The sequence below is a fragment of the Bradyrhizobium sp. Ses1 genome (assembly GCF_059512365.1).
The window spans coordinates 1-230,686 of record NZ_JCAMOQ010000002.1; the positions used below are offsets into that span (position 1 = coordinate 1).

The 230,686-nt window shown below is 63.8% G+C and carries 189 protein-coding genes and 3 pseudogenes (1 of these 192 cut by a window edge); 76 read left to right on the plus strand and 116 right to left on the minus strand.

The window, feature by feature from the left end; genetic code table 11:
- The first annotated feature begins 448 nt into the window (after window positions 1-448).
- Genes AC5ZG5_RS03040 through AC5ZG5_RS03050 form a run of 3 tightly spaced genes read left to right on the plus strand, consistent with a single transcriptional unit; the run spans window position 449 to window position 2,652 of the window.
- Complete coding sequence (locus AC5ZG5_RS03040; RefSeq protein ID WP_456643000.1) at window positions 449-940, plus strand: pyridoxamine 5'-phosphate oxidase family protein; 492 nt, start codon at window positions 449-451, stop codon at window positions 938-940.
- A gap of 27 nt (window positions 941-967) precedes the next feature.
- Entirely contained in the window at window positions 968-2,395 is a 1,428-nt protein-coding gene (locus AC5ZG5_RS03045) for a non-oxidative hydroxyarylic acid decarboxylases subunit C (RefSeq protein WP_456643001.1), read from the plus strand.
- A complete protein-coding gene (locus AC5ZG5_RS03050; RefSeq protein WP_130230697.1) occupies window positions 2,392-2,652 on the plus strand; it encodes a non-oxidative hydroxyarylic acid decarboxylases subunit D in 261 nt (86 codons plus the stop codon). The genes AC5ZG5_RS03045 and AC5ZG5_RS03050 overlap by 4 nt, the downstream gene beginning before the upstream one ends.
- A 235-nt stretch (window positions 2,653-2,887) precedes the next feature.
- On the opposite strand, the gene AC5ZG5_RS03055 is transcribed toward AC5ZG5_RS03050, so the two are convergent.
- From AC5ZG5_RS03055 to AC5ZG5_RS03070, 4 genes are all read right to left on the minus strand, one after another.
- Window positions 2,888-3,727, minus strand: a complete 840-nt coding sequence (locus AC5ZG5_RS03055; RefSeq protein WP_456643002.1) for a universal stress protein — start codon at window positions 3,725-3,727, stop codon at window positions 2,888-2,890.
- Window positions 3,728-4,080: 353 nt separating this feature from the next.
- Window positions 4,081-7,638, minus strand: coding sequence for an error-prone DNA polymerase (locus AC5ZG5_RS03060; protein WP_456643003.1), 3,558 nt, complete (start codon window positions 7,636-7,638; stop codon window positions 4,081-4,083).
- Window positions 7,638-9,140 carry a Y-family DNA polymerase gene (locus AC5ZG5_RS03065; protein WP_456643004.1) on the minus strand — a complete coding sequence of 501 codons (1,503 nt, stop codon included), beginning with the start codon at window positions 9,138-9,140 and terminating at the stop codon, window positions 7,638-7,640. Before AC5ZG5_RS03065 ends, AC5ZG5_RS03060 begins: the two co-directional genes overlap by 1 nt.
- Window positions 9,141-9,381: 241 nt before the next feature.
- Window positions 9,382-10,176, minus strand: coding sequence for an ImuA family protein (locus tag AC5ZG5_RS03070; RefSeq protein WP_456643005.1), 795 nt, complete (start codon window positions 10,174-10,176; stop codon window positions 9,382-9,384).
- A 272-nt stretch (window positions 10,177-10,448) separates the two neighbouring features.
- Between AC5ZG5_RS03070 and AC5ZG5_RS03075 the strand changes: the two genes are divergently transcribed.
- The gene (locus AC5ZG5_RS03075) at window positions 10,449-11,795 is read left to right on the plus strand and encodes a UdgX family uracil-DNA binding protein (protein WP_456643053.1); all 1,347 of its coding nucleotides are present in this window, start codon (window positions 10,449-10,451) and stop codon (window positions 11,793-11,795) included.
- Window positions 11,796-12,213: 418 nt separating this feature from the next.
- Entirely contained in the window at window positions 12,214-13,842 is a 1,629-nt protein-coding gene (locus tag AC5ZG5_RS03080; protein ID WP_456643006.1) for an inorganic phosphate transporter, read from the plus strand.
- A gap of 182 nt (window positions 13,843-14,024) precedes the next feature.
- On the opposite strand, the gene AC5ZG5_RS03085 is transcribed toward AC5ZG5_RS03080, so the two are convergent.
- Window positions 14,025-15,197, minus strand: coding sequence for a M20 aminoacylase family protein (locus AC5ZG5_RS03085; RefSeq protein ID WP_456643007.1), 1,173 nt, complete (start codon window positions 15,195-15,197; stop codon window positions 14,025-14,027).
- Window positions 15,198-15,405: 208 nt separating this feature from the next.
- On the opposite strand from AC5ZG5_RS03085, the gene AC5ZG5_RS03090 reads away from it, so the two are divergent.
- The 11 genes from AC5ZG5_RS03090 (at window position 15,406) to AC5ZG5_RS03140 (ending at window position 23,782) form a co-directional block, all read left to right on the plus strand.
- Window positions 15,406-17,025 (plus strand): GMC family oxidoreductase, encoded by a 1,620-nt coding sequence (locus AC5ZG5_RS03090; RefSeq protein WP_456643008.1) that lies wholly within the window; start codon window positions 15,406-15,408, stop codon window positions 17,023-17,025.
- Between the two features lie 78 nt (window positions 17,026-17,103).
- A complete protein-coding gene (locus AC5ZG5_RS03095; protein ID WP_130224289.1) occupies window positions 17,104-17,472 on the plus strand; it encodes a type II toxin-antitoxin system RelE/ParE family toxin in 369 nt (122 codons plus the stop codon).
- 2 nt (window positions 17,473-17,474) lie between these two features.
- Window positions 17,475-17,816, plus strand: coding sequence for a helix-turn-helix domain-containing protein (locus AC5ZG5_RS03100; protein ID WP_456643009.1), 342 nt, complete (start codon window positions 17,475-17,477; stop codon window positions 17,814-17,816).
- A gap of 5 nt (window positions 17,817-17,821) precedes the next feature.
- Window positions 17,822-18,730: an alpha/beta fold hydrolase gene (locus AC5ZG5_RS03105; RefSeq protein WP_456643010.1), complete on the plus strand. Its 909-nt coding sequence runs from the start codon at window positions 17,822-17,824 to the stop codon at window positions 18,728-18,730.
- A 120-nt stretch (window positions 18,731-18,850) separates the two neighbouring features.
- On the plus strand, window positions 18,851-19,381 hold the full coding sequence (locus AC5ZG5_RS03110; RefSeq protein ID WP_456643011.1) for a putative immunity protein: 531 nt from the start codon (window positions 18,851-18,853) through the stop codon (window positions 19,379-19,381).
- A gap of 128 nt (window positions 19,382-19,509) precedes the next feature.
- Window positions 19,510-20,199: a glutathione S-transferase family protein gene (locus tag AC5ZG5_RS03115; RefSeq protein WP_456643012.1), complete on the plus strand. Its 690-nt coding sequence runs from the start codon at window positions 19,510-19,512 to the stop codon at window positions 20,197-20,199.
- A gap of 24 nt (window positions 20,200-20,223) precedes the next feature.
- Complete coding sequence (locus AC5ZG5_RS03120; protein WP_456643013.1) at window positions 20,224-20,937, plus strand: class I SAM-dependent methyltransferase; 714 nt, start codon at window positions 20,224-20,226, stop codon at window positions 20,935-20,937.
- Window positions 20,938-21,076: 139 nt separating this feature from the next.
- Window positions 21,077-22,027, plus strand: a complete 951-nt coding sequence (locus AC5ZG5_RS03125; protein WP_028167161.1) for a metallophosphoesterase family protein — start codon at window positions 21,077-21,079, stop codon at window positions 22,025-22,027.
- Between the two features lie 15 nt (window positions 22,028-22,042).
- Window positions 22,043-22,366: a cupredoxin domain-containing protein gene (locus AC5ZG5_RS03130; RefSeq protein ID WP_028167162.1), complete on the plus strand. Its 324-nt coding sequence runs from the start codon at window positions 22,043-22,045 to the stop codon at window positions 22,364-22,366.
- Window positions 22,367-22,469: 103 nt separating this feature from the next.
- On the plus strand, window positions 22,470-23,024 hold the full coding sequence (locus AC5ZG5_RS03135) for a sigma-70 family RNA polymerase sigma factor (protein WP_456643054.1): 555 nt from the start codon (window positions 22,470-22,472) through the stop codon (window positions 23,022-23,024).
- On the plus strand, window positions 23,021-23,782 hold the full coding sequence (locus AC5ZG5_RS03140) for an anti-sigma factor family protein (protein ID WP_456643014.1): 762 nt from the start codon (window positions 23,021-23,023) through the stop codon (window positions 23,780-23,782). Before AC5ZG5_RS03135 ends, AC5ZG5_RS03140 begins: the two co-directional genes overlap by 4 nt.
- An 18-nt stretch (window positions 23,783-23,800) precedes the next feature.
- Here AC5ZG5_RS03140 and AC5ZG5_RS03145 read toward each other — a convergent pair whose 3' ends face one another.
- Both AC5ZG5_RS03145 and hpnO read right to left on the minus strand, forming a co-directional pair.
- Window positions 23,801-24,205 (minus strand): GFA family protein, encoded by a 405-nt coding sequence (locus AC5ZG5_RS03145; protein ID WP_130224304.1) that lies wholly within the window; start codon window positions 24,203-24,205, stop codon window positions 23,801-23,803.
- Window positions 24,206-24,326: 121 nt separating this feature from the next.
- Window positions 24,327-25,718: an aminobacteriohopanetriol synthase HpnO gene (gene hpnO, locus AC5ZG5_RS03150; RefSeq protein WP_028167166.1), complete on the minus strand. Its 1,392-nt coding sequence runs from the start codon at window positions 25,716-25,718 to the stop codon at window positions 24,327-24,329.
- A 104-nt stretch (window positions 25,719-25,822) separates the two neighbouring features.
- Here hpnO and AC5ZG5_RS03155 point away from each other — a divergent pair, with 104 nt between their 5' ends.
- Complete coding sequence (locus AC5ZG5_RS03155; protein WP_456643015.1) at window positions 25,823-26,533, plus strand: DUF2147 domain-containing protein; 711 nt, start codon at window positions 25,823-25,825, stop codon at window positions 26,531-26,533.
- On the opposite strand, the gene hpnN is transcribed toward AC5ZG5_RS03155, so the two are convergent.
- Window positions 26,474-29,092: a hopanoid transporter HpnN gene (gene hpnN / locus AC5ZG5_RS03160; protein WP_456643016.1), complete on the minus strand. Its 2,619-nt coding sequence runs from the start codon at window positions 29,090-29,092 to the stop codon at window positions 26,474-26,476. The genes AC5ZG5_RS03155 and hpnN overlap by 60 nt on opposite strands.
- A 445-nt stretch (window positions 29,093-29,537) precedes the next feature.
- Here hpnN and ispH point away from each other — a divergent pair, with 445 nt between their 5' ends.
- The gene (gene ispH, locus AC5ZG5_RS03165; RefSeq protein ID WP_456643017.1) at window positions 29,538-30,464 is read left to right on the plus strand and encodes a 4-hydroxy-3-methylbut-2-enyl diphosphate reductase; all 927 of its coding nucleotides are present in this window, start codon (window positions 29,538-29,540) and stop codon (window positions 30,462-30,464) included.
- Between the two features lie 34 nt (window positions 30,465-30,498).
- Window positions 30,499-31,659: an adenosyl-hopene transferase HpnH gene (gene hpnH, locus AC5ZG5_RS03170; protein ID WP_456643018.1), complete on the plus strand. Its 1,161-nt coding sequence runs from the start codon at window positions 30,499-30,501 to the stop codon at window positions 31,657-31,659.
- A gap of 327 nt (window positions 31,660-31,986) precedes the next feature.
- On the opposite strand, the gene AC5ZG5_RS03175 is transcribed toward hpnH, so the two are convergent.
- The 7 genes from AC5ZG5_RS03175 to AC5ZG5_RS03205 form a co-directional block, all read right to left on the minus strand.
- Entirely contained in the window at window positions 31,987-32,736 is a 750-nt protein-coding gene (locus AC5ZG5_RS03175; RefSeq protein WP_028167171.1) for a phosphorylase, read from the minus strand.
- Window positions 32,733-34,694, minus strand: coding sequence for a squalene--hopene cyclase (shc, locus tag AC5ZG5_RS03180; protein ID WP_456643019.1), 1,962 nt, complete (start codon window positions 34,692-34,694; stop codon window positions 32,733-32,735). The genes AC5ZG5_RS03175 and shc overlap by 4 nt, the downstream gene beginning before the upstream one ends.
- Window positions 34,695-34,749: 55 nt before the next feature.
- A complete protein-coding gene (hpnE, locus tag AC5ZG5_RS03185; RefSeq protein WP_456643020.1) occupies window positions 34,750-36,006 on the minus strand; it encodes a hydroxysqualene dehydroxylase HpnE in 1,257 nt (418 codons plus the stop codon).
- Window positions 36,007-36,012: 6 nt separating this feature from the next.
- Entirely contained in the window at window positions 36,013-36,855 is an 843-nt protein-coding gene (hpnD, locus tag AC5ZG5_RS03190; RefSeq protein ID WP_130224310.1) for a presqualene diphosphate synthase HpnD, read from the minus strand.
- Window positions 36,852-37,730 (minus strand): squalene synthase HpnC, encoded by an 879-nt coding sequence (gene hpnC, locus AC5ZG5_RS03195; RefSeq protein WP_028167175.1) that lies wholly within the window; start codon window positions 37,728-37,730, stop codon window positions 36,852-36,854. Before hpnC ends, hpnD begins: the two co-directional genes overlap by 4 nt.
- A gap of 196 nt (window positions 37,731-37,926) precedes the next feature.
- Complete coding sequence (locus AC5ZG5_RS03200) at window positions 37,927-38,166, minus strand: cysteine rich repeat-containing protein (RefSeq protein WP_028167176.1); 240 nt, start codon at window positions 38,164-38,166, stop codon at window positions 37,927-37,929.
- Entirely contained in the window at window positions 38,159-38,329 is a 171-nt protein-coding gene (locus AC5ZG5_RS03205; protein ID WP_155255431.1) for a hypothetical protein, read from the minus strand. The genes AC5ZG5_RS03200 and AC5ZG5_RS03205 overlap by 8 nt, the downstream gene beginning before the upstream one ends.
- A gap of 266 nt (window positions 38,330-38,595) precedes the next feature.
- Here AC5ZG5_RS03205 and AC5ZG5_RS03210 point away from each other — a divergent pair, with 266 nt between their 5' ends.
- The gene (locus tag AC5ZG5_RS03210; RefSeq protein ID WP_130224311.1) at window positions 38,596-39,099 is read left to right on the plus strand and encodes a hypothetical protein; all 504 of its coding nucleotides are present in this window, start codon (window positions 38,596-38,598) and stop codon (window positions 39,097-39,099) included.
- 48 nt (window positions 39,100-39,147) lie between these two features.
- Here AC5ZG5_RS03210 and AC5ZG5_RS03215 read toward each other — a convergent pair whose 3' ends face one another.
- Both AC5ZG5_RS03215 and AC5ZG5_RS03220 read right to left on the minus strand, forming a co-directional pair.
- Window positions 39,148-39,795: a DapH/DapD/GlmU-related protein gene (locus AC5ZG5_RS03215; RefSeq protein ID WP_456643021.1), complete on the minus strand. Its 648-nt coding sequence runs from the start codon at window positions 39,793-39,795 to the stop codon at window positions 39,148-39,150.
- A gap of 42 nt (window positions 39,796-39,837) precedes the next feature.
- Window positions 39,838-40,728: a LysR family transcriptional regulator gene (locus AC5ZG5_RS03220; RefSeq protein ID WP_130224314.1), complete on the minus strand. Its 891-nt coding sequence runs from the start codon at window positions 40,726-40,728 to the stop codon at window positions 39,838-39,840.
- 507 nt (window positions 40,729-41,235) lie between these two features.
- Here AC5ZG5_RS03220 and AC5ZG5_RS03225 point away from each other — a divergent pair.
- From AC5ZG5_RS03225 to AC5ZG5_RS03250, 6 genes are all read left to right on the plus strand, one after another.
- Window positions 41,236-42,387, plus strand: a complete 1,152-nt coding sequence (locus AC5ZG5_RS03225; protein WP_456643022.1) for an ABC transporter ATP-binding protein — start codon at window positions 41,236-41,238, stop codon at window positions 42,385-42,387.
- Window positions 42,380-43,321, plus strand: coding sequence for a carbohydrate ABC transporter permease (locus tag AC5ZG5_RS03230; protein ID WP_456643023.1), 942 nt, complete (start codon window positions 42,380-42,382; stop codon window positions 43,319-43,321). Before AC5ZG5_RS03225 ends, AC5ZG5_RS03230 begins: the two co-directional genes overlap by 8 nt.
- Window positions 43,318-44,154, plus strand: a complete 837-nt coding sequence (locus AC5ZG5_RS03235) for a carbohydrate ABC transporter permease (protein WP_456643024.1) — start codon at window positions 43,318-43,320, stop codon at window positions 44,152-44,154. The genes AC5ZG5_RS03230 and AC5ZG5_RS03235 overlap by 4 nt, the downstream gene beginning before the upstream one ends.
- A gap of 29 nt (window positions 44,155-44,183) precedes the next feature.
- Window positions 44,184-45,464, plus strand: coding sequence for an ABC transporter substrate-binding protein (locus AC5ZG5_RS03240; RefSeq protein WP_456643025.1), 1,281 nt, complete (start codon window positions 44,184-44,186; stop codon window positions 45,462-45,464).
- A gap of 188 nt (window positions 45,465-45,652) precedes the next feature.
- Window positions 45,653-46,477, plus strand: a complete 825-nt coding sequence (locus AC5ZG5_RS03245) for a phosphodiesterase (protein ID WP_456643026.1) — start codon at window positions 45,653-45,655, stop codon at window positions 46,475-46,477.
- Window positions 46,474-47,298, plus strand: coding sequence for a phosphodiesterase (locus AC5ZG5_RS03250; protein WP_456643027.1), 825 nt, complete (start codon window positions 46,474-46,476; stop codon window positions 47,296-47,298). Before AC5ZG5_RS03245 ends, AC5ZG5_RS03250 begins: the two co-directional genes overlap by 4 nt.
- 144 nt (window positions 47,299-47,442) lie before the next feature.
- Here AC5ZG5_RS03250 and AC5ZG5_RS03255 read toward each other — a convergent pair whose 3' ends face one another.
- The 4 genes from AC5ZG5_RS03255 to AC5ZG5_RS03270 form a co-directional block, all read right to left on the minus strand.
- The gene (locus tag AC5ZG5_RS03255) at window positions 47,443-49,830 is read right to left on the minus strand and encodes an efflux RND transporter permease subunit (protein ID WP_456643028.1); all 2,388 of its coding nucleotides are present in this window, start codon (window positions 49,828-49,830) and stop codon (window positions 47,443-47,445) included.
- Window positions 49,831-50,145: 315 nt separating this feature from the next.
- Window positions 50,146-50,916 (minus strand): ethanolamine ammonia-lyase subunit EutC, encoded by a 771-nt coding sequence (gene eutC, locus AC5ZG5_RS03260; RefSeq protein ID WP_456643029.1) that lies wholly within the window; start codon window positions 50,914-50,916, stop codon window positions 50,146-50,148.
- 6 nt (window positions 50,917-50,922) lie between these two features.
- Entirely contained in the window at window positions 50,923-52,509 is a 1,587-nt protein-coding gene (locus AC5ZG5_RS03265) for a B12-binding domain-containing radical SAM protein (protein WP_456643030.1), read from the minus strand.
- Window positions 52,510-52,650: 141 nt separating this feature from the next.
- Window positions 52,651-54,033: an ethanolamine ammonia-lyase subunit EutB gene (locus AC5ZG5_RS03270; RefSeq protein ID WP_456643031.1), complete on the minus strand. Its 1,383-nt coding sequence runs from the start codon at window positions 54,031-54,033 to the stop codon at window positions 52,651-52,653.
- A gap of 208 nt (window positions 54,034-54,241) precedes the next feature.
- Here AC5ZG5_RS03270 and AC5ZG5_RS03275 point away from each other — a divergent pair, with 208 nt between their 5' ends.
- Window positions 54,242-55,990: a methyl-accepting chemotaxis protein gene (locus tag AC5ZG5_RS03275; RefSeq protein ID WP_456643032.1), complete on the plus strand. Its 1,749-nt coding sequence runs from the start codon at window positions 54,242-54,244 to the stop codon at window positions 55,988-55,990.
- A 12-nt stretch (window positions 55,991-56,002) separates the two neighbouring features.
- Here the strand turns inward: AC5ZG5_RS03275 and AC5ZG5_RS03280 are convergent, their stop codons facing one another.
- Together AC5ZG5_RS03280 and AC5ZG5_RS03285 are read right to left on the minus strand one after the other, a co-directional pair.
- Window positions 56,003-57,259, minus strand: coding sequence for a sensor histidine kinase (locus tag AC5ZG5_RS03280; protein ID WP_456643033.1), 1,257 nt, complete (start codon window positions 57,257-57,259; stop codon window positions 56,003-56,005).
- 133 nt (window positions 57,260-57,392) lie between these two features.
- A complete protein-coding gene (locus AC5ZG5_RS03285; RefSeq protein WP_456643034.1) occupies window positions 57,393-58,385 on the minus strand; it encodes a formylglycine-generating enzyme family protein in 993 nt (330 codons plus the stop codon).
- Window positions 58,386-58,827: 442 nt separating this feature from the next.
- Here AC5ZG5_RS03285 and AC5ZG5_RS03290 point away from each other — a divergent pair, with 442 nt between their 5' ends.
- On the plus strand, window positions 58,828-59,817 hold the full coding sequence (locus tag AC5ZG5_RS03290; protein ID WP_456643035.1) for a helix-turn-helix domain-containing protein: 990 nt from the start codon (window positions 58,828-58,830) through the stop codon (window positions 59,815-59,817).
- 133 nt (window positions 59,818-59,950) lie between these two features.
- Here the strand turns inward: AC5ZG5_RS03290 and AC5ZG5_RS03295 are convergent, their stop codons facing one another.
- The 11 genes and pseudogenes from AC5ZG5_RS03295 to hpaR form a co-directional block, all read right to left on the minus strand.
- Entirely contained in the window at window positions 59,951-60,829 is an 879-nt protein-coding gene (locus tag AC5ZG5_RS03295) for a transglutaminase family protein (RefSeq protein ID WP_456643036.1), read from the minus strand.
- Window positions 60,826-63,348 (minus strand): circularly permuted type 2 ATP-grasp protein, encoded by a 2,523-nt coding sequence (locus tag AC5ZG5_RS03300; RefSeq protein WP_456643037.1) that lies wholly within the window; start codon window positions 63,346-63,348, stop codon window positions 60,826-60,828. The genes AC5ZG5_RS03295 and AC5ZG5_RS03300 overlap by 4 nt, the downstream gene beginning before the upstream one ends.
- Window positions 63,349-63,423: 75 nt before the next feature.
- Window positions 63,424-66,685 (minus strand): annotated as a pseudogene (locus AC5ZG5_RS03305) (transglutaminase family protein).
- Window positions 66,686-66,918: 233 nt separating this feature from the next.
- On the minus strand, window positions 66,919-68,442 hold the full coding sequence (locus AC5ZG5_RS03310; RefSeq protein WP_456643038.1) for a UxaA family hydrolase: 1,524 nt from the start codon (window positions 68,440-68,442) through the stop codon (window positions 66,919-66,921).
- Between the two features lie 185 nt (window positions 68,443-68,627).
- The gene (locus tag AC5ZG5_RS03315) at window positions 68,628-69,407 is read right to left on the minus strand and encodes an HpcH/HpaI aldolase family protein (protein ID WP_130224346.1); all 780 of its coding nucleotides are present in this window, start codon (window positions 69,405-69,407) and stop codon (window positions 68,628-68,630) included.
- Window positions 69,408-69,578: 171 nt separating this feature from the next.
- A complete protein-coding gene (locus tag AC5ZG5_RS03320; protein ID WP_130224348.1) occupies window positions 69,579-70,664 on the minus strand; it encodes a malate/lactate/ureidoglycolate dehydrogenase in 1,086 nt (361 codons plus the stop codon).
- A 70-nt stretch (window positions 70,665-70,734) separates the two neighbouring features.
- Entirely contained in the window at window positions 70,735-71,463 is a 729-nt protein-coding gene (locus AC5ZG5_RS03325) for an ABC transporter ATP-binding protein (RefSeq protein WP_208819979.1), read from the minus strand.
- Window positions 71,463-73,241, minus strand: coding sequence for a branched-chain amino acid ABC transporter ATP-binding protein/permease (locus tag AC5ZG5_RS03330; protein WP_456643039.1), 1,779 nt, complete (start codon window positions 73,239-73,241; stop codon window positions 71,463-71,465). The genes AC5ZG5_RS03325 and AC5ZG5_RS03330 overlap by 1 nt, the downstream gene beginning before the upstream one ends.
- A complete protein-coding gene (locus AC5ZG5_RS03335) occupies window positions 73,238-74,113 on the minus strand; it encodes a branched-chain amino acid ABC transporter permease (RefSeq protein WP_456643040.1) in 876 nt (291 codons plus the stop codon). The genes AC5ZG5_RS03330 and AC5ZG5_RS03335 overlap by 4 nt, the downstream gene beginning before the upstream one ends.
- An 84-nt stretch (window positions 74,114-74,197) precedes the next feature.
- Window positions 74,198-75,343, minus strand: a complete 1,146-nt coding sequence (locus tag AC5ZG5_RS03340) for an ABC transporter substrate-binding protein (protein ID WP_130224356.1) — start codon at window positions 75,341-75,343, stop codon at window positions 74,198-74,200.
- Between the two features lie 297 nt (window positions 75,344-75,640).
- Window positions 75,641-76,105 (minus strand): homoprotocatechuate degradation operon regulator HpaR, encoded by a 465-nt coding sequence (gene hpaR, locus AC5ZG5_RS03345; protein ID WP_130224407.1) that lies wholly within the window; start codon window positions 76,103-76,105, stop codon window positions 75,641-75,643.
- Between the two features lie 164 nt (window positions 76,106-76,269).
- On the opposite strand from hpaR, the gene AC5ZG5_RS03350 reads away from it, so the two are divergent.
- The 4 genes from AC5ZG5_RS03350 (at window position 76,270) to AC5ZG5_RS03365 (ending at window position 81,078) form a co-directional block, all read left to right on the plus strand.
- Window positions 76,270-76,668 carry a 5-carboxymethyl-2-hydroxymuconate Delta-isomerase gene (locus AC5ZG5_RS03350; RefSeq protein ID WP_456643055.1) on the plus strand — a complete coding sequence of 133 codons (399 nt, stop codon included), beginning with the start codon at window positions 76,270-76,272 and terminating at the stop codon, window positions 76,666-76,668.
- A complete protein-coding gene (hpaE, locus tag AC5ZG5_RS03355) occupies window positions 76,637-78,202 on the plus strand; it encodes a 5-carboxymethyl-2-hydroxymuconate semialdehyde dehydrogenase (protein ID WP_456643041.1) in 1,566 nt (521 codons plus the stop codon). The genes AC5ZG5_RS03350 and hpaE overlap by 32 nt, the downstream gene beginning before the upstream one ends.
- 187 nt (window positions 78,203-78,389) lie before the next feature.
- Window positions 78,390-79,373 (plus strand): 3,4-dihydroxyphenylacetate 2,3-dioxygenase, encoded by a 984-nt coding sequence (hpaD, locus tag AC5ZG5_RS03360; protein ID WP_028168649.1) that lies wholly within the window; start codon window positions 78,390-78,392, stop codon window positions 79,371-79,373.
- A 76-nt stretch (window positions 79,374-79,449) separates the two neighbouring features.
- Window positions 79,450-81,078, plus strand: a complete 1,629-nt coding sequence (locus tag AC5ZG5_RS03365; RefSeq protein WP_456643042.1) for a thiamine pyrophosphate-dependent enzyme — start codon at window positions 79,450-79,452, stop codon at window positions 81,076-81,078.
- A gap of 117 nt (window positions 81,079-81,195) precedes the next feature.
- On the opposite strand, the gene alkB is transcribed toward AC5ZG5_RS03365, so the two are convergent.
- The 3 genes from alkB to AC5ZG5_RS03380 form a co-directional block, all read right to left on the minus strand.
- A complete protein-coding gene (gene alkB, locus AC5ZG5_RS03370; protein WP_456643043.1) occupies window positions 81,196-81,846 on the minus strand; it encodes a DNA oxidative demethylase AlkB in 651 nt (216 codons plus the stop codon).
- Between the two features lie 165 nt (window positions 81,847-82,011).
- Window positions 82,012-82,698 carry a DUF2848 domain-containing protein gene (locus tag AC5ZG5_RS03375; protein WP_456643044.1) on the minus strand — a complete coding sequence of 229 codons (687 nt, stop codon included), beginning with the start codon at window positions 82,696-82,698 and terminating at the stop codon, window positions 82,012-82,014.
- Window positions 82,691-84,040 carry an amidase gene (locus AC5ZG5_RS03380; protein WP_456643045.1) on the minus strand — a complete coding sequence of 450 codons (1,350 nt, stop codon included), beginning with the start codon at window positions 84,038-84,040 and terminating at the stop codon, window positions 82,691-82,693. The genes AC5ZG5_RS03375 and AC5ZG5_RS03380 overlap by 8 nt, the downstream gene beginning before the upstream one ends.
- Window positions 84,041-84,258: 218 nt before the next feature.
- Here AC5ZG5_RS03380 and AC5ZG5_RS03385 point away from each other — a divergent pair, with 218 nt between their 5' ends.
- The 5 genes from AC5ZG5_RS03385 (at window position 84,259) to AC5ZG5_RS03405 (ending at window position 89,593) form a co-directional block, all read left to right on the plus strand.
- A complete protein-coding gene (locus AC5ZG5_RS03385) occupies window positions 84,259-84,672 on the plus strand; it encodes a Zn-ribbon domain-containing OB-fold protein (protein WP_208819960.1) in 414 nt (137 codons plus the stop codon).
- 4 nt (window positions 84,673-84,676) lie between these two features.
- Complete coding sequence (locus tag AC5ZG5_RS03390; RefSeq protein ID WP_496165429.1) at window positions 84,677-85,816, plus strand: thiolase C-terminal domain-containing protein; 1,140 nt, start codon at window positions 84,677-84,679, stop codon at window positions 85,814-85,816.
- Between the two features lie 132 nt (window positions 85,817-85,948).
- Window positions 85,949-86,863, plus strand: coding sequence for an SDR family oxidoreductase (locus AC5ZG5_RS03395; protein ID WP_456641019.1), 915 nt, complete (start codon window positions 85,949-85,951; stop codon window positions 86,861-86,863).
- A 266-nt stretch (window positions 86,864-87,129) separates the two neighbouring features.
- On the plus strand, window positions 87,130-88,242 hold the full coding sequence (locus AC5ZG5_RS03400) for an SMP-30/gluconolactonase/LRE family protein (RefSeq protein ID WP_456641020.1): 1,113 nt from the start codon (window positions 87,130-87,132) through the stop codon (window positions 88,240-88,242).
- Between the two features lie 181 nt (window positions 88,243-88,423).
- A complete protein-coding gene (locus AC5ZG5_RS03405; protein ID WP_456641021.1) occupies window positions 88,424-89,593 on the plus strand; it encodes an SMP-30/gluconolactonase/LRE family protein in 1,170 nt (389 codons plus the stop codon).
- Between the two features lie 59 nt (window positions 89,594-89,652).
- On the opposite strand, the gene ppc is transcribed toward AC5ZG5_RS03405, so the two are convergent.
- The 3 genes from ppc to AC5ZG5_RS03420 form a co-directional block, all read right to left on the minus strand.
- The gene (ppc, locus tag AC5ZG5_RS03410; protein ID WP_456641022.1) at window positions 89,653-92,442 is read right to left on the minus strand and encodes a phosphoenolpyruvate carboxylase; all 2,790 of its coding nucleotides are present in this window, start codon (window positions 92,440-92,442) and stop codon (window positions 89,653-89,655) included.
- Between the two features lie 253 nt (window positions 92,443-92,695).
- A complete protein-coding gene (locus AC5ZG5_RS03415) occupies window positions 92,696-94,243 on the minus strand; it encodes an acyl-CoA synthetase (RefSeq protein ID WP_456641307.1) in 1,548 nt (515 codons plus the stop codon).
- 149 nt (window positions 94,244-94,392) lie between these two features.
- Window positions 94,393-95,205: a crotonase/enoyl-CoA hydratase family protein gene (locus tag AC5ZG5_RS03420; protein WP_456641023.1), complete on the minus strand. Its 813-nt coding sequence runs from the start codon at window positions 95,203-95,205 to the stop codon at window positions 94,393-94,395.
- 100 nt (window positions 95,206-95,305) lie between these two features.
- Between AC5ZG5_RS03420 and AC5ZG5_RS03425 the strand changes: the two genes are divergently transcribed.
- The gene (locus AC5ZG5_RS03425) at window positions 95,306-96,181 is read left to right on the plus strand and encodes an SDR family oxidoreductase (protein ID WP_456641024.1); all 876 of its coding nucleotides are present in this window, start codon (window positions 95,306-95,308) and stop codon (window positions 96,179-96,181) included.
- Between the two features lie 165 nt (window positions 96,182-96,346).
- On the opposite strand, the gene AC5ZG5_RS03430 is transcribed toward AC5ZG5_RS03425, so the two are convergent.
- Window positions 96,347-97,621: an acyl-CoA dehydrogenase family protein gene (locus tag AC5ZG5_RS03430; protein ID WP_456641025.1), complete on the minus strand. Its 1,275-nt coding sequence runs from the start codon at window positions 97,619-97,621 to the stop codon at window positions 96,347-96,349.
- A gap of 220 nt (window positions 97,622-97,841) precedes the next feature.
- Between AC5ZG5_RS03430 and AC5ZG5_RS03435 the strand changes: the two genes are divergently transcribed.
- Window positions 97,842-98,621: an enoyl-CoA hydratase-related protein gene (locus AC5ZG5_RS03435; RefSeq protein WP_130224390.1), complete on the plus strand. Its 780-nt coding sequence runs from the start codon at window positions 97,842-97,844 to the stop codon at window positions 98,619-98,621.
- A 112-nt stretch (window positions 98,622-98,733) separates the two neighbouring features.
- On the opposite strand, the gene AC5ZG5_RS03440 is transcribed toward AC5ZG5_RS03435, so the two are convergent.
- From AC5ZG5_RS03440 to AC5ZG5_RS03450, 3 genes are read right to left on the minus strand one after another with little or no spacing between them, the layout of a single operon-like run.
- A complete protein-coding gene (locus AC5ZG5_RS03440; RefSeq protein WP_456641026.1) occupies window positions 98,734-99,117 on the minus strand; it encodes a DUF6285 domain-containing protein in 384 nt (127 codons plus the stop codon).
- A gap of 1 nt (window position 99,118) precedes the next feature.
- On the minus strand, window positions 99,119-100,105 hold the full coding sequence (locus tag AC5ZG5_RS03445) for a phosphotransferase family protein (protein ID WP_456641027.1): 987 nt from the start codon (window positions 100,103-100,105) through the stop codon (window positions 99,119-99,121).
- The gene (locus AC5ZG5_RS03450; protein WP_456641028.1) at window positions 100,102-100,893 is read right to left on the minus strand and encodes an enoyl-CoA hydratase/isomerase; all 792 of its coding nucleotides are present in this window, start codon (window positions 100,891-100,893) and stop codon (window positions 100,102-100,104) included. The genes AC5ZG5_RS03445 and AC5ZG5_RS03450 overlap by 4 nt, the downstream gene beginning before the upstream one ends.
- Before the next feature lie 183 nt (window positions 100,894-101,076).
- Between AC5ZG5_RS03450 and AC5ZG5_RS03455 the strand changes: the two genes are divergently transcribed.
- From AC5ZG5_RS03455 to AC5ZG5_RS03465, 3 genes are all read left to right on the plus strand, one after another.
- Window positions 101,077-101,856: an SDR family NAD(P)-dependent oxidoreductase gene (locus tag AC5ZG5_RS03455; RefSeq protein WP_456641029.1), complete on the plus strand. Its 780-nt coding sequence runs from the start codon at window positions 101,077-101,079 to the stop codon at window positions 101,854-101,856.
- A gap of 137 nt (window positions 101,857-101,993) precedes the next feature.
- Window positions 101,994-103,268, plus strand: coding sequence for an acyl-CoA dehydrogenase family protein (locus AC5ZG5_RS03460; protein ID WP_130224399.1), 1,275 nt, complete (start codon window positions 101,994-101,996; stop codon window positions 103,266-103,268).
- Window positions 103,269-103,373: 105 nt separating this feature from the next.
- Window positions 103,374-103,988, plus strand: coding sequence for a flavin reductase family protein (locus tag AC5ZG5_RS03465; protein WP_456641030.1), 615 nt, complete (start codon window positions 103,374-103,376; stop codon window positions 103,986-103,988).
- Here the strand turns inward: AC5ZG5_RS03465 and yghU are convergent.
- Both yghU and AC5ZG5_RS03475 read right to left on the minus strand, forming a co-directional pair.
- On the minus strand, window positions 103,985-104,860 hold the full coding sequence (gene yghU / locus AC5ZG5_RS03470) for a glutathione-dependent disulfide-bond oxidoreductase (RefSeq protein WP_456641031.1): 876 nt from the start codon (window positions 104,858-104,860) through the stop codon (window positions 103,985-103,987). The two genes, AC5ZG5_RS03465 and yghU, sit on opposite strands and share 4 nt — an antisense overlap.
- A 192-nt stretch (window positions 104,861-105,052) precedes the next feature.
- Entirely contained in the window at window positions 105,053-106,711 is a 1,659-nt protein-coding gene (locus AC5ZG5_RS03475) for a flavin-containing monooxygenase (RefSeq protein WP_456641032.1), read from the minus strand.
- Window positions 106,712-106,949: 238 nt separating this feature from the next.
- Here AC5ZG5_RS03475 and AC5ZG5_RS03480 point away from each other — a divergent pair, with 238 nt between their 5' ends.
- Window positions 106,950-108,083, plus strand: a complete 1,134-nt coding sequence (locus AC5ZG5_RS03480) for a nitronate monooxygenase (RefSeq protein WP_456641033.1) — start codon at window positions 106,950-106,952, stop codon at window positions 108,081-108,083.
- A gap of 138 nt (window positions 108,084-108,221) precedes the next feature.
- Window positions 108,222-109,733, plus strand: a complete 1,512-nt coding sequence (locus tag AC5ZG5_RS03485; protein ID WP_456641034.1) for an acetyl-CoA acetyltransferase — start codon at window positions 108,222-108,224, stop codon at window positions 109,731-109,733.
- Between the two features lie 116 nt (window positions 109,734-109,849).
- On the opposite strand, the gene AC5ZG5_RS03490 is transcribed toward AC5ZG5_RS03485, so the two are convergent.
- From AC5ZG5_RS03490 to ltnD, 6 genes are all read right to left on the minus strand, one after another.
- Window positions 109,850-111,046 (minus strand): efflux RND transporter periplasmic adaptor subunit, encoded by a 1,197-nt coding sequence (locus AC5ZG5_RS03490; RefSeq protein WP_130226573.1) that lies wholly within the window; start codon window positions 111,044-111,046, stop codon window positions 109,850-109,852.
- Window positions 111,036-114,215 carry an efflux RND transporter permease subunit gene (locus AC5ZG5_RS03495; RefSeq protein WP_456641035.1) on the minus strand — a complete coding sequence of 1,060 codons (3,180 nt, stop codon included), beginning with the start codon at window positions 114,213-114,215 and terminating at the stop codon, window positions 111,036-111,038. The genes AC5ZG5_RS03490 and AC5ZG5_RS03495 overlap by 11 nt, the downstream gene beginning before the upstream one ends.
- Before the next feature lie 203 nt (window positions 114,216-114,418).
- Window positions 114,419-116,110, minus strand: coding sequence for a methyl-accepting chemotaxis protein (locus AC5ZG5_RS03500; protein ID WP_456641036.1), 1,692 nt, complete (start codon window positions 116,108-116,110; stop codon window positions 114,419-114,421).
- A 189-nt stretch (window positions 116,111-116,299) separates the two neighbouring features.
- Complete coding sequence (gene otnK / locus AC5ZG5_RS03505; RefSeq protein WP_456641037.1) at window positions 116,300-117,577, minus strand: 3-oxo-tetronate kinase; 1,278 nt, start codon at window positions 117,575-117,577, stop codon at window positions 116,300-116,302.
- Entirely contained in the window at window positions 117,574-118,356 is a 783-nt protein-coding gene (otnI, locus tag AC5ZG5_RS03510; protein WP_456641038.1) for a 2-oxo-tetronate isomerase, read from the minus strand. The genes otnK and otnI overlap by 4 nt, the downstream gene beginning before the upstream one ends.
- A gap of 12 nt (window positions 118,357-118,368) precedes the next feature.
- Window positions 118,369-119,310: an L-threonate dehydrogenase gene (gene ltnD / locus AC5ZG5_RS03515; RefSeq protein ID WP_456641308.1), complete on the minus strand. Its 942-nt coding sequence runs from the start codon at window positions 119,308-119,310 to the stop codon at window positions 118,369-118,371.
- A 74-nt stretch (window positions 119,311-119,384) separates the two neighbouring features.
- On the opposite strand from ltnD, the gene otnC reads away from it, so the two are divergent.
- Window positions 119,385-120,041 carry a 3-oxo-tetronate 4-phosphate decarboxylase gene (otnC, locus tag AC5ZG5_RS03520; protein WP_456641039.1) on the plus strand — a complete coding sequence of 219 codons (657 nt, stop codon included), beginning with the start codon at window positions 119,385-119,387 and terminating at the stop codon, window positions 120,039-120,041.
- Window positions 120,042-120,196: 155 nt separating this feature from the next.
- On the opposite strand, the gene AC5ZG5_RS03525 is transcribed toward otnC, so the two are convergent.
- The 6 genes from AC5ZG5_RS03525 to AC5ZG5_RS03550 all read right to left on the minus strand — a co-directional run bounded on the left by AC5ZG5_RS03525 (window position 120,197) and on the right by AC5ZG5_RS03550 (window position 125,804).
- Window positions 120,197-120,901 (minus strand): ABC transporter ATP-binding protein, encoded by a 705-nt coding sequence (locus AC5ZG5_RS03525; protein WP_130226579.1) that lies wholly within the window; start codon window positions 120,899-120,901, stop codon window positions 120,197-120,199.
- Window positions 120,885-121,616, minus strand: coding sequence for an ABC transporter ATP-binding protein (locus AC5ZG5_RS03530; RefSeq protein WP_028164960.1), 732 nt, complete (start codon window positions 121,614-121,616; stop codon window positions 120,885-120,887). The genes AC5ZG5_RS03525 and AC5ZG5_RS03530 overlap by 17 nt, the downstream gene beginning before the upstream one ends.
- Window positions 121,613-122,605 carry a branched-chain amino acid ABC transporter permease gene (locus AC5ZG5_RS03535; RefSeq protein ID WP_456641040.1) on the minus strand — a complete coding sequence of 331 codons (993 nt, stop codon included), beginning with the start codon at window positions 122,603-122,605 and terminating at the stop codon, window positions 121,613-121,615. Before AC5ZG5_RS03535 ends, AC5ZG5_RS03530 begins: the two co-directional genes overlap by 4 nt.
- A complete protein-coding gene (locus AC5ZG5_RS03540; protein ID WP_028164962.1) occupies window positions 122,605-123,483 on the minus strand; it encodes a branched-chain amino acid ABC transporter permease in 879 nt (292 codons plus the stop codon). The genes AC5ZG5_RS03535 and AC5ZG5_RS03540 overlap by 1 nt, the downstream gene beginning before the upstream one ends.
- A 167-nt stretch (window positions 123,484-123,650) precedes the next feature.
- On the minus strand, window positions 123,651-124,895 hold the full coding sequence (locus tag AC5ZG5_RS03545) for an ABC transporter substrate-binding protein (protein ID WP_456641041.1): 1,245 nt from the start codon (window positions 124,893-124,895) through the stop codon (window positions 123,651-123,653).
- Window positions 124,896-124,985: 90 nt separating this feature from the next.
- Entirely contained in the window at window positions 124,986-125,804 is an 819-nt protein-coding gene (locus AC5ZG5_RS03550; RefSeq protein ID WP_456641042.1) for a putative hydro-lyase, read from the minus strand.
- A gap of 119 nt (window positions 125,805-125,923) precedes the next feature.
- Between AC5ZG5_RS03550 and AC5ZG5_RS03555 the strand changes: the two genes are divergently transcribed.
- The 3 genes from AC5ZG5_RS03555 to AC5ZG5_RS03565 all read left to right on the plus strand — a co-directional run bounded on the left by AC5ZG5_RS03555 (window position 125,924) and on the right by AC5ZG5_RS03565 (window position 129,155).
- Window positions 125,924-126,841, plus strand: a complete 918-nt coding sequence (locus tag AC5ZG5_RS03555; RefSeq protein ID WP_456641043.1) for a LysR family transcriptional regulator — start codon at window positions 125,924-125,926, stop codon at window positions 126,839-126,841.
- 121 nt (window positions 126,842-126,962) lie between these two features.
- Complete coding sequence (locus tag AC5ZG5_RS03560; RefSeq protein WP_456641044.1) at window positions 126,963-128,213, plus strand: Zn-dependent hydrolase; 1,251 nt, start codon at window positions 126,963-126,965, stop codon at window positions 128,211-128,213.
- A 30-nt stretch (window positions 128,214-128,243) separates the two neighbouring features.
- Window positions 128,244-129,155, plus strand: a complete 912-nt coding sequence (locus AC5ZG5_RS03565) for an NAD(P)-dependent oxidoreductase (protein ID WP_456641045.1) — start codon at window positions 128,244-128,246, stop codon at window positions 129,153-129,155.
- A 187-nt stretch (window positions 129,156-129,342) separates the two neighbouring features.
- Here the strand turns inward: AC5ZG5_RS03565 and AC5ZG5_RS03570 are convergent, their stop codons facing one another.
- The gene (locus tag AC5ZG5_RS03570) at window positions 129,343-130,422 is read right to left on the minus strand and encodes a tartrate dehydrogenase (protein ID WP_456641046.1); all 1,080 of its coding nucleotides are present in this window, start codon (window positions 130,420-130,422) and stop codon (window positions 129,343-129,345) included.
- Window positions 130,423-130,597: 175 nt separating this feature from the next.
- Between AC5ZG5_RS03570 and AC5ZG5_RS03575 the strand changes: the two genes are divergently transcribed.
- Window positions 130,598-131,371 (plus strand): SDR family oxidoreductase, encoded by a 774-nt coding sequence (locus AC5ZG5_RS03575; RefSeq protein WP_456641047.1) that lies wholly within the window; start codon window positions 130,598-130,600, stop codon window positions 131,369-131,371.
- A gap of 101 nt (window positions 131,372-131,472) precedes the next feature.
- Here the strand turns inward: AC5ZG5_RS03575 and AC5ZG5_RS03580 are convergent, their stop codons facing one another.
- Complete coding sequence (locus AC5ZG5_RS03580; protein ID WP_456641048.1) at window positions 131,473-132,318, minus strand: alpha/beta hydrolase; 846 nt, start codon at window positions 132,316-132,318, stop codon at window positions 131,473-131,475.
- Between the two features lie 104 nt (window positions 132,319-132,422).
- On the opposite strand from AC5ZG5_RS03580, the gene AC5ZG5_RS03585 reads away from it, so the two are divergent.
- The 4 genes from AC5ZG5_RS03585 to AC5ZG5_RS03600 all read left to right on the plus strand — a co-directional run bounded on the left by AC5ZG5_RS03585 (window position 132,423) and on the right by AC5ZG5_RS03600 (window position 137,497).
- Window positions 132,423-133,850: an amidase gene (locus tag AC5ZG5_RS03585; RefSeq protein ID WP_456641309.1), complete on the plus strand. Its 1,428-nt coding sequence runs from the start codon at window positions 132,423-132,425 to the stop codon at window positions 133,848-133,850.
- 251 nt (window positions 133,851-134,101) lie between these two features.
- Window positions 134,102-135,424, plus strand: coding sequence for an MFS transporter (locus AC5ZG5_RS03590; protein WP_456641049.1), 1,323 nt, complete (start codon window positions 134,102-134,104; stop codon window positions 135,422-135,424).
- Between the two features lie 6 nt (window positions 135,425-135,430).
- Window positions 135,431-136,096: a sulfite oxidase-like oxidoreductase gene (locus AC5ZG5_RS03595; protein WP_028164973.1), complete on the plus strand. Its 666-nt coding sequence runs from the start codon at window positions 135,431-135,433 to the stop codon at window positions 136,094-136,096.
- A gap of 174 nt (window positions 136,097-136,270) precedes the next feature.
- Window positions 136,271-137,497 (plus strand): bifunctional alpha/beta hydrolase/OsmC family protein, encoded by a 1,227-nt coding sequence (locus AC5ZG5_RS03600; RefSeq protein ID WP_456641050.1) that lies wholly within the window; start codon window positions 136,271-136,273, stop codon window positions 137,495-137,497.
- Window positions 137,498-137,627: 130 nt separating this feature from the next.
- On the opposite strand, the gene AC5ZG5_RS03605 is transcribed toward AC5ZG5_RS03600, so the two are convergent.
- The 15 genes from AC5ZG5_RS03605 to AC5ZG5_RS03675 form a co-directional block, all read right to left on the minus strand.
- On the minus strand, window positions 137,628-138,632 hold the full coding sequence (locus AC5ZG5_RS03605; protein WP_456641051.1) for a quinone oxidoreductase family protein: 1,005 nt from the start codon (window positions 138,630-138,632) through the stop codon (window positions 137,628-137,630).
- Between the two features lie 166 nt (window positions 138,633-138,798).
- Window positions 138,799-140,130 (minus strand): phenylacetate--CoA ligase PaaK, encoded by a 1,332-nt coding sequence (gene paaK / locus AC5ZG5_RS03610; RefSeq protein ID WP_456641052.1) that lies wholly within the window; start codon window positions 140,128-140,130, stop codon window positions 138,799-138,801.
- A gap of 20 nt (window positions 140,131-140,150) precedes the next feature.
- Window positions 140,151-140,615: a hydroxyphenylacetyl-CoA thioesterase PaaI gene (gene paaI, locus AC5ZG5_RS03615; protein WP_208819865.1), complete on the minus strand. Its 465-nt coding sequence runs from the start codon at window positions 140,613-140,615 to the stop codon at window positions 140,151-140,153.
- A gap of 90 nt (window positions 140,616-140,705) precedes the next feature.
- On the minus strand, window positions 140,706-141,785 hold the full coding sequence (gene paaE, locus AC5ZG5_RS03620) for a 1,2-phenylacetyl-CoA epoxidase subunit PaaE (RefSeq protein WP_456641053.1): 1,080 nt from the start codon (window positions 141,783-141,785) through the stop codon (window positions 140,706-140,708).
- Between the two features lie 2 nt (window positions 141,786-141,787).
- The gene (paaD, locus tag AC5ZG5_RS03625; RefSeq protein ID WP_456641054.1) at window positions 141,788-142,291 is read right to left on the minus strand and encodes a 1,2-phenylacetyl-CoA epoxidase subunit PaaD; all 504 of its coding nucleotides are present in this window, start codon (window positions 142,289-142,291) and stop codon (window positions 141,788-141,790) included.
- Window positions 142,285-143,061 (minus strand): 1,2-phenylacetyl-CoA epoxidase subunit PaaC, encoded by a 777-nt coding sequence (gene paaC / locus AC5ZG5_RS03630; RefSeq protein WP_456641055.1) that lies wholly within the window; start codon window positions 143,059-143,061, stop codon window positions 142,285-142,287. The genes paaD and paaC overlap by 7 nt, the downstream gene beginning before the upstream one ends.
- Before the next feature lie 108 nt (window positions 143,062-143,169).
- Window positions 143,170-143,457 carry a 1,2-phenylacetyl-CoA epoxidase subunit PaaB gene (paaB, locus tag AC5ZG5_RS03635; RefSeq protein WP_027581720.1) on the minus strand — a complete coding sequence of 96 codons (288 nt, stop codon included), beginning with the start codon at window positions 143,455-143,457 and terminating at the stop codon, window positions 143,170-143,172.
- Window positions 143,458-143,468: 11 nt separating this feature from the next.
- Window positions 143,469-144,461: a 1,2-phenylacetyl-CoA epoxidase subunit PaaA gene (gene paaA, locus AC5ZG5_RS03640; protein ID WP_456641056.1), complete on the minus strand. Its 993-nt coding sequence runs from the start codon at window positions 144,459-144,461 to the stop codon at window positions 143,469-143,471.
- A gap of 75 nt (window positions 144,462-144,536) precedes the next feature.
- Window positions 144,537-145,406, minus strand: coding sequence for a phenylacetic acid degradation operon negative regulatory protein PaaX (gene paaX / locus AC5ZG5_RS03645; RefSeq protein ID WP_456641057.1), 870 nt, complete (start codon window positions 145,404-145,406; stop codon window positions 144,537-144,539).
- Between the two features lie 217 nt (window positions 145,407-145,623).
- Window positions 145,624-146,349, minus strand: coding sequence for an esterase/lipase family protein (locus AC5ZG5_RS03650; protein WP_456641310.1), 726 nt, complete (start codon window positions 146,347-146,349; stop codon window positions 145,624-145,626).
- Window positions 146,350-146,533: 184 nt separating this feature from the next.
- Window positions 146,534-147,820 carry a DUF445 domain-containing protein gene (locus tag AC5ZG5_RS03655; protein WP_456641058.1) on the minus strand — a complete coding sequence of 429 codons (1,287 nt, stop codon included), beginning with the start codon at window positions 147,818-147,820 and terminating at the stop codon, window positions 146,534-146,536.
- Window positions 147,821-148,031: 211 nt separating this feature from the next.
- The gene (locus AC5ZG5_RS03660; protein ID WP_208819848.1) at window positions 148,032-148,508 is read right to left on the minus strand and encodes a phasin; all 477 of its coding nucleotides are present in this window, start codon (window positions 148,506-148,508) and stop codon (window positions 148,032-148,034) included.
- Between the two features lie 178 nt (window positions 148,509-148,686).
- Window positions 148,687-149,286: a GNAT family N-acetyltransferase gene (locus tag AC5ZG5_RS03665; RefSeq protein ID WP_130226601.1), complete on the minus strand. Its 600-nt coding sequence runs from the start codon at window positions 149,284-149,286 to the stop codon at window positions 148,687-148,689.
- On the minus strand, window positions 149,283-150,365 hold the full coding sequence (locus AC5ZG5_RS03670; RefSeq protein ID WP_456641311.1) for an alpha/beta fold hydrolase: 1,083 nt from the start codon (window positions 150,363-150,365) through the stop codon (window positions 149,283-149,285). The genes AC5ZG5_RS03665 and AC5ZG5_RS03670 overlap by 4 nt, the downstream gene beginning before the upstream one ends.
- 11 nt (window positions 150,366-150,376) lie before the next feature.
- A complete protein-coding gene (locus AC5ZG5_RS03675) occupies window positions 150,377-150,760 on the minus strand; it encodes a hypothetical protein (protein WP_028164988.1) in 384 nt (127 codons plus the stop codon).
- A 206-nt stretch (window positions 150,761-150,966) separates the two neighbouring features.
- On the opposite strand from AC5ZG5_RS03675, the gene AC5ZG5_RS03680 reads away from it, so the two are divergent.
- Entirely contained in the window at window positions 150,967-151,857 is an 891-nt protein-coding gene (locus tag AC5ZG5_RS03680) for an alpha/beta fold hydrolase (RefSeq protein WP_456641312.1), read from the plus strand.
- A 100-nt stretch (window positions 151,858-151,957) separates the two neighbouring features.
- Here AC5ZG5_RS03680 and AC5ZG5_RS03685 read toward each other — a convergent pair whose 3' ends face one another.
- From AC5ZG5_RS03685 to AC5ZG5_RS03710, 6 genes are all read right to left on the minus strand, one after another.
- Window positions 151,958-155,191: a bifunctional cytochrome P450/NADPH--P450 reductase gene (locus tag AC5ZG5_RS03685; protein WP_456641059.1), complete on the minus strand. Its 3,234-nt coding sequence runs from the start codon at window positions 155,189-155,191 to the stop codon at window positions 151,958-151,960.
- A gap of 171 nt (window positions 155,192-155,362) precedes the next feature.
- Window positions 155,363-156,355: an alpha/beta fold hydrolase gene (locus AC5ZG5_RS03690; protein ID WP_130228919.1), complete on the minus strand. Its 993-nt coding sequence runs from the start codon at window positions 156,353-156,355 to the stop codon at window positions 155,363-155,365.
- A gap of 11 nt (window positions 156,356-156,366) precedes the next feature.
- Window positions 156,367-157,914 carry a WS/DGAT/MGAT family O-acyltransferase gene (locus AC5ZG5_RS03695; protein WP_456641060.1) on the minus strand — a complete coding sequence of 516 codons (1,548 nt, stop codon included), beginning with the start codon at window positions 157,912-157,914 and terminating at the stop codon, window positions 156,367-156,369.
- Between the two features lie 74 nt (window positions 157,915-157,988).
- Window positions 157,989-158,789, minus strand: coding sequence for an esterase/lipase family protein (locus AC5ZG5_RS03700; protein WP_130228921.1), 801 nt, complete (start codon window positions 158,787-158,789; stop codon window positions 157,989-157,991).
- Window positions 158,790-159,038 carry a DUF6489 family protein gene (locus AC5ZG5_RS03705; protein WP_028164994.1) on the minus strand — a complete coding sequence of 83 codons (249 nt, stop codon included), beginning with the start codon at window positions 159,036-159,038 and terminating at the stop codon, window positions 158,790-158,792.
- Between the two features lie 144 nt (window positions 159,039-159,182).
- Window positions 159,183-160,436 carry an NAD(P)/FAD-dependent oxidoreductase gene (locus AC5ZG5_RS03710; RefSeq protein WP_456641061.1) on the minus strand — a complete coding sequence of 418 codons (1,254 nt, stop codon included), beginning with the start codon at window positions 160,434-160,436 and terminating at the stop codon, window positions 159,183-159,185.
- A 196-nt stretch (window positions 160,437-160,632) separates the two neighbouring features.
- On the opposite strand from AC5ZG5_RS03710, the gene AC5ZG5_RS03715 reads away from it, so the two are divergent.
- From AC5ZG5_RS03715 to AC5ZG5_RS03740, 6 genes are all read left to right on the plus strand, one after another.
- Window positions 160,633-162,225, plus strand: a complete 1,593-nt coding sequence (locus AC5ZG5_RS03715; RefSeq protein WP_456641062.1) for an ABC transporter substrate-binding protein — start codon at window positions 160,633-160,635, stop codon at window positions 162,223-162,225.
- Between the two features lie 93 nt (window positions 162,226-162,318).
- Window positions 162,319-163,299: an ABC transporter permease gene (locus AC5ZG5_RS03720; RefSeq protein WP_456641063.1), complete on the plus strand. Its 981-nt coding sequence runs from the start codon at window positions 162,319-162,321 to the stop codon at window positions 163,297-163,299.
- Window positions 163,300-163,309: 10 nt separating this feature from the next.
- The gene (locus AC5ZG5_RS03725; RefSeq protein WP_456641064.1) at window positions 163,310-164,269 is read left to right on the plus strand and encodes an ABC transporter permease; all 960 of its coding nucleotides are present in this window, start codon (window positions 163,310-163,312) and stop codon (window positions 164,267-164,269) included.
- Window positions 164,266-165,252, plus strand: a complete 987-nt coding sequence (locus AC5ZG5_RS03730; RefSeq protein WP_456641065.1) for an ABC transporter ATP-binding protein — start codon at window positions 164,266-164,268, stop codon at window positions 165,250-165,252. The genes AC5ZG5_RS03725 and AC5ZG5_RS03730 overlap by 4 nt, the downstream gene beginning before the upstream one ends.
- Window positions 165,249-166,244 carry an ABC transporter ATP-binding protein gene (locus AC5ZG5_RS03735; protein WP_456641066.1) on the plus strand — a complete coding sequence of 332 codons (996 nt, stop codon included), beginning with the start codon at window positions 165,249-165,251 and terminating at the stop codon, window positions 166,242-166,244. Before AC5ZG5_RS03730 ends, AC5ZG5_RS03735 begins: the two co-directional genes overlap by 4 nt.
- A gap of 95 nt (window positions 166,245-166,339) precedes the next feature.
- Complete coding sequence (locus AC5ZG5_RS03740; protein WP_456641067.1) at window positions 166,340-168,145, plus strand: gamma-glutamyltransferase family protein; 1,806 nt, start codon at window positions 166,340-166,342, stop codon at window positions 168,143-168,145.
- Between the two features lie 122 nt (window positions 168,146-168,267).
- Here AC5ZG5_RS03740 and cnbZ read toward each other — a convergent pair whose 3' ends face one another.
- From cnbZ to AC5ZG5_RS03770, 6 genes are all read right to left on the minus strand, one after another.
- Window positions 168,268-169,011 (minus strand): 2-amino-5-chloromuconate deaminase CnbZ, encoded by a 744-nt coding sequence (gene cnbZ / locus AC5ZG5_RS03745; RefSeq protein ID WP_456641068.1) that lies wholly within the window; start codon window positions 169,009-169,011, stop codon window positions 168,268-168,270.
- 130 nt (window positions 169,012-169,141) lie between these two features.
- Window positions 169,142-172,240: a MexW/MexI family multidrug efflux RND transporter permease subunit gene (locus AC5ZG5_RS03750; protein WP_456641069.1), complete on the minus strand. Its 3,099-nt coding sequence runs from the start codon at window positions 172,238-172,240 to the stop codon at window positions 169,142-169,144.
- 16 nt (window positions 172,241-172,256) lie between these two features.
- Window positions 172,257-173,450, minus strand: a complete 1,194-nt coding sequence (locus AC5ZG5_RS03755) for an efflux RND transporter periplasmic adaptor subunit (protein WP_130228931.1) — start codon at window positions 173,448-173,450, stop codon at window positions 172,257-172,259.
- Window position 173,451: 1 nt separating this feature from the next.
- On the minus strand, window positions 173,452-174,153 hold the full coding sequence (locus tag AC5ZG5_RS03760; RefSeq protein WP_130228932.1) for a TetR/AcrR family transcriptional regulator: 702 nt from the start codon (window positions 174,151-174,153) through the stop codon (window positions 173,452-173,454).
- 326 nt (window positions 174,154-174,479) lie between these two features.
- The gene (locus AC5ZG5_RS03765) at window positions 174,480-175,067 is read right to left on the minus strand and encodes a thiamine pyrophosphate-dependent enzyme (protein WP_456641070.1); all 588 of its coding nucleotides are present in this window, start codon (window positions 175,065-175,067) and stop codon (window positions 174,480-174,482) included.
- Complete coding sequence (locus AC5ZG5_RS03770) at window positions 175,064-175,609, minus strand: phosphonopyruvate decarboxylase (protein WP_130228934.1); 546 nt, start codon at window positions 175,607-175,609, stop codon at window positions 175,064-175,066. The genes AC5ZG5_RS03765 and AC5ZG5_RS03770 overlap by 4 nt, the downstream gene beginning before the upstream one ends.
- A 103-nt stretch (window positions 175,610-175,712) precedes the next feature.
- Here AC5ZG5_RS03770 and AC5ZG5_RS03775 point away from each other — a divergent pair, with 103 nt between their 5' ends.
- A complete protein-coding gene (locus AC5ZG5_RS03775; protein ID WP_456641071.1) occupies window positions 175,713-176,948 on the plus strand; it encodes a cytochrome P450 in 1,236 nt (411 codons plus the stop codon).
- Window positions 176,949-177,363: 415 nt separating this feature from the next.
- Window positions 177,364-179,043, plus strand: coding sequence for a Spy/CpxP family protein refolding chaperone (locus AC5ZG5_RS03780; protein ID WP_456641072.1), 1,680 nt, complete (start codon window positions 177,364-177,366; stop codon window positions 179,041-179,043).
- Window positions 179,044-179,074: 31 nt separating this feature from the next.
- Here AC5ZG5_RS03780 and AC5ZG5_RS03785 read toward each other — a convergent pair whose 3' ends face one another.
- The 10 genes from AC5ZG5_RS03785 to AC5ZG5_RS03830 all read right to left on the minus strand — a co-directional run bounded on the left by AC5ZG5_RS03785 (window position 179,075) and on the right by AC5ZG5_RS03830 (window position 189,907).
- Complete coding sequence (locus AC5ZG5_RS03785; RefSeq protein WP_456641073.1) at window positions 179,075-179,938, minus strand: sugar phosphate isomerase/epimerase family protein; 864 nt, start codon at window positions 179,936-179,938, stop codon at window positions 179,075-179,077.
- On the minus strand, window positions 179,938-181,131 hold the full coding sequence (locus AC5ZG5_RS03790) for a dihydrodipicolinate synthase family protein (protein WP_456641074.1): 1,194 nt from the start codon (window positions 181,129-181,131) through the stop codon (window positions 179,938-179,940). Before AC5ZG5_RS03790 ends, AC5ZG5_RS03785 begins: the two co-directional genes overlap by 1 nt.
- Before the next feature lie 10 nt (window positions 181,132-181,141).
- Window positions 181,142-182,293: a Gfo/Idh/MocA family protein gene (locus tag AC5ZG5_RS03795; RefSeq protein WP_456641075.1), complete on the minus strand. Its 1,152-nt coding sequence runs from the start codon at window positions 182,291-182,293 to the stop codon at window positions 181,142-181,144.
- Window positions 182,290-183,690, minus strand: a complete 1,401-nt coding sequence (locus tag AC5ZG5_RS03800) for a hypothetical protein (protein WP_456641076.1) — start codon at window positions 183,688-183,690, stop codon at window positions 182,290-182,292. Before AC5ZG5_RS03800 ends, AC5ZG5_RS03795 begins: the two co-directional genes overlap by 4 nt.
- Before the next feature lie 230 nt (window positions 183,691-183,920).
- A complete protein-coding gene (locus AC5ZG5_RS03805; protein ID WP_456641313.1) occupies window positions 183,921-184,766 on the minus strand; it encodes an ABC transporter ATP-binding protein in 846 nt (281 codons plus the stop codon).
- Window positions 184,767-184,777: 11 nt separating this feature from the next.
- Window positions 184,778-185,773, minus strand: coding sequence for an ABC transporter substrate-binding protein (locus AC5ZG5_RS03810; RefSeq protein ID WP_051396830.1), 996 nt, complete (start codon window positions 185,771-185,773; stop codon window positions 184,778-184,780).
- A gap of 64 nt (window positions 185,774-185,837) precedes the next feature.
- Window positions 185,838-186,647, minus strand: coding sequence for an ABC transporter permease (locus tag AC5ZG5_RS03815; protein WP_028165017.1), 810 nt, complete (start codon window positions 186,645-186,647; stop codon window positions 185,838-185,840).
- A 209-nt stretch (window positions 186,648-186,856) separates the two neighbouring features.
- Entirely contained in the window at window positions 186,857-187,564 is a 708-nt protein-coding gene (locus AC5ZG5_RS03820) for a TetR/AcrR family transcriptional regulator (protein WP_196237303.1), read from the minus strand.
- Between the two features lie 238 nt (window positions 187,565-187,802).
- Entirely contained in the window at window positions 187,803-188,651 is an 849-nt protein-coding gene (locus tag AC5ZG5_RS03825) for a VOC family protein (RefSeq protein ID WP_456641077.1), read from the minus strand.
- On the minus strand, window positions 188,648-189,907 hold the full coding sequence (locus tag AC5ZG5_RS03830) for a Glu/Leu/Phe/Val family dehydrogenase (protein WP_456641078.1): 1,260 nt from the start codon (window positions 189,905-189,907) through the stop codon (window positions 188,648-188,650). Before AC5ZG5_RS03830 ends, AC5ZG5_RS03825 begins: the two co-directional genes overlap by 4 nt.
- A gap of 220 nt (window positions 189,908-190,127) precedes the next feature.
- Here AC5ZG5_RS03830 and AC5ZG5_RS03835 point away from each other — a divergent pair, with 220 nt between their 5' ends.
- Window positions 190,128-191,021: a sugar kinase gene (locus AC5ZG5_RS03835; RefSeq protein ID WP_208819781.1), complete on the plus strand. Its 894-nt coding sequence runs from the start codon at window positions 190,128-190,130 to the stop codon at window positions 191,019-191,021.
- Window positions 191,022-191,036: 15 nt separating this feature from the next.
- On the plus strand, window positions 191,037-191,948 hold the full coding sequence (rbsK, locus tag AC5ZG5_RS03840) for a ribokinase (RefSeq protein ID WP_456641079.1): 912 nt from the start codon (window positions 191,037-191,039) through the stop codon (window positions 191,946-191,948).
- Between the two features lie 79 nt (window positions 191,949-192,027).
- On the opposite strand, the gene AC5ZG5_RS03845 is transcribed toward rbsK, so the two are convergent.
- Window positions 192,028-193,248: an NAD(P)/FAD-dependent oxidoreductase gene (locus AC5ZG5_RS03845; protein WP_456641080.1), complete on the minus strand. Its 1,221-nt coding sequence runs from the start codon at window positions 193,246-193,248 to the stop codon at window positions 192,028-192,030.
- Window positions 193,249-193,505: 257 nt separating this feature from the next.
- Between AC5ZG5_RS03845 and AC5ZG5_RS03850 the strand changes: the two genes are divergently transcribed.
- A complete protein-coding gene (locus AC5ZG5_RS03850) occupies window positions 193,506-194,300 on the plus strand; it encodes an enoyl-CoA hydratase/isomerase family protein (protein ID WP_456641081.1) in 795 nt (264 codons plus the stop codon).
- A gap of 9 nt (window positions 194,301-194,309) precedes the next feature.
- Here AC5ZG5_RS03850 and AC5ZG5_RS03855 read toward each other — a convergent pair whose 3' ends face one another.
- Together AC5ZG5_RS03855 and AC5ZG5_RS03860 are read right to left on the minus strand one after the other, a co-directional pair.
- Window positions 194,310-196,016, minus strand: coding sequence for an IlvD/Edd family dehydratase (locus tag AC5ZG5_RS03855; RefSeq protein WP_456641082.1), 1,707 nt, complete (start codon window positions 196,014-196,016; stop codon window positions 194,310-194,312).
- Between the two features lie 76 nt (window positions 196,017-196,092).
- Complete coding sequence (locus AC5ZG5_RS03860; RefSeq protein WP_456641083.1) at window positions 196,093-196,911, minus strand: NAD-dependent epimerase/dehydratase family protein; 819 nt, start codon at window positions 196,909-196,911, stop codon at window positions 196,093-196,095.
- Window positions 196,912-197,013: 102 nt separating this feature from the next.
- Between AC5ZG5_RS03860 and AC5ZG5_RS03865 the strand changes: the two genes are divergently transcribed.
- Window positions 197,014-197,976: an SMP-30/gluconolactonase/LRE family protein gene (locus AC5ZG5_RS03865; protein ID WP_456641084.1), complete on the plus strand. Its 963-nt coding sequence runs from the start codon at window positions 197,014-197,016 to the stop codon at window positions 197,974-197,976.
- A 53-nt stretch (window positions 197,977-198,029) separates the two neighbouring features.
- Here AC5ZG5_RS03865 and AC5ZG5_RS03870 read toward each other — a convergent pair whose 3' ends face one another.
- Window positions 198,030-199,460 (minus strand): aldehyde dehydrogenase family protein, encoded by a 1,431-nt coding sequence (locus AC5ZG5_RS03870; protein WP_028165029.1) that lies wholly within the window; start codon window positions 199,458-199,460, stop codon window positions 198,030-198,032.
- Between the two features lie 193 nt (window positions 199,461-199,653).
- A complete protein-coding gene (locus AC5ZG5_RS03875; RefSeq protein WP_456641085.1) occupies window positions 199,654-202,020 on the minus strand; it encodes a thiamine pyrophosphate-binding protein in 2,367 nt (788 codons plus the stop codon).
- Window positions 202,021-202,159: 139 nt separating this feature from the next.
- On the opposite strand from AC5ZG5_RS03875, the gene AC5ZG5_RS03880 reads away from it, so the two are divergent.
- On the plus strand, window positions 202,160-202,621 hold the full coding sequence (locus AC5ZG5_RS03880) for an Lrp/AsnC family transcriptional regulator (RefSeq protein WP_028165031.1): 462 nt from the start codon (window positions 202,160-202,162) through the stop codon (window positions 202,619-202,621).
- A gap of 171 nt (window positions 202,622-202,792) precedes the next feature.
- Here AC5ZG5_RS03880 and AC5ZG5_RS03885 read toward each other — a convergent pair whose 3' ends face one another.
- Together AC5ZG5_RS03885 and AC5ZG5_RS03890 are read right to left on the minus strand one after the other, a co-directional pair.
- Window positions 202,793-203,011, minus strand: coding sequence for a hypothetical protein (locus AC5ZG5_RS03885; protein WP_456641086.1), 219 nt, complete (start codon window positions 203,009-203,011; stop codon window positions 202,793-202,795).
- A gap of 567 nt (window positions 203,012-203,578) precedes the next feature.
- Window positions 203,579-204,748 carry a fumarylacetoacetate hydrolase family protein gene (locus AC5ZG5_RS03890; RefSeq protein WP_130228855.1) on the minus strand — a complete coding sequence of 390 codons (1,170 nt, stop codon included), beginning with the start codon at window positions 204,746-204,748 and terminating at the stop codon, window positions 203,579-203,581.
- Between the two features lie 152 nt (window positions 204,749-204,900).
- Here AC5ZG5_RS03890 and ppk2 point away from each other — a divergent pair, with 152 nt between their 5' ends.
- Window positions 204,901-205,821 carry a polyphosphate kinase 2 gene (gene ppk2, locus AC5ZG5_RS03895; protein ID WP_130228856.1) on the plus strand — a complete coding sequence of 307 codons (921 nt, stop codon included), beginning with the start codon at window positions 204,901-204,903 and terminating at the stop codon, window positions 205,819-205,821.
- A gap of 253 nt (window positions 205,822-206,074) precedes the next feature.
- Here the strand turns inward: ppk2 and AC5ZG5_RS03900 are convergent, their stop codons facing one another.
- The 4 genes and pseudogenes from AC5ZG5_RS03900 to AC5ZG5_RS03915 all read right to left on the minus strand — a co-directional run bounded on the left by AC5ZG5_RS03900 (window position 206,075) and on the right by AC5ZG5_RS03915 (window position 213,083).
- On the minus strand, window positions 206,075-209,155 hold the full coding sequence (locus AC5ZG5_RS03900) for an autotransporter outer membrane beta-barrel domain-containing protein (RefSeq protein WP_456641314.1): 3,081 nt from the start codon (window positions 209,153-209,155) through the stop codon (window positions 206,075-206,077).
- Between the two features lie 215 nt (window positions 209,156-209,370).
- Window positions 209,371-210,327 (minus strand): DMT family transporter, encoded by a 957-nt coding sequence (locus AC5ZG5_RS03905; RefSeq protein WP_456641315.1) that lies wholly within the window; start codon window positions 210,325-210,327, stop codon window positions 209,371-209,373.
- Window positions 210,328-210,538: 211 nt separating this feature from the next.
- Window positions 210,539-211,373, minus strand: a pseudogene (locus tag AC5ZG5_RS03910) (aldo/keto reductase).
- A gap of 225 nt (window positions 211,374-211,598) precedes the next feature.
- Complete coding sequence (locus AC5ZG5_RS03915; RefSeq protein WP_456641087.1) at window positions 211,599-213,083, minus strand: aldehyde dehydrogenase family protein; 1,485 nt, start codon at window positions 213,081-213,083, stop codon at window positions 211,599-211,601.
- 119 nt (window positions 213,084-213,202) lie between these two features.
- Between AC5ZG5_RS03915 and AC5ZG5_RS03920 the strand changes: the two genes are divergently transcribed.
- The 7 genes and pseudogenes from AC5ZG5_RS03920 to AC5ZG5_RS03950 form a co-directional block, all read left to right on the plus strand.
- Window positions 213,203-214,288: a substrate-binding domain-containing protein gene (locus AC5ZG5_RS03920; protein WP_130228860.1), complete on the plus strand. Its 1,086-nt coding sequence runs from the start codon at window positions 213,203-213,205 to the stop codon at window positions 214,286-214,288.
- A gap of 33 nt (window positions 214,289-214,321) precedes the next feature.
- Window positions 214,322-214,741, plus strand: a complete 420-nt coding sequence (locus tag AC5ZG5_RS03925; RefSeq protein ID WP_456641316.1) for a glutamine amidotransferase-related protein — start codon at window positions 214,322-214,324, stop codon at window positions 214,739-214,741.
- Between the two features lie 95 nt (window positions 214,742-214,836).
- A complete protein-coding gene (locus tag AC5ZG5_RS03930; protein ID WP_456641088.1) occupies window positions 214,837-215,274 on the plus strand; it encodes a VOC family protein in 438 nt (145 codons plus the stop codon).
- A gap of 256 nt (window positions 215,275-215,530) precedes the next feature.
- Window positions 215,531-215,962, plus strand: a complete 432-nt coding sequence (locus tag AC5ZG5_RS03935) for a CBS domain-containing protein (RefSeq protein WP_208819746.1) — start codon at window positions 215,531-215,533, stop codon at window positions 215,960-215,962.
- 224 nt (window positions 215,963-216,186) lie between these two features.
- Entirely contained in the window at window positions 216,187-216,693 is a 507-nt protein-coding gene (locus AC5ZG5_RS03940) for a P-loop nucleotide/nucleoside kinase family protein (RefSeq protein WP_456641089.1), read from the plus strand.
- A 463-nt stretch (window positions 216,694-217,156) separates the two neighbouring features.
- Window positions 217,157-217,999, plus strand: a complete 843-nt coding sequence (locus AC5ZG5_RS03945; RefSeq protein ID WP_456641090.1) for a hypothetical protein — start codon at window positions 217,157-217,159, stop codon at window positions 217,997-217,999.
- A gap of 87 nt (window positions 218,000-218,086) precedes the next feature.
- Window positions 218,087-218,278, plus strand: a pseudogene (locus AC5ZG5_RS03950) (FAD-linked oxidase); the annotation flags it as partial.
- A gap of 155 nt (window positions 218,279-218,433) precedes the next feature.
- Here AC5ZG5_RS03950 and AC5ZG5_RS03955 read toward each other — a convergent pair.
- Genes AC5ZG5_RS03955 through AC5ZG5_RS03965 form a run of 3 tightly spaced genes read right to left on the minus strand, consistent with a single transcriptional unit; the run spans window position 218,434 to window position 223,064 of the window.
- Complete coding sequence (locus AC5ZG5_RS03955) at window positions 218,434-218,625, minus strand: hypothetical protein (RefSeq protein WP_028162088.1); 192 nt, start codon at window positions 218,623-218,625, stop codon at window positions 218,434-218,436.
- Between the two features lie 60 nt (window positions 218,626-218,685).
- Window positions 218,686-221,835: an efflux RND transporter permease subunit gene (locus AC5ZG5_RS03960; protein WP_456641091.1), complete on the minus strand. Its 3,150-nt coding sequence runs from the start codon at window positions 221,833-221,835 to the stop codon at window positions 218,686-218,688.
- A complete protein-coding gene (locus AC5ZG5_RS03965) occupies window positions 221,832-223,064 on the minus strand; it encodes an efflux RND transporter periplasmic adaptor subunit (protein ID WP_456641092.1) in 1,233 nt (410 codons plus the stop codon). Before AC5ZG5_RS03965 ends, AC5ZG5_RS03960 begins: the two co-directional genes overlap by 4 nt.
- Window positions 223,065-223,397: 333 nt before the next feature.
- Between AC5ZG5_RS03965 and AC5ZG5_RS03970 the strand changes: the two genes are divergently transcribed.
- The gene (locus AC5ZG5_RS03970; protein WP_456641093.1) at window positions 223,398-224,894 is read left to right on the plus strand and encodes a porin; all 1,497 of its coding nucleotides are present in this window, start codon (window positions 223,398-223,400) and stop codon (window positions 224,892-224,894) included.
- A gap of 10 nt (window positions 224,895-224,904) precedes the next feature.
- Here the strand turns inward: AC5ZG5_RS03970 and AC5ZG5_RS03975 are convergent, their stop codons facing one another.
- The 5 genes from AC5ZG5_RS03975 to AC5ZG5_RS03995 all read right to left on the minus strand — a co-directional run.
- A complete protein-coding gene (locus AC5ZG5_RS03975; RefSeq protein ID WP_456641094.1) occupies window positions 224,905-225,660 on the minus strand; it encodes a FadR/GntR family transcriptional regulator in 756 nt (251 codons plus the stop codon).
- Window positions 225,660-227,300 carry an acetate--CoA ligase gene (locus AC5ZG5_RS03980; RefSeq protein WP_456641095.1) on the minus strand — a complete coding sequence of 547 codons (1,641 nt, stop codon included), beginning with the start codon at window positions 227,298-227,300 and terminating at the stop codon, window positions 225,660-225,662. The genes AC5ZG5_RS03975 and AC5ZG5_RS03980 overlap by 1 nt, the downstream gene beginning before the upstream one ends.
- 65 nt (window positions 227,301-227,365) lie before the next feature.
- On the minus strand, window positions 227,366-228,559 hold the full coding sequence (locus AC5ZG5_RS03985; protein WP_456641096.1) for an acyl-CoA dehydrogenase family protein: 1,194 nt from the start codon (window positions 228,557-228,559) through the stop codon (window positions 227,366-227,368).
- Window positions 228,560-228,561: 2 nt separating this feature from the next.
- Complete coding sequence (locus AC5ZG5_RS03990) at window positions 228,562-229,653, minus strand: phosphotransferase family protein (RefSeq protein ID WP_456641097.1); 1,092 nt, start codon at window positions 229,651-229,653, stop codon at window positions 228,562-228,564.
- Between the two features lie 245 nt (window positions 229,654-229,898).
- Window positions 229,899-230,686, minus strand: partial view of a GlxA family transcriptional regulator gene (locus AC5ZG5_RS03995; protein ID WP_456641098.1) — the 3' portion only. Its footprint extends 193 nt past the window's final position; only the last 788 of its 981 coding nucleotides appear in the window; its start codon lies beyond the right edge, outside the window; its stop codon occupies window positions 229,899-229,901.

Sequence of the window (230,686 nt, forward strand, 5' to 3'; positions counted from 1 at the left end):
GCAACGTTCGTGACGATCGCGAACCGCCCCTCATCCGCCGTGAGACGCGCGGAGTTAAATCACTGATTTGCCCGACGGCGAAAGCCGAATGTTTTTTGCGCGAGGGCTGGACGAGGCAAATCACCTTGGAATCGCTTGCATAATTTGCTTCGCCGTGCACGCGACTTTGGACCCTCATGGTGAGGAGCGCGCAGCGCGTCTCGAACCATGAGGCCCCGCTCTCGCCTGGAGCCCATCCCTCGAGACGCCGCTAACGCGGCTCCTCGGGATGAGGGCGGGGCCGCCGTTGCAGGGAACAGCCTTTGGTAGTACTTCTTTTGCAGGGCTAGTCACGCTTGTCTCTTCCGCGAGACCGCGATGACCGCGGCGCACCGATCCTGCCTCACTTCAATGAACTGCCGCCTTCGATTTCCGCGAGAATGCGGATCACCTCCGAGGGAGATGTGAAATGAAGGAAGCCGAGCACTTCTACGCGGCGCCCGCAACCAGCAGCAAGATCCCGGACGGGGTGGTCCGTTATCTTGATGGCACCGACCTGGCGACCAAAACCCAGGCGCTGCGTCTCTCGACGGTTGGTTCGGACGGATGGCCTCACGCTGCCCTGCTCAGTGCAGGCGATATGGTGATCGTGCCTTCTGGTCGCGTCCGCTTTGCGGTTTTTCCGCAATCGACAATGGCCTCCAATCTTGAACGCGAAGGACGGCTCACGATCGCGCTTTCACTCGATGGCGGCATTTGCGAGATGAAGCTCCGCTGTCGCCGCCTCGCCCACTCTTCTTCCGATGTGCCGCTGGCGTTGTTCGAGGCGGAGGTCGAGTCGGTACGCCAGCATGTCGCGCCATACGCGGATGTAACAGGCGGAGTCACCTTTGCACTGCACGATCCTCAAGCCGTACTCTCGCGTTGGCAACGGCAGATTGCCGCGTTACGCGCCGCCTGAAACCAATCCGAGCAATCGGGGGCAGAAATGCGTGCCTACAAGGACCTTCGTGAATTCCTGTCCGTCCTCGAGCAAGAACGGCAATTGCTGCGCATCCATGATCAGGTTCTTCCTGAACCCGACATCGCCGCCGCGGCTTGCGCCCTTACAGAGATCGGCGAGGACAGCCCCGCGATCTATTTCGACAACATCGCCGGCTACACCAGCGCTCGGGTCGCCATGAACATACATGGATCATGGAGCAACCATGCTCTCGCGCTTGGCATGGAAAAAGACGCCAGCATGCGCGATCAATTTTTTGAGTTCGTCCGGCGCTTCCAGCAATATCCTGGCACATTGGAGCGCGTTGAGACCGCGCCCTGGCAGGAGGTTGTCGTCGACAAGGACGTGAACCTCTACGAACTGCTGCCGCTGTTTCGTCTCAACCGCGGCGATGGCGGCTACTTCATCGACAAAGCCTGCACCATCAGCCGGGACCTGGACGACTGGAACAATGACGATGTCGAGAACGTCGGCATCTATCGCCTGCAGGTCAAGGGACGAAATCGCCTCGGAATCCAGACTGTGCCGCAGCACGATATCGCGATCCATATGGCTCATGCGGAAGCCCGCGGCCAAGACTTGCCAGTCGCGATCGCGCTGGGAAACGAGCCCATCATCACGCTGATGGGCGCGACGCCGCTGCTTTACGATCAGCTCGAATACAAGATGGCGGCCGTGATGCAGGGCGCGCCATACCGTGTCGTCAAGACTGCAAAGGGCCTGGATGTCCCCTGGGGATCCGAATATGTGCTGGAGGGCCGCCTGCTTTGCGGACAGCGCGAGACCGAGGGGCCGTTTGGTGAATTCCCCGGCTATTATTCGGGATGCCATAAATATCCGGTGATCGAGATCGATCGCGTGTCGCACCGCAAGGATCCGGTCTACGACGCGGTCTATGTGGGGCGGCCCTGGACCGAGCTCGACTTCCTGCAAGCCATGACGACGAGCGCGCCGATCTTCCTTCAACTCAAGACGACGTTTCCCGAAGTCGTTGCCGTCAATGCACTCTATACCCACGGTCTGGTGGTCGTCGTCTCGACAAAAATCCGCTATGGCGGCTTCGCCAAATATGTGGGCTTGCGCGTGCTGACCACGACCCATGGTCTCGGATACGCAAAAGTCGTGATCGTTGTCGACGAGAAGGTCGACCCGTTCGACCTCAAGCAGGTGATGTGGGCGATATCGGTGAAGGTAAACCCTGCGGGCGACATCGTGACCATCCCGAATCTCGCGGAGAATCTCCTGGATCCGGCCTGCAGCCCAGCTGGGGTTGTAACCAAGATGATCATCGACGCCACCACGCCGGTCGCGCCTGATATCCGCGGCGACTATGGCGAGGAACTCGACAAGCCGCAGCACACCGATCAGTGGCGGACCAAGCTCATAGCTCTGGCGAAGGAGATGCGGACATGACGGCGACAACCGCCGACACTCTTCCGGCCGCATGTCCGCGATGTCGATCAGGCAAGATCGAGGTCCGCAGCAAATCTCCCGTTGCCGGGGTCTGGACCGTGTTCGGTTGTCCGACATGCCTCTATGTCTGGAGATCGACCGAGCCGGAGGAGAACGTGAACCCGGACAAATATCCCGTCGCCTTTCGGCTGCGCCCCGAGGATCTTCCTAAGCTGCAGGTGGTTCCGCCGATCCCGCCGCGTCGATCATCCTCGTGAGGCCGGGCAGGACATTGGCCATTGTCATTCCGGGGCGATGCGAAGCATCGAGCCCGGAATCTATTTCTCCACTTGCGCCTGCGGCCCAATGGATTCTCTGATGTGCACTTGCACATCATAGCTCGCGCTGCGCGCGCCCCGGAATGACGGACAGTGAGAGTTTCTCGGCCATCCCTCGTGACGCCGCTTCGCGATGCCCGGAATGACACCTCGGGCAGTCCGGTAAGCGCGATTCCTAATGCGCCATCAATAACGGCAAGTCTGCGTGTTCCATGATGTGGCTGGTGGCGCCGCCGAAAATCAATTGCCGCAGCCTGGTCCTTGTAAAAGCTCCCTTGACCAACAGGTCGCAGCCGTCGGCCTTGGCCGCGGCGAGCACCGCTTCGCCGGTGCTGCGACCGTTCAGCTCGATGCTCATGGGCTCGGCGGCAATGCCATTGTACCGCAATTGCTTGCGCACCTGATCGGCCGATGGACCCGGCACATCCTGTCCGCCGATGACAGTCAACACCGTCACGCGTCCGGCCAGGTGCAATAGCGGCATCGCCAACGCGTTGGCGCGGGCCTGCTCGGTGCTGCCATTCCAGTGGATCATGATGTTGGTCGCGATCTGTTTCGGAGCAGTCGGCGGCGACAGCACAACAGGCCGACCGCTTTCGAACAATCCCGACTCGACCGCCCGCCGATAGAGAGGGTCCGTAGCAGCACCCGGCCTGCTCATCACAATCACATCGAACACGCGGCCATGGCTGCCGACGAGGCCCTCGCCCGGCGGCACCTCGGCGAACCAGCTATACCAAGGTCGGTCCGCGGTCATTTTCGCAGCAGCAACACCGTGCTGCTGCATGAAGGTCTCGAACAGCTCGCGCTCGCCCGCCGCCTCCGCTTCGCGCCGTACCCGATAGGTTTCCATGGAATAGCTGCTGGCCAGCCCCGCCACGACAAACTCAGGCGTGCCAAACCACAGTGGAACCCCCTCGATATAGGCGCCAGTGCGCCGCGCGAGCAGCACCGCCGTTTCGAGTGTGGATGTCATGGCCGGGGTATTTTGGGTCGGTACCAAAATCGTCTTCATTGTCAGCTCCCGCCCGTTGCAGATGAACGATGGTGCAGGCAGCCAAAACGGCAGTGACTATCGATATGCTAGACCTTCGGGACGGGATCGCCAACGCCGAGTGCATTGCGAAATTGATTGTCTGTAGTTTCGCATCATAGTTCGCGCCTTCGCGCCCCGGGAATGACGGAGGGAGCCCGTGGCCCATCCCTCGAGACGCCGCTTCGCGGCTCCTCGGGATGAGGAGTCATTCCGGGGCATCGCGAAGCGATGAGCCCGGAATCCATTTCTCCGCGTGCGGGTGCGGCACAATGGATTCCGGGCTCGCGCTGCGCGCGCCCCGGAATGACGGAGGAGAGAGGCGGCGCGCTCCCTCAATGGAAATCGCGTGACGGCGGCAGAATGCGGACGTTGCGGGGGTGGCGGATTCTTTGCGGGGAGTTTTCGCCGTGGTCGCGGCGATCGTCATTGAGGGGTTCGACCAAAGCCGGGCCGGCCGGCACGGCAGGCTTGGCGCTGAAGGCGTCGTTGGAGAGATTGATGAGGTCGTAGGAGCGATCGATCATGCGCTGCGCAACCAGGTGTGTCACCTGCTCCGGGCTGCTTTGGATATAGCCTTCGACCAGGATCAGCCGCGCGCCCATCACTTCTTTCCGGTATTGCTCCATCACCTTCGGCCACACCACGATATTGGCGATCCCGGTCTCGTCCTCGAGCGTCATGAACACCACGCCATTGGCGCTGCCCGGACGCTGCCGTACCAGCACCACGCCGGCGCAACGGACGCGGCGGCGGTCGTTGCGATGGCAGATCTCCTTGCAGGACACCACGCGCTCTTTTTCAAACATCGCGCGCAGGAACTCCATCGGGTGGCCTTTCAGCGACAGGCGGATGGTCTGGTAGTCGGCGACCACCTGCTCCTGCCGCGGCATCTGCGGCAAGGGTTTTGCGTTCTCGTCCGGCTGCTCGCGGGCAACAGCGGCTTCGAACAGAGGCAATGGGACATCGTCGGGCAGCCGCCGCACCGCCCAGAGCGCTGCGCGGCGATCGAGCCCGATCGAGCGGAAGGCATCGGCGTCGGCCAGCAGGATCAGCGCGCGCTTGGGCAGGCCGGTGTCGCGGGCGAAATCCTCCAGCGAGGTGAAGGGACGCCGCTGCCGCGCAGCGACAATGCGGTCGGCCCAGTCGATTTCTTCACCTCTCCCATAGGGAGAGGTCGCGCCCAACGGGTCGCGCCGAAGGCGCGCCCGATGACAGGCTCCAGCGCGGGTGAGGGGCGCAGTCTCTCGTGGGACCTGAGCCCCCTCACCCGACTTGCACATGGTCATGTGCAAGTCGACCTCTCCCCGCTGGGGAGAGGTGGGAGCGTGCGGCAACATCGCAGGTTCACCATGGAATGACGCCTGGATTTGCTTCAGCTTCTCCTCATCCGGGTCTTTCCAGTTGAAGCCGTCGATCTGGCGGAAGCCTAGCCTCACGGCACAGTGCTTACCGCTGCCCTCCTCCAGCGTGTTCTGGGCGAAGCTGAAGGATACATCGATCTCGCGGACTTCGACGCCGTTCTTGCGGGCGTCGCCGACGATCTGCGCGGGAGCGTAAAAGCCCATCGGCTGCGAGTTGAGCAGCGCACAGCAGAAGGCGTCGGGATGATGATGCTTGAGCCAGGAGGAGATGTAGACGAGCTGTGCGAAGCTGGCGGCATGGCTTTCCGGGAAGCCGTAGGAGCCAAAACCCTTGATCTGGTCGAAGCAGCTTCTGGCGAATTCGCCATCGTAGCCGCGTGCGACCATGTTGCCGATCAGCTTGTCCTCGTACTTGCCGATGGTGCCGAGATTGCGGAAGGTCGCCATCGAGCGGCGCAGGCCATTGGCCTCTTCGGAGGTGAATTTTGCGGCTTCGATGGCGATCCGCATCGCCTGCTCCTGGAACAGCGGCACGCCGAGGGTCTTGTGCAGCACCCTGTACAATTCGTCTGCAGGACCGTGCTCCGGTGACGGTGATGGATAGCTCACCTTCTCCTGCTTGTTTCGCCGGCGCAAATAAGGATGCACCATGTCGCCCTGGATCGGCCCCGGACGCACGATCGCGACCTCGATGACGAGGTCATAGAACTCCCGCGGCTTCAGCCGCGGCAGCATGTTCATCTGCGCGCGGCTCTCGACCTGGAACACGCCGAGCGATTCACCGCGGCACAGCATGTCGTAGACTCTCTTGTCGTCCTGCGGAACGGTCGCAAGCTCCCAGCGCTCGCCCTTGTGATCGGCGATCAGGTCAAAGCTCTTGCGGATGCAGGTCAGCATGCCTAGCGCCAGCACGTCGACCTTCATCATGTTGAGCGCGTCGACGTCGTCCTTGTCCCATTCGATGAAGGTGCGGTCGTCCATCGCGGCATTGCCGATCGGCACATAGGTATCGAGCCGGTCCTGCGTCAGCACATAGCCGCCGACATGCTGCGAGAGATGGCGCGGGAATTCGATCAACTCAGTGGCGAGATCGACCGCGAGCCCTATCATCGCATTCTTCGGATCGAGCCCCGCCTGCCGCACCTGCATGTCGTTGAGGCCCTTGCCCCAGCTTCCCCACACAGTATCGGCGAGCGCGGCGGTGACGTCCTCGGTCAGCCCAAGCGCCTTGCCGACGTCGCGGATCGCGCTGCGCGGACGATAATGGATGACGGTTGCGATGATGGCGGCGCGGTGACGGCCATAGCGGCGATAGACATATTGCATCACCTCCTCGCGCCGCGAATGCTCGAAATCGACGTCGATGTCGGGCGGCTCCAGCCGCTCTTTCGAGATGAAGCGTTCGAACAGGAGATCGACCTTGGTCGGATCGACCGAGGTGATGCCGAGCACGTAGCACACGGCCGAGTTTGCCGCCGATCCCCGCCCCTGGCACAGGATGCCCTGGCTGCGCGCGTAACGGACAATGTCGTGCACGGTCAGGAAATAATGCGCGTATTTCAGCTCGGCGATCAGCGCGAGCTCCTTGTGCAAGGTGGCGCGAAGCGTGTCGTCGATCTTGCCGCCGAAATAATTAATGACACCGGCCCAGGTCAGGTCTTCGAGATGCTGCTGCGCGGTCTTGCCCGGCGGCACCGGCTCATCGGGATATTGATATTTGAGCTGATCGAGCGAAAAGGTGATGCGGTCGGCAAAGCGCATGGTCTCGGCGATCGCGTCGGGAAAATCGCGGAACAGCCGCGCCATCTCCTGCGCAGGTTTCAGATGCCGCTCGGCATTGGCTTCCAGTCTTTTGCCGATCGCATCGATCGTCATCTTCTCCCTGATACAGGTGAGCACATCCTGCAGCGGGCGGCGCGCGGGATGGTGATAGAGCACTTCGTTGGTTGCGAGCAGCGGCACGTCTGCTGTCGTCGCAAGGTGATGCAATCGTGCCAGGCGCCGCTTGTCGTCGCCACGATAGAGAAGGCTTGCGGCGAGCCATACGCCATCAGCACGGCTTGCTTTCAGGCGTTCGAGCAGATCGAGCGACTTTGTCGTCTCGAAACGATGCGGCAAGGACAGCACCAGGAGCTGGTCTTCGGCGAATTCCAGGAGATCGCTCAGCTTCAGACGGCACTCACCCTTTTCGATCCGCTTGATGTCATCGCCGCGCTTGCCGCGGGTGAGGAGCTGACACAGCCGGCCGTAAGCCGCGCGGTCGCGCGGATAGACCAGGATGTCAGGCGTGCCGTCCATGAAGACGATGCGCGAACCGATCAGGAGCTTTGGCGGATGCGTTACTTTTGAATTTTCGAGCTCCTTGTAGGCGCGCACCACACCGGCGAGTGTGTTGTGGTCGGCAAGCCCGATCACGGGAATGCGGAGAATGCTCGCCTGATGCACATAGGCGCGCGGATCCGATCCGCCGCGCAGGAAGGAGAAATTGCTTGTGATGCCGATCTCGGCATAGTCGGGCGCCGGTTCCATTATGCGAAAAGCCCATGCACGAACCAGTTGGCGGGAATGGGCTTGCCGTCTTCGTCGATCAGTTCGCTGTCGTAAAGGCCGTCGCGAAAGATCCAGAAGCGCAGGCCCTGCTCGTCCTCGACGCGGAAATAGTCGCGCGTCAGCACCTTCCCGTCCCGCTGCCACCATTCCATGGCGATGCGCTCGGGACCCTCGACCCGCACCACCTGATGCGTAGCGCGCCGCCAGGTGAAGCGATGCGGCGGTCCATCCGGCACGGTGGCGAACGGCACCTTGATCGGCTCTGGCCTTTCGAACAGGCGCAGCGGACGCAATGGCGGTTCGCCCTCGGCGCGCGCGGGCCAGGCGGCTTGCGAGGCCGCGGCCAGATGATGCTGCGCAGGGGCGGCAAGCGCCGCGCGCTCGGGGATATGGGTATCCTCCGGCAGGTACACGACCACGCGCTTGCCGCCGATGCGGGCGGCGATGCGGTCGATCAGCGCGGCAAGCTCGTCATTGTCATGGACATGGGCATCGAGATCGCGCTGCTGCTGCACCACGATCTCGGTACGACCAGCCGACAGGCGGATCAGGTCGAAGCCGAAGCCGGGATCGAGGGGATCGCTCAGTGCATCGAGCCGCTCGCGGAACAGGCGGTCGATCACCTCGGGCTTCGTGACCGCGCGCCCAGTCTCGACGGCAAGCGTGCGCACCGCGCCGTCGGTGCGGAAGAAGCCTGCTTCCAGCTTCCGCGCGCCCTTGCCCTGCTTGTCCATCGCCTGGACCAGCATCTTGGCGAGGTTCTGCAGCGTCAGCGCGATCATGGGCTCGGTTGTGACCGGCTCGGGAAACCGCTTTTCGACGATGTAGTCAGGCAATGGCTTGCGCGGGCTGATCGGCGCATCGCCCTGCCCCAGCGCGTGCGCGAGCCGCGTGGTGAAGGCAGCGCCGAAACGCGCCGCGATCTCATGGCGCGCGCGGGCAGCAACATCGCCGATGGTCTTCAAGCCGGCGCGGCGCAGGCCCTTGGTGATCGTCTCATCGGCGCCCAATGCCGAGATCGGCAAAGGGCTGACAGCTTCGACCTCCGCACCATCCTCGATGATCCTGCCTGACGAATGCCGCGTCAGCGTACGGGCGCAAACCGAGGTGGCTGCGATCGCGCCGCTGACGGCAAAGCCGCGCCGACTGAGCGCGCCGCAGATGATCTGCAGCATCGCGTGTTCGCCGCCGAACAGATGGGCGCAGCCGGTGATATCGAGGAAGAGACCGTAGGGCGGATCGAGCGCCACCAGAGGTGTGAAGCGGTCGCACCAGTCGGCGATGTCATTGAGCGTTTTGGCATCCGCGACCTCGTCGGCATCATAGACCGTCAGTTCCGGGCAGATCGCGCGGGCATTGGCGAGTGGCAGGCCAGTCGACAGCCCGCTTCGCGCGGCGATGTCGTCGAGAGAGTGGATCACCAGCGCGTTGTGCTCCTTGATGACGACAACGCTGGGGATCTCTTTCTTCACCTCTCCCATAGGGAGAGGTCGGATCGCATCGTTAGATGCGATCCGGGTGAGGGGTGCGGTCTCTCGCGGGACCTGAGCCCCCTCACCCGACTTGCACATGGCCATGTGCAAGTCGACCTCTCCCCGTTGGGGAGAGGTGGGAACTCGCGGCGATACCGGTTCGATCAAGGAGACCGCGTGACTCGCGGAGGCACCCCCACCCCAGCCCTCCCCCGCTTGCGGGAGAGGAGGTGCGGCGTCCGTGTGGCGATCAACTGGCGAGGCGCTGCTTCGCGCCAGTTGCCGCTTGATCCGATCGATGGGCAGGCGCGGCAGCCACAGGCTGAGGATACGCCGACGGTTCACTGAAAAGGCACTCATCACATTTCCATTCCATGATCCATCGCCCGACCGGGCCATGACGGTTGCGAACGAGCTGCGCATCGAACAGAGGCGCGCCCCACGCGCTCCAACTGGCGCCCGGCGGCGAATGCGCCGCGCGCACGATCCATCTGGTTTCCGCGGTGGACGGAAGCGGCGTTGCGGCGAGGCGCAGCAGCAGCGCGGGGACGCCTGATGATTGCGCTGATAGCGTCAGCTTGCGGCTCGCGACCAAATCGAGCTGCTTGGACTCGCCCCAGACTTCCATGATGACGGCGCCTAACGCGTCGCAGGCGAGCGCATCGGCCGTGGTGCGCAAGGCATTGTCGATGTCGGCGGCGCGCACGGTGACGAGGAGACGCGGATCGAGGCCAAGCTCGGACAGACCGTTCATCGACAGCGCGCCGGATTCGGTTTCGGAAAAATCCTGCCGCACCCAGACCAGCGGCTTTCGCGCGGCAAGACGGCCGGCAAGACCTGCGATGAAACCGGTGGCGGAAGCGCCCTGGTGCCCCTCGGCAAACACCTCGTGCACCGCGGCTTTCGCGAGGCCGCCCTTGAGCATCGCATCAGCGCCGGCATGACCGAGCGCGATCCGCGGCAGCGGATGCGCTTCATTGGATGTCTCAATGCGCTCGATGCGCCCACGCAGGGACGCAAGCGTGCTCAGGCGTGCGCTCGTCATGCGCCGCTCCTTAAGGAAGATATCGGGGCCGCTGCCGGCTTCCGGGAGAAACTAGAAGCTGGCCCAATTGTTCATGGTATGTTCTAATATAAAGCCAACTGCGCGGGAGGAGTCAATCAGATTGGTAACGGGATAAATTCATGAATGAAATCAACTCGATTCATGAGAGCCGTCATGGCCGGGCTTGTCCCGGCCATCCACGTTCTTTCCTTGGTGAGGAAGGCGTGGATGCCCGGGTCAAGCCCGGGCATGACGAGAGCGGAGCAGATGCCATGCACCACATCATCCTGGGCAACGAGACTGATTTCGACGGCTGGCGCACGACGGCGCGGGCGCTGGTATTGAATGACGTGACGCCTGATAACGTGACCTGGACAGTGCGCGGCCGCGGGCCCGATCTGCCGGAAACAGCGGCGGCAGAAGCGCCGCTCGAGCCGCCGCATGGCACGTTCAGCGTGCCGGCCAAATTCGTCGAGCTGGCGAAAACCGCAATCCTGCATCGCGATGCCAAGCGCTTTGCCCTGCTCTATCGCCTGTTGTGGCGCCTGCGCCGCGACCATGACCTGCTCGACGTCGCCGACGACCCTGATGTCGCGCGCATCCATGCGATGGCGAAGGCCGTGCATCACGAGGCACAGCGGATGCGGACGTCGATCCGCTTCCGCGAGATCGGGCGCGAGCACAAATCGCATTTCGTCGCCTGGTTCGAGCCGCAGCATCATATCGTGGAACTGGCGGCGCCATTCTTCGCGAGCCGCTTCGCCGACATGCCCTGGTCGATCCTCACACCTGATGTCTGCGCGCATTGGGATGGACATGCGGTGTCGATCACCCCTGGTATCGGCGAGGCCGGGATGCCTGCAGGCAATCGGCTGGAGGAAATCTGGCAGCGTCATTACGCTACGATCTTCAACCCGGCAGCGAAGCAATCGAGGAACCTGCCGGAGGCTTCGACGATTAAGCCCACAAGCGAAATCGCCACGCCACCGGAACCCGCCATGATCCGCCACGCCGACCGACTGAGTGCGCTGCGGAAGGAAGCCGCCGATTGCCGCGCCTGCCATCTCTATGAGCATGCGACCCAGACCGTGTTCGGCGAAGGCCCGCAAAGCGCGCAGGTGATGCTGGTCGGCGAGCAGCCGGGCGACAAGGAAGATATCGCCGGAAAACCGTTCGTCGGTCCCGCCGGCCTGATGCTCGACCGCGCGCTTGACGAAGCCGGTATCGACCGCAAAAAGGTCTACGTCACCAATGCGGTGAAACATTTCAAATTTGTGCCGCGCGGCAAGATCCGCCTGCACCAGAAGCCGAATACGCCGGAGATCAAGGCCTGCCGCCAATGGTATGAGCGGGAACTCGCATCGATCAAACCGGACCTAGTAGTGGCGATGGGCGCGACCGCTGCGCAATGCGTGTTCAACAAGCTCACGCCGATCAACAAGAACCGCGGCCGCCTGATCGATCTTGACGACGACGTCAAGGCGCTGGTGACGGTGCATCCCTCCTATCTGCTGCGGCTGCCCGATGAGGATGCGAAAGCGCGGGAATATCAACGCTTTGTCGAGGATCTGAAGATCGCCGCGGAACTGTTGAGGAAACGCGCGCGGGCTGCGGCATAAGCATGGCCCCATGCATAGCACTGCAAATATCAAGCCGTTGATAACACTGATATCTATTTACAACCTTACATTGATGGACAATACTCCCCTATTACAGGGGGAGTTTGGGGCGTCTTGTTCACGCCAATGACGTTCCCATGCGGTCGACGCGCTGCCACGGCGCCACAGCCCCGGCGTCAGGCAGCGCGCGACCGCTCCTCTCCATCACACATCCATCACACACTTTCGCTACGAGCATGGCTCGTCATGTGAATGGTCAACATTCGTGTCGCGAGCGCGCGTGACAGACGATCATCGATGCAACACCCAAGCACCGTTGCGACACGCGTTTCATTCAAGCACACTACGGCTGTCATCTAACCTTCAAGTCAATGGTCAAGACTAAGGGCCTCCTTCCGTATTTCGACGGGGCCTCAGAATGACCGATTTTGCACTCAATACTTCAGTACGCGACGAAAGACCGATTCAGCCGGCTTCAAGGCCAAATCTCGATAAAGGCTTCAATCCGCTGACGATGATCCTCTTCTTCGGCATCCTCGCGGCGGGGTTGCTGTTCGTCGCCTACAGCATCTATTCCGACGTCGATGCCACCGGCACCCGCGTCACCACGTTCTTGCCCTACATCCTGCTGTTCGTTGCGCTCTTGATTGCGCTCGGCTTTGAATTCGTCAACGGCTTCCACGACACCGCCAACGCGGTCGCGACCGTGATCTACACGCATTCGCTGCCGGCCGAAGTCGCGGTGATGTGGTCGGGCTTCTTCAACTTCCTCGGCGTGCTGCTCTCGTCTGGCGCGGTCGCCTTCGGCATCATCTCGCTGTTGCCGGTCGAGCTGATCCTGCAAGTCGGCTCCAGCGCCGGCTTTGCCATGGTGTTCGCGCTGTTGATCGCCGCGATCCTGTGGAATCTCGGCACCTGGTATTTCGGCCTGCCAGCCTCGTCTTCGCACACGCTGATCGGCTCGATCATCGGCGTCGGCATTGCCAACGCGCTGATGCGCGGCCGCGATGGCACTTCCGGCGTCGACTGGAGCAAGGCCACCGAGATCGGCTACGCGCTCTTGCTGTCGCCGCTGGTCGGCTTCATCTGCGCCGCAATCCTCTTGCTCGTGCTCAAGATGATTGTGCGCAACCCTGCGCTCTATGCCGCGCCCGAAGGCAACAAGGCGCCGCCGCTCTGGATCCGCGGCCTGCTGATCCTGACCTGCACCGGCGTCAGCTTCGCGCACGGCTCCAACGATGGGCAGAAGGGCATGGGCCTGATCATGCTGATCCTGATCGGTACCGTGCCGACGGCGTATGCGCTGAACCGCACGCTGCCGGAATCCATGGTCGCCCAGTTCCAGAAGAACTCGGAAGCTGCCTCCAAGGTGATCGCGGCGAAGGGCGCCGGTCACAGCATCATCGGCGATCCCCGTCCGGCCGTGACGCAGTACATCTCGCTGCACCACCTCAATGAGGGCACCTTCCCCTCGCTCGCGGTGCTGGTGAAAGATGTCAGCGACCAGGTGACGAGGTACGGCTCGCTGACCAAGGTGCCCGCGGAAGCCGTCGGCAACACCCGCAACGACATGTACCTGATTTCGGAAGCGATCCGCTTCCTGATGAAGGACAAGGAGAGCGACCTCAGCAAGGAAGACGTCGCGACGCTGAATGCCTACAAGGCCTCGCTTGACAGCGCGACCAAGTTCATCCCGACCTGGGTGAAGATCGCGGTGGCGATCGCGCTCGGCCTCGGCACGATGATCGGCTGGAAGCGGATCGTGATCACGGTCGGCGAGAAGATCGGCAAGACCCACCTGACCTACGCGCAGGGCGCCTCCGCCGAGCTCGTTGCCGCCGGCACGATCTTCGCGGCCGACACTTTCGGCCTGCCGGTCTCGACGACGCACGTGCTGTCGTCCGGCGTCGCCGGCACCATGGCCGCCAACGGCTCGGGGCTGCAGATGGCGACCATCCGCAACCTCCTGATGGCCTGGGTACTGACGCTGCCGGCCGCGATCATGCTGTCGGCTTCGCTCTACGTGCTGTTCGCGAACGTGTTCTGAGCGGCAGAAACATCAACGACAAGGCCCGCGCGATGCGCGGGCCTTTTGTTTTGTCGCGAAGACCGCGTCACACACTCTGTCATTGCGAGGAGCGCAGCGACGAAGCAATCCATCTCTCCGCAAGCGGAGGCATGGATTGCTTCGCTGCGCTCGCAATGACGGGGAAGGACGACGAAAGGGCGTCACGCCGCGAGCGTGTTCTCCACCAGCTTGATCCAGTAGGACGTGCCGTAGACGATCGCCTCGTCGTTGAAATTGTAGGCGGGGTGATGCAGGCCGGCGCTGTCGCCATTGCCGCAGAAGATGAAGGCGCCGGGGCGCGCTTCCAGCATGTAGGCGAAATCCTCTGCGCCCATCATCGGCGGCATTTCGTGGACGTTGTTCTCGCCGGCGATTTCCTTGGCGATCTTGGTCGCGAACTCGGTCTGCGAGCGATGGTTGACGGTGACGGGATAGCCGCGCTCGTAAGTGAGGTCGATCCTGGCGCCGGTCATCTGCGCAACGCCGGCGACCACCTCATGGATGCGCTTCTCGACCAGCGCCCTCACCTCCGGCGTCAGCGTGCGCACCGTGCCGCGCAGCTCCGCGGTCTGCGGGATGACGTTCCGGGCATTGCCGGCGTGGAATTCGCAGATCGAGATCACGGCCGAATCCAAGGGATCGACGGTGCGCGAGACGATCGACTGCAGCGCCGTGATCAATTGCGAGCCGACCAGCACGCTGTCGATGCATTTGTGCGGCCGCGCGGCGTGGCCGCCATGGCCTTCGATCCTGAAGTCGATCGCGTCCGTTGCCGCCATGATCGGGCCGGTCCGGATGGCGAACGAGCCGACGGGAATGCCGGGGCCGTTGTGCATGCCATAGACCTGCTCGATGCCGAACCGCTCCATCAGCCCGTCCTTGATCATCGCGGCAGCGCCCGCGCCGCCCTCCTCGGCCGGCTGGAAGATCACAACCGCGTTGCCGGCGAAATTGCGGGTCTCGGCGAGGTAGCGGGCGGCCCCTAACAGCATCGCGGTGTGCCCGTCATGGCCGCAGGCGTGCATCTTACCCGGCGTCCTGGATGCATAGGGCAGATTGGTCTCCTCCTCGATCGGCAGCGCATCCATGTCGGCGCGCAGCCCGATCACCCTGATGTCGCCACTGCCGGCGGGTTTCTTGCCCTTGATGACGCCGACCACGCCGGTGCGGCCGAGCCCCGTCGCGACCTCATCGCAGCCGAATTCCCGCAGCCGCTCGGCGACGAATGCTGCAGTGCGGTGGGTATCGTACATCAGCTCGGGATGTTCATGGATATCCCGCCGCCAGGCCTGGATGGCGGGCTGCAGGTCGGCGACGCGGTTGACGATGGGCATGGTACTTCTCAAGTTGTGATTCAAACGTGTGTGATGTTTAGCATGCAAGCGGCGGTCCACCCAACAGGCGCAGCGCCCGGGTCATGCCTAATCGTCATGGCCGGGCTTGTCCCGCCTGCCGACGTCTGACTATTTGGACAGCAGAGAATGCGGGGATGCCTGGAACATTTTCGGGCGACGCGGTTGCGGACGGGTGGAAAGCAAGAGAATGCCTGGAAAGCTCGAGGGTGATTTCGACTATATCGTCGTGGGCGCCGGCACCGCGGGCTGCATCATGGCGAACCGGCTTTCGGCCGATCCGGCAAAGCGCGTGCTGGTGCTGGAAGCCGGCGGCGACGACAACTGGATCTGGTTTCACATCCCGGTCGGCTATCTCTTCGCGATCGGCAATCCGCGTTCCGACTGGATGTTCAAGACCGAGGCGGAGCCCGGCCTCAACGGCCGCGCGCTCGCCTACCCCCGCGGCAAAGTGATCGGCGGCTGCTCGGCGATCAACGCCATGATCTCGATGCGCGGACAGGCTGCAGATTACGATCACTGGCGCCAGCTCGGCCTCGCCGGCTGGAGCTATGACGACGTGCGGCCGGTCTTCCGCGGGCTCGAGGATCACTTCCTGGGGCCGAGCGAGGACCATGGCGCGGGCGGCGGATGGCGCATCGAGGCGCCGCGGCTGTCCTGGAAAGTCCTGGACGCCGTCGGCGATGCCGCGGAAGAAATGGGCATCAGGCGCATTCCCGATTTCAACACCGGCGACAACGAAGGCGTGAGCTATTTCCACGTCAACCAGAAGCGCGGTCGCCGCTGGTCTTCCGCGCGCGGCTTCCTGAAGCCTGCATTGCACCGGCCGAACCTGCGGCTGGAAAAGAACGTGCTGGTCGATCGCTTGATCGTCGAACAGGGCCGCGCGGTCGGCGTGCGCTTCATGCGCGACAATGAAATCATCGAAGCCCGCACCAAGGGCGAAGTGATCCTCACCGCCGGCGCGATCGGATCGGTCCAGGTGCTGCAGCGCTCCGGCATCGGGCCCGCCGAGTGGCTCACACCACTTGGCATCGACGTCGTGCTCGACAAGCAGGGCGTCGGGCGCAACCTGCAGGACCATCTGCAGCAGCGAGCGATCTACAAGGTCACTGGCGTGCGCACGCTGAATGAGACCTATTATTCGCTGTTCCGCCGCGGCCTGATGGGCCTCGACTACGCGCTGCGCCGGCGCGGGCCGCTAACGATGGCGCCGTCGCAACTCGGCATCTTCACCCGTTCCGATCCGCGCCGCGAGCGCGCCAACATCCAGTTCCACGTGCAGCCACTGTCGCTCGACAAGTTCGGCGATCCCCTGCACCGCTTCCCCGCGATCACCGTGAGCGCCTGCAACCTGCAGCCGACGTCGCGCGGCACCGTGCGCATCCGCTCGGCCCAGCCTGACGAGAAACCGTCGATCGCACCGAATTATCTTTCGACCGATGAGGACCGCCAGGTCGCAGCCGACGCGATCCGCACCACGCGGCGCCTGATGAAGCAGAAAGCGCTTGCGCAATATCGGCCGGAGGAATTCCTGCCCGGCCCCTCTGTGGGCGATGACGATGCATCGCTGGCAAAAGCCGCCGGCGATATCGGCACCACGATCTTCCACCCCGTCGGCACCGCGAAGATGGGCACGGCCAGCGACCCGATGGCCGTGGTCGACGAACGCCTGCGCTTCTTTGGGCTTGCGGGCTTGCGCGTGGCCGACGCGTCCGTGATGCCGACGATCACTTCGGGCAACACAAACACGCCGACCGCGATGATCGCGGAGAAGGCCGCTGCGATGATTTTGGAGGACGGGCGGTAACCCATCTCGTTCTGTGCGCCGAATTCGCCTTTGGCAGCAGCCATTGACCAAATCCTATAGGTATATTACTATATAAAAGTGAATGATGCGTTGCGCGAGATTAAGCCTGCCATTTTCGTGGGCTCGAGCCAGAAGGACTTGCGGGCCTTTCCTTCAGCCGTCCGAAGCGAGATCGGTCAATCGCTTTTCGAAGCGCAACTGGGCGAGCATCCACGCAACGCCAAGCCCTTGAAGGGCCTGGGCGGCGTACTAGAGATTCGAGACAATTTTGACGGCGACACTTACCGAGCCGTCTACACGGTCCGGTTCGAAGGCGTCCTGTACGTCCTGCATGCGTTCCAAAAGAAATCCACAAGTGGGATCGCCACACCGCAACGACATATGGATTTGATCCGGCAGCGTCTACGCGACGCGGAGGCTATCCACAAGGCAACCAAGGGAGACTAGCGATGAGCGCCAAGAAAAAAGTGCCCGCCCATACCAAGGGCTCCGGCAACATTTTCGCTGATCTCGGCTTGCCCAACGCCGAGGAGCATCAATTGAAGGCCGCGCTGGTGGTGCAGCTCAAGCGGCTGATGGCCGAACGGGAGTTGACTCAGACCGAGGCCGCCAAGCTGGTCGAAATGAAACAGCCCGACCTCTCGAAACTCCTGCGGGGTCACCTCAAGCTCGCATCCGTGGAAAAACTGATGCGGATGCTCACTGCTTTCGACCAGGACGTGGAAATCAGGCTGAAGCCGCATCGTAAGCGCGGCGAGGCAGGCCGGATCACGCTTGTTTCTGCGGTGTAGAATGTATGCTCAGTCAGCGCCGCATCTCGATCGGCTCTGCAGATACGCGCATTGCGCTGGTGCAATGGGGCGAGGAAGGCTCGCACCGGCCGCCCGCACTTCTGCTGCATGGCACAGGTTTCGTGGCCGACGTCTGGGATGACGTCGCGCGCGATCTTGCATCCGACTACACGGTGTATGCGCTCGATCGCCGCGGCCACGGCGACAGCCACAAGCCCGCGGCGAACTGCTATCACTTTCAGGACTATGCGCAGGACGTGTGCGCGGTCATCGAAGAGCTCGGCCTGCACGACATCTACGGCATCGGCCACAGCGCAGGCGCAACCGACCTGCTGCTTGCCGCAAAGCTGCTGCCGGGACGCTTCGCACGCCTGTTCGTGATGGAGCCGACCGTCATGGATCCGCGCGCCGCGCGCGACGGCGTGACGGGATTGAGCGAACGAGCAACCTCCTCCGTGCAAGGCGCCCTGCGCCGCCAGGCCGAGTTCGACAGTTTTGACGCGGTATTTACACGTTATCGCGCCGCGCCGGCATTTGCGGATTGGTCCGAGACTTCGCTCTGGGCCTATATCAGGCATGGCTTTGCGCCCCTGGAGAACGGAAGGGTACGGCTTCGTTGCACGCCCGAAATCGAGTCGGCGATCCTGCGCCCGATCTTCGAGGCCATGGAGCAGGTCTACGCCGGAGATGCGCGCGGCAATCCTTTCGGCTGGCTCAGTGAAATCGCTTGTCCCGTGCGCGTGGCCACAGCCGAAAAGTCCTGGCCGATCTACAAGGAGATGGCGTCACGAGCCGTCTCGCTCATTCCCGATGTCAGCGCGTGGAATTTCGATGGCATCGGCCATTGCGTGGCGCAGGAAGCGCCGCCAATGCTGTTGCAGGCCCTGCGGGAATTCGCGCGATCGGAACGATGAAGCCCGCTCACTGCAGCACCGGGCTAATCCAAAGCCGCGTCGCCGGTCCTCTATATTGAAACAGCCCAGAGCAACACGTTAGTTCGTTGCGAATATCCATTGTGGAGGAAGTTCAAATAAATGGACAAACCAACCTTACCGGAATTGACGATCGAGAAGCTATGCCATGTTGCGAATTGGGCCGCCGACTGCGCGGAACGAGCACTCCCGGTGTTCGAGGCGCGCGCTCCAAATGACGCTCGTCCGCGCCAAGCCATCGACGCCGCACGAGCTTTCGCGCGCAGCGGTGTACGGACCGCAGATATTCGCAAGTTCGCGTGGGGCGCACAGTCAGCCGCAAAAGATGTGCAAGATCCTGCCGCAGCTGCAGCCGCTCGTGCCGCTTCGACCGCTGCCGCGACGGCTTACACGCATCCAATCGCGACATCGCACCAGACAAATCACATCTTGAGCTCAGCCGCCTACGCCGCGCATGCAAGGGCGCTTTCGGCCGGCGACGAACCCGGTGCGAGCGACGCTGAAATTCGGTGGGCGATTGGGCGTGCATCGCCCGAGATCAGGCAGCTCGTCCAGCAATTTCCTGCACGCGCCCCAAGCAAAGGGCGGTTTCACACACTGCTTTATCGCCTCGATACCTGCTTGCGGAGCTGATCGACGTACATGCGTCGAATGCTGGCCGGCCGAACACATCACGCAACAATTGAAGTTGCGAAAGATGCGAGAAGGCGTTATATCGTCGCGTAGCCGGGCGCGCTGCGCTGCCGCCGACGATCGGGCTCATGAAACTCTACAACTTCTCCTTCGGCCCCTATCCGCAGCGGTTGACCATCTACATCGCCGAAAAGGGCCTCACCGATATCGAACTGATCCGTTTGGATCCGCCGACCGACAAGACGAACTGGCCGCCGGCCTTCCTCAAAGATCTCACGCCCGCCGGTTCGTTGCCGATCCTCGTAGACGACGATGGAACGGTGGTCGGGCAGTCGCTGGCGATCCTCGAATATCTCGAGGACACCCATCCCGGCCCAGACATGCGCGGCAGGACGCCGGCGGACCGGGCGCGCACGCGGGAGCTCGTCACCGTCTTTGACGACGCGCTTTCGTTCTTCGCCCTGTGGGCCCGGCACGGCAGCCATCTGAACCGCGGCGTCGACCGAGAAAGTCGCGACGTCGCCGAGATCTGCGCTCCCAGCTATTTCCAGAAACTGCGGCTCGCCGAGCGGATGATCGGCGAAACCGAATTCCTGGCCGGCGATGCAGTGACCATCGCCGATTGCGTGGCGATGGCGACGCTTCGTTTCGTCGACGGCTTCTACGACGTGCCGATCCCGTCCGATTGCCTCCGGCTCTCCGATTGGTACGCGCGCTTCTCGTCGCGGCCCAGCGTGCCGGCCCACAACTTTCCTCCCCATCAGCACGCGCTCGCGCGTCATCTGATGACGCAGACCGGGATTTCGATCGAGCCATGAAACGCGTCACCCTGGAGAGCGCGCATGAAGAATGACACGTCCGCCGCTGTCGCGCCGGTTTCCGAGATCGTGCGCCACTTCAGCGATCCCGCAGCAGTAGCCCGCTACGCCGCGGATACGCCGCGCAAGGTCCCCGGTTTCGCCGATCTTCAGCGCATGGCGTCGCTGCTGCTCGCCGAACACGCGCCGGAAGCGGCTGATATCCTCGTCCTCGGCGCCGGCGGCGGTCTGGAGCTGAAGGCGTTCGCCGAGGCAAGGCCGCGCTGGAGTTTCACGGGGATAGATCCCTCGGCGGCGATGCTCGATCTCGCGCGCAACGTGCTGGGGCCGCTCGCCGCGAGGGTCCGGTTGATGCAAGGGTTGATCGAAGACGCACCTGCCGGCCCCTTCGATGGCGCGACCTGCCTGTTGACACTGCATTTCCTTTCGAAGCCGGAGCGCCTGCGCACGCTGCGCGAGATGCGGCGACGGCTCAAGCCGGGCGCGGCGCTCGTCGTGGCGCATCACAGCCGGCCGCGGGGCGGCGCGCTCGAATGCTGGCTGACGCGGTCCGTCATGTTCGCGAACGGCACCGGAGCCGATCCCGCGCAGGTGTCGGCCTCCGCCGCTTCCATGGCGCAGCGGCTGCCCATTCTGTCCGCCGAAGAGGACGAAGCGCTTCTCGCGGAAGCGGGCTTTTCCGACGTCGCCCTGTTCTACGCCGGATTTACGTTCCGAGGCTGGGTCGCAGCCGCCTGACGGGACACACCTTGCACGGCGCTGCTGCTCACGAAATCGTCATCGCCTCGCGCCAATAGACCGCCGCTGCCGGGAATAACCCCTCCCCTCGCCCAATCACATCTCCGCAGACCCAATCACGGGCGCATGGAGAACTGCGATGAGCGAGTTCGATCACGACCACAGGGACGAAGAGCGCGGCGTGAGCCGCCGCAGGGTGCTGGAGTGCATGACCTGGGCGGGCACCGGCGTGCTCTGGACAGTGGCGGGCGGCGTGCCGCGCTCGCTCGGCATGGTCGGTTCTGCGCAAGCCGCCGAGGCTTCCGGCATGACCTTCCTGCAGATCAGCGACAGCCATGTCGGCTTCGACAAGGCCGCCAATCCGAACGCGCTCGGCACGCTGGAAGAAGCGATCGGCAAGATCAACGCCATGCCGGCGAAGCCCTCCTTCATGATCCACACCGGCGACATCACACATCTGTCGAAGGCCGCCGAATTCGACAATGCCGAGCGCGTCATCTCACAGGCCAAGCTCGACGTGCATTACGTGCCGGGCGAGCACGACCTGATCGACGAGGAGGTCAAGCTCTACAAGGAGCGCTACGGCCGCGGCACCAGGGGCGCCGGCTGGTATTCGTTCGACGCCGGCGGCGTGCACTTCGTCGGCCTCGTCAATGTCGTCGACCTCAAGGCCGGAGGCCTGGGCAATCTCGGCGCCGAGCAGCTCGAATGGCTCGAGGACGATCTGAAGGGCCGCTCGAAATCGACCCCGATCGTGCTGTTCGCCCACATCCCGCTGTGGACCGTCTATCCGACCTGGGGCTGGGGCACCGAGGACGGCGCACGCGCGCTGGAATATGTGAAGGGTTTCGGCTCGGTGACCGTGCTGAACGGGCACATCCACCAGGTGATGCAGAAGGTCGAAGGCAACGTCACCTTCCACACCGCGCGCTCGACCGCCTTCCCGCAGCCGGCGCCGGGCACTGCGCCCTCGCCGGGTCCGATGAAGGTCGAGGATGCCAAGCTGCGCAGCGTGCTCGGCATCGCCAGCGTCAACTTCAAGCAGGGGCAGGAGCGCCTCGCCATCATCGACACGCCGCTGCAGGGCTGAAGAGGAAATCGGTTCATGAGCACGATCAATCGCCGTGACTTCGGCATCGCCGTCGCCGCGGCCATGCTGCTCCGCGCCACCGCTGCGCGCGCCGCCGATATGGAAGTGCATATCGACAATTTCGTTTTCCAGCCCGCGCAGCTCGACGTGAAGGTCGGCACGACCGTCACCTGGACCAATCGCGACGACATTCCGCACACGGTGGTATGCGCGGGAAAATTCAGGTCGAAGCCCATGGACACCGACGGCAGTTTTTCATTCACCTTCACGGAGGCCGGCGAGTACAAATATTTTTGTTCCCTGCACCCGCACATGACAGGCATGATCAGGGTCGAGTAAGTTGACGATCTCTGCCAGCGCACCTCTGCCCGGCCGGCGGATCGACACCGGCCGGGCCAAGACACGGGCCAAGACATTCGCCGCACAAACCGGGCATGAGGCGATGAGAGCGTCGGAGGACAATCCCGAGAAGGCGCGGCGCTTTCGCGAGGCCGCACTGCCTTATCTCGACGATGCCTACACACTGGCACGCTATCTCCTGCGGGACGCCAGCGATGCCGAAGATGCGGTGCAGGAATGTTTCCTGCGCGCCTACAAGCATTTCGACAGCTATCGCGGGCCGGCAATGAAGCCTTGGCTGTTCGCGATCCTGCGCAATGTCTGCCGCGCCGAATATGCGCGGCGCGCGGGCATCAAGACCGGCGCGATCGAGGATGTCGCTGGTAGCTCGGAGGCAACCCCGCTCTGGCGCGAGGCGCCGGAGACGCCGGAAACGCAGATGCTGCGCGAGAAGGATTCCGCGGCAATTCGCCGATTGATCGCGGCGCTCGCCGAACCGTTTCGCGAGACCTTCGTGCTCCGGGAAATCCAGAACCTTTCTTACCGCCAGATCGCCGATGTTGCGGCCGTGCCCGTCGGCACCGTGATGTCGCGACTTGCCCGCGCCCGCGCGATGCTGCGCTCGGCGTGGCTTGCGGAACAGGAGCAAGCAAAATGACCTGCGAGGAAGCCGAGGTGCTGCTTCAGGCGCTGATCGACGGCGAGCTCGACGCGGGACATGCGCGCGAGGTCGAGGACCACGTCGCAGGCTGCCCGCGCTGCACGGAGCTGGCGAAAGACTATCGCGCGATCAGCCGCATGATCGCGGAAAAAGGTGCAAGCTACACTGCGCCGCTCGAGCTGCGCCGGCGCATCGAGGCCGCGCTGCCGCAGCCGAAGGTTGCCCCAAGTCGCCGCGCGGTGCTGCGCGGCTTCGCGCTGGGATCGGCGGTCTCCGCGATGGCTGCCACCGGTCTCGTCGCCGTCATCCTGCGCAGCGACGACGAGGCGCGCGTCCAGTCGGAACTGGTCTCGGCGCATCTGCGCTCGCTGCAGGCCGGCCATCTCACCGACGTGCTTTCCACCGACCAGCACACGGTCAAGCCGTGGTTCAACGGCAGGCTCGACGTCGCCCCGCCGGTGATCGACCTCACCGCGCTGGGCTTTACCCTGATCGGCGGACGCCTCGACTATGTCGACGCCCGCCCGATCGGTGCCGTGGTCTATCGAAGGCGCCAGCACGTCATCAACCTGTTCGTCGCGCAGACATCGGACACCGAGCGCCACGCCGCCCGGATGAGCCAGCGGCAGGGCTTCAACATCCGCCACTGGAGCGATCACGGCCTGAATTTCTGGGCCGTCAGCGACCTCGCCGCCGACGAGCTTGCCGAGTTCGGCGAGAAGTTCGAGACGGCGATGCGGACTCCGGCCACGTAGCCGGACGGTTGTGGGCGACTATTGCTGCGGAGGGTATCGGTCGAATACGGGCAGCTCGTGCGCGCGTGCCATCCATTGGACCCGCTCGGCGACCTGGACATGGATCACTGGCGGAACGACGTCAGGATCATCATAGGTTCCGCTCTGGACATCGATGATCCCGGGCAGCATCTGCTCGTTGACGTAGAAAAGACCGGTGCCGCAGTTGGCGCAAAAATGCCGGCGGCCGTGCTCGGATGATTCGTAGACCTTGGGCTGGCCTTGCGTCACCTTGACGGCATTGGCGGGATACATCGTCCAGCCGACCATCGGCGCGCCGGCGTGACGCCTGCAATCCGAGCAGTGGCAGAGGGCGTGCGTAAGGGCTTCGCCTTCAGCCTCGTAACGGATGGCTCCGCAATGACAACCGCCTGTGATGCGCATTTCATCTCCTCCTGGGTCGTTGATAGAGCCGATTAGTCGAAGGCGTAGTCCACCAACACGCGTTGGTTGGTGAGAGCTGCGGCGATTACGCTTCGCTAATCCGCCCTACGAGTCCACACGGCTACGCCGACTTGCGCACCGCGTTGTCGACCAACGTCTTGCCGAGCGACCAGATCGCGCCGGGGACCTTGTGGCTGCCGGCGATGACGGTGTCGAAGGCCTTTTCGATCCAGGTGCAGTCGTCCTCGGTGAGGACGAGCGGTGGCAGGAGCTTGATGGTGTGGAGGCCGTGGCCGGCGACCTGGGTCAGGATCTTGTGGTCCTTGAACAGCGGCACGGTGATGAGCTGGCAGAACAGGCCCTTGTTGGCGGTCTCCAGCACGTTCCAGGATGCACGCAGGCGCAGCGACTTCGGCGGGCCGAACTCGATGCCGATCATCAATCCCTTGCCGCGGACTTCCTTCATCAGCTCATAGCCCGGCACCATCCGCGTCAGCGCGAGGCGGAGCTCGGCGCCGCGCTTGGCGGCCTGCTCGACCAGCTTCTCGGCCTTGATGACGTCGAGCGTCGCGATGCCGGCGGCCATCGCCAGATCGTTCTTCGAGAATGTCGAGCCGTGCACGACGGCGCGATCCATCTGGTTGAAGATCTTGTCGAAGATGCTCTTGCGCGTCAGCAGCGCGCCGACCGGGACATGACCGCCGGACAGCGCCTTCGCGAGCAGCACCATGTCAGGCTCGACATTCCAGTGCTCGACGGCGAGGAATTTGCCGGTGCGGCCGATCCCGGTCTGAATCTCGTCGGCAACAAGCAGCGTGCCGTATTTCCGGCACAGCGCCGCGGCACCGGGCAGGAATTCGTCCGAGGGCATGTTGACGCCCTTGCCCTGGATCGGCTCGACGATGAAGGCCGCGACCTGGCGCGACGACAGCGCCTGCTCGAGCGCGGCAAGATCGTTGAAGGGAATCTGGGTACAGCCGGGCAATAGCGGCTCGAAGCCGGAACGGAAATTGGTGTCGTCCATCAGCGACAGCGCGCCATAGGACAATCCGTGAAACGAATGCGAGCAGGACACGATGCCGGGGCGCCCGGTCGCGCCACGCGCGAACTTGATGGCGGCTTCTACCGTCTCGGCGCCCGAATTGGAAAAGAATACCTTGTCCAGATATGGCACATATTCGAGCAGGCGCTCGGCGAGGATGCCGGCGAGCGTGGACACGTCAAGCTGCACGAGATTGGGCAGATCGGCATCCAGCACGCTCTTCAAGGCCTGGCGCAGCGCCGGGTGGTTGCGGCCGATCGCAAAAACGCCAAATCCGCTGAGTAGGTCGAGATAACGTGCCCCCTCACGATCGAAGAGATATTGGCCTTGCCCTTTTTGAAAGCCGACGTCATAGCCGATGGTTTTGAGCACGCGCACGAGCTGCTCGTTCAAGTAGCGCGCGTGCAGGGAACTGCGCTGCGCCTGGCGCTCCACAAACATCTCGGAAACGTCTAGATTTGAGCTTAGCATTGGCTACATACGTCGGTTGATGGTCATTTCGTCAACTCAAAACGCCGAATGCGGCGTTTTGCCCCCAAGCTTTGGCTCTTCTACACTTAAGCACAGGTAAGACCATGTTGCACTGCCCACCCAAGCTCGCGCTCACCATAGCATACTCGGGATTCGTTTTGGCGAGCACAATGGTCCCAGCGCTGGCCGCGGATCCGACCGGCGACTGGCGCGTGGCTGACGGTGTCGCCCATATCCGGGTCGCACAATGCAACGGCAGCCTCTGGGGCGCAGTCGCCTGGGAGAAGACCCCCGGCGGCAAGGATACGCATAATCCGGACGCCGCGAAGCAAAGCCGGCCCACGCTCGGCATGCCGATCCTGATCGACATGAAGAAGAAGGCGGGCACGGATGCGTGGGAGGGCCAAGTCTATAATGCCAAGGACGGTCAGCTCTACAGCTCTACGATCAAGCCAATTGGCTCTGACAAGCTCGAGATTCAAGGCTGCGTGCTGGGCTTTCTCTGCGGCGGCGAAACCTGGACCCGCGTTGGGCCTCCGATTCCCTCCAGCGCCGCTGGCAGCACGCCCCCTGCCAACAGCATGGCCAAGGGCGCCGCGCCCAAAGGTGCATCGCCGTCTACATCGCAGCAGGCAGCCGCTCCGACGCCGCCCAAGACCACCGGCTCGGTGAGCTCGGCTCCCGCCACCGCGCCGGCCGCGTCTTCCAAGCAACCGGCCGGCCAGAAGCAGGCAGCAGCCGTCCCAGCCGCCCCATCAGGTGACGTCGTCGGCGATATCTGCCTCCTTCCGGACGTCGCGCGGTTTACCCATTAGTGCCGGCTGGAAGAGCAGCACCGCGGCGAGAGTCGTGACCAGCGACAGCGCGAGCAATTTGCCCATGCTCGCGGTTCCTGGATGACTTGAAAGCCACAGGCTGCCGAACGCGGTTGCCGTCGTCAGCGCGCTGAAAAAGATTGCCCGCGTCAGGCTCGATTGCAGCAGATTCGTTCTGCCCTGACGCCAGGCGGTGACGTAATAGATCTTGAAGGCGACGCCGACGCCGAGCAACAGCGGCAGCGCGACGATGTTGGCGAAGTTCAGCGGCAGCCCGATCAGCACGCAGATTTCCAGCGTCACGGCGCCCGCGACCAGCAGCGGCACGATCGTCATCAGCACGTCGGCGATGCGCCGCAGCGTCAGCCAGAGCAGCAGGCTGATCACGATCAGCGACCAGATGCCGGCGTGGATGAACGCCTTCACCACAGTATCGCCGGACTTCAGGATCGAGACCGGGCCGCCGATCGCGGTCGGCTCGGCCGCGAGCACGGCGGCGGCGAATTTGCGCAGCGTATCGTTGTCGTTCGGATCGCCCTTCGGCAGGGCCTCCACCCGTATCAGCCCGTCCTTGGCCTTCCATTGGCGGACCAGTTCCTCCGGCAGCGACTTCAGGGTGACGGTCTGGGCCTGCAGCATGTCCCTGAGCTGGTCGAGCACCACCTTGAGCGGCGAAACGAACACGTTCTGCGCCTTATCGCGCGTCGCCTGATTCGAATCGGCGAGCTTGGTCAGCGCATCCGCAAGCCGGCGCGCAGCCACGGCGCCGGCGTTCTTGATGTCGCCGGCTGTCTTGCGGAGGTTGTCGGCCGAGCTCTTCAGGGACTCGACATTCTCCTGGTCGGTCGGCGGCGCATCGATCGAATCCGGATTGAGCGCCGGGTTGAGCATCTTCGCCGCCTGCGCGATCAGCTTCAGCTTGGCCGGCTGATCGGTCGGCACGAAGCTGTCGAGCGACCGGACGCTCAACACCTCCGGCAGCTTCTCCAGCCTTTCCTCGATCTTCCTGGCGTCGGCTTCCGAATGCGTCATCACATTGATCGCGTTGGCGCCGGTGTTCGGGTCCCGCCTCAGATCGAGGAAGGTCGCGATCGATTCGACGTGCGAGTTGCGCAGGTTGATCGGATTGAAGTCGAACTTCATGTAGTAGAGCAGCGGCAGGCCGGCGATCACCAGCGCAAGCGTGCAGATGATGATCGCGACGCGATGCTTCTCCAGGAAGTGATCAACGGGCGCGAGAAACGCGTAACCGACCGGCTCCTTCTCGCCGGGCGGATTGAGCAGATCGAGGAGCGCCGGCAGTGTGGTGATGCTGGTGAGGAACGCGATCAGCATGCCGGCGCCGGCGATCTTGCCGAGCTCGGAAATGCCCTTGTAGTCGGTCGGCAGGAAGCACAGGAAGCCGGCGGCGGTGGCCATCGCCGCAAGCGACAGCGGCACCGCCGAGCGCCGCGCCGCGTTCTCCAGCGCCAGCGTCAGGTTGTCGTTCTTGAAGCGTTCGGAGCGGTAGCGGACGCTGAACTGGATGCCGAAATCGACCCCGAGGCCCACGAACAGCACGGCAAAGGCGATCGACAACAAATTGAGCGAGCCGACCATCATCAACCCGACGGCGGTGGTGATCGCAAGCCCGATGAACAGGTTCAGGAACACGGCGAAGATGATCTTGGCCGAATGCAGCGCGAGCCACAGAATCACCAGCACGATCAGCACGGTGCCGATGCCGTTGATGACGGCGCCGTCCTGCACGGTGGCATATTCCTCGTTGGCGATCGGGACCGGCCCGGTGAGGCGGACGCGCGCGCCATATTCGCTTGCGAATTTCAGGTCCGCAGCCGCCTGCCGGATCGCATCGGTCGCTGCCTTGCCGGGCTCCAGCGCCTGATAGTCGAGCACCGGCTTGAACTCGATGAAGGCGCGCTTGTCCGAATCGGTCAGCGGCTTATCGCTGGTGAGCTCGCGCCAGGAGAAGGTCGGATTACCCTTGTTGCTGAGGACATCCTCGACCGTCTGAGAGATCAGGTTGAAGGGCCGCGCCGCATTCTCGAGCTTGGCCTGCCCGCGCTTGACGCCGGCAAGGCCGGTCTCCAGCGCACCGGTGAGGCCGCGGATCGAAGGATCGCCGGCCATGATCTCGATCAGGGGCGCGGCTGATTCGAGTTCGCCGGTGACCTGGGCGACTTCCTCGGTCGGCAGAAACAGAAGCCCGTTCTTCTCGAAGAATTCGCCGGAGCCGAGCGGGGTGACCGATTCGAAATGCTTGGTGTCACCGGTAAGCTTATCGGCCAGCGCCTTGGCCGCCAGACCCGTGAGTTCCGGCGTCGGCGCCTCCACGACGGCAAGAATCAGGCGCTCGCGGTCGAAAGCTTCCTCAAACTTGATGTCGCGCTGGCGCCAGTCGAGGTTGGGCGAGATCAGCGTATTGATGTCGGTATTGATCGTGAAGTTGCGCGCCGCATAATAGCCCGCCGTCACCGCAAGAATCAGCGAGACGACGACGACAGGGACGGCAAATCGCGTGCACGCCTTAACAATCGAGACAACAATACGTGTCAGCACTTCATTTCTTTCTGATCTCAGGAAGCACGCCGAAAACGCCCGCTATGTAGCGGAGTTCCCAGGGCCGATCTAATGTTGTTTCGGCCGCCCGACCGCTGGTTCACGAAGCAGCGTCGAAACCGGCCGGAACAGTGTTGCGCGCGGTATATCCCGCCCCAGCGGGCAATAAAGTGACGAACAAGTGAGATGGAGTGGGCATTAATGCCGCAGTTTTAGGTATTTTGATACCTTAAAATGGTGACCCGAGCGATAGCCGTTCCGTAATCCGGCTTTCCTAGACGCTCATTTTTTGACACAAAGCGCTCTTCTTCCGTGCGCTTGGGGGTGGGCTTAAGTGCAGGAACCGGTGGTGTGGATATTGCAGCAGGCAGGACATGCCGGCTGCAGTATCCGGCCGCGCGGGTTTTCGGATCAGGATTGGTGCAATTTGCTTAACGGACGTCCCATGGAGGTTTTTCTAGCGCAGCCGCGGGGGTTTTGCGCCGGCGTGGTGCGCGCCATCGAGATCGTCGAGCGGGCGCTCGAGAAATACGGGCCGCCGGTCTATGTGCGGCACGAGATCGTCCATAACAAATACGTCGTCGAAAGCCTGAAGAACAAGGGCGCGATCTTCGTCGAGGACCTTTCCGAGGTTCCGGCGAACGCGGTGACCGTGTTCAGCGCCCATGGCGTGGCGCGCAGCGTCGAGGAAGAGGCCGCCGCACGCGGCCTGCCGGTGCTCAACGCCACCTGCCCGCTGGTCACCAAGGTTCACAACCAGGGCAAGCGCTATATGTCGAAGGGCCGGGCATTGATCCTGATCGGGCATGCCGGCCACCCCGAGGTCGAGGGAACCATGGGCCAGGTTCCAGGCCCCGTGCTGCTGGTCCAGAGCGTCCAGGACGTCAAGGCCCTGACGCTGCCGCCTGATACGCCAGTCGCCTACATCACCCAGACCACACTGAGCGTAGATGACACACGTGAGATTATTCTGGCGCTCCAGGCCCGGTTTACAGACATTCAAGGCCCTGACATCCGCGATATCTGTTATGCCACACAGAACCGCCAATCCGCGGTAAGGGACCTGAGCAAGCTGGTGGATGTCATCCTGGTGGTTGGGGCCGCCAACAGTTCCAATTCCAATCGGTTGCGCGAGATCGGCACCGAGGCCGGTGTCGCCAGTTACCTCATTGCCGATGGCACCGAACTCAACCCGGAATGGCTGAACAATGCGAAGACCGTCGGCATCACGGCAGGTGCCTCGGCACCCGAAGTGCTGGTCGACGACGTGATCGAGGCGTTGCGGCGCATCGGACCGGTCAAGGTGTCGGTCCTGTCGGGCCGGGAAGAGAACATCGAATTCCGCCTGCCGGCCGAACTGACCGCGGGCTGACCCAAACTAGGTCGTGAGAGTCGAGAGAGAAAGAATGGCAATACCCTTCTTCAAGGAACTCCGCATCGGCGGCTATCTGCTCAAGCAGAAGCTGCGGGGCCGCAAGCGCTATCCGCTCGTGCTGATGCTGGAGCCGCTGTTTCGCTGCAATCTCGCCTGCGTCGGCTGCGGCAAGATCGATTATCCGGATGCGATCCTCAACCGTCGCATGACCGCCCAGGAATGCTGGGACGCGGCCGACGAGTGCGGCGCGCCGATGGTCGCGATCCCGGGCGGCGAGCCGCTGATCCACAAGGAGATCGGCGAGATCGTCCGCGGCCTGGTGGCGCGTAAGAAGTTCGTCTCGCTCTGCACCAACGCGCTGCTTCTGGAAAAGAAGCTCGACCTGTTCGAGCCGTCGCCATACCTGTTCTTCTCCGTGCATCTGGATGGCCTGAAGGATCACCACGACAAGGCGGTGTCGCAGAAGGGCGTGTTCGATCGCGCGGTGTCCGCGATCAAGGCGGCGAAGGCGCGCGGCTTCACCGTCAACGTCAATGCCACCATCTTCGACGGGCATCCGGCGGAAGAGATCGCCAAATTCCTCGACTTCACCACCGAGCTTGGCGTCGGCGTCTCGATGTCGCCGGGCTACGCCTATGAGCGCGCGCCGGACCAGGAGCACTTCCTCAACCGCACCAAGACCAAGAAGCTGTTCCGCGACGTCTTTGCGCTCGGCAAGGGCAAGAAGTGGAATTTCATGCATTCCGGCCTGTTCCTCGACTTCCTGGCCGGCAACCAGGAATACGAGTGCACGCCGTGGGGCATGCCGGCGCGCAACATCTTCGGCTGGCAGAAGCCCTGCTATCTGCTCGGCGAAGGCTACGCCAAGACCTTCAAGGAGCTGATGGAGACCACGGACTGGGATTCCTACGGCACCGGCAAGTATGAGAAGTGCGCCGACTGCATGGCGCATTGCGGCTACGAGCCGACCGCGGCGATCGCAGCGCTCAACAACCCGCTGAAGGCAGCGTGGGTCTCGATGCGCGGCATCCGCACCAAGGGTCCGATGGCCCCCGAGATCGACCTCTCGAAGCAACGCCCGGCGCAGTACATCTTCTCGGAGCAGGTCCAGAAGAAGCTCTCCGAGATCCGCCGCGACGAAGCGGTCGCCGCTGAGCAGAAGGCCGCGCAGAAAGCCTCAACCGCCGCGTAAGCCGCGAGCGACAATCGAATAGGCAAAAGGCCCGACCGTCGATGACGGTCGGGCCTTTTGTTTTGTCCGTAGCCCGTTTACCACGCCCACCGCCGTCATTCCGGGGCGTGCGCAGCACGAGCCCGGAATCCATCAAGCGGCAGGTGATGGCGGAGAAGGAGAAATGGATTCCGGGCTCGATGCTTCGCATCGCCCCGGAATGACAGTCCCGTTGTTGTCAAGCTTCGTAGCCCGGGAGGAGTGCAGCGTAACCCGGGATTTTCTGAGCCAGCGTTTACACCGGTCCCGGGTTAAGCTGACGCTTCACCCGGGCTACGGCCTCAGCAGCTACGCCGCCGAGCGAATCGGCTCCACGGGGACGAGGGTCTCGCCACCCAGGAGGAAGCCACGGCAGCCGCGCAAGGAGCGCAGCGCGCGGTTGAAGTCGATTCCGGTCGAGACCAGCGAGCGCAGCGTCAGCGGGTTGCGCGCTACCCCGCGCAGGACCTTGCGCAGGTCGATGTCGCCGTTCGGCTTGACCGCGGTCTTCGCCAATTCCGGCAGCGCGCGGTGGGCGGGATCGCTGATCACCCGGAGCGCCGCGAACGGAACGCCCGCCCTGGCCGCGTAGGCCGCAGCGATGTGGCTTTCCATGTCAACGGCGGCAGCGCCGGTTTCGGAGCGCAGCGCCGCCTTGCAGGCCCTGGCGGCAATCACCTGTTCGACGCCCGCGAGCCCGCCCCTGACGATCTTGCGGCGCTTCAAGGTGGCGCTGGCAACCATCTCGTCGTTCAAGGCCATATCGGCCAAGAATCGGGTGTCGCCGGAAAGCACCTCCGTCGCCACCACGACGTCACCCGATCGCAACGCCGGATCGAGCCCGCCGGCCACGCCGAACGAGATCACGCCGCGGAACGATGACGAATCGAGTGTCGCCAATAGCGCACGAAGCTGCTGCGGATCGCTGGAACTGCAAATAACGATCATGCCGGGCCCAGCCGCGATGCGGGCCTCCTGCACTAACCCCGTTACGATCAAGACCGGCCGCGGATCCAGCATTTTCCCAACAGTCGCGGCGGCCCCCGCCCCCAAGCTCACATTCCGACCCCTACCACCCTGCTGTTCGTGCTTCGCAAATTCCGATACCGCGCTAGCGCCCAGAGCGGGAAGAACTTGGAGTAGCCATGATAACGCAAGTAAAACACACGCGGGAAGCCCGTAGCCGTGAAGCGCTGCTCCTCCCAGAGTCCTTTTTCGCTCTGTGTGCTTTTTAGGTACTCCACCCCCCCTCGAACTGCGGGGTTTTCGACCTCTCCCGCCGCCATCAGCGCAAGCAACGCCCATGCCGTTTGCGAGGAGGTCGAAGGCGCGGCCTCATAGCCGCGATAGTCGAGCCGGTAGCTGACGGCGTCCTCGCCCCAACCGCCGTCCTGATTCTGGACCGACACCAGCCAGTCGACCGCCTTCCGAATCATCGGGTCCTGATGGTCGACGCCGGCGGCGTTGAGCGCGCAGAGCACCGACCAGGTGCCGTAGATGTAGTTCAGCCCCCAGCGGCCGAACCAGGAACCTTCGGCAAGCTGGGTGCGGCGCAGGTAGGCGACGCCGTCAGCAACCGCCTTGCTGGTCTTTTCGGTCTCGCCGAGCTGCGCCAGCATCGAGACGCAGCGCGCGGTGACGTCCTCGGTCGGCGGATCGAGCAGCGCGCCATGGTCGGAGAACGGGATGTTGTTGAGGTAATATTCGAGGTTGTTGACGTCGAAGGCGGCCCAACCGCCATCGCGGCTCTGCAAGCCCTCGATCCATTCGCGGGCGCGGGCAATCGCCGCATCGTACTCCTTGGTGCCGGTATAGCGGCGCGCGCGGTCCATCGCCATGACCACCACAGCGGTGTCATCGAGGTCGGGATAGTGGTCGTTGTTGTACTGGAACGCCCAGCCGCCCGGCCGGACATCGGGCGCCTTCACCGCCCAGTCGCCCTTGAAATCGAGCACTTGCCGCGGCTTCAGCCAATCGAGCCCCTGCTTGGCCTTGGCAAAGGTCTCCTGGCCGCCGACCTCCTCCAGCGCGTGGCAGGTCAGCGCAGTGTCCCACACCGGCGATACGCAGGGCTGGCAATAGGCCTCATTCTCGCGGATCACCAGGAGCTTCTCGAGGCCGCGCCGCGTGGCGGCGCGCGGCGGATAGTTCTCGTCCTTGCCGAGCGCGTCATACATCATCACGATGTTGGCCATCGGCGGATAGATCGCGCCCATGCCGTCCTCGCCGTTCAACCGCTCTTCGATGAAGGCGAGCGCGGCATCGATCGCACGCTGGCGCAGGCTCTTGGTAAATAGCGGCTCGACTACGCGCAGAACGCTATCGAGTCCGCGGAATAGCAGGAACCAGCCCCAGCTCTGATGCGGCGCCTTCGGCGGCATGCCGACCGACTTGGGATCCTGCAGGAACAGTTCGTCGAGGCCGACGCCCTTCGGGTTCTTGGCCCGCGGCTTCAGCGCGGCCAAGACCATCAGCGGCACCATCGTGGTGCGCGCCCAGTAAGAGATCTTGTTGATGTGGAACGGCGACCACATCGGCAGCAGCATGATCTCGACCGGCAGCACCGGCGTCGCGCGCCAGGTCACGATACCAAACAGCGCCAGCAGGAAGCGGGTGAAGACGTTGGAGCCCGCGGCTCCGCCGCGCGAACGGATCGCCTCGCGCGCTTTCACCATATGCGGCGCGTCGACGGAATCGCCGATCACCTTCAGCGCGAAATAGGCCTTCACGCTCGCGCTCATATCGAACGGACCGTCATGCACCAAGGGCCAACCGCCATGGGCGCCCTGCACACGGCGAAGGTAGTTGCCGATCTTCGCCTCCAGCCCGCTGTCGACGGGCTCGCCCAGATAGTGGCACAGCAGCACATATTCCGCCGGGATCGTGCTGTCGGCCTCGAGTTCGAACACCCAATGTCCGTCGGATTGCCGATGGCCGAGCAGCGCCTCGGTCGCCGTGGAGATGCTCTTCTCCAGTGCGATCGGATCGACGGCGGCGGTATCGTTGACGGCATCCATTTTGTTCGATTTCTCCTTCTCTTGAACGTGCTGCTGCTACGTGCGCCGGTGTATGTCAGTGCCTCGCCAGGACCAGATCGGCGGCGCGGTCACCCGACCGCACCGATCCTTCGATCGTTGCCGGCAGTCCCGTATCAGTCCAATCGCCGGCGAGAAACAGGTTTTTATAGGCCGTGACCGCGCCGGGCCGCAGAACGTGCTGTTCCGGCGTGGCCTCGAATGTGGCACGGCGCTCGCGCACGATCTGCCAAGCGGGCAATGGAGGCAATTCGCCGGAAATGCCGGCGGCCTTGCAGACATCGCGCCAGATCGCCTGGGCGAGTTCCTCGCGCGGCATGTCGACGAGACGATCGCCATTGCTGATCGTGACCGAGAGCCGCTGCGGGAACGCGAACAACCATTCGACGAGGCCGCCGATCACGCCGAGGATCGGCGCAGCATTGGGCGGCGGATCGAAGCGGAAATGCGCGTTCACGATGGCGCGGAATTTGGTCGGCGTCTTCAGGCCCGGCACCAGCGATGCCGCAGCGCGCGGCGGCACTGCGAGCACCACCGCGTCAGTGGGCGCCAGATCGATCGTATCGTCGCCGAATTTCAGCTCGCTGACATGATCGGACACCGTGCCGAACTGTCGCAGCTCATGGCCGAGCCGCACGCTCGAACCCCTCTCCTGCAGCAGCTTCACCGCGGGTTCGATCAGGACCGAGCTCAAACCGTCGCGCGCAATCAGCGGCCGGCAGGACTCGCCGCCGGCAAGCAGCGTCTCGCGTACGATCGCACCGGCCAATCCCGCCGAGCCCTCGGGCGGGTCGACATTGAGCGCGGCGAGCAACAGCGGCTGCACCAGACGATCGTACAGCGTGCCTTTGCATGCGATGGTATCGCCGACCCGCTTGTCGGTGCCGGCCCAGGCGATCGGCGCCAGCGCGAGGTAGTCGCGTAAGCTCGTGTCGGGAACCCGGCGCGCTTCGTCGAACACCCAGAGCGGCAGGCGGGAAGCGCCGAGATCGAGTTCCCAGCGCTTGCCGGTTGCAAGATCGACAAAGGGAAATTTCGCGCGTTCCGGCCCGACCAGCCCGGCCTCCGTGCCGATCGATTTTGCATAGGCCAGGGCATGGCGGTTGCCGGACAGCAACAGGTGATTGCCGTTATCGATGGTGAGATTGGTCGCGGCGTCGAAATAAGAGCGGCAACGGCCGCCGGTTTGCTGCGTCGCCTCGTGGACGTGCACCGTGTAGTTCGCGCTCGAAAGGCGAACGGCTGCCGAGAGGCCGGAAATACCGGCGCCGATGATATGAACGGTCTTTTGCATCAGATGTCAGATGAACGCGTAACGAAGAAGAATGCCGATCTTTTGCATCTTGCCGACGCGAACGGGCTCGCGTGGCGTTGCAAAACCCCTGATGATCAGGAGATCGAGGATCGCGCGATAGTATTTCGACATGATCCGTGGCGCGCGCACCGCGCGCCGCGAATTACGCTTCATGATGTCATCCGCCTTCTCGAAATGTTTCTTCGCCCGGTCGGCAAGCGGCAGGCACACTTTCGGCAAGTTGCGCTCGGCGATCACCCGCTGGGGCTCGTTAGACGTAATGCCGGCATGGAGCAGCATCTCGCGCGGCAGATAGAGCCGGCCGAGGCCGGCGTCCTCGTCGACGTCGCGCAGGATGTTGGTGAGCTGCAGCGCCCGGCCAAGATGATGCGCGAGCAGGACGCCGTCCTCCTCGGGCAGACCGAACACCCGCACCGAGAGCCGGCCGACCGCGCTCGCCACGCGGTCGCAATAGAGATCGAGAGTCGCCATGTCGGGGGCGCGGATGTCCTGCGGCACATCCATCTCCATGCCGTCGACGATAGCAAGAAAGTCCTCGCGCTTCAGGCCGAAGGACTTGACCGAGGCAACATAGTCCTTGAGCCGCGGCGGCGGATTGCCCTGGTACAGCGCATCGATATCGTCACGCCATTGCTGCAACGCGGCCAGCCGCTCGTCGCGCGGACCGTGGGAATCGGCGATATCGTCGACCTGGCGGCAAAAGCTGTAGATCAGGAACATCGCATCGCGCTGCGCGCGCGGCAGGATCCGCATCGCGGCGTAGAACGAACTGCCGGACGCGGTGGTGCCATAGTCTTCTGCGTTGGCCGCCGCCGTCTCAACGCTCATGCGCCGGCCGCCGTCTTTGACACCGGCCGGCGCCCGATGGCGCGACGGGCCAATTCGCCGGCAACGCCGCCGAGGCTGTTGCCGAGCATTTCGAGCGGACTGAGATGCACGCGCTCGCTGAGGGGATCGCGCACCTTCAGCATGTTCACGATCCTGTCGGCAAATGCCTGGATCACGGATATCTCCAGACCCAACCGCAGATCCTTCACCTCGGCGGCGAGCGACTTGCTTTCGGCAAGCAGCGTCTCGGTGCGCACCGCGAGCGCCTGCAGGCATTGCAGCAGCGACGGTGGAGACTTCGGCTCCCCGAGCATCTCGACGGTCGCGCCGGATGCGGCCAGCGCATCGCGCGGCAGGTAGATACGGTTGAGATTCTTGTAGTCCTTGGCGCAATCCTGCAGGTGGTTGTTGATCTGCAAGCCCGCGCATAGCGCGTCCGACGCCGCCCAGGTGGACGTGCTCTCGCCGTGGACATCGAGCATGAAACGGCCGACCGGCATCGCCGAGTAGCGGCAGTAATGGATCACCTCGTCCCAGTTCTCGTAGCGCAGCTTTGTCACATCCATGCGGAATGCGACCAGCACGTCCAGCGCGTGGCGCGGCGGCATCGCTCGCTCGGCGAGTGCACGGCGCAGGTTGACGGCTTCCTTTTGGGTATCACCCTCACCCAGGAGCTCCTTCTCGAGCAGATCGAGATAATGGAGCTTTTCGTCCGCCGGCAACGTTGCGTGGTCAGCGATGTCGTCGGCGGTGCGGACGAAATTATAGAAGGAAAGGATCAGGGCGCGGTGACGCGGATGAATGATCCACGACGCGACCGGAAAATTCTCGTCGCGGTGGGTCTTCCCGGATCGCAGTTCGCTCGCGCTTGTCATCAGGAACCGGCCACATTCGCCCTGGCTAAGGCACATGCGCCAGAAGTTGCGCGCATGCGGTGGATTGCGTGCCCCATATAGGGGAATACGCGACCAAAACCAATGCTGTATGGGCAATGTGCGCGGCGCCTGTGCCCAATATCACACAGTGGGCATAGGCTCTCTTGCGGCAATTTTTCGCGTGCAAAATACGGCGTTACTGCCCGTGGCTCTTCAATACCTGGTCGCAGGCCGCGCTGATCTTGGTGCGGTTCTCCTTCAGGCAGGCGAGGATGGTGAAATCGCCCTGATCGATCACCGCGCGGCAGTGCTTCTGAACGTCGCGGGTGCAGGCCTTCTGTTCCTCAGGCGTGCCGCTGCGCGATTGCTGCTGCGCGAAGGCGTCAGATGAAAACGGGATCGACAACAGCGCGAGGGCCAATAGAACTTTACGCATCGTATTCCTTCATTTTCGACAGCAAAAAACCCTGTTCCGGAAATTGCGTTTCGGCAGGACCCGGCGCGGATTTATTGGGATTTGCGCCGCCGCGTAGCAAAGCGACGAAGAAAGGACAAGCGCCGCTAAATGCGGCCAAATTTGCGGTGCTGTAAAGGGCCATCTAATCAGTTGAAAAACCAAGAAATTCCTTTCGATCACGGTTCGCTACAGACTGTTGCAGCGCAGATGCCGATATCAGATGAGCAGACATGACGTGAGATGCGGCTTGATTCTGTCGAGCAAAAATGGCCTGTTTCCCGCGATTCCGCCGGCTATGACAGGCAGGGTGGGTCGTTTGAACCTGTGGGATCGCGATCAACACTAAGTGTTCGATGCGGCGAGGCGTATCTTGAAGAAGGTCGTCGATTTTTGATGGGAAAACTCACAATGAAGCGGTTTGGTTTGGGCTTGTTCGGGCGCGCGATCGCGGCGGCCGGCATTGGCGCGGTGGTCATGTTGTCGGTCAGCGCGGGCAACGCCCAATCGTCGGGACCATTCGCTGGCTTTGACGGATCGTGGAGCGGTTCGGGCACCGTTGCGCTCTCCAACGGCACCACGGAACGGATCCGCTGCAAGGCCAGCTACAAGGTCAACGCCACGGGGCTTGGCCTGAAGCAGAGCCTGAATTGCGCCAGCGACAGCTATAAGTTCGACCTCTCCAGCGACGTGACGAGCCAGGGTGAGCGCATCTCCGGCAACTGGAGCGAGAGGAGCCGCAACATCTTCGGCAACCTGCAGGGTACCGCGGGCGGCGGCCAGATCGAGGTGTTCGTCGAGGCGTCCGGATTCGCCGCCACGCTGAACCTGCGCGCCCACGGCAACAGGCAGGTCGTGCAGATCGACTCCAAGGGCGAGATCCGCGGCGTCAACATCACCCTGACGAAGGGCTGACACTCTCGCGAATTCTGTGGCCCGGGTGAAGCGACAGCGCAACCCGGGCTACGACACTGTCGCAGCACCGTCCCAACGCGCGCAGAAGCCCTCGATGTCGGTCGACTGGAATTCGCCCAGGCGAGCCATGATGGTTTCGAACGGCCAATCCCACCACGCGATCCGCGCGAGCTGCGCCGCGATCTTGCGATTGAACCGCTCGCGGATCTGCCGGGCCGGCACGCCGCCGACGATGGTGTAAGGCGCCACATCGCGCGTCACCACGGCGCCCGCCGCCAGCACCGCGCCGTCCCCTACCGTGACACCGGGCAGGACGATGGCGGCGTGGCCGATCCACACATCGTTGCCGATCACCACCCGATCGTCCCTCCGCTCGGCGAAGAAGCCGCGATCACGCTCGGCCGTCTCACAGTAATATTCGGGACAATAGGTGAAACGGTGCAGCGACGGACGGTCGATCGGATGGTTCGGTGCCCCGATCCGGACCTGCGCGGCGATGGCGCAGAACCGGCCGATCTCTGCATCGCCGACCATGCAGCCGGGGCCGAGATAGGAGAAATCGCCGAGCTCCGAATATTCGACGGAGGTATCGCCGAGGATCTCGCAGCACTTGCCGATCGTGCTCTCGCGCAGCTTGACCGTCGGCTCGATGACGGTGTCGGCAATCTTCGGGCGCGGACGCGGCGCTTCATTCATTTTGATGTCTTCCTGTTTCGTGAGGCCGGAGCTTCATTCAGCCTAGCCGACCTCGCCATCGATATTCAGCACCTCGCGGGCAACGTCAATGAAGCTGCGCACGAAGCGCAGTTCGCGCTTGTCGACGGGAGCAAGGAGATAATATGTGAAGGTCTCGCTCATGTCGGTGATCTCGATGCCAACCAGCTCGCTTGATGCCGACAGGCTGTCCTCAGGCCACAAGCCGACACCTACGCCGTGTTGCACAGCCTCTTTCACGACGGGAAATGTCGTGGTCTTCACGAGACGCGTCAGAGTGATGCCGAGTTCGCGACACCTCTGGTGCAGCAGGCGCTGCGTCAGCGAGCCATCCTCCGGCACGATCACCGCCTCGTCCACGAGGTCGCGCAGCGAAAGCCTCCTGCGGCGCGCCAATGCATGGCCGCGACACATATAGGCCCGGTAGCGCGCCCGCGTCAGCGGCAGGCTGTAGAGCTGCTCATCGATCACCGGATCGGCCACGATGGCAACATCGACGGCGCGTTCATGCAAACGCTCCATGGCCAGCGTCCAACTCACCAGCGTGAACTCGATCTGGACGCGCGGGTAGAGCGTCGTATAGCGGGCGATCACGGGCATCGCCGGGCGCGGCGCATTGGCGACCACGCTCAAATGTCCGCCGGACATCTCGCTGTAATTGGCAACCTTCTCCTCGATCAATTGCTCGAGTGTCCGCAGCCTGTCCGAGACCGAAAACAACTCGCGACCGGCGCGCGTCAGCTCCAATCCGTCACGGCGGCGGACGAAGAGCTTGATCCCCATCGTGCGCTCGAGGTTTGCGACATGCTGGGTCACTGACGATTGAGTGACGCCGAGTTTTTCGGCCGCACGGGTGAAACTCCCCTCCCGCGCGGAATGGGTGAAGGCGCCGATCTGATACGGATTTGCCCGCATCGGGCCCGACCTCGCAATCGCAGTTCAACAACCTGCGCTGCTCCGTCCATTAGCACGGCTAATATGACGTCACGGTGACGTTAATCTGGCTGGCTACGCGTGGCCAAGCTTCTCATCACGCGAGACTCTCACCGTGATGACGCAGTGATGACCATCGTCCGAGGACAACGGTATGCAGCTCAGCGCTTCGCGGAATCTGACCACCCACGTCGGCAGCCTGCCACGTCCGCATGAACTCGAAGCGATGCTGCTGCGCCGAGAGAAGCGCGAACTGGACGCATCAAGACGGCGCAGGGCGCGGAGATTAGCATCACGGCGGCTTTGGAAACGCTGAGGGAAGAGCGATCGGCCGCGCGCAAAGCGCAACTCGATGTCTCGGTGCCGGCGGCGATTTACCGCACAAGAAGCCGGTGCCCTGCCCGAGGAAGCATTCCAACCCGTCACGCAAGTGTCAGACGCGTTCCTTAACGCTGACGCAACGCGACAAGGCTCCGGGGAATAGATCGAATGGCGAGCATTGAACTTTCAGCCATCAGGAAATCCTTTGATGGCACGGAGATATTGAAGGGCGTCGACCTCAGGATCGAGGATGGCGAGTTCATCTCGCTGGTCGGTCCCTCTGGCTGCGGCAAATCAACGCTGCTGCGCGTGATCGCAGGTCTCGAGCCGCAGAGCGCGGGCGAGGTCAGGATCGATGGCGTCGCTGCCGACGCGATCAGGCCGAGCGCGCGCAACCTCGCGATGGTGTTCCAGTCCTACGCGCTCTATCCGCACTTGAGCGCGTTCGACAACATCGCGGTGCCCTTGCGCATGCGGCGCCTCTCGGCGATCGAACGCCTGCCCCTCCTCGGCGCGCTGCTGCCGAGCCGGCGCCGCAAGGAACGCGGCATCCGCGAGGATGTGGCAAAGGTCGCCGAACAGCTCGAAATCGCACATTTGCTCGGTCGCAAGCCGGCGCAATTGTCCGGCGGGCAGCGGCAGCGCATCGCGGTCGGACGCGCCATCGTGCGCCAGCCGGTGGCCTTCCTGTTCGACGAGCCGCTGTCCAACCTCGACGCCAAGCTGCGCGTCCATATGCGCGCCGAGCTCGCGCAACTGCACCGCCGGCTGAACACTACCTTCGTCTACGTCACCCATGACCAGGCCGAGGCGATGACAATGTCGAGCCGGATCGCCGTGATGATCGGCGGTGAGCTGGTGCAGGTCGGCACGCCCACCGATATCTACGACAACCCGCGCGATATCCGCGTTGCCGAATTCGTCGGCAGCCCGAAGATCAACATCCTGCCCGGACGGATCCGCGACGACGGCCGCATCGAGGCGCTCGGTATCGCATTGCGATTGACGAGCCCTACCGCGCCGGGCCCCTGCCGGATCGGCGTGCGCCCCGAGCGGATCGAGCTCGGCGGCGGGCCGTTCTCCGGCCACGTCGTACACGTCGAGAACATGGGCTCGGAAGCGTTCGTGCATCTCGGCATCAATGGCAGCGACGCGCGTCTCGTGGCGCGTATCGACGACCCGAGACGATTGCCGCCGATCGCAACCCCGGTCTCATTCGGCTTCGCGACGGATGCCGTGCGCGCCTTCAACGCCGAGGGCAAACGGATCGAGGTCGAGATCGAGCACACCGAGCGCGTGCGGGAGCGGGCCATTGTCTGACGCCGCAACGATCGACACTGCCGCCGTCGCCACGCCGGCGGCGAGCGCAGCCCTGCGCAAACGCGACCACCGCGCATCGACGGCCTACGGCCTAGTGGCCCCGGCATTCACGCTGATGCTGCTCATGCTGCTCGGCCCGCTCGCGAGCGTGATCGCGCTCTCCTTCACCGACTATCAGCTCGGTGCTCCCGCCTTCTCCTGGATCGGCCTTGCCAACTACCAGGACATGTTCGCCGATCGGGTGTTCTGGATCTCGCTGCGCAACACGCTGACCTATGTCGTGATCGTGGTGCCCGGCGCGGTGATGCTCGGGCTCGGCATCGCGCTTCTGATCGAAAGCGGCACCAGCCTGCGCAGCCTCTACCGCACCATCTATTTCCTGCCGGTGATGGCGACGCTGATCGCGATGGCTGTGGTCTGGGAGTTCATGCTGCATCCGCAGTTCGGCCTGGTGAACGGGCTGTTGCGCGGCGCCGGGCTGCCGGCCTTTAGCTGGCTGCAGGACCGCGGCACCGCGCTCTATGCGCTCTGCGCGATCGGCATCTGGCAGGCGGTCGGCTTCAACATGGTGCTGTTCCTTGCCGGCCTGGTGTCGATCCCGAAGCAGCTCTACGAGGCCGCCGAAATCGATGGCGCCGCCAGCGCCTGGGCGCGGTTTCGCCTGGTGACCTGGCCGATGCTTGGCCCGGTGACGACTTTCGTGATCGTGATCAGCGGCATCCGCTCGTTCCAGGTGTTCGACACCGTGCACATCCTCACCAAAGGCGGGCCGTCGAAATCCACGGAGGTGCTGATCCACACCATGTACACCGAGGGATTCGAGTTCTTCCGCTCAGGCTACGGCGCCGCGCTCACGGTCGTGTTCCTGGTCTTCGTCCTCCTGCTCACCTTGATCAAAGCGAGGCTCGCCGATCGCGGCGTGCAATACGCATGAACAGTATCCGCACCATTCCGCTCTGGCCCGCCGTCCGCCATTTGCTCCTGATTACGGGCGCCATGGTGCTGCTGGCCCCGTTCATCTGGATGATTTCCACGGCCTCGAAGCCGCCGGAGGAAGTCTTCTCCAGCGAGCTGCACCTGATCCCGCATCATTTCGCGCTATGGGACAATCTGAAAATCGCCTTCGCCAAAGCCAATCTCTGGCGCTTCCTGCTCAACGGCGTGATCGTCACCATCTCGATCTTCGTGCTGCAGGTGCTGATCGCGCTGCCCGCCGCCTATGCGCTGGCGAAGCTGCGTTTCCTCGGCCGCGACACGCTGTTCGCGCTGGTGCTGTTCGGAATCCTGATTCCGCCGCAGGCCACTGCGATCCCGGTGTTCCTGCTGCTGCATAAGCTCGGCCTGCTCGATAGCTATGCGGCGCTCGTGCTGCCGTTCACGATTTCTGTGTTCGGCATCTTCCTGATGCGCCAGTTCTTCAAGTCGGTCCCCGACGATCTCGTGGACGCGGCGCGCATGGACGGCATCTCCGAGTTCGGCATCGTCTGGCGTGTGATGCTGCCTGCCGCGATCCCCGCGGTCACCGCCTTCGGCATCTTCTCCGTGGTCGCGCACTGGAACGACTATTTCTGGCCGCTGATCGTGCTCAACAGCGAGCAACTGCGCACCCCGTCCCTAGCGGTGGCGCATTTCCGCAACAACGAGGCCGGCACCAATTACGGCCCGCTGATGGCGGCGGCGATGGTGATCATCGCGCCGCTCCTGATCGCCTTCCTGCTCGCGCAGCGTCGCTTCATCGAAGGCATCACGCTGACCGGAATCAAGTAACGCCGTCATCTCAAACAGGAGCCTGTCCTATGCTGAAATCGTGGATCGCCGGAGCCGTGCTGTCGCTTGCCGCCAGCGCGTCGCTGGCACAAACGCAGACCGAGATCGTGCTGCAATATCCGTATCCGGAACTGTTCGCCGAGACTCACAAGCGCATTGCCGAAGAGTTCGCCAAGGAGCGGCCGGACATCAAGATCACGCTGCGCGCGCCTTACGAATCCTATGAGGACGCTACCCAGAAGGTGCTGCGCGAAGCGGTCACGAACCAGATGCCCGACGTCACCTTCCAGGGCCTGAACCGCATCCGCGTGCTCGTCGACAAGAACATCCCGGCCCAGCTCGACAACTACATCGCCGCCGAGAAGAATTTCGACCGCCAGGGTTTCCACCAGGCGATGTTCGACATCGGCACCGCGAGCGGCAAGATCTATGCCCTGCCCTTCGCGATCTCGCTGCCGATCGTCTATGTCAATCTCGACCTGCTGAAGCAGGCCGGCGGCGATCCCAACAACCTGCCGAAGACCTGGGACGAGCTGATCGCACAGGCGAAGAAGATCAAGGCGCTCGGCCCTGACATCAACGGCGTGACCTATGTCTGGGACATCACCGGCAACTGGCTGTGGCAGGCTCCGGTGTTCGCGCGCGGCGGCACCATGCTGAATACCGATGAGACCAAAGTCGCCTTCAACGGCCCCGAAGGGCAGTTCGCGATCCGCATGCTCGCCCGCCTCGTCAATGAAGGCGGCATGCCGAACCTCGACCAGCCCGCGATGCGCGCGGCCTTTGCCGCCGGCAAGACCGGTTTCCACATCACCTCGACCTCCGATCTGAACAAGGTCACCCAGATGATCGGCGGCAAGTTCGAGCTCAAGACGCACACCTTCCCCGACGTCGCATCGCCGAACGGACGCCTGCCGGCGGGCGGCAATGTCGTGATGATCCTGTCCAAGGACAAAGCCAAGCGCGACGCGGCATGGGAAGTGGTGAAGTTCTGGGCCGGTCCGAGGGGCGCGGCAATCATGGCCGAGACCACCGGCTACATGCCGGCCAACAAGGTCGCCAACGAAGTCTACCTGAAAGACTTCTACTTGAAGAACCCGAACAACTACACCGCAGTGAGCCAGATGGCGCTGCTGACCAAATGGTACGCCTTCCCCGGCGATAACGGCCTCAAGATCACCGACGTGATCAAGGACCACATGAACTCGATCATCAGCGGCGCGCGCTCCAAGGAGGCTGATGCCGTGCTCTCCGAGATGACCGCCGACGTGCAGAAGCTGCTGCCGAAGACATCAGGCGCGGCGCGCTAAAGCATGATCCGGAAAAGTGTGAAGCGGTTTTCCCTCGCGACAAACGCGGAGCGTTTGCGCGGAGATCATGCTCAAACAATAACCTAAAGCGCGATGATGATTCATCCTCATCTCATCGCGCTTTAGGACCTTTCGAAACCCGCTGCGGGGCGTATCATGCGCCCCGCAGCTCATTGCGGAGCGCCCCCATGAAACTCATCCACATCAGCGATATCCACCTGACTGCGCCGGGCTCGACCATCGGTGGCCGTGATCCGCGGAAGAACTTTGAACGCGCGCTGACCCACGTCCTGAGGGATCACCATGATGCCGAACTGATGGTGATCACCGGCGACCTCTCCGACTGGGGCGACCGCGACGACTATCAATGGCTGAAGCAACGCCTCGAATCCTTCCCGATCCCGGTGCGGCTGTGCATCGGCAACCACGACAATCGCGCCAACTTCCTCGGCGTGTTTCCCGACCTCGCCGGAGAAGGCGGTTTCGTGCAGGGCGTCCACGACCTGCCCGCCGCACGCTGCCTGTTCCTCGACACCGCGCATCCGCAGACGCATGCGGGCCGCTATTGCGACGAACGGCTCGGCTGGCTCGCCGCGCGGCTTGCTGAGCATAACGGACCGTTCCTGCTCTTCATGCATCACAACCCGATGCCGACGCATATTGCGCCGCTCGATCAGATCCGTCTGCTGGATGACGCCGCCTTCCGGCGATTGGTGGCGCGGCATCGCGAGCAGATCCGGCATATCTTCTTCGGCCATTGCCACCTGCCGCTCGCGGGATCGGTCGGCGGCGTTCCCGTCTCCTCGCTACGCGGCACCAACCACGCGAGCTATCCGCTGTTCGCCGAAACAGAGGTCCTGTGCGCGTCGGATCTGCCTGAAGCCTACGGCGTTGTGTTCTTGGGCGAGGATTACGTCACCGTACACATGGTGGAATTCGGCTACGACGGTCCGCTCCGCATCGAGGGTTCGCCGGACTATCAGACCTGGAACCGGGAGACCATGGTCCGATGAAATTTGTCGTCCTGACCGATACCCATTTCGTCGCTAGCGGCCGCAGGATCTACGGCCTCGATCCGGCGGAGCGGCTCGCGGCCGCGATCACCCGCATCAACCGTGACCATCCCGACCTTGCCTTCGTCATCGTCACCGGCGATCTCGCCCATTGGGGCGAGGACGCGGCTTACGAGCATCTTGCCAACGTGCTGGCGCGCCTGAACGCGCCGACCATCCTGATGATGGGCAATCACGACCGCCGCGATACGTTCGGCCGCTATTTTCCTGGCGTTGTCAGAGACGGCGACGGCTTTGTGCAATCCATGCAGGTATTCGACGCCGCGACCATCGTCGCCCTCGACACGTTGAACGAGGCGGCTCCGAACCATGAGGGCCTGCTCTGCGAGCGCCGCCTCGCCTTCCTCGAGCATGCGCTGACCTCAGCGCCGAACGACCGTCCGCTGCTCTTATTCCAGCATCACCCGCCGTTCGACACCGGCCTGCGCTACATGGACACCATTCGCCTTGCGAATCCGGACGCCGAGTGGGAGGTGATCGCGCGCACGCGCCGGCCGGACTACCTGTTCATGGGCCATCTGCACCGGCCGATCGCAGGGCTCTGGAACGGCATCCCCTTCCACATCCAGCGCGCGCTGGCGCACCAGGTCGCATTTGACCTCGATACCGAGGGCCACATTCCCGGCTCGCACGAGGCGCCGGACTATTCGCATGTCACGGTGAGCAGTGGACAGATCGTGATCCACCAATGCTCGTTCATGTATGCCGGGCCGAGGTTCTCGCTGCACGACAAGGCGGCGCTGAACGGGGTTCTGGGGTAGACGATTTGCTTTCCTTCACCTCCACGCTCGCGGGGTGCAGTTCGTAGCCCAGGTGAAGCGAACGCGTAACTCGGGACATCAGCATCAGCGTTCCGCGCGGCCCCGGATTACGCTGGCGCTCCACCCGGGCTACAGTTTACTGCATCACTCCGCAGCCTTCGCCTGCGGCGGTGGCGTGGCGGTGCCGCGCAATTTCTCCGACAGGTTGATCAGGAACATCGCGGTCGGCCGGAGGATGAAGAGGTCGGCGACGAGGGCTGCGATCATCGAGAAGGCGGAGAGCCAGCCGAACAGGCGCAGCGACGGCAGGTCGGAGAACACCGTCACCACCAGGCCGCAGGCCAGCACCACCGTGGTCAGGATCAGCGCGGGTCCGACCAGCACGGTTGCGCGCTCGACGGCGAGCGCTGCGGTGATGCCGGGCTTGTGCTCGAGCCTCAGGCGGTTGAGGAAGTGGATGGTTGCGGAGAGGCCGAGGCCGAACGATACCGTCAGCGCCACCACGCTCGCAAACTGCAGGCCTTCGCCGAGCAGCCACAACACCGTGCCCGACAGCACCACCGGGAAGATGCCCGGCAGGATGCAGGAGAACATCACGACGACGGAGCGGAAGGCGAGCCCGATGAAGATCGCGACCAGGGCGAATTCGATCGTCAGCCCGTGGTTGAGCTTCTCGATCATGCTGGCGCTGTTGCGCGCGGCGATCGCGGACAGTCCCGTGACGGCGATCTCGTAGCCGGGATGCTCGGCGCGCACCTTATCGAGGGCGTGATCGAGCTTGTCGACCACCGGCAGGATCTCGCTTGAATCGAGATCGGGCACGCGACCGGACACCACCACGGCATCCTGATTTGCGGAGATGAAGCGCCGCACCAGATGTTCGGGGATGACGCTGACATATTCCTTCAGCGTCGCCACGTCGGTTGCACCCGCCTTCTCGGCGAGCCAGCGGCGCAGCGTTTCCAGCGACCAGACGTTGCCGACGCCGGCCGCGCCTTCGACCGTGGAGTGAACCTCAGCGATCACCTTCAAGGTCTCGGGCGCGTAGAGCGAAGCGCCCTTCGGGAATTCGATCAGGACGTCGATCGGATTGGCGCCGGTCAGCTTGGCGTCAAGCCGATTGCTGGCCTCGACCGCCTGCTGCTTGTTCGGCACCTGGTCGGCCAGCCGATAGCGCGGTTCGAGATTGGCATAGATGATGCCGAGCCCGCCGACGAAGATCAGCGCGACCAGGCTGAACAGCCCGGGCCGGCTGACCATGCGGACCGCGATCCAGTAGCAGAAATTGCGCAGCGCCTGCACGCCAGCATCGGCGCTCTGGAACTTGACCGCGAAGATGCGCTCGTTGCGCACGAACAATACGCCGAATACCGGCACCAGCGACAACACCGCGAGCAGCGCGATGATGGTGGCGGCCAAGCCCGCTTCGCCGAATTTGCGGATCAGGTCGGAATCGGAGAACTGCAGCGCGATAAAGGAAATGCCGGCGGTTGCGTGCGTCAGCACGCAGGCCGGCCCCACCACCCGCACGGCATTGGTGAACGCGCTCAATTTGTCCTGCCCTGCGATCAGCCGGTCGCGCGCCGCGAAGGTGAGCTGCATCGAGTCGGAGAAGCTGATCACCATGATGAGCGGCGTCATCACGTTCAGGAACATGTTGAGATTGAAATTGGCCCAGCCGAGGGCGCCGAGCGCGAGCAGGATCGCGATCATCGGCGGGAATGCTGCCACCACCATGAAGGAGATCTTGCGGAAGAAGATGATCGCGATGATGCAGCCGGCAAGGATGCCGAGGACGTTGTAGGTCAGCCCGTCGCGTTCGACCGCGTTGCGGATCTCGAGCTGCATCACCGGCACGCCGGAGAGCTGGGCATTGAGGCCGCTGCCGGAGAGATCGTCCGCCATCACCTTGCGGATCTCGCCGACTGCTGTGCTCAGCTTGTTGCTCGAGACCACTTCGGGATCGAGCGACAGCACGACCAGGGCCAGCGTACCGTCCTCCGACAACAGCTTGCCGCGAATGATCTCGTTGGATTTCACCGTCTCGACGAACTTGTCGTAGGCGGCGCCTTCCGGCAGTTCGTTGGGGAATAGCGCCGCCGGCAGTTTGCCGGGCTCCGGCGCCTGCCGCGCCGAGAACAGCGAGATCAGGCCGCGCACCCCGTCGACCAGTTGCAGGTCGGTGACCATGTCGCGCAATTTCTCGAGGTTGTCGCGCGCCAGCAGCGTCTTGCCCTCGACCACGACCAGCACGTCGAACTCGGTCGCCGGGAAGCGCTTCGTCACCTCCTCATATTGCTTGTAGTCCTTGGTGTTGGAACGGAACAGTTGCGACAGCGAATCGTCGATCTTGATCCGCTGGACGCCGAACACGGCCGCGATCATCAGTGCGACCAGGACGATCAGCGAGACGACCGGCGCCTTGACCGCGATCAGCCCGATGCGCTCCAGCCCGAAAGCGATACTGGCCCCCTGCGGCGGCTCCTCGACCTTTCCGACGTGGACCTGACTTTCGGAATTCTTTTCGAGCATGCCCTGTCCAGTTCTGAAATCGGCGCGAATTGTCTAGCTTGGGTTTTCCGGGCGTGCACAACGCTCTGCGGTCACTTCCAATCGGGCTAGCCCTTGAAAACACGGAAGTATTGACCGTCGTCGGTTTTACAGGCCCCTCCGGCGCCTCGCAAGCACAAGGGAGAGGTCAAATCAGCGTGTGCGGTACAAAAATCGCCATTAAGTATCTGATTTGTCACAGCGCACGAACGGATCGGACTGAAGCAGTCCCGCTCTCATCTCTTTGTTCGAACGTGATGTTTTCGGAAGGCCGGTCCCGCCTCCCCGATCGTGTGTTCAGGACGCGCCGAGCTGCGGCGGAATGCCTCCGCTCTCGTCCTTCAAGGCAACGCCGGTGACTTCGCGGCTCAGTCCCTCGCGGACCAGCCACGCGATTCGGTATGCCGCTTCCGCGTAGGTGAGGCCCGCGCGGTGGATGTTGGAGATGCAGTTGCGTTCCGCATCGGTGCGGCCGATCCGCGGCGCGAAGGTCAGGTAAGCGCCGAGGCTGTCAGGCGCGGACAGGCCGGGCCGCTCGCCAATCAGCACCAGGACCATGCGCGCCTTGAGAAGCGCGCCGATTTCGTCGCCCAGCGCAACCCGTGCGCCCGACGCGATCACGGTCCCGCCGATATCGATCCGGCCGGCCGCAAGCTGCGGCAATAGATGGCGTACCAGTTCGACCGCATGGACATTGACCGCGGTCGGCGACAGGCCATCGCCGATCACAAGAGCGAGTTGGCTGGACGTGCTGCCGTGGCTCTCCAAGGCGCGCCGCGATTCGGGATCGAGCATGCGTCCCAGATCGGGACGCCGGAGATAGTCGCGGCGATCGCGCGCCTGGCTCGACACCTGGAGCAGCTGCAGGCCGAGCTCGTTCAATCCCGCAATGAGGCCATTGAGATCGAAAGCCGCATGAACGGCATCGCGCGCACGGGCATGGTCGAGCGTAAAGCTCAGCAGCGCCTCGGTCGGCAGGCTGGAGCCGGAACGGCCGAGCCCGACGCGCGCCGGCGTCAATTCCCGCAGGCGCGTCAGCGAAACGGGCGGCGGCGCCGGTGGCTTCATTTCGGGCTACTCGGCGGGCACGGAAGCTTCGCGCAGCCGGATCGAATAGTTCGACGCGTTCTGCTGGCCGCTCGAAGCCGCACGCGCGAACGTGATCAGGTGATGCGCGATCATCGAAGATGCGATCAATCCCTCGATGTCACCGCGGCGAAGCCGCCCAAGCGCGAACTTCCAGAACGTCCGCCTGTAGTCGCCGAGCACGCCGACCTGCCAGAAGATGTTGCGCAGCATGATCAGCCCACGCTTGATATTGGCCCAGCTCTTCCTTTCCGGGCTGACAGGCACCTTCACGCGGTGGGCGTAGGTGTAGTCGCATTGGTGCTCGTAGCGCGCGAACAGCTTTTCGGGCTCGTAGGCCACCTCCATGCACCGCTTCCAGGAGCTGATGACCTCATCATAGGGCAAAAGGAACTCGACGTTGGAGTCGCGGCTGTCGTCCTCGACCAGCCGTCCCTCGCGTTCGAGCCGATCCCAGAGCGGCGTCTTCGGCAGCGCCTGCAGCAGGTTGATCGTCAATAGCGGAATCCGGGATTCATCGACGAAAGCAAGCAGCGCGTCCGCGGTCTCGGCCTTGTCGGTGTCCAGGCCCATGATGATGCCGGAGACGACCTCCATGCCGTAGGAATTGATGGTCTGAACGCCTTCGAGGATCGGGACCATCATGTTGTGGTCCTTGTGCATCGCCTTCAGCGCGTCGGGATCGGGCGTCTCGATACCGCAGAAGATCGTGACGAAATAGGCTTCGCGCATCTTCTCGAGGATCTCGGGCCGCTTGGCGATGTTCAGCGTCGCCTCGCAGGCGAGCCGCACGACATAACCGGTCTTCTTCTGCCACTCGATCAGATGCGGCAACAAGTCCAGTGTTGCCTTGCGGTTGCCGATGAAATTGTCGTCGACGAAATAGACCGTGTCGGTCATGCCGCATTCGCGCAATCGGTCGAGCTCGGCGATGATCTGTTGCGGCGTCTTCAGGCGCGGGTTGCGGCCGTAGAGGCCGGGGATATCGCAGAACTCGCACTGATAGGGGCAGCCGCTGGAGAACTGGATGCTGCCGAGGAAATAGCGTCGTGTCTCCGCAAGCTCGTAGGCCGGGATCGGGAACTCCGTCATCGGCACACGGTCCATGGTCTTCAGAACCACCTGCTCAGGTGGGCGCGACGGATCGCGCGCCAGCCGCGCGATCAATTCATTGGTGGCGTCGCCGAGCTCGCCGACGTGGAGATAGTCGAACGACGGATAGTAGTCCGGGCAGGCGCTGACTGAGGGGCCGCCAAGGGCGACGGCAAGATTGAAGGCATGCGCCCGACGGCAGATGTCGTTCATGTGGTGGCGCTGGATGTGCATGCCGCTGACGAACACCGCCTCCGCCCACTCGAAATCTGCCTTGCTGGCGGGACGGATGTTCTCGTCGATGAAGCGGACCTGCCAGTTTTCCGGCAGATAGGCGGCGATCAGCAACAGCCCCTGCGGCGGCATGAAAGCCTTGACGCCGTCGGTCAAGGGATAGGCGTATTCGAACGTACCGAACGCCGATGTGTAGCGCGGGAAGACGCAGAGGATGCGTCGCGCCGTCTCGATGCCCTCAGCTCTCATCAAAACTTCCTTAAGACGAGCCTAAACCAAATGTAAGCACGGCATCGAACGCTGGGCCAGAAATTCTTCAAGATTGTGGCAGCGCACACGCGCAGGGAACGGTTCGTTGCCAAAGAGCACTGCGAGAGGGAACGCCGAGTTTCAGGCGATCAGGCGCGAGGCAAATTCGGGCAGCAGCCCTGCACGATCGGTAAGCTGGAAGTCGTTTCCCGCGAGCCCGGCGCGGAGCAGCCAGTCGTCGAATTCGGGCGCCCGCTTGAGACCGAAGACGTTCCGGATATAGAGCGCGTCGTGGAACGACGTCGACTGGTAGTTCAGCATGACATCGTCGGCGCCAGGTACCCCCATGATGAAAGTGACACCGGCCGCGGCCAGCAGCGTCAGGAGATTGTCCATGTCGTCCTGGTCGGCCTCGGCGTGGTTGGTGTAGCAGACGTCGACGCCGAGCGGCAGGCCGAGCAGCTTGCCGCAGAAATGATCCTCGAGGCCGGCGCGGATGATTTCCTTGCCGTCATACAGATATTCCGGGCCGATAAAGCCGACCACGCTGTTCACGAGCAAAGGATCGAAAGCACGGGCGATCGCATAGGCTCTAGCCTCGCAGGTCTGCTGGTCGACGCCGTGATGGGCGCCCGCCGACAGCGCCGAGCCCTGCCCGGTCTCGAAATACATGACGTTGTCACCGACCGTGCCGCGGCGGAGCGACAGTCCCGCCTCGCGCGCTTCGCCGAGCAGCGCAAGATCGACGCCGAAGCTGCGGTTGGCGGCTTCCGTCCCGGCGATCGACTGGAACACCAGATCGACTGGCAGGCCCTGCCCGATCAGCCCGAGCGTCGTCGTCACATGGGTCAGCACGCAGCCCTGGGTCGGGACTGAAAGGCGCGTGATGATGGCGTCAAGCAGCCTGAGCAGGCCGCCGATGACATTGGGATCGTCGCTTGCCGGATTGATGCCGATGCAGGCGTCGCCTGATCCGAGCAGGAGCCCGTCGAGGATCGAGGCGGTGATGCCCTTGACGTCGTCAAAGGGATGGTTGGGCTGCAGCCGCGTGCTCATCTGGCCCTGCAGCCCAATGGTGTTGCGGAAGCGGGTCGTCACCTCGCATTTCTTCGCAGCCAGGATCAGGTCCTGGTTGCGCATCAGTTTCGACACTGCGGCCGCCATTTCCGGCGTGATGCCGCGGGACAGCCTCTGCAGCGCATCGGTGCTCGCGGCATCCGACAACAGCCAGTCGCGAAAGCCACCGACGGTCAGTGACGAGATGACGGCAAAGGCTGCGGCATCATGGGTGTCGAGGATCAGGCGGGTGACCTCGTCGTCCTCGTAGGGGATGACCGCCTCGTTCAGGAACTGCTTCAGCGGCACATCGGCGAGCGCGACCCGCGCCGCGATCGTCTCCTGCGCACTTCCGGCCGCGATCCCGGCAAGGCGGTCGCCGGAGCGCGGCGGCGTGGCCTTGGCGAGCAGGTCGCGCAGATCGCCGAATACGTAAGAGGTGGCACCGATGACGTGGCGATAGACCATGAGGGATTCCCGCGCGCTGGCCGCGCTTCATTGGATCAACAGTCTATCACCATGCAAGAACCGGGGCCGACCGGCTATCCGGTCCCACCTGGGCTACCTCGCCACCGGTTGCAATGGGGGGAACTTCGCGCATTAAGAAATTGTCCACCAAAATTCTGGATGATTTTACCGGCCGTTGGTGCTCCCCGGCCCATCTGGAGTGCCCCGAATGGCTGAAATCACGACCTCCCCCCGCCCCATCCCTGTCCGCGCCATGGCGTCCCGGCTTTCCCTTGCTGCCAAGCTGTATGCGATCTTTGCACTGTTCGCGGTGCTGACCGCGGCCATCACCTTCCTGTCCGACCACAACAGCCGCCGGAACGCAGAGCTCACGGAGGCCGTGGAGACGGCAAGCCGCGCGGCGCTGAATGTCGAGCGGGTCAATTCGCTCGTCTATGCGGTGGTGATGGAATCCCGCGGCATCTACATGTCGACGGATCCGGCCGCGGTGAAGAAATACGGCGATGGGCTGCTCAAGTTCAACGAGCGCATCCTCGCCGTGGTCAAGAGCTGGGAGCAGATCGTCCAGGCCGACGATGCCGAGCAGTTCGCCAAATTCAAGAAGCGCATCGAGCAGTTCGTCGACTTCCGCAAGGAGCTCGTGCGCCGCGGCGTCGAGATCGGCGCGGCCGCGGGCCGCGAATGGGGCGACAACGACGCCAACCGCGACGTGCGTACGGCGCTGAACAAGGATCTGGAGGCGCTGTCAAAGGTCTATGCCGAGCGCAGCAGGAAGCTGGCGCAGGAGACCGACGCCAATCGCACCATGGCGCTCGTGCTGACCGGCCTCGGCGGCCTGGCGCTGGTCCTGGTGGTGTTCGGCGTGCTGATCATCGCGCGCTCGATCGCCCGCCCGCTGTCCGCGATCACCACGACGATCAGGCAGGTCGCGGCAGGCGAGGAGAACGTCGCCGTTCCCCACACAGGGCGTGGCGACGAGATCGGCGCGCTGGCGCGCGCGATCGAGATCTTCCGGGAGGCGATGCAGCGCAACCGCAACCTCAATTCGCAGGTGCTGCAGGAATCGAGGGCACGCGATGACCGCACCAGGCACATCGAAGCCTCGGTGGACACGTTCCGCGAGGCGATCGGCGCCGTGCTGCGCGCAGTCAACGACAATGCGGCCTCGATGCGCGATACCGCGCAGGCCATTGCCAGTGTCGCATCGGATGCCAGGGATCGCGCAGTGACGGCCGCCGGCGCCACCACGCAGGCCGCGGGCAATGTCTCCGCCGTCGCCAGCGCCGCCGAAGAACTCTCGGCCTCGGTGCAGGAGATCGGCCGCCAGGTCCGCCAGTCCGCCGGCGCGGTCGAAGAGGCCGGCCAGCGCACCGACAAATCGGTCGCCGAGATCGAAGGACTTGCCGCCGCGACCCAGCGCATCGACGGCGTGCTCACGCTGATCCGCGCGATCGCCGAGCAGACCAACCTGCTCGCGCTCAACGCCACCATCGAGGCCGCCCGCGCCGGTGACGCCGGCCGCGGCTTTGCCGTCGTTGCCCATGAGGTCAAGGCGCTGGCGGAACAGACGGCGAAAGCCACCGTCGACATCGGCGAGAATATCGGCATGATCCAGACCTCGACGCGCAATTCGGTCGAGGCGGTACGCGAGATCGGCAATGCCGTACGCGAGATCAACGCCGTGACATCGAATATCGCAAGCGCCGTCGGCGAGCAGGATGCCGCGACGCGCGAGATCTCGATCAATGCGCAGGCGGCCGCGCAAGGCAATGATACGCTGGTGGTCAATATCGGCTCGCTCAGCGAAGCGATGGGCAAGACGTCCGTTGCGGCCGAATCCGTGCTTGCCGCGTCCGGTGATTTGACCGCGACGGCGGAGACGCTGTCGCGCGAGGTCGAGAAATTCTTCCGTAATTTGCGCGCCGATCCGGTCGAAGGCGCGCGGAAGAGCGCGTGACCCCTCCGCTCGCTAGTGCGCGCTTTGCTCGCCCGCGATCCTCGGCAACAGCAGTTGAACGCGTGTGCCGCTGCCCACCTTGCTATCCAGCCTGATCCGTCCTCCCAGGCGCTCGGTCACGATGTTGTGGACGATGTGCAGGCCAAGGCCGGTCGCGCCTTCGTGGCGGCGGGTCGTGAAGAAGGGATCGAACGCGCGGCGCCTGGTCCCGGCGCTCATCCCTGAGCCGTTGTCGGCGAACACCACCTCGACATGATCGGCTCCCGCGGCGCGCACGGTCAGATCGACAGCACCACGGCGGCCGTCCGGAAACGCGTGCGCGATGACATTGAACGCCAGATTCGTCAGGACCTGCCCGTAAGGACCGGGATAGCTGTTGATCCGAAGATTTGGCTCGCACCATGCATTCAATGTGATGCCGCGCTCCTGAAACTCGGGACGCAGGTTCGACAGGATCCGTCCTGTCAATTCACCAACATCGAACTCGCGTCGTTCGGATTGATCGTCGTCGGCTGCGACCTGCTTGAACGCGCTCACCAGTTCGGCCGCGCGATTGAGGTTCGTGACAAGCTGGTTCGATGCATCGTTGATCGCGTCGACGAACTCGGTCAACGTCGACCGGCGGAGCCCGCCGCGCGCGGCTTCGGCCGCAAAGCGCTCGGTCCTGCGCTGAAGCGACGAAGCAACCGTCAGGCTGATGCCGACGGGATTGTTGACCTCATGGGCAACGCCCGCGACCATCCGGCCAAGCGCAGCAAGCTTCTCGGCTTCAACCAGCGAAGCCTGGGCCTCTCGCAGATCTTGCAGCGCGGCCTCGGCCGCGTCGCGGGCCTGCCGAAGCGCCTGTTCGCCGCGCTTGCGTTCGGTGATCTCCTCCGCCGCGACATTGATGGCGACGATCTGGCCGCTCGGCGCGCGCAACGGGTGCCAATACGTTACCCAGAAACGCTCATCGCCCTGATCGGCCCGTTGACCGGCGACCTCGACGCCGATCACCGGTTCGCCGGTCTCCATGATCGACTGCACGATCTGCTCGACCGAGTCGGCCAGCGCAGGCACGCAATCCCTGACGGAGCGTCCGAGATGATATTCGACGGACAATCCGCATATCTCGGTAAGACGTTGATTGATCTGCAGATACCGGCAGTCTGGAGACAGGCATGCAAGCCCGATCGGCGCCGTGTCATAGACCAGTTGCAGCGCCGGCTGCGGAAACAACATGACGGCCGCTGGTTCGCCCCCCGGCCTCGCATTTGCAGTATTCGACACCACGCCTCCCCTGCTGCCAAGTGGGCCAACTGCTGGAAGCACAGACTTGTTCCGATCAACGGAACCGATTCAACGACGCTTTCCTAGCTCGGTCGCGCGCTCAGCGGAGTGCAACCTACAGGATGACCGCGCATCACGAATGATGGCGAGACGGGGAAACGGGTGACCGCAACACACACCGGAAGCCGACATGGCTCGTGGAGGCATCAACCGCCTCCGCGTGCCGCGCAGCGGGACGATAGCGGCGGCTGTAATTCGGCGCGGAAAGATGCGAACCGCCCTTGAGCACCTTGCGTGGGATGCGGGCCCGCGCGCGCGCCGGATCGTAGCTGGCCTCCTTGCGGCCACCGACGGGATTATGCGGGACGCCGTGCTGCGCGTCGGCCTCGTGGTGTGCCGACCACCAATCGGTTGTCCACTCCCAGACGTTGCCGATCATATCGTGGACGCCATAGCCGTTCGGCGGGAACGCCGTCACCGGCGAAGTACGGTCATAGCCGTCCTCGCAGAGATTCTGCACCGGGAAATTGCCTTGCCAGGTATTGGCCATGTGGACGCCGCCGGGCATCAGGGCGTTGCCCCAGGCGTATTCCTCATCCTCGAGCCCGCCGCGCGCGGCAAATTCCCACTCCGCTTCCGTCGGCAATTCCTTTCCGACCCATTTCGCGTAAGCCAGTGCGTCGGCGTAAGTGATGTGCACGACCGGATGACTGCCGAGCACGTAGATGTGGGTCTTGGGGCCGTATGGATGGCGCCAGTTAGCCCCGGGCATGAACGTCCACCACTGGCTGGTGTCGCGCAGATCGCGCACCCGCCGCGGCGCCGTGAAGACGAGCGAGCCTGCCTGGCGCATGTCCGGCGGTGCATCCGGATCGTTCGCGAGACCGGGCGGAATCTCCGCCGCAGTGATGTAGCCGGTGGCGAGCACGAACTCCCGAAACTGCCAATTGGTGACGGGTGTTCGGTCGATCCAGAAGCCATCGACCTTCACACGATGCGATGGCGCTTCTTCGGGGTAGTGATGGTCCGATCCCATCCGGAACGTGCCGCCGGGAATCCAGACCATGTCCTCGGTCCTGATATCATCCGGCTGATAGTTGCTGCATTCGGTCTCTGCCCGAAACATGGCGCCAGCATTGCGCGGTGTCGCGCCCCTTCCGGTTCAAGCGCCGCCAGCCCAGCGGCAACAACAGGTGAGCCCCTCTTCTTGTCGTGTGCGAGAGCCGTGAGCGCAGCCGCTCCCGTGGCCTGCGACGCGGTCCGACACGACCTCATCACGTGCCTGCTCTGGTTGTGGACCAAAGGATAGACCAACTCCGCAGGCCTGTGATGTGCAGACTGTGCCAATTTTCGGCAAGCTTGCTTACAGCCGCCACGCGAACCCGGCCGATCTCCTGCGGTCGGTAAAACGCGTTCGCGAAAATCGAGAGAAAAATTACCGCCGCACAACCGCCATCGCGAAACCCGAATCGGCAGGACAATCGGTGTCCTGGTGTGGCAGGAACTTCACCGTCCTCCGGCTTGTTGCCGGGACCGGCACTGCCCCAGCGTGCGTGGGGGAAGCGAAGATGGCGCAACATCTTTCGGTGAACATCTCCAACCTCGATGGCTTCGAGGGCATGCATCAGGGCGTCAAGGGCAGCCATGTCGACGTCATGCAGATCGGACGTGGCAGGATGCGCGGGACCCTGTCTCATGTCGGCATCGGGGATTTCTCGCTGAGCATCGGCTCGTTCAATCTCGGCCTGCGCACGCAGCGCATCTCGACCGATGACCGGCTGATCGTTGGAATGCTGCTTGATGCCGAAGACCGTGTCACGCACTGGTCGTTCGACATGCGTCCGTCCGACGTCCTGGTGATCCCGCCGCTGGTCGAGCATGATGGGATCTTCCACGGCGCATCCACTTATGCAGCGGTCCGGCTCGATCTCGCTCATCTCGGCTCCGTGTTCGGCGGCGACGCGCGGCTCAGCGATCCCGCCCATTGGCTGGAAAAGAGCTACTATCGCACGAGCGATGCGATCGGCATGGTCGCGGCCCGCCGCCTGCCCCAGATCGTTTCAAGTCTCGCCCGGCACGGGGCGGTGCTTTCGGATGATGCGGCCGAATTCTGGAAGCGCGCCATCGTCGACTGCATGACGGGTACGATCGTCAATTCGCTGCCGCCTGATGACAGCGGCTATCTGCCGTCGGCGATGAATCTCGTTCGCCGCGTCGAGGACTATCTCGATAGAGTGGGCCCAAGGCCGGTGCATATCTCCGAGATCTGCGCCGAATTCAGGCTGTCGCGGCGCGGACTTCACCGTGCCTTTCACGACGTGTTCGGCATCGGCCCCGTGACATTCCTGCGCCACAAGCGCCTTTGCGCCATCCATTCCATGCTACGGGAAAGCGCGCCCGGAGAGGTCACCGTCGGCGAAGTCGCGATGCAGCAGGGCTTCATCGAGCTCGGACGGTTCGCCCAATATTACAGAAACCTGTTCGGCGAGTACCCGTCCGAGACACTTCGCGGCAAGCGCGCCGGCGCACTGCCGCCGTCCGCCGCCGCATTTCGTTGAACCATTCGCAGCAAATCCGTAGCCCGGGTGGAGCGCAGCGCAACCCGGACAACTGTATCGACATCGAAGAAAGAACCCGGGTTACGCTGACGCTTCACCCGGGCTACGGCAGGATGCGATGCGCGTGACGGCATCACTCCACCAGCAGCACGTCGACGGAGACGTTCAGCTTCTGCTTGCGCGAGCCGACGATGATGCCGTCGACCGGCGAGACGTCGGAGAAATCGCGGCCCACCGCGAGGATGATGTGATCGTTCTCGACCAGGAGATCGTTGGTCGGATCAAAGCCGATCCAGCCGAGCTCGGCGCCGCACCACACCGAAACCCAGGCGTGGGTCGCATCAGCCCCTTGCAAGCGCGGCTGTCCCGGCGGCGGGATGGTGCGCAAATAGCCGCTGACATAGGCCGCCGGCAGGCCGAGGCCGCGGAGCCCTGCGATCATCACATGGGCAAAGTCCTGGCAGACGCCGTGGCGTTTCTCGAACACTTCCGTCAGCGGCGTCGAGATCACGGTGGCCTTGGAATCATATCTGAAGTCGCTGCGAATGCGGCGCATCAGGTCGGCGGCACCCGCAACGATGCCGCCTCCTCTTGGAAAGCTTGCGGACGCGTAGGCCGTGAGCGGGGCGAGCACCGGCACCAGGGCGCTCGCAAAGACATAGCCGACCGGCGAGGATGGTCCGAGGCTCGTCGCCTCGAACGCGATGTCGCGCACGCTCTCCCAGGACGGGCTCGGCGCGGTGCGGCCGGGCGCATGGCGCAAGACCGAGACGCGCGAGCGCGAGTCGATGCGCAGATTGCGGTGCGCGGTCTCGATCAGGATGCTTTCGGTCAAGGTGCCGAAGAAGTCGCGCCGCGCCGTACGCTCCGCGGGCCGCGGCCTGATCTCGACGCTGTGGGAAATCAGCTCCTGCCCGCTGCCGCTTTGCGGCTCGAGCCGCAGCGAGCATCGCGCGACGCTCACCGGGCTTTCGTAGGAGTAGGTCGTGACGTGCCTGATATCGTAGATCACGCGAGGCCCGTCAGCTTCTCCGGCCGGCTCGCATTGGGCCCGTGCGGGAAATAATGCAGCCCGATGGCATCGGCGAGATTGAGCAGGTCCTGCTCCAGCGAGAACAGCGTCTTGACATCAAGGGTCGTCGCTTCCGCCGTCGCCAGCATCGCCTGCAGCGCGACCGCAAGCCGCTGCGGGCGCTCGATCATCCCGTATTCCTTTAGGCTCGGCAGTGCCGCGATGTGTTCGTTGAGGCTTTCGACCTGGAATGCGACCGAGCGCGGGTTATAGGGGTCGAGCACCGCGAGATCGCGCACCGGCGCGAGGAGCGGCGTCACCAAATAGCGCGAGCGATAGGTGATCTGACAATCGACGAGCGTCAACAGGATGTCGAGGTCTTCGTCACCAGCCTCGTCATAGGCGAACTGCCGCGCGAAACGGGTGGTGTTGATGGCGCGCTCGGCACGGCGGCCCATGTCGAGGAAGCGCCAGCCGGCGGCGCGGTTCATGTTCTCCTGCGCAAGTCCCGCAAAGCTCGCCAGTTCCTGCAGCGTCAACTCGGCCGCGCTGATGACGCCATCGTCATCCTCGACCTCCTCGCCGAGCCGGTCCACCATCTCGGTGATGACCTGCCAGGCGTCCGGCGACAGACGCTCGCGCAGCGAGGTGGCGGTGCGCTGCGCCGAGCGGACCAGCGACAATGCCGAACCAAAGCGCTCCTCGCTCTGCAAGGCCTCGGAGGCGACCTTGGCCAAGTTCGCGCGCGCCGTCTGCGAGCTCGCGCCCCAGGCCACCAGCATGCGCTGGATGCGCTCGACCGAATGCAGGTTGGACGTGCTGCTCGGATTCGACCTCGCGGGATCGCGCATCGGCGAGCCGAGCGCGCGAATCAAGCGCAGCGTCGCTTCGGCGCGTTCGAGATAGCGGCCGAGCCAGAACAGATTGTCGGCGGCGCGGCTTGGCAACACGCCGGCGATGCGGCGGATGCGCACGGTATCGCTCGCGGGCAACAGGCTCGCGGTCGAAACCGCTTTTTCCGACACCACCCAGACATCCGCGGCGCGCGCGCCGTCGCCCATCGACACCGCGCGGGCGTCAGGCTGTTCGGCGATCCGGCAGAAGCCGCCGGGCAGGATCGTCCAGCCGTGCGGCGTGGCCGCGGCGAAGACGCGCAGCACAAAGGGCCGCGGCGTGAGCCGGCCGTTCTCCCACACCGGCGTGGTCGACAGCCGCACCAGTTCCTGGCCGACATAGTCGATGCCGCGTTCGACGATCGCATTCCGCAGCTGCTCGCGTTCGCTCGGCGACAGTTCGCCCGCGAGCACGGGGCCATGGCTGGCAAAACCCGGCACACCCCGGCCATAGGCGCTTTCGATCGCGAAATCATCGAGCCGCGACAGCACCTGTTCGCGCGCCGCCTTCTGGCCGCACCACCAGGTCGCGATATGCGGCATTTCCAGTTCTTCGCCGAGCAGGCGGCGGCAGAGGCTCGGCAGGAAACCGAGCAACGCGCGAGCTTCGAGCACGCCGGAACCCGGCATGTTAGCGACGACCACACCGCCCTTGCGCAACACCTCGATCAGGCCGGGCACGCCGAGATGCGAGGAGGCGTTGAGCTCGAGCGGATCGAGCCAGTTGGAATCGACCCGCCGCAGCAGCACGTCGAGCCGCTTCAGCCCGGCCACTGTGCGGATATGGACGCGGTCGCCGCTGACGGCGAGATCGTCGCCTTCGACCAGCAGGAAACCGAGATAGCGCGCCAGCGTCGCATGCTCGAAATAGGTCTCGTTGAACGAGCCCGGCGTCAACAGGCCGATGCGCGGCTCGTCGCGGTCGGCGCTGGCGCGCAGGCCATCGCGAAACGCTTCGAAGAACGGCGCGACGCGCTCGACATTCATCGACTTGTAAAGGCCGGAGAAAGCGCGCGACAGCACCAGGCGGTTTTCCAGTGCGTAACCCGCGCCCGACGGCGCCTGCGTGCGGTCGCCGAGCACCCACCAGCGGCCGTCAGGGCCGCGACCAACATCGGCGGCATAAAGATGGAGATAGCGGCCGCCCGGCGGCTTGATGCCGCTGACGGGACGCAGATATTCGCTGCTGCCGGCAATCGCGGCGGCGGGGATCGCGCCATCAGTGACGAGGCGACCATCGCCATAGATATCGCGCAGGATCATTTCGAGCAGTTGCGCGCGCTGCGTGATGCCGGAGACCAGCTGCTGCCAATCGGCATCATCGATGATCAGCGGCAAATGGCTCAGCGGCCACAGCCGGTCGGACGTTTCGCCGGGTGCGCGATAGGTGACGCCGGCGTCGCGCAAATGCCGGTCGGCGGCGGCGAAGCGGCGCTCGATCTCGGCCGGCGAAAGCGCGGCAAAGGCGTCGAAGAAACGGGTCCAAACCGGGCGCGGGGTGCCGTCCGGGCCGATATATTCATCGGGAATGCCGGGCAGCCGCGCATAGTCGCGCGACCACTGCGCCATGCGGCGCTGGGCCGGGCGGGCCTTGTTCTCCTGATTGTTGCCGACCGATCCGGTCATTCCCGACGCTCTGCGTTTGACGCGTTTTCTTCACGCGAACCGGTACCCACTTCGCTCGAAAATACTATGGTGCAATCAATGCAGGAGCGGCGTCCGCAAGTCGAGGGTCAGCGGGAATTCAATTGTGCGTTCTTCCGGCGGCGGCTCGATCCTGCCGGGGGTGTGGCCGTGGTCCTGGAAGCGGGCCAGCCGCCGCGCCTCGGCCTCGTAGGAATTGACCGGCTTGGTCTCGTAATTGCGGCCGCCAGGATGGGCGACATGGTAGACGCAGCCGCCGAGCGAGCGGCCGTTCCAGGTGTCGATCAGGTCAAAGGTCAGCGGCGCATGCACCGGGACGGTCGGATGCAGGCCGGAGGCCGGCTGCCAGGCCTTGAAGCGGACGCCGGCGACCGCCTCCCCCGAACGTCCGGTCCCCGTCATCGGCATCCGCCTGCCGTTGCAGGTGACGACGTGACGGCCCTCGACAAAGCCGGATGCCTTGACCTGCAACCGCTCGACCGAGGAATCGACATAGCGGACGGTGCCGCCTGCGGACCCCTCCTCGCCCAGCACATGCCAAGGCTCGAGCGCCTGCCGCAGTTCCAGCGCGACGCCGCCATGATGGACGCGGCCGAACGCGGGAAAGCGGAACTCAAGTTGCGCGGCGTACCATTCCGGCGAGAACTCGTAGCCGGAGCGCCCGAGATCGGCGAGCACGTCCAAGAAATCTTCCCAGAGGAAATGCGGCAGCATGAAGCGGTCATGCAGCGTGGTGCCCCAGCGCACGAATTTGCCCTGCTGCGGCTCGCGCCAGAGTTTTGCGATCAGCGCGCGGATCAACAGTTGCTGCGCCAGCGACATCCTGGGATCAGGCGGCATTTCGAGCGCGCGGAATTCGACCAGGCCGAGCCGGCCGGTCGGGCCATCGGGCGAATAGAGCTTGTCGATGCAGATCTCGGCGCGATGCGTGTTGCCGGTGATGTCGACCAGGATGTGCCGGAACAGCCGGTCCACCAGCCACAGCGGCGCTTCCACGCCCGCCGGCGGCACATGGGCGAGCGCGATTTCGAGTTCATAGAGCCCGTCATGGCGCGCTTCATCGACGCGCGGCGCCTGGCTGGTCGGGCCGATGAACATGCCTGAGAACAGATAGGACAGCGACGGATGCCGCTGCCAATACAGCACGAGGCTCTTGAGCAGATCTGGCCGGCGCAGGAACGGCGAATCCTCCGGATTGCTGCCACCGACCACAATGTGGTTGCCGCCACCGGTGCCGGTGTGGCGCCCATCGATCAGGAAACGGTTGGCACCGAGCCGCACTTTCGCGGCATCCTCGTAGAGGCCGAAGGTGATATCGACCGCCTCGCGCCAGCTTTGTGCCGGCTGGATGTTGATCTCGATCACGCCGGGATCGGGCGTGACCTTGATGACCTCGATGCGGGGATCGAACGGCGGCGCGTAACCCTCGATATGCACGTGCATCTGCAATTCTTCGGCGGTCGCCTCGATCGCCGTCACCAGTTCGAGATAGTCCTCGACCTTCTCGACCGGCGGCATGAAGGCGCACAGGGTGCCGTCGCGGATTTCGATCGACATCGCGGTGCGCACCGGCGGCGGCTCGGGGAGGTCTTCGAGCAGGCGCTTCAATTCTTCGTCGAAATCCGGGAGGCCGCCACGCGGCGCCATCGGATCGATCTCGATGATGTAGGGATAATCTTCCGGCGCGATGTATTCGAGCGAAGAGATCGGCAGCCGCAGGCCGAGCGGGGAGTCGCCCGGCGACAGGAACAGATGGCTGCGCCGGAGCTTCCAGTGCTCGCTGCGCCAGCGGGCGCGTATGCCGGCGAGCGGACTGAAGCGCTGGATCGGGAGCACATATCCTTTTGGCGTCGTCAATCCCTGATCAAACACCCGCGCCAGACGCGCGCTCTTCCGGATCGGACAGTTTTGAGTTCGCAGGGCTGACATTGGCGGGAAGCGCGGCCTCGCGCTGAAGCCAAAAGGCGGTATCCTCGAAGGCCGGCATGACGTAGTCGGCCGCCAGCGCGAGCTTCTGCGCCATGGTTATGGCGAAGCGCTCGGCGTCCTCAATCTCGGCCTTGTAAGAATTGTCGACCTTCGCGATCAGATTGGCGTTCCTCCAGATCGGCACGCCGTCCTTGCGCCAGTAGAGGCCGAAGGCCCAGCGCGGCAGGCTTTCGCCCGGATACCATTTGCCCTGGCCGTAGTGCAGTAAGCCGCCCGGCGCGAAACGATCGCGCAGGCGGCGGATCAGATCATCAGCGAGTGCGCGCTTGGTCGGACCGACCGCGGCGATGTTCCATTCCGGCGCCTCGAGATCATCGACCGAGACGAAGGTCGGCTCGCCGCCCATGGTGAGCCGCACGTCTTCCGTCCTCAAGTCGATATCGACCTGTTCGCCGAGCGTATCGAGCCGCGCCCAGGATTCATCCGAGAACGGACGTGTGATCCGTGGCGCTTCGCGGATGCGCTTGACGCTCATCTCGAATGCGAAATCGACATTGGCAAATCCGGCGGTGCCGGAGATCGGCGCCGCCGAGCGGTAGTGCGGCGTGGCCGCAACGGGAATGTGCCCCTCGCCCGTCAGCATACCCGAGGTGACGTCGAAGCCGATCCACCCAGCGCCGGGCAGATAGACTTCGGCCCAGGCATGCAGATCGGTGAAGTCGTTCTCGACCTCGCGCGGTCCCTCGACCGGATCGATGTCGGGACGCAGCTGGATCAGATAGCCGGAGACGAAGCGCGCGGCGAAACCGAGATGGCGCAGAATCTGGATCAGTAGCCATGCCGAGTCACGGCACGAGCCCGCGCCGGCGGCCAGCGTCTCCTCCGGCGTCTGCACGCCCGGCTCCATGCGGATGAGATAGCTGATTTTCTCTCGCAGCTTCGCGTTGAGGTCGACCAGGAAATTGACGGTGCTGTCGGCCTCGCGTGGAATCTCCTTCAGGTAAGCTGCGAGCAGCGGCCCGGGCTCGATCGTTGCAAGATAGGGCGCGAGCTCGTTCTTGAGATCATTGGTGTATTGGAACGGATAGGAGGTGGCGTAGGACTCGACGAAGAAGTCAAACGGATTGATCACGGTCATCTGCGCCGTGAAATCAACCTCGATCTTCAGCTCACTCGCCTTCTCCGGAAACACCAGCCGCGCCAGCCAATTGCCCTGCGGGTCCTGCTGCCAGTTCACGAAGTGATTGGCTGGCGTGACCTTGAGCGAATAGCTCAGGATCGGCGTGCGCGTATGCGGCGCCGGACGCAGGCGAATGGTCTGAGGCCCGAGGTCGATCGGTCGGTCGTACTTGTAATGCGTGACGTGATGCAGTGCGACGAAGATCGACACGGATGGCGGACTCCAGCAGCTTTTTTGAGCAGAACACTGGTTCCGGCCGACAGCAAGCACTAACAACGGGCACGGTGCCTATCGTCTCGGCGCGCTCTAACCCCGAGTCGTCCCGGGCTTGACCCGGACCCATAACCACAGGGTTTAGTGATGCACGAAGCTGTAACCGCTTGCTCGCGCCACAACGGAGATCACGCGGTATGGGTCCCGGGTCAAGGCCGGGACGACGGAGACTACATCGTCGCGCCCAAGACCCACGGCGCGAATTCGGCGCCGCCAAAGTCAAAACTCTCGCTCTTGGTGGGCTGGCCGGATGCCGTCTTCAGCATGAGATCAAAAATGCGCTGGCCACATTCCTGCACGCTCTCCTCGCCGTCGAGGATGGTGCCGCAATTGACGTCCATGTCGTCTTCCATGCGCTTGTACATGGGCGTGTTGGTGGCGAGCTTGATCGACGGCGCGGGCTTGCAGCCGAACACGCTACCACGGCCGGTGGTGAAGCAGACGAGATTGGCGCCGCCCGCCACCTGCCCGGTCGCCGCGACCGGGTCGTAGCCGGGCGTGTCCATGAACACGAAACCGCGCTTGGTCACCGGCTCCGCGTAATGCAGCACGTCGACCAGATTGGTGCTGCCGGCCTTGGCCATCGCGCCGAGTGATTTCTCCAGGATCGTGGTGAGGCCGCCGGCCTTGTTGCCGGGGCTTGGATTGGCGTTCATCTCGGCGCCTTCGCGCTGCGTATATTCTTCCCACCAGCGCATCAGGCCGACCAGCTTCTCGCCGACCTCGCGGCTGACGGCGCGGCGCGTCAAAAGATGTTCGGCGCCATAGGTCTCCGGAGTCTCGGACAAGATCACGGTGCCGCCGTGCCGCACGAGGAGATCGCTGGCAGCGCCGAGTGCGGGATTGGCGGAGACGCCGGAATAGCCGTCGGAGCCGCCGCATTGCAGCGCCACCGTGAGCTCGCTCGCGGCGACCTTCTCGCGCTTCACCTTGTTGGCGTCGGCGAGCGCTTCGCGCACGAAGGCGACGCCGGCTTCCACGGTCTTGCGGGTGCCGCCGACTTCCTGGATATCCATCGCGCGCAGACGGCCGGCGAGCTTCTGCTCCTGCATCAGGCCGCCGATCTGGTTCACTTCGCAGCCGAGGCCGAGCACGATCACGGCGGAGAAATTCGCATGCCGCGCATAGCCGCCGAGCGTGCGGCGAAGCAGCGCAAGCGGCTCGTCCTGGGTCATGCCGCAGCCGGTCTTGTGAGTCAGCGCGACGACACCGTCGACATTCGGGAAATCGGCCAGCGGATTGTCGCCGGTGAACGGATTCTTCTTGAAGACGTCGGCGACGAGGCTAGCGACATGGGCGCTGCAATTCACCGAGGTGAGGATGCCGATATAGTTGCGCGTAGCCACGCGGCCATCTGGACGGCGGATGCCGTCGAAGGTCGCCGGCAGATCGAAATTGGGCACCGGCTTCACGTCGACGCCATAGGCATAGTCCTTGGCGAAATCGCCCATGCCGCAATTCTGGGTGTGGACGTGCTGACCCGGCGCGATCGGCGCGGTGGCAAAGCCAATGATCTGGCCATAGCGCTTGATCGGCTCTCCTTGCGCGATCGGCTTGATCGCGACCTTGTGGCCGGCCGGAATGCGGTCGACGGTGGTGACGCCGCTGGCGACCTCAAGCCCCGGCGGCAGGCTCGCGCGCGCGATCAGCACGCTGTCATCGGGATGCAGGCGGATCACGGGTGCCGGGGCCATGGGATTCTCCTTAGTTTCGTATTCACCTCTCCCCGTTCTTACGGGGAGAGGTCGGATCGCATCGCAGATGCGATCCGGGTGAGGGGCAAGCCACGCGCTCAACTGCTAGTTCAGTGCTCGCGGATAGAGGCCCCTCACCCTACCCTCTCCCCGCGAAGAGCGGGGAGAGGGAGATAGAGAGACCGTTACGCTTTACCGCCAGATTCCTTGCGGGTCTGGTTCACCTGCATCTTGGCGTAGGTCATCATCAATCCGCTCTCGTTCGAGAGCGTGACGAGCTTGAAGCCCATGTTGATCGCACGCACCGCGCCTTCGGCGCCGCTGCAGTGGATCCCGGGGTTGAGGCCGCGCTTTCCGCACTCCTTGATGATCTTCTCGTAGATTTTGAGGATCTCCGGCTCGTCGCGGTCGAGCTTCGGCACCAAGCCATAGGAGAAGCCGAGATCGGAGGGACCGATATAGACGCCGTCGATGCCCTCGACGTCGAGGATCGCTTCCATGTTCTCGACCGCGGTCCTGGTTTCCATCATCGGCAGCAGCACGATCTCATCGTTCGCGGTCTGCTGATAGGTGCCGGCCGAGCCGTACATGCCGGAGCGGATCGGGCCGTTCGAGCGCGTGCCCTTCGGCGGATATTTCGCATAGGAGACGAGGTTCCTGGCTTCCTCGGGCGTGTTGACCATCGGGCAGATCACGCCATACGCGCCGCCGTCGAGCACCTTGCCGATGATGCCGGGCTCGTTCCAGGGCACGCGCACCATCGGCGTCACCGGATGGCCGTTCATGGCCTGGAAGCATTGCACCATCGACAGATAATCCTGCACACCGTGCTGCATGTCGACGGTGACGCTGTCGAAACCGCACTGCGCGATCACTTCGGCCGAAAAGCCCGACGGGATCGCCAGCCATGCGTTGACAACCGCTTTGCCCGACGCCCAGATTTGCTTGACCTTGTTATTCGCCACTTTGCCTTCCTTCCTTTTTTGTCGGACCTTCCGTCATTGCGAGCCACCCGGTCGGCGCGAAGCGCCGCCGGATGACAGGCTCCGCGAAGCAATCCATCTCACCGCAAGCTGAAACATGGATTGCTTCGTCGCTATCGCTCCTCGCAATGACGGCAATTTGTAATGACGAAGTTAACCTGTTGCCCGCTGGATGCTGACTTCGCTGACGCCGACTTCGCGCGCGGTGTTCACTATCGCCGCCCAGGTGTCGTCAGGCAAGGGGATGCCGTTCCTGGTGCGCTCGGCGCGGGTCTTTCTTTCGGGGTCGCCGGGGATCAGCACCTTGTCGGTGCCGGCGATCGGCTTGGTCTCGCGAATGAAGTCCACATAGCGCGAGATTTCGCCGTCGAAGAAATTGGCGGGGTCGACCACCTTGGGATCGACGTAGAATGCCAGCATGCCATTGGCAAAACGCCGGTTCGGCGCGGTCGCGCCCGTTCCGGTCAGTGCGCCGCCGAGCAGTTCGCAGATGAACGCCAGACCAGAGCCCTTGTGCTCGCCGAAGGCACGGATCGCGCCCGTGCCCTTGGTGTGATCGCGCGGCCCGTCCGGGGTGTACGGCCCGTACAACACATGCGGATCCTCGCTCAAGGTTCCGTCGGAATCGACCAGCGCGCCAACAGGCAGTTTCTTGCCGCCGCGGCTCGCGACAAGGACCTTGCCCTCGGCGACAACAGAGGTGGCGAAATCGAGCACGATCGGATCGTGGCCTTCGCGCGGAATACCGACGCAATAGGGCGCAGTCGACAGCCGCTTCTCGACGCCGCCGAACGGCGCGACCAGCAGCGAGCCCGCGGCATTGACGAAATGCACCGACACCAGCCCTTCGGCGGCGGCCATCTCGGCCCAATCGCCGACGCGGCCGATATGGCCGGCATTGCGCAGCGCAACTGCAGCGAGCCCCGCCTTCTTGCACTTTTCGATGCCGATCTTGACGGCGACCGGCGTAACGGTCTGCCCGTAACCGAACTTGCCGTCGACGACGGCCAGCGAGGGCGTATCGACCACGACCTCGGCGGTTTGGTTCGGAACCACCGAGCCCATTTTCTTCCAGCGGATGTAGACGGGCACGCGGATCACGCCGTGGCTGTCGTGCCCGGTGAGATTGGCGGTGGTCAGATATGTTGCAATGCGACGGGCTTCTTCGGGCGAGGATTCGGCGTGAGAAAAGACTTCAGCAACGAAATTGATGAGATTATCGACCTTGATCGTCACCATGGATATGTCACTCGCTCCTTGGTTTGGAGCACGATCCTTCCGGCACACCGGCTCCTCCGGATCATGCTTCTTATGCGCTGGCCTTGGCGTGACCGCCGAGATAGGCCGCAGCGATGGCCTCGTTGCCCCACAATTCGTCGGGCTTGCCGCCAAGCACAATCCGCCCCGTTTCCAGGACGAAGCCGTGATCGGCGACCGAAAGTCCCATGCGCGCATTTTGCTCAACAAGCAAGACCGTGGTGTCTTTCCTGATCTGCGAAATGATGCGGAACACCGCCTGCACGATGACGGGCGCAAGTCCCAGCGATGGCTCGTCCAGCAACAGCAGCCGCGGCTTCGCCATCAAGCCGCGGGCGACGGCAACCATCTGCAATTGACCGCCGGACAGCGTCCAACCCAGCGCGTCGGCGAAGGCGCGGATATCCGGAAACAGGTCGAACATCGCATCTGCCTCGCGCGAGATCTGCGCCGACGAAGCCTTTCGGTTTGACGCGCCGAGCATGATGTTTTCCTTGACCGTGAGGCCCGGGAACACCCGCCTGCCCTCCGGCACATGCGAGATGCCGAGCCGCACGATCGCCTCCGGCCCGAGGCCGGCGATCGATTGTCCATCAAACATGATTTCGCCTGAGGTGGGCTTGGCGAGCCCCGAGATGGCGCGGAGCGTGGTGGATTTGCCGGCGCCGTTGGCGCCGAGCAAGGTCACCACCTGCCCTGCCTCGACGGCGATGGTGACGCCGCGCAGCGCTTCGATTTCGCCGTAGCGGACCACGAGATTGCGGATTTCGAGCAGCGGCATCATTCGCTCCCGAGATAGGCGGAGACGACATCGGGATGGCGCAGCACCGCCATGGATTCGCCGTCCGCGATGCGGCGACCGAAATTGAGCACGGTGATGTGCTGGGCAGCCTCAGAGACGAGCGTCATGTCATGATCGATGATCAGGATGGTCAGGCCCTGCGCTGCGATGCGCTTGAGCAGTTCATGCAATTCGAGCTTCTCGGTCGAGTTCAGCCCTGCGGCCGGCTCGTCTAACAGCAGCAGCGTCGGATTGGCGGCGAGCGCGCGCGCAATCTCGATCAAGCGCTGGTGGCCGTAGGAGAAGCTCGAGATCAGCTCATTGGCGCGGTTACCGAGGCCGACGAAATTCAGTGCCTCCATCGCGCGTTCGGTCAGCGCGTCCTCGCCCTTCCCGATCATGGTGTTGCCGGGCCGCTCGGCGCCGATCTCGACATTCTCGAGCGCCGTCATCGAACGGAACAGACGGATGTTCTGGAATGTGCGCCCGAGGCCCGCAGCCGTGCGCTGGTGCGGCGGCATGTGGGTGATGTCGGTGCCGTCGAGCACGATCTTGCCCGAGGTCGCCTCGTAGAGGCCGGACAGCACGTTGAGCGTCGTGGTCTTGCCGGAACCGTTCGGCCCGATCAACGCGTGGACCCCGCCGCGCCTCACCGCGATGTCGACGCCGTCGACCGCTTTCAGGCCGCCGAAATGTTTCGACAGTCCGGTGACCTCCAGCACGTAGTCGCCGCCGACGGTCGCGGGCTTCAACTGCAGCGCGGCCGCAACAGGCGGCGCCTTGGTGTGCGCGCGCCAGCGATTGAAGGCATCGGCGACGAAGCCCCAGATGCCGTCAGGCATGAAGCGGATGATCAGGATCACGAACAGGCCGTAGATGGCTAGATAAAGGCCGGGCACGCTCTTGAGGAAGCGCAGCCATTCCGGGATCAGGATCAGGAGCCCCGTGCCGATCGCCGAGCCGATCGGCGAAGCGACGCCGCCGAGCAGCGACATCGTCAGGAACACGATCGATTCCGCAAAGGAGAATTGATCGGGGCTGACATAGGCGAAGCCACCGGCAAACAGGCCGCCCGCCAGGCCGCCGAGCAGCGCACAGAGCGCGAAGGCGTAGATCTTGGTGCGGAACACGTCGATGCCGTTGACGCCGGCCGCGAGTTCGTTGTCGCGCACCGCCCGCATCGCGCGGCCGAGCTTGGTATCGGAGAGATGCCAGACCAAATAGCCGACGATCGCGAGCATGGCGACGCAGAAAGCGAGATAGCTCTGCGACGTCTGGAACAGCTCGGGACGACGGATATTGGGGACGCCGTCAGGCCCGCGCGTCAGCCAGATCGCGTTGATCATCACAAGCGTGACGATCTGCTGGAACGAGATCGTCACCATCGCGAGGTAATGCCCGCCGAGCCGCAAGGTCGACATGCCCAGGAACGCGCCGGCAAGCAGCGCGATCACGCAGCCGCCAACAAGGCAGAGCCAGAAGCTGAGATGCAGGTCAGTCGTTCCGATGCCGACCGCGTAGGCGCCGAGCCCGAAGAACGCCGCCTGCGCCAGATTGATCTGGCCGCACAGCCCGAGCACGACCGACAGGCCGAACACCGCGATTGAGAACGTCGTCGCCTGCAGCAGGATGTTGAGGATGTAGCCGTCGAACCGCAAGCCTGCGGCAAGCGCCACCAGGATCGCCGCGCCGATGAAATACGGCAAATGGCGGATCACAAGCGGTTTCGAGCGGACGGCGGGTGCCGGGATCGGCACGTTGTCGCGGGGGGCGCTCATGCTTTCTCCGCCACGCGTTCGCCGAAGATGCCCTGCGGCCGGAAGATCAGGAAGGCGACCAGGACCAGGAAGGCAAAACCATCCTTGTAGGGAACCGAGATGTACGCCGCGCCAAAGGTCTCGATGACGCCGAGCGCGAGCCCGCCGATAATGGCGCCGGCGACATCGCCGAAGCCGCCAATAATCGTAGCAGCGAATGCCTTCAGCGCGATCGTCGAGCCCATCTGGATCGAGACGAACAGCACCGGCGCAACGAGAATGCCGGCCAGACCGCCGAGCACGGCGGAATAGATGAAGGTGATCATGATCATGATGGAGACGGAAATGCCGAGCAGCGAGGCCATTTCCTTGTCCTGCGAGGTCGCCTGCAGCTTCTTGCCGAGCAGCGTCTTCTCGAAGAACCAGTAATTGAAGAACACGAGCGCGATCGTCACCGCGATGATCAACAGATACTGGCTATCGAGATAAACAGGACCAAGCTGGATGCCGGGCGTATCGAACCAGCCCTGCAGCACCTGCGGCTGCGGGCCGTAGATCGCCAGCACCGAATTCGACAGCAGGATCGAGGCGCCGATCGTGGCGATGATGACAGGCAGGAAGGTGCGGTGGCGCAGCGGATAATAAACGCCGAGATTGAAGATCACGCCAAGCAGCGCCATGCCGCCAAGCGCGATCAGGAAGGACAGCCAGTAGGGCCAGCCGAGATCGACGGAGAACACCACCATCAGATAGGCCGCGACCATGGAGAACTCGCCTTGCGCGAAATTCACCACATTGGTGGCGCGGAAGATCAGCACGAAACCGAGCGCGACCAGCGCGTAGACGGCGCCGATGCCGATGCCGGTAAACAGCAGTTGAAGGACGAGATCCATGACAAGCTCGGTTAGGAGGAACCCAGAGAATTCGCCGAAAGGTTTTCGGCCCCTCCGTGGAGAACGAAGAGGCCGAAAACGTGGTCAATCGTTGAATTCAATGTGCTTGTCGAAAACGATTTTGCCCTTGTCGTTTTTCACGATGTTGTAGCCGTGCAAACCGTCGCCGTTCTGGTCGAAATTATACTCGCCTTCGGCGCCGGGGAATTTCTTGATCGACAGGATCGCCTCGCGGATTTTTGCAGGCTCGGTCGAGCCGGCCTTGTTGATCGCCGCCGCCAGCACGGTGACCGCGTCATAGGGCCAGGAGCTCTGGTTATCCGGTGCGACCTTGACCGCATCACGATAGAGCTTGCCGAACGCCTTAGAAGCTTCGCTGGAATCTTCCGCGTAGTCCGCGACACCATAGGTGTTGTACAGCGCAGGCCCGGCGAGTTTCAGCGCGGTGATATTGACGATCGAGGGCGAGCCAACCCAGGGAATGTTGACGCCGAGCTGGCGCAACTGCCGCGCAAAGATGCCGAGGTCGTTTTCGAAGGTGAAGTAGGATCCGAGGATATCGGCGCCGGACTGCTTGATCGCGAGCACGACCGGAGTGAAGTCCTGGCTCTGGTTGGCATAGCCTTGGTCGAGCACGGGCGGGGCTCCGAGCTTTTCCAACGCAGCGGTCAGAGCCTTGCCACCTGCAGTGCCAAAAGCGTCGGTGGAATGCAGCACGGCCCATTTCTTCTTGCCGAGCGTGTTGACGCCATACTCGGCGATGACGCGCCCGGAATAGCTGTCATTCGGACGGAAACGGAACAGCCACTGATTGCCCATGTGCGTGAGGTTCGGATCGGTACCCCCGATCATCACGGGCTTGCCAAGCTTGAGCACGTCGGGCGCCATGGCGTGCACCTGGGTCGACCGGATCGAACCAAGGAAGCCGACAATGTCGGACTGCGCAGCGAGCTTGGAGAAGGCCAGCACGATACCGGGATTGGTGGTCTGATCGTCTTCGATGATCAGCTCGGCCTGCTTGCCGAGGATGCCGCCGGCCTTGTTGACCGCTTCGAGCGCGAGCTTCGCACCCTGGATGGCGTAGCGGCCTGATTCGGCGGCGGGACCGGTCACGGGCGCGCACATGCCGATCTTGATCGTGGCGCCCTGCGCTCTCGCGCTCGTGATGATGTGGGGGGCGGCAAGGCCGGCGACGACACCAGCCGCGAAATCGCGTCTCGTCAGTTTCATTGGTTTCTCCCTGAGGCCGGGCTTCTTCGTCGGCCCTTCTTGCTGTTGGCGATCCCGGGCGGGGCGCGAACCGCATGCGTACTTACGGACTCTCCGTCTCGGAGTAAATTGATATTGCGGTGTTTTCGACTAACGATGGAGGTGCAGCGTTATCCGCGCGCACAGGAAAGATGAATGCCGACGAGATCATGACTATTCCGGCAGATTCCGCGCGCCTGCCAATTCCTTTGTGCTCAAACGATGTGCAGGAAAGGCGAGCTATGCGTCCGAGCACACATCATCATGCAAATTTTGCATTTATTCGTCCGCCTCGCCCCTGCCCTCTTCCGCGCCTGACAAGCTCGCAAGACTTTCCTCGAGCGCACCGAGCATGGCCTGCAGCTCAGCAAGCTTGCGCGCGCCGTAACGTTTTGTAATGGCGGCGTAGATCGCTTCCGATGTCGGCGCGACCGCTTCGATCAGCTTCAATCCCCTCGGCGAGATCGACACCACGGCGCGACGCAGGTCCGCCTCCGCCGAACGGCGCTCGATCAGGCCGCGCGCTTCGAGGTCGCGCAGGATGCGCGACAGGCTCGGCCCCAGCAGGAAAGCGAGCCGCGCGAGGTCGGTGACCTCGATCGACTCCACCGATGTGAGCGCGCGCAGGATGCGCCATTGCTGCTCGGTCAGCGCATGATGACGCAGAGAGGGACGGAACTGCCGCATCACGGCCTCGCGCGCGCGCAAGAGCGACATCGGCAGCGAGCGCGAGAAGTCGCGCATCGGCCCCTGCCGCTTTGTCTCCGGCGTCGCGCGCGGCCGCGAACCGTTCAAGGATGATTTCTTACCTGGCATCGTCAATCTTTTGCGGCGCAACAAAGCGCAAATCAATTTACGCCGATACATTTAACATGTTAATCATTCCGGCGCATCAGGAGCGATCCACCTTGCCGCATTTCACCATCGAATATTCGGCCAACCTGGATTCCCGTCTCGACATGGGCGAAGTGGTCGAACTCGTGCGCAAGGCGGCGATCGAGACCGGCATCTTCCCGCTCGGCGGCATCCGTGTTCGCGCCGTCAGATGCGAGCACTACGCGATCGCCGACGGCCGAAACGACTACGGCTTCCTCGACATGGTGCTGCGGCTCGGAGAGGGGCGCGATCTCGCAACCCGCAAGAAGGCGGGAGACCATATCTTCAGGACGCTGTCGACCTATCTCGACCCGGTATTCGCGAGCAGCAAATTCGCGTTGTCGTTCGACATGCAGATCAACGACAAGGAGACGAGCTGGAAGCGCAACAGCATCCACGATGCGCTCAAGGTGGAGACTGTCCGTGGATAAAGCGAAGGCGAAATCGGCCGAACTATTCCAGGCCAACCGCGACCGCGCTGCGCCATTGCTGGCAAAGCTGAAGGCGGAGGGAATTGGCCACATGATCGACGGCAAGGTCGTGCCATCGACCTCCGGGCAGACATTTGAGACGAAGTCGCCGATCGACGGCGCCGTGCTGGCAAGTGTCGCGCGCGGCAATAATGAGGACGTCGATCGCGCCGCGACCGCCGCCGCCCTCGCCTTCAAGTCCTGGCGTGATATGTCGGCCTCGATGCGGCGCAAACTGCTCAATCGCGTAGCCGACGCGATCGAGGATCATGCCGACGATATCGCGGTGCTGGAATGCATCGACACGGGCCAGGCGCATCGCTTCATGGCGAAAGCCGCAATCCGCGCGGCCGAAAATTTCCGTTTCTTCGCCGACAAATGCGCCGAGGCGCGCGACGGCCTCAACATGCCGAGCGAAGAGCACTGGAACATCTCTACGCGCGTGCCGATCGGACCGGTCGGCGTGATCACGCCGTGGAACACGCCGTTCATGCTCTCGACCTGGAAGATCGCGCCAGCGCTCGCCGCCGGCTGCACGGTGGTGCACAAGCCCGCCGAATGGTCGCCTGTGACGGCTGATCTATTGGCAAAGCTGGTGAAGGAAGCAGGCGTGCCCGACGGCGTGCTCAACACCGTGCATGGCTTCGGCGAGGAGGCTGGTAAAGCGCTGACCGAACATCCCGCAATCAAGGCGATCGGCTTCGTCGGCGAGAGCGCTACCGGGTCCGCAATCATGGCGCAGGGCGCGCCGACGCTGAAGCGTGTGCATTTCGAACTCGGCGGCAAGAACCCCGTGATCGTGTTCGAGGATGCCGATCTCGAGCGCGCGCTCGATGCCGTCGTGTTCATGATCTACTCGCTGAACGGCGAGCGCTGCACCTCCTCGAGCCGGCTCCTGGTGCAAGAGAGCATTGCGGAACGGTTCGTCGAAACGCTCACGGCGCGGGTGAAGGCGCTGAAGGTTGGCCACCCCCTCGACCCCGCAACCGAGATCGGGCCGCTGATCCATGAGCGGCACCTGGCAAAGGTCTGCTCCTACTTCGACGTGGCACGACAGGAAGGCGCGACGATCGCAGTCGGCGGCAAGCCGCATGACGGTCCGGGCGGCGGACATTATGTGCAGCCGACGCTCGTCACGGCCGCGCATTCCAAGATGCGGGTGGCGCAGGAAGAGGTGTTCGGACCGTTCCTCACCGTCATCCCGTTCCGCGATGAGCTTGATGCGGTCGAGATCGCCAACGGCGTGCAATATGGCCTCACCGGCTATGTCTGGACCGGCGACATGGGCCGCGCGCTGCGCGTGGCTGATACGCTCGAAGCGGGCATGATCTGGCTCAACTCGGAAAACGTCCGCCACCTGCCGACGCCGTTCGGCGGCATGAAATCGTCAGGCATCGGCCGCGACGGCGGCGATTATTCGTTCGACTTCTACATGGAAACCAAGCACGTCTCGCTGGCGCGCGGGACGCATAAGATACAGAGACTGGGAGTGTGATGGGCGCCACTGCATCGACAAAGACGGTGCCCCACCTCTCCCATAGGGAGAGGTCGAATTGCGCAGCAATTCGGGTGAGGGGTTGCGCTCTGTCGAGGGACCTGAGCCCCTCACCCGCCCTGCGGCGCGACCTTTCCCTATGGGAGAGGTGAAGACGAGACTGCCTTGAGCTAGGAGCAAAACATCGATGCCCGTTCCGCAGCACGTCTTCGATCCGCCGTTCAACATCATCCGCTGCAGCCACGTCGTGCTCGACGTGACCGACCTCGCCGCCAGCCGCGCATTCTATGAGACCACGGTCGGGCTGCATGTCGAGGACGCGGACGACAAGGCAGTGTATCTGCGCGGCTCCGAGGAGCACCAGCATCACTCGCTGGTGCTGCGCAAGGCGCAAGTCGCAGCCTGCAGCCGGCTCGGCTTTAAGGTCGGCAACGATGGCGACCTCGACAAGGCGGCGGCGTTCTTCTCCGAGCACGGCATCGACTATCGCTTCGTCGATCAGCCGTTCCAAGGCCGCACCTTGCAGTTCTCCGATCCGTTCGGCTTCCAGCTCGAGCTCTACGCGGCGATGGAGAAGCGCCCGCACCTGCTCCGCCGCTACGACCTCTATAAGGGCTGCCATCCGCAGCGGCTCGACCATTTCAACGTCTTCGCCGCGGAGCTGCAGGACACTATCGACTTCTATGCACGGCTCGGCTTTCGTCTCACCGAATATGGCGAGGAAGATGGCCCGAACGGGCGCATCGCCGCGGCATGGATGCATCGCAAGGGAAATGTGCACGACCTCGCCTTCACCAATGGCAAGGGCCCTCGCCTGCACCATTTCGCCTATTGGGTGCCGACGGCAATGAACGTGCTGCATCTCTGCGACGTGATGGCGTCAAGCGGCTTCCTGAAGAACATGGAGCGCGGCCCCGGCCGCCACGGCATCTCCAACGCGTTCTTCCTCTATGTCAGGGATCCTGACGGCCACCGGCTCGAGCTCTACACCAGCGACTATTTCACTGGAGATCACGACCATGAGCCGCTGCGCTGGTCGCTGAAGGACCCGCGGCGCCAGACCTTGTGGGGCGCGCCCGCGCCGCGCTCCTGGTTCGAGCAGGGCTCGCCATTCACCGGACAAGCGGTGCGGGAGCCGCTGTTCGTTGCCGACGTCACGATTGCGGATTGAGCGATCGGGGCCGAAGGCGTCGGTCTGTTGCGCAACGGCGTGGTCGACGAAGTCTGAGAAGCGGATGGATAACAAGATGAGCTCAACCAGCGGCGGCGAAGCGATCGTGGGCGGCCTCGTCGCCCATGGCGTCGACACGGTGTTCGGCCTGCCCGGCGCGCAGATCTATGGCCTGTTCGACGCTTTCCATCAGGCGCAGCTCAAGGTGATCGGTGCACGGCACGAGCAGGCCTGCGGCTACATGGCTTTCGGCTATGCGCGCGCGAGCGGCCGTCCCGGCGTATTCAGCGTGGTACCCGGCCCCGGCGTGCTCAACGCCAGCGCGGCGCTGCTCACCGCTTTCGGTTGCAACGAACCGGTGCTCTGCCTCACCGGGCAGGTGCCGACTGCATTCCTCGGCAGAGGCCGCGGCCATCTGCATGAGATGCCGGATCAACTCGCGACGCTGCGCACTTTCGTGAAATGGGCTGACCGCATCGAATATCCTGGTGCGGCGCCGGCGATGGTGTCGCGCGCATTCCAGGAGATGCTATCGGGCCGGCGCGGACCGACATCGCTCGAGATGCCCTGGGACGTCTTCACCCAGCGTGCGGCGGTCGCGCCATCAAAGCCGTTCGAGCCATTTCCGGCGCCACTGCCCGACCCTGACAGGATCAAGGCCGCGGCCACGCTGATCGCGGCGAGCAAGACGCCGATGATCTTTGTCGGCAGTGGCGCGATCGATGCCGGCGAAGAAATTCTTGAGCTTGCCGAAATGATCGACGCGCCCGTCGTCGCCTTCCGCAGCGGCCGCGGCATCGTCTCCAATGCGCACGAGCTCGGGCTGACCATGGCGGCCGCTTACAAATTGTGGCCGACGACCGACCTGATGATCGGGATCGGCACCCGCATGGAATTGCCGGCCTCGGGGTTCCGCTGGCCGTACCAGCCTGATGGCATCAAATCGATCCGCATCGACATCGATCCGGTCGAGATGCGCCGGCTGACGCCTGATGCTGCCATCGTGAGCGATGCCAAAGCCGGCACCGCCGAGCTGCTCGCGGCCGTGCGCAAGGCGCGCACCGGCAAGAGCGGCGGCCGGCGTCCGGCGATCCGCGAAGCGACCGCGGCGGCCGCGCGTGAAATCCAGCGCATCCAGCCGCAGATGGCTTACCTGAAGATTCTCCGCGAGGTGCTGCCTTCGAATGCGATCGTCACCGATGAGCTGTCGCAGGTCGGTTTCGCCTCCTGGTACGGCTTTCCGGTCTATGAACCGCGGACCTTCATCACATCGGGCTACCAGGGCACGCTCGGCTCCGGCTTTCCAACCGCGCTCGGCGCCAAGGTCGCCCATCCCGACAAGCCGGTGGTGGCGATCACGGGCGACGGCGGCTTCATGTTCGGCGTGCAGGAGCTTTCCACCGCCGTGCAACATAGCATCGGCGTGGTGACGCTCGTGTTCAACAACAACTCTTACGGCAATGTGCGGCGAGACCAGCGCGAACGCTTCGATGGCCGCGTCGTGGCGTCGGACCTCGTCAATCCGGATTTCGTCAAGCTCGCAGAATCCTTCGGCGCCGGTGCCGCGCGCGTCACCTCGCCGGATCATTTCCGTCCTGCGCTGGAAAAGGCGCTAGCCGATGGCGGGCCATACGTGATCGCGATCGAGGTGCCGACGGATTCAGAAGTGAGTCCGTGGGCGTTCATTCATCCGCCGAAACCTTGAGGCTGTCATTCCGGGATGCGCCGAAGGCGCTGGCCCGGAATCCATGGCGCCGCCGGGTCACGGGGTGAAATGGATTCCGGGTTCGCGCTGCGCGGGCCCCGGAATGACGGAGGAGAGCTACCGGGTCTTTCTAAAGGTCAGATTGATCCGCTGCCGGCCGAGCACCGCATGCTCGCCGTCGGCGAGCGGCGCGACGCCATGGAAAAACAATCGCGACGGCCCGCCCCACACCACGACATCGCCATGCGTTAGCCGATATCGAGCTGGCTTGTCGCTACGCTTCGGGCCGCCGAACAGGAACGTCGCAGGCAGGCCGAGCGACACCGAAACGATGGGCGCAGCAAAATCCGTTTCGTCCTTGTCTTGGTGCAGCGACAACCTTGCACCCGGCTCGTAACGATTGACCAGGCAGGCATCCGGCGCAAAATCGTCAAAGCCGCCCTCGGCCGCTGCCTCGCGCGCCAGGCGCACGAGCACCGGCGGCATTGCTGGCCATCGCTTTCCGGATTCGGGATCGACGCCGTCATAGCGATAGCCGCTGCGATCGGTGACCCAGCCGACGCTGCCGCAATTGGTCATTGCCACCGACATCTGATAACCGCCGGGCGTGAACATGCGGCGGAATGGCGCCTGCGCGACGAGCTCGCGCAACGCCGGGATCAGCTCAGGCTCCAGCGGGCGCGCAAATCCGCGCAGAATCACCGCGCCTTCCGCGATGGTCTCCCGCGCCGGACGCTCGGCAACGCCGTCGAATAAGTCAGCCGTCAAGCCACAACACTCGCGTTGGTCCCGAAGTGGTGGCAGATGCGCGGACTATCAACCACCCGATTTCCGATATTGAGCGTCATTGCGAGCGTAGCGAAGCAATCCACGCCTCTACACGCGCCGCTATGGATTGCTTCGCTGCGCTCGCAATGACGATGGGGCGACCACCTACCCCAAGACTGGCAGCGTCACCACATCATACGCATGGCGGATCGTTCGCTTCAGCACCGGATCCTCCAGCTCGAACTCGAACCGGCTTGCCGGGCGGATGCCACCCTTGGCGGCAAAAGTGCCGCCAAACATGGCGCAGCCGTCGGGCAGGCCCTTGCCGTCGAAGCCGCGCGCGATCAGGTCCTTCACCGGCAGCATGCCGTCGAGCGTGCCTTCCTGATACAGAACGCGCTTGCCATCGATCCAGGCGTGGGAGCGCAGGATCATCTGGTCCCAGTGGTCGATGACGTCTTCGAGCTCCCAGAGCTCCGAGGCGATCGGCTTGTCGCACATCTGCTTCGAAACCGTGACGCTGTAGCTCTCGACCTTGCGGTCGGTGTGATCGGAGCCGCAGCCGACGAAGATGCGGCCCTGCCAGCCGATCAATACGAACTCGACCTCACCGCTGGACTCCTCGCCGCAGACTTCGATGGTGTCCTCGGTGGTCAGCCGCCGCGCCGAGCAGCGATAGTAGATCGGCGTCGTCGCCGGCCTCGCAATGCCGAGCGCCTCGAGCTCGGCGATATGCTTGTCGCGCGCCACCGGATCGCGGCCGGTCCAGCCGGCGATCACCGCCTGGTCGATCGCGAGCGTCAGCGGCGTCGCCACGCCCTTGTCGTCGATTGTGAAAGTAAGGTCATACACGGATGATGGTCTCCATTGCGGCCGCGATCTCGAAGATGCGGCGATCCGATCCGCCTGCCGCCGCGACCATCAGACCGACCGGCACATCATCTTCACGATGGGCCGGCAGCGAGATGGCGCAGCCGTCGAGCACGTTGATCAGCGTGCAGTTGCGCAGCGCGCGCAGATTTTCCGCGGTGAACGCCTTGTCGTCTTCAAGATCCGCGATCTTCGGCGGCGTGTTGGCCGTGGTCGGCAGCAGCAGCGCGTCATAGGGCGCGATGCGCTTCTCGGTGCGCGCGATGAAGGACTTTCGCGCGTTGAGGAGATCGATGTAGTCGGCGGCCAGATATCCCTCGCCGCGCGCGATGCGCGTGGCGACGCGGGGATCATAGATGTCACCCTTGCTGGCAAGCAGATAGCGGTGCCAGGCATAGCTTTCGGAAGCCGCAAACCCGCCCTTGCCGTTCATGATGCCGACATCGAGGAACTCCGGCACCTCGATCTTCTCAATCAGCGCACCAGCCTTCGACAGCGCCGCGAGCGCACGCTCGAACGTTTTGGCCACGGCATCATCGAGGTCATCGAGCGCAACCGTGGTCGGCACCGCAAAGCGAAGGCCTTTCACCGGCCGCGGCTGCAGCGGCGTCACCGGCTCGCCCGCGAGCACAGCATCGAGCGTCGCACAGCACGCAACCGAATTGGCGAGCGGACCGTAGCTGTCGAGCGAGAACGACAGCGGCACACCGCCATCAAGCGGAATGCGCCGCTGCGTCGGCTTGTAGCCAACGATGCCGTTGAAAGCCGCTGGGATCCGGCAGGAGCCGCCGGTATCGGTGCCGAGTGCGCCAAAGGCCATGCCGTCGGCGATCGATACCGCCGCGCCGGACGACGAGCCGCCGGGCACATGGCCGACGCTGCGGTTGTAGGCGCTCTTCGGCGTGCCGTAGTGCGGATTGATGCCGATACCGGAATAGGCGAACTCGGTCATGTTGGTGCGGCCGATCACGACAAAGCCGGCCGCGCGCAGCCGTGCCACCACGGGCGCATCGGCTTCCGCCGGCGCCGAATCCTCCAGCGCGCGGGAGCCGGCGCGGGTCACCTGCCCCTTGATGTCGAAGAGGTCCTTGATCGAAACGGGAATGCCGGCAAAGGGTGACGGCGCCGCATGCGCCTTGCGCAGGCGGTCCATCGCATCGGCGGCATCGAGCGCAGCGTCCTTGTCGACGTGAATGAAGACGCGCTGCCCCTCGCCCGCGGGATCGGCGATCTTGGCGAGGCACTGCTCGACCAGTTGGCGGGCACTGGTGTGGCCGCTGTCGAGGTCTGCGGCGAGTGAGGCAAGGGTCGGATTGTCAGGCATGGCTTTCGATTTCAGGTCTCTTCAGGCGCGTTGTTTGAGGCGCGGCAGATTTGCCGCGTGGCGGACTATTGCCCGAGACAGGCTGGCATACAAGCGCGCTGTCGTCTTCGGAATACCGCCATGCGATGGGAAACGCTGGACCGTTGACGGCGGATAGTCAATTGTCGCATCACGTTTTTGAACGAGGCCTGACGGCCTGGATCCAGGGAGGATGCCGAATGGCCGAAGCTGCACGCGCAAAACCGAAACCGACGCCGGAAACCCAGCATTTCTGGGATGGCACGCAGGTCGGCGAATTGCGCCTGCAGCGCTGCGACGCCTGCTCGCATGTCTATTTCCCGCCGCGCCCGTTCTGCCCGTCCTGCGCCTCGCGCAAGGTCAGCGTGTTCAAGGCGAGCGGCAAGGGCACGCTCTACAGCTACGTCATCAATCACCGTCCCGCTGCGCCCGGCTTCACGCCGCCTTACGCCATTGCGGTGGTCGAACTCGACGAGGGCCCGCGCATGATGAGCAACATCATCGACTGCCCGCAGACGCCGGAAGCGCTCGAGCTCGACATGAAGTTGGAAGTCGCATTCGAGAAGCTCGACGACAAGATCACGCTTCCCTTGTTCCGTCCGGCGAAGGGTTAAAGCGATGCGCAGGAACCAGGTTGCCGTTGTCGGCGCGGCCGAGACCACCGAGCTCGGCGTCATCCCCAACATGTCGCAGCTCCAGCTCCACGCGGATGCGGCGCTCAACGCCATCGCCGATGCGGGGCTGAAGCTTTCCGACATCGACGGTTTCGCCACCGCGGTCGAGACGCCGCAGCAGGTCTGTCACTATCTCGGCATCAAGCCGACCTGGGTCGACGGCACGTCCGTCGGCGGCTGCTCGTTCATGCTGCATGTCCGTCACGCCGCGGCGGCGATCGAGGCCGGCCTCTGCAAGACCGTGCTGATCACGCATGCCGAAAGCGGCAAGTCGATGATCGGCAAGCAGCCGCGCTTCACGCCGCCGGACAGCCTCAACGGCCAGTTCGAGGCGCCATTCGGCGTATTCGGACCGCCGAGCATGTTCCCGATCCCGGTGCTGCGCTTCATGAAGACCTACGGCATCGCCCATGAGCAGCTCGCCATGGTCGCCGTCGTGCAGCGTGAGTGGGCCGCGAAAAATCCGCGTGCGACCATGAAGGACCCGATCACGGTTGCCGACGTCCTGAACTCGCGGATGATCGCCTATCCCTTCCGCCTGCTGCAGTGCTGCCTCGTCACCGATGGCGGCGGCGCGCTGATCCTGACCTCGGCCGATCGGGCCAAGGATTTTCCGCAGAAGCCGGTCTACATCCTCGGCACCGGCGAGAGCGTGGAAACGCCGATGGTCAGCCAGATGGAGACCTTCAACTCCTCGCGCGCCTTCAAGGTCGCAGGCCCCCTCGCCTTCAAGGAAGCCGGCATCACGCACGGGGATGTCGACCACCTCATGATCTACGACGCCTTTGCGCACCTGCCGCTGTTTGGCCTCGGCGATCTCGGCTTCATGCCTTATGAGGAGACCGGCAAGTTCATCGCCGATGGCAATACGCGCCCCGGCGGCAAGCTGCCGCTCAACACCAATGGCGGCGGCCTGTCCTACATGCATTCGGGCATGTATGGCATGTACGCGCTGCAGGAGAGCGTGCGCCAGATGCGCGGCATCGCGCCGGCGCAGGTGCCCGGCGCGAAGATCTCGGTGTGCCATGGCGTCGGCGGCATGTTCGCAGCGTCGGGCACGATCATCTTCACGAACCAGAAGTAACCGCCCGTCATTCCGGGATGCGCCGTCAGGCGCAGGCCCGGAATCCATCGCGCGGCAAAAATGGATTCCGGGTTCGCGCTTCGCGCGCCCCGGAATGACGGTGTAATTCGGAAAGCATAGCGGAGAACCCACATGACAAAATCACTGCAGGACAAAGTCATCATCGTCACCGGCGCAGGCCGCGGCATCGGGCGCGAGATCGCGCTGCTCTGCGCCGCCGAAGGCGCCAAGGTTGTGGTCAACGATCCCGGCGGCACGGCCGACGGCGCGGGATCGAGCGCCGCCCCGGCCGAGGAAGTGGTCGAGGAAATCAAGAAGCGCGGTGGCACCGCGGTCGCCAATTTCGAGTCGGTAGCGGAAGCGATCCCGGCCAGCAAGATCGTGAAGACCGCGACCGATCATTTCGGCCGGCTCGACGGCGTCGTCAACAATGCCGGCATCCTGCGCGACGCGATCTTCCACCGCATGAGCGTGGAGGCGTTCGAGGCCGTCATCAAGGTGCACCTGATGGGCTCGTTCTACGTCAGCCACGCCGCCGCGCGGCTGTTCCGCGAGCAGGAGAGCGGCTCCTTCGTGCACTTCACCTCGACCTCGGGCCTGATCGGCAATTTTGGCCAGGCCAACTACGCCGCCGCCAAGCTCGGCATCGTGGGCCTGTCGAAGTCGATCGCGCTCGACATGAGCCGCTTCAACGTGCGCTCCAACTGCGTCTCCCCGTTCGCCTGGACCCGCATGATCGGCACCATTCCAACCGAGACCGACGCCGAAAAGGCGCGCGTGGAGAGGATGAAGCAGATGGGGCCGGAAAAGGTCGCGCCGGTCTGCGCCTATTTGCTCAGCGACGCCGCCAAGGAGGTCACCGGGCAGATCTTTGCGGTCCGCATGAACGAGATCTTCCTGATGGGCCAGTCGCGGCCGCTGCGCTCGGTGCACCGCGGCGAAGGCTGGACGCCACAGACCATCGCCGAACACGGCATGCCGGCGCTCAAGGGCTCGTTCTACAATCTCGACCGCTCTGCCGACGTCTTCGGTTGGGACCCGATCTGACCGTCGATCCTCATGGTGAGGAGGCGTGCAGCGCCGTCTCGAACCATGAGGCCCCAATCTCCCCCGTGGCCCATCCCTCGAGACGCCGCTTGCGTGGCTCCTCGGGATGAGGTCCGAGTGATGGTCTGACAACTTCATGACAGCGTCGCCCCCGCTGGCTCCCGGGACGACGCTATCTCCGGTTGTTTCGCTACGGCTGCCCGTTTTATGCCGGAATGCGGGCGCATGAGTTCCTTCTCAACAACAAAAAAGCCTGGGAGGAAGTCATGAACAATCCGAACAATTCACCCAACCAGCAGGACGGCGGCGCGATCGGGCTCGACCGCCGGACGCTATTGCGCAGTGCAACCGCGATTGCTGCAACTGCGGCGGTCGCGCCGGAAGCCTTTGCCCGCGACTTCGGTCGCAATGCGGAGCCGCAACGCTATCCCGACCCCGATATCGTCGTGATCGATCCGAAGCGCTTCAAGGCCAAGGTCGGCAACACCGCGATCAAGCGTCTCTACACGGGCTGCCTGTGGGCCGAGGGGCCGGCCTGGAATGCGCAGGGGCAATATCTGGTCTGGAGCGACATCCCCGCTAACCGGCAGCTTCGCTATCTCGACGATGACGGCCATATCTCGGAGCAGTTCCACAAGCCGTCGAATGAGGCCAACGGCAATTCCTTCGATTTCGAGGGACGGCAGATTTCCGCCGAACGCACCCGGCTGGTGCGTTTCGAGCATAACGGCACAGTGACCACGCTGGCCCAGGAAGCCAACGGCAAGCCGCTGAACGGGCCGAACGACATGGTCGTCCACCCCAACGACAAGTCGATCTGGTTCACCGATCCCGGCTATGGCGCGATCTCGATCTATGAGGGACAACTGGCCAACACCGGCTCGGTGCAGCCCTACCAGAAGGAAGCGGTGTACCGGGTCGACGGACAGTCCGGCCAGATCACCAAGGTTGCAGACGAGCCCTTCAAGCCGAACGGCATCGCCTTCAGCCACGACTACAAGAAGCTCTATGTCTGCGACACCGGCATCACGCACTATCCGAACGCCAACAACGTGGTCTGGAGCTACGACATCAATGGCGACAAGCTGTCCAACCCGAAGCAGTTGATCGACATGAAGCTCGACGGCAAGTCAGGCTTCCCCGACGGACTGCGCGTCGACACCGACGGCAATATCTGGGTCGGCGCCGGCTGGGTCGGCCCGGGCTATGACGGCGTGCAGGTGTTCGCACCCGATGGCACACGGATCGGCCAGATCCTGCTGCCTGAGACCTGCGCCAATGTCTGCTTCGGCGGCAAGAAGCGCAATCGCCTGTTCATGACCGCGAGCCAATCACTCTATGCGGTCTATGTGGAGACGCAGGGCGCGCATAACTGCTGACGCAGTCGGCTAATAGGGAGTGGCGAATGGCGGATAGAACGCCGCATTCGCTATTCACCTTCCCCACCCGCTATTCCTCAATCCCGCGGATATCCCGTTGATCGTGAGCTGGGAAGGATCGCCCGGTTTACGCCCGAATGCGGGCGGATGGTTTTCTCCCAACAAAAAATGGGAGGCAACTATGACAAAATCACTGACCATTTCCGCCGAGATCAATCAGCCCGGCCTCGGCCGCCGCACCGTTCTGAAGGGCGCGGCTGCGGCGCTTGCGGCGACCAGCTTCGGGGTACAAGGCGCTTCGGCAGCGACCGTCGCGCCACTCGGCCAAACGGGCACGCCAACGCGATCGACCGCGCCGCTGCCCTTGGGACCGCTGCCCGGCAGCCGGTATCCGGACTCCCACCTGGAATCTGCCAGGAAGGGAGGACCGCCAACGTTCGGGCCTCCCGGTTTCCCAGCCTTCGCGGGCACCATGGCAGTTGAGCGCGTCGCAACCGGCATGCGGTGGGCTGAGGGTCCGGTCTACTTCCCGGCCGGGCGCTACGTGCTGTTCAGTGACATTCCCAACAACCGTATCATGCGCTTCTCCGAGGATGACGGTCACCTGAGCGTATACCGGCAGCCATCGATGAACTCGAACGGCAACACCATCGATCGCGAAGGACGCCTGATCACTTGCGAACATTCCGGCCGACGCGTCACCCGTACCGAGCTCGACGGCTCGATCACCATCATCGCCGACAAATATAATGGCAAGAAACTGAATTCGCCGAATGATGCGGTTGTCACCTCCGATGGCGCGATCTGGTTCACCGATCCGGTCTACGGCATCGGCGGTTATTATGAGGGCATCAAGGCCGATCCTGAGCAGGAAAAGCACAACGTCTACCGGGTGGATCCGAAATCCGGGGACATCAAGGTTGTTGTCGACGATTTCGTTGAGCCCAACGGCATTTCGCTTTCGCCTGACGAGAAGAAGCTCTACGTCATCGACACCGGCTTTACAGACGGGCCGGAGAACCCGTCGCATATCCGAGTGTTCGACCTCGATGTTGCGGGCGGAAAGGTATCGAACGGCAAGGTCTTCGCGGAAATGCCCAAGCCCAGCATTACCGACGGAGTGCGAACTGACACCGCCGGGCGTGTTTGGTGCTCCGTGGGTTGGGGCGATCCGAATGAAGATGGCGTGCGTTGCTACAGTCCGGACGGTAATCTGCTCGGCAGGATTCACATTCCGGAAACCGTCGCCAACCTCTGCTTCGGCGGTCAGCAGCGAAATCGACTGTACATCTGCGGCTCGACATCGCTCTATGCCGTCTACACGAGTGCACAGGGCTCGATGAAGCCATAAGAAAAGTAAATGGCGAGTAGGGAGTAGCGCCTCTACTCGCCATTCGCTGTTCGCGTTCCCTACCCGCTATTCCTCAACCCTGCGGAGATCCCGTTGATCGTGAGCTGGATGCCGCGCAGCACCTGCTCGTCAGGGTTCTGCGCGCGGTGCTCTTTCAACAGTTCCACCTGCACGTGGTTCAGCGGATCGAGATAAGGGAAGCGGTTGCGGATCGAGCGTTCGAGCAGCGGGTTGCCCTGCAACAACCGCTCATGGCCCATGATGTCCAGCAGCGTCTCGATCGACAGGTGCCATTCGCGGCGGATGCGGCCGAAAATCTTCTCGCGCAACTCCGCATCCGGCACCAGCTCGGCATAGCGCGAGGCGATCGCGATCGAGCTCTTTGCCAGCACCATGTCCATGTTGGAGAGCAGCGTGCGGAAGAACGGCCATTCCTTATAGAGCTCCTGCAGGAACGGCATGCCCTGCTCCGGATGCTCCGCGATCCAGGCCTCGACCGCGCTGCCGAAGCCGTACCAGCCCGGCAGCATCAGCCGGCACTGCGCCCAGGAGAACACCCAGGGAATGGCGCGGAGGTCCTCGATCTCGCGGGTCTTCTTGCGCGACGCCGGACGGCTGCCGATGTTGAGTGTCGCGATCTCGTTGATGACGGTCGAGCCCCAGAAATAATCAGCAAAGCCGTCGGTCTCGTAGACCAGACCGCGATAGGCCTTGAAGGCGAGCGCTGAGAGCTGCTCCATCGCCTTCAGATATTCGGCGCGCGGCGCGCTTTGCCTGGGCTGCAAGAGGCTGGTCTCGAGCGTCGCGGCGGCAAGGATCTCCAGGTTGTTGCGGCCGACTTCGGCGTTGGAATATTTGCTCGAGATGATCTCGCCCTGCTCGGTGATCCTGATCTGGCCGTTCACGGCGCCGCCGGGCTGGGCGATGATGGCGTCATAGCTCGGGCCGCCGCCGCGGCCGACCGAGCCGCCGCGGCCATGGAACAGGCGCAGGCGCACGTGATGGCGCTCGAACACCTCGACGAGGCCGATCTCCGCCTTGTAGAGCTCCCAGCCCGAAGTGACGAACCCGCCGTCTTTGTTGCTGTCGGAATAGCCGAGCATGACCTCCTGCACGCCGCCGCGACTGTCCACCAAGCGGCGGTAATCGTGCAGCGCCAGCATGCGGTCCATGATGCCGCTGGACGCCTGAAGATCCTCGATGGTCTCGAACAGCGGCACGATGTTGATGGCGCTGCGGCCGGAGGGATTGATCAGCCCGACCTCCTTCAAGAGCACAGCGACCTCGAGCATGTCGGACATGCCCTTGCACATCGAGATGATGCATTGGGAAATCGCCTCCGCGCCGAAGGTCGCATGCGCTTCGGCGGCTGCCCGGAACACGGCGAGTTCGCCTTGCGTCTCCTCGCTGTATTTCACGAAGGGCGAGGACAACGGACGCGCGCTGCGAAGTTCGCCGAGCAACAGGTCGATGCGGGCATCCTCGCTGAGCGCTATGTAGGACATGCCGGGGATCGCAGTATCAAGCAGTTCGGCGACGGTGCGCTCATGCACCGCGGAGTTTTGCCTGATGTCGAGGCGGGCGAGATGGAAGCCGAAGCAATCTACCGCGCGCCGCAGCAGCCGCAAGCGTCCACGCGCGATGACGGCGGAATTGTTGGCAATCAGCGAGCGGTCGAGCACATCGAGGTCGGCCTTCAGCTCATTCACATTGGTATACGGCTCGGCCTTGCCGACCGGCCGCCGCGTGATCTCGACCTGCAGCTTCTCGGCGGTCGCGGTGAGCCGGGCATAGATGCCGGACACCGCCAAACGATAGGGCTCGCCGCTCCGGTGCGGCGAAGGATCGGGCGAGCGCTCGGCGAGCACACGCAGCTCGTCAGAAACATCGGCAAGGTTCTTGGCTAGCGACAATTCGGCGCCGAGTAAGTGCAGCTCTTCCAGATAGAAGCTCAAGATCCGGCTCGACTGCAGCCGCAGCGTGCCGCGCATGACGTCGGCGGTGACGAACGGGTTGCCGTCGCGGTCGCCGCCGATCCAGCTTCCCATCTTCAGGAAGGATGCGAGTTCGCCGGGCTCGCCGCCTTCCTTGTTGAGCCGGTCTTCCAGCGCACAATGCAGCCGCGGCACCTCGTGGAGGAACGTGTAGTCGTAGAACGACAATCCGTTGGTGACCTCGTCCAGCACCGTAAGCTTGGTCCGGCGCAACAGATTGGTCTGCCATAGCGTCACCACAGCGCGGCGAAGCTGCTCGTCGCTGGCCTCGCTCTCTTCGGGCGTCATCTGCAACCGCTCGCGCCGGTCGAGCAGACGTGCGACCTCCATCTCGCGGTCCATGGTGCTCTTGCGCCGGACCTCGGTCGGATGCGCGGTCAGCACCGGGCTGACCAGGGCGCCCTTGAAGAAGCGGCGCAGATCGTCCGGGCTGAATCCAGCCTGCTGCGCATGGCTCACCGCCTGCGTCAGCAGGCTCGGACGCGGCGCACCGGCTCCCCGCCCCCGCATCTGGCGGATGTTGTTCTGGTCCTCGGCGATGTTGGCGAGGTGGGAGAAATAGCTGAAGGCGCGGACGATCCGCACCGTCTCCGAGATCGACATGCTGTCGAGGATGGTTTCCAGTTCCCGCCGCGCCAGCCGGTCTTCATCCCGATGGAACCGGATCGAGGTCTGGCGGATGCGTTCGACCAGGTCGAAGACGTCGGCGCCCTCCTGGTCGCGCACGGTGTCGCCAAGGACGCGCCCGAGCAGGCGGATGTCATTGCGCAGCCGCGTGTCTTCCTCAAGCGCCTGGCTGTCCTCAGCGCGGTTGGCGCGGACATCGGTTTCGGAAGACGTGGTCTGGGGAGACATTGGCTGATCGCTCCAGCAACTGCCCGGCAGGCGCGGAGTGTGCAACTTTTTTGCCGCAGCGCAAGATGAAGTTGGAGGCGGCGCACACAGGATGTTGCGCCGCCGACCTCGGCTTCCAACCTCATCCTGAGTGGCCGCGCCAGCGGCGTCTCGAAGGATGGGCCGCGGGCGCTGTCGGGGCCTCATGGTTCGAGACGGCGCTACGGGCCTCCTCACCATGAGGGTCTGTCATCAAGCCCGGGACGACGGGAGGCTAAATCCTCCTTCCCGCCTGCTCCCAATAGGGGTCGCGGAGGCGGCGCTTGAAGATCTTCCCGGAATCCTCGCGCGGCAGGTTGGTTGCGATTTCGATGTGCTTGGGCACCTTGTAGTCGGCGAGCGAGTTCTTGAGCTGGGCGCGGACCGAGGCGACGTCCAGCTTGGCCCCTGCTTGCGGCTCGACCACCGCCATCAGCGCCTCGCCGAATTCGGCATCGGGGATGCCGAACACCGCACAATCATGCACGCCGGGAACGGCATGCAGCACCGCCTCGATCTCGGCCGGATAGATGTTGACCCCGCCCGAGATCACCATGTCGCGCTTGCGATCGCAGATGAAGACGTAACCGTCCTGGTCGATATAGCCGACATCCCCTGACGTGATGAATCCGTCGCGGTCGATCTCGGCGCGCTTTTCGGGCTTGTTGTGGTAGGTGAAATCCGGATTGCCTGATATCCGCGAATAGATCTCGCCGATCTCTCCTGATGGCAGCACCTTGCCGTCCTCGCCGATGAAGCGCAGCTCGGCGCCGGGCGAAATCTTGCCGACAGTGCCGGGCTTCTTCAGCGCATCCTCGGAATTCGCGAACGTCACCGCCCCAGACTCGGTCGAGCCGTAGAACTCATAGATCACCGGCCCCCACCACTCGATCATCGCGCGCTTGATATCGGCCGGACAGGGCGCGGCAGCGTGGATGACATGGCGCAGCGAGGACACGTCATATTTCCTGCGCACCTTCTCCGGCAGCTTCATTAGGCGGATGAACATGGTCGGCACCATGAAGACGGTGTCGACCCGCTGCTCCTCGACTAAGCTGAGGAAATCTTCCGCATCGAAGCGCGGCATCATCAGCAGCGCGCCGCCGAGCCGGCCGGAGCGGAGGCCGAAGGAATTCGGCGCGGAATGATAGAGCGGGCCCGGAAGCAGCGCGCGGACGCCGGGCCTGAGACCATAGATCATGGCGCGCATCGCTTCCGCATTGGCCGCCTGCTCCGGCGTCGGGGCAAAGCGGCGGACGCCCTTGGGATGGCCTGTTGTGCCCGAGGTGTAGATCATGTTCTGCGGCTGCGGCACTACCGGGCCGTCATAACGTGGGTGTTTCGCGAGCCACGGCTCGAAATCAACAGCGAAATCCGGCACGCCGAGATGATCGGGATTGATCTTGTAGTTGGCGAGGATCTCCGGCGGTGTCGGCACGCTCAGCACGGTGATGCCGGCAGGGATCGCATCCCGCAGCGGAGGCAGCATGTCGGCATGCGCGATCAGGACCCTCGTGCCGGAATCCGTCAGCACGTAGTTGATCTCTTCCGGCTTGAAATGCCAGTTGATCGGCACGCCATAGGCCCCGAGCCGCATCGCGGCATAGGCGGCCTCGATGAAGGCGATGTCGTTGCGCATCAGCATGCACACGCTGTCGCCCTCGCGGACGCCAAGCTTCCGCAGGCCGCTGGCGATGCGCTCAGTGCGCTGGGCGACTTCCTCATGCGTGCGACGGCGATCGCCGCTGATGATGCCGAGGAAGAGTTGGGAGGTTTCGCTCATTTGCTTGTTGTTCTTGTCCGTTGTTGGCCCGGCATTCGCTGTTTTCGTCATCACCGGGCTTGTCCCGGTGATCCACGTTCTTGCTTCGTCGCCGAGAGACCAAAACGTGGATGGCCGGGACAAGCCCGGCCATGACGGCGTGAGAGGCTCTACACATCCACAAAGCGCGGCGGGCGCTTGTCGATGTTGGCGCGCACGGCCTCCGTCTGGTTCGGGCTGCCCAACAGCTTCTGCTGCTCGACGGACTCGGCGAGCAGCGCCGGGCCGGGATCGACCGACAGCTTGTTCAACAGGCGCTTGGCGGCACGGACCGCATCCGGGCTCTTGCCGGCAATCTCGCGCGCGACCTCGAAGGCCGCGGCGCGCGGATCGTCGCACACGCGGGTGGCGAGGCCATAGCCCAGGGCCTCCTGGGCCGAGAAGATGCGCCCCGTATAGGTGAGCTCGCGCAGGATATCGTCACGCACCAGCGTGGCGAGGATCGGCGTGCCCGCCATGTCGGGGACGAGGCCCCATTTGATCTCCATGATCGACATCCGCGCGTCAGCGCTGAGGAAGCGCATGTCGGCGCCAAGCGCGAGCTGGAAGCCGCCGCCGAAGGCGACGCCATGGACCGCGGCGATGACCGGCACCGGGAGCTGCCGCCAGCCCCAGACTGCCTGTTGCGGGAAATTGGCCTGCCCGTGGGTGCGGATGGTGAGGTCCCGCTTCTCGCCGCCGGCAATCCCGTTGCCGCCCTTCTCCTTCATCGCGGCGAAACGCCCCATGTCGAGACCGGCGCAGAACGCCCGCCCCTCCCCGGACAATACTACCACCCGGACGCCTTTTTCGGTCGAAAGGCGCTCGGTTGCGGCCACTAGCGCCTCGAACATCGGGGCATCCAGCGCATTCATCTTGTCCGCGCGCACCAGCCGGACATCGGCGATCCCATCGGAAACCGAGATCGTGACGCGTTGCTCCATGGAATTGTCCTCCGCTGTTCTTGATGGCGCTTTACAGAAGGGCCGTTGCCGGTTTTAGTCAATCGACCAATTAACTGACAATCCCCTTTGGGTGGAAACCATGTTCACAGATCAGCTTCTCGCCGGACGGCGTATCCTCGTGACCGGGGGCGGTACCGGCCTCGGCAAGTCCATGGCCGCGAAGTTCCTGCAACTGGGGGCCGAAGTGCATATCTGCGGCCGCCGCAAGATCGTCTGCGACGAGACCGCAACCGAACTGATGGACCAGCACGGCGGGCGCGTGGTCAGCCACGGCGTCGATATCCGCAATGCACTGGCCGTCGACGAGATGATCGAGGCGATCTGGACGACCAGCGGTCCCGTCACCGACCTCATCAACAACGCCGCCGGCAATTTTATCTCGCGCTCCGAAGAGCTCTCGCCGCGCGGCTTCGATGCGGTGGCCAATATCGTCATGCACGGCACGTTCTACGTCACCCATGCGGTCGGGCGGCGCTGGATCGCCGGCAAGCATCGCGGCAACGTGGTGTCGATCACCGTCACCTGGGTGCGCAACGGCTCGCCCTATGTGGTGCCGTCGGCGATGAGCAAGTCCGCGATCCACGCAATGACCATGTCGCTCGCGATCGAATGGGGCAAATACGGCATCCGCCTCAACACCATCGCGCCCGGCGAAATCCCGACCGAAGGCATGAGCAAGCGCATCAAGCCGGGCGACGAAGCCGGCGCGCGGACCAAGGCGATGAACCCGATGGGCCGCGTCGGCACCATGGAGGAATTGCAGAACCTCGCCGTGTTCCTGATCTCCGGCGGCTGCGATTGGATCAACGGCGAGACCATCGCAATGGACGGCGCCCAGGCGCTCGCGATGGGCGGCAATTTCTATCAGCTCCGCGAATGGAGCGACGACGACTGGACCAACGCGCGCGACTCGATCAAGGCGCAGAATGAGAAGGATCGCGCAGCGCGAGGGTGATATCGCGCGACAAACCGCCGTCGTCCCGGGCAAGCGAAGCGCGACCCGGGACCCATAACCACAGGGCATTGTTGTGTGCTCCGCTGTAACTGCTTGCTCGCGCCACAACGCAGTCCTGTGGTTATGGGTCCCCGCCCTTCGCGGGGACGACAGTGGAGTGCGGGGCTAGCGCTTGCCTGCTCCCATATAGCCGAACAGGAATCCCGCCACCTTGCGCTTCTGGATTTCCTCGCTGCCTTCCGTGATGCGGTAGCGGCGGTGGTGGCGGTAGATGTGCTCGAACGGCTTGTGGCGTGAATAGCCCATGCCGCCGTGGACCTGCATGGCGCGGTCGGCGGCCTCGCAACAGAGGCGGTTTGCCCAGTAGTTGCACATCGAGACCTTGTCGGAGAGCGTGTGCTCGACCTGCGCCTGGGTGAGCTGGTCCATCTCCCAGGCGGTCTTGCGGATCAAGAGACGCAGCATCTCGGCTTGGGTCGCAAGCTCCACCAGCGGCCACTGGATCGCCTGGTTCTCGGCCAGCGCCTTGCCGAACGGCTTTCGCTCGCGCGCATATTTGACGCTTTCGTTGATGCAGTAGACGGCGGCGCCGAGCGAGCTCGCAGCCTGGCGGATGCGGTTCTCGTGCACGAAGCATTGCGCCAGCGACAGCCCGCGGCCGACCTCGCCGAACAGCGCATCCTCAGGCACGAATACATCCGTGAAGCTGACGCGGGGATGATCGGTCGGCATGTTGAAGGTCCACATATATTCCTCGACCTTCACGCCTTCCGATTTCGCCGGCACGAGGAAGCAGGTGATGCCGCGCGCATCGCCGTCATTGCCCGACGTGCGCGCGAACAGCGCGCAATGGGTTGCGACATGCATGCCCGTCGTCCACATCTTCTCGCCGTTGATCAGCCAGCCCTTGACGTTGTCGCGGGTCGCGGGCTGCGCCCTGGTCTCCATATGCGTCGCATCGGAGCCGTGGTCGGGCTCGGTGAGGCCGAAGGTGATGCGGTATTTTCCTGTGATCGAACCGTCGATCATGGCCTTCTGCGCGTCGCTGCCGTAGCGGTCGAGCATGGTGACGACAGGAAAATTGCCGACGATCGAATGCTCGTTCTGCAGGTCGTTGTGCAGGCCTAGCCCCTTGGAGGCGAAATGCTCGCGGATCACCGCCATCCAGAGATTGGAGCCGTCCTTGCCGCCATAGCGTTTCGGGATCGCAAAGCGCAGATGGCCCGCGGCATCGGCGCGGTCCTTGGCTTTGCGCAGCAGCGCTTCCCATTCGTGCCGCGGCAGGCCCCCGTTCTCGAAATCGGTGCGCGCCCATTCGCGGCGGTGGTCGAAGAAACGGATGTTATCGTCGGCCTCCTCCAGCGGCTTGATCTCGCGCGCGATGAAGGTATCGAGTTCGGCGAGATAGGCGACGAGGTCCGCCGGCAGGTTGAAATCCAAGGTAGTCTCTCCCGCAAGATGTCGTTGCTTATCGTTTTGCGTTTAGGCGCTGCACGCCTCTGCTCAGCTCGATTAAGGTGAGAAGACGGCACTCAAGTCAAGCAATCACGTCGCGCTCGGCATGCGCAGACGCCTTGCGTAATTGGCTGGCATCAAGCGCCTGAGCCGCGCTACTATCGCGGCCAATATTCTTCGCCACAGAAAATCAGCGGGAGCGAATATGGATCTGAAATTCTCGAAGGTGGAACGCAAGGGCCCGATCACCATCGTGACGCTGTCGCGCCCTGAGGTGTACAACGCGCTGCATATCGATGCGCATTTCGAGCTCAACAAGGTGTTCGATGATTTCTCCGCCGATCCCGAGCAGTGGGTCGCGATCGTTACCGGTGCCGGCGACAAGGCGTTCTGCGCCGGCAACGATTTGAAATGGCAGGCGGCTGGCGGCAAGCGCGGCTGGGACAAGGGCGGCTTCGGCGGGCTGACCTCGCGCTTCGACTGCGACAAGCCGATCATCGCCGCGGTCAATGGCGTCGCGATGGGTGGAGGATTCGAGATCGCGCTCGCCTGCGACCTGATCATCGCCGCTGAGAATGCGACCTTCGCGCTGCCGGAACCGCGCGTTGGCCTCGCCGCGCTCGCCGGTGGCCTGCACCGATTGCCGCGGCAGATCGGGCTGAAGCGCGCGATGGGCATGATCCTCACCGCCCGTCACGTCAGCGCCAAGGAAGGCCTTGAGCTCGGCTTCGTCAACGAGGTCGTGCCGCAGGGCGAGGCGCTCGCTGCAGCCGTGCGCTGGGCCGAGACCATCTGCAAGAATTCGCCGATGTCGATCCGCGCCTCCAAGCAGACCATCGAACGCGGCCTGGCCGTGTCGCTGGAGCAGGCCATCAACGAGCAGCGCGAGTACCCCGCCGTGAAGGCGATGGCGGCCTCGCAGGATTACATCGAGGGCCCGAAGGCGTTTGCCGAGAAGCGCCCGCCGAAATGGGTGGGGAAGTAGGCTGCCTTCGCTCTCCGTCATGGCCGGGCTTGTCCCGGCCATCCACGATCTTTGGCACCTCGATGAAGGACGCGCGTGGATGCGCGGGACAAACCCGGGCATGACGACACAACTACGATCTCGTTGTGTCGCCCATCTCCCGTTTATACGCCGCATAGTTCGGCTGATCGACGGCGAGCTTGTCCATCGTGGTCTGCCAGAGATGATCGGCCAGTCCCGGCGTCTGCAAATCAACCACGCCGCTCGCGATCTTCTCCGAGAGCACGCGGTTAAGCTCGAACAGCGAGCCGTCGGTGCCGAGCAATTGCTTGAGCCGCGCCGCCTCCGCGGCATCGGCCACTTGCGCCAACGCAAGCTGGCGCGTGACCAGATCGAGTGCGTTGATGCCGACGCGGAGCTTGAATGCGTTGTGGCCCTTGATCGCGGGCGCGATCTCGTTGCGTAGGAAGTCTGCGACGGCCTTGATCAGTTCTGTTGGTGTTGGTTCGTCCTGCATCTCAACGCCCTCGCGGTGCCAATAGCCTGAGCAAATCGATCTCGGTCTCAGACGCACGACGGCCTATCATCGCGCGCTCCATCGAATGGTCGGGGCCAATGCGGAAGCGCTGCATCATGCCGCAGCACATCACACCCCAACGCAGCGTACCCATCACTTCCCAGAACATCACCCTGACAGGATCGACCTTGCGGCCGGCCTCCTCGTAACCCGCGAACAGCTCCTCGCGCGAGCCGAAGCCGCCGACCGGCTTGTCGATCTCGCCGAAGCGCCAGGAGTTGACGCAGATCCAGCCTAAGTCCTCCATCGGATCGCCGTAATGCGCGAGCTCCCAGTCCAATACCGCGCGCACACCGTCGGGACCGATGATGAGGTTGCCATGGCGGAAATCGCCATGCACCAGCGTCACCTCGTCCGATGGACCGGGATCGTGGTCGCGCAGCCAGCGCAGCGCCAGTTCGAACACCGGGCGCGGCCAGTCGAAGCCGCGGTATTCCCGCTCGAGATCGCCGATCTCCTTGGTCGCCGTCATCTGCCTCAGCTTCGGCAGTTTCGTCGCCGGCAAGCCGTGGATGCCCGCTGCAACCTTGCCGAGCTGGCGCGCCAGCAGCGGCCGCGCTTTGGCAAACTGCTCGTCGCGCAGGATCTTGCGCGCGATGGTCTCGCCCTCAACGCGGGCCATGATGAAGCCGGTACCAAGCCCCTCCTCCGGCCTCAGCACATGCAGCACGCGCGGCGACGGCAGGCCGGCATCATGCGCAAGCTGCATCAAGCTCGCCTCCGCATCGAGCCCGGCCGCGCGCGAGGGTGCCGCACCAAAGCCCGGCGGCGCGCGGCGCAGGATCGCGCCGACATTGCCGTCCGGATGCACGATGTCGAAGGTCCAGGTTTCTTGGCTGGCGCCGCCGGAGAGTTTTGCCGCGCCGGTGACACCGGTCGCGCCGGGATGGAACGATGCGACGCAGCGCGCGAGCTCGGCCTCGATCATTTGCCCTTGAACTTCGCCGGGCGCTTCTCGAGGAACGCGGTGACGCCTTCCTTGAAATCCTCGGTGGTGCCGGCCTGTCGCTGGCACTGGAATTCAAGGTTGAGCTGATCCTCGAACGAATTCTCCGGGCTGTCCCAATAGAGCTTGCGGATCAGCGACAGCGCCACGGTCGGCCCATTGGCGAGCTCATGCGCGAGCTTCATCGCTTCATCCATCAGCGCGCCGTCATCATGGAGCCGGTTGATGAGGCCCCATTCCAGCGCCTTCTCGGCCGGCAGCCGCTCGCCCATCAGCGACAATTCGATTGCACGCGCCTTGCCGACCAGTCGCGGCAGCAGCCAGGTCGAGCCGCAATCCGGCACCAGGCCGATGCGACGGAAGGCCTGCAGGAAATACGCCGAGCGCGCGCACAGAATCATGTCGCCCATCAACGCGAAGCTCATGCCGGCGCCCGCCGCCGGACCATTGACCGCGGTGACGATCGGGCAATGCAGATTGCGCAGCCGCCGCAGGAACGGATGGAACGCGGTCTCCAGCGCCGCGCCGGCGTTTCGCCTGCCCGGCGTCTGGTTGTTGCGTCCCTGCAGATTGGCGCCGGTGCAGAATGCGCGGCCGGCGCCGGTGATGACAACGCAGCGCACCTCTTCGCGCTTGTCCTCGATCGCATCGAGCGCCTCGGCAAGACCGCCGAGCATGTCGATCGACACCGCGTTCATGACCTCCTGATGGTCGAGCTTGAGGACCGCGACCGGTCCATCGAAATCGAGCGTGACGTGCTTGAATTGCATTGTTTCCTCGCGAGTTGCGCCCGCGCCATGAGTAACGCGGTGGCCAAATCCCTAGGCCCATATTTGATTTTTGAGGCGGGCTTGTCCATGGTGGAGCAAGAACGCCTCGCTTTCGGATGCACGATTAACGTGCGTCAGGGCAAATGGAAACACCCCAGGGAAATACGCCAAGGAAAAAATACCATGAGCATCTTCGACCTCTCGGGCCGCGTTGCGGTCATCACCGGTGGCAATGGCGGGATCGGGCTTGGCATCGCGCAGGCGCTCAATGCCGCCGGCTGCAATGTCTCGATCTGGGGCCGCAACGCCGAGAAGAACAAGGCCGCCGCGGCAACGATGGCGGCGGGTCCCGGCAAGGTCGACACCCGCATCTGTGACGTCAGCAATGCCGCCTCGGTGCAGGACGCGATGAAGGCGACGCTCGACACCCTCGGCCGCGTCGACGGCTGCTTTGCCAATGCCGGGATCGGCGGCGGCGGACGGCGCGCCTTCATCGACCGCACCGAGGAGGAATGGCGAACCATGTTCGCAACCAATCTCGACGGGGTGTTCCATGTATTCCAGGCCGCCGCTCGCCACATGACCGAGCGCGCCGAGGCCGGCGATGCCTTCGGCCGCCTCGTCGCCACATCGAGCCTGGCGTCGCTGTTCGGCACCGCACGCAACGAGCACTATGCCGGCACCAAGGCCGCGATCAATGCTCTCGTCCGCGCGCTCGGCGTCGAGCTGGCCCGCCATGGCGTCACCGCGAATGCAATCCTGCCCGGCTGGATCAAGAGCGACATGACGGCCGGCATCATGGCGAATGACAAATTCGTCGCCAATGTGATGCCGCGCATCCCGGTGCGCCGCTTCGGCGAACCCTCCGACTTCGGCGGCATCGCGGTCTATCTGATGAGCAAGGCGTCGTCGTACCACACGACGGATTGTTTCGTGATCGACGGCGGCTACACGGCGTTTTAAACGCTGTTCGAATTCCGTCATGCGGCACTCGTGTCCTGCGCTGCGTCAGCGCAGGCACCCATGAAAAATGTGCGCTCGCGCTTTGAGGCCGCCGCGTCTATGTTGGCCGCAACGATCTCGGCGATGGGAGGAAGAAAATGAAACACGCCTACATACCCCGGACCACCAACTACACGCTCAATCCGGGCGACGAGCTCAACGACCTCCGCATGTCGGATCAGGTCCGCCCGCTCTATGAGCATGTGAAGAAGTTCATCCGGGAAACCGTCGAGCCGATGTCGGTCGAATTCTATCGCCACGGCGAGAACAAGAACGACCGCTGGAGCTTCACCGACGGCCAGCTCGAAGTGCTCGATAAGGCCAAGAAGAAGGCCAAGGAGGAAGGCCTCTGGAATTTCTTCCTGCCCGACGCCGAGACTGGCGAAGGCCTGAACAATCTCGACTACGCCTATATTGCAGCCGAGCTCGGCAAGAGCCCGCTGGCCTCCGAGACCATGAACTGCTCGGCGCCCGACACCGGCAACATGGAAGTGCTGGAGCGTGTCGGTACCAAGGCGCAGAAGGAGAAGTGGCTGAAGCCGCTCCTGAACGGCGAGATCCGTTCGGCCTACGCCATGACCGAGCCCAACGTCGCGTCGTCGGACGCCAAGAACATCTCCACCACCGCAAAGCTCGTCGGCGACGAGTGGGTGATCAACGGCGAGAAATATTACATCTCCGGCCTCGGCGATCCCCGCTGCAAGATCATGATCGTGATGGTGAAGACCAATCCGGATGCGCCGCCGAGCAAGCAGCAGTCGCAGATCCTGGTGCCAAAGGACACGCCTGGCGTCGAGATCCTCGGTCCCATGCATGTGTTCGGACAGGATCATGCCCCGCGCGGCCACATGCATCTGCGCTTCAACAACGTCCGGGTGCCGAAGGACAACATCCTGCTGGGCGAGGGCCGCGGCTTCGAAATCTCCCAGGTTCGGTTGGGACCGGGACGCATCCACCATTGCATGCGCACGATCGGCAAGGCGGAGAAGGCGCTCGACATGATGGTGCAGCGCGGCCTCACCCGTGAGGCCTTTGGCAAGAAGATCGCCCATCTCGGCGGCAATCTGCAGATCATCGCGCAGGCGCGCTGCGAGATCGAGGCGATGCGGCTGATGGTGCTGAAGGCGGCGAAGGCGATGGACGTGCTCGGCAACAAGGAAGCGCGCGTCTGGGTCTCCATGGTCAAGGCCATGATCCCCGAGCGCGCCTGCAAGATCATCGACCAGGCGATCCAGATGCACGGCGCCACCGGCATCTCGCAATGGACGCCGCTTGCCGAAATGTACCAGGACGTCCGCCATCTCCGCTTCGCCGACGGTCCGGACGAAGTGCACTGGATGGTGGTCGGCCGGCACGAACTGAGCATGCCATAGCGGACGCGGCGATCCGTAGGGTGGGCAAAGCGAAGCGTGCCCACCTTCACGAGCTGAGCCAGAATGGTGGGCACGCTTCGCTTTGCCCACCCTACAGGAGCCACCATGGAATACGCTGCCAGCGATCTGAAGCCGCGCGAACGCTACAAGGTGCTGGCATCCTTCGTGCTGCCGCGACCGATCGCCTGGGTGACCAGCGTCGGTCCAACCGGCGTCGTCAATGCCGCGCCGTACAGCTTCTTCAACGTGTTCTGCGAGGACCCGCCGCTCTGCATGTTCGCAGTCAATCTGCGGCCCGACGGGCGGGTGAAGGATACGCTTGTCAACATCGAGCGCACCGGGGAATTCGTGGTCAATATGACCGACGAGCCGCTGGCGCACGCGATGCATGAGACCAGCGGCGACTTTCCGCCGGATGTGGGCGAGCCCGACTATCTCGGGCTCAAGCTGGCGCCATCGACCAGCGTGGCAGTGCCGCGCCTTGCGGATGCGCCGTGGGCAATGGAATGCAAGACCTGGAAGATCATCGACGTCAACGGCGACCGCCGGCTGATCATGGGTGAAGGCATCCACTTCTACATCCGCGACGAGCTGTGGGACCGCGAGGCCATGCGCGTGCACATGGAGCGCTACCATCCGGTCGGCCGCATGTTCGCCGACCGCTATTGCCGCACCGACGACCGGGTGGTGTTTCCGGCAGCCGAGGGCGCGAAAAGCTAGCTCGCCGCCTCTCCGATCTTGTCCTGCGTCTTGGTCTCGAAGTCGCTGGCGTCGTGGCGCTCGTGCAATTGGCTCGCGGGATCGCCCGAGATGCGGTTGACGATGCGGCCTCGCTTCACGGCCGGGCGCTTTGCGATCTGATCGGTCCAGCGCAGCACGTTCTTGTATTCATGCACCGACAGGAATTCGCCTGCGCCATAGAGCAGGCCCTTGACGAGCCCGCCGTACCACGGCCACACGGCGATGTCGGCGATCGTGTAGTCGCTGCCGGACAGATATTCGTTGTCCGCCAGACGACGATCGAGCACATCGAGTTGACGCTTCACCTCCATCGCATAGCGGTCGATGGCATATTCGATCTTGGTCGGCGCGTAGGCATAGAAGTGGCCGAAGCCGCCGCCAAGAAACGGCGCGCTGCCCATCTGCCAGAACAGCCATGACAGGCACTCGGCGCGAGCCTGGCCGCCGGTCGGCAGGAATGCACCGAACTTCTCGGCAAGGTGCATCAGGATCGCGCCGGACTCGAACACGCGGATCGGTTCCGGCCCGCTACGGTCCAGCAGCGCCGGGATCTTGGAATTCGGATTGACCGCAACAAAACCACTGCCGAACTGGTTGCCATCGATCTTGATCAGCCACGCGTCATATTCGGCGTCGGAATGGCCGAGCGCGAGCAGCTCTTCCAGCATGATCGTGACCTTCTGGCCGTTTGGCGTCGCCAGAGAATAAAGTTGCAACGGATGCTTCCCGACGGGAAGTTCCTTCTCATGCGTGGGCCCGGCGATCGGGCGGTTGACGCTGGCGAAACGGCCGCCATTATCCTTGTTCCAGGTCCAGACTTTCGGCGGCTCATAGGCAGGTGCATCGGTCATTGATCAAGCTCCAGCGCGGAAGCCGCGCCAGTGTTAACTAGCGTCGAGCACAGGATTGGCAAGGGCGGGATTTCGTATAGCCGGTGCCTCTTCACTTCCGTCATGGCCGGGCTTGTCCCGGCCATCCACGTCTTGCGTCGAAGGAAGTGCTTGGATACTCGAGACAAGCCCGGGCATGACGGTTGATAAAGCTCAGAACGCGGCCGCCCGCTGCTGGCGCGCTGCGCCCGTCATCGCAAAGCCGTTATAGCCCTTCGCCGCGACCTCGTTGCAGATCTGCCGATAAGGCCCGACACCGCCGATATAGGGCATGAAGATCCGCGGCTTGCCCGGAATGTTGGCGCCCATGTACCACGAATTGGCCTGCGGATAGAGCGTGGTGTAGGCAACCTCGTTGACATGCGCCACCCATTCGTCCTCGGCCTCCCTTGTCGCCTCCATCGTGTCGAGTTCACGCTCTCGCATGTAGTCGAGGCAATCGCTGATCCAGTCGACGTGCTGCTCAATCGAAACGATCATGTTCGACAGCACGGAAGGACTGCCGGGCCCGGTGATGATGAAGAGGTTCGGAAAACCTGAAATCATCAGGCCGAGATAGGTGCGCGGTCCCTCGGCCCATTTCCGGTTCAGCGTCAGCCCGTCGCGGCCGCGAATGTCGATCTTTGCCACCGACCCGGTCATAGCGTCGAAGCCGGTCGCCAGCACCAGCGCATCGAGTTCATATTCGCATGCTGTGGTGCGCACGGCATTTTCCGTGATCTCCTCGATCGGACTGCTCTTGATGTCGACCAGCGTCACGTTGGGCCGGTTGAAGGTCGCGAAATAGTCGGTATCGACGCAGATGCGCTTGGAGCCGATCGGGTGGCTGTTGGGCTGCAGCAATTTGGCGGTCTCGGGATCCTTGACGATCTCGGCGATCTTCTCGCGCACGAAGTTCGCGGCGGTATCGTTCGCGGCCTGCTCCAGCGCGAGATTGTTGTAGGCCGACATGAAGGTGAGGCCGCCACGCTGCCAGCGCGCCTCGTATCTGGCACGGCGCTCGTTGTCGCCATCATCGAGTGCGCCGCGATCAGGCAGGTCGGTATAGATGCCGTTGCGCGCCACTTCCCGCTCGATGCGCCGGATTTCCGGATAGTTGGTGCGAAACCATGCGCGCTCCTCGTCGCTCAGCTTGGCATTGCGCGCGGGAATCGAGAAATTCGCGGTGCGCTGGAAAACGGTGAGATGGCTCGCCTGCTCGGCGATGACAGGTATCGACTGAATCCCGGATGAGCCGGTGCCGATCACGCCGACGCGCAGGCCGGTGAAATCCACCGGCTCATGCGGCCAATGGCCGGTGTGATAGACTTGGCCCTTGAACCGATCGAGGCCCTTGATGTCGGGCTTGCGCGCATTCGACAGGCAGCCGGTGGCAAGCACCACGAACTTGGCCGTGACGGTCTTGCCGTCGGCGGTGGTCACCGACCAGAGCTTTTTCGTCTCGTCGAACACGGCCGCATCGACGCGGGTGTCGAACTGGATGTCTGAACGCAGATCGAAGCGATCGGCGACATGGTTGGCATAGCGCAGAATCTCCGGCTGCGGTGCGTAGCGCTCGCTCCAGTCCCATTCCTGCTGCAGCTCCTCGCTGAACGAATAGGAATACTGCATGCTCTCGACGTCGCAGCGCGCGCCGGGATAGCGGTTCCAGTACCAGGTGCCGCCGACGCCGCTGCCCTGCTCGTAGACTCGCGCGGTAAAGCCGAGACCGCGCAACCGGTGCAGCATGTACATGCCGGAGAAGCCGGCGCCGACCACGACGACGTCGTAATGTGCGGCAGGAGTTGCGGAAGCGGATGGCGAGGCGGACATGGACGCGGGCTCCCTTGAAGATTCTTTTCGTTGCCGGCCAGCATTCCCCGCGACGCGCCAAAGCGCAAGGGACAAAGCGCGAGTAGAAGGGAGCTGCATATTTTGCCTTACGGAATGCGTAGCAGCTGCACGCAAGTCGGCGAAAGCCGGTTGGCTTTCCTCTCCGCCATGCGCTAGCCTGATCGTTATCAAAATAGAAAAGCAGCCTGAAGCTGCCATCGGGAGAGAGAACGCATCCATGAAATCGCCGATCTGCGACATGCTGGGTATAGAATTCCCCCTGCTCGCCTTCAGCCATTGCCGCGACGTGGTGGCAGCGGTCAGCCGCGCCGGCGGATTTGGCGTGCTGGGCGCGACCGTGCATTCGCCTGAGAGCATCGAGCAGGAACTGAAATGGATCGACGACCACGTCGACGGCAAGCCCTATGGGCTCGATGTGCTGATCCCCGAGAACATCTCGACCGCAGGCGAGAAGAACGTCACCTGGAAGAGCCTGGAGCAGCGGATCTCGCCCGAGCATCGCGACTTTACCCGCAGCCTCCTGAAGAAATGCGGCGTCGAGCTGACGACGACTGATGTCGCCGACAACCAGCCGCAGCCGTTCGACGCACAGCGCGCGCTCGAAGTGCTGGACGTCTCCTTCAAACATCCGATCAGGCTGATCGCGAATGCGCTGGGCGTACCGCCGCAGGAGATGATCGACATGGGCCGCAAGCATGGCGTGCCGGTCGCGGCACTCGTCGGCGCCAAGGAGCACGCGCTGCGCCAGGTCGCGGCCGGTGTCGACATCCTCGTCGTGCAGGGCACCGAGGCCGGCGGCCATTGCGGCGAAGTCTCGACCATGGTGCTGGTGCCGGAGGTCATCAAGGCGATCAAGCCGATCCGCGAGGTGCCAGTATTGGCGGCGGGCGGTATCATGACGGGACGCCAGATGGCGGCTGCGATGGCGATGGGCGCAGCGGGCGTCTGGACCGGCTCGGTGTGGCTCGCGACCGTGGAATCCGAGACCACGGAAATCTTCCGTGAGAAGATGATCGCGGCCTCCTCGCGCGACGCAGTGCGTTCGAAGGGACGCACCGGCAAGCCGGCGCGGCAGCTCCGCTCGGTGTGGACCGACGCATGGGACCGCTCACCCGACAGCCCCGGCGCGCTGCCGATGCCGCTGCAGAGCATCATCAGCCGCGACGCCTTCAACTCGATCGACCGCTCCGCGGCGGCCGGCAACGAGAAGGCGCGCGACCTCGTCAGCTATTTCGTCGGTCAGGGCGTCGGCCTGATCGACAGCGTGAAATCGGCAGGCGCCGTGGTACAGGAATTCAAGGAAGATTTCATCGAGGCGGTCGAACACATGAATGCCCTGGTGGCGGAATAGCGGCGTCATTGCGAGGAGCGCAAGCGACGAAGCAATCCACGCCTCCGCAAGCTCAGAGATGGATTGCTTCGCTTCGCTCGCAATGACGGGTACAAGGACGAAGCACGCCGAACTGATCATCTGAGCTAAAGAGAAGAAATGTCCAATAGCATCCCCGAAGACCGCATCCCAGTCATCGTCGGCGTCGGCGAGATCGTCGATCGTCCCAAGGACGTCGCTGCAGGCCTCGAGCCTCTCGCGCTTCTCGAAGAAGCGCTCAAGCGCGCGGAAGCCGACAGCGGGGCCAAGTTGCTCCGCGACGTCCAGTCGCTCGACGTCGTCAATTTCCTGAGCTGGCGCTATCGCGATCCGGAAAAACAACTTGCCGAACGGCTCGGCATCAAGCCGGCGCATCTCTATTACGGCCCGGTCGGGGGCGAGAGCCCGATCCGCTATCTGCATGAAGCGGCGCAGCGGATCGCGCGCGGCGAATGCAGCGTGGCGGCGGTCTGCGGCGGCGAGGCGCAGTCGACCGCGACCAAGGCGGATCGCGGCGGCGTCGCCCTGCCCTGGACGCCGTTTGCGCATGATGTCGAGGAGCCGAAGCGCGGCGCGGCATTCCAGAAGCCGCTGGCGGTGAAGCTCGGCGTGTTCAGGCCGATCACGGTCTATCCGCTCTATGAGTCCGCGACCTCAGCGCATTGGGGCCAGACGCCGCGCGAGGCGCTCGCCGAGTCCGGCGAGCTGTGGTCGACCTATTCCAGCGTCGCGGCTTCGAACCCCAACTCGTGGCTGAAGAAGCGTTTCGCGCCGGAGGAGATCACCACGCCGACGCCGGAGAACCGGCTGATCGCCTGGCCCTACACCAAGCTGATGGTGGCCAATCCGACCGTGAACATGGGCGGCGCGCTGCTGCTCACCGGCCTCGCCAAGGCGCGCGCGGCCGGAATTCCCGAGGACCGGCTGGTCTATCCGCTCGGCGGTGCGTCGGCGGAAGAACCGCGCGACTATCTCGTGCGCGACCAGTTCTTCGAAAGCCACGCGCAGAATGCGGTGCTGAAAGCGGTGATGGACCTGGTCGAGGGCGACGGCAGCAAGTTCGACGCGATCGAGCTCTATAGCTGCTTCCCCTGCGTGCCCAAGATGGCGCGACGCACGCTCGGCCTCGGCCCTGACGTGCAGCCGACCGTCACCGGCGGGCTCACCTTCTTCGGCGCGCCGCTCAACACCTACATGACGCACGCCGCCTGCGCGATGGTGCGCAAGCTCCGCGATGGTGCCGAGCTCGGCCTGCTCTACGGCCAGGGCGGCTTTGTCACCAAGCATCATGGCCTGGTGCTGTCGCGCGAGGCACCGAAGGCGACGCTCAAGCAGGATACCAGCGTGCAGGCGGAAGCGGATCGCAACCGCCGCACGGTGCCGGAGTTCATCGCCGAGGCCAGCGGCAAGGGCAAGGTCGAAAGCTTCACCGTGATCTATCGCGGCAATGGCGAGGTCGAGCACGGCGTCGTCATGTTGCGCACCGAAGACGACCGCCGCACGCTCGGCCGCGTGCCGGCGAGCGATGCGACGACGTTAGCGCATCTGCTCGGCATGGAGCGCACGCCAGTCGGCACCACAGGTGACATCGTGATGGCCGATGACGGCGTGCCGGAGTGGCGGGTGGTGTGAGCTACCTGCACCGTCATGCCCGGGCTTGACCCGGGCATCCACGCCTTTCTTTCCGCAGTCGAAAACGTGGATGGCCGGGACGAGCCCAGCCATGACGGAGGAGAGAGCGCCGCCCCCTACCCCTTCACGTCCTGCTTTTCGGAGGCCGTGGTCGGCTTCTTCGCGCCGCCGCCGACCACGCGGACCTGGTCGCCGTCGTTGATGCCATCCGGCGGGGCAATGATGATGCGGTCGTCGGCGGTGAGGCCGGAAGCGATCTCGATCTCCTTGCCGAGGTCGCGGGCGATCGTCACCTTCTTGAACAGGATCTTGTCATCGGCGCCGACGGTCGCAACGCGCAGGCCGTTGCTGTCGAAGATCAGCGCGCTGGCGGGGATGTGCAGCGGAATGGTGTCGCGCTGCAACGTCAGCTTCACATTGGCATAGCCGCCGGGCATCAATTCGCCGCCGGAATTGTCCAGCGCGAGTTGCATGCGCGTCGTTCCCGAGCTGACATCGACCGCCTGCGAGGACGTTTCCACGGTCGCCGTAAAGGTGCGGTTCGGATATTCCGGCAGCGTGATGACAGCCTTGGCGCCCATCTTGATCGACGGCACGAAGTTCTGCGGCACGTTCACATAGACGCGCAGCTTGGAGATGTCGGAGACGATGAACATCGCCGGGCCCGCGCCGCCGCCGGCATTGATCAGCGCGCCGACGTCGGTGTTGCGCTCGGTGACGACACCGTCAAAGGGCGCAGTGATCTTCTTGTAGCCGGCAAGCGCTTCCAGCCGTTCGACATTGGCCTGACCGGAATTGACGGCGGCCTTCTTGTTGGAGAGATCGGCGGTGCGCTCGTCGATTTCCTGCATCGAGACGAAGTTCGAGGCAAGCAGCGACCGCCGCCGGGTCAGCGTCGCTTCCGACAGTTTGGCGCTGGCCTGCTGGCTCGCAAGATCGGCCCTGGCCTGCAGCAATTGCTGGTCGAGGTCGGGCGCCTCGATTTCGGCGATCACCTGCCCGGCCTTGACGCGGGCGCCGATGTCGACGCTCCAGCTCTTCAGGTAACCGGACACGCGCGCGAAGATCGGGGCGCGGTAATAGGCTTCCAGCCGGCCCGGCAGGTCGATCGTGGGGTTGAGCACCTTGGCGCTGGGCGGCGCCACCGCGACGCTCGGAATGGCCTGATTATCGGTCCATTCCTTCAGCTTGGTGCCCTGCTCCTCGCGGGCACGGATGCCGGTGATGACGACGAGGACCAGGCCGACACCGGCCGCAAGCCCGAAAATGCCCAGTTTCCAGCGCGAGACCGGCGGGCGTTGGTCAGTGGGCATGCGACATCTCCGGTGCGGCGGCGGCGCTGGCGCCTTGCTTCTTGTGTACCATACTAAAGACGACGGGAACAAACATGAGTGTGGCGAACGTTGCAAAGATCAGGCCGCCGATCACGGCGCGGCCCAGCGGGGCGTTCTGCTCGCCACCCTCGCCCAAGCCGAGCGCCATCGGCGCCATGCCGATGATCATGGCAAGGGCCGTCATCAGCACCGGGCGGAAACGGACGAAACCGGCCTCGAGCGCGGCGGCAATGGGATCGCCGAGCTGCTCGTAGCGCTCGCGGGCGAAGCTGATGACGAGCACGCTGTTGGCGGTGGCAACACCCATGCACATGATCGCGCCGGTCAGCGCCGGCACCGACAGCGTGGTCTCGGTGGTGAACAGCATCCAGACGATGCCGGCGAGCGCTGCCGGCAGTGCGGTGATGATCACGAACGGATCGGACCAGGACTGGAAGTTCACGACGATCAGGAGATAGATCAGCACGACGGCGCCGAGCAGACCGAACAACAGGCCGGAAAACGCGCTGTTCATGGTCTGCACCTGGCCGAGCAGCACCACCGAGCTCCCCTTCGGGACATCCTTTGCAGTCTCGGCGATCAGCGCCCGCACGTCGGTGGCGACCGCGCCGAGGTCGCGGCCCTGCGTCGTGGCGTAGATCTGCACCATCGACTGGATGTCGTATTGGGATACGACCGCACTCGAGGTCGAGCGCGTGATGTCGGCAATGCCGCCGAGGATCGGCGACTGCGGATTGCCGGTCGCGGTGATCGGCAAGGTCTGCAAGGCGCTCAGCGAGTCGATCTGGTATTGCGGCGTCTGCATCACGATCGAATAGGACACGCCGTTATCCGGATTGAGATAATAGGTCGGCGCGACCTGCGAGCTGCCGGCGAGATTGACGACGAGGCTGTTGGTGACGTCGCGCTCGGTCAGGCCGACATATTGCGCGCGGGTGCGGTCGACATCGATGTTGAAGGTGGGGCTGTTCGGCGATTGCTGGATGCGCGCGTCGGCAATGCCGGGAATGCGGCGGATCCGGCTCAGCAATTTGTTGGCATAGGCGAAATTGGCGTCGAGATTGGCGCCGCGGATCTGCAGGTCGATCGGCGCCGGCGCACCGAAGTTCAGGATCTGGCTGACGATATCGGCAGGCAGGAACGAGAAGCTGATGCCGGGGAACATCCGCGGCAGTTGCTCGCGTAGCACCTGGACATATTGCTCGGTCGGCCTGTGGCCTTCCTTCAGCTTGACCTGGATGTCGCCATCCTGCGGACCGATGACGCCGGTGTTGTTGTAGGTCATGTTGATGCCGGAGATCGGCATGCCGATATTGTCGGCCAGCGTGTCGATCTCCTCCGGCGGGATGATCTTGCGGATCGCCTTCTGCACCTCGGCGAGCTGATTGGCAGTCTCCTCGACGCGGGTGCCGACCTGGGTGCGGACGTGCATCAGGATGTTGCCGGCGTCGACCGACGGAAAGAAGTTGCGGCCGAGGAAAGGCACCAGCAGCATGGACACCGCGACGAAGCCGAGGAAACAGCTGACGAAGATGGCACGGTGTCCGAGCGCCATCGCCAGCATGTCGCGATAGGCGCGGCGGATGCGCTCGAACCGCGCCTCGAAGCCGCGCTGGAACAGCTTGAACGGATTGCGCGTCGGCGGCAGCCCGCCCTCGTGATGCACATGGGGCTGCAGCAGATATTTCGCCATCGTCGGCACCAGCGTGCGCGACAGGATGAACGACCAGATCATCGCGAACATCACCGCTTCCGCCATCGGCACGAACAAGAAGCGCGCAACGCCGGTCAGGAAGAACATCGGCACGAACACGATGCAGATGCAGAGCAGCGAGACGAATGCCGGCGTGACGATCTGGTTGGCGCCGTCGAGAATCGACTGTTCGACCGGCTTGCCCTGCTCCAGATGGTAATTGATGTTCTCGATCGTCACGGTGGCGTCATCGACGAGGATGCCGACCGCGAGCGCCAATCCGCCGAGCGTCATGATGTTCAGCGTCTCGCCGATCGCCGACAGCATGATGATGGCGCCGAGAACCGACAGCGGGATCGAGACCGCGATGATGATCGTCGACCGCCAGCTCCCGAGGAACAGCAGGATCATCACGCTGGTGAGCAATGCGGCAATGACGCCTTCGAAGGCGACGCCGGTGATGGCGCCGCGGACGAAAACCGACTGGTCGCCGATGAAGCCGATCTTGAGCGCGTCCGGAAGCTGGTCCTTGACGTCGATCACCTTCTGCTTGATGCCGGCGATGATATCGAGCGTCGAGATCGCGCCCGCCTTCAACACCATCATCAGCACGGAGCGGTTGCCGTCGACATGGACGATGTTGGTCTGCGGCGGGTTGCCGTCGCGGACGGTGGCGACATCCCGAACATAGACCATGGCGCCGTTGACGGTCCTGATCGGCAGATTGCCGAGATCCTCCATCTTCAGCGGCGAGTTGTTGAGCTGGATGTTGTATTCGAACTGGCCGATCTTCTGCGTGCCGACCGGCGTGATCAGATTTTGTGCAGCGAGCGCATTGGCCACGTCCTGCCCGGACAGGCCGCGCGCCTGCAGCGCCGTGGAGTTGAGGTCGATCTGCACCTGACGCTGCTTGCCGCCGAATGGATAGGGTATGGCGGCGCCCGGCACGGTGACGAGGGGCGTGCGGAGCTGATTGATGCCGATATCGGCAAGATTCTGCTCGGTCAGCCCCTCACCTGACAACGCGACCTGGATGATCGGCACCGTGGAGGCGCTGTAGTTCAGGATCAAAGGCGGCGTTGCACCCGGCGGCATCTGCTTCAGAAGCGTCTGCGAGATCGCCGTGACCTGGGCGTTGGCGGTGCGGATGTCGACGTTCGGCTGGAAGAAGATCTTGATGATGCCGAAGCCGTTGTAGGAATTGGCGACGATATGCTCGATATCGTTGACGGTGGTGGTCAGCGCGCGCTGAAATGGCGTGGTGATGCGCCCGGACATCTGGTCCGGCGGCAGTCCGGTGTACTGCCAAACGACCCCGATCACGGGGATGCGGATGTCGGGAAAGATATCGGTGGGCGTGCGCAGCGCGGCGAGCGGTCCGACAATGAGGAGCAGCAGCGCGAGCACGACAAACGTATACGGCCGGCTCAGCGCGATACGGACCAGTGCAACCATTGACGAGTTATTCCCCGGAACCCGTAAAATGTACGGGGGATTGGCGCCCCTACAGGCCAATTCACTTGCGTCGATCTAGCGAAAAACGGGCCAAAAGCCAACTTTGCGCGACGCAATCCGCGTTCACATCCTCGACATAGCTGCCGGGCCGGACCGGCCGCGGGGTGAACCGCGGCCGGGAATTATCGCAACTAATGAAGTAATTAAGCCGCCCGCACGGATTCCAGGAACTTGCTGACCTCGACCTTGAGGCGGCTGCTGTCGCCGGACAATGCCTTTGCCGCCGAGAGCACCTGCGATGAGGCCGAACCGGTCTCGGTCGCGCCGCGCTGCACGTCGGTGATGTTGGCCGAAACCTGGTGGGTGCCCTGGGCGGCCTGCTGGACGTTGCGGGAGATTTCCTGCGTAGCCGCGCCCTGCTCCTCCACCGCCGCGGCGATGGTCGAGGAGATCTCCGACAGCCGTTCGATGGTGTTGCTGATTTCCTTGATCGCGTTCACCGAGTCCTGGGTGGCGGCCTGGATGCCGGTGATTTGCTGGCCGATCTCGCCGGTGGCTTTCGCGGTCTGCTCGGCCAGCGCCTTCACTTCGGAGGCGACCACCGCAAAGCCGCGGCCGGCCTCGCCGGCGCGTGCCGCCTCGATGGTCGCGTTCAGCGCCAGCAGGTTGGTCTGGCCCGCGATCGTGTTGATGAGCTCGACGACGTCGCCGATCCGTGCCGCCGCCTTCGAGAGCTCGCTGACACGGTCGTTGGTGCTGCGAGCCTGGCCGACGGCGTCGCCCGCCATCCGTGCTGATTCCTGGACCTGGCGGCTGATCTCGGTGACGGACGATGACAACTCCTCGGTCGCGGACGCCACCGACTGCACATTGGTGGACGCCTCTTCCGAGGCGGAAGCGACCGTGGTGGTCAATTCCTGCGAGCGTGTGGCAGTCGAGGAGAGCGTGCCGGCCGCGGCTTCGAGCTGGGTCGAGGCGGAAGAGACGGTCTGGACGATCTCGCCGATCATGGTCTCGAAATTGCGGGTGATGGCGTCGACCCGGCGGCCGCGCTCGATCTTTGCTTCGGCGTCGGCGGCTGCAGCCTCGTCGGCGGCCTTCTTGGCGATCAACGCTTCCTTGAACACCTGAAGCGCATCGGCCATCGTGCCGATTTCGGTCTTCTCGCCCTGGTGCGGGACTTCGGCGGTCAGATCCCCGTTTCCGAGCGCCTGCATCGGCTTGACGATGGACGCGATCCCGGCCGAGACGTCGCGGATCAACAGGAAACTGATGGCGGCGCCAACAAGCACCGCGGCCAAGAGAATGACAGCGAGTATCGCGAAGGCGGAAGAGTAGTTGGCGGCGGCGTCCTCCGCAGCCTTGTCGGCACCCGCCTTGTTGAGCTCGATGTCCTTGAGGAGAATCGCGTCGGCCTCGAGCCCGATCTTGTTCACGGTCTTGCTGTTCAGCTCATGCGCGTCATGCGGGATCTTGCCGACATCCCTGCGCGACAACGCCATCACCTCTTCGGTGCCCTTCCTGTATCGATCCCAGGTGTCCGACCATTGAGTATAGAGCGCCCGCTCCTCCGGGGAGGTGATCATCGTTTCATAGCTCTTGCGGGCCTTCATGTTGCCCTCGACAACTGTGACCAGAGTCTTCTCGTTGGCCAGCTTCTCCTCGAGCGTTTCCGAGAGCATGTGCTCACGGATCACGTTGCGGTAGGTAATGACACCAGCGCGAAGCTCACCGAGCACCCGGACGCTCGGCAGCCAGCTGGTGGTGATGTCGACCGTATTGGCATTGATCGCCTGCATGTTGCGGACGGCGAGGAGCCCCATGCCCGTCATCGTGACGAGCAGCAGCGCAACCACGGTGATGATCTTGGCGCGGATCGAGTATTTGGCGAACATCTGAAAATCTCTTGGTGTTGCGCGTGTCGGGCACGTCAGGTGATGCAAGGTGCTTCGGTTTGGTCTGCCGAATCGAAGGATGCCTTACTGGCGATCAAACCGCGCAACTTCTGAAGTCGCGTTAATTTGTCCCTCCGTAGAGTTACGGTAAATGAAAACCGTCACTAACAAATGAACGAAGCGATGAGATCAGCGCATCAACGCAAGCGCGTCCGAGAAAAATTGCGGTCCGCCGAAATTGCCTGATTTCAGAGCAAGCAGCATCTCGCCTTTGTTCGCGCCGACCGCACGCAGCACCGGCACACCAGCGGCGATCTCCACGCCGACGAGAAAACCTGGAATTCGCAAACGATCCACCACGGCGCCTGACGTCTCACCGCCGGCGACCACCAATCGACGCACGCCGTGTTCGACGAGACCTTCCGCGATGTCGGCCATCGCCTGCTCGATGGTATGCCCGGCTGCATCACGGCCATAACGGGACTGCAGAGCTGCGACTTCGTCGGGCGTGGCGCTGCTGGCGATCAGCACCGGCCCTTCGCCGATCCGGTCGCGGGCCCAGGCGAGCGCGCGATGGACTTCATCCTTGCCGATCACGATCCGCTCGGGGTCGAGATGCAGCACGGCCATGCTGCGCTCGGCATTGGCGATCTGCTGCAGTGTCGCTTGCGAACAGCTTCCGGCGAGACAGGCGGCTGGCCCTCCGACCAGCGCCTCGGCCGTCACGCTTGCGGCTTCTGGCCTGACTTTTCCGGAGTCAACCAGCGCCCGGGCAAGCCCGAGCCCGATCCCGGAAGCGCCGACCGAAACGCGATGGTCCAGCGCCACCGTGCCGATGGTGCCGAGGTCGCGGTCGAACACGGCATCGATGATGGCGGCACCAAATCCGCCGGCGGCAAGATCTGCAAGGCGCGCGCGAACGGCGTCCGGACCGCGCGCAACGGTAGCAAGATCGATCAGTCCGACCTTTGTGCTGCTCTGGCATGCCAGCACCCGCACCAGGTTCGAGTCATGCATCGGGTTGAGCGGATGATCCTTGAGCGGGCTTTCGTTCAGCGGCACCGACCCGACGAACAAATTGCCCTGGTATACGGTGCGTCCGGTTTCCGGGAATGCCGGCGTGACCAGCACGATGTTGTCGCCGGAATCTTTGCGCAGCGCATCCATCACCGGGCCGATATTGCCGGCGTTGGTAGAGTCGAAGGTCGAGCAGATCTTGAACAGCACATGCGAGGCGCCGCGGCCGCGCAGCCACTTCTCCGCCGCGCGCGAGCGCGTGACCGCCTGGCTCGCCTCGATCGAGCGACTCTTCAGCGAGACCACGACAGCGTCGACCTCGGGCAAAGCGAGATCGTCCGACGGCACACCAATCGTCTGCACCGTGCGCAGGCCGGCACGGGTCAGCGAATTGGCGAGATCGGAGGCGCCGGTGTAGTCGTCGGCGATGCAGCCCAGCGCCAAAGTCATGCTTTTGCTCCGGCATAGGGCTTGAACCAGCCGAGGCCATCGACGGTCTTGCCACGCGGATTATATTCGCAGCCGACGAAGCCGGCATAGCCGAGCCGGTCGAGCTCATCGAACAGGAACGGATAGTTCAGCTCTTCGCCATCGGGCTCGTTGCGCGAGGGGATGCTGGCGATCTGGGTGTGGCCGATGATCGGCATCATCTCACGCAGCCGCATGGTGACATCGCCATGGATGATCTGGCAGTGATAGATGTCGAACTGCAACTTCAGGTTCAGAATCTTCAACTCGTTGATCAGATCACGTGCAAAGCCGAAATCGTTGAGGAAATAGCCGGGCACGTTGCGTGGATTGATCGGCTCGATCACGACGTCGAGGCCGTGCGGCGCGAAGAACTCGGCGGCCCATGTAACGGACTTATAAAATGCCTCGACCGCCTTGCGATCGCTTCGGTCGGCGATCCCCGCCATCAGGTGCACGCGCTTGACGCCGGTCGCCTCCGCATAAGGCAGTGCGGTGGCGAGGCTCGCCTTCATATCCTCAAACCGGTCCGGCAGCGCCGCGAACCCCTTCTCTCCGGCCGCCCAATCGCCCGGCGGCAGGTTGAACAGCGCCTGCGTCAGGCCGTTCTCGCGCAGCCGCTCGCCGACCTCCTTCGCCGGATGGTCATAGGGAAACAGGAACTCCACCGCGGTAAAGCCGGCTTTCGCCGCAGCCTCGAAACGGTCGAGGAACGCGACCTCGTTGAACATCATGGTGAGATTGGCGGCAAAGCGGGGCATCGCGTGTCCTTATTAATTGTGTTCGCCGGGCAGCTTGGTGCCGGTGACGCGGGCGTACATCCGCGCCACCGAGGCGTCGTCATCACGCCCCATGCCGGCGGCGGCCGTCATCAGGAACATCTGCAGCGCTGCGGCTGAGACCGGCACCGGGAATTTCGCTGACCGAGCCATGTCCTGGATAATGCCCAGATCCTTGACGAAAATCTCCACCGCGCTGCGCGGCGTGTAGTCGCCGTCGAGCACATGCGGCATGCGGTTCTCGAACATCCAGGAATTGCCGGCGGAGGCCGTGATCACCTCATAGACCTTGCGGATATCGAGGCCTTGCTTGGCCGCGAACGCCATCGCCTCCGAGGCGGCGGCGATATGCACGCCGGCCAGGAGCTGGTTGATCATCTTGAACGCGGCGCCCTGCCCGGCCGCATCGCCGAGTTCATAGAGCTTGGCCGCCATCGCATCGAGCGCGGGACGGGCTTTTGCGAACGCCGCCGCGCTGCCGGAAGCAAGGATGGTGAGTTCGCCCTGCGCTGCGCGCTGGGCGCCGCCGGAGATCGGGGCATCCAGATAATGCCGGTCCGTCGCCTCGAGCTTGGCTGCCAATCGCCGCGCCACATCAGGGTCCATGGTCGCGGAGGACACGAACACGGATCCCTTCGGCAGCGTCTCGGCGACGCCGTTCTCGCCGAACAGGATCGTTTCGGTCTGGTCGGCGTTGACGACCACGCTGACCACGATGTCGGCGCTATCGGCGGCTTCCTTCGGTGTCTTGGCTCCCTTGCCGCCGCCCCGGACAAACCGCGCGACGCTGTCGGCGGAGACGTCGCAGCCGGTCACCTCGAAGCCCGCGCGCAACAGCGAGGTCGCCATGCCCGATCCCATCGAGCCGAGCCCGATCACGGCGACGCGGGTTTTTGACTGGTCAGGCATGCGGCGGTCCCTCACATTTTTCTTCAGGCTTGTCCCCTGCGTATCACGGCTTGGCCGCCGTGCCAAAGCGTGAGACAAGGCGACAAACGGGTATGGCTGCCATGAGCGAAACAAAGCTCCGTGAGGAAATCTGCCGCTTCGGCCGCTCGCTGTTCGAGCGCGGGCTGACGCCGGGCTCGTCAGGCAATATCAGCGTGAGGCTGGACGATGGCGGCTGGCTGGTGACGCCGACCAATGCCTCGCTCGGTTTCCTCGATCCTGCCAGGATGTCGCGGCTCGATGCCGATGGGCGGCTGGTCTCGGGCGACGCGCCGACCAAGGAGGTGCCGCTGCACACCGCGCTCTACCAGACCCGCGGCGCGGCGCGTGCCGTCGTGCATCTGCATTCGACCCATTCCGTGGCTCTCTCGATGCTGCCCGAGATCGACCCGCGCGCCGCGCTGCCGCCGCTCACCGCCTATTATGTGATGAAATGCGGCCCGACCGCGCTGGTGCCTTATTATCGACCCGGCGATCCCGCGGTGGCCGACGCGATCAAGGGATTGGCGGGCAAATATTCGTCGGTGCTGCTCGCCAATCATGGGCCTGTGGTTTCAGGCGACACGCTGGAAGCCGCGGTGTTCGCGACGGAGGAACTGGAAGAGACCGCGAAGCTCTATCTGCTGCTGCGCGGGCTGAACCCGCGCTATCTCTCGCCGGAGCAGGTGGCGGATTTGACTAAGGTGTTCGGGCTGAAGCTGCCGGAGCATGGGCACTAGCCCTTCCGAATTCGTCATGGCCGGGCTTGTCCCGGCCATCCACGTTCTTTGCATCCGGAAAGAAAGATCGTGGATGCCCGGGACAAGCCCGGGCATGACGGAGAACCTACCGTTTCGTCATTGCGAGCGAAGCGAAGCAATGACGGGGACGCGGATCAAAGCCCCAGATAGGCCTTGCGCACGTCGGGATTGGTGCTGATCTCAGCCGCCGGGCCCTGCATCAGCACGCGGCCGGTCTGCAGGATGTAGGCGCGGTCGGCGATCTCAAGACATTCGGCCATGCGCTGCTCGACGATCAACACGGTCATGCCGGCGTCGCGGATGCGCTTCACCGCCTGGAAGATCTCGTCGACCAGCTTTGGCATGATGCCCTGCGACGGCTCGTCGAGCATCAAGAGCCGCGGGCGGGTCATCAGCGCGCGGCCGATCGCGAGCATCTGCTGCTCACCGCCGGACAGCGTCTCGGCGCGCTGCTCCAGCCGCTCCGAAAGCCGCGGGAACAATTTGAACACGAGATCGAGCGGCTCGTCGCGGTTGGCTTCACTGCGGTAGAGATAGCTGCCGAGGCGGAGATTGTCGCGCACCGACAGGCGCGGAAACAGCCGGCGGTTTTCCGGCACGAAGGCGATGCCGCCGGCGGTGATGACATGCTGCGGCTTGCCGTCGATCCGGGCCCCGTCGAAGGTGACGGTGCCGGAGCGCGGGCGCTCAGCGCCGGCGATGGACTTCAGAAGCGTCGATTTGCCGGCCCCGTTGGCGCCGGCGACGCAGACGATCTCGCCCTTGGCGACCTCGATCGAGACGGCGGAGATCGCAACCAGCCCCTGATAGGCGGTGGTGACTTCATGCACCGACAGCATGACGATCCCCAAGATAGGCGGTGATGACCTTCGGGTCGCGCACGACCTCGGTTGGCTTGCCCTCGACCAGCACCTTGCCGAGGTCGAGCACGATGGCGCGGTCGACCAGCGGCATCACAATCTCCATGACATGCTCGACCATCAGCACGGTGACGCCGGTGTCGCGCACCTTGCGCACCAGTTCGACGCCGGTCTTGGCCTCCACCGGTGTGAGGCCGGTCAAGACTTCATCGAGCAGCAGCAGTTTTGGTTCGGTCGCGAGCGCGCGGGCCACTTCGAGACGCCGCTTCTCTGATGGCACCAGATCGCTTGCCAGCACGTTGGCACGCGTGCCGAGCCCGCAGAATTCCAGCACCTCATGCGCCTTGCGGCGGGCGACGCGCATCACGGTGTTGCGGATCAGCGCGCCGACGATGACGTTGTCGATGACCGTCATGGTCTCGAAGCTTTTCACCACCTGAAAGGTGCGGCCGATGCCACGCTGGCAGCGTTCCGCCGCCGGCAATCTCGTGACATCCTCGCCATCGAACCAGATCGAGCCTTGAGTGGGCGGCAGCACGCCGGCGATCAGGTTGAACAGGGTCGACTTGCCGGCGCCGTTGGGACCGATCAGCCCGACGATTTCGCCGCGGCCAACCGAGATCGAGACGTCGCTGTTGGCGACCAGGCCGCCGAACCGCTGCCAGACGCCACGGGTTTCCAGGAGCGCCGTCATCGCACGGCCGCCTTGCGCCAAAAGAACTTGGGCCGTGCAAACAGGCTCACCAGCCCTCTCGGCAGCGCCAATGAGATCAGCACGATCAGCGTGCCGTAGACGATCAGGTCCACACCGCGTCCCGAACCGCCGATGAAGGATCGGGTCAGTTCGGTCAGCGGGATCAGGATCACGGCGCCAAGCACCGGTCCCCACAGCGTGCCGATGCCGCCGAGCACCGCGGGCAGCGCCATCAGCAGCGAGAACTGGAAGCCCATCACGCTTTCAGGATCGATGTAGGAGACGAACTGTGCGTAGAAGCTGCCGCCGACGGCGACCAGGAACGCGGAGACCGCTGCCGCCCCCATCTTGGAATTGAACACGACGACGCCAAGGCTTTCGGCCGCGTCCGGATTGTCCTTCACCGCGCGCCACCAATAGCCCCATTTGGAGTCCTCCAGCCACCAGGTGACGAACCAGGCGACGCAGGCGAGCGCCAACGCGAAATAGAAGTAGGGCAGCTTGCTGCGCGTGAACTGGAATTTCAGCCAGCTATCGCCACGCACCGGGATATCGATGCCGAGCGCCGCCCCCGCCCACTCCCAGTTCTGGATCAAGAGCAACCCGATCTCGGCGATGACGATGGTGGCGATGACGAAATAGTGCCCGCGCAGGCGGAAGCAGGGATAGCCGAGCGCCATCGCGATCAGCGCCGAGATCACGCCGCCGACCAGCATGCCGAACCAGGGCAACACGCCGAACTTGGTGAACAGCAGTGCCGTGGTGTAGGCGCCGAGCCCGAAATAAAGCGCGTGGCCGAGCGAAATCTGGCCGCAATAGCCGGACAGGATGTTCCAGCTCTGCGAGAGCGCCGCATACATCAGCGTCAGCACCATGACGTTCTGGACGTAGACGTCCTTCACGAACAGCGGCACCAGCGCGGCGACGGCCGCAAGACAAAAGGCGATGATCAATTCGCGGCGGCGTCGTCTGGCGAAATCCTTTTCCATCACATCGACCCGAACAGGCCGCGCGGGCGGACGAAGACGACGAGCAGATAGACCGCATAGATGCCGACCGATTTCAGCGACGGCGGCAGGATCAGCGCGGTGGTTGCCTCGACCAGGCCGACGATGATGCCGCCGGCGAAGGCGCCGAACACGCTGCCGAAGCCACCGAGCGCCACGGTGACGTAGGCGATCAGCGCGAAGGAGGCGCCGACATCGGGATAGACATAGAAGAAGATCGCCATGATCGCGCCGGCAAGACCAACGAGCGCCGCGCCGAGCCCCCAGCCGAGCGCGAATACCCGGTTCTTGTCGATGCCGACCAGCGCCACCGCACCGGCATCCTCACGCGTTGCCTCCAGCGCGCGGCCGAAATCGGTGCGGTGGATGAAGAAGTAGAGTCCCGCGAAGGCCGCGATCGACAGCAGCGCGCCGACGAGTTGCGGCTCCGGCAGGAAGATGCCGCCAACCGAGATGGTTTTCCCGCCGAGCCAGGAATTGGTGACGCTGCGATAGTCCGGCGTGAAGAAGAACTGCGCCAGTCCGCGCATTACGATGGCAAGGCCGAAGGTGGAGAAGATCTGCACCATGCCGGCATTGGCCTTGGCGCGCACGGCAAAGCGCACGATCAAGAGATAGACGATCGCCCCGAACACGAACAGAGCCGCCGCCACCAGCGGCGCCGACAACAGCGGGTCGATGGCGAAGAACGCGAACAGGAAGAATGTCGCGTACATCGCGATCATCAGGAACTCGCCATGGGCGAAGTTCACGACGTCCATCAGGCCGAAGATCAGCGCCAGCCCGACGGCGATCAGTCCATAGAGCAGCCCCATCAGGAGGCCGCTCGCCAGACTCTGGATAATGGTCTCGGCTGTCACTGCTGCAGCTCCGCACCAGCATCGCCATCCGTCATTGCGAGGAGCGAAGCGACGAAGCAATCCATTCTCTCAGCTCGTGGCGACATGGATTGCTTCGCTCGCAATGACGGAACGCGCAGTTATCATCGAGTCCAGGGTCACGATGGTTCTTCCCCTACCCGCGCCGCTCACTTCATCGGCCAGACGGCTTCGGCCACTGCCGCCTGCGGCGGGAAGATCGTGACGAACTTGCCGCCGATATATTGCAGCAGCACCGGATCGGCGTCGTTGTTCTGGCCCATGTCGTCAAACTTCACGCGCTTCCAGGGCATGATGGTCGCCTCGCCCGGCATGTCGGTCGCGACCAGCGCCTCGCGGATCTTCTCGCCATCGGTGGACTTGGCGCGGTTGATGGCATCGGCCATCACGATCAGGCCCATGAACTGGCGCGACGAATAGTCGTTGAAGTCCTTGCCCGACCGCTCCTTATACATCGCGTTGATCTTGCCGACCATCGGCCGCTTGGCGGCGAGATCGAGCGAGAAGCTACCGCGCGAGATCACGCCTTCGAGCTTGTCGCCGACCGCATCATACAGCGCCTTTTCGGAGAAGCCGGCGTCCTGCGCCACGATCGCCGGCGGCTTGTAGCCGAGTTCGCCCATGGTCTTCACGAGCAGGATGCCGTCGGTGGTGTAGCTCGAGGGCATCAGCACGTCGGCATTACCAGCCTTGAGCTGCTGCACTTCGGCCGACAGTGACGGCGAATTGGCGCGGTACTTGATGTCGGCAACGATCTTGTAGCCGCGCTCACGTGCGAGCTTGGTCTGCGCGTTGCCGGAGTCGGTGCCGAAGATCGTATCCTCGTGGAACAGCGACAGCGTGTCGATCTTGGTGCCCTTCTTCTTCATCGCATCGAAGAAGTCGAACATCGCGGTCGAGAACATCTCGTCATGAGGCGCCGCGCGGAAATAGAATTTCAGGCCGCGGCGATGCAGGCTCGGCGAAGAATTGTCGGCCGAGATAAAGGGGATCTGGTAACGCTCGCAGATCTGGCTGACGGTGACGGCAACCGCGCTCTGGTAGGTGCCGACGATGGCGCAGACCTTCTCCTGTGTGATCAGGCGCTCGGCTTCGGCGCGACCCTTCTGCGGATCGGCCTGGTGATCGGCGAAAACGAGGCGGACCTTGGCACCTCCCAGGCCGGACAGGCCCTCGCCCTTGGCGAGCGGCAGCTCGAAATCATAGTTCTTGTTGATGATATCGGCCGCGGTCTCGAATGCCTTTTGCGCGTCGACGCCGATCTGGGCGCTTGCGCCGGACAGCGGATAGATCACGCCGATCACCACCTCGCTGGTTTGCGCGCGCGCAGCGATCGGCGCGAGCGCGGCAGCAGCGGTGGCTCCAAGCAACACATTGCGGCGAGTGATCGTCATTTGCGGAAATTCCCCTTAATTGAAGCGTAGCTATCGAATGAAACGGAAGGCGGTTGCGGTAAAGCCTCAAGAAACGGCAAGCGCTGCCCTTTAGAGCACAGCCAACTGCTTGTTCCTCAGATCAGTGATCAACATCAACCCCGGCGCATGAGTGATCGCGAATGGTAGCTTGGCGTTCGCGATCACCGCCTGCGGTGTCACGCCGCACGCCCAGAATACCGGAATCTCATCGGCTTCGACCGGAACCGGATCACCATAGTCGGGCTTGGCGATGTCGCTGATGCCAATCAGATGCGGATGGCCGAGATGCACCGGCGCGCCGTGCACCGAGGGAAAACGCGAGGTGACCTGCACCGCGCGGATTGCATCGGCCGGCTTGAAGGGACGCATCGACACCACCATCGGCCCCGCGAACGGGCCCGACGATCGGCAGGCGATATTGGTGCGGTACATCGGCACCCGCACGTGGCGCTCGATGTGACGGATCGGCAGGCCCTCGTCCATCAGCGCTTCTTCGAACGAGAACGAGCAGCCGAGCACAAAGGCGACGAGATCGTCGCGCCAATGCTGCATGACATCGGTCGGCTCCTCCACCACCTCGCCGTCGCGCCAGATGCGATAGCGCGGCACGTCGGTGCGGATGTCGAGGTCGAGGCCAAGCGCGGGAATTCGGGGGTCACCGACATCAGACATGCCGATGATCGGGCACGGCTTCGGGTTGAGCTGGCAGAAGCGGTGGAAGGCCCCGGCGAGCTTTTCCGGCAGGATGGCAAGGTTGCCCTGGACAAAGCCGTTCGCCACCCCGGCGGTGCTCGAAGCCATGCCCTCACGGCACGCTAGCCGGGCCTCTCGGCTCGGAAGCACGGGATCGTTGTCACGGGCTTGCTGCGCTGCCGCAAAAACAGTCATTTGACCGACCTGCCTAATATCTCGACAAGCGCAGCCAACACCAAGCGTGCTATAAAGTCTAATCTTCCTTTCTAATCGAATTCGATAAGTTTGATTTATCGAACGGGAAAAAGCCTCCAATGCTTGATTTCAGGTCGATCGAAACGTTCCTCTGGGTGGTCAAGCTTGGAAGCTTCCGTGGCGCGGCGCAGCGGCTCAACACGACCCAGCCGGCGATCTCCCAACGCATCGCCCAGCTCGAACGCGAGTTGGGCGTGAAACTGCTCAACCGCGACCATCGGGTGGCCTCGCCGACGCCGAGCGGCCGGCAGATGATGGTCTATGCGGAGAAGCTGATCGGGCTGCGCTCGGAGATGATGGCCGAGATCGGCGACCGCTCCGCGATGCGCGGCGTGCTCCGGCTCGGCGTCGCCGAGACCATCGTGCACACCTGGCTGACGCGCCTCGTCAAGAGCGTCAACGAGGTCTATCCGAACCTGTCGCTGGAAATCGAGGTGGACATCACACCTAATTTGAGCGCGCGGCTGCTCGCGCAAGAGATCGAGCTGGCCTTCGTGGTGGGGCCGCTGTCGGCGTCGGGCGTGCAGAGCCGCGTGCTTTGCGATTATCCGATCGGATTTCTGGCGAGCCCGGCGCTCGGCCTCGGCAATGGCCCGGTGGCGCGGCATGAGCTGGCGCGCTTTCCGATCATCACCTTTCCCCGCAAGACAGTGCCTTACGAAAGCGTGCGCGCGGTGTTCGAACGGCCAGACCTGCCGCCGATCCGGCTGCACGCCAGCGCCTCGCTGGCAACGGTGATCCACATGGCGATCGAAGGGCTCGGCATCGCCGTGATCCCGTCAGCCATCGTCGAGAACGAACTCGCCGACGGACGGCTGCAACTGCTCGATACCGACATCAACATGGCGCCGCTCACCTTCAACGCAAACTGGCTCACCTCCCCCGACATCGCCGCAATCGAGCGCGTCGCCGACCTCGCGCGCCAGATCGCGCAAACGAGCCCGTCGGTTGACGATCCGCTGCGAGCGCGTCATTGAACGAACACTATGTAACGACCCGTCATTCCGGGGCGCCCGCAGGGCGAACCCGGAATCTCGAGATTCCGAGTCTGGTCCTTCGGACCATCCCGGAATGACAGAAAACGAATGGAACGAACGCATGAGCCGAGCCGCATCCAACCTGCAGATCGATTCCGCCCGCCTCTGGGGCACGATTCATGAAACTGCGAAATTCGGCGGGACGCCGAAAGGCGGTGTGCGGCGGCTGACCTTGAGCGCCGAGGACAAGCAGGTGCGCGACTGGTTCCGCAAGGCGTGCGAGGACGCAGGGCTGGAGGTTCATGTTGACGCGCTCGGCTCGATGTTCGGCCTGCGCAAGGGCCGCGACATGTCGAAACCGCCGATCGGGCTCGGCTCGCATCTCGACACCCAGCCGACCGGCGGCAAATATGACGGCGTGCTCGGCACGCTCGCCGCGCTCGAAGTCGTGCGCACACTCAATGATGCCGGCATCGAGACCGAGATGCCGATCTGCATCTGCAACTGGACCAACGAAGAAGGCTCGCGCTTCGCGCCGGCGATGATGGCCTCCGCCGCCTATGTCGGCGATTTCACCACTGATGACATCCTGTCGCGCAGGGATGCCGAGGGCGTCACGGTTGCCGAAGCGCTCGACGGCATCGGCTATCGCGGCACGACGGCGGTCGGCACGCAAAAATTCTCCGGCTTCGTCGAATTGCATATCGAGCAGGGCCCGATCCTGGAAGCCGAGAACAAGACCATCGGCGTGGTCGATTCCGGCCAGGGCGTCTTATGGTACGACGGCAAGATCACGGGCTTCGAGAGCCATGCCGGCTCGACACCGATGCCGCTGCGGCGCGATGCGCTGGCAACCTTGTCGGAGATCGTGCTGGCGATGGAGAGCATCGCGAAAAAGCACGGGCCGAACGCGGTCGGCACAATCGGCGAGGCCGTGATCGCGAAGCCCTCGCGCAACGTCATTCCGGGCGAGATCGCCTTCACCGTCGATTGCCGCAGCGCCGATGCCGCCATCATGGACGCGCTGGACAAGGACCTGCGCGCTGCGATCGCCGAGATCGCCGCCCGCCGCAAGGTCGAGGTTACGCTCGACCTGGTCTGGCGCAAGCCGCCGACGCATTTCGATCCCAAGCTGGTCGATGCCGTCGAGAACGCCGCCAAGCAACTCGGCTATTCGCACCGACGCATCACCTCGGGCGCCGGCCACGACGCCTGCAACCTCAACACGGTGATCCCTGCGGCAATGGTGTTCGTACCCTGCAAGGACGGCATCAGCCACAACGAGCTCGAGGACGCAACGCAGACCGATTGCGCCGCCGGCGCCAACGTCCTGATGCATACGGTGCTCGCACTCGCCGGCGTCGCGTCCTGACCGGTCCACCAAGCAAGATGGAGATGTGCCGTGCGCGGGGTTTTTGTCGACGCCAATGAAGCGCTTGCCGTGATCTTCGAGCGCCTGGAGAAACCCGGCGATCCCAAGGTGCGCATCCACCGCGACCCGGACGTCACGTCCGACCAACTGCCAAAAGTGCTCGATGGCGCCGAGATCGCCATCATCGACCACACGGCGCTGCCGACCGACATCGCAAAGCAGTGCGGCGGGCTGAAGCACGTCGTGTTCCTCGGCACCGGCGCGCGCAGCTACATGAATCCGGAGGAGCTCGCCGAACTCGGCATCTCCGTGCATCTGATCAAGGGCTATGGCGACACCGCCGTGGCGGAGTCCGCGATCGCGCTGATGTGGGCCTCCGCCCGCGTGCTGGCGCAGATGGACCGCGAGATGCGCGCCGGCAAGTGGCTGCGCGAAGACGGCATGCAGCTCACCGGCAAGACGCTCGGCCTGATCGGATTCGGCGGGATCGCGGCTGAAGTCGCGCGCATCGCGGTGGGCTCGGGAATGCGCGTGATCGCCTGGAACCGCTCGCCGAAGAGCTATCCGGGCGTTGACTTCGTCGATCTCGACACGCTGCTGGCGCAGAGCCATGTCGTCTCGCTGCATCTTCTGCTCAACGACGACACAAGAGGCTTCATCACCCGCGAGCGCATCGCCGCGATGAAGCCGGGCGTCATCTTCGTCAACACCGCCCGGGCCGCCATCGTCGACGAAGCAGCGATGATCGATGCGCTGAACTCAGGCCACATCCGCCACGCCGGGCTCGATGTCTTCACCGTCGAGCCGCTGCCTGCGGATCATCCGCTGACGAAACTGCCAAACGTCACGCTCTCGGCGCATTCCGCCTTCCGCACGCCGGAAGCCAGCGAGAACCTGCTGCATGCCGCCTGGGAGCATTGCCGACGGATCGTGACGTCGTAGGGTGGGCAAAGCGAAGCGTGCCCACCATTGCGAGCGGTGCAGGTGACGGTGGGCACGCTGCGCTTTGCCCACCCTACGGACCATCCAGCGCCGTCATTGCGAGCGAAGCGAAACAATCCATCCCGCCACTTGCTGACACATGGATTGCTTCGTCGCTTCGCTCCTCGCAATGACGATGGACGGCGTCTTAATCCACCATCTCCGCGACTGCCTTGCCGCAAGCCTCGGTATCCGCATTGCCGCCGAGGTCGCGGGTGCGGAGCGTGCGTTCGGCGAGCGTGCGTTCGATCGCGCCGACCACCGCGTCCGCCGCCGGCTTCTCGCCGAGATGCTCCAGCATCATCGCGCCTGACCAGATCATGCCGATGGGGTTGGCGATCCCTTGGCCCGCGATATCGGGCGCCGAGCCGTGCACCGGCTCGAACACCGACGGGAAATCGCCTTCCGGATTGATGTTGCCCGAGGGCGCAATGCCGATGGTGCCGGTGCAGGCCGGGCCGAGATCGGAGAGGATATCCCCGAACAGATTGGAGCCGACCACGACGTCGAACCAGTCCGGATGCAGCACGAAGTTCGCGGTCAGGATGTCGATGTGGTACTTGTCCCACTTCACCGACGGATACTTCTTCGCCATCGCCTCCACGCGCTCGTCCCAATAGGGCATGGTGATCGAGATGCCGTTCGACTTCGTCGCGGAGGTCAGATGCTTCTTCGGCCGCGACTGCGCGAGGTCGAAGGCGAATTTCAGGATGCGGTCGACGCCGATGCGGGTCATCACCGTCTGCTGCGTCACGAACTCACGCTCGGTGTCCGGGAACATCCGCCCGCCAACGGACGAATATTCGCCTTCGGTGTTCTCGCGCACCACCCAGAAATCGATATCGCCGGGCTTGCGGTTCGCGAGCGGCGACGGCACGCCGGGCATCAGCCGCACCGGGCGCAAATTGACATACTGGTCGAACTCACGGCGGAACTTGATCAGCGAGCCCCACAGCGAGACGTGATCCGGAATCTTGGCCGGCCAGCCGACCGCGCCGAAATAGATCGCGTCGTGCTTGCCTATCTGCTCCTTCCAGTCATCCGGCATCATCTGGCCGTGCTTCTCGTAATAGTCATAGGAGGCGAAATCGAAATGGTCGAACTGCACGGCGACGCCATGTTTCTTCGCGGCGGCCTCGAGCACACGCAGCCCCTCCGGCATCACCTCCTTGCCGATGCCGTCGCCGGGAATGACCGCGATCCGATACTGTTTCTTTGCGTTGGCCATGAAGAACACCCTTGTGATTTGCCCGGCTTGAGGCGCCGTCTATTCTCGCGCCCTGCAATGGACCAAACTTCGCCCCGGCGCAACGCTGCAGTGCAATGTTGACGGTCAAGGCGTGATCCACCTACCAATTCCGCCGACTTTTCTCCGATCCCCTCCAGCAACAGCGAGTATTGCCATGGACCTGCATCTGCGCGGCAAGCGCGTTCTGATTACCGGCGCCTCCAAGGGCATCGGCGCGGCCGCCGCCGAAGCCTTTGCCGAGGAAGGCTGCCATCTGCTGCTGGCCGCCCGCAGCGGCGACCAGTTGAAGGCGCTGGCCGACCGCCTGCGCTCGGCCCACCAGATCGATGCCGCGACATCGATCGTCGACCTGCGCAAGCCGGAGGATCTGGCGCGATTGGCAAAAGAGGCAGCCGACATCGACATCCTCGTCAACAATGCCGGCGATATTCCCGGCGGCTCGATCGACAAGATCGATGAGGCGACCTGGCGACACGCCTGGGAACTCAAGGTGTTCGGCTATATCAATCTCACCCGCGCGATCTACGCACAGATGAAGGCGCGTGGCGGCGGCGTGATCATCAACGACATCGGCGCCGCCGGCGAGAAATTCGATGCCAACTATATCGCGGGCAGTGCCGGCAACGCCGCGCTGATGGCGCTGACCCGCGCGCTCGGCGGCAAGAGCCTTGCCGACAACATCCGCATCGTCGGCATCAACCCCGGTCCCGTCGGCACCGACCGGCATGTCACGCTGCTCAAGACCCGCGCCAAACATCAGTTCGGCGACGAGAACCGCTACAAGGAATTCCAGAAGAGCCTGCCGCTCGGCCGCCCGGCCCACGCGCGCGAGATCGCCGACCTCATGGCGTTCCTGGCGTCCGACCGCGCGGGTTATACCTCAGGCGTGATCTATACGGTCGACGGCGGCATTAGCGCGGGGTGGTGATGGCTACCACCGTCATTGCGAGCGAAGCGAAGCAATCCATCGCATCCGCGGAGACAGTATGGATTGCTTCGTCGCTCACGCTCCTCGCAATGACGTTGGCCTCACTCGCCCTCGCACAGCCGCCGAATCAGCGTCGTGATCCGTCCCTTCGGCGACATCATCTCGTCCATGATTGAAAAATGGTCAGCGCCGGGAATCTCCTCATACGTCACCGGCAATCCATAATTGGCGCGGTGCCCGGCAAAATCGGCGGTCTGCTTGCGCAAGAGCGGCAGTTCGCCGCTGCCGACCACCAGCGACAGCGGCTTCGGCGGCCCGCCCGCCTGCTCCATCGGAGAATTGCGGTGGGAAGCCGCCTCGTCGAGCCCGAGCTTGACGTTGAGATAGCTCATCCGGATCGGCTCGAGATCATAGATGCCAGAGATCGCGACCCCGCCCCGCACATGCGGATGCGACAGCGCCATCGCGGTCAGATGACCGCCGGCCGACCAGCCGGACACCACAAGCTCGGTTTCGGCCGCGCCCAGCGCCGGCAACTGTTTCGCGAGGAAGTCGATGCCGGCGTGGATCTCGGCGACGATCTCGTCGAGCGTCGCCTCCGGTGCGAGCGTATAGCCGATCAGCGCGACATTGATGCCATGCGCCATCGCTCCTTCAGCCATCACGGTGAAGAACTCCTTCGACCGCATCTGCCAATAGCCGCCATGGATGAACAGCAGCGTCGGCGCGCGCTCGCCCGCTTTGAGGAAATCGATGCGGTTGCGCTCACGCGGGCCATAGCGGAGATCGATGTGATTGGGATAGCGCTTGCGCAGCTCGGCGGAGCGCTCGCCCCAGCCCGCAACGATATCACCGCTGCCTAAAACTGCGGCACCGTTGTTAAGGCCGCGGTCTCGCTCCTCCTGGCTCATGTCGCGCCAATCGAGCGCAGAGAAGGGTGTCGTCATCAGCAGATCTCCGGTTCCAGCCATTCCCCCAGCACGTTTCCACTTTTCCGGAAATTGGTCTAGAGCACTATTCCCTCCGCTATTACGAACTGCAATCAATGGAGATGCGAGTGACGGATCAAGGCCTGGTGCGGGAGAGCGCCTGCACAGTCGTCGACAAATTGCGATCTGGCGAGGTCACCCCGCTCGACCTGCTCGATGTCCTGGAAAAACGGATCACCGAAGTCGACGACAAGGTCAACGCGCTCCCGATCCTGTGCTTCGACCGTGCCCGGCAGCACGCCAAGGCGTTGATGCAGAAGCCGGCCCCTGAGCGTGGCCTGCTCGCCGGCCTGCCGGTGCCGATCAAGGATCTCACGAATGTCGCTGATGTGCGCACCACGCAGGGATCGCCGATCTTCAAGGATACCGTCGCCACCAGGTCCGATATCGTCGTCACGAATCTGGAAGCGAATGGCGGTGTGGTCTACGCCAAGTCGAACACGCCGGAATTCGGGGCCGGCGCCAACACCTTCAATGAAGTGTTCGGGGCGACGTTGAACCCCTGGGATACGTCGCGCTCGGCAGCCGGCTCTTCCGGCGGAGCGGCGGTCGCGCTGGCGACCGGAATGGCATGGCTTGCCCACGGCACCGATATGGGTGGATCGCTGCGCAATCCAGCCAGCTTCTGCGGCATCGTCGGAATGCGGCCCAGCATCGGCCGCGTCGCCCACACGCCGAGCGCCATGATCGATCGCAACCTGACCGTTCACGGCCCGATGGCGCGCAACGTCGAGGATCTCGCGCTGCTGCTCGACGCGATGAGCGGCGAGTATGCCGCCGACCCGCTGTCGCTGCCGGCGCCGACGGCGTCGTTCCTGTCAGCGACGCGCTCCGGCAAGAGGCCGAAACGCATCGCCTATTCGCCCGACCTCGGCATCACCCCGGTTGATCCCGAAGTAAAGGCGATCACGCGCAGCGCGGCGGAACGCTTTGCCGAAGCAGGCGCCATCGTCGAGGAAGCGTATCCCGACCTCAGCGAAGCTCATGAATGCTTCCACGTGCTGCGCGCGTTCGACTTCGCTGTAACCAAGGCGGCGCTGCTTCGCACCAAGCGCGACATGCTCAAGCCGGAGGTGATCTGGAACATCGAGGAAGGCCTGAAGTTGACGGTCGAGCAACTCGAGCGCGCCGAGGCCCAGCGCGTCGCCATGACGGCGCGCACCCTCGAATTCTTCGGCAGCTACGACCTGTTGCTGACGCCTGCGACCATCGTCGCGCCGTTCCCGATCGAGAACCGCTATGTCGCTGAATGCGACGGCAAGAAGTTCGACAATTACGTGCAGTGGCTCGGCATCGTCTATGCGATCACACTTGCGTGTTGTCCGGCGCTGTCCCTGCCCTGCGGCTTCACCGCCTCCGGCCTGCCGGTCGGATTGCAGATGGTGGCACCGCCACGCGGCGAAGCTCAGCTATTGGCCGGCGCGAAGGTGCTGGAGGATATTTTGGGCGTGCACTGCACCACTCCGATCGATCCGCGGGCGCCGAGATAAGGATCTCTCCCCTCATGGTGAGGAGGCGCGCAGCGCCGTCTCGAACCATGAGGCCCCGATCTCACCCGGGGCCCATCCTTCGAGACGCCTGCTCCGCAGGCTCTCAGGATGAGGGCTATCGAGAGGAGAAAGACACGCCCATCGGCAATTGCGCTGGCGACATTTGACGTGCTACCGGGGCCGCAACCAGTTCCCGACCTCGTGAAGTGTGTCGGGCCGGATGATCAAATTGCCGTGCGTGGAGTTCCAATATGACAGATCAGGCCGCTAGGATCGCCGACGAGCCCATCGACATTCGTGACGTCGAACGACGGATCAAGGCGATCTTCATCGGCTCGGTCGGCAATCTCATCGAGTGGTACGACTTCTACGCCTACACGGCGTTTGCGCTGTATTTCGCGCCAGCGTTCTTTCCCGGCAACGATCCGGTGGTGCAGCAGCTCAATGCGGCCGTGATATTCGCCGCGACCTTCCTGATGCGACCGCTCGGCGGCTGGCTGTTCGGCTTCATCGCCGACCGTTACGGACGCCGGCTGTCGCTCACGATCTCCGTGGTCTGCATGTGCTTCGGCTCGCTGATCATCGCGGTGACGCCGACCTACGCCACGATCGGCTTTGCCGCGCCCGTGATCCTTGCGCTGGCGCGCGTGATCGAGGGTCTCAGCCTCGGTGGCGAATATGGCGCGAGCGCCACCTATCTCAGCGAAGTCGCCGACGCCAAGAATCGCGGTTTCTATTCGAGCTTCCAATACGTCACCTTGATCGGCGGCCAGCTCACCGCGATCATCGTGCTGCTCCTGCTGCAGAAGGTGTTCTTGACGCCGGAACAGCTCAAGGACTGGGGCTGGCGGATTCCCTTCGCGATCGGTGCGGCGCTTGCCGTGATCGCAGCGGTGATGCGGCGCAGCCTGCAGGAGACCGACGCCTTCGAGGAAGCAAAGAAGGTCAGCAAGCCGACCGGCTCGATCACGAAGCTTCTGAACTATCCGCGCGAATTGCTGCTGGTGGTCGGGCTGACCGCGGGCGGCACCGCGGCTTTCTACACCTTCACCACCTACATGCAGACCTTCGTCAAATTGTCGGTCGGCCTCACCGAGGACCAAACCACTTTCGTGATCTTCGGCTCGCTGATCTTCGCGACCATTCTGCAACCGCTCTACGGCGCGCTGTCCGACCGGATCGGCCGCAAGCCGCTCCTGATCTTCTTCGGTGTCGCCGGCACGCTCGCGACCGTTCCGATCCTGACCACGCTGAAAGATACCAAATCGCCCTTCATCGCGTTCCTCTTGATCTGCGGCGCCTGGATCTTCACCGCCGGCTACACGTCGATCAACGCTGTGGTGAAGGCCGAACTGTTTCCGACCAATGTCCGCGCGCTCGGCGTCGGCCTGCCCTATGCGATCACGGTGTCTCTGTTCGGCGGCACAGCGCCCGCGATCGCGCTCTATTTCAAGAGCCTTGGTCACGAACAATGGTTCTACTATTACCTCAGCGGCATGATCTTCCTCTCGCTCCTGATCTATGCAACCATGCGCGACACCAAGCATGAATCAGCGATGCATCGCCACGAGTGACGACAAATGGCTGACGACCAGGAGCCGCCGCCGGAAAGCAAGCTGACGCGCAGCAAGGAGCGCTGGGCGCGCGAAGGCCGCTTCCTCACCGGCAGGATCACGCGTCCCGACGAGCAACGCCTGCCGCCGGGCCAGCATCTCACCCGCGACTGGCCGACGCTCGATCTCGGATTGACGCCCGAGATTCCCCGCGAGCGCTGGCGGCTCGACGTCTATGGCGCGGTGGAACATCCGGTGTTCTGGGATTGGGCGCAGTTCACCGCGCAGCCGCAATCGCAATTCGTCTCCGACATCCATTGCGTCACCACCTGGTCGCGCTACGACAATCAATGGCAGGGTCTTGCGACCCGCGATCTCTTGGCCGCCTGCCAGCCACATGAGGATGCGCGCTTCGTGGTGCTGCATTCCTATGACGGCTACACCACCAATCTGGCGATTGAGGATTTTGCCGCCGAGGACGCGCTGCTTGCGCATGGCTGGTCAGGCAAACCGCTGACCGAAGAGCATGGCGGCCCCGTGCGGCTCGTGGTGCCGCATCTCTATTTCTGGAAGAGCGCCAAATGGCTGCAGGCGATCGAATTCGTGACGCAGGACAAGCCCGGCTATTGGGAAGTCCGCGGCTATCACAACCGCGGCGATCCCTGGAAGGAAGAACGTTATTCGGGTGATTGACTGTTGTCGGTGGCGTTCTTCACCTCTCCCGTAGGGAGAGGTCGAATTTAGAGCGTAGCGAGAAATTCGGGTGAGGGGTTACGCTCTATCGAGGGACCTGAACCCCTCACCCGGCGCTGCACGCCGACCTCTCCCTATGGGAGAGGTGAAGGGAAACCGTGATGGAGGGTAGCCGTGCCGACTGAACGCTTCCAGTTCGCAAGCTCGGAAGGACACCAGCTCGCCGCCGCGTTGGACACGCCTGACGGCGAGATTCACGCCTATGCGCTGTTTGCGCATTGCTTCACCTGCGGCAAGGACGTGCTGGCCGCCAAGCGCATCGCGGTCGCGCTTGCCGCCAAAGGCATCGCGGTGCTGCGCTTCGATTTCACGGGGCTCGGCTCCAGCGAAGGCGATTTCGCCAATTCGACGTTCTCCTCCAACGTCGCCGATCTCGTCCGCGCCGCCGATCACCTGCGCGAAACCCGCAAAGCGCCCGATCTCCTGATCGGCCACAGCCTCGGCGGTGCCGCGATCCTCGCCGCGGCCGCGCAGATTCCGGAGGCGAAGGCCATCGTCACCATCGCCGCGCCGTCCGATCCCGCCCACGTCACCCACTTGCTCAAGGACCAGGTCGAGAACATCCGTGAGCAAGGTGAAGTCGAGGTCTCGCTCGCCGGCCGGCCGTTCCGCATCAAGCGCGAATTCCTCGATGACATCGCCGAGCAGAATCTGCTGGCGCAGGTCGCAAAGCTGCACAAGGCGCTGTTGATCATGCATACGCCGACCGACGACACCGTCGGCATCGAGAACGCCACCAAGCTGTTCATCGCGGCAAAGCACCCCAAGAGCTTCGTCTCGCTCGCCGACGCCGATCATCTCCTCGCAGACAAGCGAGACACCAGCTATGCCGCCGACGTTATCGCGGCCTGGTCGGAGCGCTATGTCGGGCCGGCGGTGCTCGGGCCTCCGGTAGATCTCACCGAGGCGCCGCGCCGTGTCGTGGTGCGCGAGACGCGCGACAGCAAGTTCCAACAGATCGTCACCGTCGGCCCGCACCGATTGCTGGCGGACGAACCGGCCGCCGTCGGCGGCAAGGACTCAGGGCCCGGCCCTTACGATCTCGTGCTCGCGGGACTTGGCGCCTGCACCTCGATGACGATGCGCATGTACGCCGACCGCAAGGCGCTGCCGCTCGATCGCGTCACGGTAACGCTGACGCACAGCAAGATCTACGCCAAGGATTGCGCGGAGTGCGAGACGCGCGAAGGCATGCTCGACCAGATCGACCGTGTCATCAAGATCGATGGCCCCTCGCTCGACGACGACCAGCGCAAGCGGCTGATGGAGATCGCCGACAAGTGCCCGGTGCACCGGACGCTGACGTCGGAGGTGCGGATCGTGACGAAGGCCGCGGATTGAGAAAGTCTTGCACCCGCTAGCCGCCGGACATTGGCGTCATTGCGAGCGAAGCGAAGCAATCCATCTCGCCACTTGCTGAGGCATGGATTGCTTCGTCGCTTCCGCTCCCCGCAATGACGGCGTCAATCCATCACGGCCGCAGGATCACGCGGTCTCGCGAGGAGCCGGCGACGGCGAAAAACGCTGATCGCGCCTGCTCCAGCGGATAGATCGCGCTCGCCTTGATCGGAAACGGCCTCAGGTGCCCGCTCGCAACTCCGGGGCCGAGTTCACGCAGCACAGCGCCGGTCGCAATCGACGACAGGCCCAGCGTATCAATGCCGACATAGGTGTGCTGACCGCGATAGAATTCGAGGATGTTGAACTGCACGATGCGGTCAACCGCCGCGATCAGGATCTGCCGCCCACGCAGCGCCAGAGATTTGTGCGCGGCCTGAAAATAGGGATCGCCAACCGTGTTGAAGACGATGTCGGCGCCCTTGCCGCCGGTGAGTTCGCGCACGCGCGCCGCCACATCGGTGCTTGAGGCATCGATCATCTCGACCTTCGCGTTGCTGTGGCCTTCGTAGGGCTCGCTCTTGCGGGCCACGCCGATGACACTCGCACCTTGCCAGGTCGCGATCTGCACCGCTGCCTGCCCGACCTTGCCATTGACGCCCATCACCAGCACGGTCTCGCCTGGCTTCGGCAGCCCGGCGCGGCGAAAGCCTTCGATCGCGGTCACAAAGGGCACGCCGATGCCGGCGGCCTCCTCCCATGAAATGCCCTTAGGTTTTTCCATCACTGCGTCTGCCTCGACCACGAGATGCGTCGCATGCGTGCCATCGCGGCGAATGCCGAGATCGCCGGACGAGCCGAACACCTCGCGCCCGATCCACCCCTCGGGCCCGTCGATGACGACGCCGGCATAGTCGCGGCCCGGCGTGCGTGGAAACACCGCGTAAGGCATCAGCCCGGTCGCGGCCTTCACATCGGATGGATTGACGGCGGCAGCCTTGATCTCGATCAGCACCTCGTTCGCGGCGCGTGAGAGCGCGTGTGTTTCCACGGTCGGCGCAAGCGCGGCAGGGTTGTCGGCTTTGGCCAGCAGGCGAACGCAGCGGGCTTGGATTGATTGGTTGCTTGATGTCGGCATTGAGGCGTTGGTCCGTTACGGGGGTTGGGTGGTACCAGCCCGTCATTGCGAGCGGAGCGAAGCAATCTACGTCTCCACAAGCGGCGCGATGGATTGCTTCGCTCCGCTCGCAATGACGGGAACCTACCCGATCATCCTGAGCTGCCAGTTGCTGTGCGGGTGAGAGTTACCCCCTCGGTCGCTTGTCGTAAACCCGTTTGGCCTTGCCGAGCGAACGCTCCAGGGTTTCGGGGGCGACGGCTTGAACGCGCGCAGTGATGCCGATCGTATTCTTGATGAAAATCGAGACCTTCTCGGCATGCACGGCAAGGCCGCTGCCGTCCCAGCTTTCGGGGCGGGCTTCGGCGAGCACCGTCATCTCGTCCATGCGGCCTTCGCGCGACAGCTCGATGATGAAATGGCCGCCGCACCAATCGGTCGCGAGCAGCGCCTCCTCGATCTGGGTCGGAAACACGTTGACGCCACGCAGGATGATCATGTCGTCGGAGCGGCCGGTCACCTTCTCCATCCGCCGCATGCCCGGCCGGGCGGTGCCCGGCAGCAAGCGCGTGAGGTCGCGGGTGCGGTAGCGGATCACGGGAAAGGCTTCCTTGGTCAGCGAGGTGAAGACCAGTTCGCCCTTCTCGCCGTCGGGCAGCACTTGTCCGGTCTCGGGATCGATCACTTCAGGATAGAAATGATCTTCCCAGATGTGCAGCCCGTCCTTGCTCTCCACGCATTCCTGCGCAACGCCGGGGCCGATCACCTCCGACAGGCCATAGATATCGGTCGCGTCCATGTCGAAGGCGTGCTCGATCTCGGCGCGCATCGCGTTGGTCCAGGGTTCGGCGCCGAAGATGCCGAACTTCAGCGATGATTGTCGCGGCTCGAGCCGCTGCCGCCTGAACTCGTCCAGGATCGCCAGCATATAGCTCGGCGTCACCGTGATGATCTCGGGCCGGAAGTCGTTGATGAGCTGCACCTGACGTTCGGTCATGCCGCCGGAGACCGGCACCACGGTGCAGCCGAGCTGCTCGGCGCCGTAGTGCACGCCGAGGCCACCGGTGAACAGGCCATAGCCGTAGGCATTGTGGATGATCATGCCGCGGCGGCCGCCGGCGGCGCGGATCGAGCGCGCCATCACGTCCGACCAGATGTCGATATCGGCCTGCGTGTAGCCGACCACAATCGGCTTGCCTGTCGTGCCGGAGGAGGCATGGACGCGCACCAGTCTTTCGCGCGGCACCGCGAACATGCCGAACGGATAATTGTCGCGCAGGTCGGTCTTGGCCGTGAAGGGGAATTTCGCGAGGTCGGAAAGCTCCCTGAAATCGGACGGATGCACGCCGGCCGCATCGAAGACGCGCTTGTAATGCGCAACGTTGTCATAGGCGTGCTGCAGCGACCATGCCAGCCGCTTGGTCTGCAGTGCCATGATCGCATCGCGCGAGGCGCCCTCAGTTTCGTCCATCTCAGCGCTGTAACCACTTCCCGTCGACTTGAGCTTTGGCACGGCCATGGCGCGTTTCCTTCGATCGTCTATTTTTGCTTGGTCTCGTTGTCCGCTGTCGGCAGCCATGAGCCGCCGATCACGCGAGAATGGCCACGAAATTCGGCGATCACATCATCGCCTGCCGTGACGCGGACGTCATATATTCCGGACCGTCCGTTGCGCGAGATCTCGCGTGCGGTGGCGATCAGGCGGTCGCCGAGCCTGCCGGGCCGGATGAAGGTGATGCTGCCTTGCGCGGCGACGACGCGTTCATTGTGGCTGTTGCAGGCAAAGGCGAACGCGGAATCGGCCAGCGTGAAGATGAAGCCGCCATGGGCGATGCGTTGGCCGTTGACCATGTGCGGCGCGATCGTCATCGCAAGCGTCGCCTGCCCCGGCTTGATCTCGACGATCTCCATGCCGAGGCCCTTGCTGGCGTCGTCCTCCTTCCACATCGCCTCGGCGCAGGCGCGGGCGAGGTCCTCAGGCGAAAGCGTGGCCTTGACGTTCACGTTCAACTCCCTGTCGGCGGGCCCGTTACATGGGCCTCTTGGCATGATTTGTGAGACGCGCTGCCCTACCTGTCAACGCGACTTGAAGCTCTATACGTGGTCGTAATCGACCACGACCTTGTCCGAGCACGGCCGCGCCTGGCAGGTCAGGATGAACCCGGCCTGCAATTCCCACGGCTCCAGCGAATAGTTCAGCTCCATCTCCGCCTTGCCTTCGACCAGTTTGGCGCGGCAGGTCGAGCACATGCCGCCCTTGCAGGCGAAGGGCAGATCGATGCCCGCACGCAGCGCCGCGTCGAGGATGGCTTCACCGTCCGCAACCGGCACCTCGCGCCGCTTGCCGTCGATGATCAGCGAGGCCAGCGCCTTCGGCGGTGCGCCCGGCTCCACGATCTTTTTCGGCCGCGGTTTGCCGCCGAACTCGGAGACGAAGCGCTCGACGTGGATCTTGTCATCGCCGAGGCCAAGGTCGCGGCAGGTCGCCGCGATCTCCTCGTTCATCCCGATCGGGCCGCAGATGAAGACGTGATCGACACTTGCCGCCGGCACCAGTGAGCGCAACAGCACCCTCACCTTCTCGCCGTCGAGCCGGCCGTGCAGGATCGGAATGTCCTGCTCCTCGCCCGAGATGACGTGGAACAGCGAGAACCGCTGCAGGAAGCGATCCTTCAATTCCTCCAGCTCTTCGAGGAACAGCATGCCTGAGGTCGAGCGGTTGCCGTAGAACAGGAAGAAGCGGCTTTGCGGCTCGCGCGCCAGCACGCCCTTGACGATCGACAGGATCGGGGTGATGCCGCTTCCCGCGGCAAAGCCGACGTAAATCCGGGCCTCCTCCGGCGCCGGCGCGACGCCGAAGCGGCCGGTCGGCGTCATCACATCGAGTTCGTCGCCGGCTTTAAGGTCTTCCGCCGCCCAGTTCGAGAACGCGCCGCCATCGACCTTCTTCACGGCAATGCGCAATTCGCCATCATCAGGGCCGGAACAGATCGAATAGGATCGGCGTACTTCCTCGCCGTCCAGCATGGTGCGCAGCGTCAGATATTGACCAGGCGCAAAGCTGTAATCGCTTGCGAGTTCCTTCGGAATCGCAAACGTCATCGATATCGCGTCCGCGGTCTCGCGGCGCAGGTCGTTAACGGCAAGGCGATGGAATCGGGGGGCGAGTGACATGGTCAATGACACTTGAAATAATCGAATGGTTCGCGGCAACTCCTGCAGCGCCACAGCGCCTTGCAGGAGGTCGAGCCGAATTCGGACAGCAATTCGGTGTCTTCGGACCCGCATTGCGGACACGCCACCCGTTGCCGGCCGAACAGCGCGCGGCGTGAGCTGCCGGGCAGCGGCGGTGCGATGCCGTACTCCTTCAGCTTGCGGCGGCCATCCTCGCTCATCCAGTCGGTGGTCCAGGCCGGCGATAGCACAGTGCGGATCTTCGGGCCGCGAATGCCCTCGCGCTCGAGCGCCAGCTCGATCTCCAGCGCAATCACGTTCATGGCGGGGCAGCCGGAATAGGTCGGCGTGATCGCGATTTCGACCCGCCCGTCCTGAACCGCGACATCGCGCAGCACGCCGAGATCGGCGATGGTCAGCACGGGAATCTCGGGATCGACCACCTGTGCAGCCGCGTCCCAGGCGCGCCGGCGCAGATCGGCATTGCTGATGACAGCGCTCACCATGTCGCCCCCGGAAAGGTTCGCTGCAGCGACTGCAATTCGCTGAGGAGATGGCCGAGATGCTCGCTGTGCCGGCCGCTGCGGCCGCCCTGCTGCATCCAGTTGCTCGCCGGCAAGCGAAGCGTCGCCTCGTCCACCACAGCGGTTATCGTCTTCAGCCATTGCGGATGCAGCAGCGCCGGGTCGACTGCGATACCGGCATCGATCAGACCGCGCTCAGAGTCGTCGACGGCGAACATCTCGCCGGTGAAGGACCAGAGATCCTCAATCGCCGTCTGTGCGCGGCGATGGCTTTCCTCGGTGCCGTCGCCGAGCCGGATGATCCATTCCGACGAATGCCTGAGATGATAGGCGCTCTCCTTCTCGGATTTCGCCCCGATCGCCGCGAGCGTCGCATCCTTCGACTGCATCATCGCACGCCAATAGAGATCGGCGAAGGCGGCATGGAAGAACTGCCGCACCATGGTGCGCGCGAAATCGCCGTTCGGCTGCTCGACCAGGAGGAGATTGCGGTACTGCCTGACGTCGCGCAGATAAGCGAACTTGTCCTCGTCGTTGTCCTTGCCCTCGACCTTGGCGGCGTAGCTGTAAAGCTCGCGCGCCTGTCCGAGGAGATCGAGCCCCATATTGGCGAGCGCCATGTCCTCTTCGAGCGTTGGCGCGTGTCCGCACCATTCCGACAGACGGTGGCCCAGGATCAGCGCATCGTCGGCGCGCCGCAATGTGTAGAGCACGAGCGGCGTTTCGGAGATTTGGATGTTGGCGACGGCCATAGCGATCCACCTGCTTGTTCAGTCGTCATTGCGAGGAGCGAAGCGACGAAGCAATCCACGTCTCCGCAAGTGGCACTATGGATTGCTTCGCTTCGCTCGCAATGACGGCTACATATGTCCGACTTCCTCGGGCACGTCGTAAAACGTCGGGTGCCTGTAAATCTTCGACTCCGCCGGTTCGAACATCATGCCCTTTTCGGCCGGGTCGGAGGCGGTGATCGCGCTCGACGGCACCACCCAGATCGAAAGGCCCTCGCCGCGGCGGGTGTAGATGTCGCGCGCGGCCTGCAGCGCCAGCGTAGCGTCGGCGGCATGCAGCGAGCCGACATGCTTGTGCGCAAGCCCGTTGCGACTGCGGATGAAGACTTCCCAGAGCGGACTATTCGGCGTGGCCATCTCGGCCTCCTTTATTCAGCAGCCTGCGCGAACTGCCGGCGCCTGCGCTTCTCGGCGTAAGCGGCCGCCGCCTCGCGTACCCAGGCGCCCTCGTCATGCGCCTTACGACGCGCAGCGAGACGATCGCGGTTGCAAGGGCCGTTGCCCGCGAGCACCTGCTTGAATTCGGCCCAATCGATCGGGCCGGGCACCCAGTGGCCGGCTTCGTCCTGCTTCATCTCGGAGTCGGGAATGGTGAGGCCGAGGAACTGCGCCTGCGGCACGGTTGCATCGACGAATTTCTGCCGCAGCTCGTCGTTGGAGAAGCGCTTGATCTTCCATTTCGTCGAGGTGTCGCTGTGCTGGCTCACCTTGTCGGGCGGGCCGAACATCATCAGCACCGGCCACCACCAGCGGTTCAGCGCATCCTGCGCCATTGCCTTCTGCTCATCGGTGCCGCGGCACAACGTCAGCATGATCTCGAAACCCTGGCGCTGATGGAACGACTCCTCCTTGCAGACGCGGATCATCGCCCGCGCATAAGGGCCATAGGAGCAGCGGCACAGCGGGATCTGGTTCATGATGGCGGCGCCATCGACCAGCCAGCCGATGGTCCCGATGTCGGCCCAGGTCATCGTCGGATAGTTGAAGATCGAGGAATACTTCGCCTTGCCCGTCAGCATCGCGTCGACGAGCTCTTCGCGCGAGGTGCCGAGCGTCTCGGCGGCGGCGTAGAGATAAAGCCCGTGGCCGCATTCGTCCTGCACCTTGGCGAGCAGCGCGGCCTTGCGGCGCAGCGTCGGCGCGCGCGTGATCCAGTTGCCCTCGGGCAGCATGCCGACGATTTCGGAATGAGCGTGCTGGGAAATCTGCCGCGTCAGCGTCTTGCGATAGGCCGCGGGCATCCAGTCGTTCGGCTCGATGCGCTCGTCGGCATCGATGCGCGCCTGAAACGCGGTGGCGCGCGCGGCGTCCTCGACATTGCGGTCATCTGCGTCAGACGTATTCAGCGTCTGCGTGTACATGCCCGACCTCCCGAATTTTTATTGTCTTTGATCTATATCAAAATTCTAATTCTTGCAAGCATTCTTGTAATATATTTACGCATCCTCGAACCGCCGTGAAAGTTCCACGCCGGGCTTCGGCAGCGGCCCATCCTCAGTGGTCGCATGCCGGTCAAGCCATTGTTCGGATAAGGCCAGCACGCCGCGATAGATTTCGCCGCAGAGCTTTCGCGCTGCACTCCCCGGCCAGTCCTTCGGCAATAGCGCGCTCGGCAGCAGCGGATCGCGCAGCACCACGCGGCGGTAGTAATGGATCAGGAGGATGCGGGCCGTGAACGCGTCCGCGTCGGTGAGTTCCTCTCCACGCGCGAGCCAGCCGCGCAACGGCTCGAACGTCCTGATGAATTTCTGATAGGCATCCGCGGTGCGATCGAGCGGCCAGCTCTCGCTGAGCAGCCGCCGCCCGTTTTCATCTTCGGCCGAAACGTCCAGACGGATGGCGCTAGCGGCCTCTTCGGGGATCGGCACGCCCGACGGCGCGACCCACACGCCCGGCAGCGGACTGCCGAAGCCGGCGTTCTTCAGCGCCTCGCGCGCGGCATCGCGATCCTCGCCATTGCCGATCAGCAGCAGTTCGAAACGCCCGGTCCAGTCCGGCGGCGGCGGATCGTAGATGTGCCTGGTCGCGGTGTCGAAGGTTTGCCGGCCCCTCTCATTCAGTCGGTAGAAGCTGTTGCGGCCGACCTTGTTGCGCTCGAGCCAGCCGTCGGCGGCGAGCCGCGACATCGCGGTGCGCACCACGCCGCCGTCGATGTCGAGGAAGGCGAAGAAATCCAGCAGCGTGCCGAGCCACACGCAGCCGCCGCGCGGGACGATAGCGTCGCCGAACACGGTGATGACGATGGAGCCGGTGCGCGAGGGCTCGCGCTTCAACTGGTCGATGATGCGGTCAAGCGGCTGCGGCATGCGTCCACGCATACCGCGTTTCGCGTTGGGGCGACAATGGTGGCTCTGCTCCCTCGCCCCGCTCTTGCGGGGCCGAGACGAGCACAGCTCGCTCTGAGAGGGCTGGGGTGAGGAGCCGCCTCCGCAAATTCGATATTTCTGAGTGCGCGGAGACTCCCCTCACCCGGATTGCTTCGCAATCCGACCTCTCCCCGCAAGAGCGGGGCGAGGTGGGAACCTACCGGTTCGGATCCGGATAAACCATGGCGCGCCAGCCGCCACGATCGAACGGCGCCCACTCTCCTTCGCGCTGCGCCAGCCGGTCGGCGACCGCGTAGACGGCGGCGGGATGGTGGCCCATGCCGCAATGGCTGCTTTCGACCTCGATGCTTTCCGACATCGCCGAGGCCTGCTCGCGGCAGCCTTGCCAGGCGCAGATGCCATCGGTGCGGCTGAAGATCGCCGTGGTCGGCACCGGAGGCGCGCTGGCCAGCGATCCACCGAAGCGCGGGTCCTCTTCCTCGGCGCGGCGGCCGCTCGCGATCTCATAGACCTGCCAGGCGTTGGTCGATTTTGGCCCGGCCGCAAAGGGGCTGCCGAGCGTGATCACCTGGCGCACGCGCTCAGGCATCATCTTGGCGAGTTGGCGAGCATAGAGGCCGCCGAGGCTCCAGCCGACGAGCGAGACCTTGCGGCCATGGCTGTCGTTCATCTCCTGCACGAGATCGACCATCGCCTGCTGCACGCCCGCGCGCAGGCCGAGATTGCGGCCCTGGCGCCAACCGCTGACCGCGCAGCCCTTGCTACTCAGGAACTCGCGCAGCGGCCGCGTCGAGAGATCCGATGCGACGAGGCCGGGCAGCACCAGCACCGGATGACCATCGCCGCGCGGCGCGAGGCTCAACAGCGGCAAAGCGCCGAGGAAGGCGCCGAGTTCGTGGATGGCGCGCCCCTCCAACAGCATCAACGTCCTGGACGGCGGGCGAAGCGTCTCTGCGGCAAGGGGCACGGCATCTCCTTCCCGCCGGCCTTCGCATTGCGGCAGCCGGCCAACGGATCAATACGCAATTAAAGCTAGGGAAACGGCTTTCTACTTTCAAGCTAACCAGATCACATAGATGACAACAAAAACTCGCGTACCCGATCGGTCACACCAGCCGCAGCAAATATTCGATGGTGTACAAGATCAATCCGGCAAGGCCGCCGATCAGCGAACCATTGAAGCGAATATATTGCAGGTCCCTGCCGACGTTGATCTCGAGCAGCGAGATCAATTGCTGCATGTCCCAGGCCTTCATCTGATCGGCGATGAAGGTCGAAACGCCGCTCTTCTGATCGGCGACCACTGTCCGCAGGATCGCGACCAACCCCTCGTTGATCTCGGCGCGCAGCTCAGTGTCGCCGGCCAGCGCTTCACCCGCCTCCACGAACATCCTGGCCAGATACTGCTGCAGGACCTGCGTCTCTCCAGAGGCGCTGCGTTCGATGAAGTCCTTCAGGTTCGACCAGATGTTGCGCGCGAGGCCTTCAAGTTCCGGCCGCGCCAGCAGATCGCGCTTCAATCGGTTGATGCGATCGGCAAAGGCACGATCGCTGCCGAGCCGCTCGACGAACGACAGCAGCATGCGGTCGAACTCGCCGCGGAACGGATGCTTCGGATCGTCACGGACTTCCTCGAAGAATTTCGTCGCGGAGGCGATGATCCGGTTCACGACGAATTTGTCGGCGCGATAGAGCCTCAGGAGCGTCGGCATTTCCGCGCGGACCTTGTCGCGGATGACAGCCATGGTCTCCTTCGTCGTCAGCGTCTGGTGCAGGACGCGCAGGATGTCGTCGAGCAGGCCCTCGTGCTTTCCCTCCTGCACGAAGCCGCGCAGCGTGCCGGCGGCAAGCGGCGCCAGATCGATCGCCAGCAATTGCGCGGTGACGCGGCGGCTGACGAACTTCATCAATCCCGAATTCTCCGTCGCCGAGAACGCCTCCGGCAACAGACGCAGCAGAAAGCGAGCGAGATCGGTCGAGCGCTTGCGGTCCCGCAGCCAGTCGGCGATGAAAGCGCCGAAATCGATCTCGCGCAGCTTGGCCTCCACCGGCCCTGCTTCGAGGAAATTCTTCTCGATGAATTCGCCGAGCTTCTCGGCGATGCGGCCCTGATTGCTCTGGATGATCGCGGTGTGCGGGATCGGCAATCTCAAGGGACGCTTGAACAAGGCGACCACCGCATACCAGTCGGCGAGCCCGCCGATCGTCGCCGCTTCCGCAAAGGCTGCGATGAAGCCGAACACGGGATGCACCGGCAACAGCCCTTTCGCGACGAGGAACAGCACGAACGTCGCAACTAATACCCCGGTCGCCAGCCACTTCACGCGCCGCAACTCCGCCGCGCGGATCGCGTCGGCGGGAGTGGCGATGGTGAAGGTGGCGGGAAGGGTCATGACAGCTCAACGACAGTTGGTTGGCTGCGATCATATCGCGCCACACCCGCCGCCGTCATGGCCGGGCTTGTCCCGGCCATCCACGTTTCGGTGCATGCGGCAAGAAAGCGCGTGGATGCCCGGGACAAGCCCGGGCATAACGGAGCAACAAAAAAGAAGGCCCGCAACCGGCGGGCCCTTCGGAAAACCAGAGTTGGCAGGCCTGCCGCGATCAGGCCGTCTTGTTGTAGACCTTGGCGAAATTGTCCTGCGCGGACTTCGCACCTTCGGTGACGAGCTTGCCGACATATTCGGTCGCAGACTTGGCCCGCGACACGAACACTTCGCCGCGCGCACGCACCAGGTCCGACTGGATCTGCACCGCTTCGTTCAGCGACTTGGCGGAAGCCAGCTTGTCGATACCGTTGAAGAACGCTTCCGCGTCCTGATAGATCGCCTCCTGGATATTGCGGCTGATCTTGGCGGCCTCGGAAACCGAACCGGCAACGGCGGATTCGATCACGGCGGTCACCTTTTCCGAGCCGGCGTGCAAGTCTGCGGCACGAACCTTGGCGGTCTCGGCCTGCTTCTTCACGAACTCACGGGCGGCTTCCGGCACTTCCAGGTTTTGCAGCTTGGTAAAAGCTTCGGTCACAGGCGCAAAGGCCTGCTTGACGCTATCAAAAACGGAATTGGTCTCGGTGGTCATAGGGTCTCTCCATCCTCGGTTAGAGCTATGGGCTCACCCCGTCCAAATCTGGCCCAGGGCGTCATCCTTATGCCATGGTTAATGGTGCATCGCAATATATATGTTGCGGTGCAATATCACAAATCTGTGAACAGTCGTAATATCGGGCGAATTGCCCGTCAGGCAGGCTGCAGGCTGGTCAAACCTGCGGCTCGACCGCCCCCGGCAGGCCGTAGGCCTCCATCTGAGCCCGGACCTGCGCCACATTGTGCCCGAGCACCACGATGTCGTGGGTCGCGCCGGCGACATCCCGGACATGGTCGCGGAGCAGCGCCTCGGCCCGGAAGCCGAGGCCCTCGAACAGGGCAATCGCGCTGCGCTGGTCGACCGTCATCTGCACCGACAGCTTCTCGAGGCCAGCGCTGAGCGCAATGGCAAACGTCTCCTGCGCCAGCGCCCGCCCCACCCCCTGCCCGCGGACGTCCAAGGACACCACCATCCGGATCTCGCCGACATGGGGCGACCAGGAGTGACGGTCGCGCACCAGCGTACCGCAACCGATCACGACGCCATCCCTCAGCGCCAGCAGGCTCATGATGTCGCCGCGGTCGATGTCGTTGAGCCACGCCGATAGCACCTTCGGCTCGCTGATGTTGCGCGGCAGGAACAGCAGATCATGCGTCGGCAGCTTTTGCGCGAAAGCCAGCACCGCGGCTTCGTCGGCGCGCGACATCAGACGGAATTCGATCTCGCCGGCCTCGGTCTTGACGCGCCGTGGATAAGGACGTGTCTCACTCATGTCGATCGCTGCCCCAGCCAGGAATCCAGTTTCGGCCACAGCCGCTTGATCGCATTGGCGCCGGCGACCAGGCTGACATGGCCACCTTTGAGGACCACCTCCTCCTTGTCGGTCGAGCCGACTTTCGCGATCAAGTGTCGCGCCGCCTCATAGGGCACGATGTGATCGTGCTCGGCGACAGCGTGCAGGATCGGCACCTTGACGTTCGCAAGCTTCGCCGGACGCCCGCCGACCGACATGGCGTCGTTATAGAGCTTGTTGTCCCACATCAGGTCCTTGGTGATGGTCCGGAAATAGTCGCCGGCGAGCGGCAGCGTGTCGGTCGCCCAGCGGTCGAACATCCGGTACGACTTCACGAACTCGTCGTTCCAGATGTTGTCCCAGAGCTGCACCTGGCTTGCCGCGCGCGAAGCCGGCCGCAGCATCTCGAACGATGACAGGATCAGTTCGGGCGGCATGTTGCCGACGCTATCGATCAGGCGGTCGACGTCGAAATAGCGCCGGTCGGCGAAATTCGAGAACAGCGTCATCTCGCGGAAGTCGATCGGCGTGGTGAAGCAGATCAAATTCTTCATCGGCCCGTCGTGGAAGATCGAGCCATAGAGCAGCGACAGCACGCCGCCGAAGCAATAGCCGATGACGGAGACATCGGTCTCGCCGCAATCCTGCTGCACCCGGCGAACACAGTCCGGAATGAAGTCGAGGACGTAATCCTCCATCCTGAGATTCTTCTCTTCCGGTTTCGGCGCGGTCCAGTCGAGCATGTAGACGTCGTAGCCGCGCCTGAGCAGGAATTCGATGAAACTCTGGCCGGGCACCATGTCGAGGATATAGCCGCGATTGGTGGTGGCCATCACGATCAGGACCGGCACGCGATAGATTTCATCCGCCAGCGGTCGATAGTGGTAGAGCTGCATGGTTCCACGGCTGGCCAGCACATCCTTTGGCGTAGAGCCGAGCGCAGGACCCGAGGTCGAGAAATATTCGACACCCTTGATGCTGCGCTGGATCGCCCGCTGCACCTCGGATTGAATGCGCTCCGCGATCGACGCTGCGTCGATCCCCAAGGACGCGTTCATCGAGGGCGCGTTCATTTTTGCGCTTTCTCCGCAGGCGGGCGTTTGGTGCGCGGCGGCCGCGGCTTGCCGGCTGTCGCACTTTCCACATTGCCCGCGCTGCGGTTCATCTCGCTCAGCAGTGCCTTGATCTCGTCGAGCTGGCTTTCGATCGATTGCAGGCGCTCGGCCATGCCGACGAGCTGCGCCCGGCTCGGCAGGTTCATGCCCACCAGATACTTCTCCATGAGCTCCGCGAACTGCTTCTGCGCGCCGGCCGCGACGCCGCCGGCCTGGTTCATCATCCGGCTGAATTCCGGCGTTCCCATTGCCTTGTTGGCGAAGGAATTGAATCCCTTTTCCAGCTCGCCGATCATCGTCTGCCAGACGACAGCAGGATCGTTGCCCTTGTCGGCCATTGGCGCTCTCCCACGTGCTTGCGAGCGCTTGCCACGCTTCTCTTTGCGCTCCATACGACACCGTTGCAGGCAGCCGGTCAACCCAAGCTGACATTGAACGCCGCGTCAGAAAGCTTCTGCGCTGCGGCAAAGCGTGGCATACAGTCGTCCATCAAGAACCCAGCCGAGGAGGCCCCGTGACCACCCTCGTCCACCGGCCGCCGCAGATGATCCGCGCCAATGGCATCGACATCTGCTACGAGATCTTTGGCGACGAAAGCGCCGAACCGATGCTGCTGATCATGGGGCTCGGCGCCCAGATGATCCATTGGGACGACGAGTTCTGCCAACAGCTCGCCGCGCGCGGCTTTCGCGTGATCCGCTTCGACAACCGGGACATCGGCCAGTCCGGCAAGCTCACAGGCGGCAAGCGGCTGACGGCGTTCGAAATGCTGAGACTGCGTCTGTTCGGGATCCCCGTCGCCGCACCCTACAGACTGATCGATATGGCCAAGGACACGGTCGGCCTGATGGACGGGCTCGGGCTGAAGTCTGCGCATCTGGTCGGCGCCTCCATGGGCGGCATGATCGCGCAGGAAGTCGCGATCTCGTTTCCGCAAGTCGTGCGCTCGCTCACCTCGATCATGTCGACGACAGGCAATCCGAAGATCCCGCCGCCGACCCGCGAGGCCGGGGCGATACTTATGGCGCCGCCGCCAAGGACGAAGGACGAATATATCGAGCGCTTCGCCAAGACCTGGAAGGTCCTGCGCGTCGGTTCCTTCCCCGAGGATGAGGCGCTCGATCGTTCGCGGGCGCTGCGCACCTATGAACGCGGCCTCAATCCCGCCGGCGTCGGCCGCCAGCTCCGCGCCATCCTCGCCTCCGGCAGCCGCAAGCAACGCCTCGGCGTGGTGAAAGCGCCGACACTCGTCATCCACGGCACCGTCGATCCGCTGGTGCACCCGGCCGGCGGCAAGGACACCGCGGCCTCGATCCCGGGCGCGAAACTCCTGATGATCGAGGGCATGGGCCACGCATTGCCGATCCCGATGTGGCCAGAGATCATCGACGCCATCGCTGAGCACGCGCATGGAGCTGCGGCGAAGGCGGCGTGACGGATCGTAGGATGGGTAGAGCGCAGCGAAACCCATCATTGCCACCAAGCGCATAGACGCGATGGGTTTCGCTTCGCTCTACCCATCCTACAATTTGTGGCTATCCGCCCGCCCAGACGTCGAGCACGTAACGGTTCTTCGCGCCGAGGTCCTCGATCCAGCGCGTCGCTGCGCCGGCATCGTCCCCATTGTGCTCGCGACGGATCGACATCAGGGTCGCCTTGACATCCGGCTCCATCTTGCTGCCGTCGCCGCAGACATAGATGATCGCGCCCTTCCCGATCAGGTCCCAGACGCGGTTCTTCTGGGCGGCAATCAGGTCCTGCACGTAGGTCTTCGAGCCATTGAGCCGCGAGAACGCGATGTGCAGCTCGGTGACGCCATCGGCGGCGAACGCCTTCAACTCGTCGGCATAGATGAAATCCTGATCCGGATGGCGGCAGCCGAAGAACAGCATTGCCGGCCCCAGATTGGCGCCCTGCGACTTGCGATGCGCGCGCTCCTGGAGGAAGCCGCGGAACGGCGCCAGGCCCGTGCCGGGGCCGATCATGATCAGCGGCACCGACGCATCGTCGGGCAGGCGGAAGCCGGCCTTGGTCTCGCGCACGGTGGCATGGATGGTGTCGCCGACGCGGCGGCCGGAAAGATAGTTTGAGCAGATACCCTTATAGATGCCGCGGCCCGAATTCGCCGGCGCCTCCACGACGCCGACGGTGACGCTGCAGCGCGCGGGATCGCCCGAGGGCGAGGACGAGATCGAATAATAGCGCGGCGCCAGCAGCGATAGCATTTCCAGATAGATGTGGAGCGGCAATTCGCAGGCCGGATGCTCCTCCAGGAGATCAAACACCGATTTGCGCTTGTCCATCACCTCGCTGCGATAACGTTCACCGGACGCATCGTCGTCGCCGACGTAGGCGAGCAGCCTCGGCTTCGTCATCGGGCAGCGCGTATGCTCGGCCATCACCTGGATCTGCTTGCGGGTTGCGACCTGCTGCAGCTCCACGAACTCGGTGAGCAACCGCCCGATAGAGATCGCATCGCCGACCGGCAGCTGCGCGCGACGGCCTTCCGTCACCTGCAGCCTGATCTGGTCCGCCGGCAGGAAGCCGAAGCGGCGCGCGACCTGGTCCACCAGCGTCGGACCGTTGCGCGGCACCACGCTCAAATGATCGCCGACGCGGTAGGTGATGCCGGGCGGTAGTTGAACCTCGATGTGCCGAGTCGAACGCTCGGACGGATTGGCGCCGGACTTGTTCTGCAGTTCCGCATTCTCCAGCACCTTCATCGCCACCGCGCCGCCCTGCGCGACGATGGCGTTGACCGAGGCCGGCGCTACCGGCTCGACCGCATAGAGCGGCTCGTCCTCTGGCGTGCGGGTGAAGTTCCAGTCGATGCCGAATTCCTTGCTCGCGACCTGCGCGGCAGCCGGAAACCACTTCTGGAACTGGCCGTCGAGATCGGCCCTAGCATCGCCCTCGCCGCGCGGATAGACGGCGCGGGCGCCGCGGGCGGTGAGCTGCTCGTCGATGAAGCGCGGCACCGACTGGTACGTCGCCGCCCAATCGCTGTTGCCGCAGCCGAACACTGCGTAGCGCACGCCGGCAAACGCGTCCTTCGGCAGATCGCTGCCGAGCCATTTGACGAACTCCGTCGCGTTGTCGGGCGGCGCGCCATTGTAGGAGGCGCAGATGATCAGAACGCCACCTTCCTTCGGCAATTTCCCGACATAGTCGTCGAGCGGACCGAGCTTTGTGTTGAAGCCATTGACCTCGGCGAGATCGGCCATCCGCGTCGCCAGTTCTTCGGCCGAGCCGAGATTGGAGCCGTAGAGCACCAGCATCGGCGTGTTGTGTCCCAGGCGCGGTTTCGGCCGAGGCGCCCTCGGCGCGGCCGACGCCGCCGCGGCCGCGCCAGCGAAGACGCCGCGCTCCCTGTCCTCGCGCGGGCGCACCTTGATCTTGAAGCCCTCGGGCTTGATCGTCAGCGTTTCCTTCAGGTGCATCTGGTAGCGATGCACATCGATCAGTTTGAAGCGCTGCAGGATCATGCCGAGTGCGAGCGCTGCCTCATGCATCGCAAAGCCGCGGCCGATGCAGGCGCGCTGGCCGTTGCCGAACGGCTTCCAGGCATTGATCGGCCGCTTGGCCTCGGCCTCGCGGCTGAAATTCTCAGGGTCGAAGACATCAGGATTCGGACCCCAGACGCTGGGGTCGCGATGCAGCGCCATCACCAGGACAGTGATGAACGTGTTCTTCTTGAGCTTGTACTTGCCGCCGATGGTCTCGTCCTGCAGCGGTGCGATGCCATAGGCCGGCGCCGGCGGCCACAGCCGCAGCGACTCTTTCAGGATTTGCGTGATGTAGGTGAGCTGGGTGACCTGCTGATAGGTCGGCCTGGCGTTGATATCGAAGCCGAGCACGCGGTCGACCTCCTCATACGCCTTCTTCAGCACCTCGGGATGTTTCAACAGCGCATAGATCGTGCTCGACAACAGACCGCTCGTGGTCTCATGGCCCGCGATCAGGAATGTGTTGATCTGGTAGCGGATGTTGACGTCGTCGAGCTGCTCGCCGGTGACGCGATCGATGCCGGTCATCATCGCGGCCAGCATGTCCTTCTGGCCCTCGCCGACATCGGACTGGCTCCGCCTGCGCTCGGCGATGATCTCGTCGACCATCTTGTTCATGAACGCGACGTCCTCAGTGAGCGTCTTGCGTCGCTGGCGCATCCACAGGCGCTCCAGCGGTAGGCCGCGGGTCATCATGATGGTCTCGAGGGAGCGCACCAGCGACTCCACGAAGGGGTGATAATCGCGGCGATAGAACGAATTGAAGCGATAGTCGAAGCCGCAGAGCCCGATCGTGTCGAGCGTCAGCGCCGTCATGTCGTGCACGACATCGATCTCCTCGTCGGCGTTGAGCCGCTCCCATTTCTTCACGAGCTGCTCGGCGATATCGACCATGCTCGGATGGTAGGACTGCATGGCGCGATTGCCGAACGGCTGCAGCAGGATGTTGTGCGCCTTGCCCCAGTTCGGCTCCTTGGTGTCGGCAGTGAACAGGCCGTCGCCGCCGACCGCGCGCACACGCCGCAGCGAGCCGCGCACCGCTTTGTCAAAGCGCTTTTCATCCGAGAGCTCGTCGACAAGGTCATGGCCGGAGACGATCACGAGCGGGGCGCCCATCATGTCGAGCCAGTAGATCGGCCCGAGCTCTTTGGCGAGCCGCACCAGATGCTGCACCGGCGCAGTCGAATCCAGCGACAGCATGTTGCCGACCACGGGCATGGTCGGTGGATGCGGGATCGGAGCCAGTCGGTTGCCGGATGGCATATGGGAATGTCTCCTGCCCTATTCTCGATCTCTCATCCTGTCATTCCGGGATGCGCCTCTTGGCGCAGGCCCGGAATCCATTGCGCCTCCTCGCATGCGGCCCGATGGATTCCGGGCTCGCGCTACGCGCGCGCCCCGGAATGACCATCGAGGATGCTGGAAGCGCCTGCTCTACCCAAACCGCCTTCTACGCCATTCGATCAGCTTGGCGCTGACTTCTTCCGGCTTCTCCTGCTGCGTCCAATGGCCGCTGTCTTTGACCAGGTATTTCTCGAGATCCGGGATGAGCTTGTCCATGCCATCGGCCGACGACGGCGGCAGCACCGCGTCGTTCTCGGCCATGATCATGAGCGACGGCACGCGCACAATGTGATCGAGCCCTTCGGAGCGTTGCCAGTTGCGCGACATGTTGCGATACCAGTTGATGCCGCCGGTGAAGCCGGTCTTGGTGAAGGCATCGACGAACACCTGCTTTTCTTCCGGCGACAGGATCGGTGTGCGCGGATCGTGCTGGGCATCGTAATTCGCGATCATCTGCGGGAAAGCCAGGTTGAGCCGCGGCGAGGCGCCGACGCCGGCCACCACCTCCTCCGCCGGAGCGTCGGGCCGCCGTGCCGGCTTGCGCATGAAGGCATCAAAGGTCTGCTCGACCCGGCTGCCAAATATCTTGTCCGGCTCGTGCGCGGGGTCCTGGAACTGGACGATATACATGTGCTCGCCGAAGCGCTTGCGTAAAAGCTCGATCGGATCGGCCCAGGCGCGGTTGGTGTGCGGGGTATTGATGCCGACCACACCGGCGACGCGGCCCGGATGCCGAAGCGGCATCTGCCAGACCACGAAGCCGCCCCAGTCATGGCCGACGAAGATGGCCTTGTCTATGCCGAGATGATCGAGCAGGCCGACGAGATCGGCGGTCAGTTGCTCGATATCATAGGCCTCGACCGGCTCCGGCCGGTCGGTTACGCCATAGCCGCGCTGGTCCGGCGCGATCACGCGGATACCGGCTTCGCTCAGCGCCTTGATCTGGTGGCGCCAGGAAAAGGCGAGCTCCGGCCAGCCGTGGCAGAGCACCATCGGCGGCTTGTCCGTGTTGGGTCCGGCTTCATAGAAGCCCATGCGGATGCCGTTGGTCTGGGCGAATTGCAGCGGGGGCATTTCCAACATCGAGACAATCCTTATTCAGCGGCGCTCTTGGTCTCGGCTGGTGGCGGCACGAACGCCGCCTCCAGCGCCTCGAATTCGGCCGGCAGCATGTCGCACAAAATCTGCACATGCGGAATGATGTTCGCGCCGGCGACGAAACCGAAGTCGAGCTGGTCGCGATAGCTCTGCACGGTGATGTTGAGCGCAAGGCCGTGGGTTGCGATCGACACCGGGAAGATGTGCAGCAGCTCCGCGCCCGCCGCGTAGAGCGTCTGTCTTGGTCCCGGCACATTGGAGACGGTGATGTTGGCTGCCGGCGGCAGCACGTTCGACAGATCCGAGCGGCTGTAGAGCAGCGCCAGGATCTGCACCAGGATCGGCGCGCCCAGCATCGAGACATTGGAGACCTGCGGCATGAACGCCCGCAGCGGATGCGACATCTCCTTCGCCTTGGTGGATTGCGCGATGATCGCCTCCAGCCGCGCCCTGGGATCCTCGACATTGGTCGCGATCGAGCAGATCATGCCGAACACTTGGTTGTTCGATTCGGTATTGCCCTCCTCGCGCAGCGAGATCGGCACCGCCGCGGTCAGCGACTTGTTCGGCAGCGCGCCCTGGCTGATCAAATGGCGGCGCACCACGCCGGAGGCGAGCGCCAGCACGACGTCATTGAGCTTGCCGCCGGCCGCCTTTGCCATCGCCTTGGCGCGCGACAGCGAAACCGAAGTGCCGGCAAAGCTGCGCTCCGAGGAGATCGCCTTGTTCAGGATGGTCGGCGGCGACACCATGCTGGCGAGGCTTTCGCGCGATTTTGGATCGGAGACCTTGGTCACAACCTCCGACACGCTTTTCAGCATCGCCGGCACGGCGCTTGCGAACTTGATTGCGTTCTCGATCTGGAACATGGCGTTGTCGAACAGGATCGAGCCGAGATCGCTCTTGCCCGAGCGCGGCAGCTCGATCGTCCTTGGCGCCGCCGCGGCATCGAACGGCTGGGTCCAGAGCAGCTGATAGGAATCGATCAGGTTGGCCGCAATGTCGCGCGGTTCCTGCGCGACCTTCCGCGCGGTCGGCGGCTCGACCTTCCGCGGGATCGGCGAGATGTCGTAGATCATGCTGGTGAGCGCAGCGCCCGCGCCGCCGTCGATGCAGGCATGGTGCATCTTGGAATAGAGACCGATCTCGTTGTTCTGCATGCCCTCGAAGACGTAGAACTCCCACAGCGGCCGGGCGCGATTAAGCAGCTTGGCATGGATCCAGCCGACGAGGCGCTCCAGCGTGGCGCGGTCATGCGGCGCCGGCAGGCTGCCGCGGAAGATGTGGCGGTCGATGTCGAACTGGTCGTCCTCCACCCAGGAAGGATGGTCGATGTCGAGCGGTGCCTTCTCCAGGCGCGATTTCAGGATCGGCGCAATGTGCAATCGCGAGGCGATCATCGCCTTGAAGTCTTCGAAGAAGTCGCCCTTGTAGTCGTCGGGCAGGCGGAAGATCGCCATGCTCCCGACATGCATCGGCATTTCCGGCGTTTCCAGATAGAGAAACGACGCGTCCAGCGACGACAGTTTCTTGGCGTCGGCCATGGCTCCCTCCCGGTGATGGTCGCGCGGCGCCTTGGTGGCGCTCTCATTCGGACGGCCGCTTGCTGCGGCGTCGATCAGGATTGTGCCTGTTCCGGGGGTGGATAGGCAATGGCAAAGGGGCCGGACCGATCAAAATGCCTGAACTCGCCCTCCGCCTGCGCCAGCCGGTTGGCTACCGCCCAGAGCGCCGCGGGATTGACGCCGAGCCCGATATGGCTTGCGAGCAGCACCTCGATATTTTCGGCTGTTGCCGACGGACGCAGCACGCTGGTGCGCCAGTTCACGATGCCGTCGGCGCGCGAGTAGATGGAGGTCGTCGGCACCGGCATGTCGCCGGCGATCGCCTGCCGGACCTCGGGAATGTCATCGACGCTCTCGCCTGTCAGCGCCTCGTAGAGCCGCGTCGCGTTGGTGGCGCGGATATCGCCGGCAAAGGGGGAGCCGAGCGTGATGACGGAGCGCACCATCTCCGGCGCGTTCAGCGCCAGATCGCGCGCATAGACGCCGCCAAGGCTCCAGCCGATAACGCTCACCTTGCGTCCGGTGGAGTCAGTGATCCGCCGCAACAGATCGCGCAGCGAGGCGCGCATCCGGCTGAGGCCGCGGACATTGCGGCCAAAGCTCCAGGCATAGGTGTCATAGCCGAGCGCCTTCAGGTACCGCCGCATCGGCGCCATTGACAGGTCGCTTGCCAGGAATCCCGGCAGCGTCAGCACCGGATGGCCGTCCCCTCTCGGCGCACGCATCAAAAGCGGCAGCAGCAGGAGGCTCGAATTGAACTCGAACAGGCCCCTGCCCTCGGCCAGCATCAGACAGATGTTCGGTGGACGCAGCCGGCGTTCGCTCTCCTCACGACTGCCATCCACGGCCGTCATCTATTTCCTGTCCTTCTTCGAGGTGCTGCCGAGGCCCGCCATCGCCACGAACATGTCCTGGAAACGCTCGGCCAGCTTGGGATCGAGCCAGCTCTGCATCAAAGCTTCCGGCGATACCTTCTCGATGTTCGAGGTCATCTGCTGCTGCAGCTTTTCCATGACCGCCGTCTGCATCGGCGCGACATCCGGCAGGCCGAAGAACTGCCGGGCTTCGAGCGGCGTGCAATCTATTTCGACATTGACCTTCATGACCGCTCCTCAATGCAGTTGACGCAAGAACATGACCCGGAATCGATTCTTCGAAAGGATCATGCCGTGGTGCAGTATCGCCGCGAGAGGGCTGGTCACGCAAGCGGGACGATGACGGCAGGCGGCAGGCGTCGCCTGCCAGGGTCAACCAAAGCGCTCGACCGCAAACGGCTTCGCATCCGCAAACGGCGTCTCGCCGGTCATCATCTCCGCAAGCAGCCGGCCGCTCACGGGCCCTAGCGTCAATCCGTGGTGCTGATGGCCGAAATCGAGCCAGAGCCCGGGGTGGCGCGGCGCCTTGCCGATCACCGGCAGCATGTCCGGCAGGCAGGGCCGCGCGCCCTTCCAGGGCTTTGACTCGACGGGATCGCCGAGCGGAAACAGGTTGCGCGCCCGCGGCACCGCCCGCTCGACCTGCACCGGGGACGCCGGTGCGTCGCGATGGGCGAACTCGACACCGGTGGTGAGCCGGATGCCGCGGTTCATCGGCGCCAGACAATAGCCGAGATCGGAATCGAGCACGGGATGATTGAGCACGGCGTTACCGCCCGGCTTCAGGTGCAAATGATAACCGCGCTTGACCTGAAGCGGGATCGCATAGCCGAGCGGGCCGAATACCTGGTCGGACCACGGGCCCATCGCGACCACCACCTCGCGGGCGGTCACACTGCCCTCGCTGATGGCCACGCGCCATCGTCCGCCGGACTGTTCGAGCGTGCGGGCATCGCCGACAAAGAAGCGGCCGCCCCTGCGGCCGAACAACGCGGCATAGGCCTTTGCCAGCCCGCCGGGATCGACGATCGAGCCCGGCGCCGGCGAATATACCGCGCCGGCGAAGTCACCCGACAGGTTCGGCTCACGCGCGGCGATGCCGTTGGCATCGAGGACTTCGTTGGTGACGCCATATTGCTTCGCACGCTCAGTATCGCGCACGGCCTTGGCGAAGGTCGCTTCGCTGCGATAGAGTTTGATCCAGCCGGTCTTGCGCAGCAATTCCGGAACGCCGGCTTCTGCAATCAACGCCTCGTGCTCGATCAGGCTCTGTCGGATCAACGGCATCTCGGCGAGCGCGCTGTGCAATGCACCCTCAGCCGAGGAGGCGAAGTAATAGCGCGCGAGCCATGGCAGGAAGATCGGCAGGTCGGCGAAGCGGTAGCGCACCTGCGGCGCGCGGTTCAGCGCATAGCGGAGCAGCTCCCCGAAATCCCGCGGGAACATGTAGGGAAAAACCGAGGCGCATTCGATGATGCCGGCATTGCCGTAACTCGTCTCCTCGCCGGCAACATCATGCCGGTCGACGAGGACGACATCGCGGCCTCGTTTTTGCAGATGCAAGGCGGCACCAACACCGACCATGCCAGCCCCCAGGACAACGACGTCGGCCCTCAGTTCCGCCATCAGTACTCCGAAAGTTCAATGTTACGCGCACGCCCGACCAGCGAGCGTCAAGCTAATGATTGCGGCACCACTGCGCAAACTGATCTCACGTCTTACGGGAAATCGCGCTTGCGCACCCGGTAAACTTTGGCAACATTGGCATGCAATATCCTACCAACAGCGCGCATCGTGGGACCAAGACGGGGAACAGGTTCAAATGTCGGTACGTCATCATCTGCTTGCGGCAATAAGTCTTGCCATCGTTGCGACGACGACACCTGTTTCTGCCCAGACGCTGCGCTACGCCAATCAGGGCGATCTCAAATCGCTGGATCCGCATACGCTGAACGAGACGACCACCCATGCCCATCTCGGCCAAGTCTATGAAGGTCTCACCGCGCGCGACAAGGATCTGAGGATCATTCCGGCGCTCGCGGAAAGCTGGGAGACGCCGGAGCCGACCCGCTGGCGCTTCCATCTGCGCAAGAACGTCAAATTCCAAAACGGCGATCCCTTCACCGCCGACGACGTGGTGTTCTCGGCCGACCGCGTCCGCGCCAAGGGCTCCAACCTGCAGACCCGCATTCCTGCCGATGCCAAGGTCGTCAAGGTCGACGACTACACCGTCGATTTCATCCTGACCTCGCCCAATCCCATCCTGAATTCGCAATGGGATACCTGGTACATCATGGACAAGAAGTGGGCTGAGGCGAACAATGCCACGCAGCCCACGCCGGCATCCGCGACCACGCCGAGCTTTGCCTCGCTCAACGCCAACGGCACCGGGCCTTTCATGATCGAAAGCCATCAGCCCGGCGTGAAGACGGTGTTCAAGGTCAATCCGAACTGGTGGCAGAAGCCCGAACACAATTTGAAGGAAATTGTCTTCACTCCGATCAGCTCGGACGCGACCCGCGTCGCCGCGCTGCTCTCGGGTGAGGTCGACATCATCGAGCCGGTTCCGATCCAGGACATCTCGCGCGTCGATTCCAGTCCGAACGCGCAGGTGCTGAAGGGACCGGAGCTCCGCACCATCTTCCTCGGCATGGACCAGAGCCGCGACGAATTGCTCTACTCCAACATCAAGGGCAAGAACCCGTTCAAGGATGTCCGTGTCCGCGAAGCCTTCTACAAGGCGATCGACATCGAATTGATCAAGAACCGCGTGATGCGCGGGCTATCGACGCCGTCGGCGCTGATGGTCGCGCCGCAACTGTTCGCGCTGTCGAAGGATTTCGCCCGTCCGAAATTCGATCCCGACGGCGCCAAGAAGCTCTTGACCGAAGCCGGCTATCCCGACGGCTTCGAAGTCACCATGGATTGCCCGAACGACCGTTATGTCAACGACGCCGCGATCTGCCAGGCCGTGGTCGGCATGCTCGCCCGCATCGGCGTGAAGGTGAATCTGCTGGCGCAGCCGAAAGCGCAGTATTTTGCAAAAATCCTGAAGCCCGGCGGCTACCAGACCTCGTTCTATATGCTGGGATGGACGCCGGGCACGCTCGACTCGCATAACGTGATGTATGACATCATGGGCTGCCGTGACGATCCGAAATCGGCGCGCGGCGAGACCAATCTCGGCGGCTACTGCAACAAGGAATTCGACGCCATCGCCGACAAGGTGCTGCAGGAGACCGACACTGCCAAGCGCGACCAGTTGATAAAGGCCGGCTTCGAGATCGCGATGAAGGACTGGGCCTATATCCCGCTGCATCAGCAGGCGCTGGCCTGGGGTGTCTCGAAGAAGTTGAAAGTGGTGCAGCGCCCGGACAACCAGGTGCTGCCCTACTGGATGGTCAAATCGGAATAAAGCTTCGTCACTCCAAGGTCCCGGCAGCCCCGCGCTTCCGGGACCTTTTGCTTAGTGGCGGGAAATCGCCAACGCTTCGGGTGAAAGGAACAGATGCTCGCTTTCACGCTTCGCCGCGCCGTTCAAGCCATCGGGGTGATGATCGCCGTCGGGATCATCGCCTTCGCGATGTTCCGTTTCGCCGGCGACCCCGTCAGCCAGATCGTCTCGATCGACACGCCCGCGGCTGAGCGCGAGGCGGTGCGCAAATCGCTCGGGCTCGATGATCCCGTGCTGATCCAGTTCGCGCGCTATTTCGTCAACGCGGCGCAGTTCAAGTTCGGCGTCTCCTATCAGTTCCGGCAGCCGGTCTCGACACTGCTCGCCGAACGGATGCCGGCGACGCTGGAACTCGCGGTCTGCGCCACCATCTTCGCGATGGTGTTCGGCATCCTCATGGGCGTCTATGCCGCGCTGAGGCGCGACACCTTGCTTGCCAAGCTATGCCAGGCGGTGTCACTGATCGGCATCTCGCTGCCGACCTTCCTGATCGGCATCCTCCTGATCTATTTGTTCGCGGTGACCTTGGGCTGGCTGCCTTCATTCGGCCGCGGCGAAGTAGTGCGGATCGGCTGGTGGACCACTGGCCTGCTCACGGTCTCTGGCCTCAAGGCGCTGATCATGCCCTCGATCACGCTCGGCCTGTTCCAGATGACGCTGATCATGCGGCTGGTGCGCGCGGAGATGCTGGAAGTGCTGCGCGCCGACTATATCCGCTTTGCCCGCGCCCGTGGACTGACCATGCGCGCCATTCATTTCGGTCACGCGCTGAAGAACACGCTGGTTCCCGTCATCACCGTGGCCGGCCTGCAATTTGGCTCGGTTATTGCATTCTCGATCATCACCGAATCCGTGTTCCAGTGGCCGGGCATGGGATTGATGTTCGTGCAGGCGGTGCAAAACGTCGATATCCCGATCATGGCGGCGTATCTTCTGATGGTCTCGCTGATCTTCGTCACGATCAACCTCGTGGTCGACATCCTCTACACCATCGTCGACCCGCGCCTGCGCGCCACCGTCAGCCGTCCGGCTTGAGGGCCACAGCATGTCCGACTCAGTCGTCCAACACCAGACCGAAGCCGCGCACGCTGGTGCAAGCTGGTTCCGTCGCGCCATCGACAGCGACCTGTTCTATTCCTTCCGCCGCTCGAAGCTGACGATGCTCGCGGCCGCCGTCACCCTGCTGTTCTTCCTGCTCGCGATCCTTGCTTCCGTACTCGCCGTGCAGAACCCGTTCGATCCGGCACAGCTCCAATTGATGAACTCACGCATCTCGCCGCTCTGGACCGCGGACGGCCAGAGCCCGTTCCTGCTCGGCACCGACGAACAGGGCCGCGATGTGTTCTCCGCTATTCTCTATGGCTTGAGGATTTCGCTTATCGTCGGCGTGCTCGGCGTCGTCTTCGCCGGCGCGATCGGGATCACGCTCGGGCTGATCGCGGGCTATCTCGGCGGCCCTGTCGATGCCGTGATCATGCGGATCGCCGACGTGCAGCTCACCTTCCCGGCGATCCTGATCGCGCTGATCGTCAATGGCGTTGCCAAATCCGTGTTCGGCAACCGGCTCGATCCGATGAGCATGCTCGCCGTCCTCGTGGTCGCGATCGGGCTGAGTTTCTGGGTGCAATATGCCCGCACCGTGCGCGGCTCGGTCATGGTGGAGAAGAACAAGGATTATGTCGCCGCCGCGCAACTGATCGGTCTGCCCGCGCCCAAGATCATGCTGCGCCATGTGCTGCCCAACACGATGGGCCCGATCCTCGTCATCGCCACCATCAACCTGGCGCTCGCTGTTATCACCGAGGCGACGCTGTCGTTCCTGGGCTCAGGCATGCCCGACACCATGCCCTCGCTCGGAACGTTGATCCGGATCGGCAACAATTATCTCTTCGCCGGCGAATGGTGGATCGTCGCCTTTCCCGGCATTGCGCTGGCCGGCTTGATCCTCTCGATCAACCTGCTCGGCGATTGGCTGCGCGACGCGCTCAATCCGAAGCTCCGATGACCGTGCCTGTCCTCTCCGTGCGTGACCTGAAGGTGGAGTTCGTCACCCGCCGCGCGACGTTGCGCGCGATCGACGGCGTCTCCTTCGAGATCGCCAAGGGCGAGGTGCTGGGCGTGGTCGGCGAATCCGGCGCCGGCAAGTCGGTCACGGGCCTTGCTGTCATTGGCCTGATCGATCCGCCCGGCCGCATCTCCGGCGGCGAGATCCTGCTCTCGGGCATGCGCATCGATCATTTGCCGCCGGAGGAAATCCGGCGCGTGCGGGGCAAACGCATCGGCATGATCTTCCAGGATCCGCTGACAAGCCTCAACCCGCTCTACCGGATCGGTGACCAGATCGTCGAAACTATCCGCACTCATACCAACCTGTCGGAAAGTGCCGCGCGAAAACGCGCCGTCGACCTGCTCGCCGAGGTCGGCATCCCCGCGCCGGAAAAGCGCGTCGACGGCTATCCGCATGAATTCTCCGGCGGCATGCGCCAGCGCGTCGTAATCGCGCTCGCGATCTGCGCCGAGCCGGAACTGATCATCGCCGACGAGCCGACCACCGCGCTCGACGTTTCCGTACAGGCGCAGATCATCGCATTGATCAAGCGGCTCGGCCGCGATCATGGCACCGCGGTGATGCTTGTGACCCACGACATGGGCGTGATCGCCGAGACCTGCGACCGCGTCGCGGTGATGTATTCCGGCCGCATCGCCGAGATCGGCCCGGTGCAGGACGTCGTCCGCAATCCGCTGCATCCCTACGCCAAGGGCCTGATGGGCGCGATCCCGACGCTTGCCGGCGAGGACAAGCGGTTGGTGCAGATTCCTGGCTCGATGCCGCGATTGTCGGCGATTCCGCCCGGCTGCCCATTCAACCCGCGCTGCGCCTTCGCGTTCGACCGTTGCCGGGTCGAGCGTCCCGAACCGACCCGTCAAGGCGCGCAGGCCGTCGCCTGCCATCTCTACGACCACGCCGCCAAGGAGAGTGCGGCATGACATCGTTCATCGAGGTCAAGAAGCTCCGGCGCGTGTTCGACGTCTCAAAGCCGTGGCTCAATCGCGTGCTCGAAGGCGGCCATCTCGAATTCCTCAGGGCGGTCGACGGCGTCACCTTCGATATCCGCAAAGGCGAAACCTTTGCGCTTGTCGGCGAGTCCGGCTCCGGCAAGACCACGGTGGCGCGCATGGTGGTCGGGCTGTTGCCGCCGAGTTCGGGCGAGGTCGTGATCGACGGCGTCTCGATGACCGATCCGAGGCAAGCGCAGGCGCGGCAGCGCTTGCGCCGCCGGATCCAGATGATTTTCCAGGATCCCTATGCGAGCCTCAATCCGCGCTTCCGGGTCGATGCCATCGTCTCCGAGCCGATCCGCGCCTTCGAGCTGATCCAAAGCGAGCGCGACATCCGTGCCCGCGTCGGCGAGTTGCTCTCCCTGGTCGGACTGCATGCCGATGACGGGCTGAAATATCCGCATGAATTCTCCGGCGGCCAGCGCCAGCGCATCGCCATCGCCCGCGCGCTCGCCTCTGAGGCCGAGTTCATCGTCTGCGACGAGCCGACCTCGGCGCTGGATGTTTCCGTGCAGGCGCAGATCCTCAATTTGATGCGCGACCTGCAGGACAAGTTCGGCCTCACCTACCTCTTCATCAGTCACAATCTGGCCGTCGTGCGCCACATGGCGAGCCGGATCGGCGTGATGTATCTCGGCCGCATCGTGGAGGTCGCGGAGGGCCGCGCGCTGTTCAACAATCCACGCATGCCCTACACCAAGATGCTGCTCGGCGCGGTTCCTGATCTCGCAATGAGCGGCCGCCAGCGCATTCCCGTCAAAGGCGAAATCCCGAACCCGATCGATCCGCCGCCGGGATGCGCCTTCAACCCGCGCTGCCCGCTGGCGTTTGGCCTGTGCCGCCAAAAGGCGCCGGAGTTGATTGACGGCGTGGCCTGTCACGCCGTGAACGCCCCCGTCGAAGCTGCCGCACCCGTGTGACCACAACGATGCGAGGTAGCCATGCCGGCCCCGCCGTTGGCAGCGGCCCGCGCCTGTGATCAAGTGCGCCCGCAAAGAACAACTGGTGGCCAACGATGAGCAATATCAATCCCGATCCGTTCACGACGCGTCCCGAGATCGAAGGCACGTTCGGCGTCGTCACCTCGACGCACTGGATCGCGACCGCGGTCGGCATGGCCACGCTGGAAAAAGGTGGCAACGCCTTCGACGCCGGCGTCGCCACAGCCTTCACGCTGCAGGTGGTCGAGCCGCATCTGAACGGCCCCGGCGGCGACGTGCCTGTCATTGTGCACGATGTCAGGCGCGGCAAGACCGAGGTGATTTGCGGCCAGGGCCCCGCGCCGGCGAAGGCGACGATCGCGCACTATCGCAGCGAGGGGCTGGAGATGGTCCCCGGCACCGGCCTCCTCGCCGCCTGCGTGCCCGGCACATTCGAGTCCTGGATGCTGCTGCTGCGCGATTACGGCACGCTGAAGCTGCGCGATGTGCTCGAGCCCGCGATCGCCTATGCCGGCGAAGGCTTTCCGCTGGTCGAGCGCGCCTGCGCCACTATCCAGACGGTAGAGCAACTGTTCCGCAAGCACTGGCCGACCTCGGCCGAAGTTTATCTTCCGAATAACGAGGTGCCCAGGCCCGGCACGATCTTCACCAACAAGCGCCTGTCGGAAACCTACGCCCGCATCCTGAAAGAAGCGGAAAGCGCAGGCGGCGACCGCGTCGCGCAGATCGAGCGCGCGCGCCAAGTGTGGTCGAAGGGCTTCGTCGCCGAGGCGATCGACAAATTCTGCCGCACCCAGGAGGTGATGGACGTCTCCGGCTCGCCGCATCGCGGCGTGCTGTCGGCTGACGACATGGCGCGCTGGCAGCCGACGATCGAAGCGCCGCTGACCTACGATTACGGCCGCTACACCGTCTGCAAGGCCGGTGTCTGGAGCCAAGGCCCGGTGATGCTGCAGCAGCTCGCCTTGCTGAAAGGCTTTGACCTCGACGGCCTCGATCCCACCAGCGCCGATTTCATCCATCTGCAGATCGAATGCGCCAAGCTCGCTTACGCCGATCGCGAGACGTTCTACGGCGATCCGAACTTCACGGATATCCCGATCGAGACGCTGCTGTCGGATGCCTATAACGACGAGCGCCGCAAGCTGATCTCGAAGGACAAGGCTTCGCTCGACTTCATCCCCGGCTCGGTCGAAGGCTTTGGCGCGATGGTCAAGCTGCGCCGCGCCGAGGGCCATCGCGAGGCGGTCGGTGCGATGGGGGCGGGCGAGCCCACCGTTGGCCGCTTCGGCGAGGTGCGCGGCGACACTGTGCATTTCGACATCATCGACAAGGCCGGCAACATGATCTCGGCGACGCCCTCCGGCGGCTGGCTGCAATCCTCACCTGTCATCCCCGAGCTCGGCTTCTGCCTCGGCAGCCGCGCGCAGATGTTCTGGCTGGAGGAGAACCATCCGGCCGCGCTGGCGCCGGGCAAGCGCCCGCGCACCACGCTCTCGCCCACCATGGCGCTGCGCGACGGCGAACCGTATCTGGCCTGGGGCTCGCCGGGCGGCGACCAGCAGGACCAGTGGATCACGCAATTCTTCCTGCGCCACGTCCATGCCAAGCTCAATCTGCAGGAGGCGATCGACGCGCCGGCCTGGCATTCCGAGCATTTCCCGATCTCATTCTGGCCACGCACCGCGCGCCCCGGCGTGCTCGTGGTCGAAGATCGCGTGCCCAAGGCGAGCATCGACGAATTGCAGCGTCGCGGCCACATCGTCGAGGTCGGCCCGGCCTGGTCGGAGGGCCGGCTGACCGCGGCTTCACGGTTGGGCCGCAAGCGCCGCGCTGCAGCCAACCCGCGCGGCATGCAGGGCTACGCCGCTGGAAGGTAGCGGGCGCTCACGCCTCTCTGCGCGTCATTGCGAGGAACAAAGCGACGAAGCAATCCATGCCTCCACAAGCGGCGAGATGGATTGCTTCGCTCCGCTCGCAATGACGAGGAGAGAGACGCGCCTTAAATCACCAGCTCTCGCAGCACGCGGCGGCAATCCATCTCGTATTCGAGATCGACCACCGGCGGCCGGGCGAAGTGCCAGGTCAGGCCGGCGCGGGTGGCGCCGCGGCGCACCAGTTCGTCGGCGAGATGCGGATGGAAATCGTGCACGGTGTAGACCTGCACGCCGGTGGTGTCCTGCCAGGTGGAACCGAATTCGGCGAGCCGCCGCTCCATTTCGCCGACGGTGAAGCGCACCTTCTCCTTCCAGGCTTCCGCGCTCATGTCGCGATAGCGCACGATGCGCTCGGGATAGCTGCCGGTACCGCCGCGCGCCTCGGCGCCGCCGGCGATGACGAAGGACGGCGAGGTTCCCGTGCTCGGGCGTGTGAACGAGAATGCGTAGAATGACGGCTCGGCGGGAGGATCGATTTCGGGACAGACATTGCTGCGCGCCACCGGATTGGTGCTGCCATCGAACAGCCCCCATTCCGCGAGCGTCTTCACATAATGCTCGTTGAAGGCGCGAAAGCCCTGCTCCGACACCGCCGCCGGCGAACGCAATTCGCAGGCGCAGAACGAGGTCAGCGGCCGACCCGCCGCCTGGATATGACTTGCGATCCGCGCAAAGCCTTCGGCAAGCGGCACCAGCCTGTCAAAGCGCACGCGTTCGACCTCGAATCCGGGATTGGCGGCCGCGCCGCTCGAATACTGGAATACGGCCGGAATGAAGCGATAATTGCCGGGCGCGAAATCGCTGACCATGTCCGTTCTCCCCAAATCTTATTGTGCGCTTGCGTGCGCTTCACTTCTACGCATCTTCCACAAAAACCAAAAGGGCAGCAACGGTAGAACCGTCGCCGCCCTTTCGCTGAGACTTTGGGGCCAAGAAGTCTCAGGTAGGCTTGAGCGCTCCGTCACCGCCGAGCTCGTAGTCGGCGATCTGCTTGTTGCGCTCTGAGGTCGCTTTCGCCCGGTGATCGGTGGCGATCGTGACATAGACCGCGGGCAGCACGAACAGCGTGAACAGCGTACCGATCAGCATGCCCGCGACCACGACGAGACCGATCGAGAACCGGCTGGCCGCACCGGCACCCGACGCGGTCAACAGCGGGAGCAGGCCGGTGACCATCGCCGCCGTCGTCATCAGGATCGGACGCAGCCGGATGCGGGCGGCCATCTCGATCGCCGAGCGGCGGTCGAGCCCCTCGTTGAGCTGCAGTTCATTGGCGAACTCCACCATCAGGATGCCGTGCTTGGTGATGAGGCCGACCAGCGTCAGCAATCCGACCTGGGTATAGATGTTCATCGTCGCCACGCCGAAGAACAGCGGGATCAGGGCGCCGACGATCGCCATGGGCACAGAGACCATGATGACCAGCGGGTCGCGCAAGCTCTCGAACTGCGCCGCCAGCACCAGGAAGATGATGATCACGGCGAACGCGAAGGTGATGACGAGCTGGTTGCCCTCCTGCACATATTGCCGCGAGTCCGCCAGATAGTCATGGCCGAAGCCGGCCGGCAGTTTCTTGGCCTCACCTTCGAGGAAGTCGACCGCCTGGCCCACCGTCACGCCCGGCATCGGCACCGCCGAGAAGGTCGCCGAGTTGAGCTGGTTGTAGTGCGTCAGCGCGTTCGGATCGGTGCCCGTCTCGATCGAGACGACGGTCGAGATCGGCACCAACTGCCCGGTGTTGGTCGGCACGTAGTAGCCGCCAAGCGCCTCCGGCGACAGGCGGACGGCACGCGGCACCTGCGGGATCACCTGGTAGGAGCGTCCCTCCAGATTGAAGCGGTTGACGTAGTTGCCGCCGAGCAGCGTCGCCAGCGTCGCGCCGACCTGCTGCATGTTGATGCCGAGGTCGCTTGCCTTGGAGCGGTCGACGCGGACGCGCACCACCGGCTGGTTGAAATCGAGATCGCTGTCGGAGACGATGAACATGCCGCTCTTGCGGGCGGCTGCCTTCAACTTCTCCATCTGCTCATAGATGGCCTGGAAGCTGACGGTCGAATTGATCACCATCTGCACCGGCAGGCCGCCCGGACCACCCGGCAGCGGCGGCAGGTTGAAGGCAAACGCATTGACGCCTTCGATCTTGGACAGCTCCGCCTGCACCAGCGACTTCAGTGCGATCGACGAACGCTTGCGCTCGTCCCACGGGGTGAGCAGCATCCCGGCGATGCCGCTTTGCGCACTCGGCGTGCCATTCAGGATAAAGCGCAGATCCGTCTCCGGAAACTTCTGGAACGCCTTGTCCATCTTCTCGCCGTAGAAGTCGATGTAGTCGATGTTGGCGTATTTCGGCGCCTTGGTCAGCGCGAACACGATGCCCTGGTCCTCCTCGGGCGCGAGCTCCTTCATCGTGTGCATGTAGAGGAAGCCGACGAGGCCGAGCATGGTCAGCGCAAACAGGCCGGTGATCGGTCGGTAATCGAGCGAGCGGTCGAGCTTGCGACCGTACCAGCGCGTCAACGAACCGAACACGCGGTTGACCGCTCGCGCGAAACGCCCTTCCTCGGTGTTCTTCAGCAGCACCGAGCACATCATGGGCGACAGCGTCAGCGCGATCACGCCCGACACGATCACCGAGCCCGCGAGCGTGAAGGCGAATTCGCGGAACAGCGCACCGGTGAGGCCGCCGAGGAAGCCGATCGGCGCGTACACCGCGGCGAGCGTGATGGTCATGGAGATGACCGGACCGACGATCTCGCGCGCGCCGATGAGTGACGCCTGTACCGGCGTCTTGCCCTCCTCGAGATGGCGGTGGATGTTCTCCACCACCACGATGGCGTCGTCGACCACGAGACCGATCGCGAGCACCATCGCGAGCAGGGTCAGGAGGTTGATGCTGAAACCCATGACCAGCATCAGGCTGCAGACGCCGACCAGCGATAGCGGGATCGTCACCACGGGGATGATGACCGAGCGGATCGAGGCCAGGAACAGGAAGATCACCACGATGACGATCACGACGGCTTCGCCGAGCGTCTTCTCCACCTCGTCGATCGACGATTGAATGAACTTGGTGGAATCGTAGGCCACCTTCATCTTCAGCGACGGCGGCAGGTTGCGCTCGAGTTCCGGGAACAGGGCGCGGACGCCCTTCACAAGGGTCAGCGGGTTACCTTGCGGGGTCGCGTTGATACCGATGAAGATCGCATGCTCGCCATTGAACGCGACGCTCGCGTCCGTGCTTTGGGCGGCAAGTTCGACTTGCGCGATATCCTCCATCCGGACGAAGCCGCCCTCCCTCGACTTCACGATCATGCGCTTGAACTCGTCGATGTTGCGCAGATCGGTGTTGGTCGAAACGTTGGAGACGATGTAGTAGCCCTTGGACTGGCCGGCGGCGGCCTGGAAGTTGTTGGACGCAATCGCCTGCGCAACATCCGTGGGCGACACGCCGCGCCCCGCCATCTTGATCGGGTCGAGCCACAATCGCATCGCAAAAGTCTGGCCGCCGAGGATGTCGGCGGAAGCCACGCCGTCAACTGTCGACAGCAACGGCTGGACCACGCGCGTGAGGTAATCCGAGATCGCCGATCCCGAGAGCTCCTCGCTGGAGAAGCCGAGATACATCACGGCCGTGGTCTGGCCGGTGGTCTTGGTGACGACCGGGTCGTTCGATTCCTTCGGGATCAGGTATTTGACCGAGTTGACCTTGGCCAGCACCTCGGTGAGCGCCTGGTTCGGGTCGAAGTTCAGCTTGATGTAGACCTGGATCGTGGAGGTGCCGAGCACCGAGGACGAGGTGATGTAGTCGACGCCTTCGGCCGAGGCGACCGCCTGCTCGATCGGCGTCGTGATGAAGCCCTGGATCAGGTCGGCCGACGCACCGGGATAGCTGGTGGTGACGTTGACCACCGTGTTCGACAGTTTCGGATATTGCCGGATCGGCAGCACGGTCGCAGCCCGCAAGCCGATCAGGAGGATCAGCAGGCTGACGACGACCGACAGGACCGGCCGCTTGATGAAGATGTCGGTAAAGGACATTACGGGGTCCTGCTTCTCAGTAGCGCGGCGGTTCGGCCGGGATCGGCGGCGTCGGCTCGGTGGAGATCGCAACCGCGGCGCCCGACTGCAGCTTGATCTGACCGAGTGCCACAATACGGTCGCCGGCCTTCAGGCCGCGGACGATCTCGGTGCGGCCGCCAAATCGCTTGCCGGTCTGCACGAAGGTACGCACCGCCGTCAGGCTGGTCTTGCCGTCGTTCTCCTTCTTCTCGGTGATCAGGTAGACCGAGTCGCCATAGAGCGAGTAGTCGACGGCGGTTTCCGGAACCGTGATCACCGGCGGCTTGTCGGGCAGCACCACCGTGGTGGTCGCGAACATGCCAGGCTTGAGGATCTTTTCGGGGTTCGCGACGGTGGCCTGCACGCGGATGTTGCGGGTGTCGGTCGCGACCTGCGGCTCGATCGTGGTCAGCTTGCCCTCGAAGACGCGATCCGGATAGGCGTCCACCTTGATGCGGACGGTCTGGCCGACTTTGAGCTGGCCGCTGTCCTTTTCCGTCACGGTGAAATTGTCGTAGAGCATCGACAGATCGGTCAGCGACACGATCTGGTTGCCAGCGGTCAGATATTGACCGACCTCGACCCTGCGCACGCCAAGCTCGCCATTGAAGGGGGCGCGGACCAGCTTCTGCGAGATCAGCGCCTCGGTCTTGGCAATACCGGCCAGGGCCTGGTCATACGCAGCCTGGGTCTGGTCGACCGTAGCCTGCGGCCCGAAATTGCGCGCGGCAAGCTGCTTGGCGCGATCGAGCGAAAGCTGCGCCACCGTCGCCTGCGCCTTGAAGCTGGCGAGATCGCCCTGCTCCGGCCCGTCGAACAACTGGAGCAGCGGCGCACCCGCCTTTACCTCGGCGCCTGCGGTGAACAGGATATCCGTGATGCGTCCCGAGACGTCGGAGGTGACGTTGACCTGGTGCACGGCCGCCAGTTCGCCGACCGCGGTCAAAAGGTTGGGCACGACTTCCGATTTCGCCTCGGCCGCATTCACCGTCACCGGCGGCGGCTTCATGTTGGCGAAGAACTCGCCGATCATCTTGGCGCGGAAATAGTTGAACCAGACCAGGCCGCCGACGACGAGCGCCAGCAGCAATCCAACGATGATGAACCAGCGCCCCATCCTGACCGGCCGCTTGTGCGGCTTTTTATCGATCGGTTCGCCCTTGATGTTGGTTTCGGTGACGATGTTCATGTCATGCACTTTCTGCTGTTACCGATTGTCCCCGGCTCGGTGACGGCTGACGGTTCAAATAAAAGGAAATCGCGGCTTCGGTGAGCCCGATGCCGCGCAGGATGAATTCGGAAAGCTGGCGCTCGAGGTCGGGCGCGTCGCCGTAGCTGAGGCACGGCGTCGTCGGCAACCGCGTTAGCGCCGACATCAGCACGACGTGGTGCGCGAACCAGAACAGGTTGAGCGGCACGCTGCCGATGCGGGTGGCGTCGCCGGCGGCAACGGCGCGTTCCATCGATGCGGTGAAGACCGGCGCGATCAGTTCACCGACCTTGCCGTATAGCAGGCGCGCGAACTCACCGTCGTCGAGGTGGCTGGAGGTCATCAGCCGGAGCCGCTGCGCCTCTTGCTCGTCCGGCCCCTGTGATACCTCCAGGAAATGCCCGACCATGCCCTTCACAAGTTCGACCAGGGTTGCGGTCGAGGGGTCCTGCCCGAGCAGGTGCGCGAGATCCGGATCGGCCTCGCACTCTTCGGCGAGGATCTCGGCGTAAAGCGCCGCCTTGGATGGGAAGTGCTTGAACAACAGCCCTTCCGAAATGGAAGCGGCGGCCGCCACGCTCTTGGTCGTGGTGCCGGCAAAGCCATGGCGGGCGAAGCACCGCTTGGCGGCGCTGAGGATCAGCTGACGCCGCAAGTCACTTGTCATGCGCAGGGTAGACATGCGCGTGAGTAATCACTCACCTTAAAGATTGTCAAGAATTTACGGCAGTGCAAAAATAGAACTTAAGGTTGGGTTAGGCCCCCACCTCCCGATAAGGTCTTGTACCGTCAGGAAGATAACGCGATGTCACACTTGACAAAAATCGGCAGGCGCGCCCGCCGACCGCTACGGGAACCGTACTCCTCCCACGGAGAGGGTCGAGTCGCAAGCAATTTGAACGAATGCCGTGGCCCGGGTGGAGCGCCAGCATAACCCGGGGGCCGCTCCCTCAACGTTGACTCGGGGATTCTGGGTTGCGCTGCCCTCCATCCGGGTTACGAAACTCCCTAAATCGGCTGGTAGCCCAGCGAGCCGCGCAGGCGGTTGACGATGAAGGTGCCGTCGCGGTTCGACAACACCCGCTCCAGATTGGCGCCGTCGATCTTCACATTGGCGAAGCGCGGACCGTCCGCTTCCTTCAGCGACAGCGCGAACGCTTCGACCTCGGCCATGGTGGTGATCGCGCGGCTGTCGGCGATGCCGCAGGACTTGGCGACGCCGACCAGGTCGACCGAAGTGGCAGTATGGCTGACCTGTCCTCCGGTCTCGCCATAGGCTTCGTTGTCGAGCACGACGATGGAGAGGTTGGCGGGCTTCTGCGCGCCGACGGTGGCGAGGCTCCCGAGCCCCATCAGCATCTCACCGTCGCCGGTGATGACGATCACCGGCAGCTTGGGTTGCGCCAGCGCGAGCCCGAGTCCAATCATGACCGCACCGCCCATGGCGCCCCAGAGATAGAAATTGCGGGCATCATCGCCGGCGGCGGCGATGTCATAGGTCGAGGCGCCGAGGCCGCCGACCGCGATCGCGCCGTTACGGTCCTTCAGCAGGTGGGCGACGACTGCGCGGCGGTCCAGAAGATTGGCCTTGCTCATTTCACGAATACCTTTGCCCCGATCAGCCGCTGCGACAGCAGCACGGCGGTCGGCGTTGCAGCGTTATAGGCCTGCGCCGCGCCGGCCTCGACGACCTCGCGCACTTCCTCGGGATGCGTCGCCCGCAGCACCTTGACGCCGCAGAGCTCGAAGGCGGCCTGCGTGTTCGATCCCATCGGCACCTGCCACGGATTGAACTCGCCCCATTCGCCCCGCATCGTCACCAGCGTCAGGAACGGGAAGCGGAAGATCTGCGTCAGCGACAGCATGTTGATGCAGTTGCCGACACCGCTCGACTGCATCAGCAGCACGCCGCGCTGGCCGCCAGACCAGGCGCCGAGCAGCAGCGCCACGCCCTCCTCCTCCGTCGTCAGCGGAATGCCGCGCATGGTGGAGGAGCCGAGCACGCGCTCGATCAGTTGCGCGTGCCCGGCGTCGGGCACGTAAGGCACCTGGCGGACATCGAAGCGCTGCAATGTCGAGAAAATCTCTTCCGGCCAGGCCGGCTGGCTGTCGGAGGCAGTTTCAGTGCGGGCATGCATGGGCGTTTCCGAAGGAAGAAGCGAGGCAAGCGAACTGTAAAGCGGGCGGCACTTTCCGGAAGAACAAAAACGGCATATCAGTTCTCAAAAAGAGAATGGCAGCATGACAGGAAACGCACGAGAGCTGGCGGAGAGTTTCGACCTCGAACGGCTGACGCCGGAATTCTATGCCAACCCCTACCCGACCTATCGTGCACTGCGGGATAACGCGCCGGTCAAGCGCCTGCCCAACGGCTCCTACTTCCTGACCCGCTACGACGACCTCGTCACCGCCTATAAAAGCACGAAAGCGTTCTCCTCCGACAAGAAGAAGGAGTTTTCGCCGAAATACGGCGACTCCCTCCTCTACGAGCATCACACCACGAGCCTCGTCTTCAACGACCCGCCGGCGCACACCCGCGTGCGGCGCCTGATCATGGGTGCGCTGTCGCCGCGCGCGATCGCCGCAATGGAGCCCGACCTGATCTGCCTGATCGACGGCCTGCTCGATGCGATCGCCGCCAAAGGCAAGGTCGAGCTGATCGAGGATTTCGCCTCTGCGATCCCAGTCGAGGTGATCGGCAATCTGCTCGACGTGCCCCACGACGAGCGCGGCCCCTTGCGTGACTGGTCGCTCGCGATCCTGGGCGCGCTTGAGCCGGTGATCTCATCGGAGCAATTTGCGCGCGGCAACAAGGCCGTGAAGGACTTCCTCGCCTATCTGGAGACGCTGGTCGAGCGACGGCGCGCCAAGCCGGGCAATCCCGAACGCGACGTGCTGACGCGGCTGATCCAAGGCGAAGGTAATGGTGAGGACAATGGCGAGCGACTGACCGAGCAGGAACTGCTGCACAATTGCATCTTTCTGCTCAACGCCGGCCATGAGACCACGACCAATCTGATCGGCAACGGCTTGGTGACGCTGCTGCGCTATCCCAAGGAAAAGCAGCGGCTGATCTCGCAGCTCGACCTGATCAAGACCGCGGTCGAGGAGATGCTGCGCTACGAGAGCTCGAACCAGCTCGGCAACCGCATGATCGTGGAAGAGGTCGAGCTCGGCGGCATCAAGATGTCCGCGGGCACGCCGGTGACGCTCTGCATCGGCGCCGCCAACCGCGATCCCGCGCAATTTCCTGACCCCGAACGTTTCGACATCGCCCGCACCCCGAACCGCCATCTCGCCTTCGGCACCGGCGCGCACCAATGCGCCGGCATGGCGCTCGCGCGGCTCGAGGGTGCAATCGCGATCTCGCGCTTCCTTGCCCGCTTCCCGAATTATGTACTCGCCGGCGAACCAGTGCGCGGCGGCCGCGTCCGTTTCCGCGGATTCCTCAGCGTGCCGTGCACGGTCGATGCCTAGCGGCTGATCAGCTGGGGCTGCAGCTTTTCTGCGACCCATTCTTCAACACCGTCCCACCGCCGCCCCGTGGCCTCGCCGGAACAGTGCACTCCGAGCAGCATCTGGGGGTGAGCCAGCCCTCTCCTTGCGGTGCCGCGTACGCGGCTTGTGCTCGCCCGTCACCCTGCATTGCAATCGATGTGGGCCATACAAGCGAGAAACGAACGATGTCTGCGCTTGCGCGTTGATGTTTGCGGGCGACCAGAGCCAGTAGGAGGGAGCTGCCATCATGCTTCCGCACGGCGTTCGCCTTACAGCGTTCTTAGTTGGTGTCTGCGCAATCGCTTGGAGCGGCGGCTCGTTCGCCCAGGGGACCAAGGCTTTCCGGGGTGGCGGGGCTGCACCAGCAGCCCGACCAGCAGGACCGCCCCCCGCCATGGCCCGCCCCGCACCGCCGCCGGCGATGGCGCGACCTCCGGCGATGGCGCGGCCGGCCGCACCGGCGATCCGTGCCGCTCCCCCGCCACAGCGGCCGACCATGGCACCGCGTCCGGCGCCGCATATTGCCGCACCTCCGCGCGCGGCCGCACCACGCGTAGCCGGGCCACGACCTGAGATCCGCCGACCCGACATCCGTCCTGGCCCGGCTGCGCCACCGCAGCGTCCGGCCACGGCAGGGCGTCACGGGCCCGACATCGCCGCACCGTCGCGCCCGGCCCCATCGCCCGCTGTGGGCGCGCGGCCGTCGCCACAGGAGCAGATCGAAACGCGTGCGCAGCGAATCCAAAAGCAACAGCAGATGGTGCAGGAACGGCAGCGTGAGATGCTTTCGCGCCAGAACGCAGAGCGCCAGACCCGCATCGATCGCCTGCAGCAGCGCGTGCAGCAATTGCAGTCGCAAAAGCCGGAAGGCGTGCGGGCGCAACGCGCGCAAGAGCGATTGCTCCAGACCCAGAACCGCCTGCTGCAGCGCGAGCAGCTTATGCAGCAACGTGATCAGGCGCGGCTGCAGCGGTTGGCACCGCAGCCTTCAGCCGAGCGACCTGCCGCTGCTGCGGCCCTTGAGGCTGCAGCACGCGGGCGATTTGCCGCACAGTTCCGGAGCAATGATGCCCTGCAAGCCCAAGCGGCGCTCGCGGCCCGGGAGCAGGCCTGGGCGCCCCACCGTGCCTGGGGGCACGGCAAGCAAGCGGTGTTTGTTGCCTGGCTCGGCCCGGTGTTCTGGCCCTATGCCTATTCCGACATCTTCAACTACACGTTCTGGCCCTATGCCTACGAGCCCGGCTATTGGGCTTACGCTTACGACGACTTCGTCGACACCGTATTCTGGGGTGCGGACAGTCCGTATTCCGCCTACGCCCGATACCCGGAGCCCGGCGAGGCGATCACCGGTTACCGAGGCCGCCAACGCCCAAGCGCGAGCCCAGAGACTCTGCGGCAAGTGTGCGAAGCACCGGACAAGGGCGTGACCGCCTGGCCGATCGCCGACATCACGCGGGCCGTCCAACCGACTCCGGAGCAGCGTGCTTTGCTCGATGAATTGAAGATTGCGGCGGCAAAGGCTGCCGATGTGTTCAAGCAATCCTGCAGCGAATCCTATGCGCTGACGCCGCCCGGCCGCTTGCGAGCGATGACGAACCGCATCACCGCCACGCTCGAGGCGGTCAGGATCGTGCGGCCGGCGCTAGAGAGGTTCTATGACTCGCTGAGCGACGAGCAAAAGGCGCGCTTCAATGCGCTCGGTCCCAATGTCGGCGATCGTTCGCAACAGCAGCCGCCGCGGGAAGCGTCCGAGGCCTGCGGCGATCCGAAGTCCAGCCTGACGCAGCTGCCGATCGAACGGATCGAAGCGGTGATACGCCCCGCGGGCAAGCAAAAGGATGCGCTCGACCGCTTGAGCAACGCGACGAAGAAAGCGGTTGCAGGGCTGCAAGCTGCCTGCCCGGACGAGGTGCCACTGACGCCGGTCGGACGGCTTGAGGCGATGGAAAAGCGGCTAGAGGCCATGCTGGAGGCAGCCGATTGGGTGCAAGCCAGACTGGACGAGTTCTATGCCACGCTGAGCAGCGAGCAGAAAGCGCGGTTCAACACGCTGCAGCAGACTGCAGGCCAATGACCACGCTTTCAGGGAGCCTTGAGTACCGCCCCTAAACCGCGGTCCGGTGCCTCTCGATGCAGATCCGCAAGACCTCATCCATCGGCCGGCTCCACCAGTCGTTGGAAAAGATCTCGATCTCCGAATAGCCCGCATACCCTTGTGCTTCGACCGCCGCGCGCACCGACTTGATGTCGATCACGCCGTCGCCCATCATGCCGCGGTCGTTGAGGATGTCCTTGGTCGGCACCAGCCAGTCGCAGACATGGAACGCAAGCAACCGGTCCTTGCCCGCACGTGCGATCTGGCCCATCAACTCCGGATCCCACCAGATGTGATAGACATCGAGCGCGACGCCGAGCATGCCGCTGCGCTGCGGGTCCAGCGTGTCGCAGATATCAAGCGCCTGCCTGGTCGTGTTCACGCAGGCGCGGTCGCCGGCATAGGCCGGGTGCAGCGGCTCGATTGCAAGCGGCAGCTTTGCCCCTCTCGCATATTCCAGCATCTCGGCGATGCCGTCATGCACCTGCGTGCGCGCTGCCGCTATGTCCTTCGAGGCCGCGCTGCCCGGCCGCGAATATTGCGGCAGGCCGCCGACCACAAGGACGATGCAGGAGGCGCCGAGCGCAGCGGCCTCATCGACCGCGCGGCGGTTGTCGTCGCGCGCGTCAAGCCGATGCGCAGCGTCGGCAACGAACATGCCGCCGCGGCAATAGCCCGACAATTCGAGCCCCGCGTCGCGCACCGCGCGCACAGCGCGATCGAGGCCGACGGCCGCGACCTGATCGCGCCAGGGATCGATGGCGCGGATGCCGTGGCGCGCGCAGGCTTCGATGATCTCGACCAGGTTGCCCTGCTTGCGGACCGTCGCCGTGTTCAGCGACAGCCAGCGGTGATCGGAAGAAAAATCGCGCATCAGGGCTCAACGCCGCGCGTTGCCAGCACCGTCTTCATCCGCCGCATCGCCAATTCCGGATTGGCGAGCAGACCCGCAGCATCGGCGAGGCGGAACAGTTCGGCGAGATGCAGCGTCGAGCGCGTGCTCTCCTGCCCGCCGATCATGGTGAAGTGATCCTGGTGACCGTTGAGATAGGCCATGAACACGATGCCGGTCTTGTAGAACCGCGTCGGCGCCTTGAAGATGTGGCGCGACAGCGGCACCGTCGGCCCCAGCACGTCGTGGAAGCCGGCTTCATCGCCCGCGGCCAATCGCGACAGCGCATAGGATGCAGCCGGAGCGATCGCATCGAAGATGCCGAGCAGCGCGTGCGAGAAACCCTGCTCGTCGCCGGCGATCAGTTCGGCATAGTTGAAGTCGTCGCCGGTATACATCTTGACGCGCGGATCGAGCCTCCGGCGCATGTCGATCTCGCGCTGCTTGTCGAGCAACGAAACCTTGACGCCGTCGACCTTGCCTGCGTGAGCGTTGATGATGGCAACCGCGGTGTCCATCGCCTTGTCGAGATCGCTCGTACCCCAATAGCCCGCAAGCGCCGGATCGAACATATCGCCGAGCCAGTGGATGATCACGGGCTCGCGGACCTGCGACAGCACGCGGCCGTAGACTTTGGCGTAGTCGTCCGCACTCCGCCCGAGCTTTGCCAACGCCCGCGAGCACATCAGGATGATGCGGCCACCGACCTTCTCGATCGCGGCGATCTGCTCCTCATAGGCGCGGATCACATCGTCCAGCGTCCTGGCGTCCTCCACCGCGAGGTGGTCGGTGCCAGCGCCGGAAAACACCAGCGCATTGCCTTTGGCCTTCGCCGCGCTCACCGAGCGCCGGATCAATTCCAGCGAGGTATTCCAGTCCAGTCCCATGCCGCGCTGCGCGGTGTCCATCGCCTCCGCGACGCCCAGTCCCAGATCCCAGACATGTTCGCGGAACGCGATCGTCCTGTCCCAGTCGACCGCGGCGGTCAGCCACGGATCGACATCGGCGCGCGGGTCGGCGACGACATGCGCCGCCGAGAACGCGACGCGGCTCAGCGTTCCCTCGAGCTTGGCGGGAAAGGTCCGCGACGCCGCGAGACGATAGGTCTCGAGGCCGCCGCCGGAGGTCGGCAGTTTCAGGGAGAGCGAAGAGATCGGCGGGACGATCCTGTTCATGATCCTGTCCTCACAGCCTGATCGGTTCGACGTCGATCCAGCGCCGCTCCTTCCAGCTCCGAAGCGCGCATTCGGCGAGCTGCACGCCCTTGGCGCCTTCGAGCAGCGTGTATTTATAGGGCGCGTCCTCGCAGACGTGGCGGATAAACATCTCCCACTGCTCCTTGAAGCCGTTGTCGTAGACGGCATTCTCAGGCAGCTTCTGCCAGTCGGCATAGAAATCGTGCAGCCGCTTCTCGTCCGGATTCCACACTGGCCGCGGCGTCGCCTGCCGCGCCTGGATCACGCAGTCGGTGAGCCCCGCCACAGCCGAGCCATGGGTGCCGTCGACCTGGAAGGTGACGAGGTCGTCGCGATAGACGCGCGTCACCCAGCTCATGTTGATATGCGCGATCACGCCGCCCTTGAGCTGGAACGTCGCATAGGCGGAATCGTCGGCGGTGGCCTTGTAGGCGCTGCCCTTCTCGTCATAGCGCTCGGGGATATCTGTCGTGCCGAGGCAGGAGATGCTCTGCACCTCGCCGAAAAGGTTGTCGAGCACGTAGCGCCAGTGGCACACCATGTCGAGGATGATGCCGCCGCCGTCCTCAGCGCGGTAATTCCACGACGGCCGCTGCGCTTCCTGCCAGCCGCCCTCAAACACCCAGTAGCCGAACTCGCCGCGCACCGAGAGCATGCGGCCGAAGAAGCCGGAGTCGCGCAGGAAGGCGAGCTTCTTCAAGCCCGGCAGGAACAGCTTGTCCTGCACCGTGCCGTGCTTGAGGCCCTTGGCGTTGGCGAGCTTCACGACCGCGATCGCCTCCTCCAGATTGGTCGCGATCGGCTTCTCGCAATAGACATGCTTGCCGGCATTGATCGCCTTGGCCAGCAGCGAGGGCCGCGCCTGGGTGGTCGCAGCGTCGAAGAACGCGGTGTCGTTGGGATCAGCCAGCGCCTTGTCCAGGTCGGTGGTGACGCGCGCGATATCGAAGCGCTTGGCAAGCGCGCCGACCTTTTCGGCGTCGCGGCCGACCAGGATCGGATCGGGCATGATGCGGTCGCCATTCGACAGCAGCACTCCGCCTTGGTTGCGGATCGCGACGATCGAGCGGATCAGATGCTGGTTGAGCCCCATCCGGCCTGTGACGCCGTTCATGATCAGGCCGAGACGTTTGGTGGTCATAATGCTTGCTCCTGCAGAATTCTTGCTATTGGCGGCGCCAGCGGCGACAGGGTGGACCAGTCCGGATGCACTGATGTGGCAAAGCCCGGCGTCGTCAGCGATCCCGTCATGAGATCGCCGTCATGGATAGCGAGGCGCACTTTGCGGTCGCGGACGTAGAGATCGGGATGCGCCGACAGGAATGCCTCTGCCTCGGCAGTGGGCGTCTCGGCAAAGCCGTCGACATAGTGATGCCCGTTGCGCTCGGCATGGGTGACGCCGATCAGGGCGCCGAGCGCCAGGTCCTGCTGCACGGCAAGCCCCGCCTGGCAGGTCAGGTCCTCGCCGCTGACGAAAAACGCATCGCCATCCGCGCTCCATTTCGCCGCGCGCGTCGCGTTGACGATCGACTTGTAGAGGCCCTTGCAGGATTTCGAGGAGATGCCGCGATAGCCGAGCGCCCGCGCCGCCGGAAACGCATCGTAGGAATCATCGGCCTCGTCAATGATGAAGCCACCTTTAGCCAGCGCGCCGAGCGGCGAGGCCTTGGTGATGTCGCGCGGCATCGGCTGCTCGATATAGAGCAGCTTTGCAGCGATCGGCTGCATTGCGTGATCGCGGTCGAGGCGGTCGACCAGAGTGGCGAGCGCCGCAAGGTCGGCATATTGCTCGTTGGCATCGAGCGTAACCTCGTAGTCGTAAGGAAGCGTCGCCAGCTCATTGCCGATCCGGATCAGCCGCGCCGCATCATGTTCGGGATCGCCGTTGAGCTTGAGCTTGAAATAGCGCGCGCCGGCGTTTTCCCTTGCGTCGGCAACACCGCCCTCGCCTTCGATCTTGTCGTCGAGACCAACGGTGTGCCGGATCGCGACCCGCTCAAGCCGCTTGCGCCCGGCGAGGAAAGCCGCGATTTCACCGTCAGCCAGATCGGGCGATAGCCGTGCATCGATGCCGGCAACGTTCTGCGCCATGCCGTCGAAGAGATTGACGCCGACGGAGCGGAGCAGCGCATCCAGGATCGCCTTGTCGATTTCCGCCGGTCCATAGGCTGCCGCCAACGGTGGAATGTCCTCGCGTGCGCACGCCGCGACTTGCGCGCCGATGCAGGCCGCATGCAGGCCGAACGCGGTGTCAAAACCGGAATGGGCGAGATAGAACTCGCGCGCGATCAAGAGCGACCGCCGCAGCTCCTGCACCGTTTCGTCCGGCGTAAGCTCTGGCCGCTTGTCGAACCATTTCGGCACAAGGAATTCGGCGCTCGCACCTAGCGCCCGGCCCTTCCCCTCGACCTCGATCTCCACCCGCACGAAGGCTTGGGGAGTCGCGTTGACCACGACCGCGCCGAAGCGGAACGGCCGGGCAAAGCTAACCGGACGTTCGAACAGGGCAATATCTCGGACAACGAGACGGGGCGGCATCAGCTTCAAACCTCGGCAGTCTGATGCATTTTGGATGAACGGATCCGCGGGCCCCCACCTCTCCCCAGCGGGGAGAGGTCGAATTGCGAAGCAATTCGGGTGAGGGGGCTCAAGTCCCTCGATAGAGCACTCCCCCTCAGCCGGAACGCATCTATCGATGCGTTCCGACCTCTCCCCGCTGGGGAGAGGTGGGAGGATGCCGCGCCAGGGTGACTCGATCCCTGCATGTCCTAGTCCAGCGATCCCTGGGTGAAGAAGTGCTTGCGGATGCGCTGCACCAGTTCGGTGAAGACCGGATCGGACATTGCATCCAGCGAGCGCGGCCGCGGCAGCGGCACGTCGTAGATCGCCGCAATCGCGCCGGGACGCTCGGTCATCACGAGCACACGGTCGGCAAGGAACACAGCTTCGGGAATCGAGTGCGTGATCAACAGTACCGTCTTGCCGGTCTCGCGCTGGATCCGCATCAATTCCACATTCATGCGCTCGCGCGTCATCGCGTCCAGCGCGCCGAACGGCTCGTCCATCAGCATGATCTTCGGGTCATGCACCAGCGCGCGGCAGATCGAGGCACGCTGCTGCATGCCGCCGGAGAGCTGCCACGGCAGCTTCTTCTCGAAGCCTTCGAGGCCGACCAGCTTCAGAAGCTCCTTCGCGCGCGGCAGGTATTTTTCCCGCGGCAGCTTCTTCATGTCGATCGGCAGCATCACATTGGAGAGGATGTTCCGCCACGGCAGCAGCAGCGCGTGTTGGAACACGATGCCGACATTGCCGTGCGGCTTGGTCACCGGCTCGCCCTCGACCAGGATCTCGCCTGATGTCGGCGGCAGCAGTCCGGAGATCATCTTCAGCAAAGTCGATTTGCCGCAGCCGGATGGGCCGACCACGACGAAGAACTCGCCTTGATTGATATGGAAATCAAGCGGCCGCAACGACGGCACGTCGCCGTCGCGCGAGCGGTAGGTCTTGGAGACTCCGGACAGCTTGATGCCGGACGTCTCGGCGGCGGCACGGTCGGACACCAGCCGCAGATGCGCGGCTGGTTGATCCACCTGGCTCTGTGTCGCCGGCTTCATTGCAGGTGCTTTCACGAGTCGCCCTTCGGCAGATAGTCGTTAGTGTAGAAGGCCTTCGGATTGTCCTTGGCCTTGGCATCGAGCCCGCCATATTCGACCATGAGGTCGACGGAGTCTTTCATGTTCTGGTCGGTGACCTGGAACGGCCGCTTGGTCTTGGTTTCATCGGTGCGATAGAGCGGGATCGTCAGTTCAAAGCCCTGCGTCAGCGTGTCGATCTTGCCGCCCTTGGGGTTGGCATCGAGGATCGACTGCGCCGCCGCCTTCGGCTCCTTCTCGGCGGCTTCCACCGCCTTGGTCGTCGCCGACATGAAGCGGCGAACGAGATCGGCATTCGCCTTGACATAGTCGCTGTTGGCGATGATGCCCGAGGAGACCAGATGGATACCGTAATCGGCGAACTTGATCGGATAGACGTCCTTGCCGGTGGCGTCCTTGATCTTCATCGACTGGTCCATGACATAGCCGAGCAACATATCGGCCTGACCGTTGATGACCGCATTCAGCTTGGTCTGGCCGTCGCCGGCAACCGTCTGGAAATCGCTCTCCTTCAGGCCGGTCTTCTTCAGGAACAGCGGCCAAATCTGCGTCATCGAATCGGCCGGCGTGATCGCAACCGTCTTGCCCTTGATATCCTCTGGCTTCCTGATGTTCTTGTCGACGAAGCCCATCGCCGACATCGGGCTGGTCTGCAGGAGTACGCCGGTCGCGATGACGGGCGCGCCCTTCACCGCCGCGCGCATCATGGTGGGAATGTCGACATAACCGAAATTGGCGGTCTTGGCGGCCACCGCCTGCGTGGTCGCGGCCGAGCCGCGGCCTTCCTGGATCTCGAGATCGATGCCCTCGGCGGCATAGATGCCCTTGGCCTTGCCGTAATAGAACGGCGCGTGCTCGCCATAGACATACCAGTTGAGCATCAGCACCACCTTGTCCGCGGCCGATGCCGGAAGCACCGACATCGCCGTCCAGGTCAGCGTCGCCAAGACCACAGCTATCAATCGCATCTTGTTCTCCTCCCTCTCCCCGTCATTGCGGGCAAAACCTCTTGTTGTTGTCCTTCCGGATAACTCACGAAGCGAAAATAATGTCCTCGCGCTGGCTGACATGCCAGGGAATAACCAGGCGTTCGATGCGGTCGACGATCCAGAACAGGATGACGCCGAGCAGCGCCAGGATCACCAGCGCGGCGAACATCGTGGGCAGGTCAAAGGTTCCGATCGAGCGCTGCATCACATAGCCGATGCCGGAATTGGAGCCGACGAACTCGCCGACGACGGCACCAACCACCGCCAGCGTAACCGACACTTTCAGGCCGGAGAAGATCGCGGGCATCGCATGCGGCAGGTTGACAGCACGGAACACCTGGAAGCGGCTGCCCTGCATCGCACGCGCGAGATCGACCATGTCAGGGTCAACAGACTTGAATCCCTGCACCGCCGAGACCACCACCGGGAAGAAGCCGAGCAGGAACGCCGAGATCACTTTGGGGATGATGCCGAACCCGAACCAGACCACGAACAGCGGCGCGATCGCGATCTTCGGCACCGACTGCGAGAACACCAGAAGCGGATAGACATAACTCTCCACCGTCCTCGACCCCGCGATCAGCATCGCGACGGGAATGCCGAACAGTGCCGACAACAGGAAACCACAGACCGTCGCATAGGTCGTCGGCCACGACTGCCGCAGCAGCTCCGGCCAGTCCGTCTGCAGCACGGCGACGACGTCGCCCGGCGACGGGATCTGGTAGGCGGGAATGTGGAACAGGCGGATGGCGAGGTCCCACGCCGCCACAATGAACACCAGGAACAGAAATGGGCGCACCCACGCCGCATTCAGCAGCCTCGACAGGCCACCCGCTTCCTTGCTCTCCGCCACGTTCCGCTTCCCTGCTTGACCGTTTCTAGGACCGGAAATTAACCCGTTGGATAAATACTGTCCAGCCCGATTTCGCGCGGCATTTTGAGTGCATTTGGTCGTCATGCCCCAGCTTGAACCCGGGCATCCACGCCTTATGGACTTGGAAAAACGTGGATGGCCGGGTCAAGCCCGGCCATGACGACGCGATGCAACAATTTCGAGCTTCGCTAAACCGCCTGCTGCGCGGTCACCTGCAGCTTCGGCGCCTTGCTCTTGCCGAACGCTGCGATCGACTTCCCCGTCAAGGCCGCCAGCACCAGCGCAATCATGTGCTCCAGCCGTTCATCGCGGGCGTCCTTCGACAAGAGATCACGGCCGAAGATCACGCTCAGCGTCGCGCTGTTGGAGAGATAGAAGAAGGCAAGCGCGGCGATCGATATATAGAGCTGCACCGGATCGACCGCGGCGCGGAAATCGCCGCTCTTCACGCCGCGTGTGACCACCGTGCGGATCATCTCGACGAACGGCGAATGCATCGATTTGACCTTGGTCGAACGCTTCAAATGCCGCGCTTTCGCAAGATTCTCGGTATTCAGCAGCGCCAGGAATTCCGGATTGCGGATGAAATAGTTCCAGGTGAAATCGATCAGCCGCGCGATCGCCTCCGGCGGCTCGAGATGTTCGAGATCAAGCCCGCGTTCTTCGGCGCGGATCTTCTCATAGGCGCCTTCGAGCACCTCTAGGTAGAGGTCCTCCTTGTTGCCGACGTGGTAATAGAGCATGCGCTTGTTGGCGCCGGCCTTCTTGGCGATGCTGTCGACGCGCGCGCCGGCGAGCCCATGAGTGGCGAACTCGGCCTTCGCCGCCTCCAGGATGCGCAGCCGCATCCCCTCGGGGTCACGCTGCCACTTCAGAACTCGCTTTGCCTTGGCCAATCGGATCGCTCAATTCAGTCGGAATGTTGGATGTAGCACGCCCGACGGCGTTTGAGAATGAATCACGCATGCCCGCCAGCCGTCATTCCGGGGCGCGCGTACGCGCGAACCCGGAATCCATCTGGCCACAGCGCAGGCGGCGACATGGATTCCGGGTTCGTCCTTCGGACGCCCCGGAATGACGGCATCGTTCCGGGCTTTGCCCCGGACGACAACGGCGGCAGGCGTGAGTGAATCGCTACGCAGATGCAAGCGGCGACGGCTGCACGAGCAGCGTCGGCACGCTGCAGGTACCGGTACGCACGGTCATCACGCGCGTGCCCGGCTTGCGGCCGGTGCGGATTTCGGAGACGTCGACGCCGGCGGCAACGAGCCGCGCATGGGTGGCATCGATGTCGGTGACGCGCCAGCAGATGCCGCGCAGGCGGTCGGGTGCATCGGCCTCCGTCTTGCCGGGCTTGTGCGCGACCTCGACGATCAAATCGCCGCAGCGGAAGAACATCAGCCGGCCCCAATCTGCGTGCGAACGATCGAGTGCCATGTCGAGGCCAAGGCGGGCGCCATAGAGCGCGGCCGCGCATTCGGGATCGGCGGTCGCAACCACCACATGATCCATCGCGGCGATCCCTGCGGGCTCGGTGCGGACCGAAAGCGGGCGCTCCTGGTCGCGCTCGAGGAAGAACATCCGCACGCCGCGCGTCGCGTCGGTGGCGGCGCGGGTGCGCTTCCACGATAGCGTCGCGCCGGAGATCTCGTCCTGGCTCTCCACCTCCGAGACCGGCTCCGGCCGCAGCGTCAGCCGCTCCAGCCTGCGATGCATCTTTTCGATATCGTTGGTGCGGAAGCACAGGCTCGCTAACCCCTCGCCCTGCGATGCCAACACGGCGCGAATCCGGCCCGCATTCTCGCCCTCGCCGCTCGGCGCCATCAATTCCACCGATGTGTTGTCCAGCGTGAACAGCACCCGCGCCGCGCCGTCGCTGACGTTCTTCCACGCCGGCGAGCGTGCGAACAGCGTCTCATGAGCCGCCGTCGCCGCCTCGATATCGCCGGTGAGGACGACGATATGGTCGAGCGCGGTGATCATGGGAACAGCCCCCGCGTGTTCTTGGCGGCACGGACTTTCTCCACACCGATCGCCATCGCCGCGGTGCGATGCGGGATGTTGTCCGTCTTCGCGCGCTTCAACATCGTCTCGAATGCGCGGTCGAGGATCTGGTATTCGCGTCGCATCACCTCCTCCTCTTCCCAAAACAATTGCTGCAGATCCTGCACCCATTCGAAGTAGCTAACCACTACGCCGCCGGAATTGCAGAGGATATCGGGAATGAGGAATATTTCATCTCGACGCTTGTCCAGGACAAGATCGGCCTCCGGCGTGGTCGGACCGTTGGCGCCTTCCGCCAGCACGCGGCACCTGAGCTTGGCGGCGACGCGAGCGTCGATCACGCGCTCCATCGCGGCCGGTACCAGCACGTCGCAGGGCAGCGTCAGGACCTCGGCGGGATCGAAATGCAGTTCGTTGGAGAAGCCCGCGATGCTGCCATGGAGCTGCGCATGGTGCATCAGCGCCGGGATGTCGAGGCCCTTCTCGTCATAGAGCGCGCCGGTGTGGTCGGAGACCGCTGTTATCTTGAGGCCGTAGTGATGCAACTCCAGCGCGGCATAGGAACCGACATTGCCGAAGCCCTGGACTACGGCGGTGGCGCCGGAGAGATTGATCCCAAGCTCCTTCAGCACGCGCCTGGCGAGATAGGCGACGCCGCGGCCGGTCGCCTCGCGCCGGCCCAGCGTGCCGCCGGAAGAGACCGGCTTTCCCGTGACGATCTCGGTCACAGTCTGGCCCTGGTACATCGAGTAGGTATCCATGAACCAGGCCATCACCTGTTCATTGGTGCCCATGTCCGGGGCCATCACATCGGTGTGCGGGCCGACGAAGGGAATCATCTCCTGCATGTAGCGCCGCGACAGCGACTCCAGTTCACGCTTGGAGATCTGCGTCACATCGACGTTGACCCCGCCCTTGGCGCCGCCATAGGGAAGACCGACAAGAGCGCATTTCCAGCTCATCCAGATCGCGAGTGCGGCGACCTCGCCGATATCGACGGAGGGCGCAAAGCGGGTGCCACCTTTGGTCGGGCCCATGGTGAGATGGTGCTGGACGCGATAGCCCTCGAACACCGCCACCGTGCCGTCATCGCGGTGGATCGGGCACGAGACCGTAACCGAGCGTTTCGGCATCAGCAGCCGGTCGCGCTCGTCCATGGGGATTTCGAGATGGTTGGCGATCACGTTGAACTGGTTCGCCGCCATCTCGAACACCGGCCCGGAATATACGGTCATCGCCCTACCCCCTTTGTATTGCAACCAGGAACTCAGGACAGCCACCGTCCGTTATCGGACGGCATGCTGGCAAACGCGGGAACGGTGGTAGTCCGCTCACTTGGCCATCTCAAGCCGCAAAGACGGCATGGTTGCGAATAATTTCGGCGAACGCACATAATATCCGGTGCTAAGCTGAAGCTGCCGCCGGGACCACCCATCACCTCACGACGGAAAACGAATGCAGGCCCTCTTCATCGGACAGACCTATATCGACGTCACCTTCATCACCGACCATCTGCCGACCGGCGACGAGAAACATGTGGCCGACGCCTATGCGGTCTCCTTCGGCGGCAATGCCGTCACTGCGGCATTTTGCTGCGCCAAGCTCGGCATCGTGCCGGACCTGATCGCCACGATGGCGAATGATTGGCTCGGGCGGATGTTCTGGGACATGGCCGCGAAGTACGGAATCTCCGTCCATCCGCGCAAGGTCAACTCATCCTCGCTGTCCTTCATCATGCCGAAGGATGGCAAGCGCGCCATCGTCCGCTGCCGCGACGACGAGCATATTCATCCCTTCCCGCTGTTGAACCTGAAGGGCTGCCGCGCGCTGCATATCGACGGCCACCAGCCGGACGCTGCCATTCATTATGCAAAGCTTTGCCGCGAGGATGGCATCCTGACCTCGCTCGACGGCGGCGGCCTGCGCACCAACACCCATGAGCTATTGGAATATATCGACGTCGCGATCGTCGCCGAGCGCCTCTGCGAGCAGATGGACCTGACGCCGGAAAAGATGCTCGATTACCTCAAGGGCCGCGGCTGCCGGGTTGGCGGAGTGACGCAGGGCGAGAAGGGCCTGCTCTGGTATGACGAAGCCGGCGTGGTCCGCACCATGCCTGCGCTGCCGATCCCGCGCGAGCGCGTGATCGACACCAACGGCGCCGGCGATGTGTTCCATGGCGCTTATATCTATTCCTATCTCGCGCATCCCGGCAAAACCTGGAGCGATCATTTCGAACTCGCGCGCGCGGCGTCGACCTACAAGATCCAGAAGCTCGGCAACGAGGCAGGCCTGCCGACGCTTACCGACATCGAGGCGGTGAAGCAGGAGTTCCAGATCAACGCGTAAGGGAGCGCTCTTGGCATGCGGCGGGTTTTCGTCGCCGGCAGCATCAACATGGATGTGGTCGCAACCGCCGAGCGTCACCCGCGCGTCGGCGAAACCGTTGCGGGCAGCGCTGTGCTCTATTTCCCCGGCGGCAAAGGCGCCAACCAGGCCGTCGCCGCCGCCAAGCTCGGCGCGCCAACCACGCTGATCGGCCGGCTGGGCAAGGACGCTTTCGGAGAGCAGTTGCGGACGTTCCTCGCAGCCCAAGGCGTCGACCTCAGCTTCGTCAAGGACACGCCCGAGGCGCATACGGGCACCGCGATCATCACCGTCGCGGATGCGGATAACACCATCGTCGTGGTGCCCGGCGCGAATGCGCTGGTCGATGCCGACGACGTCGCAATGCCCGTGCTGGCAAAGGGCGACATTGCGGTGAGCCAGTTCGAAATCCCGCAGGCGGCTATCACCGCCTTCTTCAGGAGCGCCCGCGCCGCCGGTGCTACCACGGTCCTCAATCCCGCACCGGCCAGGAAATTCGACGGCGAATTGCTCGACCTGGTCGATATTCTCGTCCTCAACGAAACCGAACTCGGCTTCCTGACGGGACGCGAGCTGCGCGACAACGACGATTACACCCGCTTTATCGATGCCGCCCATTCATTGGCGGGAAGCGACAGAATCATCTGCGTCACGCTCGGCAAACGCGGCGTGCTGGCGCTGGTCAAAGATGAGCCGCTGATCGTGGCCGGGCGCGAGGTCAAGGCGATCGACACCACGGGCGCCGGCGATTGCTTCGTCGGCGCACTGGCCTCGCAACTCGCCGGCGGAAACAATCTTCGTGATGCGCTGGGTTACGCCAACGCCGCCGCATCCATCTGCGTGCAACGAATGGGCGCCGCGCCATCGATGCCGACTGCGGCAGAGGTTGCGAATATACTCAACACGTAGGAGGCAAAGCGCAGCGTGCCCACCATTTCATGCTGTGCTCTCGAAGGTGGGCACGCTGCGCTTTGCCCACCCGACAAATTCACATCAATGCGCTCTTGAGATCAAACGACGTATCGGCTGCCTGCTCCGGCGTGATCGAGCCGCCAGCGCCGAGCAATCTTCGACCGAACATATGGTCGCCGGCGCGGTTGACGGATTCGATGCCGACGAGATGGCCATCGCGATAACAAAATGCCGAGAACTGTCCCTGCTCGCGGTCACCGCGCACCACGACGCGATCATAGCCGGTGGTCAGGCCTGCCATCTGCAATTTGTCGGGCCCCTGGTCGCTCCAGAACCACGGCAGCCCATCATAGGCTTTCGCATGGCCCGTGAGCCGCGCGGCGACGCAGCGGGCATGGTCCGTCGCGTTCTGCACCGACTCCAGCCGCAGCGAGCCGCCGAACCGCTCGCTCCTGTAGAGCGCGCAATCGCCGATGGCCGAGATATTCGGATCCGAGGTGAGCAGATGCTCGTCGACGATGATGCCGGACGCCACCGGCAAGCCGGCTTCCGCCGCGATCTCGACATTCGGTAACACACCGACGCCGACCACGACGAGGTCGGCCGGGATATGCCGGCCGTCGCTGAGGCTGACGCCCGTCACCCTGGCGCCATCGGCCTCGATACTCGTGACCTGAACGCCGAGGTGGATGCGGATGCCCGTGGCCGTGTGGCGCGACTGGAAATAGTCGGAGATTTCCGCCGTCACCGCGCGCGCCATGACGCGTGCCGCCAGTTCGACCACATCGACCTCAAGCCCCTTCGCGCGCGCGGTTGCGGCGAACTCCAGCCCGATGAAGCCGGCGCCGATCACGACGACGCGCAGGCCGGGCTTGAGCAGATGTCGCAACGCTTCGCTCTCGTCCAGGGTACGCAGGTAGCGCACCGCTTCCAGATTGGCATTGGGGATATCGAGCAGCCGGTTGCGTGCGCCGGTCGCAAGCACCAGGTGCCCGTAATCGAGCGACGCGCCGGAATGGAGCATGATCTTTCGCGCAGCACGATCGATCGACACGGACCGATCGGTGATCAGTTCGATGCCCTGGTCGAGATAGAATTTTCCCGGACGGAACATCAGCGTCTCCGGCCCGCCGGTTCCCTTGAGGTAAGCCTTCGATAAAGGCGGACGCTGGTATGGCAGATGACCTTCGTCATTGATGAGCGCGACGCGCTCGGCAAAGCCGTCCTGCCGCAGAGACGCCGCTAGCTGGAAGCCGGCATGCCCCGCGCCGACGATGATCACCGGTCCTGTCGTCATCGCAACAATCCAGTTACGAGCGCGCTGAAGCGACCCATGCCATTTCCTCACTTAGATGTTGGCTTGTTCGCGTCGTCCGTGCGGCGCTCGTGTCCGCGTCCCGAACGATGGCAGGCGCCATTTGGCCTCATGCTTTGCCGCGATGCAAGAGTGTTTTCCGGCGGCAAAACCAAATAAGGCGGCATTTTATGGAGAGTGGGATTGTCACCCCTCCGATCTGCGCCTTAAATGTCGGCCAACCATCCCGGAGGCCGCTCATGCCGACACCCGACACCACTGCCACCGATCCGGCACTGCTCACCATCGACGGCGCAATTGCGACGATCACGCTCAACCGGCCGGCGGCCTTCAACGCGATCGACCTGTCGATCGCAAAGAAGCTCGAGCAGTTTGGCGCTGAAGTTGAGCGCAACGACAACATCCGCGTGCTGGTGATCGAAGGTGCGGGCCGCGCTTTCTGCGCCGGCGGCGATCTGCAGACCATTGGTGCTGCGGTCGAAGCTGACAAGGTCAAGCCGGTGGTCGGCGAGTTGCTCAAGCACTATCACGCCTTCATCGCGACGCTGCGGCGGATGCCCAAACTCGTGCTGGCGAGCGTGCATGGTTCGGCGGCCGGCGCCGGGCTTTCGCTCGCCTTCGTTGCCGATCTCTGCATCGCGGCCGAAGACGCCCGCTTCACGCCGGCCTATGCCAAAATCGGCGTCTCGCCCGATGGCGGCGGCACGGTCGGACTTGCCGCGAGCGTTGGGCCTCGCCGTGCGCTGCAGATCTTCCTGGCCGAGGACGGTTTTTCGGCGGCGCAGGCTTACGATTGGGGCCTCGTCGCGAAGGTCGTTCCGGCAATCGAGCTGAAGGCAGCGACGCGCGAGTTTGCGCTGAGGCTCGCGCAGACCGCGCCGGCCGGACTTGCGGCGACAAAGGCCTTGATCCATCGCGCGCCGACGACGCCGATCCAGGCGCAGCTCGACGCCGAGCGCGATGCCATCATCGACTGCATGAACACGGATGAATTCCGCATCGCCGTGAAGAAATTCACCAGCAAGTCGAAATAAGTTGGAGTCCTACTCCTTCCCACCGACGCGCATGAAATCGAAATCGCAGCCTTCATCGGCCTGCAAGATGGTCTCGTTGAAGAGGTGCGCATAGCCGCGCTTCGCCCAATCGGGCGTAGCCCGCGGCGGCAGCGCGGCGCGGCGCTGCTGCAATTCGGCCTCGTCGACCAGGAGATCGATACGGCGCTTTGCGACATCGAGCTGGATCATGTCGCCGTTCTTCACGAGCGCCAGCGGACCGCCGACGGCCGATTCAGGCGTGATGTGCAGCACGATGGTGCCGAACGCCGTGCCGCTCATGCGCGCATCCGAAATCCGCACCATGTCCTTCACACCGGCACGTGCAAGCTTCCTGGGGATCGGCAGATACCCAGCCTCGGGCATGCCGGGCGCACCCTTGGGGCCGGCATTGCGCAGCACCAACACGTCGTCGGCGGTGACATCCAGTTCGGGATCATCGACGCGGAGCGTCATGTCTTCGACGGATTCGAACACGACGGCGCGCCCGGTATGCTGCAACAGCTTCGGGCTCGCGGCGGACTGCTTGATGACTGCGCCGCGCGGCGCCAGATTGCCGTGCAGGATCGCCATCGCGCCCTCGGTCTTGATCGGATTCTGGCGCGAGCGGATCGCATCCTGCCGTGGCACGTCCTCGGCGGCCGCAACGACCTCGCGCAGCGTCTGCCCGGTAATGGTCTTCGCATCGAGATCGATGAGATCGCCGAGCTGCGCCATCAGCTTCGGCACGCCGCCTGCATGATGGAAATGCTCCATGTAATGCTCGCCCGACGGCTTCAGGTCGACCAAAACAGGCACCTCGCGGCCGAGCTTATCGAAAGCTTCGAGGTCGACCTTGTGCGGCGAGCGATGTGCGATGGCAGTCAGGTGGATGAGACCGTTGGTCGAACCGCCGATCGCCTGCATCACGACCTGCGCGTTACGGAACGAGGCCGGCGTCAGGATTTCGCTCGGCTTCGGCCCTTTGGCCTTTGCCATCGCGGCGGCGGTCCTGCCGCTCGCTTCCGCGGAGCGGAAGCGCTCGGCGTGCGGCGCCGGGATCGTCGCACTCATCGGCAGCGACAGTCCGAGCGCCTCGGTGACGCAGGCCATGGTGGAGGCGGTGCCCATCACCATGCAGGTGCCGACCGAAGGCGCGAGCCGGCCGTTGACCGCCTCGATCTCGTTATCGTCGATCTCGCCGGCGCGGTATTTCCCCCACAACCGCCGGCAATCGGTGCAGGCCCCTAACACCTCGCCCTTGTGATGACCGACCACCATCGGTCCGACGGGGATGACGACCGTCGGCAGATCGGCGCTGACCGCGGCCATGATCTGCGCCGGCAGCGTCTTGTCGCAGCCGCCGATGACGACGACCGCGTCCATCGGCTGGGCGCGGATCATCTCCTCCGTGTCCATCGCCATCAGATTGCGCAGATACATCGAGGTCGGATGCGCAAAGCTTTCTGCGATCGAGATCGTCGGAAACACGAATGGCATCGCGCCTGACAGCATCACGCCGCGCTTCACCGCCTCGAGGATCTGCGGGACGTTGCCGTGGCAGGGATTGTAGTCGCTATAGGTATTGGTGATGCCGACAATCGGACGATCGAGCGCGTCGTCCGAATAGCCCATCGCCTTGATGAAGGCCTTGCGCAGGAACAGCGAGAACCCGGCGTCGCCATAGCTCGTCAGCCCCTTGCGCAGTCCTTCAGCCATTGTCTTCTTCCTCTTGTCTCGTTACGGGCACTAACGGCGTGCGGCGGTCATTGTCAACTTTGGATCCCTGAGTGCGTCACTTCCAATCGATGACCCGGCTCGTGTCACCGTCGAACTCCATGCCGCAGAACGCGCCGCCCTGGTAGAAGTCGCCGACCGGATCGGGCGGCAGCTTGGCCTGCTCGGCCATTGCGTGCTCGCGGAACTCCTCCGCGCGGCCGGTCGGGCGATAGCCGAGATCGTAGGCACGGTGATTGTCCCACCAGGCGCGTTCGTTGCGGGAGGCGCCGTAAAAGATCTCGAAATGGATGTCGCGATGCTCGAGCCCGATGCGGCAGAGCTGCACCAGATCCTCCGGCTTCAGCCAGATCGAGAGCCGGCGATGATCGAGCGGTTTGTCACCGAAATTGCCGATCCGCAGGCAGGTCACCTTCAAACCGTGCTTGTCGGCATAGAGCGCGCCGACCGCCTCGCCAAAGACCTTGCTGACGCCGTAACGGCTGTCGGGACGCGCAGTGACATCGGTGCCGATGCGATGATGGCGCGGATAGAAGCCGACCGCGTGGTTCGAGGAGGCGAAGATCACGCGCTTCACACCCTTCTTGCGGGCGGCCTCGAATAGATTGTAGCAGCCGATGATGTTGGACTGCAGGATGGAATCCCAGGGGCCCTCGATCGAATAGCCGCCGAAATGCAGGATGCCGTCGACGCCCTCGCAGATCGCCTCGACCTGCGCGAGGTCGGCGAGATCGGCAGGCTTGAATGTTTCGTTTGCGCCCAGATCGGCCGGCGTCTTGAGATCGCTGAGCACGAGGTCGGGATAGATCGGCGGCAGCAGCTTGCGCAGGCTGGTGCCGATACCGCCGGCCGCGCCGGTCATCAGGATGCGTGGCATTTCGTCCCCCGTTTCTTCGCTCGTTGTTTCCGCCGATTTGCGGTCGGTGTCTGACAATGATAGCAAAATGAGGCGCGAGGAACATCACAACGAGAACAGCAAATGTCCGATACGCATCCCGCCGGCTGGCGTCCGGCGACGTTCTATCCCGATCCCGCGATCCATGCGCTCGATCCGCGCTTCGAGAAATACTGGCTCAAGCTCTCGGCGGTGGAACGGCTGACCACCGGCCTGCGCTGGGCCGAGGGCCCGGTCTGGTTCGGTGACGGGCGTTATCTCCTGTGCAGTGACATCCCCAACCAGCGCATCATCAAGTGGGAAGAGGAAACCGGCGCGGTCAGCATCTTCCGCAAGCCCTCCAACTTCGCCAATGGCAACACCCGCGACCGGCAGGGTCGGCTCGTCACCTGCGAGCACGGCGGCCGCCGCGTCGTGCGCACCGAGTATGACGGTTCGATCACGGTGTTGATGGACTCCTTTGGCGGCAAACGGCTGAACTCGCCCAATGACGTTGTCGTGAAGTCCGACGGATCGATCTGGTTCACCGATCCCATCTTCGGCCTGCTCGGCAACTATGAAGGCTACAAGGCCGAGCCCGAGATCGATGCCAACGTCTACCGGATCGACGGCGAGACCGGCGAAGCGACCATCGTCGCCGAGGGCGTCCTGGGGCCGAACGGGCTGTGCTTCTCGCCCGATGAAAAGATCCTCTACATCGTGGAATCCCGCGGCGTGCCGAACCGCAAGATTCTTGCCTATGACGTCGCGCCTGGTGGCGACAAGATTGCCAACAAGCGGGTCTTCGTCGATGCCGGCCCGGGGACGCCCGACGGGATGCGCTGCGACATCGACGGCAACCTCTGGTGCGGCTGGGGCATGGGCGATCCCGAGCTGGACGGCGTCCTCGTGTTCGCGCCCGACGGCGTCATGATCGGCCGGATCGCTTTGCCGGAACGATGCGCCAACCTCTGCTTCGGCGGCTTGAAGCGCAACCGCCTGTTCATGGCCGCCAGCCAGTCGATCTATGCGCTTTATGTGAACACGCAAGGCGCGCTCGGCGGGTAGAAACACGGCGCCGGGGCGAAGGCCCCGGCGCCGCAATGGTGTCGTGAAAGGGTTTACGCCGCGTTGAAGCCGGCGACGGCCTTCACCTCGAGATATTCTTCCAGGCCGAACCTGCCCCATTCGCGGCCGTTGCCGGACTGCTTGTAGCCGCCGAACGGCGCGGTGCGCTCGTTCGGCACGCCCTGCAGGTTGACGTTGCCGGCGCGGATCTGGCGACCGACCTTGCGCGCGCGCTCAACCGTGCCGGCGGAGACGTAGCCCGCGAGACCATAGGGCGTGTCATTGGCGATGCGCACGGCGTCTTCCTCGTCCTTGGCGCCGATGATTGTCAGCACCGGTCCGAAGATTTCCTCGCGGGCGATCGTCATCTCGTTGGTGACGTCGGCGAAGATGGTCGGGCGGACGTAGAAGCCCTTGTTGACGCCCTCCGGCAGGCCAGGACCACCGGCGACGAGCGTTGCGCCTTCGTCGATGCCTTTCTGGATCAGCGCCTGGATCTTGTCCCACTGGCCGCGGTTGACGACCGGGCCGATGGTGGTGCCGTCGGCGCGGGGATCGCCGGCCTTGGTCTTGTCGGCGACGCCCTTGGCGATCGCGGCCACTTCCTTCATCTTCGACAGCGGCACGATCATCCGCGACGGCGCGTTGCAGGACTGGCCGGAATTGTTGAACATGTGCATGACGCCGCCGGTCACCGCCTTGGCGAGGTCGGCGTCGTCGAGGATGACGTTCGGCGACTTGCCGCCGAGTTCCTGGCTGACGCGCTTCACCGTCGGCGCGGCGCGCTTGGCGACATCGACGCCGGCGCGGGTCGAGCCGGTGAACGAAATCATGTCGATATCAGGATGCTCGCTCATGGCGGCGCCGACTTCGGGGCCGAGGCCGTTGAGCAGGTTGAACACGCCCTTCGGCACGCCGGCTTCATCGAGGATCTCGGCGAAGATCAGCGCCGAGGTCGGCGTGAACTCGGACGGCTTCAGGATCATGGTGCAACCGGCCGCAAGCGCCGGCGCGACCTTGCAGGCGATCTGGTTCAGCGGCCAGTTCCAGGGCGTGATCATGCCGATGACGCCAACCGGCTCGCGCACGATCACGGCGGTGCCCATGGTCTCCTCGAACTCGTACTTTTTGAGCACTTCCAAGGTGTTCATGAGATGGCCAAGGCCAGCGCCGGCCTGCAGCTTCTCCGCCATCGGCAGCGGGGCGCCCATCTCGTCGGAGACGGCGGCGCCGATCTCCTTCATGCGGCGCTTGTAGATCTCGACGATCTTGGTCAAAAGCGCGACGCGCTCCTCGCGGCTGGTCTGCGAATAGGTCTCGAAGGCACGCTTGGCGGCAGCCACGGCCTTGTCGACGTCGGCCTTGGAGCCGAGCGCCACTTCATACATCGCCTCTTCGGTCGCCGGATTGATGACGGGGGTGGACTTCTTGACGACGGGATCGACCCAGGCGCCGTCGATATAGAATTGCAGGCGGTTGACCATCGGAAACCTCTTGTGCGGGGCGTATGGAGAACAGAACGGAAGCGTTCGGCAGGCATCCTTGCACGAAAGCTTGATCAGTTGAACCCGCCATATGCGGTGGCGCCGCGATGCGGCGGACACCGGATATAAGATCAGCCTTGCGATGGTGGCAAGACGGCTCGCTGTCGCTCCTTCCCCTCTCCGTCCTCCTGCCTTACACCGCCATTTTGCGGTGCCGCACCGGGGCCCCGATGGTTACCGCTTCGGCGGCGTCGATAATGGCGTTGGCGTCGATGCCGTGGTGGCGATAGAGGTCGCCGATCGTGCCGGTCTGGCCGAAATGCTCCACCCCCAATGCCTCGACGCGATGGCCGCGCACGCTGCCTAGCCAGCCGAGCGAAGCCGGATGGCCATCGAGCACGGTGACGAGACCGCAGTCGCGGTGCAGGACCGAGAGCAGCTTTTCGACATGGCTGAGATGCTGCACGCCCCGCCGGTCACGGCGCAAATTCCGTGCCGCGGTCCATCCGGCATGAAGCCGGTCGGCGGAGGTGATGGCGAGCAGGCCGACATCGCGATGGCTCTCGCCGATGAAACCAACCGCCTCGATCGCCTCCGGCGCAACCGTGCCGGTATAGGCAACCACGATATCACAGTTCGGCCCCGGCCGCCGCAGCCAATAGGCGCCGTCGGTGATGTCGCGCTGCAGTTCGCCCGTCATGATCCGCTGCGGCTGCTCGATGGTGCGGGTCGACAGCCGCAAGTAAACCGAGCCGCCCTCGGCGCCCTCACGCTGCATGTGCTGGAAGCCCCATCCCATCATCACCGCGAGTTCGTCGACGAACGCAGGCTCGAATGCGGTGAGCCCATCCTGGCCGATGCCGATCAGCGGCGTCTTGATCGACTGATGCGCGCCGCCTTCGGGCGCCAGCGTCACGCCCGATGGCGTCGCCGCCACCATGAAGCGCGCATCCTGGTAGCAGGCATAGTTCAGCGCATCGAGGCCGCGCTCGATGAAGGGATCGTAGAGCGTGCCGACCGGCAGCAGCCGCTCGCCGTTGATCTGGTGCGACAACCCGAGCGCCGAGAGCAGGATGAACAGGTTCATCTCGGCGATCCCGAGCTCGAAATGCTGTCCCTTCGGCGAATATTCCCAGGTGTAGGCGGAGGGAATCTTCTCCTGCCGGAACAGATCGTGGTTCTCCGCCTTTGCGAACAGGCCGCGGCGGTTGACCCAGGCGCCGAGATTGGTCGACACCGTGACATCGGGCGACACCGTGACGATGCGCGAGGCGAGCGCACTATCACCACGGGCGATCTCGTTCAGCACCAGGCCAAAGCCCTGCTGCGTCGACATCTGCGCCGACGGCTTGTAGGCAAGCTGCGGCGGCACCTCAATCTGAGGCGCCTCCAGCCGGCGCCGTCCCTCGCGGTTGAATGGCGCCTCGCCCAGGAACGCTTCGAGCGCGGCCGCATCCTGCGACAGGCCTTCGAACTTCTCCCACTCATGGCCCGGCCGGATGTTCTGGCTCGCGCGCCATTTCTCCATCTGCGCGACCGTCATCAAGCCGGCATGGTTGTCCTTGTGGCCCTGGAACGGCAGGCCGACGCCCTTGATGGTGTAGGCGATGAAGCAGACCGGACGATCGTGATCGATCGCCTCGAACGCCTCGATCATACTCGCCATGTCATGGCCGCCGAGATTGGACATCAGCGCCAGCAGCTCCTCGTCGCTGCGGCGGTCGATCAGGGCCGAGACCGGTCCCTGGTCGCCGATGTCGTCCTGCAGATGCTTGCGGAAGGCAGCGCCGCCCTGGAAGCAGAGCGCGGCATACATCTGGTTCGGGCAATTGTCGATCCAGCGCTTCAACGCCTCCCCGCCCGGCTCGGCGAAAGCCTCAAGCATCAGCTTGCCATATTTGACGATGACCACGTCCCAGCCGAAATTGCGGAACATGGTTTCGAACTTGGCCCACAATCCTTCGCGCACGACGGCATCGAGCGACTGCCTGTTATAGTCGACCACCCACCAGGTGTTGCGCAACCCGTGCTTCCACCCTTCGAGCAGCGCCTCGAAGATGTTGCCCTCGTCCATCTCGGCATCGCCGACCAGCGCGATCATGCGGCCTTCGGGACGGTCCTGCATCCAGCCGTGCGATTTGACGTAGTCCTGCACCAGCGAGGCGAACAGCGTCTGCGCCACGCCGAGCCCGACCGAGCCGGTGGAGAAATCGACGTCGTCGACGTCCTTGGTGCGCGAGGGATAGGACTGCGCGCCCTTGTAGCCGCGAAAATTCTCCAGCTTCTCGCGGGTCTGATGCCCGAACAGATACTGGATCGCATGGAACACAGGGCTCGCATGCGGCTTCACCGCGACGCGGTCCTGTGGGCGCAGCACCGAGAAATAGAGCGCCGACATGATGTTGGCGAGCGAGGCTGATGATGCCTGGTGGCCGCCGACCTTCAGCCCATCCGCATTGGCGCGGATGTGGTTGGCGTGATGGATCGTCCATGACGACAGCCAGAGCACCTTCCGCGCCAGCGCGGACAACAGTTCCAGGCGAGCGGGCGCAATTCCCATGATCGTGCTCCGGGCGTGATTCAAATATGCGCCGATTTTAGCGGTGTCGCCATCGGCAAAAATCTCAATTTCTTGCGACATACCGTCCAGGATTGGGATAAATTCCCACGTCCTGCTTCCAAACTGCGAGTTCATCCCAATGCCAGCGCTAGACGCCATCGACCGCAAAATCCTCAGCCTGCTGCAGACCGACAGCCGCATGACCATGCAGGAGCTCGCCGACAAGGTCGGTCTGTCGGTCTCGCCGTGTCACCGCCGCGTGAAGCTCCTGGAAGAGCGCGGCGTGATCACGCGCTATATCGCCACCGTCGACCAGAAGGCGCTCGGGCTGCATGTCAGCGTCTTCATCTCGATCAAGCTGGCGCGGCAGAAGGAGGAAGACCTCAACCGCTTCGCGCGCGCGATCTCGAAATGGGACGAGGTTCTGGAATGCTATCTGATGACGGGCAACCGTGACTATCTCCTGCGCGTCGTCGCCGCCGACCTCTCCTCCTATGAAGCGTTCCTGAAGAACAAGCTGACGCGGCTCGACGGTATCGCCTCGATCGAGTCGAGCTTTGCATTGAGCCAGGTGAAGTATTCGATCGCGCTGCCGGTGTGAGGCGTGTTGCGATTCCATAGGATGGGTAGAGCGCAGCGAAACCCATCATTCGCGCAGCTTGCTCCATCCCGATGGGTTTCGCTTCGCTCTACCCATCCTACGATTCCCGCGAAGGCGGGCACCCATAACCACAGGGAGGTGTTGTGGCGCGAGCCACCGCTCTTTCCACCGTCATTGCGAGCGCAGCGACGCAATCCATTTCTCCGCAAGCGGCACTATGGATTGCTTCGCTGCGCTCGCAATGACGGGGATGGGTTCGGATTCGAATTTCAAATAGCGTGAGGATGTGAGTTCGCGTTCTCGCAGCACGACGTGCCCGAGCTTTGCTTCAGTTTCCGCCCTCTCAATCAGCAGAGGGCGCAGGGAAAGCCGGGTGCCGGTTGCACCCATGGGTCCCGTGCAACAAAAAGCACGGGGGTAGGACCACAGGTTCAACCGAAGCATTCCGGCTTTCCCTGCGCGATGGTGTTACGGTTTCCTTCGTGCTCTCCCCGGTGACCGGGCTTTTTTGCCACCGTCACTTCGCAAGAAGCTTAGCGCCAGCGTCGGGGCGCCAGGACCACACGACTTCGCCGTCCGCTGATGTCGCGTTCGCCTATCGCAACACCTGCGTCCACCGCATCTCACCGCAACGTTCGTGACGATCGCGAGCCGCCCCTCATCCGCCGTGAGACGCGCGGAGTTAAATCACTGATTTGCCCGACGACGGAAGCGGAATGTTTTTCGCGCGAGGGCTGGACAGACTTTTGATGATTTGCCCGTCGGGTTGATTTGTCGCGGGTCGCGTGCCAAATCCATGCTTGTCATTCCGGGGCATCGCGAAGCGATGAGCCCGGAATCCATTTCTCCGCTTGCGTCTACGGCTCGATGGATTCCGGGTTCGTGCTTCGCACGCCCCGGAATGACGGCGGAATTTGAGGCTCGAGAAGCGGTGGGGTTACGCTTCGCTAACCCACCCTACGAACCACGGACTGCGAGGCTCTTCATCAGGGCCGATATCCCAAACGTCCAGGGTTCGCATTCGTCGCTTGAGCGCATGCGGTTGACGAGCTTGCCGAGCTCGGGGGCCGCGATCGTGACGATGTCGTCGCGCTTGTGGGTAAAGCCCTGGCCCGGCGTATCGCGGTCCTTTACGGGCGCGAACATGGTGCCGAGGAACAGCGCAAAGCCGTCGGGATATTGATGGACCGGTCCGATGGTCTGCGCCACGAGGTCGGTCGGATCGCGGCTGATCTTGCTGATCGACGAGTGGCCATCGAGGACGAAACCATCCGCTCCGTTCACGGTCAGGCCGACATCCATGTTGCGGACATGGTCGAGCGAAAAGCTGGCATCGAACAGGCGGAGCAGCGGGCCGACCGCGCAGGAGGCATTGTTGTCCTTGGCCTTGGACAATAGCAGCGCCGAGCGGCCCTCAAAGTCGCGCAGGTTGACGTCGTTGCCGAGCGTGGCGCCGACGATGTTGCCGCGGCTCGAGACGATAAGCACAACCTCCGGCTCCGGATTGTTCCAGGTCGATTTCGGATGCAGGCCGGCATCCATGCCGGTGCCGACCGAGGACAACACCGGCGCCTTGGTGAACACCTCCGCATCGGGGCCGATGCCGACTTCCAGATACTGGCTCCAGGCCTGCTGCTCGATCAGCACCTGCTTCAGCCGCATCGCCTCCTCCGATCCGGGCTTGAGCTTGGAGAGATCGTCGCCGACCAGCCGCACCACCTCTTTGCGGATGGCCTCGGCAGAAGCGGGATTGCCGCGCGCTCGCTCCTCGATCACGCGCTCCAGCATCGAAATGGCGAAGGTGACGCCCGCGGCCTTCAACACTTGCAGATCGAGCGGCGCGAGCAGCCACGGCTTTTGCCGATCGCGGCGGTCCGGCGGCGCGTTGGCCACGATGCTGTCGAGGTCGCCGACGGGCTCGCCCTTGAAGGCGCGCAGCGCAGCGGCCGGATCGCTCTCCTCGCACAATGCGCTGACAGTCGGAAAGCGCGCGGTCACATCGAACACACCGTCGCTGCGCACGGCGACCACGGCCGGTCCGTCGCGCCGCGGCAACCAGACGCGCCCGACCAGCGTGCCGTTGGTGCCGTCCTCCGGCAGGATGTCTTTGGCAGTCAGCGTGATCATCGGGCTATCTCCCATCCCTTTTCGTTGTTAGCGGCGCTTCTTAGCACGCCTGCGACGCCAGTGTAGAGACGCTCGTCATCCCGATGTCACAGAAGCAGCGTCAATTCCGGCACTCCACATCCCGACTGTGAGCAGCCGAGAGACAGCACTCCATGACCACATCCACTCCGATCGACGAAGCCGCCCTGCGCGAGCGCATCAACCAGGAAATCGCCGACAATCTTGACGAGGAACTCGAGCTCGAACTCGACGATACGCGGCTGGACGATCTCGACGATGTCGCGCGGGCCGGGCTGCCTGTGCTCGATCGCAAGCTCTATTTCCGGGAATTGCTACGGCTGCAGGGCGAGCTCGTGAAGCTGCAGGACTGGGTGCAGCACGAGAAGAAGAAGGTCGTGATCCTGTTCGAAGGACGTGACTCCGCCGGCAAGGGCGGCGTCATCAAGCGCATCACCCAGCGCCTCAACCCGCGTATCTGCCGCGTCGCGGCGCTGCCGGCGCCAAGCGAGCGGGAGCGGACCCAATGGTACTTCCAGCGCTATGTCGCGCATCTGCCCGCCGGCGGCGAGATCGTGCTGTTCGACCGGAGCTGGTACAACCGCGCCGGCGTCGAGCGCGTGATGGGCTTCTGCACCGACGAGCAATACCAGGAATTCTTCAAGTCGGTGCCGGAGTTCGAGCGCATGCTGATCCGCTCCGGCACCATCCTGATCAAATACTGGTTCTCGATCACCGATGACGAGCAGCAATTCCGCTTCACGATGCGGATCCAGGATCCGCTAAAGCAGTGGAAGCTGAGCCCGATGGACGTCGAGGCACGGTCGCGGTGGGAGCAGTACACCAAGGCCAAGGAGACGATGCTGGAGCACACCCACCTGCCCGACTCGCCCTGGTGGATCGTCGATGCCGTCGACAAGAAGCGCGCCCGGCTGAACTGCATCTCGCATCTGCTCAGCCAGATTCCGTATCAATCGGTGCAGCACATCCCGGTCGTGCTGCCGCCACGCGTCCGCAATCCTGACTATCATCGCGGTCCGGTCCCGCCGGAGATGTACGTCCCGGCGGCGTTCTGACGGAAGACATTGTAGGGTGGGCAAAGCGCAGCGTGCCCACCTTTCTTGCACCGATCGTGGATGGTGGGCACGCTGCGCTTTGCCCACCCTACGACTCTTCTCCCTCTCCCCGTTCTTACGGGGAGAGGGTTGGGGTGAGGGTGCCTCCGCGCAGACGGTAAGAGACCAATCCGCGGAGACAGCCCCTCACCCGGACCGCATCTGTCGATGCGATCCGGCCTCTCCCCGCAAGCGGGGCGAGGCAAGTAGACGGCTACCAGGAAAAGCGCACGACGCCCTTGCCGGCATAGGATTGGCTGATGCCGGAGAATTCGCCTTCGAAGGTGCCGGCCGCGGACCAGCCGTTCAGCCACTTCATCTCCAGCGACGCCGTGGTGAGCGCGGAATCGGGCGCCTGCGCCGCGCCGTTGACGACGAAGGCTGCGCCCGGCAGCGTTTGGAACACGGCGCTCGCGGCGCGGTCCGGATTGAAGTCATGCGCCCAGGCGGCGCGGCCGCGCAGCGTCACTATTCCGTCCTCGACGGCGAACGACTTGTCCGCGCGCAGGCCGAGCTCGGTACGCGTGTCGGTGACGCTCTTGGCGCTGTAGTTCAGTGCAAAGGCGTTGGCGCCGGAGACCACGGCCTCGGCGTAGTTCGGCAGCTCGAAGGTCGTCGCCTGCGCCGCGGCGTAGGGCGTGAGGCCCAGCCACGGCGTGGCGTAGCGATAGCCACCCTCGAGCCGGCCGGAATAGGTGTTGGCGTTGAACTCCGCGCGGAGATGGTCGACACCTGCGACGGTGACGAAGCGGTCCGTGGTGACATCCTGCCAGCCATAGGCGAATGCGGCGGAGAGATAGGCCGGGCCTGTGGTAGTGCGCGCGAATGCGCCGGCCTGGAACAGGTCGGAGCGGCCCCAGCCGAGGCCGTTGACGCTGAAATTGGTGCCGCCACCGGCAAGCGCAAAACCTGCGAGCAGCGACGGCGAGACGCGATAGTCGAAACCGACGGCAGTGCCATAGACGCTGCTGCTGGCGTTGTTCGAGCCGAGCACGGCGTTGCCGTCCGTGGTCTGCGAACCGCCAAAGCCTGCGGCCCACACGCGCCAGCGCGGATCGAAGCCCGGCGGCGCGGCAGGCGCTTTGCGATAGACGGCAGCATAGGCATCGCGTTCGCGCTTGCTGCGCGCCGTGCGGGTCGAGGCGTAGGCGTTGGCGCCGTCCACATCGGCAAAGGGCGTTGCGCCCGCGCCGTCACCGGAGCCGCCGTCGCGGCCGGCGATGAACGGATCGGTCAGCAATCCCAGGAACAGGTTCATCGCGTTGAAGGTCGCCTGCTGCGATCCCGTCGCCACCTCGCCGGAGGCTTGCGTCAAGCCGGCCGGCGTCAGCGACGCGAACGGCAAGGGAATGCTGCCATTGGCATTGAAGAAGTTGGTCAGCGCGTTGGCGACGTTGTGCTGATTGATGGTGAGATTGGATTTGGCGCCGAAGTCGAGGCCGAACGTCAGGTAGGCATTGGTCGCGTCATAGCTTAGCGCGGCCGTGAGTGCGCCGGGCAGACCGGACACGCTGAGGCCACTGAATGTCGTCCCGCCAAGGCCGCCATCCGCGGTCAGGATCGTATAGGGCCGCTTCGAGATCGAGCTGCCGGGCGAGAGGCTGGCGGCGACGGAGCTGCCGAGCGTTGCGGTGCCGGTCACGTGGGCGAAGGAGGATGCGGTAGAACTAAGCTGCACCAGATAGAGCGCGCCGGACTGCAGCGCGAGATTGCCGGCAACCGTGGTGGAGGCGCCTGGCACCGCATTGCCCGGCATGAACGCGCCGCCGCTTGCGATCACGGTGTTGCCGACCGTGCCAATGCCCGAGAGCACGCCGCCGGCGCTGACCGCCACGCTGCCGTTGATGACGCCATCGACCGCGAGCGTGCCGCCGAGCACGTTCCAATCCTGGGCACCGGTGCCGGTCACGGTCCATTTCGAGCTGTCGACCTTGTTGAAGGTCGAGAAGCCATCATACTGATTGCCGGGTCCGATCAGGCTGAGGTCGAACGTGCCTGTGCCGGTGCCGCCGAGCTGGAAGGTGTCGCTGCCGTTGGCAAGCACCAGGCCGTGGATGACGCTACCCGGGCCAAGCGTCAGCACACTGGCGGAGCCGGGGGCGCAGCCGCAGAATTCGATCGCAGCGAAACCGGCGGCGGCGTTGATGGTGCCCGAGTTGAAGACAGAGCCGCCACCGTTGACCACGATGCCGACGGCGTCGCTGCCGACATTGATGGTCCCGGTGTTGATGACCTGGTTGGTGCCGGCAGGTCCGGCAGTCGAGACGTTGATGCCGGCGGCCGGCGCGCCGTTTCCGACGGTGATTGTGCCCGCGTTTGTGACGGTGACGGAATCGCCGACCGCGAAGATGCCAACCGCGCTGTCGCCGCCGACAATGCTGCCTGTGTTGGTGATCGTGCCGGACGCGCTGAGAGAGTTGGGGAACAAGACGATGCCGTAGCCCAACATGCCGACGTGGATCGCGCCGCTGTTGGTGATCGCGGGGCGGTCGCCCACACCGTAGATGCCGACGGCGCCGTCCGCGCCGGTGATCGATCCGCTGTTCGTGACCCTCGCATCATCGCCTTGCACGGCGAGGCCGATGCCGGCTTGGCGCAGCGTGATGGAGCCGGCGTTGCTGATCACGGCATTGTTGCCCTGCACGGACATGGCCGCAGCACCGTCGCCGACTGCAATGCTGGCGCCTGCGGCATTGATGAGCGTGTTGTTGTCGTTTATCGCGCTAATGGCTCCGAAGGGCGAGAGCGAAACACCCATTGTGATGGTGCCGGCATTGGTCACCGTGCTGTTGCCCGCGACGAAGATGGCGCTGCCCTCGTCACCGATCGTGATGGAGCCCGTCGCGGCGTTTATGATCGTGTTGTTCCGACCCGCGAAGATGCCGGTGCCCTGTGTTCCCGCAGAGAGCGCGCCGCTGTTGGTGACGACGTTGCCGTCGCCGACCGAGATCGCGATTCCGTTCGAGATGGCGGAGATGATCCCGTTGTTGGTGACGGTGTTCGAGTTGCCGGCGCTCAGGCCAGTCCGCGAGGGATCCGGATTCAGCGTGCCCTTATTGATGACGGTGTTGGAGTCGTTGAGACCGACCGCCGCCGTGCCGTTGTCGTTGAGGATTGCCCCCGACTGCACGGTGACGGTGAGATTGTTGACGCCGGCGCCGGCCTCGAAGCCATCCGGGAGGAACCCGCTGCAGGTGACGGCCTGGCCGCTGGTCGCCGGATCGGGCAGGCATTGCGCATGCGCCGCTACGGTCGACAGACACAGGCCAGCCAGGATCGCCGCCACGGCAGCCATGTGCGCGCCGAGACCGGCAGGCAACCGAAACCACACGCCAACGCCCCCTCATTCCCCCTGCGCCCTGCGGCGCTTCCCTGGAACTCAGGTAGCATGCGGTTTCCCGACCGGTGGCAAGAATCCGGCCGAATGCCGCTGATCGCTCAGTTTTCGCGGCGCCACTGTGGCGCGGTCGCAACGATTGCGCGGCGATACGTCTCACTCCGCGCACGAAGTCAGGCGTTCGGCGAAGGCTCGCCGGGCACGGTCAGGAGCTGCGAGCGACGGATTCGCTCGCGGTGGGCGGTGTAGAGGCCGGACGCGACGATGAAGGCGGCGCCGATCACGGTCCAGATGCTCGGCACCTCGCCGAAGATGAAGAAGCCGAGCAGGCTGACCCACAGCAATTGCGTGTAGGAGAACGGCGCCAGCACCGAGGCATCCGCATAGCGGAAAGCCAGCACCACGATCCACTGGCCGGCGGTCGAGGCCACGCCGACCAGGATGCCGAGAAGAATGTCGTGCCAGGTCGGCGTGACCCACGCGAACGGCACCATGACGGTCATGATCGCGAAGCCCACGATGGCGGAATAGGTCATGGTGGTGATGGCGGCATCGCGGCCGCTGATCATGCGCGTCATGATCAAGGTCGACGCCCAGCAGAAGGCCGACAACAGCGGGAAGAAGGCGGCGACGTGGAACGCGCTGGTGCCGGGCCGCAGGATGATGAGGACGCCGATGAGGCCGAGCGCGGTCGCGATCCAGCGCCGCAGGCCGACCTTCTCGCCCAGGAAAACGATCGACAGCGCCGTGACGTACAGTGGCGCCACGAAGCCGGTGGCGGAGGCTTCCGCGATCGGGAGGAAGGCCAAGCCGGAGATGAAGAACAGCGACGAGCCGAGCAGCGTCGCGCCGCGGAGGAACTGCAAGCCGACCCGGCCGGTTCGCAGCGCAAACAGCGGCGAGCCCGGCAGCATCGCAGGCGACATGATCAGCGCGAACACCAAGAAGCGCATCCAGGTGATCTCGATCGATGGCAGCGTCGCCGACAGATATTTCGAGGTGACGTCGGACGTGCCGAGAAAAATCGTCGACAGCAGGATCAGCGCGATGCCCTTGAACGGCCGATCGGCGCGCGCGGGGGCTTTGCGGGAGACGGATTTCTTCGCAGGCGAAGATTTCTTTGCAGGCAATGGCAAAGGTGCGCTGTCCAGCCTGGCGGCTGCGGCGGGGGGCGGTGTCACGGCAATCTCGGAGGCACAAATAAGCGAATCTGCGAGCCTCAAAAAACGCCAAATGGCGGCGCGCGACAAGGCCTGAAAACAGGACTCCGATATGCGCGAATGTGCGCGGCCGCACGCCACGAAGGTTGCAACACTTTGTTAAGAATCGTGTTCGCTATCGCTAGAGCATCGGCAAACTTCGCGGCTTGGGACCGCGCGGAAAAGCCTTGTCTAAAGCTTCGATCTCGCTGGCGCTGAGCACGAGATCGCCGGCCGCCGCATTCTCAGCGGCGTGCTCCGCGCTCGACGCTTTCGGGATCGAGAACACGGACGCCGCGCGGGTGAGAAAAGCCAGCGCGACCTGGCGTGGCGTTGTGCGCCTTCGCGACCTCCTGCAGCACCTCCCCGCCCTTGCTCCGTGGCGAAGGAAAATCATTGTGGCCGAACGGCGAGTAGGCGACCACGGCGACGCCATGTTTCTCGCACCACGGGATCACAGCATGCTCGATCGCGCGCTCCTGCAAATGATAGAGCACCTGGTTGCAGGCGATCCTGCCCTTACCCGAAACTTCCAGGATCTCGCCGAGATCATCAGCGTCGAAATTGCTGACGCCCCAGGACCGTATTTTCCCGGAGGCGACCAGTTCCTCGAACGCTGCGACGGTGTCTTCCAGCGGATAGGATCCGCGCCAGTGCAACAGATAGCAGTCGAGGTGGTCGGTCTTCAGCCGCTTCAGCGAGCGCTCGCAGGCAGTGATGGTGCCGCGGCGCGAGGCGTTGCTGGGCAGGACTTTCGAGACCAGGAACAATTCGTCGCGCCGGCCTTGAATCGCATCCGCGATCACGAGCTCTGCGTCGCCATACATCTCCGCAGTGTCGATATGGGTCATGCCAAGCTCGATGCCACGGCGCAGCGCCGCCACCGCCGCCTTGCGGTCGCCGCGGTCGAGATACCAGGTGCCCTGCCCGATCACGGAGACATTGGGGCCATTTGGGCCGAATTTTTTCGTGCGCATGATCGCCTCGCTCATCGGGAGAGACCAACCCTAGACGATTGGTGAGGCGATGTCGCGGCAATACGCCCTGTCGTTCCTGCGAAAGCAGGGACCCATAACCACAGGAAGATGTTGTGGCGCGAGCAAGCAGTTACAGCCACGCATCTCATCAAGTCCTGTGGTTATGGGTCCCGGGTCAAGCCCGGGACGACAGCGGAGTTTGTGGCGCGCGCATGCATGTCGCCGTCAGACGTTGAGGTTCATCCAGACCGCCTTTGGCTCGGTGAAATTGTCGATCGCGGCGGTGCCGTGCTCGCGGCCGAGGCCTGAATCGCGCTCGCCGCCCCAGGGCAACCGCACATCGGTGTAGCCATAGGTGTTGATCCACACCGTGCCGGCCCGCGCGCGCTTGGCGAAGCGCTGCACGCGGCCGATGTCGCTGCTCCAGACACCGGCGGCGAGGCTGTAGGCGGTGCCGTTGGCGATCCGAAGCGCATCGGCCTCGTCCTTGAACTTGATCACGCTGACGACGGGCCCAAAGATCTCCTCCTGCGAGATCCGCATCTCGTGCTTCACATTGGCGAACACAGCCGGGCTGATGAAATAGCCGCGATCGCCGACGCGCTCGCCACCGGTCACAAGCAACGCGCCCTCGTTCTTGCCGATGTCGACATAGTCGAGAATGGTCTTCATCTGCTTGTCCGAAATCACCGGTCCGAGCGCCGTGGCGCGGTCCTGGGGATCGCCGATGCGGAGCGCGCTTGCGCGTGCGGCCAAGCGTTCGACCACCTCGTCATAGACGCTCTCCTGTACAAGGACGCGCGAGCCGGCCGAGCAGACCTGCCCGGCGTTGAAGAAGATGCCGGCGGCCGCAGCCTTCGCCGCGGCATCGAGGTTCGCGTCCTCGAAGATGACGTTGGCCGACTTGCCACCGAGCTCCAGCGACACGCGTTTGAAATTGCCGGCTGCGCCGCGCATGATTCCGCGACCCACACCGGGCGAGCCGGTGAACGTGACCTTGTCGACGTCAGGGTGATTGACCAGCGCCTCGCCGGCGATGCGGCCGGGGCCGGTGACGATGTTGAGCACGCCGCGCGGCAGGCCGGCTTCAAGCGCGAGCTCGCCGATCCGGAGCGCTGACAGCGAGGTCAGCTCGGCCGGCTTCATCACGATTGTGCAGCCGCACGCCAGTGCCGGCGCGAGCTTCCACATGCCGATCATCAGCGGAAAATTCCAGGGCACGATCGCGGCGACCACGCCGACCGGCTCGCGGACCGTGTAGGTCAGCGCATCGTCGCGGGTGCTCACGACATCGCCGCCGATCTTGTCGGCCCAGCCGGCGTAATAGGTCAGCGTGTCGATCGCGGCCGGAAAGTCCTGCCGCAGCACCGCCGCGATCGGCTTGCCGGCATCGAGGCTCTCGAGCTCGATGATCTCGTCGGCATGCTGCTTCAAGAGCTCTGCCCATTTCAGAAGGATGTGCCCACGTTCGGCGGCGCCCATGGTGCGCCATGGTCCCTCAAAAGCGCGGCGCGCGGCAGCGACAGCGCGATCGACGTCCGCCGCTCCGCCTTCCGCGATCGTCGCGATCACGTCCTCGGTCGCGGGGTTGAGGGACTTGAATGTGCGTCCGGAGATGGCCGGGACGCGGGCGCCGTCGATCAGCAGCAACTCTTCCGGGGCGGCGGAACGGCCGAGGGCCTCCTGCGCATATTCATATGCAATTGACATCATATTTCCTCCTGGTTGGTATACCAAACCTAGGAGAAGAGGCCCCACAGTAAATATGATATGTTCTGCCTATGGCTCGCGAAAATATGAAGTTCATTTCATAATGAAAAGCTTCGACGATGCTGCACATCGAGATTGAAACCATCTGGCGATTTCACCGCGAAGGCAGCCCGCAGACGGCTGTGGTGATCCTCGGCATCCTCAACGAGATCCGCAAAACCGGGAAAATCTCCAGCGCGGCCACTGACGCGCACCTGTCCTATCGCCACGTCTGGAACCTGATCGACCAATGGTCGGAGTTCTTCGGCGTGCCGCTGGTGGAGACCCAGCGCGGCAAGGGCTCGAAGCTGACGCCGTTCGGCGAGAAGCTGGTCTGGGCCGGCGAGCGCATGCAGGCTCGCCTTGGCCCGCAACTCGAAAACCTCGCGCAGGAGCTGGTCACGGAGATCAAGCCGTTCCTGCACCAGCGTCCCTCGGTGATCCGCGTTCATGCGAGCCACGGTTTTGCGGTGTCAAAGCTGCGTGAATTCCTCGACCGCGAGCCCGGCATGGGCGTCGACCTCCGCTATGTCAGCAACCAAAACTCGCTGGTGTCGCTGGCGCAGGGCGCCTGCGACCTCTCCGGCGTGCACCTGCCACGCGGCGAATTGCGCGCGCAGGGCATCAAGGCGTGCCGCGACTGGCTCGATCCGCGCGAGGACCGCGTGATCAGTTTCGTCACGCGCGAAATGGGCCTGATGGTCAAGCGCGGCAATCCGCTCAAGATCAGCTCACTGAAGGATCTGGTCGATCGCAAGGCGCGCTTCGTCAACCGCGATCACGATTCGGGCACAAGGCAGCTTTTCGACCAGCTGCTGGCACTGCACCGGATTGCCGAGAGCAGGATCAATGGCGCACAGCAGATGGAATTCACCCATGCCGCCGTTGCCGCCTATGTCGCCAGCGGCATGGCGGATGCGAGCTTCGGCGTCGAAGCGGCCGCCCGCCAATTCGGGCTCGATTTCATCCGGCTACTGACGGAAGATTATTTCTTCGTCTGCAAGAAGGCGTTCCTCGAGTCAGAGCCGATGCGGCGCCTGCTCGAGATCATGAAGAGCGGCGCTTTCCACAAGGCCATCGACGCCCTTCCCGGCTACGTTGCCTCCGAAACCGGCAAGGTCAGTGGCGTGAAGGATTTCCTGGAACGCATGCACTCTGATCGCTGAGGCCGCGCCGGCCGTTCGCTGGCCGAAATTGCACTGCTCGAGCACCGGCTGCAGCAGGACCTGCCGACGCTCGGGATCTACCTCGGTGCCCAGCTCATGGCACGCGCGCTCGGCAGCCGCGTATTCGCCGGCCATGCCAAGGAGATCGGCTGGGGAACCATCGACCTCACGGGCGAAAGCGCCTCGTCCTGCCTGCGCCGCCTCGGGAAAGGGCCGACCGTGCTGCACTGGCACGGCGACACTTTCGATCTTCCGCAGCAAGCTGTGAGGCTCGCTTCAAACGCCAATTACGAGAACCAGGCCTCCGCCTATCGGCAGAACGCGCTTGCGCTCCAGCTCCATCTCGAGGCCGACCGGCGTCAGCTGGAAGAGTGGTATGTCGGCCACGCGGCCGAATTGTCGGCGTTAAAAACGGGGTGGCGGTTTGAGGCGGTCCATGATTCAAGCTTCTGATGTGGACAGCATGAATCGGACCCAGACGGCCGCCGGTGTTGGGGGCACCTCAAGCGTCCGTTGTTGGACTCGGCGACACCTTGGAGATTGGACACATGGCGCTCAAGCGGATGGACAACGTAGGAATCGTCGTCGAAGACCTCGGAGGGACGATTGATTTCTTTCGCGAACTCGGCCTCGAGCTCGAAGGGCGTGCCACGATCGAAGGAGAATGGGCCGGACGTGTCACCGGACTGGGCGATCAGCGTGTCGAGATTGCCATGATGCGCACACCGGACGGCCACAGCCGGCTCGAGCTCTCCCGCTTCCTCACGCCGCCTGTCGTCGCAGATCACCGGAACGCCCCGGTCAATGCCCTAGGCTACCTCCGCGTCATGTTCGCCGTGGACGACATCGACGAGACGCTTGAAAGGCTCCGCACGCGCGGCGCGCAGCTCGTAGGCGACGTAGTCCAGTATAAAGACGCGTATCGGCTCTGCTACATCCGTGGGCCTGAAGGGCTTCTGATCGGACTCGCCCAAGAACTCGGCTGAGCGCAATACGAAGACAAACGGCGAAGAGTGACCAATTTCGGCGAGCGCGTCCGAGGCCGCCCCGCCTGTTCGAGGTCCATCCCTCCAACCGACGGCCTCTGCCGTCGTTACACCGCGGCCGCGATACTCGCTGACTGCTTGCTGCCAATATGATACGCTGCTGCTCCCAATCGAGGAGAATGGATGCCATGGTACGTGGCCCCTGTTGCGGGGGCGGGATGAAATAGGCGGCTAGGCCGCACGATGGGAGGAAACTATGACCATCGAAAGCATTCTGAGGCGGAAGGGCACCGAGGTTACGACAATAGCTCCGGACGCCAGCATCAAGAGGGCGGCAGACTGGCTCCGCGCAAAGAATATTGGCGCTCTCGTGGTGACAAGTGAGGACTCTGTTCTCGGCCTGATTTCCGAACGTGAAATCGTTCATGCATTTTCTCGCTATGGCCAGACAGCCGGGTCGATGCTGGTCAAAGAAATCATGCAATGCGGTGTGACCACCGTGTCTCCAGACGAGAGTGTCAATCGCGTGATGAAACTGATGACGCACCATCGCGTGCGCCACATGCCGGTACTGCGCGCTGGCAAGCTGGCCGGCATCATCAGCATCGGCGATGTCGTCAAAGATCGACTCGAGGATCTGGAGCTTGAGACGAAAATTCTGCGTGACGTCTACCACGCAGCGCGTTGACGGCCCGGCGGCGGCTCATAGGTGCGCTGTCAATCGTCCGGCGCGCTTTCATATGGGCATCGCCGGGCTCGCGCCAGGCCAATGGAGCCGGCACCTGGCACAGCTCGGAACGAAGGCTCGCTTCCGCCCGTGACTCATTGGACACGTTCGCGGTCCACATGGAAAGGGTCGAAGTTGAGCGACCTTGGGATCGCGTGTACTGATTGGTAAAAGTCGAGGGTGCAATGGCGAGGCTTATCGCGCTGGCGGGCTTGCCTGGGGTCGGCAAGTCAAGCATTGCGCAGTATCTGGCGCGGCGCTGCGGAGCCATTTGGCTACGAATCGACTCAATGGATCAGGCGATCTGGGCATCGGGTACAGCGCCGAGCGATCTCTTTGACTGGAGCTACCGAGCAGCCCAAGCAATCGCCGCCGACAATTTAGCTCTCGGCTTGGACGTAATCGCGGACTGTGTAAACGATTGTCAGGAGGCACGGGACGGTTGGGAGACGGCAGCGCAACGTACCGGAGCCGAAGTTAAATGGCTCGAAGTCGTGTGTAGCGATTCCTTCGAGCACCGTCGGAGAATTGAAACAAGATCAAGCGACATTGTGGGACTGGCGTTGCCCGACTGGGATGCGGTCACCATCCGCACCTACGACAAGTGGAATCGGGATCGTCTTGTTATCGACACAGCACATCGCAATTTGGAAGTGTGCGTGGAAGAGGCTCTCGAACTCCTACGTGGATGACAACCGCTATTCGCCCCGAAGCGGAAAAGCTCAAAGCTCGACGAGGCCGATGGCCGGACGCAGCTGACAGCACAGGAACGGCGATTTCAAGCAGACGCCGAGAGCCTAAAGCTTGCCTAGGTGATATTCCCCCGCGCCGACAAAGCTGCGGAAAGCGTCGCATCCAATAAAAACGTTGTGGCTGTGAACGAGCTCACAACGCAACCAGCGCGATCATGTTTTGATCGGGCTGCATCAACCATTGATAGAATGGGATGCGACGGTCGCCGGAGGGCTTCCCCAGGAAAGGGGTAAGACATGAACAGCAAACCTCCCACTCCGAAGCGGGGTGCTTTCCCTACGCCGAAAGAGGTGCGCGACAAAGCACCAAAGTACAACCCTGACGCATCCGACACAGCCGACGATCAGGAAGGCAAGGAGACAGACTCTTCGCTGGACCAGCAGCGGCACGAGGATGCTCAGCGTGGACCGAAGGACGAAGCAATGGAGCCTAAGCGGAAATAATCGAAGTTCATTTCAGCAAACGGAGACTACCATGGCAATTCAGCTTGGAGGAAGCGGACAAGGTAGATATCCCAAACGCGGAGCGACTCCCACGCCGAGGAGCGTTTTGGCAGCCGCCACTCCACATAGTGTCGTTGGCCTTGCAGCGGCACCTCCCCATTTCATCACGATCCCTCATAGGCTGTCCTCTTGGGGCAATTTCGATCACGGCGATTGCGTCACTGCCGAAGAAGCGTTCGCGAAGGCGTGTCATAATCCGGAAATCTTCATTTCGGACAACGAAGTGATACGATGGGCGACGAAACATGGGGTGCTGGAGGGGGCCTATCTGCATCAGGTGATGCTTTGGATGCAGGAAAACGGCTTCCATCAGAACCGGCACATCTATGATGACGGCCAGATCTATTCGGTCGACTGGACGAATCCCTCCACGTTAAACAGCGCAATTGCGACAGGTCCGGTCAAGATTGGCGTTGCCGCAACCCAAATCCAGACCGCATGGAACTCAACGAACGGCAAGACCGGATGGTTTGCCCTTGGATTCAACAAGGACACCAACGAGGACCATTGCGTCAGCCTTTGCGGATACGGCTCGCTCAACTGGCTCGCACAGCAGCTTCAGGTCACCGTGCCGGCCGGTGTCGACGGTACAAAGCTCGGCTATGCGATGTTCACATGGGACTCGATCGGTATCATCGATCAGCCTTCCATGATCGCCGTTACCGAAGAGGCATGGCTCAGAACCCCGACGACGATCGTCAAGCCCGCAAAGACGCCCGCGCAGGAAAGCGTCACGGCGTAGCACGCTTCAGTGGAATGACGGCACCGGCGCGGAGCCTGCTTCACCGGCAGAGCTTCGCGCCGGCTATCATCGCCCACACGCATCTCGGCGTTCGATCCTCTGTTGACGCCTGGCGTGCGCAACTACTGGAAGTGCCACGATTTCGCCGATCTTCCGGACACCGCGATCAAAGTGATCGTCGACGCAGTGCGCACGTTGCCGTCGCCCGAATGCGAGGTTTTTATCGCCCACGTCGGCGGAGCCATGGCTCGTGTCGCTCCTGACGCCACTGCGTGGCCAACCTCAGTCATTCCGGGGCGATGCGTTAGCATCGAGCCCGGAATCCATTGAGCCACATACCCAGCGGAGAAATGGATTCCGGGCTCGCGACTTCGTCGCGCCCCGGAATGACAGTGGTGGGCGTGGCGGGCGGACAGCCAGTAGGTAGTCCGCCCCTACAAATCCGCGGGGCGTCTCTTGCAGGCAAAGAACGCGGTGACGGCGAGCGGGATTGCGAGCGCGATCCATGAGGTCGTGTCCCAGATGCCATCGCCGAGCAAGGCGGACACAAGGCCGAAAGCGACGATCACCGCGATGATCGCCGGCAACAGAAAGATCTGGGTGAGCGAACGACGGGCGTTGATCATCAGAGGTGCTCCGGAACTTGCACGGCGGGATATCGGGATTCGGCCAATTCACCCACCACTCTACTCCGCGGGCGGCGCATGCGGTGTTTCAGCCGGTTTGCCGAAACGGCGTTTCGCCTCTTCGCGCCAGCGCTGGAAGGTGACGTAGAGCATCGGCACCAGGAAAATGCCGATCGAGCTTGCGGCGAGCATGCCGCCGAACACCGCCGTGCCGACCGCCCTGCGGCTGATCTCGGCGGCACCGGTCGCGACCACCAGCGGCACCAGGCCGAGGATGAAGGCGATCGAGGTCATCATGACCGCGCGGAACCGCATCTGGGCGCCGAGCTCGGCGGCCTGCGCGATCGGCAATCCGCCCTCGCGCTGCTCCTTGGCAAACTCGACGATCAGAATGCCGTTCTTGGCGGCGAGCGCGATCAGCACCACGAGGCCGATCTGGCCGTAGAGGTCGAGGTTCAGGCCTGCGACCTTGATCGCGATGTACGAGCCGAGCACACCGACCGTGACCGCCAGCAGGACCGGGATCGGAATGGTCCAGCTCTCGTAGAGCGCAACCAGGAACAGATAGGCGAACAGCACCGCAAGCGCGAGGATGATGCCGGTCTGCCCCGAGGCCGCTTGCTCCTGATAGGCGGTGCCGGTCCATTCGTAGGAATAGCCGGCCGGCAGCGTCGCCCGCGAAATCTCCTCCATCGCGGCGATCGCGGTGCCTGACGAGACGCCCGGCGCCGGACTGCCGTTGATGGTGACCGAGCGGTAGTTGTTGTAGCGGGTGATGACCTGCGGTCCGGTGACGATCCTCACGCTCGCGATGGAGCGCATCGGCACCATCTCGCCGCCGCTGTTGCGGACATAGATCTGCCAGATGTCGGAGATGTCGCCGCGATTGGCGGCCTCGCCCTCCACATTGACCTGCCAGGTGCGGCCGAACAGGTTGAAGTTGTTGACGTAGATGCCGCCCAGCGTCGCCTGGAGCGCGGTGAACACGTCGGCCATGTTCAGCCCGAGCGCCTGCGCCTTGGCGCGGTCGATGTCGAGATAGATCGACGGATTGGTCGCGGTGAAGGTCGAGAACACGCGCGCCAGCCGCGGATCGCGGTTGGCCGCATTGATCAGGCCGGTCATCGTGCTGCCGAGCGCGGCCGGATCCTGCCCCTCCAGCGCATCGAGCTGATATTCGAAGCCGCCGGAGGTCGAAAGCCCGATGATCGGCGGCAGGTTGAACGGCAGAATATTGGCCTGCCGGATCTGCGCGCCCTCCCCGAACATCCGCCGGATCGTCGCCTGCACCGAATCCGCCGCGGCCTGCCGATCGGCGAACGGTTTCATGCGCGCCACCATGAAGGCCGAGTTCGGCTCGCTCGCGCCGTCGAGCAGCGAGAAGCCGATGATCGAGAGCACGTGCTCGACCTGCGGCATGTTCTTCAAGAGCGCCTCGACCTGCTTGGTCACCTCGCTGGTGCGCGACACCGACGCACCGTCAGGCAATTGCACCGAGATGAAGAAGGCGCCCTGATCCTCCTCGGGCAGGAAGCCCGTCGGAGTTATTCGCGACACGCCGAGAACGCCGCCGGCAAACACCAGCACCGCGACCAGCGACAATATCGCCACCCGCAGCAGCCGCCGCACCATGCCGGCATAACGGTCGCGCACCCAATCGATGCCGCCGAGCACGCGCCCCATGATGCCGCGGCGCGGCCCGGTATGCCGCAGGAACACGGCGCAGAGTGCCGGCGACAGCGTCAGCGCGTTCAGCGCCGAAATCACCATCGCCGCGCTGATCGTCACCGCGAACTGGCGAAACAGAGTTCCGGAGATGCCGGGGATGAACGCGATCGGCACGAACACCGACAACAGCACCAGCGAAATCGCGATGATCGGCGCGGTGATCTGCGTCATCGCCTTTTTGGTGGCCTCCGCCGGCGACAGCTCGGGCTCGCTCTCCATGACGCGTTCGACGTTCTCGACCACGACGATGGCGTCGTCGACCACGATGCCGATGGCAAGCACCATCGCAAGCAGCGACACGGTGTTGGCGGAATAGCCGAGGATCAGGAGAACCGCAAAGGTGCCGATCAGGCTGACCGGCACCGCGACCGCCGGGATCACCGTGGCGCGCAAATTGCCGAGGAACAGGAACACGACGATCACGACCAGCACGAAGGCTTCGCCGAGCGTCTTCAGCACTTCCTTGATGGTGTCGGAGACGAAGGTCGTGGAGTCGTACTGCACCAGATAGGTCAGGCCCGGGGGAAACCGTTCCGACAATCTGGTGAGCGTCGACTGCACCGCGGCGGCGGTGGTCACCGCATTGGCGCCCGGCGCAAGATAGATGCCGATCGGTACGCCGGGCTGGCCGTCGATCCGGGACTCGCTGTCCATGTTCTGGGCGCCGATCTCGACCCGGGCGACGTCGCTGACCCGGAGCACCGAGCCGTCCGGATTGGCGCGCAGCACGATATTGCCGAACTGGGCCGCCGTCGTGAGCCGCCCTTGCGTCTGCACGTTGAACTGGAACTGCTGGTCCTCGGCGATCGGACGGGCGCCGATGCGGCCGACCGGCGCCTGCACGCTCTGCGCCCGGATCGCCGCGATCACATCCGAGGGCGCCAGATTGAGGCTGGTGAGCCGCTGCGTATCGAACCAGATCCGCATCGAGTAGTTCAGCTTCGCGAACAGCGAGGCCTGGCCGACGCCCGGCGTGCGCGAGATCGCATCGAGCACGTTGATGATCGCGTAGTTGGTGATGAACAGCGGATCCTGCTGGCCGCTCTTGCTGTACAGCACGATGAACTGCAGCACGGCCGAGGATTTCTTCTGCACGACCAGGCCTTGCGCCTGCACCTCGGTCGGCAGTTGCGCGAGCGCGCTCTGGACGCGGTTGTTGACGTTGACGGTGTTGATATCAGGATTGGTGCCGAGCGCGAACGAGACGGTCAGCGTGTAGCTGCCGTCATTGCCGCTGGTCGACTTCATGTAGAGCATCTTGTCGACGCCGACGACCTGGGCTTCGAGCGGCTGCGCGACGCTCGATTCCACCACTTCGGCGGAGGCGCCCGGGAAATTGGCGGTTACGGTGACCTGTGGCGGCACGATGTCCGGAAACTGCGCCACCGGAATTTGCAATAGCGCCAGCGCGCCCGCGATGGTGATGACCAGCGCGATGACGATGGCAAGCCGCGGACGATCGACGAAGATGGCGGAAATCATGGGCTGGTGCCCGCAGGCTTCGGACCGATCGCGCCGCTGCTCCGGGGCGAGCCAGTGTTTTCCGCCGTTTCCTTCAGGCTCGACTGGATTAGCGCGCTCGCCGGTGCCGGCGCCACCGGCTGGCCGGGCCGCACCCGCTGCATCCCTTCAGCGATCACCTTCTCTCCGACCGAAAGCCCAGAGGTCACCGAAGCGATGGTCGCGGTCGACTGTCCAAGGACGATCCGCCGCTGCTCCGCCTTGTTGTCGGCCCCGAGCACGAAGACATAGTCGCCCTGCTGATCCGACAGCACGGCCGAGCGCGGGATCGCCACCACGTCGACCGGCTGCGCGCCCTCGAGCAGGACGGTGACGAACTCGTTGTCGGTGAGCTGACGCACCGTGACGTTGTCCGCCGACGACAGACGAGGCAGTATGGGATTGGGGATAATGCCGCGCAGCGTGATGGTATCGGTGTTCTGCGCGATCGTGTTGTTGACGAAGTTGAGCTCGCCGACCTGGTCATAGAGCTTGCCGTCGGGCAGACGGATCCTGATCACCACCGCCTTGAACCCGCCCAGCGTCGCGTAACGGTCTCGCAGCACGAGGCCTTCGCGCACCGACACCGGGAAGGTCACATACATCGGGTCCTGGCTCACGATGGTCGTGAGCACGCCTGAACTCGGGCTGACGACGTTGCCCTCGGTCACGGCCGTGCGGCCGATCTTGCCGTCGATCGGCGAGCGGATCTGGGTGTAGTCCAGATTGATCTTTGAGAGATCGACCTGCGCCTGGGCCGCCTGGACCTGTGCTTCCAGGCTCTGCTCGTTGGCGAGCGCGGCATCATAGGTGGACTGCTGGCCGGCCGGGCCGCCGAGCAGGGCCTTGGCGCGGCCGGTCGTCAGCTTGGCGTTGACGAGGGTGGCCTGCAATTGCGCGACTTGCGCCTTCTTGGACTCAAGGTCCGCCTCGAACGGGCCGCGCTCGAGCTCGTAGAGCATATCGCCGGTCTTGACCTCGGCGCCTTCGACGAAGTTCCGCTTTTCCAGGAAGGCGGTGACGCGGGCGACCACGTTGACCCGGTTGGTGGCCTCGATCCGCCCCAGAAACTCGTTGGATTGCGTCACGGGCCGCTTGACCGCCTCGATGATACCGACCGCGGGAGGTCCCGCGGCCTGCTGGGCCTCGGCGGCGGTCAGCGCGCCGAACATGGCGCTGCCCAACGCGACGACCCCGGCGAGCCGGGCCATTGTTATCCCTGCAAGATTCACTGTTCGCGCCTTTGTCCCGTTTGACCCGGATCAATAGCATCCGCATCGGGAAAGCCAACGGTATGAACGTATGGCAGCGCTCAATCGATGCTCTCTCGATGGCCAGATCGCCGTGTCGCACCAAAATGTGATGGCGGAGGAAGGGATCAGGTCCGCAGGCCTCCGCTGGTAGCGCTGTGTGGCCCCGCCGCTACTGGAACGAACTTTTTTGGCTGGGCGCTGCATAACCTGTTGAATGTTGCTTGCTGCACGATGGGCCAGCAAGCCAAGCTTGGCCAGGCGCCGTGGGGCCGGTCGCCGGGGAGCTTTCCGATGGCAAAGCTCGGGATTTGCACGGCAGTCCTTCTTGCGATTGTCGGCGGATCGGAGACAAGGGCGGCCGACGTCGCGCCGACCAAGGCGCCGCCGGCAGCGTCCACGACGCCGCGCCCCTGCACCGACCCGTCGGACTTCGTCACGACCAACTGCCAGCTCACCTGGGAAGGCATCACGGTCTTCGGCATCATTGACACCGGCTTCGGCTGGCAAAGCCACGGTGCCTCGTTTGATCCGCGATCTGCAGTCGCAGCGTCCTACCTGGTCCAGAAACAGAACCGCTTGGCGACATGGACGCTCGCACCCAATGCCTTGAGCAATTCGACCATTGGCATCAAGGGAACCAGGCCAATCGGCGAGGACTTTTCTTTCGTCTTTGACCTCGATGCCGGCTTCGACCCCTATTCGCTGCGATTCTCGAATGGACCCGGAGCTATCGCCGCGAATGCCGGCCTGCCGCAAAACCTGCAAACCGCCTATTCGGATTCAAGCCGAGCGGGTCAGTGGTACAACGGTCAGGGTTACGTCGGCGTCAGCTCCCCCACCTATGGCACGCTGACCCTCTTCCGACAGAACTCGCTGACGCTGGACGCCGTGTTCGATTACGATCCGTTCGGCGCCTCCTACGGTTTCTCGGCGATCGGCTTCCAGGGAATCACCTGCGGCGGCGGCAACACCGAAAATTGCAGACACTCGACGTCGGTGAAGTACCGGTACAACTTCAACCATTTCCGGGCGGCGGCGCTGTGGCAGTTCGGCGGCTATGACGAGAACAATGCGTCCAATGGCGCCTATCAATTCCAGCTCGGCGGCGACATTCCGATCCGCGGCAATGACGTGCTCTCGGTCGATGCGATCTACAGCCATGTCAAGGATTCCGTGTCGCTCGCGCTTGCACCGGGAGCCAACAACGCGTTCGGGACGCCGATCGCCCCGTTCCTGCCGCAGACGCTGACGGCGACGATCTCCGACAACACCGCCGCGATGTTCGTGGCGAGATACACGACCAAGTCGCTGAAGCTGTACGCCGGTTACGAATACATCCGATACGAGCCGCCGAGCAATCCGCAGGCCGCCTTCACCGACATCGCCGGAAACTTCCTTTGCCAGGGCTGCGATGCCTTCAACGGCACGAACATCAATAATGCGGCGTTCGGCGTGAACGGGCTCGGCAACAAGACCTTTCAGGTCATGTGGGCCGGCATGAAATACTCCGTGAACGACGATCTCGATGTGATCGCCGCCTATTATCACTACATCCAGAATTCCTTCTTCGGCACCGCCGCCGGAGGCGCCTCCTTCTGCTCCTCCAGCGCGCACGCGCAATGCGCCGGCACGTTCGACGCAATCTCGGCCGCGGTCGATTGGAGATTTGCGCCGAAATGGGATGCCTATTTCGGCGTGATGTTCACGCAGGTCAATGGCGGCCTGGCGTCTGGCTTTTTCCAGCACAGCAACGTCGCGCCCACAGCCGGGCTGCGCTTCCGCTTTTGAGACGGCGGATCTACGCTGACCGTTGCGACCAGCCTACCGGCGCCTCGATATCGAAATTGGCGAGCTCATAGCCGCGGCGGAAATCGACGATGTGCTTGTCCATCCAGGAGCGCGCCTCGGCGGGATTACGCATCGAGAGCGCCTGCAGGATCTTCTCATGGGCGAACACCAGGCGTTCGCCGGCATTCAGGCGGGAGAACACTCGCAAGAAGGCCGGATAGAATAGCTGGCTCATCGGCTCGCGGCTGAGCTGCAGGGCACGATTGCGCGAGGCTCGCGCGATGATCTGGTGAAACTCGATGTCGAGCGCGACGAGGCTCTGCTTGTCCTCGAGCGCGGCCTTGGTCCTGTCGACATTGACCCGCAGCGCGGCCAGCAGGTTCTCGTCGATCCGCATCGCGGCGCATTCGGCCAGCACCGGCTCGAAACAGCGCATGCTTTCCCAGAGTTCGAAGAAGCTGATCTCCTGCAGTACGATCGCGGCCGTCACCTTCTCGGAAATGTCGGCCTCGCGCGGCGCGGTGACATAGAGCAATTTGCCGCCATCGTGACGGCGGACGAGGCCGTTCTGCTCCAGCACCCGGATCGCTTCCCGGACCGTCGAGCGGTGGACACCAAAGCTTGCCGCCAGCGCGATCTCCGCCGGCACCCGGTCGCCGACGGCCCACTCGCCCGACATGATCTTGGCCTCGATGCTGCGCACCACCACCCGGTAGACCGGCTCGTTGCGCTCCTGGGCGTTGTTGCTGAGATCCGCTACAGACATCAGGCGACGCCTCGCGCGAACTCGCGGTCGCGCAATTCGCGGCGACGGATCTTGCCGGTGATCGTCAGCGGAAGCTCGGCGATATACGCGATCGCGCGCGGATATTTGTAAGGCGCGGTGACCGACTTGACGTGGTCCTGCAATTCGCGCGTCAGCTCCGGCGACGGCGCATGGCCTTGCCGCAGCACGACGAACGCCTTCACGATCTCCCCACGCTCGGCATCGGGGCTGCCGACCACCGCACACATCTGCACCGCCGGATGCTCGGCCAGCGCGTTCTCGACCTCGATCGGGCCGATGCGGTATCCGGCTGAATTGATGACATCGTCCGAGCGCCCGCGATACCAGAGATAGCCGTCGGCATCCTTCTCCGCGCGATCGCTGGTCAGAAACCAGCGCCCGTCGGGACCGTCGACAAAGCACGCCGCAGTGCGCTCCGCATCCTTCCAGTAGCCGAGCATCAATTGCGGGTGTGGCACTTTCAGTGCGAGGTCGCCCTCCTGCCCCGGCGGCAAGCGGTTGCCCTTGGCGTCGATCACATCAAGGTCGGAGCCCGGCGATGGGCGCCCCATCGAGCCGTAACGGACCGGCTCGGTTGGATAGTTCAGCGCGACCATCAGGGCTTCGGTCTGCCCATAGGCTTCATCGATGCGGATGCCGGTCGCCGCTTCCCAGCGCTCGGCGACGACGGGGTTCATGGCTTCGCCCGCAGTGACGACGCGGCGCAGCCGGCCGAGATCATCGCGCGCGCGGACTTCGCCGACGACCCGCGACAACTCCGTGCCGGGCGCGCAGTAGACGGTGACCTGGTGCTTGCGCAGCAGTGCGAGCCGGTCCTTCGGCACGAACGGGCCGTCGAAGAAAAACGAGCAGGCGCCGCAGCTCAGCGGCCCGAAGATGATGCTGGTCCCCGCCTTGCTCCAGCCGGTGTCTGCCGTGCACCAGATCACCTCGCCGGGACGCAGATCGAGCCAGTAGATCGCGGAGACCCGCCACGCATAGATCGCGCGCGCCGCATGGACGACGGCCTTCGGGTGGCCGGTCGAGCCTGACGTATAATACATGATCGCGGGATCTTCGGCCCGGACGATCGCCGGCTCGATCGTCTCGGAGGCGCGCGCCATTTCGCTGTTCCAATCGAGCCAGCCTGACGTCTGGCCGAGCGCGATCCGCACCGGGATGAGCTCCTCCACGGATGCGAATTTGCCGGTCTGCTCGGGACGGCAGATCGCCGCCTTGGCCTCGGCATTGGCGACGCGATATTCGATATCGCGCGCCGTCAGCATCTCGATGCACGGGATCGGCACCGCGCCGATCTTCATCGCCGCAATCAGCGCGACGAACCATTCGGGTAGCCGCGGCAGCATGATGATGACGCGGTCACCCTTTTCGACGCCGTTCGCCCGCAACACATTCGCGAGCCGGTTCGATAGCAATGACAGATCGGAATAGCTGTAGCGTCGCGTCTCGCCCGCGGCATTCTCCCAGATCAGCGCCGGCCCATCCTGCTCGCGGGCGCGGCGGTCGATGATGTCAGTGCCGAAGTTGAAGGTCTCCGGCACCTGCCAGCGGAAATTGGCGCACAGGCTTTCATAGCCTTCGACCGCAGGCTCTTTGGGCGGTGACCAGACATCTCGCATCGTTTCCTCCTGCTCGCGCGTTTTGCGCTTGTTGTTCTGTTTCTGCGGCGCGCTCTTACCGCCGCCTATCTCGCGCCGTGAGTCACGATCCGCCGTCCGATCGCCCAGCGGTGCACTTCGGACGGGCCGTCATAGATGCGGAAGGCGCGGACGTCGCGATAGAACCGCTCGACCACCGTGTCGCGGGTGGTGCCGAGCCCGCCGAGGATCTGCAGCGAACGGTCCGCGACGCGCGCGATCGCTTCCGAGCAGATCACCTTGGCCATCGAGCTCTCGGTCGAGGCCCGCTCGCCTTTGTCGAGCAGCCAGGCCGTATGCCAGATCGTCAGTTGCGCCTGGTGGATATCCATCGCGTTGTCGGCCAGCATGAAGGAGACGCCCTCGTGCTCGCCGAGCGGCTTGCTGAACGCCTTGCGACGCCGCGCGTACTCGGTCGCGATCTCCTGGGCGCGGATCGCTGCGCCGAGCCAGCGCATGCAGTGCGTGAGCCGCGCCGGCGCGAGGCGAACCTGGGCGTGGCGAAAGCCCTGTCCGATCTCGCCGAGCACGGCGTCGGACGGCACGCGAAGTCCATTGAAGCGGACCACCGCATGCCCGCCGACAAAGCTGGAATCGATAGTGTCGAGCGTGCGCTCGATCGTGATCGCGGGGTCGGACATGTCGGCGAGGAACATGGTCGCGGCCCCCTCCATTCCTGCGCCGCTCGTCTTCGCCATGATGATCGCAAAGGCCGCGCCTTCGGCGCCGGTGATCAGCCATTTCTCGCCGTCGATGACCCAGTCATTGCCGTCGCGCCGCGCCGTGGTCTGCAACTGGCCGGGATCGGAGCCCGCGCCGGGAGCGGGCTCCGTCATGCAGAAGCAGGAGCGGATATCTCCGGTCGCGAGCGGCTTCAAATAGCGCTCGCGCTGGTCCGGCCGCGCCACGACATCGAGGAGATGGATGTTGCCCTCATCAGGCGCGGCGCAATGCAGCGCCACGGGACCGAGCATGGAATAGCCGGCGGCGGTGAACACGGCGGCGCGGCCGATATGCGACAGATGCTGGCCGCCATATTCCGCCGGCGCATGTGGCGCGAGTACGCCGGTCTTGCGCGCGAGCGCGTTGAGCTCGCGCCGTAGCTCGTCGGTCGGCCCATGGGAGGTCCAGCGCTTGTCCTTCTCGAACGGGACCACCGTGTCCTTGACGAAGGCTTTGACGCGATCGGCCAATTCGGACACGCGCGGCGGCAGCGAAAAGTTCATGTCGAGTTGATGCATCGTCAGTTTCCTCGCTCAGTTCCGGTCGCTGCGTCGCGCGCGACCAGGAGAATGTCTTCGCCAAGACGGGCGAAGTCGGCATAGCGACTGTCCTTCACCGCGCCGTTGACCCATTGCCGGTGCAGTTGCAAGAATACGATCCCGAGCTTGAACAGCGCGAGCACGCGCATCGCCGGCAGGTCATCGATATCCAGCCCGGTCAGGTCGGCATAGCGCCGCGCAACCTCGGCACGCCGCCAGAATCCAGCATGAGTCGTCGGCATCTGTTGCAGGCGCTGCAACGCCGGCGGATCATCCGGCTGCGCCCAGTAGCTCAAGAGCGTCGCCAGATCGAACAGCGGATCGCCCCGCGTGCCCATGTCCCAATCGACTAGCGCGACCGGCGAAAGCGTCTGCGGATTCAGGATCAGATTGTCGAGCTTGAAATCGCAGTGCAGCAGCGTCGACGCCCGCTCGCGGAATGTCTGCCGGGACAGCCACTGCGAAATGTCCTGCAGCAGACCTCGCAACGCGCCGTCCTCGGCAACCAGCGCGCCGCGTTTCGACCAGCCGGCAATCGCGCGGGCGATGAACCCCTCGGGGCGGCCAAGATCCTCGAGTCCGACCGCGCGCGCATCGACCCCGTGCAACGCGGCCAATGTTGCAACCATCATCTCCGAAAGAATCCCGGGTGCATCGTCGCGTCCTTGCAGCGGCGACAGATCTGCGCCGCGGATGACGAGCCCTGCCCGATACTCGATCAGTTGGAAGGGAACGCCGATGACGCTGCGGTCGCTGCAATAATGCAGCCCCCTCGCGATGAACGGGAGCGCATCGGCAAGGCGCGACAGGATGCGATGCTCGCGCGCCATGTCGTGGGCGCCCGGCGGCAGATCGCCGTCGGGCGGACGGCGCAGGACAGTCGGTGCGCCGTTGACGATCAGGAGATAGTTGCGATTGGCGAGGCCACCGGCGAACTGCCGGATCGGCTGCGCCAGATCGACATTCATGCCGTGGGCTTCCAGATAGCGCGCAAGGCGATCCCAATCGGCCGGCGCGGTTTCCGCGGCCGACAGCAGTCCCGGATTTCCTGATAGCGACGGATCAGCAATCACGCGCGCCTCGACCTCCCTGTTCCGAATATCAAGGTTGGAGCCCTCGCCTCCCGCCGCTTGGACGGCCCGGGATCCATTATTGTCGGACCAAAAGTTAGCGACAGGACAGCCGAACTTGCAACTGGCAATAGCGAAATCGACACTTCGCGCCAAGCTATTCTCATAAGCTTTTGTGATTTATAGATATTTTTCGAAACGGCTTCCGAGAAGCCAGATCCACCGGAACGCATATGTCGGACAATAAATTAATGCTCCCGGGCACCGAAGCGATGACGGTAGGCGGTCGGGCTGATGCCGGCGACTTTCCGGAAGCGCGATCGGAAGGTAACCGCGGATTCGAATCCGACCGAGCTTGCAATCTGATCGACCGAAGCCACGCTGGTTTCGAGCAGTTCCTGCGCCCGGCGAATGCGCATCTTGAGCAGCCATTGCAGCGGCGTCGTTCCGGTCTGCTCCTGGAAGCGTCGCGCCAGTGTCCTCGGACTCATGCGCGCCCGGTCGGCCAGCGACCGAACCGTGAGCGTGCGGTCGAGATTGGCGCTCATCCAGTCGAGCAGCGAGGCCAGGCTGGCGGCGGATTTTGGCGGTTCGTGCCTGATGAACTGGGACTGGCCGCCGTCCCTGACCAGGGGAGCAACGGCGAGCCGCGCCGCGTCGGCCGCGACCGCTTGACCGTGATCGCGTCGTAGCAGATGCAGGCACATGTCCACTCCCGCTGAGGCTCCGGCGGAGGTGATCAGGCGCCCCTCGTCGACGAACAGCACGTTTGGATCGACCTGGATGCGCGGATAGCGCCGTGCGAACTCGTCTGCGCAGATCCAATGCGTCGTGGCCCGGCGTCCATCCAGGAGGCCAGTTGCCGCCAGAACGAAGGCTCCCGAACAGATCGACGCCAGTCTGGCGCCGCGCTCCCAGGCAGATTGAAGCGCCCCAAGCACGGCCGGGGAGACCGGAGCGGTCGGATCTTCCACTCCCGGCACCAGGACCGTATCGGCCGACGCGAGCTCCTCAAGGCCCCACTCCGTTTGTAACG

Coding starts and splice junctions, on each gene's coding strand:
- AC5ZG5_RS03275 (WP_456643032.1), top strand. CDS start 54,242: ATGGCTGAAATCACGACCTCCCCCCGCCCCATCCCTGTCCGCGCCATG.
- AC5ZG5_RS03405 (WP_456641021.1), top strand. CDS start 88,424: ATGACAAAATCACTGACCATTTCCGCCGAGATCAATCAGCCCGGCCTC.
- AC5ZG5_RS03585 (WP_456641309.1), top strand. CDS start 132,423: ATGCGAGTGACGGATCAAGGCCTGGTGCGGGAGAGCGCCTGCACAGTC.
- AC5ZG5_RS03660 (WP_208819848.1), bottom strand. CDS start 148,508: ATGACCACCGAGACCAATTCCGTTTTTGATAGCGTCAAGCAGGCCTTT.
- AC5ZG5_RS03065 (WP_456643004.1), bottom strand. CDS start 9,140: ATGGGAGAGGTGAAGAAAGAGATCCCCAGCGTTGTCGTCATCAAGGAG.
- AC5ZG5_RS03760 (WP_130228932.1), bottom strand. CDS start 174,153: ATGTCTACCCTGCGCATGACAAGTGACTTGCGGCGTCAGCTGATCCTC.
- AC5ZG5_RS03220 (WP_130224314.1), bottom strand. CDS start 40,728: ATGCGGGCAAATCCGTATCAGATCGGCGCCTTCACCCATTCCGCGCGG.
- AC5ZG5_RS03050 (WP_130230697.1), top strand. CDS start 2,392: ATGACGGCGACAACCGCCGACACTCTTCCGGCCGCATGTCCGCGATGT.
- AC5ZG5_RS03715 (WP_456641062.1), top strand. CDS start 160,633: ATGTCGGTACGTCATCATCTGCTTGCGGCAATAAGTCTTGCCATCGTT.
- AC5ZG5_RS03595 (WP_028164973.1), top strand. CDS start 135,431: ATGGCTGACGACCAGGAGCCGCCGCCGGAAAGCAAGCTGACGCGCAGC.
- AC5ZG5_RS03235 (WP_456643024.1), top strand. CDS start 43,318: ATGAACAGTATCCGCACCATTCCGCTCTGGCCCGCCGTCCGCCATTTG.
- AC5ZG5_RS03110 (WP_456643011.1), top strand. CDS start 18,851: ATGGACAAACCAACCTTACCGGAATTGACGATCGAGAAGCTATGCCAT.
- hpaE (WP_456643041.1), top strand. CDS start 76,637: ATGCGCTCAAGGTGGAGACTGTCCGTGGATAAAGCGAAGGCGAAATCG.
- AC5ZG5_RS03810 (WP_051396830.1), bottom strand. CDS start 185,773: ATGCGATTGATAGCTGTGGTCTTGGCGACGCTGACCTGGACGGCGATG.
- AC5ZG5_RS03080 (WP_456643006.1), top strand. CDS start 12,214: ATGACCGATTTTGCACTCAATACTTCAGTACGCGACGAAAGACCGATT.
- AC5ZG5_RS03890 (WP_130228855.1), bottom strand. CDS start 204,748: ATGATCACGCTGACTGCCAAAGACATCCTGCCGGAGGACGGCACCAAC.
- AC5ZG5_RS03250 (WP_456643027.1), top strand. CDS start 46,474: ATGAAATTTGTCGTCCTGACCGATACCCATTTCGTCGCTAGCGGCCGC.
- AC5ZG5_RS03880 (WP_028165031.1), top strand. CDS start 202,160: ATGCCAGCGCTAGACGCCATCGACCGCAAAATCCTCAGCCTGCTGCAG.
- AC5ZG5_RS03415 (WP_456641307.1), bottom strand. CDS start 94,243: ATGAGCGAAACCTCCCAACTCTTCCTCGGCATCATCAGCGGCGATCGC.
- hpnD (WP_130224310.1), bottom strand. CDS start 36,855: ATGAGCGTTGAGACGGCGGCGGCCAACGCAGAAGACTATGGCACCACC.
- AC5ZG5_RS03335 (WP_456643040.1), bottom strand. CDS start 74,113: ATGGATCTCGTCCTTCAACTGCTGTTTACCGGCATCGGCATCGGCGCC.
- AC5ZG5_RS03850 (WP_456641081.1), top strand. CDS start 193,506: ATGCCGACACCCGACACCACTGCCACCGATCCGGCACTGCTCACCATC.
- AC5ZG5_RS03965 (WP_456641092.1), bottom strand. CDS start 223,064: ATGGCCCGGCTCGCCGGGGTCGTCGCGTTGGGCAGCGCCATGTTCGGC.
- AC5ZG5_RS03545 (WP_456641041.1), bottom strand. CDS start 124,895: ATGACGATCACTCGCCGCAATGTGTTGCTTGGAGCCACCGCTGCTGCC.
- AC5ZG5_RS03875 (WP_456641085.1), bottom strand. CDS start 202,020: ATGGGAATTGCGCCCGCTCGCCTGGAACTGTTGTCCGCGCTGGCGCGG.
- AC5ZG5_RS03795 (WP_456641075.1), bottom strand. CDS start 182,293: ATGACCACCAAACGTCTCGGCCTGATCATGAACGGCGTCACAGGCCGG.
- hpnO (WP_028167166.1), bottom strand. CDS start 25,718: ATGCTAAGCTCAAATCTAGACGTTTCCGAGATGTTTGTGGAGCGCCAG.
- AC5ZG5_RS03775 (WP_456641071.1), top strand. CDS start 175,713: ATGACAGGAAACGCACGAGAGCTGGCGGAGAGTTTCGACCTCGAACGG.
- AC5ZG5_RS03270 (WP_456643031.1), bottom strand. CDS start 54,033: ATGGTCTATCGCCACGTCATCGGTGCCACCTCTTACGTATTCGGCGAT.
- paaK (WP_456641052.1), bottom strand. CDS start 140,130: ATGGCCGTGCCAAAGCTCAAGTCGACGGGAAGTGGTTACAGCGCTGAG.
- AC5ZG5_RS03075 (WP_456643053.1), top strand. CDS start 10,449: ATGCACCACATCATCCTGGGCAACGAGACTGATTTCGACGGCTGGCGC.
- AC5ZG5_RS03755 (WP_130228931.1), bottom strand. CDS start 173,450: ATGAACATCGTCACCGAAACCAACATCAAGGGCGAACCGATCGATAAA.
- AC5ZG5_RS03060 (WP_456643003.1), bottom strand. CDS start 7,638: ATGGAACCGGCGCCCGACTATGCCGAGATCGGCATCACAAGCAATTTC.
- AC5ZG5_RS03300 (WP_456643037.1), bottom strand. CDS start 63,348: ATGACCGGATCGGTCGGCAACAATCAGGAGAACAAGGCCCGCCCGGCC.
- AC5ZG5_RS03870 (WP_028165029.1), bottom strand. CDS start 199,460: ATGGTCAACCGCCTGCAATTCTATATCGACGGCGCCTGGGTCGATCCC.
- AC5ZG5_RS03790 (WP_456641074.1), bottom strand. CDS start 181,131: ATGAACAGGATCGTCCCGCCGATCTCTTCGCTCTCCCTGAAACTGCCG.
- AC5ZG5_RS03900 (WP_456641314.1), bottom strand. CDS start 209,155: ATGGCTGCCGTGGCGGCGATCCTGGCTGGCCTGTGTCTGTCGACCGTA.
- AC5ZG5_RS03420 (WP_456641023.1), bottom strand. CDS start 95,205: ATGGAGCAACGCGTCACGATCTCGGTTTCCGATGGGATCGCCGATGTC.
- AC5ZG5_RS03445 (WP_456641027.1), bottom strand. CDS start 100,105: ATGATCGAGGCCGAGCTCGCGCGCTGCGTCGCATCGTTCCATCCCGGC.
- AC5ZG5_RS03740 (WP_456641067.1), top strand. CDS start 166,340: ATGAGCAATATCAATCCCGATCCGTTCACGACGCGTCCCGAGATCGAA.
- AC5ZG5_RS03385 (WP_208819960.1), top strand. CDS start 84,259: ATGGCCGAAGCTGCACGCGCAAAACCGAAACCGACGCCGGAAACCCAG.
- ispH (WP_456643017.1), top strand. CDS start 29,538: ATGGAGGTTTTTCTAGCGCAGCCGCGGGGGTTTTGCGCCGGCGTGGTG.
- AC5ZG5_RS03085 (WP_456643007.1), bottom strand. CDS start 15,197: ATGCCCATCGTCAACCGCGTCGCCGACCTGCAGCCCGCCATCCAGGCC.
- rbsK (WP_456641079.1), top strand. CDS start 191,037: ATGCGGCGGGTTTTCGTCGCCGGCAGCATCAACATGGATGTGGTCGCA.
- AC5ZG5_RS03425 (WP_456641024.1), top strand. CDS start 95,306: ATGTTCACAGATCAGCTTCTCGCCGGACGGCGTATCCTCGTGACCGGG.
- cnbZ (WP_456641068.1), bottom strand. CDS start 169,011: ATGGTCAGCGATTTCGCGCCCGGCAATTATCGCTTCATTCCGGCCGTA.
- AC5ZG5_RS03785 (WP_456641073.1), bottom strand. CDS start 179,938: ATGCGCGATTTTTCTTCCGATCACCGCTGGCTGTCGCTGAACACGGCG.
- AC5ZG5_RS03440 (WP_456641026.1), bottom strand. CDS start 99,117: ATGCAGGACGAACCAACACCAACAGAACTGATCAAGGCCGTCGCAGAC.
- AC5ZG5_RS03575 (WP_456641047.1), top strand. CDS start 130,598: ATGGACCTGCATCTGCGCGGCAAGCGCGTTCTGATTACCGGCGCCTCC.
- AC5ZG5_RS03330 (WP_456643039.1), bottom strand. CDS start 73,241: ATGAGCGCCCCCCGCGACAACGTGCCGATCCCGGCACCCGCCGTCCGC.
- AC5ZG5_RS03285 (WP_456643034.1), bottom strand. CDS start 58,385: ATGTTTCGGGCAGAGACCGAATGCAGCAACTATCAGCCGGATGATATC.
- AC5ZG5_RS03055 (WP_456643002.1), bottom strand. CDS start 3,727: ATGAAGACGATTTTGGTACCGACCCAAAATACCCCGGCCATGACATCC.
- AC5ZG5_RS03100 (WP_456643009.1), top strand. CDS start 17,475: ATGAGCGCCAAGAAAAAAGTGCCCGCCCATACCAAGGGCTCCGGCAAC.
- AC5ZG5_RS03200 (WP_028167176.1), bottom strand. CDS start 38,166: ATGCGTAAAGTTCTATTGGCCCTCGCGCTGTTGTCGATCCCGTTTTCA.
- AC5ZG5_RS03485 (WP_456641034.1), top strand. CDS start 108,222: ATGTCCAATAGCATCCCCGAAGACCGCATCCCAGTCATCGTCGGCGTC.
- AC5ZG5_RS03730 (WP_456641065.1), top strand. CDS start 164,266: ATGACCGTGCCTGTCCTCTCCGTGCGTGACCTGAAGGTGGAGTTCGTC.
- AC5ZG5_RS03750 (WP_456641069.1), bottom strand. CDS start 172,240: ATGTCCTTTACCGACATCTTCATCAAGCGGCCGGTCCTGTCGGTCGTC.
- AC5ZG5_RS03340 (WP_130224356.1), bottom strand. CDS start 75,343: ATGAAACTGACGAGACGCGATTTCGCGGCTGGTGTCGTCGCCGGCCTT.
- AC5ZG5_RS03805 (WP_456641313.1), bottom strand. CDS start 184,766: ATGAAGCCGGCGACACAGAGCCAGGTGGATCAACCAGCCGCGCATCTG.
- paaX (WP_456641057.1), bottom strand. CDS start 145,406: ATGCCGCAGCCGCTTGACCGCATCATCGACCAGTTGAAGCGCGAGCCC.
- hpnC (WP_028167175.1), bottom strand. CDS start 37,730: ATGACAAGCGCGAGCGAACTGCGATCCGGGAAGACCCACCGCGACGAG.
- AC5ZG5_RS03860 (WP_456641083.1), bottom strand. CDS start 196,911: ATGCCACGCATCCTGATGACCGGCGCGGCCGGCGGTATCGGCACCAGC.
- AC5ZG5_RS03955 (WP_028162088.1), bottom strand. CDS start 218,625: ATGATCAACGCCCGTCGTTCGCTCACCCAGATCTTTCTGTTGCCGGCG.
- AC5ZG5_RS03855 (WP_456641082.1), bottom strand. CDS start 196,016: ATGGCTGAAGGACTGCGCAAGGGGCTGACGAGCTATGGCGACGCCGGG.
- AC5ZG5_RS03155 (WP_456643015.1), top strand. CDS start 25,823: ATGTTGCACTGCCCACCCAAGCTCGCGCTCACCATAGCATACTCGGGA.
- AC5ZG5_RS03210 (WP_130224311.1), top strand. CDS start 38,596: ATGAAGCGGTTTGGTTTGGGCTTGTTCGGGCGCGCGATCGCGGCGGCC.
- AC5ZG5_RS03985 (WP_456641096.1), bottom strand. CDS start 228,559: ATGCATCAACTCGACATGAACTTTTCGCTGCCGCCGCGCGTGTCCGAA.
- AC5ZG5_RS03535 (WP_456641040.1), bottom strand. CDS start 122,605: ATGGAAAAGGATTTCGCCAGACGACGCCGCCGCGAATTGATCATCGCC.
- AC5ZG5_RS03980 (WP_456641095.1), bottom strand. CDS start 227,300: ATGCGAGATGTCTGGTCACCGCCCAAAGAGCCTGCGGTCGAAGGCTAT.
- AC5ZG5_RS03310 (WP_456643038.1), bottom strand. CDS start 68,442: ATGGCCCCGGCACCCGTGATCCGCCTGCATCCCGATGACAGCGTGCTG.
- AC5ZG5_RS03380 (WP_456643045.1), bottom strand. CDS start 84,040: ATGCCTGACAATCCGACCCTTGCCTCACTCGCCGCAGACCTCGACAGC.
- AC5ZG5_RS03325 (WP_208819979.1), bottom strand. CDS start 71,463: ATGCCGCTGCTCGAAATCCGCAATCTCGTGGTCCGCTACGGCGAAATC.
- AC5ZG5_RS03090 (WP_456643008.1), top strand. CDS start 15,406: ATGCCTGGAAAGCTCGAGGGTGATTTCGACTATATCGTCGTGGGCGCC.
- eutC (WP_456643029.1), bottom strand. CDS start 50,916: ATGAAGCCACCGGCGCCGCCGCCCGTTTCGCTGACGCGCCTGCGGGAA.
- AC5ZG5_RS03675 (WP_028164988.1), bottom strand. CDS start 150,760: ATGGCCGACAAGGGCAACGATCCTGCTGTCGTCTGGCAGACGATGATC.
- AC5ZG5_RS03120 (WP_456643013.1), top strand. CDS start 20,224: ATGAAGAATGACACGTCCGCCGCTGTCGCGCCGGTTTCCGAGATCGTG.
- AC5ZG5_RS03205 (WP_155255431.1), bottom strand. CDS start 38,329: ATGGCCCTTTACAGCACCGCAAATTTGGCCGCATTTAGCGGCGCTTGT.
- shc (WP_456643019.1), bottom strand. CDS start 34,694: ATGGATGCCGTCAACGATACCGCCGCCGTCGATCCGATCGCACTGGAG.
- AC5ZG5_RS03710 (WP_456641061.1), bottom strand. CDS start 160,436: ATGGCGGAACTGAGGGCCGACGTCGTTGTCCTGGGGGCTGGCATGGTC.
- AC5ZG5_RS03825 (WP_456641077.1), bottom strand. CDS start 188,651: ATGATCACCGCGCTCGACCATATCGTCGTCCTCACCGGCGATATCGAG.
- AC5ZG5_RS03915 (WP_456641087.1), bottom strand. CDS start 213,083: ATGTCAATTGCATATGAATATGCGCAGGAGGCCCTCGGCCGTTCCGCC.
- paaB (WP_027581720.1), bottom strand. CDS start 143,457: ATGGCCACGCCGAATAGTCCGCTCTGGGAAGTCTTCATCCGCAGTCGC.
- AC5ZG5_RS03255 (WP_456643028.1), bottom strand. CDS start 49,830: ATGCTCGAAAAGAATTCCGAAAGTCAGGTCCACGTCGGAAAGGTCGAG.
- AC5ZG5_RS03525 (WP_130226579.1), bottom strand. CDS start 120,901: ATGCTGTCGGTGCATGAAGTCACCACCGCCTATCAGGGGCTGGTTGCG.
- AC5ZG5_RS03845 (WP_456641080.1), bottom strand. CDS start 193,248: ATGACGACAGGACCGGTGATCATCGTCGGCGCGGGGCATGCCGGCTTC.
- otnI (WP_456641038.1), bottom strand. CDS start 118,356: ATGCCCCGCTTTGCCGCCAATCTCACCATGATGTTCAACGAGGTCGCG.
- AC5ZG5_RS03145 (WP_130224304.1), bottom strand. CDS start 24,205: ATGCGCATCACAGGCGGTTGTCATTGCGGAGCCATCCGTTACGAGGCT.
- AC5ZG5_RS03650 (WP_456641310.1), bottom strand. CDS start 146,349: ATGCTGTTGGAGGGGCGCGCCATCCACGAACTCGGCGCCTTCCTCGGC.
- AC5ZG5_RS03495 (WP_456641035.1), bottom strand. CDS start 114,215: ATGGTTGCACTGGTCCGTATCGCGCTGAGCCGGCCGTATACGTTTGTC.
- AC5ZG5_RS03835 (WP_208819781.1), top strand. CDS start 190,128: ATGCAGGCCCTCTTCATCGGACAGACCTATATCGACGTCACCTTCATC.
- AC5ZG5_RS03320 (WP_130224348.1), bottom strand. CDS start 70,664: ATGGTGACGATCAAGGTCGATAATCTCATCAATTTCGTTGCTGAAGTC.
- hpnE (WP_456643020.1), bottom strand. CDS start 36,006: ATGCAAAAGACCGTTCATATCATCGGCGCCGGTATTTCCGGCCTCTCG.
- paaE (WP_456641053.1), bottom strand. CDS start 141,785: ATGTCACTCGCCCCCCGATTCCATCGCCTTGCCGTTAACGACCTGCGC.
- AC5ZG5_RS03390 (WP_496165429.1), top strand. CDS start 84,677: ATGCGCAGGAACCAGGTTGCCGTTGTCGGCGCGGCCGAGACCACCGAG.
- AC5ZG5_RS03800 (WP_456641076.1), bottom strand. CDS start 183,690: ATGCCGCCCCGTCTCGTTGTCCGAGATATTGCCCTGTTCGAACGTCCG.
- AC5ZG5_RS03770 (WP_130228934.1), bottom strand. CDS start 175,609: ATGCATGCCCGCACTGAAACTGCCTCCGACAGCCAGCCGGCCTGGCCG.
- hpaR (WP_130224407.1), bottom strand. CDS start 76,105: ATGCGCGACTTCTCGCGCTCGCTGCCGATGTCGCTCTTGCGCGCGCGC.
- AC5ZG5_RS03135 (WP_456643054.1), top strand. CDS start 22,470: ATGAGAGCGTCGGAGGACAATCCCGAGAAGGCGCGGCGCTTTCGCGAG.
- AC5ZG5_RS03720 (WP_456641063.1), top strand. CDS start 162,319: ATGCTCGCTTTCACGCTTCGCCGCGCCGTTCAAGCCATCGGGGTGATG.
- AC5ZG5_RS03365 (WP_456643042.1), top strand. CDS start 79,450: ATGAGCTCAACCAGCGGCGGCGAAGCGATCGTGGGCGGCCTCGTCGCC.
- paaC (WP_456641055.1), bottom strand. CDS start 143,061: ATGGCCGTCGCCAACATCCAAATCTCCGAAACGCCGCTCGTGCTCTAC.
- AC5ZG5_RS03830 (WP_456641078.1), bottom strand. CDS start 189,907: ATGACCGTATATTCCGGGCCGGTGTTCGAGATGGCGGCGAACCAGTTC.
- AC5ZG5_RS03695 (WP_456641060.1), bottom strand. CDS start 157,914: ATGGCCGACGCCAAGAAACTGTCGTCGCTGGACGCGTCGTTTCTCTAT.
- AC5ZG5_RS03455 (WP_456641029.1), top strand. CDS start 101,077: ATGAGCATCTTCGACCTCTCGGGCCGCGTTGCGGTCATCACCGGTGGC.
- paaD (WP_456641054.1), bottom strand. CDS start 142,291: ATGGTGAGCGCTGTCATCAGCAATGCCGATCTGCGCCGGCGCGCCTGG.
- AC5ZG5_RS03040 (WP_456643000.1), top strand. CDS start 449: ATGAAGGAAGCCGAGCACTTCTACGCGGCGCCCGCAACCAGCAGCAAG.
- AC5ZG5_RS03570 (WP_456641046.1), bottom strand. CDS start 130,422: ATGGCCAACGCAAAGAAACAGTATCGGATCGCGGTCATTCCCGGCGAC.
- AC5ZG5_RS03780 (WP_456641072.1), top strand. CDS start 177,364: ATGGCCCGCCCCGCACCGCCGCCGGCGATGGCGCGACCTCCGGCGATG.
- AC5ZG5_RS03450 (WP_456641028.1), bottom strand. CDS start 100,893: ATGCAATTCAAGCACGTCACGCTCGATTTCGATGGACCGGTCGCGGTC.
- AC5ZG5_RS03265 (WP_456643030.1), bottom strand. CDS start 52,509: ATGAGAGCTGAGGGCATCGAGACGGCGCGACGCATCCTCTGCGTCTTC.
- AC5ZG5_RS03225 (WP_456643022.1), top strand. CDS start 41,236: ATGGCGAGCATTGAACTTTCAGCCATCAGGAAATCCTTTGATGGCACG.
- AC5ZG5_RS03140 (WP_456643014.1), top strand. CDS start 23,021: ATGACCTGCGAGGAAGCCGAGGTGCTGCTTCAGGCGCTGATCGACGGC.
- AC5ZG5_RS03690 (WP_130228919.1), bottom strand. CDS start 156,355: ATGTTGGAAATGCCCCCGCTGCAATTCGCCCAGACCAACGGCATCCGC.
- AC5ZG5_RS03685 (WP_456641059.1), bottom strand. CDS start 155,191: ATGCCATCCGGCAACCGACTGGCTCCGATCCCGCATCCACCGACCATG.
- otnK (WP_456641037.1), bottom strand. CDS start 117,577: ATGACTTTGGCGCTGGGCTGCATCGCCGACGACTACACCGGCGCCTCC.
- AC5ZG5_RS03400 (WP_456641020.1), top strand. CDS start 87,130: ATGAACAATCCGAACAATTCACCCAACCAGCAGGACGGCGGCGCGATC.
- AC5ZG5_RS03605 (WP_456641051.1), bottom strand. CDS start 138,632: ATGCCGACATCAAGCAACCAATCAATCCAAGCCCGCTGCGTTCGCCTG.
- AC5ZG5_RS03465 (WP_456641030.1), top strand. CDS start 103,374: ATGGAATACGCTGCCAGCGATCTGAAGCCGCGCGAACGCTACAAGGTG.
- hpaD (WP_028168649.1), top strand. CDS start 78,390: ATGCCCGTTCCGCAGCACGTCTTCGATCCGCCGTTCAACATCATCCGC.
- AC5ZG5_RS03435 (WP_130224390.1), top strand. CDS start 97,842: ATGGATCTGAAATTCTCGAAGGTGGAACGCAAGGGCCCGATCACCATC.
- AC5ZG5_RS03530 (WP_028164960.1), bottom strand. CDS start 121,616: ATGACGGCGCTCCTGGAAACCCGTGGCGTCTGGCAGCGGTTCGGCGGC.
- AC5ZG5_RS03735 (WP_456641066.1), top strand. CDS start 165,249: ATGACATCGTTCATCGAGGTCAAGAAGCTCCGGCGCGTGTTCGACGTC.
- AC5ZG5_RS03885 (WP_456641086.1), bottom strand. CDS start 203,011: ATGGGTGCAACCGGCACCCGGCTTTCCCTGCGCCCTCTGCTGATTGAG.
- ppk2 (WP_130228856.1), top strand. CDS start 204,901: ATGACCACATCCACTCCGATCGACGAAGCCGCCCTGCGCGAGCGCATC.
- AC5ZG5_RS03940 (WP_456641089.1), top strand. CDS start 216,187: ATGGCGAGGCTTATCGCGCTGGCGGGCTTGCCTGGGGTCGGCAAGTCA.
- otnC (WP_456641039.1), top strand. CDS start 119,385: ATGAGCGAAACAAAGCTCCGTGAGGAAATCTGCCGCTTCGGCCGCTCG.
- AC5ZG5_RS03560 (WP_456641044.1), top strand. CDS start 126,963: ATGAGCCGAGCCGCATCCAACCTGCAGATCGATTCCGCCCGCCTCTGG.
- AC5ZG5_RS03215 (WP_456643021.1), bottom strand. CDS start 39,795: ATGAATGAAGCGCCGCGTCCGCGCCCGAAGATTGCCGACACCGTCATC.
- AC5ZG5_RS03680 (WP_456641312.1), top strand. CDS start 150,967: ATGATCCGCGCCAATGGCATCGACATCTGCTACGAGATCTTTGGCGAC.
- AC5ZG5_RS03930 (WP_456641088.1), top strand. CDS start 214,837: ATGGCGCTCAAGCGGATGGACAACGTAGGAATCGTCGTCGAAGACCTC.
- AC5ZG5_RS03245 (WP_456643026.1), top strand. CDS start 45,653: ATGAAACTCATCCACATCAGCGATATCCACCTGACTGCGCCGGGCTCG.
- AC5ZG5_RS03240 (WP_456643025.1), top strand. CDS start 44,184: ATGCTGAAATCGTGGATCGCCGGAGCCGTGCTGTCGCTTGCCGCCAGC.
- AC5ZG5_RS03580 (WP_456641048.1), bottom strand. CDS start 132,318: ATGACGACACCCTTCTCTGCGCTCGATTGGCGCGACATGAGCCAGGAG.
- AC5ZG5_RS03070 (WP_456643005.1), bottom strand. CDS start 10,176: ATGACGAGCGCACGCCTGAGCACGCTTGCGTCCCTGCGTGGGCGCATC.
- AC5ZG5_RS03975 (WP_456641094.1), bottom strand. CDS start 225,660: ATGTCTGTAGCGGATCTCAGCAACAACGCCCAGGAGCGCAACGAGCCG.
- AC5ZG5_RS03960 (WP_456641091.1), bottom strand. CDS start 221,835: ATGATTTCCGCCATCTTCGTCGATCGTCCGCGGCTTGCCATCGTCATC.
- AC5ZG5_RS03670 (WP_456641311.1), bottom strand. CDS start 150,365: ATGAACGCGTCCTTGGGGATCGACGCAGCGTCGATCGCGGAGCGCATT.
- AC5ZG5_RS03115 (WP_456643012.1), top strand. CDS start 19,510: ATGAAACTCTACAACTTCTCCTTCGGCCCCTATCCGCAGCGGTTGACC.
- AC5ZG5_RS03290 (WP_456643035.1), top strand. CDS start 58,828: ATGGCGCAACATCTTTCGGTGAACATCTCCAACCTCGATGGCTTCGAG.
- AC5ZG5_RS03105 (WP_456643010.1), top strand. CDS start 17,822: ATGCTCAGTCAGCGCCGCATCTCGATCGGCTCTGCAGATACGCGCATT.
- AC5ZG5_RS03500 (WP_456641036.1), bottom strand. CDS start 116,110: ATGTTCGCCAAATACTCGATCCGCGCCAAGATCATCACCGTGGTTGCG.
- AC5ZG5_RS03490 (WP_130226573.1), bottom strand. CDS start 111,046: ATGCCCACTGACCAACGCCCGCCGGTCTCGCGCTGGAAACTGGGCATT.
- ppc (WP_456641022.1), bottom strand. CDS start 92,442: ATGTCTCCCCAGACCACGTCTTCCGAAACCGATGTCCGCGCCAACCGC.
- AC5ZG5_RS03460 (WP_130224399.1), top strand. CDS start 101,994: ATGAAACACGCCTACATACCCCGGACCACCAACTACACGCTCAATCCG.
- AC5ZG5_RS03045 (WP_456643001.1), top strand. CDS start 968: ATGCGTGCCTACAAGGACCTTCGTGAATTCCTGTCCGTCCTCGAGCAA.
- AC5ZG5_RS03665 (WP_130226601.1), bottom strand. CDS start 149,286: ATGAGTGAGACACGTCCTTATCCACGGCGCGTCAAGACCGAGGCCGGC.
- AC5ZG5_RS03865 (WP_456641084.1), top strand. CDS start 197,014: ATGTCCGATACGCATCCCGCCGGCTGGCGTCCGGCGACGTTCTATCCC.
- AC5ZG5_RS03725 (WP_456641064.1), top strand. CDS start 163,310: ATGTCCGACTCAGTCGTCCAACACCAGACCGAAGCCGCGCACGCTGGT.
- AC5ZG5_RS03920 (WP_130228860.1), top strand. CDS start 213,203: ATGCTGCACATCGAGATTGAAACCATCTGGCGATTTCACCGCGAAGGC.
- AC5ZG5_RS03590 (WP_456641049.1), top strand. CDS start 134,102: ATGACAGATCAGGCCGCTAGGATCGCCGACGAGCCCATCGACATTCGT.
- AC5ZG5_RS03395 (WP_456641019.1), top strand. CDS start 85,949: ATGACAAAATCACTGCAGGACAAAGTCATCATCGTCACCGGCGCAGGC.
- AC5ZG5_RS03125 (WP_028167161.1), top strand. CDS start 21,077: ATGAGCGAGTTCGATCACGACCACAGGGACGAAGAGCGCGGCGTGAGC.
- AC5ZG5_RS03655 (WP_456641058.1), bottom strand. CDS start 147,820: ATGACCCTTCCCGCCACCTTCACCATCGCCACTCCCGCCGACGCGATC.
- AC5ZG5_RS03130 (WP_028167162.1), top strand. CDS start 22,043: ATGAGCACGATCAATCGCCGTGACTTCGGCATCGCCGTCGCCGCGGCC.
- AC5ZG5_RS03700 (WP_130228921.1), bottom strand. CDS start 158,789: ATGACGGCCGTGGATGGCAGTCGTGAGGAGAGCGAACGCCGGCTGCGT.
- AC5ZG5_RS03550 (WP_456641042.1), bottom strand. CDS start 125,804: ATGACTGTTTTTGCGGCAGCGCAGCAAGCCCGTGACAACGATCCCGTG.
- AC5ZG5_RS03475 (WP_456641032.1), bottom strand. CDS start 106,711: ATGTCCGCCTCGCCATCCGCTTCCGCAACTCCTGCCGCACATTACGAC.
- hpnH (WP_456643018.1), top strand. CDS start 30,499: ATGGCAATACCCTTCTTCAAGGAACTCCGCATCGGCGGCTATCTGCTC.
- AC5ZG5_RS03935 (WP_208819746.1), top strand. CDS start 215,531: ATGACCATCGAAAGCATTCTGAGGCGGAAGGGCACCGAGGTTACGACA.
- AC5ZG5_RS03970 (WP_456641093.1), top strand. CDS start 223,398: ATGGCAAAGCTCGGGATTTGCACGGCAGTCCTTCTTGCGATTGTCGGC.
- paaA (WP_456641056.1), bottom strand. CDS start 144,461: ATGTACACGCAGACGCTGAATACGTCTGACGCAGATGACCGCAATGTC.
- yghU (WP_456641031.1), bottom strand. CDS start 104,860: ATGACCGATGCACCTGCCTATGAGCCGCCGAAAGTCTGGACCTGGAAC.
- AC5ZG5_RS03705 (WP_028164994.1), bottom strand. CDS start 159,038: ATGAAGGTCAATGTCGAAATAGATTGCACGCCGCTCGAAGCCCGGCAG.
- AC5ZG5_RS03555 (WP_456641043.1), top strand. CDS start 125,924: ATGCTTGATTTCAGGTCGATCGAAACGTTCCTCTGGGTGGTCAAGCTT.
- AC5ZG5_RS03765 (WP_456641070.1), bottom strand. CDS start 175,067: ATGAGCAAGGCCAATCTTCTGGACCGCCGCGCAGTCGTCGCCCACCTG.
- AC5ZG5_RS03480 (WP_456641033.1), top strand. CDS start 106,950: ATGAAATCGCCGATCTGCGACATGCTGGGTATAGAATTCCCCCTGCTC.